The organism is Bradyrhizobium sp. Ken64, from assembly GCF_055807555.1.
In genome coordinates this window covers 450,001-652,887 of the sequence record NZ_JBVVPA010000001.1, presented here as the reverse complement: position 1 = coordinate 652,887, position 202,887 = coordinate 450,001, and the positions used below count along the sequence as shown (strand labels likewise).

Here is a 202,887-nt window from a genome sequence, read left to right as displayed (position 1 = left end):
TTCTGGGCGAACATGTATTCGAGACCACCGCCCACGGTGTAGCCGTCGCGACCACCGCCGTTGTTGGTGAAGGTGCCACCGCCGAAACCGTTCGTAAGGCGGGAGTCAGCCCAGGCATAACCGCCTTTGACGTACAGCAGCGCCGGACCCCAGGTGTAGCCGAGGCGACCGGTGACCGAACCGAGCCCACGATTGACGAAGGGATTGCTATTGGTGTCGAGGAAGCTGTAGTTCGCTTCAATGCCCAGCACCCAGTTCGGCGAGAACTGATGGTCGTAACCGACCTGCGCTCCGCCCATGAACACACCATCGTTGCTGCTGGTGCCGGTGAAGCCGGGCGCCAGAATGTTGTTGCTGCCGCCGAATGCGCCGCCGACGTGACCGCCGATGTAAAAGCCGGTCCAGTTGTAAATCGGCGAAGGCTGCATCGCTGGGGCTTTGGTGTAAGGACGCGCGGCCATATCAGCCGCAGATGCTGTACCCGCTAAGGCAGCGAAAGCGACAGTAGCGAGAAGGAACTTTTTCATTTCGAGTCTCTCAGGTTTAAAGAACGTGTGCCAAACGCTAACCCAACTCACCGAATTTGCTGTAGCGCGCCAGACACACGTGGCCGATCTGCCTGAGGAACGCTCTGGTCATTTGTTAGTTGAGGAACCGTGTTGACCCGTGACCGGGCATCTGAGCTACGAGTTCCGTGGTTCCGCCATCGCGAAGGACTCATCATTGTGCATTCCAAGGCCCCGGCATGATCCAGAACTTGTTGTGCCGTTCATACTGGAAGCTCATCGACCCGGGATGTCGCATCTTCTCCGCTAGCTGACCTGCCGCACGCAGCCGGTGGAGGACCGCCGGTGACCATTGCGGACTTCCGAATGTCGGCCGATGATGTCGCATGACAAGCCGTGCACCTGCGCTGATAGTCTTTGGCGGCCTTCCCGGCACGGGCAAGACAACGCTTTCTCGGGAACTGACCAGACGTCTCGCGGCCACGTACCTTCGTATCGATGCCGTTGAGCAGACGCTACGGACCGCAGGTCATACGGTCGGCGCGATGGGCTATGTGGTAGCCACCGCACTCGCGGCTGAAAATCTCGAGCTTGGTCGTATCGTTGTCGTAGACTGCGTTAATCCAGTCCTGGCAAGCCGCGTCGGATGGCGACAGATCGCCGCTCAGAAGTCGGCATGCCTCGTTGAGATCGAAGTGGTTTGCAGCGACCTGATCTTGCATCGACAACGAGTGGAAACGCGCACCTCAGACATCAGCGGCCTCAAGCTGCCAACGTGGGCTGAGGTAGTGAACCGAGACTATGAACCGTGGGATCGAGAACACCTGGTGCTCGATACGGCCGTTAGCTCGCTCGATCACCTGCTCGAACAGGCAGAGACGTATGTTCGCGCCCAGACTGGTTAGTCTCCTCTTGGCCCAGCTGACCTGCCTCGAGCAGCCGGCGGAGAACCGATTGTGACCCCTTGCAGACATTGTTGCGTCAGAGGAGTCCGACGCGTCCGCAAAAAAAGCTTCCTATACGGGATAGCGCCATTTCAACGTGCGGCGCAGGAAAAGCAAGGCCACGATTATCGCAATGGCCGCAATCCATAGGAAAGCCGGAACGGGCGATTGATTGTGAATGTGGGCAATGTACAGAACCAGGGCCAACAAGACGGCAACTAGCGCGTTCGACACCCAATACAACGGAGAGCGCCCAATTCCAGCTGCTGCGAGTTCTGCCGCCCGTTCACTCGCCAGCCTAGTAAGCCACCAATAAAAGCCGAAAGAAGCGAGCGCAATGATCCAGGACATTCCCAGTTTTTCTCATGAAGCTTTGTAGAAGGCTCTATTGAGAATACTCGAATTGAGTGGATCAGTTTAACGCACCCGACCGCAGCCCAGCACTTCGCCTATTGGCCCGTAGCTGACTCACAAAGCCGGACTGGCCATGTCCGGTTTCGCGGACAAAGCGGACACCGCCTACCCCGCGATGGGGATTACGACTACGCTCCCCAGCGCATCAGGCGCGCACCGTTGCCTGCTGTGTTGATAGATTGCAAGTCGGGGGACGGTTGCTTCGAGGCGCCGCGGGACGCGGTGTGGCGCTCGAGGATATCGATACGGAGTAGCGGTCGGGGCTCGCCCTGCCACGCGTGCCGCGACAATGGCATCCTGCGCCTGTTTTGCCCGACGAGTCAATATTTCGCCAAAAGCTAATTTTCGTTTTTCCGTTGTCTCGCCCGCCGGATTCAGCGGATTCGCAAAGCGCCTAAGTCATTGATCTCGCTGATGCCGGCTACTGTGCATGGGGTTGTTTTCGAGGTTTTTGTTTTGAGGGCACGACAGTGCGAGGTTGAACCGGACCTGGTCCGGCTCGTCCGCTACTTCATCACCCGCAGGCCCTTGGTCGTGAACCGCTGCGTCTTGCCGTCTGGACGAACCGGCCGCCGCGTGCCGGCGGCCTTGCCGGTGCCGGGTGGCTGGTGCGCGGGAACCAGCTGGTCGGGGCGCGAGCCGATCAGATCGGCGCGGCCCATCTCTTTCAGGGCTTCACGCAGCACCGGCCAATTGTCGGGGTCGTGGTAGCGCAGGAACGCCTTGTGCAGGCGGCGCTGGCGCAGGCCCTTGATGGCCTCGACCTTGTCGCTGCCGCCTCGGCGCACGCCGCGCAGCGGGTTGACGCCGGTGTGGTACATCGCGGTCGCGGTCGCCATCGGCGAGGGCAGGAAGGTCTGCACCTGGTCTGCGCGATAGCGGTTCTTCTTCAGCCACAGCGCGAGGTTCATCATGTCCTCGTCGGTCGTGCCCGGATGCGCCGCGATGAAATACGGGATCAGGTAATATTTCTTGCCGGCCTGTTCGGCCGCGGCATCGAACATTCGCTTGAACTGGTTGTAGGCGCCGATGCCCGGCTTCATCATCTTGTCGAGCGGCCCGCGCTCGGTATGTTCGGGCGCGATCTTCAGATAGCCGCCGACGTGATGGGTGACGAGCTCCTTGATGTATTCGGGGCTCTCGACCGCGAGGTCGTAGCGCACGCCGGAGGCGACCATCACCTTCTTGATGCCCTTGGTCTCGCGCACCTTGCGATAGAGCCGGATCAGATCGTCATGCGAGGTGTTGAGGTTCGGGCAGATCTCGGGGAACACGCAGGACGGCCGGCGGCACGCGGCCTCGACCTTCGGGTCCTTGCACGCCATCCGGTACATGTTGGCGGTGGGACCGCCGATGTCCGAGATCACGCCGGTGAAGCCGGGCGTCTTGTCGCGGATCTTCTCGATCTCGCGCAGGATCGAGCCCTCGGAGCGGTTCTGGATGATACGGCCCTCGTGCTCGGTGATCGAGCAGAAGGTGCAGCCGCCGAAACAGCCGCGCATGATCGTCACCGAGAATTTGATCATGTCCCACGCCGGGATCTTCGCGTCACCGTAGGACGGATGCGGGGCGCGCGCGTAGGGAAGATCGTAGACCGCGTCCATCTCCTCGCTGGTCAGCGGGATCGGCGGCGGGTTGAGCCAGAGATCGCGATCGCCGTGGCGCTGCACCAGCGGCCGCGCATTGCCGGGATTGCTCTCACGGTGCAGCACGCGTGAGGCGCGCGCATAGGCTTCCTTGTCCTGCTCGACCTGCTCCAAAGCGGGCAGCCGGATCACGGTCAAGCCTTTCGTCCGCGATGCGCCCTCGTCGGCGGAGTCGAGATCGTCGGCGTGCAGCTCGACGTAGTCCTCAGGCACGCGGCGGAACAGCGCGACGCCCCTGATGTCGTCGAGCTCGCGCGGCGCCTCGCCGGCGGCCAGACGGTTCGCCACTTCGACGACGGCGCGCTCGGCATTGCCGTAGAGCAGCAGGTCCGCCTTGGCGTCGGCCAGCACCGAGCGGCGCACCTTGTCGGACCAGTAATCGTAATGCGCGATCCGGCGCAGCGATGCCTCGATCCCGCCGAGCACAACCGGGACGCCCTTGAACGCCTCGCGGCAACGCTGCGCGTAGACCACGGTGCAGCGGTCCGGCCGCTTGCCGCCTTCGCCGCCCGCGGTATAGGCGTCGTCATGGCGCAGGCGGCGGTCCGCGGTGTAGCGGTTCACCATCGAATCCATGTTGCCGCCGGTGACGCCGAAGAAGACCTTTGGCTTGCCCAGCGCCTTGAACGGCTCGGCCGAATGCCAGTCCGGCTGCGAGATGATGCCGACGCGAAAACCCTGCGCCTCCAGCAGGCGGCCGATGATGGCCATGCCGAAACTGGGATGGTCGACATAGGCATCGCCCGTCACCAGCACGATGTCGCAGGCGTCCCAGCCGAGCGCATCCATCTCGGCGCGGCTCATCGGGAGGAATGGCGCCGGCTTGTGCGGTCGTGCCTGCGCCATCAGGGGTTTTTCGGCGGCGATGATCTGGATGTCCATGGCGCCTACGCATAGGACCCCGGGACCGCGAATACAACCGACGGGCACGTGAAAGATCCGGTTCCGTGGCCGGCAGCCAGGGCGTGCGACCGCTTTAACCGTTCGCGAGTGCCGCGATCAGGTGTGTACACCTTCCCGGATCACGCGCAGGAACCAACTGCCCTCGCGAACATTCTGATGCAGGGTTTGCGCCGGCCCGGCTGGCGCGCGCTCGCGCCCGGGGTCTAGTATCGCCTCGATGTTCGCCTCGGGCGGATGGGGGGAGCCGTGAGTACAGTCATAGAGAACTTGCTGCTCCGAAAGCAGAAGCTCGTTGAGCAGCTCGAGAAGGCGCCCACGGTCGAGGACCGCGACAAAATCGAATACCAGCTCGAACAGATCAACACCGCGCTGGATTTTCTGGACAGGCCCGGCACGAAAGGCGCGCGGTAGCAGCGCTCAATCGACCTGCAGCGCTCTGGCGTAGACCACGCCCGAATTGGTGACATGCGTGGTCATCAGCGTCGCGAAGGCGGCGAACTCGCCGCGGGCGAACAGATCGAGCAGCTTGCGATGCTCGTCGAAGGACGTGCGCGTGCGCACGTCGATCGGCGAAGTCAAATTGGTGCGGAGTGCAGCGACGCGGCTGGATGCGAGTTGATAGGATTCGGCGAGATAGCGGTTGCCGCAATGGGCGAACAGCGCCTCGTGAAAGGCGGCATCGGCGCGCCCGTAGGCGATATTGTCCCTGGCTGCGATCGCCGGCTCCATCGCCGCGATCGCCTCGCTCATCGTCGTGGTCGCACCGGCGCGATCATGGTGAAAGGCGAGCTCGGCGGCCTTGGGCTCCAGCGCGATCCTGAACATGCAGAGCGCGGTGATGTCTTCGGCGCTTGGCGTAAAGACAAAACTGCCGACCTGCGGCCGGATCACGACGAGGCCCTGCGCCTGCAGCTGGCCCATCGCCTCGCGCACCGGGGTGCGGCTGACGCCGAAGGAGTTTGCCACCATCTCCTCGGAGATGGCGGCGCCGAGCGCGAACTCGCCGTCGATGATGGCCTGGCGCAGCCGCTGCATCACCCGCTGCGACAGAGATTTCGGTGCATCGAGCTTGAGCGATCGCATCGGCTCTCTCAGATCACCTTGCCAGGATTGAGCAGATGATCGGGATCGAGCGCGGCCTTCAGCGTCCGCATCAGCGCGATCTCGGCCTCGCTGCGGGCATGACCCAGCCACTTCTTCTTCAGCGTGCCGATGCCGTGCTCGGCGGAGACGCTGCCGCCCATCCCGCGCACGAGGCCGTAGATGATCGCGTCCATCTCCTCCTTCGGCTGCTGCTCGACGGCAAGGCCGGTCACCCAGGAGACGAGATGCAGATTGCCGTCGCCGATATGGCCGTAATAGACGCTCTCGCAGCCCTCGATGCCATCCGCCAGCGCCGCCTTGCAGCGTGTGACGAACTCGTCCATCCGCGCCACGGCGAGGCCGATGTCGTAGGAGATGTGCGGCCCGAGCACCTGGCCGAACTCGGCGCAGATGTCGCGCACGCGCCAGAAGCTTTGCGTCTGCGCCAGCGATTGCGCCACCGCGGCGTCGGCGAGCAGCCCGCGCTCCATCAGCTCTTCGAGCCAGCTTTGGAAGCGCGGCGCGTCGAGGCTCTCGTCGGTGCCCTGCGCTTCGACCAGCACGTAGAGGCCGTGGCCTGCGGCGACCGGCGGTTTGACGCCGGCGCGAGTCGTGATCACGTCCCAGTAATCCGGCCACATCACCTCGAATGCCGACAGCAATGGGCCGAGCCCGCTTCGCGCGGCGCCGAGCAGCGCGATCACCGCGGCATAGTCCTGGAGCGCGCAGAGCGCGGCCATGGTCGAGCGCGGCTTTGGAAACAGCCGCAGCACCACGCGGGTGATGATGCCGAGCGTGCCTTCCGAGCCGATGAACAGATGCTTCAGATCATAGCCGGCATTGTTCTTCATCAGCTTGTTGAGGCTGGTGATGATGGTGCCGTCGGGCAGCACGACTTCGAGCCCGAGCACCAGCTCGCGCGTCATGCCGTAGCGGATCACGCGGTTGCCGCCGGCATTGGTCGAGAGATTGCCGCCGATCGCGCAGGAGCCGCGCGAGCCGAGATCGAGCGGAAAGAAGAAGCCGGCTTCGTCGGCGGCCTGCTGGATCGTCTGAAGCGGCGTGCCTGCTTTCACCGTCATCGTCATCGAGGCGTGATCGATCTCCTCGATGCCGCTCATGCGCTCGAGCGAGATCGCGACCCAGCCTGCTTCAGGCGATGCGCCGCGGCACAGCCCGGTCAATCCGCCCTGCGGCACGAACGGCAGATGTGCCTGCCGGCAAGTCGCGATCGCATCCGCAACGCCTTGCGCGTCGACCGGGCGGATCACCGCGAGCGGCGTCTGCGGCAGGCTCGCGCTCCAGTCGTTGCAATTGCGTGCGGGCACCTCGGCGCCGACAAGCACGGCAGCCGCGCCGAGCCTGTCGCGCAAAGCGCCAAGCAACTGGGTGGGCCGCTCGACGGGGGTCACCATGTCCATGCGAGACCTCCTCGGAATCTGGCTGCGTGTCATGCGCGCTATGACGATGGAAAGGGTTTGCGCCTTTGTTGTATGTAAGGTACAAGGCAGAAAGTAAAGCAAAAACAAGGCTTGCCAAGCTCTGGTTCGATCGTCCGAGATCAGAGGCCTGGTCCGAAGCCACAGCAACGGATGGTGTGATGACGGAGGCAATTCGCGGGTTCTGGGTGGCGTCGGCGACGCCGCTGGCGACGGACGGCAGCGTGGACTCCGCCAAGCTCGCCGCCCACGCCAAGCAACTCTTCGGCAAGGGCGTCGACGGTATCGTGCTGTTCGGCACAACCGGCGAGGGCACCTCGTTCAATGTCACCGAACGCGTCGCGACCATCGAGGCCGTGCTCAAGGCCGGCGTCGCGCCGGACCGAATCGGAATCGGCGGCGGCTTTCCCGCCATCAGCGACAGCGTCGCACTGACGCGTGCCGTGCTCGGCCTCGGCCTCCGTCACGTGCTGTATCTGCCACCTTACTTCGACCGCAGCGTCACCGCTGAAGGCATCGAGGATGCCTTTGCGGCGATCCTCGACTGCGTCGTCGACGATCGCCTGCGTGCCTACCTCTATCATATCCCGCAGATCTCGGGTGTTGCGATCCCGACCGGCGTCGCCGCGAATTTGCGCAAGCGCTACGGCAAGGTCGTTGCAGGCCTGAAAGACTCCAGCGGCGACTTCAAGCAGTTCCAGGCGTTCCGCGCCGCCGCTCCCGAGCTCGCCATCACCGTCGGCAACGAGGTTGACATCACCCGCGCGATCGCCGCCGGCGGTGCCGGCACCATCTGCGGCATGGCCAACATCGCGCCGGAGCTGGTCAAGGCAATGATCGACGGCAAGGATGTCGAAGCACGCATGCAGGCTGCCGTGGACATCGTGGTGAAATCACCATCCTTCCTCACGACGCTGAAAGCCATCCTTGCGGCACAGACGGGCGATGCGAGCTGGCTGCGCGTGCGGCCGCCGCTCCGAGCCTTGTCCGACGGCACCGCGCTCAAGCGCAAGCTCGACGAGCTGACGGCTCCGGCCATCGCGTGAGATCGCGCAAACCGCGACGCGTAGCCGCGAATTCGCGCGCTGCGTGTCGCACTCGCTGCGCAATCAATCGAGGATTGCCGAATAGCGCGATCGGAATCTAGAACCATTCAACACTAGAGCGATTCAAGTCCGCTTCCGGTTCTCTTCACGTACAGCGGCTGTTAGACGCGCCAGCTTCTGCGTCTGACTTGGAAGTGAATCGAAAGTGCGTGTCTATCTGGACGGCCAGCGCGTCAGCGGTCGTCGAACGCCTGCCGGCGACAGCCGCCCGGGTCTTCTCATCGGAGCGGCCGTGCTGCTCGCCGAATGTCTCTCCAGCTCGGCGACAGCGCAAGCCCAATCCGCACTGCCGCCGGTGACGGTGGAGGCGCCGGCACCGCGGCCGAAAGCGGCGCGCGCATCGGAAACGTCTCAACGTCGGACGCAAGCGGCCGCGCGTCCGCGCAGCCGCAATGCTACCGCGCCCGCAGCTCCGACCTTGTCGGAACGCGCCGCGGCCGACGCCGCTGCGCAACAAGCCGCAAAGCTCGGCTACCGCGCGATGCCGAGCGCGACGACGCTGCGCAGCGGCGCCTCGCCGCTCGACACCTCGCAGTCTGTCAACGTGGTGCCCGAGCAGGTGTTGAAGGACCAGCTTCCGCGCAATATCGACGATGCACTGGTCAACATCAGCGGCATCACCCAGACCAACACACTCGCCGGCACTCAGGACGCCGTCATCCGCCGCGGCTTCGGCGACAACCGCGACGGCTCGATCATGCGCAACGGCATGCCGCTGGTGCAGGGCCGCAGCCTGAACGCCGCGGTCGAAAGCGTCGAGGTGCTGAAGGGGCCTGCTTCGCTGCTCTACGGCATCATGGATCCCGGTGGCATCGTCAACACCATCAGCAAGCGCCCGGAGCTCTACCAGCACGGCTCGATCACGCTGCTCGGCTCGACATTCGCGAACAATCGCAACGGCGCCGACGGCACGCTCGACATCACCGGGCCGATCGGCGACCAGGGCCTTGCCTATCGCTTCGTGGGTTACGGCGTCAGCGAGGACTATTGGCGAAATTTCGGCCGCCACAGGGAAATGCTCGTGAACCCGTCGCTGGCCTGGTACGGCGACAGCACGACGATCCAGCTCACCTATGAGCACCGCGAGTTCATCACTCCGTTCGACCGCGGCACTGCCTTCGTCAAGGGTGCTCCGCTGGCGATCCCGAAGACGCGCCGGCTCGACGAGCCCTTCAACAACATGTGGGGCACCTCGGACCTGGTGCAGGCCTCGGTCGAGCAGAAGCTCGACGACAATTGGAAGGTCACGGCGGCCTACAGCTACAACACCGAGACCTATAGTGCCAACCAGCTCCGCATCACCAGCGTCGACGCTAAAACCGGCGTCGAGAAACGCAGTAACGATGGCACCCAGAACTCGCTAAGCAACGCCAGTTACGGCACCTCCTATCTCCAGGGTGATGTCTGGGTGGGCGGCTTCCGCAACGAGATCCTGTTCGGCGGCGAAGCGCTGTATCGCACCATCGATCGCCGCGACCTGATCCGCCAGGCGACCGCCAACTTCAATTTCTACAACCCGGTCTACGGACTGATCTCGCCGGGCACGGCTGTTTCGGCAACGGACAGCGAACAGACCGACAAGCTCGGCACCCGCGGCTTCTTCGCTCAGGACACCTTCCATCTGACCAACTGGCTGTCGGTGGTCGGGGGTGTACGTTGGATGGAATACGAACAGCTCGCGGGAAAAGGCCGGCCGAACTTCATCACGAACACCAATTTGGCGGGTGACAAGGTGCTGCCACTCGGCGGCGTCATCTTCAAGCTGAACGATCAGCTCTCCTACTACGTGAGCTATACCCAGTCGTTGAAGCCGACATCGGTCGTCGCAGCGTTCACCACCGGCTTTGTCGTCGACTCCACCATCGCGCCCGAAGAAGGAACGCAATGGGAGACCGGTCTGAAGTTCGATGTCAACAAGCGGCTGTCGGGCACCCTGGCCGTGTACGACATCCAGAAGAAGAATGTCCTGGTGCTGGATGACACCGGCGGTGGCAAGTCGGCGGCGCGCGCCTCCGGCGCGGCCAAGTCACGCGGCGTCGAATTGGACGTGACCGGCAAACTGACTGATCAATGGAGCCTGATTGGAAGTTACGGCTATACCGACGCACGCCTGATCAACGATCCCGTTGTCGGCAACGCCAAGCTGCTGAACGCCGCCATGAACACGGCTTCACTCTATCTCGTGTACGATTTCGGCGATGCACTGCCCGGACGTCTGCGGCTCGGCGGCGGCGCGCACTATGTCGGCGACCGGCCGGGCGACTCCCTCAACACGTTCTTCCTGCCGGCCTATACCGTCGCGGACATCTTTGCGACCTACGACACCAAGATCGACAATCTGCCGGTGATCTATCAATTCAACGTCAAGAACCTGTTTGACAAGGTCTACTATACGTCCACCACCGGAAACGCTTTAAACGTCGCGATCGGCGACGCGCGCAGGGTATCCCTGTCGGCGACGGTGAAGTTCTAGCGATGACGGTGTGGCGCGAGGAATCTGATCTGCAGGTCGTGCGGACCAGAAGGGCCCGTGCCAATGCGTGACCCCTGGCGCGCGATCAAGGCCGCTCTGCTTCAGGTCCATTCCATCGCCGGCCTCGTGCTCGCGCTGCTGCTCGCCGTGATCGCACTGACCGGTGCGATCACGAGTTTTGAGGATGAGATCGTCGATCATCTCAACGCCGGCATCATGCAGGTCGCGCCGCGCCAGGCACCGGCGCTGATGCCGGACGAACTGGTTGCGCGCCTGACGGCGGCGCAGGATGTCGGCAGGGTCTCCGCCGTGACGCTAGCAAGTGATCCGTCCGCCGCGGTGCATGTGCGCTTCGCCCGCGACGAACGAGGCGCGCGGCCGTCCTCGCTCTATGTCGATCCCTATGACGCGCGCGTGCTGGGCACGCCGCACGGCGAAGAGTTTTTCGCGACCGTGCGCAAGCTGCACCGCTGGCTGCTCATCCCCGGCGATGCCAAGGGCTGGGGGCGTCAGATCACGGGCGCGGCCGCGCTCGGCCTCATCGTCATGCTGATTTCGGGCCTCGTGCTGCGCTGGCCGCGGCGTGCAGGCAGCGTGAAGATGTGGCTGAAACCAAATTTCGGGCTGAGTGGGCGCGGGCTGCATCGCTCGCTGCACGCGGTCATCGGCACCTGGGTCCTGCCGGTCTATCTGGTGATGACGTTCACCGGGCTCTGGTACTCGTTCGACTGGTACAAGGATGGCGTCGTCTGGTTGCTGTCGCGCCCGCAGATCGCCGCGGCGAAGATGCAGCCGAAGATGCCTGCAAAGGCGTCGCGTGCCGCGAGCGAGACGGCACAGCCGATCGGCTTTGATCGTGCGTGGGCGGCCTTTCTGCATGAAGAGGGCAGCCCCTTCTCCAAGGCGTTGCTGACGTTGCCCGCCGGTCCGAGCACGGTGATCCGGATCCGCTCATGGGGGAAAGACTCCACCCGGGACACTACCCGCGACGAATTCCGCATCGACGCCGTGACCGGTCAGTTGGTCTCTGCGGAACGCTACGCCGACAAGACGTTCGGCGAGAAGATCATCGCGAATGTGCTCGACATCCACCGCGGTGCGATTCTGGGTTGGCCCGGCAAGCTCGCGTTCCTGGTCGCGGCTGCGCTGATGCCGCTGTTCGCGGTCACCGGCGTCCTGCTCTATTTGTCGCGCCGCAAGCTGCGGCGCCTTGCGCAGCCGCGGCTTGAGCAGCTTGTTCCCGGCGAGTGATCGCGTCGACTGCCGTTCGGCGATCGCCGAATAGCAGTGGCAACTGATCGCATTGCCGCCGCGGGCAAGAAGCACTTGTCGGAGCTTTCGCAAAATGGTTCGATTGGCGAGGTGCATCCTGGAGTGGTGGTTTTCTGATGGCGGTATCTGAACGCGACGAGATCGAAGAGACGGCGCTGCCTGCCATACTGGTGAAACGCAGTGACCTGCCCGTGCCGCTCACGCACAGGGCGCGAAGTTTCTTCGGCGGACTTCCCAGGTTGCCCCCAGAATTGGAGTGGCCGACGGCGGAAGTCAGGGCAAACGAAACCTTGGAGACCGTCGCGCTCACCTTCGTCGCTCAGATCGACCTGGTCGAAGTTCCGGGCTCCGGTTGGTCGCCGCTGCCGAACCGAGGCACGCTGTATTTCTTCTGCAGCTCCGTGTTCGTGGGCGAAGGACGTCCGCCTTGCCGCGTTCTCTACGGTACTGCCGCGGGTGACGCTTATCCCGACCGCGCGCCACCGTCCGATCTAATGCCGCTGGCGGGGACCGATGGTGACGCCCAGGTCAAATGGCTCGATCCGGCGCTCGATTTTCATTCCAAGATCGAATTCAAATATCCACTTTCTTTCCAGGTATTCCGGGACTTCTATTTCCACGAGGACGCCGTCGGAGGCGAACTCATGATCGCAGAATTATGCAAGGCATTGGGTCCCGGTGAGCCGCGAGGACCTGATTTTCTGCAATTCAGAATGGCCTCGGAATACGAGAAGGACGATCATTGGCCTTTCAACTGGCTCCTGATCAATCATGTGGTTCGGTCCGTGCTGTCGCACGTCGTTCGCGACCTGACACCCAGATACTCTTACAAGCCGCTCAACGACGAGGGAGTCGCGGAATTGAAGCGCCTTCGCGCTGGCGCAATCGGATGGCTTGAGCGTTGTCGGGCGCTGACTCCAATGGATGACGTGGATGCGGACACAAGAGCGATCTTTCGGGCCTGGTGGACCGACGTCGTGCACACCTACGAGAATGTCAAACAATACGTCTATACGTATTCGTCCACAATCGCGTCGGACCTCGGCAATGCCATCAATCATACGATCCGATGCATGGCAGAGCAGAACGTCGAAGCTCTCGACGAAGTGCCTCTCAGCTATCTTACGAATTTCGCGCGTCGAAATTATTGGAAGACCCCGACCATAGGAGACGGCCAATACCGCCATTTCAACACCGCCCTGCATCAGATGCTGGGATATGGCAGTGGCCCGCAAGATGCGACGGAGCAGCACTTCGAAGATATACTATTGCTCCAGATGCAAGGTGATCGCGCGTTTCTTGACTGGCACGCCAATATCGGATGCACGCTTCATTTCTGGATCGACCGCGATGCTCTCGATCGGCTCGACTTTGCGAAAGTGGTCGCTACATACGAATGTGATTGAGGTGACGCCGAAGCGCGCAGGATCTTCCTCCTCGACCTATGATGTGTCCGACAAGGGCTATCGAATTTGATTGTTCGCGGCATGGCTAGCCAATGCCGCAACAATGGTTCAAAAGCTCATGGTCACTTCCCAGAGTCCGTGCCATGAAGCTCACCACCGTCACTCCGGCCGACATCCGCCGCGCATTGCTGCTCCGCGAGGAGATCGCGCTGCTCGATCTCAGGCACGAGGCTGGTTTCGCGACGGGACATCCGCTGTTTGCCGCCAACATGGCTGCGGGCCGGATCGGGATCGAAGCCGAGGTGCGGCTGCCGCGCAAGGACGTGACGATCGTGCTCTATGATGACGGCGAGGGCCTCGTCGCTGCCGGCGCCGAGCGGCTCGCCGCGCTCGGCTATACCAACGTCCGCGCGCTCGATGGCGGGCTGAAGGCCTGGCGCGATGCCGGCTATCAAATCTTCGAGGACGTCAACTCCTACTCAAAAGCCTTTGGCGAGCTGGTCGAATCGCGCAGGCATACGCCGTCGTTCAGTGCCGACGAGGTGGCAAAACTCATCGCGGACAAGGCCAACATCGCCATCCTCGACGTCCGCCGCTTCGACGAATATGCGACCATGAACATCCCGGGCTCGGTCAGCGTGCCCGGCGCGGAGCTGGTGCTGCGGGCAGGGCAGGCGGCACCCGATGCCGACACCACCATCATCGTCAATTGCGCCGGCCGCACTCGCTCGATCATCGGCACCCAATCGCTGATCAATGCCGGCGTGCCGAACAAGGTCCGGGCGCTGCGCAACGGCACCATCGGCTGGACGCTGGCGCGGCATACGCTCGACCATGGTGCTAACAGGCGTGGCGCGATCGGGCCGTTCGAGGGCGGTCTGGCGAATGCGCGCGACGTCGCCTATCGCGCCGGTGTCCGGCACATCGGCGCGAGCGAGATGGCTGCGCTTCTCGCGCGGACCGATCGCACGCTCTATCGCTTCGACGTGCGTGATGCCGAAGAATATGGAGCCGGCCATCTCCCCGGCTTCCGCCACTATCCCGGCGGCCAGCTCGTCCAGGAAACCGACATGGCCGCACCGGTGCGCGGCGCGCGCATCGTGCTGACCGACGACAAGGGCGTCCGCGCTGACATGACGGCGTCCTGGCTCGCGCAAATGGGTTGGGAGGTCTATGTACAGGAAGGCGGCTATGACGGCGCGCTCGAAATTGGTCCGCCGCACGTCTTCCCAAAGCCTGACCCCGCCCACCGCTACCGCCGCCCCTATGAAGGCACCGGCGTCGACGAGCGCGCGATGCAGGCCTATCTCGACTGGGAATATGGCCTTGTCGAACAATTGCGGCTTGACGGAACGCATGGGTTTTACGTCATCTGATCCCAATACCGTCACCCTGAGGTGGCCGCCTCTTCAGCGGCCCTCGAAGGGCGACGGCCCGGCTGCATCTGGGCCGTTCATCCTTCGAGGCTCCCCGCACGGCGCGTTGCGCCGCGCGGCTCGCGCCTCAGGATGACGGGTCTGCCAGGCAGAGCGCCATCTTCTCCCCGTATCCGAACCCTATTGTGCTGCGCGTCCCCCGCGGTCTATGAGCTGCGGCGAAGCTGTGACCCACGGAGATTTCATGTCAGCCCCAGGCCAAAGCCCTGAGCGGAACGCGAAGGCGCTGCTGCTCGAAGGCGTCAACGACAGCGCCGTGGACCTGTTCAGAACGGCGGGTTTCACCAATGTCGAGCGCCTGACCAAGGCGCTGGACGGCGAGGATTTGCGGCGGGCGCTCAAGGGCGTGTCGTTGCTCGGCATCCGCTCGCGCACCCAGATCACCGATGAGGTGCTGGAGGCGGCCGACCAGCTTCTCGCCGTCGGCTGCTTCAGCGTCGGCACCAACCAGGTCGATCTGCTGGCGGCGCGCAAGCGCGGCATTCCGGTGTTCAACGCGCCGTTCTCCAACACGCGCAGCGTCGCCGAGTTGGTGATCGGCGAGATCGTGATGCTGCTGCGGCGCATCTTCCCGCGCTCGGTGTCGGCCCATGAGGGCGGCTGGGACAAGTCGGCGACCGGCAGCCGCGAGGTGCGCGGCCGCACCCTCGGCATCATCGGCTACGGCAATATCGGCTCGCAGCTCTCGACGCTGGCCGAGGCGATCGGCATGCGCGTGATCTATTTCGACCGCACCGACAAGCTCCGCCACGGCAACACGGAGCCGGTCGAGAAGCTGGAGGAGCTGCTGGCGCAGAGCGACGTCGTCAGCCTGCACGTGCCGGAGACGCCGGAGACCGCCGGGATGATCGGCGAGAAGGAGCTGCGGGCGATGAAGCCCGGCTCGCTGCTGATCAACAACAGCCGCGGCACCGTCGTCGATCTCGATGCGCTGGCGGGAGCTCTGCGCGACGGCCATCTCGCGGGTGCCGCCATCGACGTGTTTCCAGTCGAGCCGTCCTCGAATTCGGACCGCTTCAAGAGCCCGGTGCAGGGCCTCGGCAACGTCATCCTCACGCCGCATATCGGCGGCTCGACCGAGGAGGCGCAGGAACGCATCGGCGGCGAGGTGGCGCGCAAGCTGGTCGATTTTTTCATCACCGGCTCGACCACGGGGGCGGTGAATTTTCCGGAGGTGCAGTTGCATCTGCGTCCCTCCGGCGCGCGCTTCAGCCACGTCCATCGCAACGTGCCCGGCATGCTGCGCCGGCTGAACGAGGTGTTCCTCCAGCGCGACATCAACATCGCCGCGCAATATCTGGAGACCTCCGGTGACCTCGGTTACGTCGTGCTCGATGCCGATCTCGGCGACCAGGATTCAGGCGCGCTGCTGCAGCAGATCCGCAGCCTTGAGGGCACCGTCGGCGCGCGGCTGGTGTTTGAGCACTAGCGTCATTGACGGCCGGCCGGAGGTCGCCTTGAATACGGCCTCCTGGCGGAACGAACGAGAACAGAAAGTGCAGGGGGAAACGATGGCGCAAGTGCGTGCGAAGCTGTGTGTATTGCTGGTGGGCGCAGTGGCTGCGCTGGGCGCGAGCTCCGCCTCGGCGGCGACGCTGGCCGAGGATGCGGACACCGTCTGCAAGGGCCTCGTTGGCGGCATTGACGCCGTAAAGATCGATTCGGCGACGTTGCTGGCGCCCTCGCAACTGGCCGTCGCCGAACGCGGCCCGACACCTTCGGGGCGCGTCACGCCCGCCAATCCCGGCTTCTGCAAGCTGCTCGGCCATATCGATCCCACCGATGCCAAGGCGCCGCCGATCAAGTTTCAGGTCAATTTGCCCGTCGAATGGAACGGCCGCTCGCTGCAATATGGCGGCGGCGGATTCAACGGCGTGCTGATCACGGGCCTGACACTGCCGCCGGCCTATCCCTTCGACAAGCCGTCGCCGCTCGCGCGCGGCTTCGTCACCTACGGCACCGATTCCGGTCATGAGTCCAAGCCGGGCGAGCCGCCGCAACTGTTCGCGCTCAACGACGAAGCCTTCGAGAATTTCGCCCATCGCGCCTACAAGAAAGTGCGCGATGCCGCCGTCGCGCTGATGCAGCGCGCCTACGGCAAGAGACCTGAGAAGATGTACTTCATGGGATCGTCCGAAGGCGGCCGCGAAGGCCTCACCATGGCGCAGCGCTACCCCGATGATTTCGACGGCATCTTTGCCCGCGTGCCCGTCATCAACTGGGTCGGCTTGCAGCATGCCGGCACGCGTTCCGGGCTCGTGACCATGGGTGACGGCTGGATCAATCCGGCGCAGGTGAAGCTCGTGGGCGATGCCGTGCGGGCCGCTTGCGATAAGGCCGACGGCTCCGATGACGCGCTGGTGCAAGATCCCGTGTCCTGCAAGGCGGCGTTCAAGCCGGAGACGCTGCGTTGCGCGAGCGGCAAGACGGGCGATCAGTGCCTCACCGACGCGCAGATCAAGGCGATCGACACCCTGCATGCGACCTACAAATTCCCGTTCCCGCTCGCCAACGGCCTCGACGATTATCCGGGCTGGGGCGTGTCGGGCGAGGACACGCCGGCGGTCGGCCCGACCGGCGGCTGGGTCGCGTGGTGGCTCGGCACGGCGCCTCCCGCGCAGCCGCCCGCGCCCAATAACGGCATCGCCTGGATCTACGGCGCCGGCGGCATCCAATACGTGTTCGCGCGCGATCCCAAGCTCGACGTGACGACGTATAAGCCCGAACAGCACAAGGCGCGGCTGCTCGAGGTCTCCAGCTTGATGGATTCCACCAACCCCGACCTCAGCCGCTTCCGCGCCCGCGGCGGCCGGCTGATCATGCTCGAACACATGGCCGACTATGCGCAGAGCCCCTATGCCGGCATCCGCTATTTCGAGAGCGTCGAACGCAAGCTCGGCAAGGCCGAGACGGCCGAGTTCGCGCGGCTCTACACCGCGCCCGGGGTCGACCATGTCGGCTCCGGCGCGCCGGCCAATGTCGACATGCTGAGCGCGCTGGTCGACTGGGTCGAAAAGGGCAAGGCGCCCGGCGACCTGGAAGTTACCGAGCAGAAGGTCGAGGCGCCGTCGTTTGCGACCCTTCGCGCGCTGCCACTGTGCCGCTGGCCGGCCTGGCCGCACTACAAGAGCGGTCCGGTGACGGAAGCGTCGAGCTTTACCTGTTCGCCGTAACAAGACCAACAGGTTTGACAGGAGCCTTGCGTCCCACTATCTATTTCGCATGCGAAATAAAGCGGCGGGCGCGGGGCATCATCGGCTGATCTACCTGCTGAGCGTTGCGCAGCGGCGTGTGCAGCGCTGGATGGCGGCACAGCCTTCGAGCGAGGTCACGCCGGCGCAGGCAGGACTCCTGTTTATCCTCGGCAAGCAGGACGGCGTGCTGATGGGCGAGGCAGGTGCCGCACTCGATCTCGGGCCTGCCGGCATTTCCGGCCTCGTCGATCGCTCGGCAGCTGTAAAGCTGATCGAGCGGCGGGCCGATCGGGAGGATGGGCGCGCCTGGCGCGTCTGGCTGACGCCGAAGGGCCGTGCAGCGCTCGGACAGGCGAAGGCCAACGCGGCACAGGTCAACGCGGCGTTGACGGACGGGTTCACCAGTGCGGAGATCGATATCGTCGCGCGCTGGCTGATGAGCATTCAAGACAAGTTTCCAAGAGAACCTTCAAGAGAGCTTTCAACAGAGCTTTCGAAAGATCCAGAGGAATAGAGGAGAGACTGATGACCGAGCACGTCCGGATCCAGAACGACAGTGGAATTCTCACGCTCACGCTGGCGCGCCCCGACAAGAAGAATGCACTGACGGATGCGATGTACGGCAAGCTCGCCGACGCCATCGAAGCCGCCGAGCACGATCCGTCGGCACGCGTGATCCTGATCCGCGGCGAAGGCGACATGTTCACTGCCGGCAACGATGTCGGCGAATTCGCCGCAGTCGCGGCGGGCAAGTCGGAAGGCAGCCGCAACGTCGTGCGCTTCATCCAGTCGCTGGCGCGCTGCACCCGGCCCTTGGTCGCCGCGGTGCAGGGCCGCGCCGTCGGCGTCGGCACCACGATGCTGCTGCATTGCGACCTCGTCGTGCTTGCCGACAACGCGCAATTGTCGACGCCCTTCGTCAGCCTCGCGCTGGTGCCGGAAGCCGCCTCCAGCCTGCTGATGCCGGCGCGCATCGGCTACGCGCGGGCCTACGAGATGTTCGCGCTGGGCGAGACCGTGCCGGCCAAATCCGCGCTGGAATGGGGGCTCGCCAACCGCGTGGTGCCGCTCGACAGGCTCGATGCCGAGGCGCTCACGCTGGCGCAGCGTCTTGCCCGTCAGCCGGCCGGCGCGCTCACCGCCACCAAGAAGCTGATGCGCAATGGCGAGGCGCTGGTCGCACAGATGAATGCCGAGGGCGAGCAGTTCGGACTGCGCCTGCGCACCGCCGAGGCCCGCGAGGCCTTCACGGCGTTCGCAGAACGCCGCCCGCCGGATTTCACCAAGGTTGCGTGATATGGGGGCACCGAGCCTCGTCCGGGGGGTGCTCACAGCAATTCGATTAAACTTAACGGAACATTGGCATGTCGCGGGGCAAGGTGGCGCTCGAAGAATAGGCCCCCGACCTAGGCCCCCGACACCATGGCAATGTTTAAGAAATCGGTAAGTTCGCTTCTCCTGACGTTGATGGCCCTGCTGGCCGCGGGTGCGCTGGCCTCCACGGCGATCCAGATGGTCGGGGCGTTCGGCCGCCACAGCGACAGCCTCGAGACCGCGCGGCTTGCCGCCGCCGACAAGGCGATCTTCCATGGCGTGCTGGCGCTGCGCAACAATCGCGGCGATGCGCAGAGCGCGATCCTCGGTGAGGACGACCCTCGGGCAAAACTCGAGGCGGCGGAGAAGGCCGAGCAGGGCGGCTATGACGCCATCGGCGCCGCGCTTGCCACCGTTGACTTCGCCCGCCGCGACGAACTCGCTGGCACATTGAAGCAAGGCTGGAGCGCCGCCGCGCCGCAATTCCAGCTGTTCTACGACGAAGCCAAGCGTCCGCGCGCGGAGCGCAAGATCGAGCGCACCAATTCCTGGTACGATGGCGTCACCAAGGTGATCGAAACGGCCAATCTGGCCTCCACCGCGGTTTCGAACCGTGCCTGGATGAACGACCCCTTCATCGCCCGCATGATCCAGGTCCGGCGCTTCGCCTGGCAGGTGCGCGACCGTTATGGCATCCATTGTTCGTCGCTTCGCTCCAACGTCAACGCCAGCAAGCCGCTCGACGACGCTCAGAAGCGGTCAGTGGCGCAATGGGATGGCACGATCGCCTCCGGCTGGGCGGGCATGGCCGAGCTGCTGGCTGCGCCGGACGTGGCGGCGGAGCTCGTGACGGCAGCGACGGACGCGAAGGCCAAGACCGACGGGGCCCTCAAGCAGATCGGGGACCTCACCAAGAATTTCGACGGCAGCGGCAAGCCCGCGATGCCCGCCTCGGAATGGAATACGTTGTGTCAGGCACCCTTCGCGTCCATTGTCGCGGTTGCGAACAAGGCGCTCGACCAGTCGATCGCGCGGGCGGAGACCGTGCAGGCCAAGGCGCTCACCAATCTCGTCGTGCAGTCGCTCGCGTTCCTGCTTGCGCTGGCCGTGACCCTGGCTGGCGTGTACGTGGTCCGCAACCGCCTCATGCGCCCCGTGCGTGCCATTCTGGACGCCATCGCCAAGATCAGCGCCCGCGACTACGCGACGCCCGTTCCGCAATCCAGGTATCCCGACGAGTTCGGCACCATGGCGGCCGCGCTCGAAAGCCTGCGCGAGAGCGCTGCGACCGCGGAACGCCTGGGCCAAGAGCGCGAATCGCAGCAGGCGCTCCAGCTCGCCCGCTCCGGCACCGTCGATGCAGCCTGCCGCAGTTTCGACGACACCGTGCAGGCCGTCATTCACAGCGTTGCGGCGTCGACCAAGGAGCTCGATGCCACCGCGACCGACGTGCGCTCGCTGGTTTCGGAATCGAGCAGCCAGACCGCGGCGGTCTCGTCCTCCGCCGAACAGGCCACCAACAATCTCGAGACTATCGCGGCCGCGACCGAAGAACTCTCGGCGTCCGTCGGCGAGATCTCCGCGCAGGTGCAGGCCAGCGCCCGCGAGGCTCGCGAAGCCGTGTCGCAGGCAGCGCAGACCAATGCGACGGTCGAGATCCTCGATCAGACCGCTGGCCGCATCGGCGAGGTCGTGAAGATGATCAGCGCCATCGCGGGGCAGACCAATCTCCTGGCGTTGAATGCCACCATCGAGGCCGCGCGCGCGGGCGAGGCCGGCCGCGGCTTCGCCGTGGTCGCCGGCGAGGTCAAGAGCCTCGCCTCGCAGACGGCGACGGCGACGGAAGAGATCTCCCGCCAGGTCGCGGAGATCCAGGGCGCCACCGGCCAGGCGGTCACCGCCATCCGCGCGATCGGCGGTGCGATCGGCGGCATCGACGAGAAGATGACGGCGATCGCCGCCGCGGTCGAACAGCAGCGCGCGGCCACCACCGAGATCTCCCGCAACTTCCAGCAGGCCGCGCAGGGAACCCGCGAGGTCACCGACACCATCGGCAGCGTCGCCAGGCTGAACCAGGAAACGGGCAATGCCGGTTCGGTGCTGTCGGTGTCCGTGACGAAAATGTCCGCCGACGCCGATCGTCTCCGCGTGGCGGTCGAGGGCTTTTTGGGCGCGGTGAGGACCGCATAGCACCGACAATCTTCCATCCCTGCGTCGCGCGATCGGCATTGCCGCCGATGCGCGCGGCGGGTACATCTGTGACGCTGCGCGAGCGTCGCGGCGGATGTACGAGATATCAGGGATGGAGAGTTCGATGCCGGTCACGCCTCAACACAAGGCCCAGCGCCCCTATCGCGGCGTGTTCCCGGTCGCACCCACCATCTTCGACGAGCGCGGCGAGCTCGACCTCGACGGCCAGCGCCGCTGTATCGATTTCATGATCGATGCCGGCTCGAACGGTCTGTGCATTCTCGCCAATTTCTCCGAGCAGTTCGTGCTCACCGATGCCGAGCGCGAGACCGTGATGCATGCGGTGCTGGAGCATGTCGCGGGCCGGGTTCCCGTGATCGTCACGACCACGCATTTCAGCTCGGCCGTCTGCGCCGCGCGGAGCCAGCAGGCAGAGGCGGCCGGTGCCGCCATGGTCATGGTCATGCCGCCCTATCACGGCGCTACCTTCCGCGTGCCCGAGAAAGGCGTCGTCGAATTCTTCAAGGTGCTGTCGGGCGCGATCAATATTCCGATCATGATCCAGGATGCGCCTGTCGCCGGCACGCCGCTATCGGTCGAGCTGCTCGCGCGGCTGGCGCGCGACTTCTCCAACATCCGCTATTTCAAGATCGAGGTGCCGGGCGCGGCTGCAAAGCTGCGCAGCCTGATCGAGGCCGGCGGCAGCGATATCGAGGGTCCCTGGGACGGCGAAGAGGCGATCACACTGCTCGCCGATCTCGATGCCGGCGCCACCGGCGCGATGACCGGCGGCGGCTATCCCGACGGCATCCGCCAGATCGTCGATCCCTATTTCGCCGGCAAGCGGGAAGAGGCCAAAGCCGCCTACGAACGCTGGCTGCCGCTGATCAACTACGAAAACCGCCAATGCGGCCTGATCGCCTGCAAGGCGATGATGCAGGCCGGCGGCGTGATCAAGTCGGACATGGTGCGGCATCCGCTGCAGCCGCTGCACCCGGCGACTCGGGCAGGGCTGCTAGAGCTGGCCAAGGAGCGCGATGCGCTGGCGTTGCGGTGGGGGAAGTAAGGAGCTGTCTGCCCGGCGGTCGCGATATAACTCCGCCGTCGTCCTGGACAAGCGCAGCGAAGCGGAGCGCAGATCCAGGACCCATTACCCCAGGATGTCGTTTGGCGGATACTCGGGGCTTCGGGCTCGTACCACGACGGCTCCCTGGGGTAATGGGTCCTGGCTTTCGCCAGGACGACGCCGGGAATGTGCAGCGGTGTCGGCTATCTCGCCAGCACCCACTCGTCCATAATACGAAACCTTGCCCCCGCATCATCCTGCTTGAACAACGCAATGCGATCGACCACCAGCGTCTCCAGCCTGAGCGCTGCGAACCGCGCGCGCAGCATCTGCAGAATTGGCCCGCGGCGCTCCGCGTCCAGCCGCCCTGTCAGCGTCATGTGGAAACGGAATTCCTCCATCACGTAGGGGTAGCCCCAGCGATCGAGATAGTCGCGCTGCCGCTCGCTGAGCTTCTCGGGCCTGCGACGCGCGCGATCATCCGCCGTCAGGGCGGTGCGAAAGCCGTCGAACGCGCGGACGCAATCGGCGGCGAGCTCTTGAAGCGCACCGACCGGCTCAGCCGGAATGATCGCGATGAAGCCGCTGATGGCATCGACGATAGGGCGGATCACCGGGATCTTCCGCGCCTCGCCGGCGAAGGTCGCGCAGGCCGCCAAAAGCTCCGCTTCGGTCTTGCCCGGCGCGAGCGCCATTGGCGCCTTCAGCGTGCCGTGAAAACCGTATTTGCGAGGATCTGCGGTGATGTCGCGCCAGTCCGGCGCGAGATGCGATGCCTCGGCGGGAAAGGGCAGCTCGTTGCCGGTATAGGCATCGTATCCGAGCAACTCCGCGCCGAAGCGGGAGAGGGCGCTGTCGCTGCCTGCGGCAAAATAGATCGCGTAGCGGGGGAAATTTGTCATCGTTCGAGCATAGCGGGTTTATGCCGCGACGACAGCTTCGCGCGGGGTAGCTGCCATGCCAAGCAACCGTGTCGCGTCGGTGAGATGTACGAGCTTGCCGCCTGATATCACGGCGATCAACCGCGGCCGCAGCGGCACGCTGTCGTCGACCAGCAGAATGTCCGCGCGTCGGCCTTCCGCGAGCACGCCGCGATCTGCAAGACCGGTCGCGCGCGCGGGCGCGGCGGAGACCAGGCTCCAGGCCTCGGTCAGCGGCAGCACGCCATCGGCGGCGAGGCGGAACGCAGCGAGCAGCTGCGCGGGATAGTAGTAGTCCGAGGCCAGCACCGAGCAGAGCCCTTTGGCGATCATGTCGGATGCCTTTGTCCAGCCGGTGTGGCTGCCGCCGCGCACGACATTCGGCGCACCGTAGACGATGGCGTCTCCGTGGCTTGCTGCCGCCCGCGCCGTCTCCTCGTTGATCGGAAACTCAGCGATCGCCACGCCCATCGCGCGAAAGCCCTCGCGCACCGCCGGCGTCGCATCGTCATGCGAGAGCATCCGAACCTCGGCGGCGCGGGCCGCCGCAGCCAGCCGTGACACGGAAGCCGGGACCTCGCTGGCGCGCGAAAGCACGTGTCCGACCAGCCGATCGAATTCTTCGCCCGACAGGCCGGTACGCTCCACCATGCGGTTGCGCTTGCGGGGCTTGGCCATGTCCCCCACCGTTCCGTCCATGTGGTCGTTGAAGGCGAACAGGTCGACGCGGCCCTCGCTGAGCCACTGGCTGATCTCGGCTTCGGCGCCGAGATTGTAGGTCTCGTGGCGCAGGTGAAAGCGGGTGTCGGCGGCGAATTGCGGACGCTGCCGTTCGATCGCCTCCATCAGGCCGCGCGCATTGTCAGCGCTGCGCAGGCCCGGCTCCCACGAACAGGTCGTGGCGTGAAACACCGTGGTGATGCCGTTGCTGATGGCCTGGCGGTCGCTGTCGGCCAGCGCCACGTCGATCGGGAAGTCGACCCCGGCGCGCGGCATCATCTGCCGCTCGAAGGCATCGCCATGCAGATCGACGATGCCCGGCAGCACCAGCAGCTCGCGCGCGTCGATCGCCAGCGGTGCCCGGCTGCGCGATGCATCGATCTCGGTGATGTCCTGGCCGGACAGGGCAAGAGAGGTTTCGACCAGCTCGGAGCCGATCAGGGTCCGGCCGCCCTCAAGGAAAATGTCTGTCACGCGACCGCGCTTGATTTGCTGCCAAGAGAATTGTTGAGAGAATTGTTGAGAGAACGTCCTCGTGATTCATATGTCGCGAGGAAATCTTCAATCCCGAGCTTGCGGAAATCGGGCAGTGCTGCACGCAACTTGTCGTGATCCCAATCCCACCAGGCGAGGCTGGCGAGTCGCCCGGCGATGTCTTCCGAAAAGCGGCGGCGCACGATGCGCGCCGGATTGCCGGCAACGATGGTGTAGGCCGGCACGTCCTTGGTGACGATGGCGCCGGCCGCGACCACCGCGCCGGTGCCGATGTTGCGGCCCGGCAGCACGACCGCGCCATGGCCGATCCAGACGTCATGGCCGATATGGACGTGATGCTGGCGCCGCCAGTCGAAGAATTCCGTGTCGTCGCTTTCGCCTTCGAAATAGGCGCTCGAACGATAGGTGAAGTGCGCCTGCGTGGCGCGGTGCATCGGGTGATTGCCCGGATTGACTCGCGTCATCGCCGCGATCGAGCAGAATCTTCCGATGGTGGTGTAGGTGATCTGGGCGTCGTTCACGACATAGGAGTAATCGCCCATCGTCACCTCGTGCAGGATCGTGCGCGCGCCGACCTCGGTGTAGACCCCAAGCCTGGTGTCGTGCAGCCTGGCCGAGGGATCGATGGTCGGCTGGACCGAAAGAACTTTGGCGGCCATGTTGCATCCAAACGAGAGGGCGGGCGTTTTTCTTCGAGCGGCTTGATGACAATGTCATGACGACGCGATGACAGGGCAAGAACAGTGGATGAGGTGTGTAGGATCGCCGCACCGCAACGTCAGTGTCACACAAGTGTCAAGCGCCGGCGTTAGCGGTGGGCCCCAGCTACTCTGGAGCCCTGCATGCTGGTGGTTGAAGGTCTGACGTGTCGCTTCGGCGTGAAGGCCGCGGTGGACGACGCCTCGTTTCAAGTCTCTCCCGGCGGCTTTGTCGGCGTGATCGGACGGTCCGGCGCCGGCAAGTCGACCCTGCTGCGGACCATCAACCGTCTTGCGGCCCCTTCGCAGGGCCGCATCCTGTTCGACGGCCTCGACGTCACCGCGCTGCGCGGCAAGGAGCTGCGGCAGTGGCGGGCGCGCTCGGCGATGATCTTTCAGCAGTTCAATCTGGTCGGTCGGCTCGATGTCCTCACCAACGTCCTGATGGGACGGCTTGCGACGATGCCGGCCTGGCGCTCGCTGACGCAAACCTGGCCCGAGCAGGACAAGGCGCTGGCGATGTCCGCGCTCGAGCAGTTCGACATCGCCCCGCTCGCAGCCCAGCGCGCCGACCAGCTCTCCGGCGGCCAGCAGCAGCGCGTGGCGATCGCCCGCGCGCTGGTGCAGCAGCCCGACATCATCCTCGCCGACGAGCCGATCGCCTCGCTCGATCCGCGCAACACCAAGATCGTGATGGATGCGCTGCTGCGCATCAACAAGCACTTCGGCATCACCGTGCTCTGCAATCTGCATTCGCTCGACCTGGCGCGCGGCTATTGCGACCGCCTGATCGGCATGGCGCAGGGGCGTGTGGTGTTCGACGGCGCGCCGGCCGAGTTGACCGAGCACGTTGCGCGCGAGCTTTACGACCTCGAAGCCACCGATGTCATGGGTGGTGCACCTGTGCCGGCGCCCGAGGGCATCCCGGCGCTTGGAACGGCCGCGGCCGCCTGAGCGGCGCCGCATCGATAGTCACCAGTTTTGCGTCAACCGACCCCAACCGATGAAGAGGGTATCATGATCACTCGCAGATTGATTCTTGCCGGCGCCGCCGCGCTCGCGTTCACGACGTCAGCCTCCGCCGAGGACTGGAAGGCCAAATATCCCGAACTGACCTTCGCGGTCGTCCCGGCCGAAAACGCCTCCGGGGTCACCGAGCGCTGGGCGCCCTTCGTGAGCTATCTCTCCAAGGAGCTCGGCGTGAAGGTCACTCTGCGGATCGCCAACGACTACGCCGCGGTGATCGAAGGCCAGCGCGCCGGCAACATCCACATCGCCAGCTACGGCTCGGCGTCGTTCGCTCGCGCCCGCCTGACCGGCGTCAAGACCGACGCCTTCGCCAACGATATCAACGCGGACGGCTCGACCGGCTACTACTCGGTGTTCTTCGTCAAGGCGAACAGTCCCTACAAGAGCGTCGATCAGCTCAAGGGCAAGAACCTCGGCCTGGTCGACCCGAATTCGACCTCCGGCAACAACGTGCCGCGCTTCGAGCTCGACAAGATGGGCATCGCGGACGCCGACAGCTATTTCGGCAAGGTCGTTTTCACCGGCAGCCACGAGAACGCGATCCTGGCGCTGGCACAGGGCACTGTCGACGTCGCCGCCAACCAGTGGACCAGCGACGACGATTCCACGCTGGCCCAGATGCTGACCAAGCACATGCTGAAGAACGCCGACGGCTCGGCGATGAAGAAGGACGATTTCCGCATCATCCACAAGTCGGCGCCGATCATCAACGGCCCCTATGCCTACAATTCCGATCTGCCGGAAGACGCCAAAGCTGCGATCGCAAAGGCGTTCTTCGATGCGCCGGCCAAGGACAAGGCCGCCTTCGACCGTCTCTCCGACGGCCAGAAGAAGGGCTTTCACCCCGCCACCACCAAGGATTGGGATGGCACGATCGAACTGATCAAGTTCGTCGATGCGCTGCGTAAGAAGAAGGCGTCCTGATCTCGGGGCGATTTCACTGGAGCCGGGTCGATGGACCCGGCTCTTTCTCTTTTGATCGACCACTTCCCTGATAAGATGACAGTCGCGGTTTCCATCCTCCCCGAGCAGCAGCTGGCCGTGCTCAATACCGCCTATGGCCGGGCGGTCGCGCGAAAGCGGTTGCGCCTTCTGCTCGGTGCCGCGCTGTTTGCTGCAGCGCTGGTTCTCGCCGCGATCGGCGCGGAAGTGAACCTGCGTACGCTCTTCACGTATTTCGGCAACTTCCTCAGCTATTTCGACCGCATCCTCACACTCGACAGCGGACAGCGGGTCTGGACCGATGTCGGCGAATGGCTCTGGGGCTGGCGCAAATGGCTGAAGATGCTGGGCGAGACCCTGCTGATCTCCTATGTCGGCACGCTGATCGGCGCGACTTTTGCATTCTGCCTGAATTTCCTCGCGGCTGAAAACACCTCGCCCGCGCCCTGGCTGCGCTTCGTGGTGCGGCGCCTGCTCGAATTCGCCCGCACGGTGCCCGGCATCGTGTTTGCGCTGATCTTCGTGATCGCCTTCGGACTCGGACCGATGGCGGGCGTGCTGGCCATTGCGATTCACTCCACCGGCGCGCTCGGAAAGCAGTTCTCCGAGATCGTCGAGAACGCGGACATGAAGCCGGTCGAAGGCATCCGCTCGACCGGCGCGAGCTGGCTCGCTTGCATGCGCTTCGCTATCCTGCCGCAGGTCACCGCGGGTTATGCCAGCTACGCGCTGCTGCGCTTCGAGATCAATGTCCGCGAGGCCTCCGTGATGGGCTTCGTCGGCGCCGGCGGCATCGGCCAGGAGCTCGTCGTCGCCATCCGCAAGTTCTATTACTCGGACGTCAGCGCCATCCTGCTCACCATCATCGTCACGGTCTTCATCATCGACATCAGCACTGGCTGGCTGCGCGGCCGGCTGTTCGGCAAGGAGGCGCGGTCGTGACGGCACCGCAGCAGATCGATACCGTGGCGCTTCGCGCGCGCTATCCGGACGTGTTCCACCGCCCCGCCTCGGCGCGGGTTGCCGTCCCCGCGATGATCGTCGCGGCGTTCGCCATCTTCATCTACGGCCTCGTCGATCTCGATTTTTCGCCGTCGCGCTTCATCAACGGGCTCAATCAGCTCGGCTGGATCAGTCTGCTGATGATCCCGCCGGATCCCGGCTCGTCGCTGCCGATCTATCTGAAGGCGCTCGGCGAGACGCTCTCGATCGCGCTGCTCGGCACGACGCTGGCTGCGGTGTTCGCGCTGCCGGTCAGTCTTCTTGCCGCGCGTAACGTGGTGCCGTCGAAAATCTTGCGCTTTCCGGTGCGACGTTTCCTGGATTCGATCCGCGGCGTCGACACGCTGATCTGGGCGCTGGTGTGGATCAACGTGGTCGGGCTCGGCCCGTTTGCCGGCGTGCTCGCCATTGCCGTGTCGGATTTCGGCGCCTTCGGAAAGCTGTTCTCGGAGGCAATCGAGGGCGCCGACCAGAAGCAGGTCGAGGGCATCCGCGCCTCCGGCGGCAGCGCGCTGCACGAGATTCGGTTCGGTCTGCTGCCGCAGGTCTTGCCCGTGATCGCGGGGCAGGTGCTCTATTTCATCGAGTCGAACACGCGCTCGGCCACCATCATCGGCATCGTCGGCGCCGGCGGCATCGGCCTGCAACTCGCCGAGCAGATCCGCGTGCTGGAATGGCAGAAGGTGTCGTTCCTGATCCTGATGATCCTGGTCGCGGTCGCCGCGATCGATTTCGTCTCGGGAAAACTGCGCTTCGCCATCATCGGCCGAAGGGCGGTCGCGTAGGTCTTCTTCCCTTCTCCCCTTGTGGGAGAAGGTGGCGCGAAGCGCCGGATGAGGGGTCTGCATCCTCACATTCAGATCGGTGGGTGCGGAGACATACCCCTCACCCGTCTCGCCGCTAATGCGGCGAGCCACCCTCTCCCACAAGGGGAGAGGGCCGCAGCTCACCCGTTCTCCACCAGAAACTCCACCCGCTCCGCGGCAAAGCGCGAATGCTTGGTGACCAGCGGCTTGCCGTCGAGATCGTGGTCGGTGGCGTCGACCACCAGGATCGGCCGTCCCAGCGCCAGATCGAGCCGTGCGGCGTCGGTGGCGTCCACGATGCCGGCGGTGATCCGGGTCGCGCCCCGGCGATAGTCGCGGACGCCGTAATGCTCGAGCAATTTCGTCATCGAGCGGGTCGCGGCAAAGACGTCGCCCGCACCCGGGAACAGCTGCGCCGACAGCCACGTCGTGGAGACGCAAATCGGCGTGCGGTCGGCGAGGCGCATCGCCTCGATCCGCACCAGTGGTGCGCCGGCCTTCAATCCAAGTTCCCGCGCGAGTTCGCGGGTCGCGACATCATCGGACGCCTCGATCAAGCGGCCATGCGGTTCGCGGCCGTCCGCGCCGACGATCTCGGAGAAACGGGTCCGCGAGCGCAGTGGATAAGCGAGCTTCTGCGCCTCGACATAGGTTCCGCTGCCGCGTTCGGCCCGCACGAGGCCGCGCTCGGCAAGCGCGGCCAGCGCGCGGCGCACCGTGTGGCGGTTGACGCGATAGGTTTCGGCGATCTCCACCTCGCCCGGCAGCTTGTCGCCGGCCGCAAAGCGGCCATCGGCGATGCCGCGCTCAATGCCGTCGGCAACGAGGCGCCACAACGCGACGCCGGAGGAGGCTGTGTCCTGCATGCTCATGTGGCCGGGAAGCTACTCCAGAAATCACGCCTTTGTCACGAAACAGTCATGGCGCTCCGCTATCAAGTTGTCTAGTATCATAGACAACTTGGATTCGGCAAGTTGTTGAGAAAAGTTCGGTGGATCTGGTGACCCAGCACAACAATCAGCAAGCCCAGCGCAAGGCCGCAATGGCCGTGCTGGCGAACGCGGAGGTGGGCGAGATCGCCGCTCGCCTCCGCGCTCTCGCTTTGCCGGCGCATCAGGATCTGCGCGCGCCGGAAAACGGCCTCGTCATGCTGCGCGGCCGGGTCGGCGGCGACGGCGCGCCGTTCAACCTCGGCGAAGCCACGGTGTCGCGGGCCGCGGTGCGGCTTGCCAGCGGCGAGGTCGGCTTCGGCTACACGCTCGGTCGCGACGGTGAGAAGGCGCGGCTGATCGCGCTGTGCGACGCGCTGGTGCAGTCCAGCGATTTCGGCGACGCGGTGGAGCGGGACATCATCGCGCCGTTGCGTGAGCAGCTTATGGTCAGGCGCAAGCAGGCGGCGGCCGAGACCGCCGCGACGAAGGTTGATTTCTACACCATGGTGCGCGGTGAGGGGTGAGGTCATGACCACGATTGCGGAACTGCCGCCGGGGTTCGCCGACAAGGTGCTGTCGGCGCAATCGACCTTTCGTTCGGTCATGGACGCGATGGCGCGGCCGGGGTCGGTCCGGCGCATCGTGCCGACATCAGGAGCGCCTCACACGATGATGCGCGGCACGGCCGCGATCGCGCTGACGCTGTTCGATCACGACACGCCGCTCTGGCTCGATGCGCGCATGCATGAGAGTTCCGACGTCGTGAAATGGCTGAAATTCCATACCGGCGCGCCGGTGGTACAGGATTCCTCGATCGCGAGCTTCGCGCTGATCAGCGACGGCGGGGCGCTGCCTTCGCTCGACCGCTTCGCGCTGGGCACCAGCGAATATCCGGATCGGTCGACGACGTTGATCCTGCAGGTCGAGAGCCTGGACTCGGGGCGCAGCTTCGAACTGCGCGGTCCCGGCATCGACGGTGTCGCGACGCTCCAGGCGTCGATCAAGCCGTTCGACCTGTTCGAGCGCCTGCGCGTCAACGACGCGCTGTTTCCGCGCGGCATCGATGTGGTGCTGGTCGCCGATGACGCCGTGGTTGCGATCCCGCGCACCACGCGCGTCGTGAGCAAGGGAAGCTAACCATGTATGTCGCAGTCAAAGGCGGCGAACGCGCCATCGAGAACGCCCATCGCCTGCTCGCGAGTGCACGGCGCGGCGACCAAAGCGTTCCGGAAATTTCCCTGGACCAGATTTCGGAGCAGCTCGGCCTCGCCGTGGACCGCGTCATGAGCGAAGGCTCGCTCTATGACCGCGAACTCGCGTCGCTCGCCATCAAGCAGGCGCGCGGCGATCTGATCGAGGCGATCTTCCTGGTCCGCGCCTTCCGCGCCACGCTGCCGCGCTTCGGCGCCACCGAGCCGGTCGAGACCGGCGCGATGCGGGTGCGGCGTCGGGTGTCCTCGACCTTCAAGGACATTCCCGGCGGCCAGATCCTCGGCCCGACCTTTGACTATACGCACCGCCTGCTCGATCCCTCGCTCGCCGAAGGCTTTGTGCCGGAAGCGCCGGCGACGGCTGAAGCCTCGACGGTGCCCACGCCACGCGTGACGGATATTCTCGGCCGCGACGGGCTGATCGAATCATCGCCGCAGGCCGAGGAAGGCGCCAGCGTCGGCGATCTCACCCGCGAGCCGCTGAATTTCCCGGCGGACCGCGATCTGCGTTTGCAGAACCTCGCGCGTGGCGACGAAGGGTTTTTGCTGGCGATGGGCTATTCCACCCAGCGCGGCTACGGCCGCAACCACCCCTTCGCCGGCGAGATACGCTTCGGTGAGGTCGAGGTTGAATTTTCGGCGGAAGACGTCGGCTTCGCCGTTCCGCTCGGCTCGATCGAGCTCACCGAGTGTCAGATGGTCAACCAGTTCAAGGGCTCCGCGACCGAAGCGCCGTGCTTCACCCGCGGCTATGGCCTTGCCTTCGGCCAGAGCGAACGCAAGACCATGTCGATGGCGCTGGTCGACCGCGCGTTGCGCGCGCGCGAGCTCGGCGAAGAGGCGCTGGCGCCTGCGCAAGATGAGGAATTCGTGATGTCGCATTCGGACAACGTCCAGGCGACCGGCTTCGTCGAACATCTGAAGCTGCCGCATTATGTCGACTTCCAGTCCGAGCTCGGCCTGCTGCGCAAGCTGCGCCAAGAGTTTTCTGAAGCGTTCACGGAGGCCAATGCGCCTGACACCCTGAAGGAGGCCGCGGAATGAACGCGCCCGCCTATAATTTCGCCTATCTTGACGAACAGACCAAGCGGATGATCCGTCGCGCGATCCTCAAGGCGATCGCGATCCCGGGCTATCAAGTGCCGTTCGCCAGCCGCGAGATGCCGATGCCCTATGGCTGGGGCACCGGCGGCGTCCAGGTCACCGCGGCGATCCTCGGGCCGCAGGATGTGCTGAAGGTGATCGACCAGGGCTCCGACGACACCACCAACGCGATCTCGATCCGAAAATTCTTCGCCAAGACCGCCGGCGTCGCCACGACGACCGCGACTGAAGATGCGACCGTGATCCAGACCCGTCACCGCATTCCCGAGACGTCGCTGCACGCAAATCAGGTGCTGGTCTATCAGGTGCCGATCCCGGAGCCTTTACGTTTCCTCGAACCGCGCGAGACCGAGACGCGACGCATGCACGCGCTCGCCGAATACGGCCTGATGCATGTCAAGCTCTACGAGGACATCGCCCGCTTCGGACACATCGCGACGGCCTACGCCTATCCGGTGAAGGTCAACGCGCGCTACGTGATGGACCCGTCGCCGACGCCGAAATTCGACAATCCCAAGATGGACAATTGCCCGGCGCTGCAATTGTTCGGCGCCGGCCGCGAGAAGCGCATCTATGCGATCCCGCCCTATACGCAAGTCGTGTCGCTCGACTTCGAGGACCACCCCTTCGAGCCGTATCGCTTCAACGCGCCCTGCGCGCTGTGCGCCGCTGAAAATTCTTATCTCGACGAGATCGTCACCGACGACAAGGGTGGGCGCATGTTCGTCTGCTCCGACACCGATTATTGCGAGGGCCGCCAGGCCGCCGGCCATCACGGCAGCCTGAGCGCCGCGCCGTACAAGGAGAAGGCGCAGGAGGCATCCAATGGCTGATCAAGACATGCTCGAAAACGACGAGCCGCTGCTGGTCGCAAAATCCCTCAGCAAATCCTATGGCCGGATCGCGGCGTGCCGCGACGTGTCCTTTGCGCTCTATCCCGGCGAGGTGCTGGCAATCGTCGGCGAATCCGGCTCGGGCAAGTCGACGCTGCTCCAGCTCCTGTCGGGTCAGCTCGCGGCCAGCGGCGGCCAGGTGTCCTACCGGATGCGCGACGGCGTCGCCCGCGATCTCGCCACGCTGGGCGAGGCCGAGCGGCGCTTCCTGTTCCGCACCGATTGGGGTTTCGTCCACCAGGATCCCGCGCAGGGTCTGCGCATGGCGGTCTCGGCCGGCGCCAATGTCGGCGAGCGGCTGATGGCGGTGGGGTGGAATCACTACGGTCGCATCCGCGATACCGCGTCGGACTGGCTGACCCGCGTCGAGATCGACATCGCACGCATCGACGATGCGCCGCGGACCTATTCCGGCGGCATGCGCCAGCGGCTCCAGATCGCCCGCAACCTCGTCACCGAGCCGCGGCTGGTGTTCATGGACGAGCCGACCGGCGGCCTCGACGTTTCCGTGCAGGCGCGCCTGCTCGACCTCGTGCGCAGCCTCGTCGCGGAGCTACACCTCGCGGTCATCATCGTCACCCATGATCTCGCGGTCGCGCGCCTGCTGTCGCACCGCGTGATGGTGATGAAGGGCGGCCGCGTCATCGAGACCGGGCTCACCGATCAGGTGCTCGACGATCCCCGCGAGCCCTACACCCAGCTCCTCGTCTCCTCGATTCTGCCGCCATGAGCCTTCAACGCCATGAGCCTTGCAAGAAGAGTTTTCCAATGGCCGCCATGATCGACATCGCCGACGCCAACAAGACTTTTACGATGCACCTGCAGGGCGGCATCGAATTGCCCGTCGTCAGCGGTGTGACCTTCCAGGTCAACCCGGGCGAATGCGTCGTGCTGTCGGGGCCATCAGGCGCCGGAAAATCGTCGATCCTGAAGATGATCTTCGGCAATTACCGCTGCGACTCCGGCCGCATCGGCATCCGCCATCGCGGGGCGTTGGTGGATCTTGCCACGGCCGAGCCGCGGCAGGTCCTCAACATCCGCCGCGCGACCATCGGCTATGTCAGTCAGTTCCTGCGCGCGGTGCCGCGCGTCGCGACCGTCGACGTGGTCGCCGAGCCCCTGATCGTCAACGGAATGGCCCGAGCTGAGGCGCAGCAGCGCGCGGGCGAGTTGTTGCATCGGCTCAATATCCCCGAGCGACTCTGGCAGCTTCCGCCCGCGACCTTCTCCGGCGGCGAGCAGCAGCGCGTCAACATCGCGCGCGGCTTCATCTCGGATCTGCCGATCCTGCTGCTCGACGAGCCCACCGCCTCGCTCGACGCCGCCAATCGCGCCGTCGTGGTCGAGCTGGTCGCCGAAAAGAAGCGCCACGGCGTCGCCATGGTCGCCATTGTCCATGACGACGAAATCCGTCATCAGATTGCCGACCGCATCGTCGACGTCACCAGCTTCGCCGCCGCGGCCTGAAGGAAATGGACATGAACGCCAAGAAGGACATCGTGATCGCCAACGCCAGGATCGTGCTGGCGGAACGGGTGATCGAGCAGGGCTGGCTTGCGCTCGCCGATGGGCGCATTGCCGAGATCGGCGAGGACAGGGCGCCTGCGGGGGCAGAGGATGCCGGCGGCGATTTGATCATGCCCGGCCTGATCGAGCTCCACACCGACCATCTCGAAGCGCATTACGTGCCGCGGCCAAAAGTATTCTGGAATCCGGTCGCCGCCGTCGTCTCCTATGACGGCCAGCTCGCGACCTCGGGCATCACCACGGTGTTCGACTCGCTCCGGGTCTGGCGCGAGGATGGTGCCGAGGAAGTAGATGGACGCGCCGGCGTGCTTGCCGCGGCGATCGCGACCGCGCGCGCCGCCGATTTGCTGCGTGCCGATCACTTCCTGCATCTGCGCTGCGAAATTCCGATGCCGAGCGTGGTCGAGGAGGCCAGGGAGCTGATCGACCGTCCCGACGTGCGATTGATGTCGCTGATGGACCACACCCCCGGCCAGCGCCAGTTCCGCGACGAAGGCAAGCTGCGCGACTATTACCGCGGCAAGGGCGGCGGCAAGACCGATGCCGAGCTCGACCAGCTGTTCGCGAAGCGCTTCGAATATCAGAAGGCCTATGCGGCGACCAACATGCGTGAGATCGTGGCGCTGGCACACAAGTACAAGATCCCGCTGGCGAGCCATGACGATACCACCGAGGAGAACGTCGTGGACGCCGTGCGCGATGGCGTTTCGGTGGCGGAATTCCCGACCACGCTGGAGGCCGCGCGCGGCCTGCACGAGGCTGGCATCGATATCCTGATGGGGGCGCCGAACGTCGTGCGTGGCGGCTCGCATTCCGGCAATATCGCCGCGGTCGATCTCGCCCGCGAGGGCCTGCTCGACATCCTGTCGTCGGACTACATCCCCTCGAGCCTTCTGATGGCTGCGCTGCATTTGCCCGAGCATGTGCCCGCCATCAGTCTTGCAGCGGCGATCCGCACCGTGACGAAGGCTCCCGCGGAGGCGGTCGGCCTGTCCGACCGGGGTGAAATTGCCCTGGGCAAGCGTGCCGATCTGATCCGCGTCCATGTTGCGGGCCACGTTCCCGCGGTCCGCAGCGTCTGGCGCGAAGGGAGCCGCGTCGCATGAGCGAAGCCGTCCCCGCGGCGGAAAAGACGACGGGTGCGATCGGGCCCGGGCGGCTCGTGCTCGTGGTCGGTCCCAGCGGTGCCGGCAAGGACACGCTGCTGCGGCAGGCGCGGGCAGCGTGCATCGAGGATCAGGACATCGTCTTCCCGCGCCGGGTCGTGACGCGCGAATCCTCGGCCGACGAAGACAATATCGCGGTGAGCTCTGACGAATTCCGGCGCGCGCGCGATCACGGGGATTTCGCCGTGCATTGGGAGGCGCATGGACATTCCTACGCGCTGCCGCTCGACCTCAACGACGATATTCGTGCCGGACGCGCCGTCGTGGCTAATGTTTCGCGCACGGTGATCTGCGCGCTACGTCAGACCTATGCAAACGTCGTGGTGGTCGCGATCACTGCGCCGCCGGATGTGCTGGCGCAGCGGCTCGCCGCCCGCGCCCGGGACAGTGACGGCAACATCGCGGAACGACTGACGCGCAGCGTCAACGATGCATCGGCGCAGGCCGATGTCACCATCCTCAACGCCGGCAGCGCGGAGTATCACGGCCGCCAGCTTCTACGCGTGATCAGGAATCAAGGCTGGCACGAATAGCCGGCACGACAAGGAGACTGGAATGTCGGTGATCGAAACCGTCGAGCAGCTGGAGGCCATCTACGGCGTCACCAACGACGCCTCGACCGTGAAAGTCGCCGACCACGTCACCCCGCTCTATCGCGTCTTCATCGAAAAGGCGCCGTTCGCCGCGCTCGCCACCATCGGGCCCGAGGGGATCGACTGCTCGCCGCGCGGCGATCTCTCCGGCTTCGTCCGCATTCACGATCCGAAGACGCTGATGCTGCCGGATCGCCGCGGCAACAACCGGGTCGATTCCTTGCGCAACATCGTGCGCGATCCCAGGGTGTCGCTGATGTTCCTGATCCCCGGCTCCGGCAATGCCGTCCGCGCGAATGGCCGGGCGCATCTGTCCATCGATCCCGAACTGCTTGCCTCGTTCAAGGTCGACGGCAAGGCGCCGCGCAGCGTCATGGTGATGAATGTCGACGAAATCTACTTCCAGTGCGCCCGCGCCATCGTCCGCTCCGATCTCTGGAATCCCGACAAGCGCATCGACCCCAAGACGCTGCCGACACCCGGACAGATCCTCGCCGAGATGAGCGAGAACAAGGTCGGCGGCGTGGAGTACGACCGCGCCTGGCCCGAGCGGGCGGCCGCGACGATGTGGTGACTGGTTGTCCCCCCTTCCCCGTCCCACCACAGGAATCGCGTATCATATGAAGAAGAACGTGGTGGGCAGATTGCCCGTGGCCATCCTTCGAGACGCCCGCCTTCGGCGGGCCCTCAGGATGAGGGCGGAGGGGGTGGCTGCAGTTTCAAAGTTCGCGCAACCGAGCTGAGCCTCATCCTGAGGAGACCGCTGACAGCGGGCGTCTCGAAGGACGAGGCGCTGGCTCAGACGTCGCCAAAACGCATGATCGACGCCGGGTTCCTGAGCAGATTCAGCCCGTCAGCGCTGCCAACAATTCATCCGGGCGTTCAGCCATGATCATGTGGCCGGCGCCCGGCACCACAACTATCTTCGCATGCGGGATCGCGGCGGCAAGTGCCTTGCCGGCCTTCACCGGCGTCATCATGTCCCGTTCGCCGAGGATGAGTGTCGTGGGCACCTTCACGCTCGCGGCTGCTTGAAGCGCGTTCGCGTAAGCATTGCACGCGGACAAATCCCGGAACAGCACGCCCGGCTCGCAGTGTTTCAACACGGCCTGCGCGCCGCCATGCATCCACAGGCCCGGCGCGAGGCTGCCGCCGAGCTCGGCGCTGAAGCCGAGTCCCCAGATCGAGACCATGTCGTTGGCATCCTGCGAATTGGCTTCGGCCGCTTTCAGCAGATCCGGGCCGACCGTCATGGTCGCGGCCGTGCCGATCAGGCTGAGCGCGGACACCTTGTCGGGGTGACGTGCGGCCGTCTCCAGCGAGATCAGCGATCCCATGGAATGGCCGATCAGATGCGCCTTCGTCGCTCCGGCCGCATCGAGCAGGGCCGCCGTCCAGTCGGCCATCTCGGCGATGCTGCCGAGCGAAGGTCCGGGCGAACGGCCGTGACCGGGCAGATCAGGCGCCAGCACGCCAAAGCCGTGATGGGCGAACCAGCGCGTGTGCAGCGCCCAGGTCGAATGATCGAAGCCGGCACCATGGAGGAAGACGACGGCGGGCAGGGATCTGTCGAAGTCGCGGCCGCCGGTTGCGACCAGCACCTCGGCGCCGTTGACGGAGAGCTTCATGGTGTCAGACCTTTTGCGAGATGCGCAGCGCCTGCGCGAGATCGTCGATGATATCGCTTGCGGTCTCGATGCCGACCGAGAGCCGCACCAGCTCCTCGCCGATGCCGGAGGCCTTGAGCTGCTCGGCGTCCATCTGCTGGTGCGTGGTCGAGGCCGGGTGGATCACCAGCGTCTTGGCGTCGCCGACATTGGCAAGATGGCTGATCATGCGCAGCGATTCGATGAACTTGCGGCCAGCAGGCCGGCCGCCCTTGATGCCGAAGGAGACAATCGAGCCGGCGCCGCGCGGCAGCAATTGTTTTGCGAGCTGGTAGTCCGCGTGGTCCTCCAGCGAGGGATGCAGCACCCAGTCCACGGCCTTGTTGGCTTTCAGCGCTTCCAGCACGAGGTTCGTGTTCTGCATGTGGCGGTCCATGCGCACGCCAAGCGTCTCCACGCCCTGTAACAGCTGGAACGCGTTGGTCGGCGATAGACAGGCACCGAAATCGCGCAGGCCTTCGGTGCGCGCGCGCATGATGAAGGCGGCGGTGCCGAATTGCTCGTCGAAGACGATGCCGTGATAGCCGCCATAGGGCTCGGTCAGCACGCCGAATTTTCCGGATGAGCGCCAGTCAAACCGGCCGCCGTCGACGATGGCGCCGCCGATCGCGATGCCGTGGCCGCCGATCCATTTGGTCGCCGAATGCATGACGATGTCGGCGCCGAGCTCGATCGGACGGCTGAGATAGGGCGTGGCAAACGTGTTGTCGATCAGCAGCGGAATCTTCGCGTCATGTGCGATCGCCGCGACCTTCGGAATATCAAGCACCTCGAGCCCGGGATTGCCGATGGTCTCGCCGATCACCAGCTTCGTGCTCGGCTTGATCGCCGCGCGGAACGCATCGAGATCGCGCGGCTTCACGAACGTTGTAGTGATGCCGAAGCGCGGCAGCGTGTGCGCCAGCAAATTGATGGTGCCGCCATAGAGCGAGCTCGACGCGACGATATGGTCGCCGGCGTTCAGAAGCGTCGCGATGGCGAGATGCAGCGCGGCCATGCCGCTCGCGGTACAGATCGCGCCGACGCCGCCCTCCAGCGCCGCAAGCCGCTCCTCGAGCACGCCGGTGGTGGGATTGGAGATGCGCGTATAGATGTGGCCGGCGCGCTCGAGGTTGAACAGCGCTGCGGCGTGATCGGAATCCTGGAACACGTAGGACGTGGTCTGATAGATCGGCACGGCGCGGGCGCCGGTCGCGGGATCCGGATGCTGGCCCGCATGCAGGCTCAGGGTCTCGAAGGCGGGCGGTTTTGGCGCGGGCATGCGGGGCCTCGTTGCTCGGTCGGCGGAGGCGGCTCTTGTGCCACAAAACGGCGCGCGAAGTCAGCCCATTGACATCGCCGCATCGTCGGTGCGCTCCCTCGCCCCGTTCTTACGGGGAGAGGGTTGGGGTGAGGGGCCTCTCTCCGCACGCGAGATGGTCGAGAGACCTGTACCCCCTCACCCGGATCGCAAGAGCGATCCGACCTCTCCCCGCAAGCGGGGAGAGGTGAAGCGGCACGGTCAGCGCTATCCAGTATTCCCCCGGATCGCCTGCTCGATAATCCGCGCCTCCCGCAGCAAAATCTCCGCGACCTCCTGCTCGCGGCGCGGGCCGAGCCTGGTCCGAACGGCGGAGACGGTCATCGCGGCAGCGGGGCGGCCGTCCGGGGTCTTGATCCAGGTCGAGATCGACTTCGTGCCCTGCACGAGACCAATTTCTCTCATGCCATATCCAAGCCGCCTTGCGGCGGTGACCTGGCCCAGCACCGTTGCAGCGTCGGTCCGGTAGGCCTCCAGTCTCTTCTCATTGGCCGCGACGATTTTTCGCGCGTCCTGGGCCGGCATCGCGGCGAGGATGGCGACGCCTGCGCTGGAGACGCCGAGCGGTCGACGCGCGCCGACCTCGATCGACAGCACCTGGATCGGATAGATGCCGATCCTGCGATCGACGCACAGCGTGTCGTTTCCGGTCCGCACCGTCAGGAACAGCGTGTCGCCGATCTCGGTCGAGGCGCGTTGCAGCGACGGATTTGCCGCGATCAGCAGCCGCGAGGGCCGGGCCCGTGCCAGCGCGAGCTCCGGCACCTGGTTGCCGATCGCGTAGCGGCCGGTTTTGTCATGCCGTTCGACGATGCCTTCCTCGATCAGCACGTGGACGATGCGGTGCACGGTCGGGCGGGTGAGGCCGGTCGCCCGCACCACCTCGGCCAGCGGCACGCCGTCTTCGCGGCCTGCGGCGAGGATCCGCAGCACCGCGAGCGCGCGGCGGATCGCCTGCGCGCCCTGTCGCGGTTCGGTCATGCGGCGGGCGGATTTCGCGGAAGTCCTCTTGTCCATAATATGGACAAGAACGCCACAATTCACTCGACAGGTAAAGCGCGCATCTGGAGATTGCGCTCCGAATCGAGATGCCGTGTACGACGTCAGGCAAATCGACGTAAAATTGGAAGCGCCGCCGGGAGGTTAACATGAGATTAATCTGGATTGCCATCGCTGCCGCAGCGGCGATGTTGACGGGACCGGCGTCGGGCCAGCAATGGCCGGCGCGCAACGTCAAGCTGATCGTGCCCTATCCGGCCAGCGGCAATGTCGACAGCGCCGCGCGCATTATCGCCGACAAGCTCCAGGAAAAGCTCGGCCAGCCCTTCATCATCGAGAACAAGGCGGGTGCCGGCGGCATGATCGCGGGCGAGGCCTTCGCGAAATCCGCGCCCGACGGCTACACGCTGTTCGTCGGCGCCAACGGCCCGGTGCTGTTCGCGACCGAAATCAACAAGCGCGACGTCTACAATTGGAAGAAGGACTTCCTGCCGATCACGACGATCTCGATGACGCCGCTGGTGCTCGAGGTGCATCCGTCGGTGCAGGCGACGACCTTCAAGGAATTCATCGACCTCGCCAAGCGCGAGCCGGGCAAGCTGACGATGGCCTCGCCCGGCCCCGGCACCACCAACCATTTGCTCAGCGAGCTGATGCAGTCCAGCCTCGATCTGCAATGGGTCACCGCGCACTATCGCGGCAATGCGCCTGCGGTCAACGATCTCTTGGGCGGGCAGGTGCAGTTCGCGTTCGACCAGCTCACGGTCAGCCTGCAGCACATCAAGGCCGGCCTGTTCCGGGCGCTGGCCGTCACCAGCCCGCATCGCCTGAAGTCGCTGCCCGACGTGCCGACCTTCACTGAGCTCGGCTACAAGGACTTTGATGGCCAGACCTTCACCGGCCTGTTCGCACCGGCAGGCACGCCGGCGCCCGTGATCGACAAGCTGCACGAGGCGCTGACCGCGATCCTGAAGGACCCCGCCGTGGTCGACAAGTTCGAGAAGCTCGGCGGTGAAGCCGTCGCGATGACGCCCGACGAATTCAAGGCCTATCTCGCGCGCGAGGACGCCAAATGGATTCCGATCGTCCGCAAGGCCAACATCAAGGCGGATTGATCGATGCGGATCGACCCCACCGAGCTCGGCGCCGAGCGCATCTACCGGCTGATGACCGGCCTCGTGGTGCCGCGTCCGATCGCCTGGGTGACGAGCCTGTCGCGCTCCGGCGTGCTCAACCTCGCGCCGTTCAGCGCCTTCACCTTCGTCTCGCAGAAGCCGCCGATGCTGGCCATCAGCGTCGGCCGCAAGGGCGCGGATTACAAGGACACTGCGCACAACATTCTCGACACCGAGGAATACGTCATCCACATCGCCGATACCCCGCTGATTCAGGCCGTGCACGACTCATCGGTCGAGCATCCGCCTGAGATCAGCGAGGTCGCGGAGCTTGGCCTGGAGACGATCGCGAGCGAGCGCATCAAGGTGCCGCGGCTCAGCATTGCACCCGTTGCGATGGAATGCCGCTTTCGCCAGTGCCTCGAATTCGGCGATGCCCGCAGCCGTCTCATCGTGGGCGAGGTCGTGATGTTCCACATCCGCGACGGCCTCGTGAACGACGGCAAGGTCGAAACCGCGGCGCTCGATCCGATCGCGCGCATCGGCGGGCCGCGCTACGCCCGGCTCGGCGAGATCGTGACGCTGCGCGGCGTGTTCCAGACTCCCAAATCGAAAGACTGAGCGCGCTGCCCCGGGCGCGGCTCAAGACCATTGGAGAACGACCATGCGACTCGTGAGTTATCTCGTGGACGGAGAGCCGCGCTATGGTGCCGCCATCGAAGGCGGTGTCGTCGATCTGACCCGGCGGATTGGCCGCGACTTCTCCGACGTGAAGTCGCTGATCGCCGCCAACGCGCTCGCCGACGCGCAGGAAGCCGTCGCCGGACAAAAGCCGGACTACGCACTCGACGATCTCGTGCTGCTTCCGCCGGTGCTGGCGCCCGAAAAGCTCTGGTGCATCGGCGTCAATTACGCCGAGCGCAATGCGGAGTATAAAGACAGCTCCGAGCTGCCCAAATATCCCAGCCTGTTCGTGCGCAGCATGTCCTCGATGACGGGCTCCGGTCAGCCGCTGGAGAAGCCTCATGTGTCCGACCAGCTCGACTACGAAGGCGAGCTCGTCATCGTGATCGGCCAGGGCGGCCGCCACATTCCGCGCGAGAAGGCCTGGGCGCACATCTTCGGCATGACGCTGTGCAACGAGGGCACGATCCGCGACTGGCTGCGTCACGGCAAGTTCAACGTCACGCAGGGCAAGAACTTCGATCGCTCCGGCAGCATCGGTCCCTGGATCGTCACATCGGATGAGCTCGATCCGCGCGGGCCTCACGACATCGTCACGCGCGTCAACGGCGAGGTGCGGCAGCAGGACACCACCGAACGGCTGATGTTCCCGTTCGATTTTCTGATCTCCTATCTCTCGACCTTCGCCACTCTCAAGCCCGGCGACATGATCGTGACGGGCACGCCGACCGGGGCGGGCGCCCGCTTCGACCCGCCGCGCTGGCTGAAAGTCGGCGACGTCGTCGAGGTCGAATCCAGCCGCATCGGCGTGCTGCGCAACACCGTCGCGGCGGAGGGCTGAGCCATGCTGGATGCCGCCACGATCGAACGCCTTGCCGCGCGGCTCGACGAAGCCGAGCGCACCAAGACGCTGATCACGATGTTCACCAAAGACTATCCCGATTTCAGCATCGAGGATGCCTACGCCGTTCAGCGCGCCTGGACCAGACTCCAGCTCGGACGCGGCCGGGTCATCAAGGGCCACAAGATCGGCCTGACCTCGAAGGCGATGCAGAACGCGGTCGGCATTTCCGAGCCGGATTACGGCGTGCTGTTCGCCGACATGTTCTATGCCGACGCCACGCCCATTCCGTTCGACCGCTTCCATGCGCCGCGAATCGAGGTCGAGCTTGCCTTCGTGCTGAAGGCGCCGCTGCGCGGGCCCGGTTGCACCATCTTCGACGTGCTCAACGCCACCGACTACGTGACCCCGGCGCTGGAGATTCTGGAGACGCGCATGCACCGCGTCGACCCCCAGACGGGCAAGGCGCGCAAGGTCATGGACACGATCTCGGACAACGCGGCCAACGCCGCGCTGGTGCTGGGTGGCCGGCCGTTCCGTCCGATGGACGCGGACATGCGCTGGATCGGCGCGCTGTTGTTCCGCAACGGCGAGGTCGAAGAAACCGGGCTGGCCGCCGGCGTGCTCAACCACCCCGCCAATGGCATCGCCTGGCTCGCCAACCGCCTCGCGCCGCATGACGAGCATCTCGCCGCCGGCGAGGTGGTGCTGGCGGGATCGTTCACGCGTCCGGTCGACATCCGCCGTGGCGACACGTTTCATGCCGACTACGGCGCGTTCGGTTCGGTGTCGTGCCAGTTCGTCTGAACCAATAAGCAAGAGGGAGCGCATCATGACCGGTCACACGCGGCGCAAGAGCATCCATATCGGCAGCTTCAAGCACGCCAATCCGATTCCGAACGCCTGCCGCATCGGCAATCTCGTGATGTCGGGCGTCATCCTCGGCCGCGATGCGGCTGGCGCGATGCCCGAGAGCCTGGAGGCGCAATGCGCCAACATGTTCGCGCATATGAAGGCGACGGTAGAGGCCGCCGGCGGCACAACGGACGACATCATCAAGATGACGGTGTGGCTGAAGGACCGTACGCAGCGCGGACCCGTGAATGTCGAGTGGCTCAAGATGTTTCCGGACGAGCATGCCCGCCCGGCACGCCACGCGCTGCCGATGGACAACATGGACGGCGGCGCGCTGGTGCAGTGCGACTTCACTGCCATGATCGACTAAAGGAGTTTGCGCATGCCGACCTATCTGCCGTTCGACCCGAACCCGCGCCCTCCGGTCAAGGCGCCGCCGCCCAAAACCGTCGACAGCCAGTTCCACGTGCTCGGCCCCATCGACAAATATCCGGAGCGTCCCGGCGCGGCCTATCGGATGCCGACGGCGACCTGGGAAGCGGCGCTGCGCGTGCACAAGACGCTCGGCATCGAGCGCGGCATCATCGTGCAGACCACAACTTACGGCGCTGACCATGCCGTCGTGCTCGACGGCCTCGCCGCGATGGGCGCGAACTATCGCGGCTGTGCCAACGCGCTGGTGTTCGCGGAGGCAAGCGATTCTTATCTCGCCAAGCTGCATGACGCCGGCGTGCGCGGCGCGCGCTTCAGCTTCCGCCAGGAACTCGGCGCGGTGCTGTCGGATGCCGATTTCGCCCGCGCCATTGCCCGCATCCGCGAGCTCGGCTGGTACGTCAAGATCCAGCCCGAGAAGGACGGCATCGTCTCCAGCGTCGCCAAATACGAGAATCTCGACGTGCCGGTGCTGATCGACCACATGGCGCGTCCCGATCCGGAAGCCGGCAGGAACGATCCCAACCTGCGCAAGATGCTCGAGCTGCTTGCCAAGGGCAATTTCTGGGTGATGCTGTCGCTCGGGGAGAAGACCTCGAAGCTTGGGCCGCCCTACGACGACGTGATCCCGATAGCGCGCGCCTATATCGAGACAGCCGTCGACCGCTGCGTCTGGGCCAGCGACTGGCCGCATCCGGTCTCGGTCAAGCAGCCTCCGAACGACGCCGATCTGCTGGAGCTGATGTACCGCTACGCGCCTGATCAGGCGACGCTGGAGAAGATTTTGGTGCACAATCCGGCCAAGCTGTTCGGCTTTCCGAATTAGGGCTCACGGCCTGCCGCGAGCGCGGTGCGCTCCCTCTCCCGCTTGCGGGAGAGGGTCGGGGTGAGGGTTCTCTCCTCTAGGGGATTGTCCCATTGCGGAAACACCCTCTCCCCAGCCCTCCCCCGCAAGCGGGGGAGGGAGCGCACCTGTCTCGCCGCAACAATTCGCGCCCACTCACCCCGCCAGCCGATCCCTGACCCCAGCTGCGATCTCGAACGAGCGCAGCCGTGCGGCGTGATCGTAGATCTGCCCCGTGGTCATCAGTTCGTCCGCGCCGGTGTCGGCGATCAGCGCCTTCAGCTTCGCTTCGACCATGTCAGGCGTGCCGACCGCCGAGCACGACAGCGACTGGCCGACCATGGCCTTTTCCGCCGGCGACCACAGCGCGTCCATGTCGTCGACCGGCGGCGGCAGCGGGCCGGGCGTGCCGCGGCGCAGATTGATGAACTGCTGCTGCAGCGAGGAAAACATGCGCAGCGCGTCCGCATCGCTGTCGGCGGCAAACACGTTGACGCCGACCATCGCATGGGGCTTGTCGAGCTGCGCCGACGGCTCGAACCGCGCGCGATACTCCCGCAGCGCCGGCATCATCATTTGCGGCGCGAAATGCGAGGCGAACGCGAACGGCAGGCCGAGCATGCCTGCGAGCTGCGCGCCGAAGGTGCTGGAGCCCAGGATCCACAGCGGCACCTTCGTCCCCATGCCCGGTACGGCGCGGATCGCCTGGTTCGGCTGCACATCGCCGAGCAGCGCCTGCAACTCGAGCACGTCCTGCGGAAAATTCTCGGAGCTGGTGGCGAGGTCGCGCCGCAGCGCCCGTGCGGTGAACTGGTCGGTGCCGGGCGCGCGGCCGAGCCCAAGATCGATCCGCCCCGGATAAAGCGAGGCCAGCGTGCCGAACTGCTCGGCGATAACAAGCGGCGAATGGTTCGGCAGCATGATCCCGCCGGATCCGACCCGGATCGTCTTTGTCCCGCCCGCGACATGGCCGATCACCACCGACGTCGCCGCGCTCGCAATGCCCGTCATGTTGTGATGCTCGGCCAACCAGAAGCGTTTGTAGCCCCACGCTTCCGCGTGCTGCGCGAGATCGAGCGAGTTGCGAAACGCCTGCGCCGCGTCGCCGCCTTGGCGGATGGGAGCGAGGTCGAGCACGGAGAAGGGGATCATGGGCGGGTCCGGATGGCGCGTGCGATGGGAACGTAGACTCGACATGTAGGAGCCGGCCCCGGGAATACCAGCCGAAACGATCATGGTGCTGCGCCGCCGGCGCCATTACGCGGAGGCGAAGCCATTGCCCCGCCGACGCATGCGGCATATCCGCCTGCACTGAAACCTGGGGCCCCATTGCGGCGTTGCCGGCCGGTTTGATCAATGGCGACGACTTTCATTTCGGGGGCTTTCTTTGGACAGATTCAACATCGGCGTTCATGTCGTTGCGCTGGCTGCGGCCTTCGCGCTCGCCGCTCCCATTGGCTGGGACCGCGAGAGGCGGGCGCGAAGCGCGGGCTTGCGCACCTTTCCGCTGGTCGCAATGGCAAGCTGCGGCTTCGTGCAGGCCAGCGAAAGCCTGCTGGTGCATTCGCCTGACGGGATGGCAAAGGTGATCGAGGGCCTCATCACCGGCATCGGCTTCATCGGCGGAGGCGCGATTCTCAAGCAGGGGACTTCGGTGCAGGGCACCGCGACGGCCGCGAGCCTGTGGGCCACCGGCGCCATCGGCGTCTCCGTCGGGCTCTGCGCTTACGATGTCGCGGTGACGGTCGCCGTGTTCACGTTCCTGACGCTTCGCTTGTTGACGCTGGTCAAGGAAGACGACGATCACTGATGCATGCGGGAGCGGCCTGCACCCCGTTCACAACACCGTCATTGCGACCCGTTGCGTCCCTCGGCCCAACTGGGCGTCTGGCCCCTGTTGTTGTACACTCGCTGAGCCATTGGACGCTCGCCAGGAGGAACCGACATGACCACGGTCGTACTCAATCGCCGGAGCCTCCTCGCCGCGGGCGGCTCGATCCTCGCAACCGGGCTCTTGGCAACCGGTGTTCCCGGCCTGCTGTTGCCTGCCCGCGCGGACGGCCTCGCGCCGACCGAGACGATGTCGGGCGGGGCGAACAACTACCGCAAGGGCGCGGCGATCGTGGAGCGGATCGGCAAGGGCGGTTTCTGGATGAGCGGCACCGTACGCCGCGCCGGCGACGGGGCTCCGCTCGCAGGCCAGCGCATCCAGATCTGGGCACACACCACCGAAGGCCAGGAGCACGAGCCGCAGAGTCATGGCGCCACGCTCACCGACAAGGACGGCAAGTTCCGGCTCGAGATGCCGCAGATCATTCCCATCTTCGGCCAGCCGCACGGCCATCTCGCCTATGACAGCGGCGACTTCAAAACCGTGTTCCTCCGGCCGGTGATGCGGAGCGCCAAGGAAACCAGCCTCGAAGCGCACTTCGTCCTGCAGCCGGCCTGACCCCATTGGAGATGAAAGGGCGGCGATCGGCCCGGGCGCCGCTGATCTGGGTCGGCCTTGCCCTGGCCATTGGCGTGCCGATCGCGCTCGCTGCCGGAAGCGAGCAGCTCGCATGGCGCGGCCCGGTCTACATCCTCGCCGGCTTCGCCGGGATCATCGCGCTCGGTCTCGTGCTGGTTCAGCCCCTGCTGATCGGCGGATATCTGCCGGGTCTTTCGGCCTATCGCGGCCGGCGCGCCCATCACTGGATCGGCGGCGCGCTTGCCCTGGGGGTGGTGATCCACGTCGCCGGCCTCTGGATCACCAGCCCGCCCGACATGATCGACGCCCTGACCTATACATCGCCGACGCCGTTCTCCCCCTTCGGCGTGACCGCCATGTGGGCCATCTTCACCGTCGCGCTTCTGGCGCTGCTCCGCCGACGATTGGGACTCGGCTGCGCACCTGGCGCATCGTCCATATCCCCCTCGCGATCGTCATCGTTGCCGGCAGCGTCGCCCATTGCCTGCTGATCGAGGGGACGATGGAGACAATCTCGAAGGCGACGCTTTGCGCAGCCGTGCTTGCGGCGACCGTCAAGGTGATGGTTGACCTCTGGAGAACGAGAACGTTGCGCGGCGAGCGTGTTGCTGGGCAATGACATGGCCACGTCCGGGTTCGTAGCCCGGATGGAGCGCAGCGCAATCCGGGACGACCGCATCCACGGCCGCCGGCCCCGGATTACGCTGCGCTCCATCCGGGCTACGCCGCCTTTCACACGCGTTGAGCATCGTCAACGCCAAGGTGTGCTCTGCTTGCTGCTGATGGCGCCGAGGCTTATCCTCGCGCGATGGCTGTCAGCGCCCCCGACCTGAAAGCATTCCTGCTCGCCACACCGTTCTTCGGCGGTATCCCGGATCAAAGTCTCGACCTCCTGATGTCGATGCTGGTCGAGTGCCGATTTGATACCGGAGCAACCGTCGTGACGGAGGGCGAACCCGGACGCTCGCTGTTCATCGTCAAGTCCGGCCGGCTGGCGGTGAGCAAGCGGGCGAACGCGGGGCGCGTCATCCCGATCTCCGTTCTGGAGCCCGGCGATTTCTTCGGCGAAATGACGCTGATCGAAATGCAGAATCGATCCGCCACGGTGATCGCGGAAAGTCCGACGGTGCTCTACGAGCTGACCGCCCAAAAGCTCTACGCCTGCTACAAGGCCGATATCCACGCCTATGTAATCGTCCTGCAGAATATCAATCGTGAGCTATGCCGGCGGCTGCGTCGCAGCGACGATCGCTTTGCGGGGCATCGGGTGGGTGGCGACAAGTGATCAAGTGATAATGCGGAGGATGGGTAGAGCACTTGCGAAACCCATCATCTTTCGTCACCGCACGAGGCCTCGATGGGCATCGCTTCGCTCTACCCATCCTACGAGCTGCAATGACTGTGGCCGAGCGTGACGGCCATTGGCGGTGGCCATCCGCATGTCGACGACACGAGCGACCCAGCTGCTCGTCAAGATCGAATCGGCTGCCCGATTCCCAGCAAGTTACCTTCGCTGTCGCGGAACCACGCGCCCCGCTCACCGACACCCTTGCTGGGGCAATTCCCGGTAATCGCGGCAATCCCATCAACGGTCTTCAAGCCGGGTAGGTCATATTCCTCGAACTCGACTCCCCGCACGCGAAGCTCGCGCACCGTTGCCTCGATATCCTCGACTTCCCAGCCCATCTGTGTGTGCGCGCCGAATGGCAGTCCGGCCGAGATGAATATCGCAAACTCGCCATTCGCACAGACGTAACGGAGTCCACCCTCGCGCTGTTCGACCGGCTCGAGCCCGAGTTTTTCCGAATAGAACGCTCGCGCCCGATCCAGGTCTTTGGCTGGAAGCCGGGTTGCCACCTTCGCGTTCCCAAGCATGCCTCTCCCCTTTTCTTAGTCTTAAGCTTGCGTAGGATGGGTAAAGCATTTGCGAAACCCATCACCATTCGTCATCGAGCAAGTCTTCCATGGTTTTTGCTTCGCTTTACTCATCCTACGAACTTCCCGGCACCGTAGGCTTCGAATAGGAAAATAACATGGCTCAAGCCGGAGAAAATGGAAGACTCGCGGCGTTCAAGCACCACGCCAAGGTGCACTCCTTCAGAGTTAGCACTGCTTTGCTGACTTGGATTTTGCTCGGCGCTACGCTCTTTTACAAGCCTGAGTGGGTCCGATGGGCCCTGCGAACCGGCACGCACGCTATTGAAGCTGTCGGCGATGCGCTTCCTGGTTATTGGGGCGCTCAGGCCGAGATTGTTTTACGTGAACTCGGTGGTTTCCTTTGGATCCAGATCACGGCCGCGATCCTGTTTGTCAGGTTCGTGTTTTGGCTGATCGGGGCCTCATGGCGCCGTGGTCGGCGGTAGATCCAGTCAGCGCGCGTAGGAGAGCACTGCGAAACCCATCATGTCTCGTTCTCAACCAGGGCCTCGATGGGTTTCGCTTCGCTTTACCTATCCTACGACCTCATCGCGTCGGGAATTAGTAGCGCACACGCCTCGCAAGCTTGAACCGGGGCAGTATTGCTACGAACTCTCAGAGTAGGCAGGTATTGAACGGAACGACACGGAGTACGCGCATGGAAACACCTATGACGAGGTGCACTTGGTGCGGATGGGTGCTGTTCGGAAACAGTAGCCGCTCGGTGTCTATGTCCACCGCTGCGACCAAAGAGTCATCCTCCAACAGGCAATGCATTTCGTCTTCTTCCGGGTACGCGCGATCTTGCTCGTCAATCGATGGCATCCGCAGCCCGTCAAGAAGGGCTTTCATTCGTCCGTCCAGGTCACCGCCTTGTCTAATCAACTGACCAGGGTCGTCTTGGCGCAAAAATAGAATCTCAAGCTTACAATTGAGATGAAGCGAACTGCGGACTAGCGGCCTGTACTTCTTCTGACCGACCTCAATAGAGGAGCACAGGTCGATCATCGAACCCGGGGTGCTCCTTCCTCTCATTCCCGGCGTAGGTATTCCTCCCGGAATGAGAGGCGATGAAAATCCAGTTCGCGAAGCTGGGTTTGGCAGCCACGCTTGTTCGGACAATTCCTTCAATGCGTGGCTGGTCTCCCACAGGTACTTCAATTGCGGGCTCAGTTGCCGCCTAATTGCCAAGACATCGTTGGGCTTTGCCTTGTTACCGGAAGACGGCAAAGGTCCACTATAGACAAGATAAAACTTCATGAGATCCCGGATCGGGGCCGACTCATTCCGCAGGGAAATCTGCCCAGCCGACCATTCTGCAATCATAGTTCCGCTCCGTCGAGAACGTCAAATATGCCGTAGGGGATGCGGGAGCGAACGAGAACCGCGAGGGTCCTTAACTCAAGACTATGTGCGTCTTAGCTTTCTTTCCCTCGTGGCCGTCGGGCAAAACACCCGCCTCGCCCGAAAACGCGTCAATCCCCCTCCATAAAAATATTCCACTTTACCGAAATTCGGAATCGCAGTATCACTCCGCCATCCCGGTCCAGGGAGAGGGGCGATCGTCCGTCGTAACGAACGTGGATCGGGGTGCGGTGGACGCGGCAGTGCCGGGCACGCGAAGGCGGGACCAGGGCGAGATGAACCTCGTGAGGTCTTGTCTAGCGTGCGGACGAACGGCGCCAACGCCCTGCGAAGCCCTTTTGGGCGAAGCAGGACGTGTCCGGAGAAGCCTCTTGGCGAAGCCGGATCGCTGCGTACGGCAAAATCGTGTGGTCCTGGCCGTCGTTGCTACGGTCAAGCCTTGCGGAGATGGATCGGGGCTCTACCGGGTCTTCGGCCATCGTCAATTCGCAAGGCGACGGTGACAAAAAGGAACTCGTCGCCGGGGAGAGCGCGGCATAAGCCGTCAACCCACTGCGCAGGGAAGGCCGAGTGTTCGGCGTCACCTGTATGCTGCTGTGCGGTCTCTTTGCGCTACACTTTCGCGCAGCGGACCGCGGGTGCCAGCCGGCACCCGGTCTTCCCTGCGCCCTCTTCACGGAAGAGGGTCAAGGTAGAAGCAAAACTCGGGCATCTCATGCCGCGAGAAGGCTGCTTCATGTGTCATTTGAGCGAGGGAATGGTGCTGCCAGACAGGATTGAACTGTCGACCTCTCCATTACCAATGGAGTGCTCTACCACTGAGCTACGGCAGCATGTGCTGGGGTAAGAATCGGCCGCCACGAGGGGCCTACCAAGCGGGCCGATATCTGCCACAAGCCCCCCTCCTGTGCAAGCTTGCTAGCTCCGCCAAAGCGATAAAATCGGGTCGATATCGGGGCCAAAATGCCTGTTTTGGCTCGAAACGGCCGACTTTCCGCGGATTCGGGTCCGATATCCCCACCCAACTGGCCAGTTGCCCGACGCGCCGGATTCGATCCATTTCGATTTTCGCACGATCGGATCGCGCGGGCCTCTTGAGCTGCCTTATTCCTCGGGCATGTTATCGCCGATCGCTGTAATGGACCGGTGATGGCAGACGAGAACGACAAGAGCGAGCGGCAGGATTCGCGACAGGACTCGCGGCAGGCGAGGGCGTCCCGCGACGACCGGCTCAAATCGGCGCTGCGCGAAAATTTGAAGCGGCGAAAGATGCAGGCGCGCGAACGGGCCGCAAGTGGCGGCCCCTCGCAGAACGAAGATGATTCCCTAAATGAGGGGCCCGCCGGCAAGATAGCCGGCAAGACCGGCGACTAAAATTTTGGAGTGCATGGACGTGGCAATGGGGCAGGACGAATCGCAACGACCCGAGAGTGACGCGCAGATGTCGCGGTTCACTCGCCCTGAACAGACCTTTCCGACGCTGACATCAGCCGAGATCGAGCGTGTCAGACATTTCGGCGAGGTCCGCAACTATGCCGATGGGGAATTCCTGTTCGAAACCGGGAAGCCCGGGCCGGGCATGTTCGTCGTGCTGAAGGGCCACGTCGCCATAACCCAGCGCGACGGCCTTGGCCATGTCACCCCGTTGATCGACCAGGGGCCGGGGCAATTTTTGGCCGAGCTGAGCCAGCTCTCCGGACGGCCGGCGCTGGTGGACGGCCGCGCCGAAGGCGATGTCGAGACGCTGCTGTTGCCGCCGGAGCGGCTGCGCGCGCTGCTGGTTGCCGAGGCCGAGCTCGGCGAGCGCATCATGCGCGCGCTGATCCTGCGTCGGGTCAATCTGCTGCAGGGCGGCGTCGGCGGCGTCGTGCTGATCGGTCCGTCGCATTCGGCAGGCGTGGTGCGGCTGCAGGGCTTCCTCACACGCAACGGCCAGCCGCATCATCTGCTCGATCCCGACCGCGATCGCGACGCCGCCGACGTCATCGCGCGTTATTCGCCCAAACCGGAAGACTGGCCGCTGGTCGTCACCCCCGATGGTGCGGTGCTGCGCAATCCCGGCGAAACCGAGCTTGCGCGCGCGATCGGCATGATCGGCGGCCCCCGCAACGATCGCATCTACGACGTCGCGATCGTCGGCTCCGGGCCGGCCGGGCTCGCCACCGCCGTGTATGCCGCGTCCGAAGGCCTCTCGGTGGCCGTGCTCGACACCCGCGCCTTCGGCGGCCAGGCCGGCGCCAGCGCGCGCATCGAAAATTATCTCGGCTTTCCGACCGGAATTTCCGGCCAGGCCCTGACCGCGCGCGCCTTCAACCAGGCGCAAAAGTTCGGCGCGGAGATCATGATCCCGGTGACGGTGAAGTCGCTCGACTGCACGCGCAAGGACGGCGCGTTTTCGGTGGCGCTCGACGGCTGCGACCCGCTGCATTCGCGCGCGGTCGTGGTCGCCAGCGGCGCGCGCTATCGCCGCCCGGAGATCGAGAACCTCGACAAGTTCGAGGGCCGCGGGGTCTGGTATTGGGCCTCGCCGGTCGAGGCGAAGCTGTGCGCCGGCGAGGAGGTCGCGCTGGTCGGGGCCGGCAACTCGGCGGGGCAGGCCGCCGTGTTCCTCTCGGGACACGCCAAAAAAGTGCTGATGATCATCCGCGGCGGCGGCCTCGGCGCCAGCATGTCGCGTTATCTCATCGAGCGCATCGAAGCCACGCCGAACATCGAACTGATGTTCAACACCGAGATCACGGCGCTCGAAGGCGACGAGGCCTCGCTGCTGCGGCGCATCCGCTGGAAGAGCCGGCTCTCGAGCGACGAGGATTTCGCCGACATCCGCAATCTCTTCCTGTTCGTCGGCGCCGATCCCGCCACCAATTGGCTCGACGGCTGCGGCGTGACGCTCGATCGCGGCGGCTTCGTCGTGACGGGCGCGCAGTCCGAGCAGAACCAGGGCCGGCTGGTGGCGCCGCTGGAGACGTCGGTGCCCGGCGTCTACGCCGTCGGCGACGTCCGCTCCGGCTCGGTCAAGCGCGTCGGCGGCGCCATCGGCGAAGGCGCGCAGGTCGTGGCCTCCCTGCACGGCTATCTCGGCGACGCCGCAAAACCGGCGCTTTAGTCAAGGACAAGACAAGCAGACGGCAAGTCGAAAGTGGCTTGCCATCTTGCTAGGTGATGCGTGACTATCTCCCCTCATCCTGAGGAGCGGCCGAAGGCCGCGTCTCGAAGGATGAAGGCCCAGCTGCAAAAGCCGGGCCTTCATGGTTCGAGACGGCGCTCGCGCGCCTCCTCACCATGAGGATCGACAAAGAAAACGCTTAACGGGAGGACTAAATGGCTGAAATCGTCGTGCTGTATAAAACGCCCACGGATGCTGCGGCCTTCGACAAATATTATGCCGAGACCCACATTCCGCTCGCGAAGAAACTTCCAGGCCTGAAGAAGTACGCCATCAGCAAGGGGCCGGTCGGCTCCCCCGCTGGACCTTCCGGAATCCATCTCGTTGCCATTCTCACCTTCGACAGCACGGCCGACATCCAGGCGGCATTCGCTAGCCCGGAAGGTAAGGCGACCGGCGCTGACGTGCCGAAATTCGCCAGTGGTGGCGCTGACCTGTTGATCTTCGACACCAAGGAAGTGTGAGCCGCGATTCGACGTATGTCGTGTAGCCCGGATGGAGCGCAGCGTAATCCGGGGCCACTGCATTTGCATGCGTAAATCCCGGATTACGCTATCGCTCCATCCGGGCTACGCACCACAAACTGCCGTCGTTTGTGACAGCGGTGCAAATAATTCAGCCATGCGTTTTTCGATTCGCACGACGACGCATGGCTGCGCACGCATGTGTGACGCCAGCGCATGTGGCAATCCGATGAGGACCGTAATATCAATCCCGACCTCAATGCGGAGAGTAGGAGAGATGTCATGGTTCTTGGGTTGAGCTTGCCCGCCTTCACGCTGGTTCATGTCATCATCAGCCTGATCGGCATCGCCGCCGGCCTCGTCGTGATGTTCGGCCTGCTCGGCTCGAAGGCGATGCCGGGCCTCACCGCGATTTTCTTAGCGTTCACGATCCTCACCAGCGCCACCGGCTTCCTGTTTCCGTTCAAGGAGCTGCTGCCCTCGCATATCATCGGCATCATCTCGCTGGTCCTGCTCGCGATCGCCTGCCTCGCGCTCTACGGCATGAAGCTCGCTGGTGTCTGGCGCCCGGTCTACATCGTGACCGCGATGATCTCGCTGTATTTCAATGTCTTCGTGCTGGTGATCCAGTCATTCCTGAAGGTGCCGGCGCTCGCCGCGCTCGCGCCCGCCGTGGCACCGAATCCGCCCGGAGGCCCCGTGTTCGCGGTGGTGCAGGGCCTCGTGCTGGTGTTCTTCGTGGTGCTCACCGTCGGCGCCTGGCGCCGCTTCAAGCCGATGGCGTTCGCCTGATCATTCAAGGAGCCTGACAATGCCTATCATCACCACCAAGGACGGCGTCGAGATCTTCTACAAGGATTGGGGAAGTGGCCAGCCGATCGTGTTCAGCCACGGCTGGCCGCTGTCGGCCGACGACTGGGACGCGCAGATGATGTTCTTCGTCACGCGCGGCTATCGCGTCATCGCGCACGACCGTCGCGGCCATGGCCGTTCGTCGCAGGTCGCCGACGGCCACGACATGGATCATTACGCCGATGATCTTGCGGCCGTGACGGCCCATCTCGACCTCAAGAACGCGATCCACGTCGGCCACTCCACCGGCGGCGGCGAAGTGGTGCATTACATCGCGCGCCACGGCGAGAGCCGGGTTGCGAAGGCCGCAATCCTCTCCGCGGTGCCGCCGCTGATGCTGAAGACGGAGGCCAATCCCGGCGGCCTGCCGAAGAGCGTGTTCGACGATTTCCAGGTGCAACTCGCTGCCGGCCGTTCCAGCTTCTACCGCGACATCGCGGCCGGCCCCTTCTATGGCTACAACCGTCCCGGCGCAAAGCCGTCGGAAGCGGTGATCCAGAACTGGTGGCGCCAGGGCATGATGGGCGGCGCGAAAGCCCATTACGACGGCATCGTCGCGTTCTCGCAAACCGACTTCACCGAGGATCTGAAGAAGATCAATGTGCCGGTGCTGGTGATGCATGGCGACGACGACCAGATCGTGCCTTACGCCGACTCCGCGCCGCTGTCGGCCAAGCTGCTCAAGAACGGCACGCTGAAGACCTACAAGGGTTTCCCGCACGGCATGCCGACGACGCACGCCGAAACCATCAACGCGGACCTGCTGGCGTTTTTCAAAGGGTGAGCGGCCTCACGCCAATATCGCCCTGATCGCATCGAAGGTGCGCTTGACGAAAGCTTCCGGCTTCTCCCGCGCCCCTCCGCCGATCCAGCTCTCGCCGCCGACGCGCATCGCGCCGGTGGCGATCATGGCGACGAGCCGCGCCTTCAGCCGGTCCGATTTGGTTCTGGCGCGCTGGGCGAGCCCTTCGGCCAACGCTCGCTCGAGCTTCTCGTATTTGAGCTGGTCGCGCGACTGAAGCGCGGGATTATCGCGCTTGAGCCGCGACATGGCCGCGGCCTCGGCCGGATCGATCCGCTTGAGCGTCGCCGCGATCGCGTTCTCCGCCGCGCTCAGCATGGTTTCGCCCGCCGGCCGCGCCACGACCTCCGCGACCAGCGCGGCCGCGGCGCCTTCCTGCCAGGCCGCGACCACGTCCTCCTTCGAGGCGAAATAATGGAAGAAGCTGCGTCGCGACACCTCCGCAGCGGCAGCGATATCGTCGATGGTCGTGGCCTCGAAGCCGCGCTCCAGGAAGAGTGCCATCGCCCCGCGGGTCAACCGCTCGCGGGTCGCTTGCAATTTACGCTGGCGCAGGCCGGTGCCATCGGCGGATTTTGCTCCTGCCGGCAACGGCTTGGTGCGCCTGTCGACTGATTTCCCGGCGACCTTCGAAAGCTTCAAATCATTTCACCACTTGCAAAGTTGCACCCAGTGCACATTTAGACCCGTCGCGGGGCCCTTTCCCAGCCCCGACGGAGCTATGGCATGACCGACTGGACCACGGCAGACATCCCCTCCCTCAGCGGCAAGACTGCCGTCGTGACCGGAGCGACGGGCGGCCTCGGCTACGAAACCGCGATGGCGCTGGCGGGCGCCGGTGCCATTGTCATACTCACGGGGCGCAACGACGCAAAGGGCATGCGCGCGATCGAGGGCATTTGCGAGCGCTTTCCCAATGCGCTGATCGCCTATGAGCATCTCGACCTCGCCAGCCTCGCCTCCGTCGCCGATTTTACCAGGCGCTTTGCCGCCGGCAACGAGCAGCTCGACCTGCTCGTCAACAATGCCGGCGTGATGGCGCTGCCGAAGCGGCAGCAGACGGCGGATGGTTTCGAGATGCAGCTCGGCACCAATTATCTCGGTCATTACGCGCTGACGGCGCAGCTGTTGCCGCAGCTTCGCCGGGCGAAGGCGGCCCGGGTCGTCAACCTCTCGAGCCTTGCGCACCGCTCAGGTTCGATCAATTTCGACGATCTGCAGGCTAGGCATTCCTATCGTCCGTGGCGGGCTTATTGCCAGTCCAAGCTGGCGATGCTGATGTTTTCGCTGGAGTTGCAGCGCCGCAGCCTCGCCGCAGGCTGGGGTCTGACGAGCCTTGCCGCCCATCCCGGCTACGCGCGGACCGATCTGATTGCGAACGGGCCGGGTGCGAACACGTTCCAATCGCGGGTGAGCCGGTGGCTGCAGCCCTTCATTAGCCAGTCTGCCGCGGAAGGCGCGCTGCCGACTTTGTTGGCGGCGACCTGGCCGGCAGCGGAGCCCGGCGGCTACTACGGCCCGAACGGGTTTTACGAATTGAAGGGGCCACCGCGGCCGGCGAAGATCATGCCGCAGGCAAAGGATTTCGCCTCGGCAGCCATGCTGTGGGATGTCTCGGCGACGTTGACCGGTATATCCTTCGACGAGATCGCGGCCGCCGCATGAGCCGCGAGCCTGTCGGGGAGGTCCCGATGCAGATCATCATCTTCGGCGCGACTGGCATGGTCGGGCAGGGCGTCTTGCGCGAATGCTTGATCGATGCCGGCATCGATCGCGTGCTCGTGGTCGGCCGCAGCCCGACCGGCGTGCGCCACGCCAAGCTCACGGAGATCACGCACGGCGATTTCACGGACTACTCGGCGATCGAAGCGCAGCTCACCGGCTTCGACGTCTGCTTCTTCTGCCTCGGCGTCTCCTCGATCGGCATGAGCGAGGAGCGCTACCGTCGTCTGACCTATGACATCACGCTCGCAGCGGCGACCGCGCTGGCACGGCTCAATCCGCAGATGACATTCGTCTATGTCACGGGCGCCGGCACTGATTCTACCGAGCAGGGTTCGCGGATATGGGCGCGGATCAAGGGCAAGACCGAGAACGATCTGCTCAAGCTGCCGTTCAAGGGGGCCTACATGTTCCGGCCGGGTGCGATCCAACCGCTCCACGGTGCCCGCTCCAAGACCGCGTGGGTGCAGGCCGTGTATGCAGCAAGTTGGCCATTGTGGTCGGTGCTGCGCCGGCTCTCGCCGCGGCTCGTCACCTCGACCGAGCAGATCGGCCGCGCCATGATCCGGGTTGCGCGGGAGGGGTATCCGCGAAAGGTGCTGGAGATGGAGGATATCAATAGCCTCTAGTCCAGTGGGGCGTTAGTTCTAGGGAAATTTCGCCGCCCGCGCGCGTTGAGCCCGTCCGCCCGAAGCAGAAAGCGCCGTCGATGTCTCCCCAGCTCAAACTGATCGCACTCGACGCCGACGACCTCTCCGTGATCTCGGCGCACGTCCAGGACGCCCGCGTGCAGCCCTCGGACATCATCTGGCGGCAAAGCGAAAAGCGGCTGGTCGTCGGCATGAGCCGGTTGGACTGGGAGCAGACGCTGGACGGCGAGGCCGAGCAGCGCAGGCTGGTGGCCGCCCTCCGTTTCGACCGCGTGCTCGCCTGCAAGTCGCGCAACATCGACCTCGACGCGCCGGACACTGTCCTGGACCTCGTCGGCATCGAATTCCACGGCCAGGACGCCCCCGGCGGGAGCGCGCTGCTGCTGTTTGCCCAAGGCGGCGCCATCCGCCTCGACGTCGAATGCCTGGAATGCGAGCTGACTGATCTGGGAGCGGATCAGCTGGGGACGGGGTTGGAGGCTGAAGGCGAGGGGTGAGTGGCATCCCAAGGCCACGCATCCCGCGCTCGTCAGGCGACGCCGGAGGGGAACGGCCCGGCCCAAGGGTTGACGCAGCTTCCCCGCCGCGCCATTGAGCAGGGGCCTGGTGAGCCAAACCGCGCCCCCAAAAACCAGTTAGAAGCCAAGATGCCCGTTCGTCTCGACCGCAGCAGCGCCGATTTTGACCAGCGATTCGGGGCCTTCCTCGCCGCCAAGCGCGAGGCCTCGGCAGACGTCGAGGCGGCCGCGCGTGCCATCGTCGACGACGTGGCGAAGCGGGGCGACGCCGCCCTGCTCGAGGCCACGGCAAAGTTCGACCGGTTGACGCTCGATGCATCCGGCCTGCGCGTCACCGCCGCCGAGATCGAGGCCGCGGTGAAAGCCTGCGATGCAGCGACGCTGGATGCGCTCAAGCTCGCGCGCGATCGCATCGAGACCTATCACAGCCGCCAAATGCCGAAGGACGAGCGCTTCACCGATCAGCTCGGCGTCGAGCTCGGCTGGCGCTACACCGCGATCGAATCCGCCGGCCTCTACGTGCCGGGCGGGACCGCGGCCTATCCGTCCTCGGTGCTGATGAATGCAGTGCCGGCAAAGGTCGCCGGCGTGGCGCGCCTCGTCATGGTGGTGCCCTCGCCCGACGGCAAGCTCAATCCGCTCGTGCTGGCGGCAGCAAAGCTTGGCGGCGTCACCGAGATCTATCGCGTCGGCGGCGCGCAGGCGATTGCCGCGCTCGCGCATGGCACCGCGACGATCGCGCCCGTCGCCAAGATCGTCGGACCCGGCAACGCATATGTCGCCGCGGCAAAGCGGCTGGTGTTCGGCAAGGTCGGCATCGACATGATCGCCGGTCCCTCGGAGGTGCTTGTCATCGCCGACGACACTGGCAATGCGGACTGGATTGCCGCCGACCTGCTGGCCCAGGCCGAGCACGATTCCAGCGCGCAGTCGATCCTGATCACCGATTCCGCGCGCCTTGCCGCCGATGTCGAAAAGGCCGTCGAGGCGCAGTTGAAGACGCTGCCGCGCGCCGCGATCGCCAGCGCCTCGTGGGCCGATTTCGGCGCCATCATCATGGTGAAGAACCTCGACGACGCCATTCCGCTCGCGGATGCGATTGCCGCCGAGCATCTCGAGATCATGACGCAAGATCCCGATGCGCTCGCCGCAAGGATCCGCAACGCGGGCGCCGTGTTCCTCGGGCCGCATACGCCGGAGGCGATCGGCGATTATGTCGGCGGCTCCAACCATGTGCTGCCGACGGCGCGCTCGGCACGATTCTCGTCGGGGCTTTCGGTGCACGATTTCCTCAAGCGTACCTCGATCCTGAAATGCGGCCCGGATCAGCTGCGTGCGCTCGGTCCGGCCGCGATGATTCTCGGCAAGGCGGAGGGGCTAGATGCCCATTCGCGCTCGATTGGATTGCGCCTCAATTTGTCATGACCCAGCCGCCCGAACAGGACGACTCGACCAATCGCATCGTGGGCGTCACGCTCGACGAGGACTCGATCGGCCGTTCCGGGCCCGACATCGAGCATGAGCGCGCGATCGCGATCTACGATTTGATCGAGCAGAATCTGTTCGCGCCGGAGGGCGCCAACGGGAAGGGGCCGTTCACGCTGCATATCGGCATCACGGGCAGCCGGCTGATGTTCGACATCCGCCGCGAGGACGGCACGCCGGTGGTCGCGCATCTGTTGTCGCTGACGCCGTTCCGGCGGATCGTGAAGGACTATTTCATGATCTGCGACAGCTACTACCAGGCGATCCGCACGGCGACGCCGGACAAGATCGAGGCCATCGACATGGGCCGCCGCGGCATCCATGACGAGGGTTCGCGCACGCTGCAGGAGCGGCTGAAGGGCAAGGTGCGGGTCGATTTCGAGACCTCGCGCCGGCTGTTCACGCTCATTACCGTCCTGCACTGGAAGGGTTAAGCGCGATGGCGGGTCCGCCACGCGCACGCGATCCGCAATCGGTGCTGTTCGCCTGCGCAATGAACAGCGTGCGCTCGCCGATGGCGGAGAGCCTGCTGCGGCACATGTTTCCGCAAGGCCTCTATGTGAAGTCGGCCGGTGCCAGGCGCGGCGAGCTCGATCCGTTCGCGGTGTCTGTGATGGCCGAGCTCGGCCAGGACATCTCCACCCACAAGCCGCAGACCTTCGAGGAGCTGGAGGACTGGGAGGGGCTGAATTTCGACCTGATCATCACGCTGTCGCCGGAGGCGCATCACAAGGCGCTGGAGCTGACCCGCACGCTCGCCGCCGACGTCGAGTATTGGCCGACGCAGGATCCCACCACCATGGAAGGCAGCCGCGACCAGAAGTTGGCTGCCTATCGCGACGTCTGCGACCAGCTCCTGCTGCGCATCCGCCGGCGATTTTCGAAGGTGGGCGCGGCGAACGGGTAGCATTCGGTGCCCGTAACACCCGCGTCACAGACTGCAGGCACACGCATCCTGTACCCGTCGAATCAGTAAAGTCCGGGTTCCCGGGTTGTGAAATCAGCCCCCGTCCGATAGGTTCCGCGCGCAATTCACCCCCTGCTTCATTCCCCAAATCACCTGATGCTCGGCCGCCCCAAATTCGTTCTCGCCTCCGGTTCGCCGCGGCGCCTGTCGCTGCTCAACCAGGCCGGCATCGAGCCGGACGCGCTCCGGCCCGCCGACGTCGACGAGACGCCGAAGCGGGGCGAGCTGCCGCGCGCCTGCGCCAATCGTCTCGCGCGGGCCAAGGCGGATGCGGCACTCAAATCGGTGCAGCTCGACGACGAGCTGCGTGGCGCCTTCATCCTCTCCGCCGACACGGTGGTGGCGGTCGGCCGCCGCATCCTGCCCAAGGCCAACCTCGTTGACGAGGCCGCGCAGTGCCTGCGGCTGCTGTCGGGCCGCAACCACCGCGTCTACACCGCGATCACCCTGGTGACGCCGCGCGAGGCCTTCCGCCAGCGCCTGGTCGAGACCCGCGTCCGCTTCAAGCGCCTCTCGGAGGATGACATCCAGGCCTATATCGGCTCCGGCGAGTGGCGCGGCAAAGCCGGCGGCTACGCCGTGCAGGGCATCGCCGGCTCGTTCGTAGTCAAGATGGTGGGGTCCTACACCAACGTCGTCGGCCTGCCGCTCTACGAGACCACCACGCTGCTCGGCGGCGAAGGTTTCCCGATCCGCTTCGGCTGGCTCAACGCCACCGCCGTGTGAGCCGAAAAGCCGCTCCTGCAAAAATCGCGAAAACAACCCCATGCACAGTAGAATTGCCCCGCAGGAATCTGGCCGGAACGCCTGCACTTCCGCCGGAGGAACCCCTTTGGCGACAGGCTCTTGAACTCTCTCACCTCGCGTAAGCTGAGCACCCTATGGACGACCAGGTGAAAAAGCCCGCAAGCCCCCTCAAAACCTGCCCGATCTGCGGCAAGCCGCAGTCCGAGGCCACCCGCCCGTTCTGCTCGTCTCGCTGCCGCGACGTCGATCTGAACCGCTGGCTGAAAGGCTCCTACGTCATTCCCGGCCGGGATGACGAGGCAGATGGGGAAGAATAAACAAGTAATATCAATATTCTAGGTGGATGCTGAACGCGCCGCACGCCAGCTCCGGCAAGCCCGCCCGACCTTGTGCACAGCCGGGCCGCGCCCCGCGGAGCCATCGGCGAAGCGTGGGTGGACAGGCAGCCTTCAGCCCACTATAAACCGCCCGCTCGATGGGCTTTGGCCCCTCTTTGGAGCACGCCCAGGTAGCTCAGTTGGTAGAGCATGCGACTGAAAATCGCAGTGTCGGTGGTTCGATTCCGCCCCTGGGCACCATTTTCGCTCTCCACGGGCAACATCTTCTCCAGCGCCAGGCCTTGAGCGCCAGGCCTTGAGCGCCAAGCCTTGAGCGCCAAGCCTTGACCAGCTGGCTCGCGCAGCAATCCATTGCGGACCAGATCGCGCCCGCCCATTGCTGGCACTCTGCTTGCTCAGCCAGGACCAAAGTCTGGCCTTGGAAGAGAGGCCGTTTCAGGTTGAGGCAAGTGATGCAAGAAATGTCCCGTTCTGGTGCTGCCGGCGAACTCCGGCTCGATGCGTTGGTCGCCGATTTGTGGTGGCGCGTTCGGCTCATCAACACCGACATTCTCGAGGAAGAGGCGAGAGCAGGGGTGTTTGACGTGCTTCAGCCGACATATCCGCTTCTTGCGCTTAATCTTCGCGCGAGACGCGACAATTTGGTCTCGACGATCGGCGTGCTCGAACAGCGTGCGCGATCAACGTCGGAAGCGGCTTGAGGGTTCGTTCACGCCGGAAACGTCAGCGACGTCAGCTCCGGCGCGCGAAGACCAGCTGTCGGACGTCGATCTTTTCGGCCCTGAAACCCGCCTCGCAGTAGCAGAGGTAATATTCCCACAGCCGCCGGAACGGCTCGTCGAACCCGAGTGAGGTCAGGTCCGTCCAGGCATGGCCGAAACTCGCTCGCCAGACCGCGAGCGTCTTGGCGTAGTCCTGTCCAAAGACCCGCTCGCGGATGAGAGGCATCTGCACGCGTTCGCCGAGCGCGCGCAAGACATTCGGCGAAGGCAGCATCCCGCCCGGAAAAATGTATCTCTGGATGAAGTCCACGCGCCGCCGGTAGCTGTCAAAGAGCTCGTCACGGACGGTGATCGCCTGGATTCCGGCAAGACCGCCCGGCTTGAGCCGCTGGTGCAGTTGATTGAAGTACGTCGGCCAGAACGGCTCGCCGACGGCCTCGATCATCTCGATCGAGGCGATACGGTCGAACTGCCCGTCCTGATCGCGATAATCCTGCAACCGGACCTCGACATTGTCGCCGAGCCCGGCTTCGTGGATTCGCCGGCTGGCGAATGCGTGTTGCTCCTTGCTGATGGTGAGCGCCAAGACCTTGGCGCCGCAAGTCTTGGCGGCATATTCGGCAAAGCCGCCCCAGCCGCAGCCGATCTCCAGCAGGGTATGGCCGGGCCGTAGCTCGATCGCCTGCGCGAGTTGGGCATATTTGTGCCGTTGAGCGGCGAGCAGGTCGGTCGCCTCGGGCGAAAACAATGCCGACGAGTAGGTCATGCTCGGATCGAGCCAGGCCGCAAAGAACGCGTTGCCAAGATCATAATGGGCGTGGATATTCAGCCGCGATCCCAGTCGCGTGTTTCGGCGCAACCGATGCAGCGCGCGCCGGCAAAGCCGGACCAGTGCATTGCCGGCGAAAGCGCTGTCGACCAGATCGTCGTTCAGACAGAACACGTAAAGCAGCTGGGAGAGATCCGGCGTGCTCCAATCGCCTCGAACGTATGCCTCGGCCATGCCGATATCGCCGCCCAGCACCAGGCTTCGCGCGAAGGCGTAACTGTTGAGCTCGATGGTCGCCGACGGCCCCGGATGCGTTCCCCGCAACACCACCGTTCTGCCGTCGGGAAGGCGAACATCCACGGTGCCGAGCTTGAGCCGCGACGCAAGCCGCAGCGCGAGCCGCGCGAGCAAGGGAACGTCATCGAAGCGAGCAGTCTGGTGAGTGGCTGCGAGGTCCATGGCTTCACATTCAGGGTTGGTTCGGACGGGGAACGAAAGGAACATTTTTCAGCCAAAGCCGGATCGCTTCCCAATGAATGGCCGCGACGACCTTGAAGGTGAGAAGTGGCAGGGTGACGAGCGTCGCCAACAGCGAGCGGCTGGTCAGCGGGCGACGTTGTCCAGAGAATGCAGCTGTAAATATAGCACCGTGCTCATCGCTCTGCACGATTCTGACCTTCACTTGATGGTCGGGCGGAGCAATGCTGAAGCGATACTGCGTTTGCATCTCCATGAATGGCGAGACGTAGAACTCCTTCGCCTGGCATTGTCGTATGGCACCGCCGGCAGCAGTGTCCTCGACCGGAAGGATGTAGGAATGGATTTCGCCAAAAGTGTTGCGGACTTCGTAGATCAGCAGCGCAAGATTGCTGCTGCTGCCATAACAGAAGTAGATCGAAAGCGGATTGAACACGTAGCCGAAGAGCCGCGGATAGCACAAAAGGAGGATGCGCCCTCCCGACAGATTAATATCGTGCTGTTCGGCCAGGCCTCGCACATGGCTGCTCAAGGAGGCGCCGTCACGCTTGCCGTGATCGGATTCGTGAAAGCTGAAGACTGACGCGCGATTGACGCCGAACAGGCGAGACTGGCGATCCGCTTCATCAAGCCGGTCGAGGTCGATGAGCAGGCTCATGACCCGGTAAGCGAACCTGTGGTGCACGGGCCGCATGCGTGCGTGCATCACCCGGCCCAGGTAGAGCGCGGCTGCAGATAACGTCGCTGTTCGTTCTGGAGCGCCCGGTTGCAACATGGTCTACTCAGCAGCCTGCGCCAGCAACGCGCCGGACCCTCGCCACGGCACCGCGCTGCCAAGTGCCTCGGCGACGGCGATGCCCGAGCGCAAGCCGTCCTCATGGAATCCGTAGCCGGTCCACGCGCCGCAAAACCAGGTACGGCGGCGTCCCTGGATTTCGGGGAGCTTCCTCTGCGCGGCGAACGCGCTTGCGTCATATTGTGGATGCGCGAAAGTGAACTTGCCGAAAGTGAGATGAGGCGCCGGCTCGCAAGGGGGATTGAGGCTGACGAATAGCGGCTTGCTGTCGTCGATGCCCTGCAGCCGGTTCATCCAGTAAGTCACCGCGACGTCGTTCTGGGCAGGCGCTTCGCGTCGCCAGCGCAAGAAGTTCCAGGATGCCCATGCGTTGCGGCGTTTCGGCATGAGGCTGATGTCGCGGTGCAGATAGGCCGTGTTTGGAGCGTAACGGATTGCGCCGAGAATGGATCTCTCGCGCGGGTCGGCATCCGACAGCATCGCCAGAGCCTGATCGCTGTGACAGGCCATCACGACAGCGTCGTAGGAGTCCTGATGGCCGTGACTGTCGCGGATCGTCACACCGTGCTCGTTGCGATGGATCGACGTCACCGCGCAGCCGAGCCGGATGCTGGCCTTGAACCTGGCCGTGAGCTTCTCGACATAGCGCCGGCTGCCGCCCCGGACGGTCCGCCAGAGCGGCCGATCCAGATGCAACAGCCGGTGATTGTCGAAAAAGGCGATGAAGTTTTCGGCGGGAAAGGCGAGGATCTCGGCCGAGGGCGACGACCAGATGGCGGCCCCCATCGGTCCCAGATAATCGCTGAACAGGCGCGGGCTGAACGCTGACTTGCGCAGATATTCGCCGAGTGTGAGGTTCTGGAGTTGGCCAGTCCGCAAGTCGGAGACGCTTTCCTTGTTGAAGCGGCGGACCTCGGCCAGCATGCGAAAATACGACGGGGAGAAGAGGTTACGCGGCTGGGCAAACAGGCCGGAGGCGACCTGCAGGAAGGTCTCGCCGCCGCCCCGCCACTCAAATCGACCATGGTCGGCCGACATCGCGAAGCTCATGCATGTCTCCTCGGTCTTCACACCCAGGTGCGCGAACAGAGACGTCAAATCCGGGTAGTTCGGCTCGTTGAACACGATGAAGCCGATGTCGACGTCGATCTCTTCGCCATCGTAGTCAACCCGCACTGTATGACTGTGTCCACCCGGTCGCAATTCGCGCTCGTAGACGGTCACGGCATGACGTTCGGACAGGAGCCATGCGGCGGCATTGCCGGCAATTCCCGTCCCGATCACCGCCAAACGCATGCTTTGTCGCCCCCTAATACCACCAGCGACGGCCGGAACATCCGGATTCGGGCCAATGTCGTCCGTCGCCCGGCTCAGGACAGCTCTCATAGCTGACCCGACCACATGCGCTTGAGGAAACGTTCCAGCGGACAGCGTGGATCACCCGCGAAACCGGGGCACGGGGCGGACGTAAGGATCCGAGTTTGCGTATGGTGAGGCATGGATTTCAGCCAAATACTGATCGTCGCCGGCATCGCGCTTGCCCTTTCGCTATTGATGGGGCTGGCCTGGATCGTTCAGCAGCGAACCGGCAATTCCGGGTGGGTCGATACGATCTGGACCTACTCCATCGGTATCGTCGGGGCAGTGGCGGCCCTTTTGCCGTTCGCCGAGGCGCTGCCAGTGCGCCAGATGCTCGTGGGCGGGCTCGTGCTGCTTTGGTCGGCGAGGCTCGGGACGCATATCGCCCGCCGCGCCGCGGCGGGTATCGACGATCCGCGATATGCAAGCTATGCGCGGGAATGGGGCTCACAGGCGCCGCGTCGCATGTTCGCGTTCCTGCAGTCGCAGGCCTTCGTCTCGGTGCCGCTGCCATTTGCGGTCTTCCTCGCTGCACACGCTCCACGGGCAGCCCTGGGAGTTCAGGACTATGTCGGCGCCGCCATCATGCTTGCGGCCGTTGCGGGCGAGGCGATCGCCGACGAGCAATTGCGAGGCTTCAAGCGGGACAAGGCAAACGCGGGCCTGGTTTGCGATGTCGGGCTTTGGCGCTGGTCGCGTCATCCGAATTATTTCTTCGAATGGCTCGGGTGGCTCGCCTACCCGGTCATCGCGCTGTCGCCGGGCTACGCATGGGGCTGGGCGAGCCTGATCGCGCCGGCGATCATGTACTGGATACTCGTGCACGTGACCGGAATACCCCCGCTCGAAGCTCAGATGCTTCGATCCCGTGGCCGCCGGTATCGGGACTATCAGTCACGCACCAGCGCTTTCTTTCCACGGCCGCCCAAGAAGGCGCCGCAATGATCGGAGTTCCGGCGCCGCACGATCAGGTTCAAGGGCCTGACAGGGTTGCGCGGCAAGGCGGAACGGGGGCGCAGCGTGATCCAGCGAAGGGCTCACGTCGTTTACAGGCGCTGCCTTTGTCAAACCGGTTTCGACAGCACCGGAGGGGAGACCGGACATGAGCCTGCTTTTCACATATCTGTCGGTGGCTGCGACCTTCGTTGCGCTCGACATGGTCTGGCTCAAGACCATGGTTGAGAGACTTTACCGCCCGGTGCTGGGCGACATGTTGCGCTCGGAGCCGGACCTCGCCGCCGCCGCAGTGTTTTATCTGGCGTATCCCGTCGGCCTGATCTGGTTCGCGGTGCTGCCGGCTCAGCAAGATGGCGGCGCTCTGCGGGCCTTCACGTCCGGCGTGATGTTGGGCTGCTTCACTTATGCCACCTACGATCTGACCAACCAGGCCACGCTGAGGAATTGGTCGACGGGGCTCACTCTTGCCGACGTGTGCTGGGGATCCTTCCTCGCCGGTGTCAGCGCCTGGACGGGATTTCTCGTCGCTCAAAGGATGGCGCATTGATCATGGATGGGACACACGACGGAGCGCTGCAGCAAGATGGCGACCGTAAGCGCGGCAGATGGTACCGATGCGCCGCTTTCCTGTTTCTGGTTCCTGCTGCGGGGATTTTGATCGGGGTCCTGAACCGTCCGGGAGCGTGGTACGCGGCGCTCAACAAGCCATCCTTCAATCCGCCGGATGCGGCCTTCGCACCGGTCTGGACGGCTCTGTTCCTCATGATCGCCGTTGCGGGATTCCGCACCTTCGAGGCGGAGCCGCGCGGAACGGCGATGCGATTATGGAGCCTGCAGATGATCCTGAACTTTGCATGGTCTCCCATCTTTTTTTCGCTTCATCGCATGGACGTGGCGCTCGGCGTCATTGTTGCGCTGTTCGCCGTGATCCTTGCCTTTGTCTGGCGTCAATGGGCGAACGATCGGCTGGCAGCGACGCTTTTCATTCCCTATGCCGGCTGGGTGGGTTTTGCGACCTTGCTGAACATCTCGTTGCTCCGTTTCAATTAGGATCGGCCGCAGAGCTGACCTCATGGCGTCGAACGGGGGAGCGTGGCGCCGAATTCAGAGATCCGTCGCTCCGTCGTCAAAGGCGTCTCTGGTCGCCGCGATCTTGTCGGAGAGCGACGTGAACGCGATCTGGACATTCCGCTTGGCATCGTCGTCAAGCACGAGGTGCGCAAGATCGACCAGTCGATCACCGAAGCGCTCCATGACGACGAGCAGTTGACCGAGCCCGTCCGCGGGCTGCTCGGCTACCAGACGGTCGACCTCTTTTACCATCTGCTCGAGCCTCGCAACGGAGGTTACGAGCGGGTCCTGGTATCCACGGTTGGGGAATTCGATGATCTCTGCGGCCACGCGCGGGGTCCTCGCCTGCTTCAGGCTGCAGCCGATGCGGCAAGACAGTCCTTGCGTACCGCCAGAAGAGTTCGGTGCAGCCAGGTCTTGATGGTGCCGACGGGCACACCGAAGCGCCGCGACAAGCTCGCGCGGCTCTCGCCCTCGAGATAGGCCAGCGCCACCAGCCTTCGGCGGTCTTCCGGCAAGCGAGCCAGCACGCTGCGTGCGATTGGTTCGGCGCGGGCGTAGTCGAAATCGTCGATCGACGGCTGATCAGCTATTGTCGGAACCAGAAGCGCCTCGTCCAGCTCGTGAGTCGGCAGTCTTCTGACCCGCAGATGGTCGATGGCGGTATTCCGCGCGATGGCGGACATCCAGGTCATCGCCGAAGCGCGGTCGCCGTCGAACCGACCCGCGTTGCGCCAGATCTTCAGATAGGTTTCCTGAAGAATGTCCTCGATGTCGTGGGGCGGAGTTCCGACGGCGAGCGCAGTCCTGCGCAGCCTGCTCCGCGTCAGCATATGCAGCGCTGCGAAGGCCCGGGTGTCGCCCGCCGAAACGCATGCCAGCAGTTCGGGCAATGTTTCGCTCTGCGCCTGTCGTGTCAGGCTTAAGCCGGCCATGACCTGTCTCCCTTGCGTTTCCTTCGAAACGCTCCGGGCTCGCGTTCGGATCACCCGGCGGAAGAAGGAGGCGAGCGGATCAAAGCCGCACGAATGGCCCGATCAACCTGCCGAGCAGGCCGTTCATGCGCAGGTCGCCCGTCATTGCGACGAGGCAAACACATGGACCCTCGTTGCCCACCACAGGCCGATGGTCGATCTCGTCGTCGCCATAGTCGAAATCACCCGGACCAAACCGGCCGCCCTCGTGGCTGAAGCTGCCCTCGAGCACGAGGGTCAGTTCGGTGCCCGTGTGCGTGTGCTCGAGCATGCGGCTCCCCGGCGCGGAGCGAAGCAGAAATGCCCGCGCCGTCCCCGAACCGGACAGCTCGATCGGTCGCATGCTCAGACCTGGAGCGATGCGCCTGCGCTTGCCGATGCGGTAGTTTCGCAGTGCCGCCGGAACATCCTGCTCGCTGCCGCGAGCGACGTGGGCAGTCCGCACCGCTCGCTCTTCAGGAGCGTCGTGAATGCGCGACATCACCTGCTCGAACGCATCCGATGCGACCGGCACCGGCTCGACATCTTCAAGCGCCAAGCCGCCAAGTTGCTCGATGGCCTGCACGAACCGGCCGCACCGTGCGCAACCAGCAACATGCACACCCACCACCAATTGATGGGCTTCTTCCAACCTGCCGGCCGCAAAGTCGGCCAGAAGATCTTCCGGCGGATGATGGCTGATGGTCATGCTTCTTCGTCCAATATGTCTCTCAAGCGGTTCATCGCCAGCCTGATTCGCGATTTGACCGTTCCGAGCGGAATGCCGAGCAGGCTCGCGATTTCCGGGTGCGGCTTCTCCTCGATGAACGACAACCTCACCACCATGGATTGCTCCATCGAGAGCTGCTTGACGGCCGAATTGATCCGCGCTGCGTCCTGCACGCGGGACATGACGGCATCCGCGGGTTCGGCGGGGTCCGGTGTCTCGGGAAGCTCAGAGGTGCCCCGCAGGCGGTCTGCCCGCGCCCTGCTGCGGAACAAATCGATGCGCAGATTGCGCGCGATGGTGAATATCCATGCCGCGGCCCCGGCCGTCGCAGGATCGAACTGACCTGCCTTCCGCCAGACGGCGATCAGGGTGTTTTGAGCAATCTCCTCCGCCTCGTCTGAACTGCACCCGGCCTTCAGCATCAGTCCCTTGATGCGTGGCGCGAAATGCTCGAACAGGCGCTTGAAGGCCTCCCGGTCTCCGGCCGAGGCGACGCGTCCGATCAGATCAGCCCAGTCCACTTTTGTGTTCGGCCCTTTGCTCGTGCCAGTCGACAGCCGCGCTTCAATCCTCCGGGGAAAACCAGCCTTCACCCGGATTGGCGCATCTAAAGCTCGGATAGCAGCGATCATAGCGCCTCGACAAGCGATCTGTGGGTCTGGGAACGAACGAGGATAGGTTCTGGATCACCGCGGAATGATCATTTCGACAGGTTCCGGCGCCGTCCGCGCAGAGGTCCGGCCGACCGCGCCTCGAAGGATGGCCGCATTCGAGCTTCCAGCCATATCTTTCCTCACATGCAACCGTCCTGCTCACATCTGGAAAGACATGGTCATGACGTTGTCGTTACGCTTCGTTGCGTGTCGTTATCCTCTCGACTGCGTTGCTGCTGTGCGACTTCAGCCGCACGGCGATGTCGCAACCGGGTGTAGCCGAAGCATGATCGCCGCCCCACATCTCCTCCGATCGGACGATGGCTCGACCGTTAGCGCATCGATCATCACCGGGCGCAGTGGTCCACCAGACAAAGGAAACACTGATGCGCAACTCCATCCTCGTGGCTCTCGCAGCGATTGCATTGGCGAACGTGGTGACACCCTCGAACGCAATGGCCATCGTCCGGGACGACCGCAATCAACCTGAGGTCCGCGACCACCGCCACTAAGCGCCCTGGCGGCGGAGCCGAACTGAGGAGGTTCGGCTCCGCTTCGCGTCATGGATCGTCTGCGCGTGGCGCGGATGTCCATTCGCGATTGTGAGCCTTGAGAGCGAGCCACGCCCGCGCTCTCATGCTATTGCTGCCTTGCAATGACGCAAGGACACCCATGCTCCCCCTTCCCGCCGATATCTTCACCGAGCCCGAGGACGTCTCCCCCGACGGCCTTGCCAATCTCGGCCCGCTCCGCCGTCTCGCCGGCAGCTGGCAGGCCGACAAAGGTATCGACATCAATCCGAAGGCGGAGGGGCCGGAGCGGCGGACCTTCATCGAGCGCATCCGGATGGACCCGATCGATCCGCAAGCCAACGGGCCGCAGCTGCTCTATGGGCTGCGCTATCACATCCACATCAACACGCCCGAGGAAGACATCACCTTCCACGATCAGGTCGGCTACTGGTTGTGGGAGCCCGCGACTGGGTTGATCATGCAGACGCTGGCGATCCCGCGCGGGCAGGTGCTGCTGGCATCGGGCAAGGCCGGGCCGGACGACAAGGAGATCTCCGTGACCGCCAAGCGCGGCGACACCGCTTACGGGATCTGCTCGACTGATTTTCTGGAACAAGCGTTCCGCACCGATGCTTACCGCTGCGACATCACCTTCAACGACGACGGCAGTTGGACCTATCTGATCCAGACCGAGTTGTTCGTGCGCGGCGCGCCGTTCAACCATCGCGACACCAACACGCTGAAACTCGTCGCGCCGCCAAAGCTCAATCCCCTCGCGTTGATCCTGAACGATCGCGCCACGGGGAGCGAGAAGGACAATGAGCCGGCGGCCTGAGCGCGGCCCGGAGATGCGCATGAAGCCTTACGTCATTTGCCTGATGCATTCGAGTCTGGACGGCCGCACCCATCCGAGCCGCTGGCGCCCGAAGGGGGCAGGGACGGACTGGTTCGAGAAGATCCACGACGAGCTCGGCGGCGATGCCTGGGTGATCGGCCGCGTCACCGGCTCGGAGTTCGCCAAGGGCGAGCCCTATCCCACGACGGCGGACGCGAACTTTCCGCGTGAAAACTGGTTCGCGCGACGCGACGCGAAAACCTATGGCGTCGTGCTCGATGCGAAGGGCAAGATCGGCTGGGGCCGCTCCGATATCGGCGGCGATCCGATCGTCGTCGTGCTGACCGAGAGTGTCCCCGATTCGCATCTCGCGGGGCTCCGCGGCGAGGGCGTGTCCTATATCTTTGCCGGCAACTCCGAGATCGATCTCGCGCTGACGCTGGACATTCTCAATCGCGAACTCGGCGTGAAGCGCCTGCTGGTGGAGGGCGGGGGCGTCGCCAACGGCGCGTTCCTGCGTGCCGGCCTGATCGACGAGTTCAACCTGATCCTCAGTCCCGCGATCGACGGCGCCAAGGGCGCGCCCTTCGTGTTCGATTCCACGGACTCCGACGGCGACCGGCGTGCACCGCTGAGCGCGATGAGGCTGGAGAGCACGCGGGATCTCGGCGGCGGCGTCCTGCTGCTGCGCTATCTGATCCAGAACGATCCGCAGGCCGTGGGCAAGTAGCAGCACCGAGATGTCGGCAACATCAGAGCATATCGTCATCGTCGGTGCCGGCGCGGCCGGCCTGATGGCGGCGCGCGAGCTGGCGCGCGCGGGCAGGACCGTGACGATCCTGGAGGCGCGCGAGCGCTGCGGCGGCCGCATCCATCCGCTGCCTGCTTCGGAGTTCGGCTACCGCGCCGACGGCGGCGCCGAATTCGTGCACGGCGAGGCGCCGGTCACGCGCGCGTTGCTGCGTGAGGCCGGGCTGTCCCTTCAGGAGATCGAGGGCGAGCGATGGGGCTTCGACGGCGCTGACATCGTGCGCGAGGATCGCCACGATCCGCATGAGGCTGAGCTGCACGCCGTGGTTCGGGAATTGAACGACGACCTCACGGTCGCCGATTTCCTGCGCCGGCATTTTGCCGGGGATGAGCACGCGCGGCTGCGCCATGTGATCGAGCGAATGGTCGAGGGCTACGATGCGGCCGATCCCGAGCGCGCCTCCACGCTGGCGCTGCGCGAGGAATGGATGGCTGGCGGGCACTCACCGCAGGCGCGGGTCAAGGGCGGCTATGGTGGGATGATCGACTTCCTGGCAGCCGAGTGCCGCAAGCTTGGCGTGATGTTTCGCTTCGGCTGCGTGGTATCGGCGATCGAGGAGGAGGGCGGCGCGATCGCCGTTCGCTGTGTCGGCGGCGGCCTGCAGGGCTGCGATCGCGTGATCCTCACTGTTCCGTTGCCGTTGCTGCGCGAGATCAGGCTGCCGAGCCGCGCGCGCGCAAAGGCGGCGGCGGCCGACGACATCGGCTTCGGCAACGTGATAAAAATCCTGCTGCGCTTCAGGCGGCCATGGTGGCGCGAGCGCAAGGAAGAGCTCGCGGACATGAGCTTCCTTTTGTCCGACCAGGCCATCCCGGTATGGTGGACGCAATATCCGAACCGGCATCCCGCGCTGACCGGATGGTTCGGCGGCCCGCGCACGGCAGCGCTGTCGCGCCTCGACCCGCAAGCGTTGATCGATGCCGGGCTCGATTCGCTTGCGACCGTCTTCGGTCTCTCGCGTGAGGACCTCGCGCGCGAGCTCGTCGCGGCCGTTGCGACAAACTGGGCGCACGATCCCTACGCCCGCGGCGCCTATTCCTGGGCAACGCCGCGAACGCGCGAGGCGCAGACGATCCTCGCACGCGCCGACGGTCCGGTGCTGTTCTCCGGCGAGGCGCTCTATCGCGGAGCCGACATGGGCACGGTCGAAGCGGCGCTGGCGAGCGGTCGGCAGACGGCGGGGATGATCTTGCGGGGATAGGCTGGCGCGCAAAGAAAGGCCCGCATTTCGCGAGCCTTTCGTGTTGCGGCCTTTCGTCTTACCAGCGACTGCCGCCGAAGCCGAACGTCACGCTCGGACCGCCGCCGCCGTAATATCCGTACGGTCCGCCGCCGTAATAGCCGTGGTGCCGCGGATAATAGCCGTAGCTCCGGTAGTGCGGACGATGATAGCCGTAATGGTGGTGAGGACGCCAGTGATGGCGATGGCCGTGATGGTGGTGCCTGTGCTGCGCGCTGATATCGGTTAACTGGGCGGCTGGCGCGGTGTGTTTCGCGCTTGAATGATTGGCCGCGTTCGCCGCCGATCCGCCGGCAAGCGCCGCAACGCCGACGGCCATCGCGACAATGAGATACTTCATGTCATCACTCCAGTTGAATGTCGTGTGACAACACCTGGCCATCCGGCGCGTTCCGCCCAGTGCGGGCGTCGAAACGACGCAGTTTCATTGGCGTCCGATTCGCGCGGCGGCGTGCGTCTCGTGAGATTTATTGTCGCATCTCGGGCGTGGCCGTAACTCCGCCCTCACTCTGCCGCGAATGATGCAATCACGTCATCGGTGGTGACGATGCGCGCGAATTCGCCGTTGAGGTTCGACAGCGTCATCGCATGGATCTCCTCGGCAGAATGTCTGTCACCATCCGGCCCGACCCGCTCGAACGTCCAGGTTGCGTCGCGCACCAGCCGCGCGTCGAAGCCGAGATTGCCGGCCATCCGCGTCGTCGTCTCGACGCAATGATTGGTGGTGGCGCCGCAAATGACGAGAGTGCCGATGTTGCCCGCGCGCAGGCGGCTTTCCAGATCGGTGCCGATGAAGGCGCTGTTGACGCGCTTGACGATCACGATCTCGCCCGGCCGCTCGCGTGCCTCGTCCCTGACGGCATATCCGGAGCTCGTTGGCAGAAATGAGGAGGACGGCTTGGTGCCCTCATGACGAATGTGAAAGATCGGCGCGCCGCTGGTTCTGAACGCCGTCAGGAGATCGGCAATACGTGCCACTGCATCCGGGTTATTGCGCCGCTTGCCCGCCGCCTCCCATTCGTCGAACGCACGCTGGACGTCGACGACGATGAGGGCGGGAAGCGCGAGTGACATGAGGGGCGGCTTTCAGACTTACTTGCAGACTTACCTGCAGCGCCGACTATGCGAGGCGACAGTGACGACACGCAATGTCAATTTTCCCTCGTTTCGCGACGTGATTGCAGGCTACGCGCTCTCCCCCTCACGGATGCGGATCGGGAAAGCCGTGGCGTTCGGAGAGCGCGGCTAGGATGGCGTCCTTGTCAGCAATGAACGCGCGGCCCTGATAGCTGCCGGTCTGGTGCGGCGAGGTCGCTCCAACCGCCAGCACGAGCAGCGGCAACGACTGGTTCTCCTCGCCGGCCAGCGCGATCACGGCTTGCCGCGGGCGTGGCCACGGGATGCGCTCGACGTCGAGCTTGCCGGCGAGTTGCGGAAACGAGACCAGCACGCCCTCGATCAGCGCGCAATGCCAGCAATAGAAGCGGCGTCCAGGAAAAGTCGGGTCCTCGAACCCAGGACCCAGCAGAAACAGGCGGTCGCGCGTCATGGGTCGCTCCGAGGTATGGTGACCATCATATCCGATGGCTGACGTCTGGCGGCAGAAGGCCTCGACTCACGATCGCGCCGCGGCCAGCGGCAGGCTGATATGAAAGACGGCGCCTCCGGTCGGCGCGTTGTCGGCCCAGACGCGCCCGCCATGTGCCTCGATGATCGTGCGCGTGATCGAGAGGCCGATGCCCATCCCCTGCGCCTTGGTTGTGAAAAACGGCTTGAAGATTTCGGTTATCTTTTCTGTGCAGATGCCGTCGCCGGCATCTGCGATCGAGATCATGGCCTGATTGCCCGCAAGGCTGGTTCGACCGACGATGCGTCGCCGATCCTCCGGCAGATCGGCCACCGCTTCGATGGCATTCATGACCAGGTTCAGAATAGCCTGCTGGAGCTGCACTTTGTCGGCAGTTACGCGAATATCCGAGGACGATCGGTCCGTCGCGAGCGCAACGTCGTAGGTCAAGGCCTGCACGGAAAGGAACCGAAACACCTCGCCGACCGCCGCGTTGAGGTCGAGCTCGCTCCGCTCTGTGCTGGCCCTCTTCAGAAATGAGCGCACCTGAACGACGATCTCGTTGGCGCGCTTATCGTCTCGGCGAATGTCACCCAGTATATCCCTGATCACGCCAAGGTCAGGTGCCGGTATCTGCAACAGCTGCTCGGCGGTCTCAGCATTGATCAGAATGGCGGCGAGCGGCTGGCTCAGCTCATGCGCGATTGTGACAGACATCTCGCCCGCGGTGGCAAGGCGATTCATGTGGGCAAGCTCCGACATGCGTTGGCGCGCTTCGACCTCCGCCAGGAATCGCAGCCTGCGCTCGCGCAGGAGGATGACGATCATCGTCGCCTGCACCAGCACCAAGCCGACACTGATCATGACGCGCCAGTAATACTGCTCCCAGAAACTCGGTTCTCGGAAACGCACCTCGCTGCCCGGAGGCAGATTTGCTTCGTCCACATTCCAGAGCTTGAGCTGTCGCCAGTCGAAGATCGGCTTCACGTTGTCCCCGGCAACGGGTGGGATGCTCGACGGCGATTCGCCGCCGAGAATCCGCATTGCCAATTGGCCGGCCTCCCGTCCGATTGTTTCGGGCAGCAGCAGGAAGCCGCCAACCCCGGTTCGCCCGAGAAATGTGTCGGAGGTGATGATGATCGGTCGGTTCGCGCGCTCGGCGACACGCGCAAGCGCCGCGGCCGGCAAATAGTGGGTGCCTTCGCCGTCGGAATACATCGCCGAGGTCAGAATTGCTGAACGAGGGGGCAAGGAGCCGACCCGTTCGCGCACCTCCCGCAGCACCATACCGGACAGATCGATGATTTCGAGATCCGGCATCGTGGTCGCGAATTCCTGTTTCCAGTGGCCATATATCAGCGGATTTTTCCATGCATCGCCAACGAGGACGACGCCCGTCAAGTCGGGAACGACCGCGCGTGCCGCAGTCAGTATCTGCGCCGGAGACACCTTGGCAAAGATTGCGGTCGTGCCGGGCAGGAACAGCGCGCGCGTCTCGGGCAGATCGGGCACGAAGCCGTAAACCACGGGTGCGGCGGGCCAGATGTCGTGCTTGCGCACCTGAAGGAATTTCGCCGACGCGACGCCGATCGAGACGATGACGCCGATCGACCGATGTGCGTATTTGGTCTTGAGATGACCGACCAGGCTCTCCTCGTAGTCCGGTCCCGGGAAACGGGCGAGATCGAGGCTTTCGCCGTAGATCACGGTGTGGATCTGTCCATTTTCCTTCGCAGCCGTGCGGATACCTGCAAAGATCTCCGAATAGAATGGCGAACGAAAGTCGGCGTCTTCCAGCACCAGGATAGAGCGCTGCCCCGGACTGTCGGCTGCAGGGCACTCATGTGCCAGGGTTGCGAACAGGCAGGCGATCAGGAGCCGTTTGATCGCGATGACCATCCTCATTGCTGACTCTGCGCCTGGCCTGTGTTTGCAACGGGCGCCTCCTCGATGAGGACGCATCCGAGCATACCTGCCGGTTCCGAAGTTTCAATGAAGGATTTGATCCGGCTGTGCCGTGCAGGTGGCGGTTCACCTCGCCCGCATGCAGAGCGAAGAAGGTCCGCTATTTGAACGGATCCTGGATCGACGGCGCCGACTGCCTGATACGACGCACGCTCACGGGCGTGCCGTCGGAAACGAACAGCAGTTCGTAGCGGCGGCCCTCGCTGTCGGTGGCGGAGCAGGTGACGTCAGTCACCTTCTTGGCGGCGAAATTGCCGGTCTGGCGGCAGAGGCCGGTGGAGGTCTGCTCGGCCGGGACCGGGAGCCCGTCGACCTTGGGGCGGTCCTTGGAATTGAGCAGCATGCGGTCGATCGGCAGCTCATAGGAATTGTCGTCGGCGCGCTTGCCGTTCTCGCCGGAGAACGACACGACGTGATTCTCGTCGGCGGGATCGTCGACCGCGACCGCGAAATTGACCCGGCCCTTGTCACCATGGGCGTAGGCCACCGTCTTGCAGGCAAAGGTGCGGCCCGCGACCTTCAGCGTCTTGCAGTGGCCGGACATCAGCGCCAGCAGGTCGACGAAAGAGTTGGCGGCCGTAGGGTTGTTCACGGGAATCGACAAGGAAGACTCGGCAAAACAAGGGCTTGCCAAGGTCATGAGGGCGGCGGTGAGGACTGGTCCGCAGAGGCGCATCGGAAGGCTCACATGCCAGGGAACCACGGAAAAGTTCCGTCCGATAACCAGCGAACCGCAAATTGGTTGCGATCCCGTTTGTTCAGCCCAATCCGTCTGAAATACCACCGCGCCACCCCAACGGCGATTCGCCCCTATCGCCCAATCCATTCCCGGCCGGCACTTGCCGTCAGGCCGGTGTTTTTTTCGTGGCAGGGCTACCCCATTGCCGCCTGCCAGCGCGCATCGCGCAAGGATGGGCGGCGGTGCAGGCGGGCATTGAGCAGCGCGCGGGCGCGGGGCAGCTCGCCGCTGCGCATCAGGGCAACGACAAAAGTGTCCTCGATCAACTCGCGCTGGGCGTGGCTGCCGCCGACGCGCACGACCTCACCGAGAACCGGCGCGAGCATTTGCACGCACGCCACGTATTGCTCGTCCGCGAAGGCGGCCAGCGCGCGGCAGACCGCCGGTACCACGGGACCGGCCGGCAGCTTGCCATCGGCGAGCCGCTGCTCGATCGCGGCAAGACGTGTGGCGAGCGCCTCGCGATTTTGCGTCGCAGCCGCGAACAGCGCCATGTGGACGTCGGCGAAGGGCAGGCTCGATTTCGGAAACAGCTTTTGCGCGGTGGCATCGGCTTCGACCCAAAGCGCCCTCGGCACGGCGTGGCCGTAAGCCGACAGGCGCCAGAGCAGTGACGCACCGTCGGTGACGACATTGAGCGGCGGCGCCTGTGTGGCCTTTGGCTGCAGCACATCGGCATAGATCGCGAGCGCCCGCGCGGCATCGCCATGCTCCAGCGCGCCCAGCGCCTGATGCCAGCGGATGTGGCCGTGCAAGATCCCGGCGCGGTCGTAACAGGGGATCCAGTCGTCGACGAGCCGGTCGGCCGCTTCGATCGAACCGTCCTCGAACATCGCATGCAGCACGGCGTGCGCGGCATGGGCATTCTGCCGGCGCAGCTCGAAGCCGCGCTCGGTGACGCCGCGGCCGCGACTGAAATTGCCGTTCTCGGTCATCGCCCAGCCGTACATGGTGAGGAACCACCAATCCTCGCCATAGTGATGCGCGACGCGCTCGCACAGCTCCTGCCGCGCGCGGTCGTGATCGGCCATGCCGGAGAACGCGAACAGGCCGAAGGCGCCGAGCGGCAGCGACAGCACCAATGCATCGCGCGGCCACGCCTCGACGTGCTTCATCGTCGCCGCGATCGCCTCCGGCAGCCGGCCCTCGATTGCGAGCGCCAGCGTCTCGACATGCGAACGCTCGCGTTCCGTGCCGCGTTTCGCCACGAGCTCGCGCGCGAGGGCCGCCTTCTGCCGCGCCAGATCGCCTTGCTGATAGAAGCCATGCAGGCGGGCGCGGGCGATATGGGGCAGCGCAAAATCCGGATCGGCCGCAATCGCGCGCTCCAGCGTCTCCGCCGTGCCGGTCCAGCCCGCGAGCATGAGGTCGACGCCTTCGCGATAAGCGGATGCCGCCTCGGGCGAAGCGGTGGAGAGCGGCAGGCCGTAGCGATCTTCGAGAGCCATTCCTGTCTCCGGCTTAGGCCGTCCGCGCGCGGCGTCCTTCGATCGGATAGGCCGGGTCGTTGTAGCCCGGCGTCGAGGGATGACCCGGCACGACCAGTCTGTCGATCAGCGCCTCGTCCTCCGCGGTGAAGCGATAGTCGAGCGCGCCGGTGTAGCCGTCCCATTGCTCCTCGGTGCGCGGACCGGCAACGATCGAGGAGACAAAGGCGGAGTTCAGCACCCAGGCGACCGCGAACTGGCCGGCGGTGATGCCCTTTTTCTCGGCGTGGGCCTTGATCTCCTGCGCCAGCTGGAGCGATTCCGGCCGCCATTCGGTCTGCATCATGCGCGTGTCGTTGCGGCCCGCGCGCGTCTCCTTGTCGGGAGCAGCGTCGGGCTTGTATTTGCCGGTCAGCACGCCGCGCGCCAGCGGGCTGTAAGGCACGATGCCGAGGCCGTAATGGGAGCAGGCCGGAAAGTGCTCGACTTCGGGCATGCGGTTCATGGCGTTGTAATAGGGCTGACTCACCGCGGGCCGGTCGATGCCGAGCCGGTCGCAGATGTTGCAGATTTCGGCGACGCGCCAGGCGCGGTAGTTCGAGACGCCGAAATAGCGCACCTTGCCGGCGCGGATCAGGTCGCCCATCGCGCGCACCGTCTCCTCCAGCGGCGTCGAATGGTCTTCCTTGTGCAGATAATAGATGTCGATGTGGTCGGTGCCGAGCCGCTTCAGACTCTCATCCGCCGCCTGCAACACCCAGCGCCGCGACAGGCCGACACGGTTAGGATCGTCCCCCATAGGGTTCGCAAGTTTCGTCGCGAGCACCCAGGCGTGACGGTTGTTGCCGATGGCGCGTCCCACGACCTCTTCGGATGCACCCTTCGAATAGGCGTCGGCGGTGTCGATGAAATTGATGCCGGCCTCGTGTGCCTTCGCGATGATCCGCCTTGAGGTGGCTTCATCGGTCGGCCCGCCGAACATCATGGTGCCCAAGCAGATCGGCGACACTTTCAGGCCGCTGCGGCCGAGTTGGCGATATTGCATAGGCTGTCCTCTGCTTTGCTGGAGCGACCAGCATATCCAGCTAACTCCGTCATTGCGAGCGCAGCTAGGCAATCCCTCAGCGTCGTCCCGGCGAAGGCCGGGACCCATAACCACAGGATGTGGTTTGGCGAAGATTCGGAGTTACCAGCTTCGCGCTGCAATTTTTGCCTCGGAGTATGGGTCCCGGCCTTCGCCGGGACGACGGCGGAATGTGTGGAGCGCAGTGAACGTAGCACCGCTACCCCGGCCCCTTCAAAATCTTGAACACACCATTGGCCATCACCACGCAGCGGCCGTCCACGCTGACCTCGGTGCTCATGAAGATCAGGCTGCGCGTCGAGCGCACCACGCGCGGGCGGGAGATCAGGACATCGCCGATCTGGCCGGCTTCGACGAAATGAGTGTCGAGCTGCACCGTCGCCATGAACTCCTTGCCGGAGACGTAGCGGGCGGTCATGCCGCAGGTACGGTCCGCGAACGTCATCATCACGCCGCCTTGGACCATGCCGCGCCGATTGTGGTGCTTGTCCTCGGTCGCAAGTGCGAATTCGTATTGGCCGTCGACCTTGCGCTCCCACAGGGGGCCGATCAGATGCATGAAGCCCGTGGTCTCCAGGATGGTCCAGCCGTCTGCTTTCAGCCGTGCGGCTGTCTTGTTGGTCATGTCGTCCAATTCCTGCGCGGATCGTGCGATCTCATTTCATCGGGGCCGGACGTGGTGTAGTCAAGCATGATGAGACCGTTCGACGATGCCACACGGCGGAATATCGCGGCCGCCTGCGCGGCCTTCACGCGGCTGCCGGAGGACGAGGCGCCGGCGGCGTTGAAGCGCGCCGCGGTGGCAGTTGCGCTGACTGCGGCCAGCGAGAACGACGACACGGCGTTGCTGCTCACGCTGCGCGCATCGCATCTGCGCGCCCATCGCGGTCAATGGGCCTTGCCCGGCGGACGCTGCGATGCCGGTGAGACGCCGGTCGAGGCGGCGCTACGCGAGCTCGACGAGGAGCTTGGCCTGCGTCTCACCGGCGCGGAGGTGCTCGGCACGCTCGACGATTATCCGACCCGCTCCGGCTATCTGATCACGCCGGTCGTGGTGTGGGTCGCCGATAGTGCCGCGATCAAACCAAACCCGGACGAGGTCGCCTCCGTCCATCGCATCGCGCTCGCGACGGTCGAGCGCGAAGATGCGTTCGATTTCGTCGGGATCCCCGAGAGCACGCGCCGTGTGATCCGCTTCCATCATCAGTCGAGCTTGATCCACGCACCGACGGCGGCGCTGATCTACCAGTTCCGCGAAGTGCTGGCAGGACGGCACACCCGCGTCACCGAGCTGGAACAGCCGGTATTCGCCTGGAAGTGACGCGATGGGCGAAAAAGAGGTAAACGGCGCGTTAACGTGACAGTTACCGGATGCCTGCTAAGAGGGCAGCATGCATCGATCGATTCGAAATGCCGTGAGACTGGTTCCACTCGCGCTCGTCCTGCTCGCGCCTGCCGCGCGCGGTGGCGAATCCGACGCGCTTCCCCCGGCCGTCCGCAATGCCAAAGCCCAGCTGTTATCGCAGTTTTTCGCGCAAGGCGGTGTGTCGCCCGCCGTGCTCGAATATCGTCGCAAGCTTGCGGAATATCAGGCGGCACGTGCCGCCTTCGACCAGGAAGCCGGCGCCTACTGGAGCCAGATCTCCGAGAAGCGGAAAGGTCGCAACGCCAAGCGGCGCAGCGGTCAGCAGATCACGCTCGACGATTACGTGCTGGAGCATCCGCCGCTCTATAGCGGCCCGAAACGGCCGGTGAATCCGGAGCCGGAGGAAAGCCCGGACCGTCCGACGAGAAAGCCGATCCCCGTGGTCGCCGATCTGCTGCGCGCGGCGCAGGAACTCTATCAGTTCACGCCGCAGCGGCCGTCCGGCGAAGTCGAATTCAAGCGCGTCTATGCGCGCTACGCGCTGGCCTCGGGGCTGACGCGCGAGCAGGCGGTGCGGGTCTACGCGTTCGAGACCGGCGGCACCGGCAGTTACGACGTGCAGGCGGGAATCGAGCATGGCGGCAAGCGCGCCATTTCGACCGCGATGGGCTACAACCAGCTGCTGACGACCAACAGCGTCGAGCTGCTGGCCGAGCAAGGCCATGAATTCATCCGCGCGCTCTCTGACAAGGTCGCGCGGACCTCAGGTCCGGCGCGTCAGTCGCTCGAGCACAAGCTCACCGTTCTGAAGAAAATGGTGGCGCATGCCAAGTCGGTGCCCGACTCCTGGTCGGAGCACGAGAAGATCGGCAACACCGCGCAGGGCTGGGCCATGCATGCCATGGTGCTCGACATCGATATCGGTCCGATGCTGCAGACCCACAAGCTGCTCACCTCGGTGCTGTTCGCGCGGGCCAAGGGCTACACCCGCCCGCTCAGCGCGGCCGAGCTCGAGATGATGAACCTTACTGGCGACGGCACCGGCCTCGACATGGTGACGATGCCGCAGGCAATGCGCGAGCAGGTGCCGACCTCGAACTTCTTCCAGCGCGGCGGCTACGAGCGCAACCCGGTCGCGATCCGCCACAACACGGTGGCGAAGCTGCTGGCGGTGACGGACACGAGGATGGACAGCAACAGCAACAATGCCGGCGCGCGGGAACTGGCCGGGGCGTTTTAGTTCACGGTAGCTGTCATGCCACGCGCAAGCGGGGCATCCAGTACGCCGCGGCGTCTCGGTTCAAGCACAACTGCCTCTGGAATACTGGATCGTCCGCCCCAGTGCGCAATTGCGCACAAGGCGGACGATGACACCGAGTGCGTGGTGGCGCTGTCGCCCGCCGTCCCGTCCCTACTGATCCGACCCGAACCTGAACTTGCCGTCGCCTTCCAGGTACGGGCCGCTGCGCATGTAGAGCTGACCGTTGTGGCCGAGGAAGAACAGCGTGCCCTTCGGCACCTTTTTGGCACCCTTCAGAAGTTCGCCGGCATTGCTCGTGCCCATCTTGTAGGAAAAGGTCTTGCCCTCCTTGTCATAGGCGTAGCCGGTGTCGGGCTTGAGCTCCCAAGGTGTTGCAGCGGTCTGCGCCAATGCGGGCGCCGCGAACGCGCCGAGCACGGCCGTCACCAAAAGAGTCTTTGTCGAAAATGCCATCACCCTATCCTCCCCATCGAGGCTCCCGGCTTGAACAAATCACGAACGGTGCTTCCAGGTCAATTTGCGAAAGCGCCGCAGCGCATCACGTCTTGCCGAGCAGTTTGTGATTTTCCCTTCGTCCCCGCGCGACTATGTTCCGCTTTCCGTCTAGAACGCAATTCGACAAAAACATTGGGTAGGGGATGATTCGAATGAACCTCGTCATTAAAGCTTGCTGGGCCGCCGGCCTGATGCTGACGGCGCTCGCGCCGGCCGCCCGGGCCGATGATTACCAGCTCAGCCACAACCAACGGATTTCGTGCAGCCGCGGCCTGGCCCCAGGCAAGCTGAACACCGCGACCTGCAAGTCCTACACCTACCTCTTCAACACCAAGACCTCGGAATATTTCCGCTGCCAGGTCTCGCTGGCGCTGACCCGCGACAACAAGGAAGTCATCAACGTCCAGACCGACGGTGCCTGCACCAAGAAGCCGCGCATCTTCGAGAGCGACGGCCATTACGATTTCGACGCCACCGAGACCGAGCCTCCGAACACCAATTCGTTCTTCGGCCCCGGTGGCTACTCGGTCTGGGCCGCCGACGTCGGCGCGCAGAAAGTTCGCGGCTGCATCATCATCTCCTCCGGCCTCGGCTCCGACATCTCCAAATGCCTGGACATGACGTTCCAGTGAGGGGCGGCCCCGATCTGGCTGCGCCACCTCGCCGCACCCGCCGGGTTCCGCAAAAATCGAGCCAGGACAGCCATTTACCGCACTCCTGTTTTGACTTTTGGATGGGTTGACCCGCTCCCCTCATCCGGCCAACTTCCCGGCCGGTTTGGGGAGTAGAAAGATCATGAAACGGACGATTTTCGGCGCGGCTGCGGCTCTTGCTCTGGCGGCGTCGGCACCTTGCGCGCAGGCGCAATCCTTCATCAACGTGCTGACCGGCGGCACCTCCGGCGTCTACTATCCGCTCGGGGTCGCGATCGGGAAGATCTACGGCGACAAGATTCCGAACGTGAAGACGCAGGTGCAGGCCACCAAGGCGTCAGTCGAGAATCTGATCCTGCTCCAGCAGGGTCGCGGCGAGCTGGCGTTCACGCTGGGCGACTCGTTGAAAGCGGCCTGGGACGGCGAAGAGGAGGCGGGCTTCAAGACCAAGCTCGACAAGCTCAGGACCATCGGCGCGATCTATCCGAATTACATCCAGATCGTCGCGACCGCCGAGAGTGGCATCAAGACGCTGGCGGACCTCAAGGGCAAGAGCCTCTCGGTCGGCGCGCCGAAATCGGGTACGGAGCTCAATTCGCGCGCGATCCTGGCGGCAGCCGGCATGAGCTACAAGGATCTCGGCAAGGTCGAGTATCTGCCGTTTGCCGAATCCGTCGATCTCATGAAGAACCGCCAGCTCGGCGCGACGCTGCAATCGGCCGGCCTCGGCGTGGCCTCGCTGAAGGATCTGTCGACCTCGAGCCCGATCACGGTGGTGTCGGTGCCGAAGGAGACCGTCGACAAGATCGGCCTGCCCTTCGTCGCTGCGACCATTCCCGCCAACACCTATACCGGGCAGGACAAGGACGTACCGACCGCGGCCGTGATCAACTATCTCGTCACCAGCTCGGCGGTGTCGGACGATCTCGCCTATCAGATGACAAAGCTGGTCTACGAGTCGCTGCCCGAGCTCGCCAACGCGCATGCGGCCGGCAAGGAGATCAAGCTCGAGACGGCGGCCACCGGCAGCCCGGTTCCGCTGCACCCCGGCGCGATCCGCTATTACAAGGAAAAGGGGCTGATCAAGTAAGGTCGACCCTCGTTATCGGACGTCATGGCCGGGCTTGTCCCGGCCATCCACGTTCTAAGGCCAGGCGAGGAAGATCGTGGATGCCCGGGACAAGCCCGGGCATGACGGCGCGGATGGACCGTGCCAATGCTATAAGCGCTCGACGATTGGGGATGGGTTGAAATGCTCGAGAAGGCAGAGGGCAGCGAAGCGCCCATCAAGGTCGAGTTCGACAATTTCGAGCACGGTTTTCCGGAAGGTTTTGGCCCGGGCTGGTGGGGCGCTCTCGCGTACTGGATCGGCATCGCCTTCGCGACCTTCCAGCTTTATGTCGCGGCCTTCAACTATCTGCCGAGCCAGGTGGTGCGCGGCGTCCATGTCGGCTTCCTCATTCTCCTCACCTTCGGTCTGATCGGCAACTTCACCGCCAAAAGCGATGTCGGCCGCGCGATCGGCTGGCTGATCGGCGGCGCGGGCTTTCTGTGCGGGCTCTATCAATGGATCTTCTATGCGGATTTGATCGCACGTGACGGCGATCCGACGCGCCTCGATCTCGTGGTCGGCACGCTGCTCGCCGTCCTGATCTTCGAGGGCACGCGGCGGCTAATGGGCGCGGCGCTCCCGCTGATGTGCGGCGCCTGTCTCGTCTATTGGTTCTTCGGCCAGTATCTGCCGTCGCCGCTCAACCATCGCGGCTATGATTTCGACCAGATCGTCACGCATCTGTCGTTCGGTACCGAAGGTTTTTATGGTGTACCGATCTACGTCTCGGCGACCTACATCTTCCTGTTCATCCTGTTCGGCTCGTTCCTGGAGCGCGCCGGCATGATCCAGCTCTTCACCGACGTTTCTCTTGGGTTATTCGGCAGGACCCGCGGCGGCCCGGCCAAGGTCGCGGTGTTCGCCTCCGGCATGATGGGCACGATCTCCGGCTCCGGCGTCGCCAACGTCGTCACCGTCGGTCAGTTCACGATTCCGCTGATGATCAGGTTCGGCTATCGCCGCGCGTTCGCGGCCGGCGTCGAGGCGACGGCCTCCATGGGCGGGCAGATCATGCCGCCGGTGATGGGCGCGGTTGCCTTCATCATGGCGGAGACGCTCGGCGTCCAGTACTCGGAGGTCGTGAAAGCGGCCGCGATTCCCGCGATGCTCTATTTCGCCTCCGCCTTCTGGATGGTGCATCTGGAAGCCGGCAAGCACGGCCTCACGGGCATGAAGAAGTCGGAGACCCCGAGCGCCTGGAAGGCGCTGGTGAAGGGTTGGTACCTGGTGCTGCCGCTCGCAGCCCTCGTCTACATGCTGTTCGAAGGCTTCACGCCGCTCTATGCCGGCAGCATGGGGCTCGCGCTCACGGTGGGGCTGATCCTCGGCACCGCCATCACGACGGGCGCGCCTTCGACGGCCATCCGCTACATCTTCTGGATCGGGCTCGCGCTCGTCGTCGCCGCGCTCTCGCGCGACGGTCTTCAGATCGTGCCGGTCGCAGGCGTCGTCGTCGCGCTGATCGTGATCACTGCGTTCGTGCGCGGCGGGTTTTCCGCCCTGCGCGCCTGCCGCGATGCGCTGGCCGAAAGCGCGAAATCCGCCATCACGGTCGGCATGGCCTGCGCCATCGTCGGCGTCATCATCGGCATGATGTCGCAGACCGGCGTCGGCACCATCTTCGGCGGCTGGGTGATCGGCCTCGGGGAGAAGAGCCTGTTCCTGGCGCTGATCATGACCATGCTGCTGTCGATCCTGCTCGGCACCGGCATCCCGACCATCCCGACCTACATCATCACGGCAGCGCTCGCAGCGCCCGCGCTGGCGAAACTCGGCGTTCCCCTGATCGCGAGCCACATGTTCGCGTTCTATTACGGCATCATGGCCGACCTCTCGCCGCCGGTAGCGCTGGCAGCGTTGGCCGCAGCACCGATCGCGAAGGAGAATCCGGACAAGATCGGCTGGGAGGCGATGCGCATCGCGCTCGCCGGCTACGTCATCCCCTTCATCTTCGTCTATTCACCGGCGCTGATGCTGCAGGCCGGCGATCCCATGGCCGCCAAGCTCGGCTTCTACGGCGCGGTGGCGCTGGCGACCTTGAAGGCCCTGGTGGCCATCGCGCTGTTCGGCATGGTCGCGATCGGATTCCTGTTCACGCGCCTGACGTTCCTCGAACGTGTGGTTGCGCTTGGCGCCGCGCTGTGCCTGCTCGGCGACTTCCCGTTCAGCGACACCGCGGGCTTCCTGCTCGCCGCGGCGATCGTGCTGTGGCAGTGGCGGCGGCGTCCGCCGGCGCCGGTCGAGGCGGTGTGAGCCTCTGCTTCGTCACAGCCTCAGGCGTGAAGGCGCTGGCGCTGTCCGCATTCACGCTGGTGTGGACGCATTCGATCGCGAAGGTCGACTGGCAGGAAGACTGGCGCGTCACCCCCGCCGGGCTCGAACTGGTGCAGGCACGCGTCAAGGGCACCGGCCCCGGCATGGAGCCGCCGCCTGAGGCGCGGCTCGTCGACGGCTGGTTTCAATGGAGGCTCGCGCGCGCGCCGATGCCGGAGGTGGTACTGGGCAATTCAGGCGCGGCTGGCGAATGGCGGCTATGCCATGACGGCAAGTGTCGGACGTTGTCCGAGATTGTCGGTCATCCCATTGGTGCTAACGTCACCACGATGAAGGTCTGCAACGATCCGTAGCCCGGATGGAGCGCAGCGCAATCCGGGAACAGTGGCCCCGGATTACGCTGCGCTACATCCGGGCTACAAAGAACAACAACAAGGGAGACACGCGATGGATCGGCTCGAGGGCAAGGTTGCAATGGTGGTGGGCGCCGGCTCGATCGGGCCGGGTTGGGGCAACGGCAAGGCCACCGCGGTGACGTTTGCGCGCGAGGGTGCACAGGTGTTTTGCGTCGATCGCAACGGCGCGGCCGCCGAGGAGACCGCGAAGATCATCACCGGCGAAGGCGGCAAGGCGACTGCCTTCACTGCTGACGTATCTCGCGCGAGCGAGGTCGAGGCGATGGTCGCGGCGTGCCTGAAGGCCTATGGCCGCATCGATGTGCTCGACAACAATGTCGGCATCGCCGAGATGGGCAGCGTGGTCGAAGTGACCGAAGAGAGCTGGGACCGCGTCTTCAGCGTCAACCTCAAGAGCGCCTATTTCGCCATGAAACACGTCATCCCGGTGATGGTGAAACAGGGCGGCGGCTCCATCATCAACATCTCGTCGATCGCCTCGATCCGCCACATGGGCATCTCCTACGTCACCTACGGCACCTCCAAGGCGGCGATGAACCAGATGACGCGCACCACTGCGATCGAATTCGCGCGCCACCATGTCCGCGTCAACGCGATCCTGCCCGGTCTGATGAAGACGCCGATGGTGGAGCATTCCGCCGGTCTCGCCGCCAGTTACGCCAAGGGCGACGTCGAAGCGATGTGGCGCGCGCGCGATGCGCAAGTGCCGATGGGCCACATGGGCGACGCCTTCGACGTCGCCAACGCCGCGCTGTTCCTGGCCTCGGACGAAGCGAAATATGTGACGGGGATCGAGCTCGTGGTGGACGGCGGGATCACGTGCAAGGCAGGGGCGTAGCTCCTTGCTCGTCGCCCTGGCGAAAGCCAGGGCCCATTACCACAAGGCTCGGTTTGGCGAAGGCTGCCGGCTCCAGCCTCTGTCAACAATTCGCATTCGGGGTGATGGGTCCTGGCTTTCGCCAGGACGACATTACTGCGCCAGCGCCAGAATCCCGCCGGCAAACGAATGCCACGCCGCGGTCTCGCTGACCGGCCAGTTCAGCACCTTCACCGCCAGCATCGCGAGTATGCCGGCGATGTAGACCGGGTGCACCCGGCCTTCGGTGCGCCAGTCGCGTACCATGGCAACGACGAGCAGCAGCGAGGCGACCACCGCAGGCGCTATGGTAACGGGCACCGGCGGCGGCCCGGGCGGTCCCGGAGGCGCGAGGAAAGTGAGAAACCAGCGCGCGATCGCGGCATCGAGGATGGAGACCGCCGCGAGCAGCATCAGGCGTTTGTGAATCTCGGGCTTTCGCGTGTTCATGATCGCGAGCACGAACACCATTGCGAAGAACGCGATCCCGCTCATCGGCACGATCGAGAAGGCGATGCCGGCCTCTTTCTGTCCGAGCGCCGCGGAATGCTGCATCACATGGACGGAGGCGAGGAAGCCGAAGATCGTCATCGCGGTCGCGAGCGAAACGCCGGCGATGCCGAGCGCACGGTGATTGACCACGCGGCCTGAGGCGGCGAGCCAGGTCTGGATCACGAAATAGAGTGACCACGTGAAGAACAACAGGCCGTGGAAATGAATGACGGGGCTTGCGGACAATGTCCGGTTGGCGAGCGGCACAAAATAGGTCGGTGCGAAGCCGAGAAAGGCGGTGGCCGCGCAGGCCAGTGCCATGTGGAGATAGAAATATCGTGCGGGCGACGCATCTCGCGCGCGCACACGACGGTCGTCGATCAGGGTCGTCATGAGGGATGAGTCTGGAGAGGCGGCGTTTGGTTCAAAAGCCCTAGCCACCTGTGCAGGGCTCTTGTCGGGGACGGGGATTTAACCCCCCGCGCTCAATTCCGCGCGATCGAGCTCCTCCTCAACCCTGTGGAACGCATCGTCGCCGATCACCTCGGTTGCCCGGAGGTCGAAGATCGACTTGCGCGCGGCCTCAATGGCGCGGCGGCGCAGCGGATCGGCCGGCAATTCGCCGTTGGTGATGCCGCCATGGGGATCGTCGTCGGCCTGCATCAGGATGGCGCGATATTCGAGCCGCAGGATTTCCGCTTCCTCCGACGGATCGTCCTCGATCGCGTCGAGCGCCGCGCGATAGGCGACGGCGCGCGCGCGCGCGACCTCGATGCCGACGGGATCGTCGTCCTTGAGGCTGAACGCCAGGATCAGCGGCCGCAGCGTCAGCCCCTGCACGACCAGCGTGCCGAGCACGACCGCGAACGCCGAGAAGACGATGAAGTCACGATGCGGAAAGTTTTCCGGCAAGGCAAAGGCGGTGGCGAGCGTGACGAGGCCGCGCATGCCACACCAGGAGATGATGAGGCCGCCCTTGGCCGAGGCGACCTGCTTCGGGTCCTTGGGGTGATAGATCCCGTGCGCCACCAGCGTGCGCAGCGTCGTCCGGTAGAACGTGATCCAGGCCAGCCGGACCAGGACCACGGTGAGCAGGATCCAGGCCGCGGCCACGCAATACTCCCAGCGCACGTCCGCGTTCAGCCGCGTCCAGATCGGCCGCATCTGCATGCCGATCAGCATGAAGGCGAGCACGTTGAGCACGAACACCATGGTCTCCCACACCGCATAGGACGGCACCCGCAACCGCGCCGGCATGCGTGCCCCCGCCGTGCGCGCGATGGTGATGGCGTAGACCACAATGGTGAGGATGCCGGAGAGGCCGAGATGTTCGGCGGCAATCCAGACCATGAAGGTGGTGGCGAACTGTACGATGATCGCGCTCGGCGCTTCCTTCACGCGTTCCATGAACAGCGGGATGATGCGGCCAGCGACCAGCCCCGCGACGACGCTGCCGACCAGCGCCAGCGCCATGGTCGGCGCGACCTGATTCCATGTCAGATGTTCCGTGGCGACCGCGCCAACGGCGATGCGATAGATCAAAAGCGCGGTCGCATCGTTGAGCAGGCTCTCGCCTTCCAGGACCTTGACCATGCGGTAGGGCAGTTTCACCTGGCTCAGGATCGCGACCGCAGCGGCCGCGTCGGGCGGGGCCACGATGGCGCCGAGCGCAACCGCGGCGGCCCAGGGCATGTCAGGCATCAGCCGGTGCGCTGCGTAGGCCACAGCGGCCGTGGTCAGGCCGACGGCGGCGACCACCAGAGTGGAGACCGGAACCCAATTGTTGCGGAGATCGCGCAGCGAGGTGTCGAATGCGGCATCGAGCAGGACCGGTGCGACAAAAAGAGCCAGTGCCAGGTCGGGCTCCAGCGTCCAGGACGGGCTCGAGGGCACAAACGCGATCAGCGCGCCCCCGATCGCGAGAAAGGTCGGATAGGGGACCTTGATCCGCCGCGCCAGCGCCGATAATGCAACGGCGCCGAGCAGAAGCACGATGATCCATTCGAATGTCGACACCTTGATCCCCGAAACCGATTTGAGCGGCGCCACAAGCTAGCACCAATCCGGCCGTATGATGGATAGTGTGGCCCCAAGGCAAGACCTCAACCCGGACCTTAACTCAAGACTTTCCGACTGTGACGAGCATGCGTTTTCTCATTCAATGGTCCGGCGCCGCGGTGCTCTTCGCGCTCTCGTTCGTCGTGGCTCATGCCGCGACCGGCGGCGAACCGGCCGCGGTCCCGCAGGTCGACATCGCGCCGTGCCTCGCGGCTGCCGCAGCCGACGACATCGACAAGGCCGCCACGGCCTGCGCCGCCGTGATCGACAACGAGAAGACGGCGAAAGGCGACCTGATCAAGGCGCTGATCGCGCGCGGCGCGCTGTTTGCTCGGCATGATCAGGTCGACCGCGCGATCGCCGACGACAGCCGCGCCCTGGAGCTCGATTCCGGTCTCGCCGATATTTTTAACGTACGGGGCGAGCTCTGGCTGAGGAAGGGCGACAAGCCCAAGGCGGTGCAGGATTTCGGCGCGGCATTGAAGATCGATCCGAACCACGAGAAGGCCAAAGTCAATCACAAGGCGATGGCGCGCGAGATCGAGCGGATCGGCGCGCAGATGGCGGTCGCGGGCAAGCCCAGCTTCAATTGCAGAGGGGCCCGCCGCCCCATCGAGAAGGCAATCTGCGCCAACCGCGAGCTCGCTGATCTCGACCGTGAGGTCTTTGCCGCCAACGCGCGCGTGTTGCGCGAAGCGCGCAATGCGGGCGAAGCGAAGGCGTTTCAGCGCGAGCAGGACGATTTCATCGCCCGCCGCAATGCCGGATATGGCCGGCCCGGCTACGATCTGAAGAAGGCGATGCAGGAGCGGCTGCAGCGGCTGAACGGAGTGGACGGGTATTGAGGCCTTAAGGCCTCCACAACCTCAAGCCTGGGCATGACGACTTCTCGTGAGAAGGGCGCTGGTGCGCCCCTGGCTGGCTCAATTTTGAACCCATCGCTTCCCCGCCGCGACAATGGTGAAAGCCTGATGTCCCGGAGCCTATGCCATGTGCGGCACGCATCCTTCCGCGCAAATGTTTTCGTTAGCAAAAATCTCGTTTCGCTCGCTCCTGCTCAGCGCGGCAATGAGCGTCGTCCTCGTCGCCCCTGCCTTGGCCGGCGTCGATTGCGTGATGGGGAGCAAGGCCGCCCCGGCTGAGCTGATCCCGGCCTGCAGCGCCATTGTGGACCAAGCCTCAAATCCATCCTCCGATCGCGCCGCGGCATTGCTGGTGCGCGCCGACGCCAATGCGCGGACCTCGGGCGGCCTCACGCAGGCGCTGCGGGACATCGACCGCGCGATTGCGCTCGATGGCAAAAACGCAAAAGCCTGGCGCCTGCGCGGCGATCTCCTCCGGGAGGCCGGCGGCGATCTCAACCGCGCCGCGGCGGACCTCAGCAAGGCCATCGAGCTCGATCCGCAGGATTCGGAGTCCTACGAGTTGCGCGGCGTCGTCTACACCAACCAGCGCCGGCTCGACCGTGCGCTCGCCGATTACGACCAGGCGATCAAGCTGAATCCAGACAATGCACAGGCCTGGTCCGACCGCGGCGTGACCTATTATCTCGGAGGCGACAACGAGAAGGCGATCCGCGATCTCAGCGAGGCGTTGCGGCTCGATCCGAACCGGCCGCGCAGCTACACCAATCGTGGCGCCGCCTACAAGAAGCTCGGCCAGCTCGACAAGGCGGTTTCCGACGACGGCGAGGCGATCAGGCTCGATCCGAAGGTACCCGAATATTACGACAATCGCGGGCTGTCGCTAGCCGCGATGGGCGAGTACGACAAGGCGATTGCCGATTACGATCAGGCGCTGCGGCTGGCGCCGCGGCCGAATTTCTTCACCAACCGCGGCGACTCCTACCACCTGAAGGGCGAGCTTGGCGCGGCTCTGAGCGATTACGAGGCCGCGCTGAAACTCGATCCGAATTTCGCGCAGACCTACAACAATCGCGCCGTACTCTACAAGAAGATGGGCGAGCGCAAGAAGGCCTTGGCCGACTACGAGACCGCGCTGCGGCTCGATCCCGGCAACGACAACGCCGCCGCCGGCCGCCGCGCCATGATCGCGGAGATCGCGAAATTTGGCGGCGAGCCGCTGCGGCCGCTCGCGGCGAATTCCGGCAATGGCCCGTCGTTCGATTGTGCCACTGCGAAGCGCGAGGTCGAGAAGGTGATTTGTGCCGATCCGCAGCTGGGTGTGCTCGATCGCCAGATCGCCGAGACCTACGAGCGCGTCCTGAAGTCGGCCGGGTCCCGCTCGGCCGGCGACCTCCGTCGCACCCAGCGCGACTTCCTCGCCACCCGCAATACGAGCTTCGGCCGCCCGGGCTATGATCTGAAGAGGGTCATGCAGGAGCGGCTGCAGCGGCTGAATGCGATGGATAGCTGAGCATTGTTCTTTTCAGCTTGAACCGCGGCCCGTTCCCGGGAAAATACCCCTCAAACATGGCCGGTACTTGATCCCTGTCATGGCGGGACGTTTGTCCTGCCACAAGGTCTAGGCTAGGCGAATAAAGGGAACGGGAGCGCCGGAATGAACGTCCAAGGAAACGTCCAAGGAAACGTCGACGGAAAGAGCCTCTATCACGAAGTTTATGCGCGCTCGCTGTCCGACCCTGAGGGCTTTTGGGCCGAGGCGGCCAAGGAGATCGACTGGATCGAGCCACCGAAAAAGATCTTCGACCCCTCGCAGGGCGTCTACGGCCGCTGGTTCAGCGGTGGCGTGGTCAACACCTGCTACAACGCGCTCGACCGCCACGTCGAACGCGGCCGCGCCGACCAGATCGCGCTGATCCATGATTCGCCGCTGGCAAATAGCGTCACCAAATTCACCTACGCCGAACTGCTGGCCGAAGTGCAGGCGCTCGCCGCCATCATGCAGGATTTTGGTGTCGCCAAGGGCGATCGAGTCATCCTCTATATGCCGATGGTCCCGGAGGCCGTCGTCGCGATGCTCGCCTGCGCGCGCATCGGCGCGGTGCACTCCGTGGTGTTCGGCGGCTTTGCCGCGAAAGAGCTCGCCACCCGCATCGACGATGCGCAGCCAAAGCTGATCCTGTCGGCGAGCTGCGGCATCGAGCCCGGCCGGATCGTGCAGTACAAGCCGCTGCTCGACGAGGCGATCAGGCTTGCGGGCGCAAAGCCGAAGGCCTGCATCGTGCTGCAACGTCCGCAGCTCGTCTGCGCCCTCGCGCCCGGCCGCGACTATGATTGGGCGGGCCTGCGCCGCAAGGCGATGAACGACGGCAAGCAGGCGCCTTGCGTGCCCGTCGCCGCTACCGATCCGCTCTACATCCTCTATACGTCAGGCACGACCGGCATTCCCAAAGGCGTCGTGCGCGACAATGGCGGCCATCTCGTCGCGGTGAAATGGTCCATGTTCAACCTTTATGGCGTCAAGCCGGGCGAGGTCTGGTGGTGCGGCTCCGACATCGGCTGGGTGGTCGGCCACAGCTACATCGTCTACGGCCCGCTGCTGCACGGCGCGACCTCGATCATGTATGAGGGCAAGCCGGTCGGCACGCCCGATGCCGGCGCGTTCTGGCGCGTGATCAGCGAGCACCAGGCTGTCGCCTTCTTCACTGCGCCGACCGCGTTCCGTGCGATCCGGAAAGAAGATCCGGAAGGAAAATTCATCCGGCAATACGACCTCTCGACCTTCCGTACGCTGTTCCTGGCCGGCGAGCGCGCCGATCCGCCGACGGTGGAATGGGCGGAGCAGCAGTTGAAAGTGCCGGTCATCGACCATTGGTGGCAGACCGAGACCGGCTGGTGCATCGCCGGCAATCCGGTCGGCTTAGGCCAGCTGCCGGTGAAGCATGGCTCGCCGACGGTGCCGATGCCGGGCTATCAGGTCGACGTGGTCGACGAAGCGGCAAAGCCGGTCGGCCCGAACACCATGGGCTCGATTGTCATCAAGCTTCCGATGCCGCCGGGCTGCCTGCCGACATTGTGGAATCAGGACGAACGTTTCAAGGAAGCCTATCTCACCGAATTCCCCGGCTACTACAAAACGTCGGACGCCGGCTACAAGGACGAAGACGGCTATGTCTTCGTCATGGGCCGCACCGACGACATCATCAACGTCGCCGGCCATCGGCTCTCCACCGGCGGCATGGAGGAGATCCTGGCTTCGCATGCCGATGTCGCCGAATGCGCCGTGCTCGGCGTCAAGGACGCAATCAAGGGCGAGGTCCCCTGCGGCTTCCTGGTGCTCAAGGCGGGTGTGAAGCGGGCGCCCGCCGAGATCGAGAAGGAGATCATCGCGCTGGTGCGCGACAAGCTCGGGCCCGTTGCCGCGTTCAAGCTCGCCATCACCGTCGGCCGCCTGCCCAAGACGCGATCCGGAAAGATCTTGCGCGGCACCATCAAGAAGATCGCGGATGGTGAAGCCTGGACCATGCCGGCGACGATCGAGGACCCCAAGGTGCTCGATGAGATCGGCGACGCGTTGAAGGGGCGGGTGTGAGGGTTGCAATGGGGGCTTGAATAGGCCGCATTTTTCCGCTCAATCCTCATCCTGAGGAGCGCGCCTGGCGCGCGTCTCGAAGGATGAAAGGCCCCGCTGCTGCAGCTTGGCCTGCATGGTTCGAGACGCCCGCTGCGCGGGCTCCTCACCATGAGGGATGAAGGGCCTGCCATGAATTCGAAGCCGTTTCTAGCGATTGCATTTGCGGGCCTCATTCTCTCCGCCTGCTCCGCGCGCTACCAGACGCCGGTGGCGATGGGCGGCGATGATGACGACGCGGTCTGCCAGAGCCGCGGCTATGCTGCCGGTTCGCCCGAATACGTGGCCTGCCGCAAGGACCGCGACGTCCAGCGCAGCGCTGCGACCACCCGCGCCGACCGCCGCCAGCGCGACCTCGGCGAATACATGCTGAACCATCCGGACCGGCCATGATGTAAGCTGCAGCAGTATCCTGCCGCGACACATCTGCAACGCCGCAGCCAAATCGCAATCGCATTTGTCCTGATTTGATCGGCATCAAATCCTTCACCATTGGCTTTCTGCTCTGACGCTGATGTCGCGCAACGAAGCGCGCACATGGCTGAAGGGGAATGCAATGGACGGAATGATAAGAAACATGGCGCGGCTCGCGGCGCTGGGTGCGGCGCTGGCGGGGGCTTTTGCCTCGGCACAGGCCGCCGATTTGCCGCTCTACAAAAAGGCGCCGCCGCCGGTAGAAGCATTCAATCCCTGGATGGTGCGTTTGCGGGTGCTAGGCGTGTTGCCGGATGCGGGCGGCTCAACCGTCAATGTCGCCGGCGTTCCGTCGCTGTCATCGCCGAATTCGGGCCTCTCGATCAGCGACCAGGTCGTGCCTGAGCTCGACATCAGCTATTTCTTCACCAGGAACATCGCGGCCGAGTTGATCCTCGGTGTAACCCGGCATTCGATCAGCGGCACCGGCTCGCTCGCAAATCTGCCGATCGGCAAGACCACGCTGCTGCCGCCGACGCTGACCTTGCAATATCACTTCGACAATTTCGGCGCGTTCAAGCCGTATATCGGTGCCGGCGTGAACTACACGGTGTTCTTCAACAACTCGGCCGCCAATACGCCGGCCGCGATCGTCGGTCCGCCCGCGATCGTCGCCACCACCACGAGCCTGCATGTCAGCAACGCCTTCGGTGGCGCGGTGCAGTTCGGCTTCGACTACATGCTCGATCGGCACTGGGGCCTCAACGTCGACGTCAAGAAGCTCTGGTTGCGGCCGGACTATTCGGCGACGGTCAGTGGTCTGCCGGTGACCGGCACCGCGCATATCGACCCGTGGCTGGTCGGCGGTGGTGTGACGTATAAGTTCTGAAGTTTGGCGGAAGCCACAGACAAAAACGCGGCGGGTTGGCCCCGCCGCGTTCGCATTCCCATCAATGACCAGCAGGGAGCGAAGGATCACTCCTCCTCCTGGTCCTGCTTCTTGCCGCCGAGCGTCTTCAGCTTGGCGAACACGGCATCGACATTGAGATCGTCGCTGGATCTCTCCGCGGGTTCGTACTCGTCCTTCTTGGTGGTTTCGGAGGCCGGCAGCAGGGTGGCGCCGCCATAGGCTGCGTCGATCGGCTTTTCCTTGGCCGCGCGCGCGACCTCGAAATCGAGCTCGATCTGCGAGCAGAGGCCGAGGGTGACGGGATCGATCGGCGTCAGCTGGGAGGTGTTCCAGTGGGTGCGATCGCGGACACTGGCGATCGTGCTCTTGGTCGTGCCGACCAGGCGCATGATCTGGGCGTCCTTGAGCTCGGGATGGTTGCGGAGCAGCCAGAGGATGGCGCTCGGGCGCTCGTGGCGGCGCGAGACCGGGGTGTAACGCGGGCCCTTGCGCTTGGGCTGCGGCGGCAGCACCACCTTGCTCTCCTGGAGGCGGAGCCGGTAGTCCGGGTTGTTCTCGCCCTTCTCGATCTCCTCGCGGGTCAGCTGGCCATTGGAAAGGGGATCCATGCCCTTGATGCCCTGGGCGGCGTCGCCATCGGCGATCGCGCGCACCTCGAGGGGGTGCATTTTGGTGAAATCGGCGACCTGATCGAAGGTCAGCGCGGTGTTGTCGAGCAGCCAGACGGCGGTCGCCTTGGGCATCAGAGGTGCGTTGCTCATGGCAAATCTCCTTTGTGCTTCGCCCACCCCTTTGGAGGCGAAACCGGTGGTCATCAGCGATGACTGGGAATTCGGGCTATATAAGCCCGGAGGGGGTAGCCACGCAATGGTTCTGCTATAGATAGTGCCTTGACAGCGCCCGAAAGGGGGCCCAATTCCCTCTGAAGTCCCTGTAAGACCGTACCCAAGCCCTATTCATCCATCGACCGCTGCCCGCCCATTTGGCGAGGTGATTCGGTCCCGAGATCGCTCAATGTCAGCCAAACCAGACCTCAAGATCGTGCTTTGTTCTCCCCGTGGCTTCTGCGCCGGGGTGGTCCGGGCGATCGACACCGTGGAACGGGCGCTCGATAAATACGGTGCCCCCGTCTATGTTCGCCATGAGATTGTGCACAATAAGTACGTCGTCGATGGGTTGAAGAAGAAGGGCGCGATCTTCGTCGAGGAACTCGCCGAGATCCCGGAAAACACCACCGCGCCGGTGGTGTTCTCAGCCCATGGGGTGCCGAAATCGGTTCCGGCCGACGCCACGTCCCGCAATTTGTTCTCGCTGGATGCGACCTGCCCGCTGGTCACCAAGGTCCACCGCGAAGCCGCGATCCATTTCAAGCGCGGCCGCGAGATCTTCCTGATCGGCCATTCCCATCATCCGGAGGTGGTGGGCACGCTCGGCCAGCTCCCGACGGGCGCCGTGACCCTGATCGAGACTGCCGAGGACGCCAAGACCATCGCCCCGAAGGATCCGAACAACCTCGCCTTCGTGACCCAGACCACGTTGTCGATCGACGACACCGCGGAGATCGTGGCGCTGCTGAAGGAGCGCTTCCCGAACATCAACGGGCCGCACAAGGAAGACATCTGCTACGCCACCACCAACCGCCAGCTCGCGGTGAAGAAGGTGGCGCCGGTGGTCGACGCCTTGATCGTGGTCGGTGCGCCGAACTCGTCGAACTCGCAGCGCCTGCGCGAAGTCGCCGAGCGTGAGGGCTGCCCGATCGCCGTGCTGGCGCAGCGCGCCACCGAAATCGACTGGAAGCGGTTCGAGAACATCACCAGCCTCGGCATCACCGCGGGCGCCTCGGCACCGGAAGTGATCGTCGAGGAGATTATGGACGCGTTCGCCGAGCGCTTCACACTGCATGTGGAGACGGTCTCGGCTGCGGAAGAGAACGAGTTCTTCCCGCTGCCGCGCCAGGTGCGCCCCGAAGCCGCCGCCGAGTAGACCTTCATGGCGGTCTACACCGACGTTGCCGCCGACGAGCTTGCGGACTTCCTCAACCAATACGATCTCGGCGAGTTGCTCTCCTACAAGGGCATCGCCGAGGGCGTTGAAAATTCCAACTTCCTGCTGCATACGACCAAGGGATCGTTCATCCTCACGCTCTATGAGAAGCGCGTGGCGAAGAACGATCTGCCGTTCTTCCTCGCGCTGATGACGCATCTGGCCGAGCACGGCGTCAACTGCCCGCTGCCGGTGAAGGGAACGGACGGCGAGGCGCTGCGCGAGCTGTCGGGCCGGCCGGCCGCGATCATCACCTTTCTCGAAGGCGTCTGGCCGCGCAAGCCGAACGCGGCCCATTGCGCCGGCGTCGGCGAGGGGCTCGCCAGGATGCATCTGGCCGGCGCGAATTTCGCGATCAGGCGTGCGAACGCGCTGTCGGTCCCGGGCTGGCGGCCGCTGTTCGATGCCGCGTCACAGCGGGCCGACGAGGTGCAGCCCGGCCTGCGCGCGTTCCTGAGCCACGAGCTCGACTACCTCGAGAGCGGGGTCTGGCCGACGCAGCTGCCCGAAGGCGTGATCCACGCCGACCTGTTCAACGACAACGTCTTCTTCCTGGGCGACAAGCTCTCCGGGATCATCGACTTCACCTTCGCCTGCAATGATATGCTGGCTTATGATGTCGCGATCTGCCTCAACGCCTGGTGCTTCGAGCCGGATCATTCCTTCAACGTCACCAAGGCGCGGGCCTTCCTCAATGCCTATGGCCGCGTGCGAAAGCTGTCCGAGGCGGAAGAGGCCGCGCTGCCGCTGCTCGCGCGCGGCGCTGCGATGCGCTTCCTGCTGACGCGGCTGGTCGACTGGCTCAACGTTCCGCCCGGCGCGCTGGTCAAGCCGAAGGATCCGTTGGAATATGTCCGCAAGCTGCGCTTCCATCAGAGCGTTTCCAGCGTGCGCGACTACGGGCTGTCGCCGTCGGGGCTGGTGGCGTGAGCGAGCTCCCGATTGTCACGATCTACACCGACGGCGCCTGCTCGGGAAATCCGGGGCCCGGCGGCTGGGGCGCGATTCTGAAGTTCGGCGACAAGGAAAAAGAACTGAACGGTGGCGAGCGCCACACCACCAACAACCAGATGGAATTGATGGCGGCGATCTCAGCGTTGGAAGCGCTGAAGAAGCCGTGCACCGTCGATCTCTACACCGACAGCCAATATGTCCGTCAGGGCATCACCGGCTGGATCCACGGCTGGAAGCGCAACGGCTGGCGTACCGCCGACAAGAAGCCGGTGAAGAATGTCGAGCTATGGCAGCGCCTCGACGCCGCGCTGAAGGCCCATGACGTGCGGTGGCACTGGGTCAAAGGTCACGCAGGCCATCCCGAGAACGAACGCGCCGATCAGCTCGCGCGCGAGGGGATCGTGAAGGCGCGGTTGCAGCAGCGGGTGGCGGAGTAGCGCGGATCCGCGCTGCTTCCTCATGCTCCGCCGTCATCGCCCGGCTTGACCGGGCGATCCAGTACGCGGCGGCCTCTCGATTCAACAAACTGTCTCTGGAATACTGGATGCCCCGCTTTCGCGGGACATGACAGTGTCGTTTGTGGCTGAAAGCGGTCGCCGCTTACAGCTGCCCGAGCAGCGTATCGCCGCCGGACACTTCGACCTTACCCGGCATCGCCTCGAGGTTCAGCTTCTTGACCACGCCGTCCTCGACCAGCATCGAATAGCGCTTGGAGCGGATGCCGAGACCATTGCCGGAGGCGTCGAGTTCCATGCCGATCGCCTTGGCGAAGTCGGCATTGCCGTCGGCCAGGAAAATGGCTTCGTCGCGCTGGTCGGTGTCGCGCTTCCACGCGTTCATGACGAAGGCGTCGTTGACGGAGACGATGGCGATGGTGTCGACGCCCTTGTCCTTCAGGGCGTAGGCGTTGAGGAAGATGCTCGGCAGATGCATCTTGTGGCAGGTCCCGGTATAGGCGCCCGGCACCGCGAACAGCGCTACTTTCTTGCCCTTGAAGATATCGTCGGTGGTCTTCACCTGCGGACCTTCGGCCGTCATCACGCGGAATTTCGCTTCGGGCAGCTTGTCGCCAGTCTGGATCGCCATCGTCAGTCTCCCTGAAAATCGGTCCCGCTTTTTAGACCGTGCGGCGGGCCTGCACAATATTGCCGGCAAGGATAGTGACCCGGGAAGCGGTGATGGCGGGATGCTTCACCGTGATGTCATCAGCCGGCGAACCCGCCGCCATCGAGGAAGGCCTGCTCGTCCGCCGTGGTCTCGCGGCCGAGCAGGCGGTTGCGGTGGGGGAAGCGGCCAAACCGCCGGATGATATCGGCGTGCTCCCGCGCGTATTTCAGGTTTTCGGCATTCTCGGTGTTCTGAAACAGCGCGACGCAGTGCAATTGGTCGGGCAGGTGCTCGGAATGCATGAAGGGCAAATAGAGGAATTCGACCAGGATGGGATCAATCCTGCGATCCGTGCCCCTCTCGATTGCGCGGCGGGCGACGTCGCGCGCCAACGCGTCGCTGGCAAAGGCCTGCGCCGTGCCCCGAAACATGTTGCGCGGAAACTGGTCGAGCACGATGACGAGCGCGAGTGCGCCCTCGTCGGTCTCCTCCCATGACGAGAGCTCGCCGGCGACCGCCTTCTGCCACAGCGCGAGAAAGCGGCGCCTGACCTCAACGTCGAATGCGTCATTGCGCTCGTACCAGGCATCGCGGCCGGCCTCGCGCCAGAAGGCGAGGATGCCGGCCGGGCTGATGTTGCCGAAATCAGTCATGAACCGAAGAGGCGCTTACGCCGCCTCCGCCTTCTTCTCGTCGCGCAGCTGCCGGCGCAGAATCTTGCCGACATTGGTCTTGGGCAGGTCGGTGCGGAATTCGATGTGCTTGGGCACCTTGTAGCCCGTCAGCTGCTCCTGGCAGAACTTGACCAGGGCCTCCGCCGTGAGGTTCGGGTCCTTCTTGACCACGAACGCCTTCACGGCCTCTCCCGACTTGGAATCGGGAATGCCGATGACGGCGCATTCGAGCACCCCCGGGTTGCTCGCGATCACTTCCTCGACCTCGTTCGGATAGACGTTGAAGCCGGAGACCAGGATCATGTCCTTCTTGCGGTCGACGATCTTGGTGTATCCCTTCTCGTCCATGATGCCGATGTCGCCGGTGCGGAAATAGCCGTCCGCGGTCATCACCTTGGCGGTCTCCTCCGGCCTGTTCCAGTAGCCCGACATCACCTGCGGGCCCTTGGCGCAGATCTCGCCGGGCTGGCCGAGCGGCACCTCGTTGCCGTCGTCGTCGCGGATGGAGATCCAGGTCGAGGGCACGGGGATGCCGATGGTGCCGTTGAACTCCGGATTGGTCGTGGTGTTGCAGGTCAGCGTCGGAGATGTCTCCGACAGGCCGTAGCCTTCGGCGATGGAGCAGCCCGTGATGGCCTTCCACTGCTCGGCGACGGGGCGCTGCACCGCCATGCCACCACCGTTCGAGATCTTCAGCTTGGAGAAGTCGAGCTTCTTGAAGTCGGGATGATGCATCAAGCCGTTGTAGAGCGTGTTCACGGCCGGGAAGTTGTTGACTTGGTACTTCGCCAATTCCTTGATGAAGCCCGGGATGTCGCGTGGATTGGGGATCAGGAGATTGCAGCCGCCGGCGCGCACCGCGAGCAGGTAGCAGGCCGTCAGCGCGAAGATATGATAGAGCGGCAGCGCGCAGACGACCATGAGTTGATCGACATGCGGCGGCGCGGCCATCGCCGGCTGCAGCCAGGCGTCGTTCTGCAAGACGTTGGCGACGATGTTGCGATGAAGCAGGGTGGCCCCCTTGGACACGCCGGTGGTGCCGCCGGTATATTGCAGGAAGGCGACGTCGCCGGGCGACAGCTTGGGCTTGTTGAACATCATGCCGCGGCCGGCGGAGATCGCGTCGTTGAAGGACACCGCGCCCGGCAGCGACCAGGCCGGCACCATTTTCTTGACGCGGCGGACGACCAGATTGACGATCACGCCCTTGAAGCCGAGCAGGTCGCCCATGCTGCCGACGATGACGTGCTTGACTTGCGTCTTCGCGATCACCTGCTCGACGGTGTGGGCGAAATTCTCCAGCACGATGATGGCTTCGGCGCCGGAATCCTTGAGCTGGTGCTCGAGCTCGCGCGGCGTGTAGAGCGGATTGACATTGACCACCGCGAAACCGGCGCGCAGCACGGCCGCGGTCGCGACCGGATATTGCAGCACGTTCGGCATCATGATCGCGACGCGGGCGCCGCGTTGCAGGCCCCGCCCTTGCAGGTAGGACGCCATCGCCAGCGACATCTGATCGAGGTCGCGATAGCTGATCGACTTGTCCATGCAGATGAACGCCTTGCGGTCGGCGAACTTGGCGAAGCTCTCCTCCAGGAGGTCGACCAGCGATGAATATTGCGTCGGCTCGATATCGGCGGGGACGCCGGGCGGATATTGCTTAAGCCAGATGCGCTCCATGGAAACTCCCCTCATTGACCAGAGCCCGTTGTGTCTCGGGCTTGCCTCATTGCCGTCAGTATCGAGCCTGCGGGAACGGGTGGCAAGCGGTCGAGGCTTAAGACAAACGTCAGGGAGTGGCTACCGGAATCCTCGCAAATGGCGCTGCCGCAACTGCGAAGCGCGGCGCGGGTCTCGCCTCGCGTCGGCCCTTAACTGTTGTTGGCCGGCTTGGCGGGCTTGGTCGCGGCTTTGGGCTTGGCGGGCTTGGCCGCTGGCTCGCCGCTCACCGCGGGCTTTGCCACTGCATCGGGCTTGGCTGCGGCATGCTTGTTGCCGGCCGGCTTGGCTGCGGACTTGCCGTCGGCCGGCTTTGCGGCAGCCGCCGGCTTGGCATCGGACTTCGCCGCCGCCGTCTTGGAATCCTTCGGCTTGTCTGCTGGCTTGTCTGCCGCGTCGGGCTTTTTGGCGACGCGCGACTTCTTGCCACGCGGCTTTGGCGTGGCCTGCTGGTCGGCATCGGCCGCGACCGCCGCGATCAGGGCGGTCCCGGTGCGGGTCGGACCGGTATAGACCAGCACGGGCTCGGCCGCCGCCGGGGCCGAGGCCATCAGCTCGGAGGCCTTCACCAGGGGCGGCTGCAGCCCGGCCGTGAAGAAGGTGACCTGGGCTTCGCCGCCGGTGGCCGAGGCCGATCCGGACGTGCCGCCATTGGTCGCGATCAGTGCGTCGTCATCGTCGCTGGCCGGCCGCTTGCGATGGCCGCCGCACATGTCGTCTCGCAGGTTCGGCGGCGAGGCGTCGACCGGCACCAGCCTGTCGACGGTGCCGAGCGAGGGGCGGAGCCAGGTGAGATTGTCTTGCGAGAAGCCGCGCTCCAGCAGCTGCGCCGCCTTCACCGCGCGCGCCGTCCCGGAGCTGGCGCCCAGCACGACGGCGATCAGCCGGCGGCCGTTGCGGGTGGCCGATGCGACCAGGTTGTAGCCGGAGGCGCAGATGAAGCCGGTCTTGAAACCGTCGGCGCCGGGATAGCGGCCGATCAGCTTGTTGAAATTGCCGGTGACGCGCTTGCCGAAGCGGATTGCCGGAATGTGCACGAAGTACTCGTACTCGGGCAGATCGCGCAGGAACGAGCGCGCCAGAATGCCGAGATCCCGCGCGGAGGTGATCTGTCCGTCGGCGGGCAGGCCGTTCGGATTGACGTAGCTCGTCTGCGTCATGCCGAGCTTCTGCGCGGTGTCGTTCATCAGCGCCGAGAAACCGTCGATCGAACCGCCGACGCCTTCGGCGAGCACGACGGCAATATCGTTCGCCGACTTCACCATCATCATCTTGAGCGCGTTGTCGACGGTAAGCTGCGTTCCCGGGCGAAACCCCATCTTCGAAGGCGACTGCGAGGCTGCCGTCGGCGACACCGTGAGCAGTGTGTCGAGTGTGAGCTTGCCGTCCTTGACCGCCTTCAGCGTCACATAGGCGGTCATGATCTTGGTGACGGAAGCCGGATACCAGGGAATGGTCGCGTTTTCCGCCTGCAACACCTTGCCGCTATCGGCCTCGATCAGGAGCAGCGCTTCCGCGCTCGCCGCGCGCGGCGCGAGCAATGCGCCGCATGCGAGTGCCGCGGCGAGCAGGTTGAACAGGGATTGACGAAGCAGCGGGCGAAGAGCGTGCACTATCCGATTCCGGTCCTTGGAGACCCGCCGGTTCCGGTCGGCTCTCGTGATCTGATGTTCGGTTCTGAATCCAGCGCCGCCGCTTGCGGCGCCGCAAACCTATACCGGCTCGTGCGTCGGGAATAGGGGCATCAGCGGGGTATTCCGCAATGAAATGGGCCGAATTTCGACGGTACTATGGGGACTTGCCAAGGCGACTTGCCAACGCGACTGCTAAGGCGACTTGGCGGCCGTCGCGGCAGCCTCGGCCGCTGTCACGCTGGCCCGTGCGTTCTCCTGAACCATGAACTGGGCCCTGGCGAGGTCGGCGAAATGGCCGCCTTTGGCCACGAGTTCGTCGAAAGTTCCGCTTTCGATCACACGCCCGTTCTCGAACACCAGGATCCGCGTGGCATTGCGGATGGTGGAGAGACGGTGGGCGATCACGAAGGTGGTGCGGCCTTTCATCACTTCGTCGAGAGCGGTATTCACCTTGGCCTCGGTGACGGCGTCGAGTGCGCTGGTCGCCTCGTCCAGGATCAGGATCGGCGGATCCTTCAGCAGTGCACGCGCGATCGACAGCCGCTGGCGCTCCCCGCCGGACAGCATGCGGCCGCGCTCGCCAGCATTGGTCTCGAAGCCGCCGCTGCGCTCGATGAATTCGAGCGCTTGCGCACGCTCCGCCGCCTTGCGCATCTCGGCCTCGGTGGCGTCCGGCTTGCCGACGCGCAAATTCTCCGCGATCGAGCGGTTGAACAGCAGCGCCTCCTGAAAGACCACGCCGATGTTCCGCCGCAACGATGTCAGCGTGATCCCGCGTACGTCCATGCCGTCGATCCTGATGAAGCCGGACTGCGGATCGAACGCGCGGTGCAGCAGCGCAATCGCGGTCGACTTGCCGGCACCGGTTGCGCCGACCAGCGCGATGGTCTGGCCGGGAAGCGCGGTGAAGGAGAGGTCCTCGACCGCCGGCCGCTTGCCGTCATAGGAGAAGGTGACGTCGTTGAATTCGACGAGGCCGGAGAGCCGACCCGCATCGATCGCGTCGTGCCGGTCGTGCACCGCAGGCACCGCATCGAGCACGTTGAAGAACTCGCGCAGGCGCGGGGCTTCCATGAACACGTTGTTGATGAAGCTCACGACCTGCTCCAACTTCTGGATCAGAAGCGTCGCGAAGCTCACGAACATCACGATGTCGCCGACCGAGGTCAGCCCCTGGTCGTGCAGCGCGATGCCGAAAGTGAAGATCGCGAGCACGGTGATCGTGGTGGAGGCGCGCGTGATGACGGTGACGAGTGCCCACCACGACAGCACCGGCATTTGCGCCGCTAGCAACTGGTCGGCGACGGAGCGCAGGCCCTTCACCTCGGATTCGACGCGGACGAAACTCTGCACCAGCGCGACGTTGCCAAGGGCGTCGGACGCGCGCGCGGAGAGCTCGCTGTAGTGCTCCTCCACTTCCATCTGCATGCCGAAGGTTCTGCGCACCACGAAGGTGGTCAGCGCGGTGAAGACGATGCAGAGCACGAACAGCAGGATTGCAAGCCGCCAGTTCAGGTAGAGCGACAGCGGCAGCAGCACCACGACCGAGAGGATGGCGGCAAAATGCTCGCGGAAGAAGCCCAGCCACAGCCGCCACAATGCATCGGTGCCGTTGAGCATGACCTTCATCAGCCGGCCCGAATGGGTGCCGGAATGGAAGGTCAGCGGCAGTTGCAGGATGTGCTCGAAATAGTCCGTCAGGACCGCCTGCCGCTGGCGGTGGGAGAGACGGTCGGCCTGCAACGCCACGAGCGCGCTGCAGGCGATGGTGAACAGCCCGAACGCGACCCATGCAACCAGGAACGGCCAGGCCGAGTTGGAGCCTGCGACCGTTTTGCCGGAGAGCACGTCGACGATCCGGCCGAACAGCACCGGCTCGGCGAATTGCGAGCCCGCAAGCAGGAGATTGACGACCGCGAGCAGCCAGCCCAGCCGTGCCTCTTTGCCGAGCAGCTCGAGAACGCGGGTGTAGAGGCGGAGAATGGGCATCGGCGAGGAGCTCGGGCGGCTGGAACGGAGTGAGCGCATACTCTAATCAGGGATCGCCTGTGAGATATAGCGGAAGCTGTCGGTTTTGCTCAGTTGATCAGCCGCCCTGCGACTGGCGGCAAGAACCCGCCGTCGAAGATGTCGCCCGCCACCGGCCGTTTGCGGAATTTGAAATCCTGCCCGATCTGGTCGATCGAGCGGTCCATGCGCGCCGGGTCGATGTCGCCGAGGCCGTTGCGACGGACCTCGTCGGTCAGGATGTTGTCGACGAGGACGGTGCGCAGGCGCTCCAGCTCAAGATCGCGGTCGCCGCCGTCGATGCGGCTCGCGGCCTCGTCCGCCGCACGCGCGGGGTCCTTGACGGTCGCGTTGATGCCGGCGATCAATGCGCGGATGAATCCTTTCACGGTGTCCGGCTTGGACGCGGCGAAGGCCGGGTTGACCACGACGGCAAAGCCATAGGCCTCGCAACCATAATCGGCATAGCGAAGCGCGACGAGATCACCGCCTGGTACGCCGCGGTCGCGCAGGTTCACTGCCGAGAGATAGCTGAAGCCGGCGACGGCATCGACCTGTCCCGCGGAGAGGATCGGCTCGCGCACCGCGGCGCTGATCTTGTGGAATTTCACGTGAGCCGTGTCGATGCCGTTCTGCTGCGCCAGTGCCGGCCACAGCCGCATCGACAGATCGCTATCGGCAACGCCGACGGTCTTGCCGTCCAGGTCGGGCAGGAGGTGGATGCCGCGGCTCCTGCGGGCGACGATCGCGTAGGGCGCGCGGTTGAACAGCACGAATACCGCCCTGACCGGTGTCGCATCCTTGTCGCGGAAGCGGATCAGCTCGTTGATGTCTACGAGCCCGAGCTCGCTATCGCCCTTGGCGACGCGCGCAAGCGCCTCCGGCGATCCGGCCGCGCTGCTGAAGGAGACGTTGAGACGTTCGGCGCCGAAGCTGCCGTCCTTTGCGGCAAGAAAGAACGGCGCCATGCTCGCATCGATCGGGCGGTCGAAGGTGAAGTGGATCGCAATGGAAGGCGCGGGGGTTTCGGCCGCCGAGACATCGCGCGCCGTCAGCGAGGCAAGCGAGATTGCAGCGGCGAGCAGGCCGCGAAGAGCGGTTGTCGTGAATTCGAACATCAGTCGCGCCGGTCCGGTGTTGTGATGGCTTGGTGACGCTCGGAGCGCCGGCTGGCGACAAGCTTGTCCGCGCCAACATGAACGGCGGATGAGCGGCGGTTGCGTCACGATCACGCAACCCCGTTCAGCTTGTGTTTAGCTTGGGGAACCCAACATGGGATGTGGGTGTTTGAAAGGCATGAGCCTGTCGTCAGGCACCATTCGGGTCCCAAGGAGGGTCCAGACAATGTTCGACAGATTTTCGAGATTTGCCGGCCGCAAGGCCGTTCTCGCTTCCGCCGCGGTGCTGGCGCTGACCGCAATGACCCCGACCGCTTCACAAGCAGGCGGCCGTCACTGGCATGGCGGTGGCGGCGGAGCCGCGGCCGCCGCAGCCTTTGCCGGCATCGTCGGTACCGGTCTTGCGATCGCCGCAAGCCGTAACGCCTACGCCTATGACAGCGGTCCGGGCTATTATTACGGCGGCGGCCCGGTCTACTACAGCAACCCCGGCTACTACTACGGCCCGGGCTATCCGCAAGAGCGCTATGGTGGGTACAACAACGTTTGCGCCCACGGCTATTCCGGCTACAGTTGCTATTGACCGATCCGCCCTGGGCCACCGACCAACAGGCTGTCGCGCTTGCCGCGGCGGCCTGTTTTCTGCTTTTATTGCCGTGTGTTAACACGCTTACAATGTGTTTCGAGTAGTTTGCGTACCATGAGTGATTCGCTTGAGCGGCTATATCTGGCTGTGCTCGCGGCCAGGGATCTTGATCCGGCAACATCGCGCACCGCGCGGCTGTTTCAGCGCGGTCCATCCAAAATGGCGAAGAAGCTGGCCGAAGAGGCGATCGAGGTCGTTATCGACGCGGTCAACGGCGATAGCGAAGCCGTGATCCGGGAAAGCGCCGATCTACTCTACAATCTGACCGTGCTCTGGGCCTCGGCCGGCGTACGCCCCGAGGACGTCTGGCGCGAGATGGCGCGGCGTGAAGACATGCTCGGCATCGCCGAGAAGCTGCCGAAGTCGGCGATGAAGCTGCCCAAAGTTGCGTCACCGCGGGTCGCCGCCAGGCGGCCTATCGTCGCGCTCGAAGGCCGCACCGCGCGCAAGCGCCACTAGTATTGGTACAAATCGGTCCCATCTCGGCATGGACAAATCCGTCCCATGGTGCTTCATCGCGGCGCCATGCTGAAACGTATCTACGACTGGTGCATCGACGCCGCTCACAAGCCTTACGCGCTCTGGATCATGGGCGCCGTGGCTTTCGCTGAAAGCTCCTTCTTTCCCGTCCCCCCGGACGTGATGCTGATCCCGATGTCACTGGCGCGTCCGCAGCGCGCCTGGGTCTATGCGGCGATCTGCACTGCGACATCGGTGCTGGGTGGCCTGTTGGGCTACGCCATTGGTGCGCTGCTCTTCGACTCGGTCGGCCATTGGCTGATCGAGGTCTATGGTCTCGGCGGCAAGGTCGACGCCTTCCGCGCCTCCTATGCCGAATGGGGCGCCGTGATCATCCTGCTCAAGGGCCTGACACCGATCCCCTACAAGCTCGTGACCATCACGTCCGGCTTTGCCGGCTACAATATCGGGCTCTTCATCCTGTGCTCGATCGTGGCGCGTGGCGGGCGCTTCTTTATCGTGGCGATCCTGCTCAACCGCTACGGCGACTGGATCCGGATCAAGATCGAGAAGCATCTCGGACTGGTGGTGGCAATCGGCGCCGCGGTGCTCGTGCTCGGCTTTGTCGTCGCAATCAAATTGATCTAACCCGAAGGCGCTTTGCCGCCGCGCCTCGTTCGGCTACGGTTGCCGTCATGATGCTTCGATCCGGCAATCCGGTCCTGCGGCTGGGCACGCTGATATTTTCGGTGCTGTCGGTCCTGCTCGCTGCCGGCGGTAGCGGATGGCCGCAATCTGCGCCGCCGGCGCTCGGCTTGCAGGAGCAAGGACCGCAGGCCGCACCGGCGCCCTCGACAGCTCCTTCGTCGCCGCCGGCGCATGAGGAAAATCCCGGGCTGATCAACGAAATGGGCAAGCTGTTCGACAAGCTGCCCTCGATCCTGCCGTCGATCAAAAGCCCGAGCGAGACCATGAACGATTTGTCGCGCCTGGCGAAGCCATCGACCATGGTGTCGGGACGCGTGGCCTGTCCGGCCTCGTCGAACGGCGCGCCCGACTGCAAGCTCGCCGCCGACAAACTCTGCCAGAGCAAGGGCTACACGGAAGGCAAGAGCCTGAATGCCGACTCCGCGGAAAAGTGCTCGGCCAAGGTTCTGATTCCGGGCAGGCAACGCAAACCGGATGACTGCCGCACCGATACCTTCGTCACCAGCGCGCTGTGCCGGAACTGAGGACGCCGCGCGAGCTAAGCAAGGAGCGCCCATGAGCCGCACGGAGCAGGACTTCCTCGGACAGCGTGAGATCGCCGACGACATCTATTACGGCGTCCAGACCATCCGCGGGAAGGAGAACTTCCACATCACCGGCATTCCGATGAACCAGGAGCCTTACTTCGTGAAGGCGCTTGGTTACGTCAAGAAGGCCGCCGCCATGGCCAACCGCGATCTCGGCGCGGTAGACACCAAAGTCGCGGAAGCCATCATCGTGGGCTGCGATCGCGTCATCGCCGGCGATATGATGGACCAGTTCGTCACCGACTTCATCCAGGGCGGGGCCGGCACCTCCACCAACATGAACGCCAACGAGGTGATCGCCAATCTCGCGCTGGAATCGCTCGGCTTTGCCAAGGGCGATTACCAGCACGTCAGCCCCAACGATCACGTCAATTACGGCCAGTCGACCAACGACACCTATCCGACCGCCTTTCGGCTGGCGCTGATCCTGCGGCTGGAGAGCTACATGACGGCGCTGCGCCAACTCCAGGAGGCGTTCTTCGCCAAGGGCAGGGAGTTCGAGCGCGTGCTGAAGATGGGCCGCACACATCTCCAGGACGCCGTGCCGATGTCGCTCGGCGCAGAATTCCGCGGCTGGGGCACCACCATGGGCGAGGAGGTCGATCGCATCTCCGAAGCACGGGCGCTGCTGCGCGAGATCAATCTCGGGGCGACCGCGATCGGCACCTCCGTCACCGCGGCGCACGGCTATCCCAAGCTCGCGGTCCGGCATTTGAGCGCGCTCACCGGCGTCGACTTCATCCTTGCGGGCGACCTCGTCGAGGCGACCTCCGACACCGGCGCCTACGTGCAATTGTCCGGCGTGCTCAAGCGTACCGCGAGCAAGCTGACGAAAATCTGCAACGACATCCGCCTGCTGGCTTCAGGCCCGCGCGCCGGCTTCAACGAGATCAACCTGCCGCAGCTCCAGCCGGGCTCGTCGATCATGCCGGGCAAGGTCAATCCCGTCATTCCCGAGGTCGTCAACCAGACCAGCTTCCTCGTGATCGGGCTCGATACCACGGTGACGCTCGCGGCGTCCGCGGGTCAGCTCCAGCTCAACGTGATGGAGCCGGTGATCTCGTTCGCGCTGTTCTTCTCGATTCGCACCATGGAGCGCGCGGTCAACAGCCTGCGCGAGAATTGCGTCGTGGGCATCACTGCCAACGAGGAGCATACCCGCAACATGGTGCTGAATTCGTTGGGTATCGTAACGGTGCTGAAGCCGCTGCTCGGCTACAAGCAATGCGCCGAGATCGCGCGCGAGGGCTACAAGAGCGGCAAGTCGCTGCACCAGATCGTCGTGGTCGAACGCAAGCTGTTGACACAGGAAAAATGGGACGAGATGTTCTCGTTCGAGCGGTTGATCAATCCGGATTTGCTTGCGTGATGTCGTCGGTCCGCGCTGAATTCCGTCCGTTGGAATTGCGGTAACGCCGTCCTCCACGGCGCCAAAACGCAATACTTGACAGTGGAAAGATTGCCTTGTTGGTATGGCTCCCAACGTCGATGTGACCGCCAACAGAGGATCGTCTCGCAATGTCCATGCCTGCCTTGTTTAGGGGACGCCTGTCGATCCCGGTGATCGGTTCGCCGCTCTTCATCATCTCGGTGCCCGATCTCGTGATCGCACAGTGCAAGGCGGGCGTGGTCGGCTCGTTTCCGTCGCTGAACGCGCGGCCGCCGGAGCTGCTCGACGAGTGGCTGGCGCGGATCACCGAAGAGCTCGCGGCCTATGACCGCGCGCATCCGGACAAGCCGTCGGCGCCATTCGCGGTCAACCAGATCGTGCACAAGTCGAACAACCGGCTCGATCACGACATGCAGCTTTGCGCCAAGTACAAGGTGCCGATGATCATCTCCTCGCTCGGCGCACGCGAGGAGCTGAACCAGGCCGTGCACGGCTGGGGCGGCATCGTCTTCCACGATGTGATCAACCAGAAATTCGCGCACAAGGCGATCGAGAAGGGCGCCGACGGCCTGATCCTGGTCGCGGCCGGCGCCGGCGGCCATGCCGGCACGATCTCGCCGTTGGCGTTCGTCGCCGAAACACGAAAATGGTTCGACGGTCCGATCGCACTGTCGGGCGCGATCGGCAACGGCAAGGCGATCCGCGCCGCGCGCATTCTCGGCGCCGACTTTGCCTATATCGGCTCGGCCTTCATCGCCACCAAGGAAGCCAATGCGGTCGAGAAGTACAAGGAGATGATCGCGGGCGCGACGGCCGACGACATCGTCTATTCCAACCTGTTCACCGGCGTGCACGGCAACTATCTGAAGCCGTCGATTCTCGCCGCCGGTATGGATCCGGAGAACCTGCCGACCTCCGATCCCTCGAAGATGAACTTCGGCACCGACGCCTCCGGCGAGCGCGCCAAGCCAAAGGCCTGGAAGGAAATCTGGGGTTCGGGCCAGGGCGTCGGCAGCATCGACGGCATCGTGCCCGCCGCCGAAATGATCGCGCGCTTCAAGAAGGAATACGACGAGGCGGTCGATCCGCCGCTGTGAGCTTAGTCGTGCTGAACTCCGCACATGCACCACGGAGAAACGATGACCCCCATCTACCGCGTCGACGGCGACAGCGTCGTCACCAGCCCGGAGGCCGCGGGGCCGTGGGACCGGCGTATGCAGCACGGTTCGGCGCCGGCCTCGCTGGTGACGTGGGCGGCTGAGCGCATTCCGACGCCAGTTGCAATGGACATCGCGCGCGTCACCATCGACCTGATGCGCCCGGTGCCGGTGGCACCACTCACGATCGCGACCGAGATCTTGCGCGAGGGCCGCAAGATCCAGCTCTGCGGGGTCAAGCTGCTCGCCGACGGCGTACAGGTGGTCGGCGCCACCGTGCTCAAGATCAAGCGCCAGGCGCTGACGCTGCCCGAGGACATCAAGCCATTGCCGGTTACGCTGCCTTCGCCGGAGGACTCGCTGCTCGAGGACGGTCATGCCGCCACTAGCCCGTTCGTGCGATCGGTGTCGATGCGCGCCGCGCGCGGCCGCTTCGGGCAAGCCGGCGCCGGCGCGATCTGGTTTCGCGTCGACCATCCCCTGATCGCAGGCGAACCGCTCTCGCAGGCGATGCGCGCCGTGGTCGCGGCCGATTTTTCCAACGGCACCGCCTCGTCGCTCGATTTCCGCGCCTGGACCTACATCAACGCTGACCTCACAGTGAGCTTTGCGCGCCAGCCGGTCGGCGAATGGATCCTGCTCGACGGTGATTCCTGGATCGGTCCCGATGGCGCTGGGCTTGCGATGTCGCGGCTCGCCGACCGGCAGGGCTATTTCGGCCGCGCCGTGCAGAGCCTGGTGATCGAGAAGCGGTGAGGGGCGGCGTGAGACTGCGTGCCGTCCCGGGCAGGAACTACCCCACCATACGGTCCCGCCCGCTCCAGAATTCCGCGCGCAGCACTTTCTTGTCGACCTTGCCGACGCCGGTCATCGGCAAGTGCCTGACGAACTTGATCTGCTTGGGCGCGTGAGCCGAGCCCTTTCGCGTCCTCACCATGTTGATCAGCTCATCGGCATCGGGCTTAGCGCCCTCACGCGGCACGACGACGGCGGTGACGGCTTCGCCCCATTTCTCGTCGGGGATGCCGACGACCGCGACCATGGCTACGTCCGCATGCTGCGACAGCACGTCCTCGACCTCGCGCGGAAAGATGTTGAAGCCGCCGGAGACGATCATGTCCTTCTTGCGGTCAAGAATGAACATGTAGCCGCGATCGTCCTTGCGAGCGATGTCGCCAGTGTGCACCCAGCCGTTCTTCAGCGTCTCGGCGGTGATGTCCGGCCGCTTCCAGTACTCCGCCATTGCGTGCGGTGCGCGCACGCAGATCTCACCGGCTTCGCCCGTGTTCACCTCCTGATCGTTGTCGTCGAGGATCTTGACCTCGCACGCCGCGATCGGGAAACCGCATGACAGGAACAGCTCCGGCCTGTTGGGATCGTGATCCGCCTTGCGCAGCACCGAGATTGGATAGCATTCGGTCTGGCCGTAGAGCTGCGAGAACACCGGCCCGATGCGCTCGATGCCCTCGATCAGGCGGCTCGGCGACATCGCGGAGGCGCCGTAGAGCACCAGCTCGAGCGAGGAGAGATCGGTCCTGCTCAATGCGGGATGATCGAGCAGAACATAGATCATGGTCGGCACGAACAGCGTGAAGTTGATGCGCTCGCGCGCGATCGTCGCCAGCACCGCCTCGGGATCAAAACCCTTCAGCATGTGTACGGTGCCACCGCGCATCAAGGTTGGCAGCACCTTCGTGCCGGCGACATGGCTGATCGGTGCTACCGCGAGGTAGCGCGCGCCATCGGGGATCTCGAAGTCGGCAAGGATCGCGGCCGCGGCCCCGGCATTTTCGCGGTGGTAGCGCAACGCGCCCTTCGATTTTCCGGTCGTGCCACCTGTGTAATTCAGCGTGGAGAGATCGTCGGGGCCGGCGAGGCAATGCGCGCTGGCATGGCCTTCGATTTCGATCGCCTGCAAGAGGTCGACGCCATACTCGGCCGGTCCCATGGTGAAGACCGCCTTGAGCCAGCCCGCCTGTGCGGCGAGTTCGCCGCCGCGATCGCGGAAAGCGGCCGCATCGACCACCAGCACCTCGGCCTCGGCATCCTCGAGCTGGAACATCTGGTCTCCCCGCGATCCCAAAGGATGCAGCCAGGTGACGCAGAGCCGCGACAATTGCGCGGCGACGCCGGCGCACCAGGTGTCGGCGCGGTTCGCCGTGAGGAAAGCGACCCGCGCGCCGGGCTGCAATCCAAGCCGCATGAACACGCCCTGGATGCGCCCGATCAGGTCGGTGGTGCCCTGATAGCTCAGCGATCCGCCCGGCCACGCGAACGCGGTTCGGCCCGGATAGCGCGACAGCGCCCGCAGCGCCTGCGCGCAAGTCGGGGACGATGCATGGAGCGGATCGGACATATGTTTCCTCGCTGCTTTGTCATCGGCTTCTGGCGTGCCAATGTTTACCGCGACGCTAGCACAGGGCATGCGGGATGGAACGACTAAGCCCGCGCGAGGGAGGCATGCGTGACGTCAGACCGGCTGCAACATTTCCACGGTCGTCTCGCCCTGCCGCTGATTGCCGCGCCGATGTTTCTGGTGTCGGGCGTCGAGCTCATGGTCGCGGCCTGCCGCAACGGCGTGATCGGCAGCTTCCCCACCGTGAATTGCCGCAGCACCGAACAACTCGATGAATGGCTCACCGACATCGAAGCGCGGCTGCTGCTGAATGAAGATCAAACCGGCCGCAAGGCCGCGCCGCTGTGCCCAAATCTGATCGTGCACCGCTCCAATGCACGGCTGGAGCAGGATCTCGCCGTGTTGCTGCACCACAGGCCGGAGATCGTCATCACCTCGGTCGGCTCGCCCGCGCCGGTGCTCAAGCCGCTGCACGACGCCGGCACATTGGTGCTTGCGGATGTTGCCTCGATCCGCCACGCCGAACGCGCGGCGGAAGCAGGTGCCGACGGGCTCGTGCTGCTTACTGCGGGCGCGGGCGGGCAGACCGGCTGGCTCAACCCGTTCGCCTTCGTCCGCGCGGTGCGCGCGTTCTACGACGGCATCATCGTGCTCGCGGGGGGCATCAGCGACGGCCACGCATTGCGCGCGGCCGAAGTGCTCGGCTGCGATCTCGGCTACATGGGCACGAAGTTCATCGCGACGCGCGAGAGCATGGCGGATGAACGTCACAAGCAAATGCTGGTCGACGGCAGCGCGGACGACATCTTGCTGACCACCGCGTTCACGGGCCTGCAGACCAGCATGCTCAAACCGTCGATCGCCGCGGCCGGTCTTGACCCCGACGATCTGCCGGCGCGCGGTGCCATCGACATCGGCAAGGACATCGACGTCAACGCGCGCGAGAGCCGCCCCAAGCGCTGGCGCGATATCTGGAGCGGCGGGCATTCGATATCGGGTGTGACCGAAGTGATGGAGGTCAACGATCTCGTCGCGCGGACGGTCGCCGAGTATCGAGAGGCGGGTGGCCGCCTCTCCCCGTAAAAACGCGGAGACTGACAGCGCCCGTCGCCTCCATCACAGTTAATCGAGCGCTCCTTAGAAGCCGTCACTTAACGGCAGATTAACCATCGATCACCCAGAATCCCCCTCAGGCGCCAATCAGGACCGAGAGGGACAGGCGATGGACTTCGACTTTCTCAACGCCAAGACGGCGGCTTCGCTGGACGAAATTCGCATTCGCGTGGCCCATGCGCTGGCCCGCCATCCGCTGTGCCGCAACGTGCGCTTCGACATCGTCAGCGTCCCCCGCACCCGCCGGGGCGGCAATTGGACAGTGGCGCTGCAATCGGTCGAGCCGCGTGGAGTCTGGGAAGCCTCGGAGATCGTGGCCGACATCCAGGACGCTTACGATCTGGCGCTAGCGGCCTGATTTTGTTGAGCTTTCCAGGTAATGTCGCCGCAGTCCGCGCGATTGCCGCCGCGATGGCACGGTTAAGCCTTAATTTTCGCCCAGTTTCCGGGCAGTGATCACGTGGACTTGAAGCCGGTTGCGGAGAGACGTTTGTCGAAAGCCATCACCATCGTCGTGCTGACCTGCTTCCTCGTCCTCGGCGCCGCCACCACCGCCATTCTCGGCCGCGACAGCGTGCCCAGCGTCAGCGCCGAGATGATCTCGCAGACCCCGCCTAAGCCGCTTGCAACCAACCGGGCGGCCAAGGCCGACCGTCTGGTTCCGACGCTGGCGCTAGCCTCGGCCGCCATCGACCCGGTCCAGGTTCCGGCCGACAAGCTCTCGCAAATGCCCGTGCTGACCGAGCCGCTGCGCCAGGCGTTTGCCGCCGCCACGCCATCCGATTTCCCGATGCCCAAGGCGAGCGTGAACGAGGCTCCGGCCGCTGCAGAGATTCCCGCGGTCGAAGTCCCCGCCAAGCCGAAGGTCGTCGCCAAGCCGCAGCCGCAGAAATCCTATTCGCTGCTGTCCGACGTGCAGATCGCGGGCATCAGGGACCGTCTGAAGTTGTCGTCGTCGCAGGAATATTACTGGCCCTCGGTCGAAACCGCGCTGCGCAACGTTGTCCGCAAGATATCGGCCAACAAGCTGTCCAATCCGCACGTGCAGGGCGTGCCGATCGATCCCAATTGCGACGAGGTCCAGCAGCTGAAGTCGGCCGCGATGCCGCTGCTGTTCCAGCTGCGGGACGACCAGAAAGAGGAAGTGCGCAAGCTCGCCCGCATCATCGGGCTCGAGAAGGTCGCGCAGCAGATCTGACGCGCAAGTTCCTTCCGAACCAAGTTCCTCCCGGAACTGCGCCTGTATCGGGAACATCAGGCAATCGACAAGCGTTGCCCGCTCCAAAGAGGGAGTGGACCAATGCGCGCCTCGACAGCCTATTTCGTCGGTGCAGGAACCATCGTCGCAGCCATCGCCATTGGTCTCGGCGGCGGCATTGTCGCCGGCAATATCATGAATCCGGTATCGCCCAAGCAGGGGCCTGATACCAGCAAGATCGCGCAGCGCGCTGACGCCAAGCCCGCCACGACGGACGCGCCATCCGAGCGCCTGCAATATCTCACCGGCTCGCAAGCCTTCGGCGCCATGCTCGCCGCGCCAGCGCAGGCCGAAGCCAAATCCGATGCCAAGGCCGAGTCCACGCCTGAGGCAAAGTCCGAAGCGGTGAAGGCCGACACGCAGACCACTCAGGCCAGCGCACCGCCAGCGCAACAGCCTTCGCGAGCGGCCGCGGTGGAGCCCCCGAAACCGCCACCGGCGTCGCCTCCGCAAGTCGCAAAGCCTGCCGAGCGACAAGCATCGACAGAGCCGTCATCCTCGTCGGACAACGCCTATGCCAAGGCCAGGGATTCTGACGTCAAGCGCGCCACGTCTGAACGGCGCCGGACGGAGCGCCGTGAGCGCTGGGCCGAGCGCCGTCATTACGATTCCCGCGAGCCGCGTGTGATGCGCGACCGCACCGATTGGGACGACGTCGCGCGCAACATCCGTGAGGATGCCGATGCGCGCGAGGTCCCGAGCGGGCCGCGCGGCGGCTTTCCGCAGATCAGGCTATTCGGCGATGACGATTAGCGTCCATCCTCGCCGTCGTGCGCTCGCCCGACTTATAACCGGCGCATCGACGTCTATGGCCTGACGGCATTGGCGCCGGTGCTGTGGACGGCGACCACTCACCCGCCGTGCGACTCCACGACCTTGCGGCAGCCGTCCGAAAGCTTCGACTTGTTCTCGCGCAGGCAGGCATTCATCTGCGGTGGCTTGCCGATGTGTTCGGCGCAGAATTTGCTCGCGTCGCTTCGGCAGGTCATCTGCTCCTGCGGCGTCGGACCGGATTGCGCAGCGGCGGTCTGGGCGGTAGCGGCGAGCAGCAGCACGGCAAGAATCGAAATCTTCATAAACACCTCCTTGGGGATGTCGTTGGTCCGCCTGGGATCAAGCGGGCCGGACCATCTCGCGAGCGCCGGGCGCAGGTCCATGCCATGTTCATGGCATCGGCGAGTCCACCCCGCCGCCGTACCCCCATTTTCATGGCATGTATCAGCGCGCCGTCTTTTGTCATTCAGGCTGCACGTTGGCTGCGAGACCCGGTGATTGCATCGGGACGCCGAACGGGAAGCAGGAGAGCAAGATGTCGAAAAGAGCGGGAGCGCTGAGTGCCGGGCTGGCGATTTTGGCGCTGGCAGGCGTGGTGATGGTTTCGCTGGGCACGAGCCCGGCGCAGGCGGTGGTCTATTGCAAGACGGTCGGCATACCCAAGGGCTGCGTGGTGCGGCCGACAGCGGCAGTGGTGGTTGCGCCGGCCGCCGCGGTCGCGGTCGCGACACCCGGGGTCGGTGCGCCCGGTGTCGGCGTGCGCGCGGGCACGCCGATGAATCGCGGTGGTCCGGTCAATCGCGTCGGCGTGCGCTGAGAAAGACGAAAGAGTTCGGGCGAAGGAGCATTGCGGACGAACCCCCCGTCTTCCGCAGGCAAATCATCCGGCCCGTCCCTCTCTCCGCGCGCCCCATACGTTCGGAGAGGGGGCTTTTCAGCCAACGGCGGCACCGCTGTCGGGGAAAATCTGCGGCAATTGCAGCCGCACGCGCGTGCCTGAGGAATTGGAGCTCAGATCGAGCATCGCCCCGCAGCGCGCGGCACGGCTCCTCATGTTGCGAAGGCCCCGCGCGGTCTGGCTCGCGTTGGTGGCCCCGCCACTGCCGACCGGCGCAGAACCGTTCGCAAAGCCCTTGCCGTCATCCGCGACCTGGATCACACCGTAAGGTCCCTGACCTTCGTCGACCGTCTCGATGGTGACCGCGATGCGGCGGGCCTCTGCGTGCTTGACCGCATTGGTCACGGCCTCGTCGAGGATGCGCACGATCTGGATGACATGCCATGGCCTGAGCTCGGGATGCAGCGGCAGCCCCTGCGGCGTGGCCACGTTCCAGTCGAGCGCGATGTCGTGCGGTCGCAATTGCGCGGTCGTGCGCTCGCGCCAGGAGCCGAGTGCAAGCATCAGGTCGCCGCCGATGTCGTCCATGGAGTCGATGACGAGGCGGAGGTCTTTCAGCGCCGCACGGGCGGCGTCGGTGATGGTCGCGCCCTCGTGCCCGCGCTCGGACAGTGCCACGATGCTGATGAGCTGGCCGCCGAGGCCGTCATGCAGGTCGCGCATCAGCCGCGTGCGCTCATTGGCGAGCGCGGCTGCCCGTGCACGCTCCTCCTCGCGGGCAAAGCTCGCCTTCAGCCGCTCCTCTGCCTCGCGTACGCGTGTCACGAGCTGGTCGGCAAAGCTGTCGACCTGGTTCAGCGCGCGCGCGAACCGCCAGGTCAAGCCGGCGCCGATCGCGACCAGCATCGCCGAATAGGACAGGCGCGAGAGGAAGATGCGCTCGTCGGTCACGATCTCGAACACCGACAGAATATCGTGGACCCAGCAGATCAGCACGATGGTCACCGCGCAGCCGAGCGTGAAGCTTGCCGCGTCCTGCCGCCGCACCACCGCGGCGGCGGTGACGCAGGCCATCAGCAACAGGCAGAGCCCAACGGTGGGAATCCCCAACAGGAGAAACAGAATGCGCGGCAGCGGCGGGCCGGCGATCAGTCCGACAATGAACACGACAAGCCCCGGCGCGAACAGCAGCATGCCGTAACGCGGCCAGCGCCAGCCGAAGAACAGCACGCCAAAGACGACGACCAGGGCGCTCTCGATCGGTGCGGACGCGAGCAACACCGCGGCGAGCCGGGACGTGTTGACGGGGGGCACCGGTGGCGGCGCGAAGGCCTGCACCACGCCGAGGACCATCGCCACGGCCAGCACGCCGTAAACCGGCTCGCGGCGGCGCATCAGCCACATGATCGCCAGGATGACGGCGAGGATCGATTGCCAGGCGGAGAACACCACGGGCAACGTGACGAACATCAGCGTGCGTGTCTCGAAGGCCGGCCGCAAGGCCGCATCCGGCCCGACGTAGACGGTGTCCAGAAAGCCCTTGAGCGGTCCCCAAACCAACAGCCGCACCGTGATCTCGTTCGCGCCCTCGCGCAGCAGCGAGGACGGGATCGACGCGATCTGCGGGGTGTTGCGGTCGGGCCGGTTGGCGTTGGCATCGCGTCGGGAATCCAGGATGACGACGCCGTTGACTGCGACCTCCACCGCGTTGCTGAAGCGCGGCAGGAATACCGACCATCCGGTCGTCCCATCGCCGCGGCGGAACGTGAAGGCGCCGGTGTAGAGCGGCGGGTCGGCCATCGAGTAGCGTGACGACGTGAAATGCGGGAGCGTCACGGGACGCGCGACGCCGTCCTCGCGCAGCGAGAATTCGCTCAGGGCAAAGTCGTCGGGGTCGCTGGGCTGGAGCAGCCGCAGCCCGAGGATGGTCGCGACCACTATCAGTGCCTGGAGCAGCAGATAGGGCACGAGGCGCGAGACCAGCAGCCGGCGCCGCGCGGGTTTGACCGGTGCCTTCGCCGCGATCTCGCTCACAGCTTGATCAGGCCCTGCTGCACCGCTTCGAACACCGCTTCGCTGCGGGTGTGCACCTCGAGCTTGCGATAGATGTTCTTGATGTGGCCGAGCCGGTCTGCCGGGACAGGCCGAGATGGCTCGCGATCTCGGCGTAGCTGAAGCCTTTGGCGATGCCCCAGAGGATGTCGATCTCGCGTGGGGTGAGCCTTGCGGTGTTGAGCGCGGGACCCGGCGGAGGCTCGGCCGCATTCTGCGCGGTACCTTGTGTTCTGCGCACGATGAAGCGGGCGATCGAGGCCGAGATCGGCGAATGACCGGCGACCAGATCGCGCACGGTGGTGGCGATATCGGTGGGGAACGCATCCTTCAGGAGATAGCCGGTGGCGCCGACCGTGATCGCGGAGATCACACTCTCTTCGTCCCCGAGCGCCGAGATCACCATGATCTCGGTGTCGGGAAAGCGTTGCCTCGTCTCGCGGATCAGCTCGACGCCGTGGCCGTCGGGCAACCGCAGATCGGTGAGCAGCACGCGCGGCGCCTGCTCGCCGAGTCCGGCGCGGGCCTCTGCGAGCGTGCCGGCGCTGCGGACCTCGTAGCCGGCCTTGACCAGCGCGTCGTGGAGCCGCCAGCAGGTCGGCGCGTCGTCCTCGACGAGGAGGATGGTGATGGCTTCACCCGTCTCGCCCTGTTCGGTCATGATCATCGTCCTGCACCCCGTGTCCCCCGCGGCGCAAAGCCAAGCTTAGCCGCGGTGCGGACGCCGCGACACCCATAATCATGGGGCAGAACGCTTGTCCCCCAAGGAGGTAAGAGCTGCGTCAGCCATTCTCCATTAACCAGCCATGGCAGAAGCTCGCTAACCAGTCTGATACATGCGCAAGCAGCCCGCCAAATCTCCCGCAGTTTGCCATTAGGCAAGCTTCGCTTTGATTCTGCTGGTCGAATGTTCGCTTGATGCCTGCGAGCCGCGCATTGCGACGACACACCCGCGCCGTAAGGCTTAACCGAATGGCGACATTTGGAGCCAAGGTTCCATGCGCTGGCAGGGCGTGAAGTCTCGCGATCCCGCACCGCCAGCATTTTTCATTGAAGGCGTTTGGCACCATGGCATTTAAATTGGCTGAGAAGTCTCTGAGCGTCTCGATCAAGAACTCACTGCTGACCTCCGTCTTTCTCCTCCTGCTGATTCTCGGCGGCGTTTCGGCGATGACCAAGATGCGGCTCACCGCGCTCCAGGATACGATCGAGGCGGTCGGCCGCGATCGGCTGCCAAAGCTGCGTGCGTTGGGCGAGATCAACCTCCTGGTCGCCCGCGTCCGCTCGGCCTCCTACCGCATTGCTCTGACCGCGACCCCCGAGCAGCGCGCGGATGTCGAGAGGGCCTTCAATGCCCGCATCGCGACACTCGACCAGCGGATCGCGGCGCTCAAGGCGACACTGAAGGATGGCAGCGCGCTCAAGCTGATCTTTGAGCAGTTCGCCAACAAGTGGACGCAGTATGGCAAGTACCAAGCGCTGATCCTCGATCCCGAACTCGCAAAGGACCGCCTACGCTACTCCGAAATCGTGAACGTCGAGACCGAGGCGCACTTCCAGGGCGTGGTCGACCTCATCAACGACGGTATCAAGCTTGCCAACCAGGAGGCCGACGCTGCGATCGACGAGGCGATCGCAGAGAGCAAGTTCGATTCACTGATCCTTTGGGCCGTTAACGGCGTGTCCGTCCTGATCGGCCTTGCAACGCTGATATTCGTGATCCGCGACGTCTCCACGCCCATCCACCGCATCACCTCCAGCATGGAGCTGATAGCGAAAGGGCATCTTGATGCCGACATTCCGTATGCCGACCGCAGCAACGAGCTGGGCCTGATGGCCCGCGCGCTGACCGTGTTCAAGAAGAGCTTGGTGGAGAACGATCGCCTCAACGCGGCCACCCGCACCCTCTCGGAGCTCAGCGAATGGCTGCAATCGGCCAAGTCGGAAACCGAGCTCTACGACATGATCTCATCGGTGCTCGGCCGCCTGATGCCGGAATGCAAGGGCAGCCTCTTCATCTATGCCAGTTCGCGGGACGTGCTGGAGGTGGCGACGGAGTGGAACGGCAAATCGCACACGGCGAGCATCCATCCCGAGGATTGCTGGAGCCTGCGTCGTGGTCATGCCTATGTGCACGGCACCAGCGAGATCGAGTTTCACTGCGATCACGTCCATGACGGGGTCAACGACAACTATTGCTGCATTCCGATCGTTGCCCATGGCGATACTGTCGGCCTGCTGCACCTCGAATATACGTTCGACCAGTCGGAGACGGCCGAGGAAGCCAAGGCGCGCTTTGCCGATCGGGCGCGGCTGGGGCATGCCTGCGCCGAACATCTGTCGATTGCCATCGCCAACATGAAACTGCGCGAGGGCTTGCGCGACCAATCGGTGCGCGATGTGCTCACGGGACTGAACAATCGCCGTTACTTGCTGGAGATGGCACGTCGGGAGTTGCTGCGTGCCGAGCGCCACAAGACCCCGTTGAGCGTCCTCACCATCGACGTCGATCACTTCAAAAGCTTCAACGACAATCACGGCCACGATGCCGGCGACGCGGTGCTGCGTCATGTCGGCGAGATATTACGGACTCTCTTTGCCGACGATGCCGTGCCATGTCGCTTCGGCGGCGAGGAGTTCGTCGTCTTGCTGCCGAACACGGACATGGACGAAGCGGTGGCGCGCGCAGAAGCGTTGCGCGGCAAAATCGAGGCTCTCACCATCCGCTATGCCGAGGGGCATCTGCCGCGTGTCACGATCTCGGCCGGCGTCGCCAGCTTCCCGGAGGCAGGCGGCAATTTTACCGAACTGTTGCGTGTCGCCGACGATGCACTCTATCGCGCCAAGCAGAATGGCCGCAACCGCGTGGAAGGGCCTGACAACGCGCTGCCCGATGCCGATCGGATCGGCGACGAAGCCGTCGCTGCACTCGCAACGGTGCGTTCAGCCAAAAGCAAGAGCAAGGCCGCGTAGGCGCTTCGCTCATTCGACCGGTCAAGGCCGCGCCCTGTGGCAAGAGAACAGCGGGCGGCCTCTCACCGGATGGCGGCGCTAGGAGGGCTCTCCCCGCGGCGGCGGATATCGCCGGGCCAGCGCCGACAGCGGCAAGTGTCGCTCGCCCTCCGGCAGTTCCAGATAGGCGAGGACGAGCGGCCGCTTCCAGTCACCGACGCCGAAATCCATCGCCATCCATTTCTGCGGTTCGGGGCCCTCAAGACCGCGCGCCCAGACGAAATAGCGGGGGAGATCGTCGGCTTCCGTTTCCGTCGCGCGTCTCCTGGCCATCGAAGTTGCTCGCTGCATTAACATACGTTGCCGCACGATATAGGGACTGGCTCCGCGAAGTCGAACCCATCGGAAGGGCATACCGGGAAGCACGCGGCCCTCTCCTGGCGAAGTGTCCGGGAATGCGGATGCGAGCCGTACGGCCGCCCGCTCTCGTCACTGCCAGAGTTCGCAGGTCGCAACCCGGTTGATGTCCGCAAGCCGCCGGCTGGTGTCGCCGTCGAGGTCGAGGCTTGCGACCAGCGTCAGCAGGCGATGATAGGCACTGTCAGCGACTTCGACGGGCAGCGGGGCCTCATCGAACGTCTCGACATAGCTGCCGACGAGACCGCTCAACAGACGGCACAGGCCGCGCTGTTCGGGGTCGTCGCGACCGAGCGTCTCGAGCTTTTGCTGAAAGATCCGGAAAGTCCGCAGGCCGTGGTGCTGTTGCGAAAGCCACGTGTGCAGGTCGTTCATATGAGCTCCTTCGAATTGCGGAAGAAGCTACCGGTTTATACAGGTGGGATGTGACGATTGCTAGGGAGGGGGGGTAGTCCGTCTTCGCCAAGAGGCTTCGCCGGACACGCTTCACCCTTTCGGGCTTGGCGCGGGCTGCGCCACGCCGAAGCCCGAAAGGGCGAAGCGTGGTGCCCCTGGCCGGAATCGAACCAGCACTCCTTGCGGAACTCGATTTTGAGTCGAGCGCGTCTACCAGTTCCGCCACAGGGGCCCTCGGTCGGCCCTAAGCGGGCGTCGCGAAGCCGGCGGACTATAGCCATGGACAAAGCGGGGTCAACCCGCGCCAAAGTGATCCCGGCCGTTCTCGACAGCCGCATGAGCCGGGGTTACAGCCTTGGAAAGCGACCCATCGAAAAGAGGCTGCCGTGACGACCCAGAGTGCCGCAATACCTGCGTTCAAACCGGCGGCCACGAGCCCCGCGCTGGCCGCTTCGCTCGCGGTCGCACTGACGGCAGCCGCGACCATCGCGGGCGCCTGGTTCTTCCAGCTGGTGCTCGGGATCGTGCCCTGTCCGCTCTGTCTGGAGCAGCGCTACGCGTATTACCTCGCGATCCCGCTCGGCTTGCTCATCGCACTTGCGGCGCGGGGCGGTGCGCCGAGACCGCTGCTGCTCGCGGGCCTTGCGATCCTTGTGCTGGCGAGCCTCGGCAATGCCGGGCTCGGCTCCTATCACGCCGGCGTCGAATGGGGCTTTTGGAAGGGACCGACAGACTGCTCCGGTCCCGTCGTCAATCTCGGCAGCGCCACCGACCTGCTGTCGCGGCTCGACACCGTGAAGGTGGTCCGCTGCGACGAGGTGCAGTGGCGCTTCCTCGGCCTCTCGCTTGCCGGCTACAATTTGCTGATCTCGCTCCTGATGGCTGCGATCGCCGCGTGGGGATTCGTTGCGACGGCGAAGCGCTGAGGCTCAATCATCCACATCGTCCTGCGTCCGGCCGAACAGGTGCACGATGCCCGGCGTCGCGATCGTCACGAAGACGAAACGAGAGAGGTGATGTGCGCCGACGAAGATCGGGTCGATGTGCAGCGTCAGGGCCAGCGCCAGCATGGCGTCCATCGCGCCTGGTGCGTAGGCGACCACGACGTCAGAGAATTTCACCTGCGTGGTGAGCGCCACGATGCCGACGAAGATCGCGGAGACGGCGATGGCGACGGCAAACGAGCCCAGCGCCGCGTTGATGTGGCCGGCGAGCGTCTTGATCCGCATCCGCGCGAAGCGGCTGCCGATCAGGGCGCCGATGCCGATCAGCGCCACGCCGCGTACCCAGACCGGCAGGCCGCCCTCGACCCAGCCTGCGCCATGCAGCACGCTTGAGCCGATCATCGCGCCGAACATCCAGCTCGCCGGAAACTTTATCAGCCGCAGGACGAGTGCCGCGGCCAGCGATGCCGCGACCAGCTCGACGAGGTCGAGCGGCGAGGCGATCGTCGTCGTCAGCGATGGCGCGACGGAGGGCGCGACGCCGGCGAACGCCAGCACCATCGGTAGTGCCGCGGTGAGGATGATGACGCGCATGGTCTGCACCACCGCGATGCCCGGCAGGTCGGCGCCGCGCTCGACCGCCAAAATCGTGATCTGCGACAGCGCGCCGGGGCTGCCGGCGAGGAAGGCCGAGGTGCGGTCCCAGCCGTGGATGCGCTGGAGATAATAGCTGGAGCCGAAGGTCGAGCAGAAAGTCGCGAGCGCGAGCAGCCCGATGGTGAGCGGATAGGCACTGACCTGTTGAAGCAGGTGGCGCGAGACGACTGATCCTAACGAAATGCCAAGCAGCACCAGCACGGTCTGGGTCAGGATCGGCGGCAGCGTCAGCTGCCGACCAGCGATCGCGGCGATCCCGACCGCGATCATGGAGCCCGAGATCAATCCCCCCGGAAGGCCCGCGAGCAGAAACACGAGGCCCCCGGCGGTGCCGATGACGAGCGTTTCCGCCGTGCTCAAGATCTTGGCACGGCTCGGCCATCCGAACGGCAGGGAGGCGGTGATTTGCTTCACACCGCCTTATCGCAAATCGGCGAGAGGCGCACAATTGCGGCCACGTCATGCCGCAATGCGCGCGCCTCTCGCCGAAGCCGCGAGCAGGGGGAAGGACTTACTTCTTGTCCGCAGCCGGCGCGGCCATGCCGGCCTTGGCGGTCTTGATGCATTCGGAGCGGAATTTCTTGCGCTCCTTGCCGTGCAGGCCCTTGGCGTCGGCCTGCTTGGAGCATTCGAGCGACTCGGCCGAGTGCTCCTTCGGTGCCTTCTTGTCCATGGGGGCGGCGGTTGTGGTCTTGGTGTCGGTCTTGGCTGCCGGCGCGGCGGTCTGCGCGAAGGCAGTGCCGGTGGCGAGCAGGGAGGCGAGCGCGACGACGGCGAGGCGAGATGTGAAGGTCATGATGCTGCACTCTTCTTGCGGGAATTGCGAAGGGCGCGAAAGTCGGCTGGCCTTGCTGAACGCGACATGAATAATTCGAACGTGGAGGCTCACTATATTTTGGCGGCAGCAGCCATCGCTTCCTTGTCGCGAGCGGGCGGCACGCTAGGATAGCAATCCTCGGTTCACTTCCCTCGGGGGAAGATCAAGGAGGAGACCAAGGATGACCATTCAATCAAAGTTGCTGTGTGCAGTTGCGCTGTCGGGCTTTGCCGCGCTGGTGGCAAGTGCGCCGGCGCAGGCACTGACCTCGCAGGAGTGCAGCGCGAAATACCAGGCCGCCAAGAAGGATGGGTCGCTCGGCACCACGAAGTGGAATGACTTCCGCAAGGCCCAGTGCGGCGCGGACGCGACGCCAGCGGCTGCACCGACCGCGGCCGCTCCTGCTGCGCCCGCCGCTCCCGCCGAGCCGAAGCAGGCGAAGAAGGAGGCCGCCCCGGCTGCTGCGCCGACCCTGCCGGCCGGCCCCGCGATCTATCCGAACGCGGTCGATCCGAAATACGCCAAGGAGACCCCTGGCAAGGGGCGCCTGCACACCTGCGTCGACCAGTACAACGCCAACAAGACCACCAACGGCAATGGCGGCATGAAGTGGATCGAGAAGGGCGGCGGCTATTACAGCGAATGCAACAAGAAGCTGAAGGGCGCCGCCTGACGCTTCAAGACGACGCAGAGGCCGGAGCCAAGCTCCGGCCTCTTGCTTTAATCCAGTAGCTTCTCGGCCGATTTCGCCACGAGCTGCGATCGCTTGCGCGGGCCGCGCTCGACGAACAGCAGGCTCTGGCCGAAGATGAAGCAGTAGAACAGGAAGGCCTGCGCTTCGGCTGCCTCGGTATCGAGGCCGGTCGCGCGATAGAGTTCGGCGACGTGCTTCAGCCGCGCCGCGTCCACGTTCGCCACCGCTGCCGCGGCGCCCTCGTCCGAGCGGGCCCATTGCCGGATCGCAAGCTCGATTGCCATCCCGTCCGGATTGAGCCGCTCGGAATAGAGCTGGATCACCGCCCGCAGCCGTTCACGGGGCTCCTGGCCATCAAGGCTCGTCTGCTGCGCGATCGCCGTTGAGCGCCCCTCGCGCCAGCGTTCCAGCATGGCACCGAGCAGCGCGGCACGGTCGGCAAAGCGGCGGTAGAAGCCGCCCTTGGTGACGCCCAGATTCTTGGCGAGCACCTCGACCCGCACCCCCTCGACCCCGGATCGGGCGAGCTCGATGAGCCCTGCCTCGACCCAGACATCGCCTTTGCCGTCACTCATGCAGGCAGCCTCGCCGATTCTTGATACGGTGCCGTATTGCTAGCGCGGGAGGAGGCTGATACGCTACCGTATCAACAATCAAAGGCAGAAAAGGCCACGGAGAATTGCGATGGAGCAGGAGGCGACCTATCGCGGCACGGTCTATCCGTGGCAGTGCGATCACGTCGGCCATATGAACATCATGTGGTATGTCGGCAAATTCGACGAGGCCAACTGGAATCTGTTTGCCCGCCTCGGGCTGACGCCGAGCTATCTGCGCGGCTCCGGCCGCGGCATGGCCGCCGTGCAGCAGAACATCACCTACAAGCGCGAGCTGCTCGCCGGCGACATCGTCGAGATCCGCAGTCGCCTGCTCGAGATCCGCGACAAATCGATCCGCTTCCGGCACGACATGACCAATGCCGAGACCGGCGAGATCGCCGCGTTCTGCGAGATCACGGGCGTGCACATGGACCGTAGCCAGCGCAAATCGGTGCCGTTCACGGATGCCATCCGCGAGATCGCTTTGAGGCATCTCACCGAGCCGGCGGAGGCCTGAGCCATGGCCGCATACGAGCCGCTTCGCACGAGCCGCGCATGACCGTTGCATAGCAGTAATTGACAAGTCTGCCGGCGCATCCCTTGATACTCCGATCATGCTTGCAAGTCTTGGTCTCATCCTGCTCTGCCAGTTGATCGGCGAAGCCGTCGTGCGCGGCCTCGGCCTCCCGATGCCGGGCCCGGTGCTTGGCCTCTTGCTGCTCCTCATCCTGCTGCTCGCGCGCGACCGCTTTGCGCATCTCGCGCGCGGGCCGCTGGGCGATGATGGCGTCGAGACGGCCGGCAAGGGTCTGCTGGCGCATCTGTCGCTGCTGTTCGTGCCGGCCGGGGTCGGGGTCGTGCAGAAGCTCGACCTGCTCGCGTCCCACGGCATCGCCATCGTTCTGGTGCTCGCGCTGTCGGTGGTCGTCACGCTGCTCGCGACCGTACTCACCTTCCGCCTCGTCAGCCGGCTATTGAGGCAACAGGACGCGCGATGAAGGACAATCCGTTCTCGCTCTGGGTCTATCTCTCGCAGTCGCCGTTGCTTTGGTTGACGGTGACGCTGCTGGTCTATGCCGGTACGGACGCGGTGTCGCTGGCGACGCGGCGTCATCCGCTCGCCAATCCCGTGCTGCATGCGATGTGGATCGTCGGCGCGTTCCTGCTGTTGACCGGCACCTCCTACACGACCTATTTCGCCGGCGCGCAGTTCGTGCACTTCCTTTTGGGGCCCGCGACGGTCGCGCTGGCTGTTCCCCTCTACGAGAACCGCAAGCGCGTCGTCGCCTCGATCGTGCCGATGCTGGTGGCGCTGGTCGCGGGATCGGTCACCGCCGTGGTGTCCGTGGTGTTGCTGGCCGAGTTCGCCGGTCTGCCGCGCGACGTGGTTTTGTCGCTCGCACCGAAATCCGTCACGGCCGGCGTTGCCATGGGCATCGCCGAAACCCTGCACGCCGATCCCTCGCTGGCTGCGGTTGCCGTCATCCTCACGGGCATCATGGGAGCGATCATCGTGACGCCGCTGATGAACCGCACCGGCATTACCGACTTCCGCGCCCGCGGCTTTGCTGCCGGCCTTGCCGCGCACGGAATCGGTACCGCGCGTGCGTTCCAGGTCGACGAGATCGCTGGCGTCTTCTCCGGCATCGCCATGAGCCTGAACGCTTTGGTGACCTCATTCCTGGTACCTTTGGCGATCACGCTGTTGGTGCGATGACATCGGCGCCGCGACACTCTATATGACCTGTAACAATTCCCAGTCTCGAACCGTATCGACGGAGATGGGACCGAAACAGGACGAGATATGGCTGGATTCAGGAACAAAGGCCTTGTGCCGACGCGGCGCGCGGCGCTGACGCTGATCGGGGTGGGTGCCCTTGTCGCGGGTGGGATCACCTCGGCGCGCGCGGCGACCGACGAAGACGAGGTGCTGACCGAAGCCAAGGTGCTGCGCGATCCCGACGTTCCCGTTGCCGGCAATCCCGACGGAAATATCAGCATTATCGAATGGTCCGACTACAACTGCCCCTATTGCCGTAAGCTTGAGCCCGAGTTGCGTCAGGTCATCCAGGACGATGGCAAGGTCAGGCTGGTGATGAAGGACTGGCCGATTCTCGGTCCGGTTTCGGTCACGGCGGCGCGGGCCGCGCTCGCGGCGAAATTCCAGGACAAGTACCACCAGGCCCACGACGCCATGATGGGCGTCAGCTCGCGCCTGACCGAGCCGCGCATCAACGAGTTGCTCGCGGTCGCCGGCGTCGACATGGATCGGTTGAAGCGCGATCTCGCCGATCACGCCAAGGACATCGACTCCGTGCTCAAGCGCAACAACGAGCAGGCCGAAGCCTTCGGTTTCCGCGGCACCCCGTCCTTCATCGTCGGCAAGTATCGCGTGCCGGGCGTGCTCAGCATGAACGAGTTCGAGCAGGTCATTGCCGACGCCCGCAAGGCCAAGATGAACTGAGCCGAGCGATATTCACCGCGCAATACGAAGGCGCCGCCGCGGACCCGCGACGGCGCCTCATTCATCTTGATACCAAGTCGTTACTTCGAGGAGATGCGGACCCAGTCCTTGTGCGCGCGATCACGCAGCGCGTCCCAATCGGCCTTGGCGACATCCCAGTTCACGATGGTGCGATTGGTCGTCGCGACCTCGCCATTGGCGACCGACGACGTCTGCATGGAGTCATAGACGTACACGCCGCAGCCGAGCAGCAACGCGCCCAAAATCATTCCAAGAAACATCCGCATGGCGAAACCTCCGATGACGGGCGATAACGTCGACCCGAAGTGATTGTTCCGCGACAGTGCGGCGCAGGTAAGGACGATCCGTTCACGCTTCATTCAGCCACTGCACCAGCTCCGCGTTGATCTCGCGAGGATAGGTGTGGCTGAGGTCGTCGATCTCGCGATAGGTGACATTCGCGCCGGCAGCGGCGAGGGCCGCCTGGGTCTGCCGCGCGGTCTGCACCGGAAACATCCAGTCGAGCTTGCCGTGCGTGATGAAGATCGGAAGGCGCTGCAGGCGCGTGGCGTCAGCCATCTCTGCCATCAGGGGATGGAAGGTTGCCGACACCGGCGCGAGATGCGTGAAGGGCGAGGCGCCGTCGAGCCCGGTGACGTAGCAGAAGGTGCCGCCGTCGCTCATGCCTGTGAGCAGCATGCGTGAGGCGTCGATGGTCCAGCGGCTGCGGACGGTTTCGAGAATGCGTGTGAGGTTGGGCGTGTCGGAATCGTCACCCATCAGGGCCCAGGTCGGGCCGGTCGCGGTCGGCGCCACCAGGATCGCACCAAGGCTGCGGGCGTCGCGCAGCCAGCTCCACAGAAAACCGCGGCCGTTGCCGCTGCCGCCATGCAGTGCCATCACCAGCGGCATGGCGCGATCGGGCGTGTAATATTCGGGCACGTAGACCGAAAAGCCGCCGCGGCTGCCGGGCTCGTTGTGATCGTGGATGATGCCGGTGTGCGCGTCCGCGCCGGCTTCGAGCCGCGACAACAGGTCGGCGTTCTCGCGCATGGCGGCGTTGAGGAAGAAGCTGCTGACCGGCGGAAACTGCACGGCCAGCGGATAGAGTGCCTCCTGCGCGCGCGGCAGATGGCGCAGCGCGCGGAAGACCGCGACGAGGTCGCCATTGCCACGCTCGACCTCGCGCAGGCCGGAAAAGGCGGCGAGCGTCTCGTCGCAGGCACGGTCGAGCCGCTCGCGCAGTCCGGTGAACTGTTCCGGCCATGCTCCGATTGCCGCGCGCGCCGTTTGCAACGCCTCGTCGGGCGCGCCGATCGCGTTCATCACGGAGCCGAAGGCCGGCGGGTGCAGGTTTCGCTGAAAGAAGCCGAGCGCTTCCAGCGCATTGAGCAGCGGCGGCAGCACGGCCACGATGTCGTCAACGACGGCCTCGCTCATCGTCGTTTCCCTGCTTCAGTTCGGCTTGTCAGTGCAGCTTCGGCGCCTTCAAGAGCTTAAAGCGATCGGTCGAGGTCACCGTGACGTCGAAGGTGACACCTTCATGATGTACCGTCAGCGGCACGTCGACGCCGGCGGCGCCGAGGCCCCACAGCTTGTTGTAGAAGCCGGTCTGGCTCGTGACCTTCTCGCCGTCGACCGCGAGGATGACGTCGCCGGTCTTGAGCTCGGCACGGGCGGCGGGACCGTTGGCGGAGATCCCGATCACCACCACGCGGTTGTCGATCTCGGTCGAAAAGAGTCCGAGCCATGGCCGTGCCGGCTTGTTGACGCGGCCGAATTTGCGCAGATCGTCCAGGATCGGTTTCAACAGGTCAATCGGCACGATCATGTTGACGTGCTCGGCCTTGCCGTCGCGCTCGCGTTCGAGCTGGAGCGAGCCGATGCCGATCAACTCGCCGCGCTCATTGAGGAGCGCCGTGCCGCCCCAGTTCGGGTGCGCGGGATGGGTGAAGATGGCCTCGTCCAGCAGATATTCCCAGTAGCCCGCGAATTCCTGCTTGGCCACGATCTGGCTCGCGACCGAGCGCGTGCGTCCGCCGGCGCCGCCGACCACGACGCGGTCGCCGAGCCGGGTCTCGGCCGAGATGCCGAGCGGCAAGGGATCGACGTCGAGCTGGCCGAGCGCCTGCACCAGGCCAAAGCCGGTGACGGCATCGAAGCCGAGCACATGTCCCTCCACCACGCGCCCCTCTCCGACATGCAGCCACACCGACTCTGCTTCGGTGATGAGATAACCGATGGTGAGCACCAGCCCGTTGTCGATCACGACGCCGTTGCCGGCGCGTTCGGTGCCCAGTGTCTCGGCACTGAAAGCGTCCGGCGGGATGATGGCGTGCAGGCCGACGACGGAGGCGAGCGCGTGGTCGAGATCGAAACCGTAATCGCTCGCACGCGGCTGATTGGCCGGCGGCACTCTCCATTCGGTCAGGGCGGGCATGGAGTTCTCCTGGCTGAGTGCATCGCTCCGCCGTGGGTAGCGGAGCGACGCGCGAAGCACGGATAATTTAGGGCGGAGGAGGCCGTCTTGAAAGCCTCGTTCCTAACTATTCCAGAGAACGCCGTGTGAAATCTTTGAAAGGCAGGGGAACGGTTTATGCACGGTCGGTCGGGCGGCCTCCGGCATTGGCCGCATGGCTGCTGTCCGGCGAGGTGCTAGGCGCCGTACAATGAAGCTGCTAACCATTGCCGCTTCGTTTGACCCAGGGATCACGGACCGAAGCATGGACAACCGCAGCGACATCTGGCGTGGCATCGACACGATCAAGGCACGTTTCATCGACCTCAGCGACAAGGTCTGGGGCATGCCCGAAGTCTGCTACACCGAGGCGCGGTCCGCCGCCGAGCATCTTGCCGAGTTGCGTCATCAGGGTTTTCGCATCACCGAGCAGGTCGCGGGCATTCCGACCGCAGTGATGGGCGAATGGGGCGAGGGCGGACCGGTCATTGCCTTCATGGGGGAATATGACGCGCTGCCGGGCCTGAGCCAGGAGGCGGGCGTCGCGGAGCATCGTCCGGTCGAGACCGGCGGCCACGGCCATGGCTGCGGCCACAATCTGCTCGGTTCCGCAGCTCTCCTCGCCGCGACGGCGGTGAAGGACTGGCTCGCCGAGAACAAGGTGCCGGGCCGCGTGCGCTATTACGGCTGCCCCGCCGAGGAAGGCGGCGCGGCAAAAGCCTTCATGGTGCGCTCCGGCGCATTCGAAGACGCCGACATCGCCATCACCTGGCATCCGCACAGCTTCTGGGAAGTCGCGGTGACGCCGTCACTCGCCAACACCCGCGCCGATTTCATCTTCACCGGCCGCACCTCGCATGCGGCGGCCTCGCCGCATCTCGGCCGCTCCGCGCTCGACGCCGTGGAGCTGATGAATGTCGGCGTGAACTACATGCGCGAGCACATGCCGAGCGACGCGCGCGTGCACTACGCGCTGCTCGACACCGGCGGCATCGCCCCGAACGTGGTGCAGGCGCATGCGCGCGTGCGCTATTCGATCCGCGCCCGTGATCTGCCCGGCATGAACGAGCTGGTCGGACGCGTGAGCAAGATCGCGGACGGCGCGGCGCTGATGACCGAGACCAAGGTCGAGATGAAGATCATCTCCGCGGTCTCCAACATCCTGCCGAACACGCCGCTGGAGCAGGCGCTGCACCGGGTCATGGAAGAGCTCGGACCGCCGCATTTCGACGACGCAGACAAGGGCTTTGCCACGGAGATCCGCGCGACGCTGAGCGACAAGGACATCGAGTCGGTCTATTACGCGATCGGCATGGAGCCGACCGAACGGCCGCTGGCCGACTTCCTGGTGCCACTCGATGCCAAGCGCAATCCGCTGGTCGGCTCGACCGACGTCGGCGACGTAAGCTGGGTGGTGCCGACCGTGCAGGTCCACGCACCCACGGTTGCAATCGGCACGCCCTTCCACACCTGGCAGGTGGTCGCGCAGGGCAAGAGCGCGCATGCGCACAAGGCCATGGTGCAGGCCGCCAAGGCGATGGCCGGCATCGGCATCAAGGCGCTGACGGACCCTGAGCTGATCAAGGCTGCCAAGGCTGACCTCGAGAAGCGGACGGCCAAGACGCCTTACGTCTGTCCGCTGCCGGATCACGTCGCGCCGCCGCTCGACATGTCCGTGGCGTAGAATTTCGCCTCGATACTTCGTCTGATGCGGCGATCAAATTTTCTGCAGTGCAGCGCGGAATTCAGCGTGTTTTGATGCTGGATTGCCGAACGGATGGGCTGCGGAATATGGTTTTGCCCAACAGACAGTCAGAAGACCGTTTGCATACACACGGTCGCAGTTGACGCGCACCCCATTCGGTGTGCCATCTACCGCCAGCCAAGCCCGGTGGTCGTCTCGCGCGACCGCCTGCATCCATACGGGAACCAGACGGGGGACAACCATGCTGGATAAAGAACTGCGTTCGATGATCGGTGACGTGAAGGACGGGCGGATGGATCGCCGCGGCTTCATTCAGCGCCTGGCTGCCGTGGGTCTCACCGCGCCTTTGGCCAACCAGATCCTCGCGCTTGGCGGCGTCGCGATGGCCGAGGGCGTCTCGACTTACAAGCCGACCAAGCGCGGCGGTGGTGGTGCGCTCAAGCTGCTGTGGTGGCAGGGGCCGACCCTGCTCAATCCGCATTTTGCCACCGGCACCAAGGACCAGGACGGCGCGCGTCTGTTCTACGAGCCGCTCGCCTGTTGGGATCCCGACGGCAATATGAAGCTGGTCCTGGCTGCCGAAATTCCCTCGATCCAGAACGGCGGCCTCGCCGCCGACGGCAAGTCGGTCACCTGGAAGCTCAAACCCGGCGTCAAATGGCATGACGGCACGCCGTTCACAGCCGACGACGTCGTCTTCAACTGGGAATATGCCAAGGATCCGGCGACCTCCGCGCTGACCATCGCGACGCTCCGCGACATCACGGTCGAGAAGGTGGACGACCTCACGGTCCGCATTCTTTTCAAGAAGCCGACGCCGTTCTGGGCCGACGCTTTTGTCGGGGCACCTAATACCATCATCCCGAAACATCTGTTCAAGGACTATATGGGGTCCAAATCGCGGGAGGCGCCGACCAACCTCTCGCCGGTCGGCACCGGCCCCTACAAGTTCGTCGAGTTCAAGCCGGGCGATCTTGTTCGCGGCGTGATCAATCCCGATTACCACATGGCCAACCGCCCCTATTTCGATTCGATCGAGATGAAGGGCGGCGGCGATGCCGTCTCTGCCGCGCGCGCGGTGATCCAGACCGGCGAATATGATTTCGGCTGGAACATTCAGGTCGAGGACGACGTGCTGCTGCGCCTGGAGAAGGGCGGCAAGGGAAAGACCGTCTACGCCGTCGGCGGCGACACCGAATTCATCGCGCTGAACTTCACCGATCCCAACATCGAGGTCGATGGCGAGCGCTCCTCGATCAAGACCAAGCACCCGCTGTTTTCCGATCCGGCAGTGCGCAAGGCGCTCTCGCTGCTGATCGATCGCGAGTCGGTCAAGAAGGCGATCTACGGCCGCGCCGGCCGCACCACCGCCAACTTCCTCAACGGACCGGAAAAGTTCGTGTCCAAGAACACCTCGTGGGAGTTCAGCGTCGAGAAGGCTTCGAAGATCCTCGACGATGCCGGCTGGAAGCCGGGCGCCGACGGCATCCGCGAGAAGGACGGCAAGAAGCTGAAGCTCCTCTACCAGACCGCGATCAACGGGCCGCGTCAGAAGACGCAGGCGATCGTCAAGCAGGCCTGCCAGAAGGCGGGCATCGACGTCGAGCTGAAATCGGTCGTCGCCTCCGTGTTCTTCTCCTCCGACGTCGGCAATCCCGACACCTATTCCAAGTTCTACGCCGACATGGAGATGTTCCAGATCCCGCTGAGCCAGCCCGATCCGTCGCAGCACATGCGTCGCTACCTTTCGAACCTCGTCGCGACCAAGGAGAACAAGTGGCAGGGCACCAACTTCCCGCGCTGGGTCAACAAGGAGTACGACGCGACCATCCAGGCCGCCGACGGCGAGATGGATCCGGTCAAGCGCGCGGCGCTCTACATCAAGGCCAATGATCTCATGTACCAGGACATCGTTTTCATCCCGGTGCAGCACCGCCTGAAGGTCGAGGCGGCCGCCAACAATCTGCGCCCGGTCGTTTCCGGCTGGGCCAACGAAACCGACAATTTGTTCGACTGGTACCGCGAAGAATGATGACGCACGCCTAGAGCGGTCCTTCTTCATGAGCCAGTATGTCCTGCGTCGCCTCCTGATCGCGATTCCGAGCCTGCTCGGAATTTCGCTCGTGCTGTTCGTCGTGCTCGCACTCGCCCCGGGCGATCCTTTCTCGGAGCTGGCGACCAATCCGAACGTGCCGCCCGAAGTCGCTCTCGCGCTTCGGGCGAAGTTCGGTCTCGACGATCCGATCTACCTTCGTTACCTGCACTGGCTCAACGCCATGCTGCACGGCGACTGGGGTTTCTCCTTCGTCAGTAGGATGAACGTCGACACGCTCATTCTCCAGCGACTGCCAACGACGCTCTACGTGATCGGCTCGGCGCAGATTCTGGCGCTCCTGATCGCGATCCCGGTCGGGGTCTATGCCGCGACGAAACCTTATTCGCTGTTCGACCAGGTCGCCAACACGCTCGCCTTTGTCGGCTTCTCGCTGCCGACCTTCTTCACCGGCATCCTGTTCATCCTGATCTTCTCAGTCACGCTGGACTGGCTGCCTTTCGTCTACACGACCGACATCAAGGGCACGGGTATTCACTGGGTGCTGGAGATGATCCGGCAGGCGATCATGCCGGTGGCGGTGCTCGGCCTGTTCCAGGCTGCGTCGATGACGCGTTTCGTGCGCTCGGCGATGCTCGACGTGATCCGGCTCGACTACGTCACCACCGCGCGCGCCAAGGGCATCGGCCAGCGGCGGGTGATCATCAAGCACGTGATGCGCAACGCGATGATTCCGGTCGTCACGCTGATTGCGTTGCAAATCCCGGCGGTGTTCGGCGGCGCCATCGTCACCGAGCAGATTTTTCGCATCCCCGGCATCGGCTCGCTGCTGATCTCCTCCATCCTTTCCAACGACACGCCGGTGGTGATGGCCGTCACCTTCGTCTTTGCGTGCCTGGTCGTGCTGTTCAATCTCATCGCGGACGTTCTTTATGGCTGGCTTGACCCTCGCATCTCCCTCCGCTGAGCGGCGCGTCTACTCGCCCTGGCGCGAGACGTGGCGGCGCTATAGCCGGCACAAGCTTGCCGTGGTCAGCGCGTTCCTGCTCCTCGTTCTGATCCTGGCGGTGGTGGCCGGCCCCTTCGTCTGGCGGGTCAAGATCGACGACATCGACATCGTGGCGGGCATGCAGGGGCCGTCGCTGGCCCATCCTTTTGGCACCGACGATCTCGGGCAGGATATCCTCGCCCGCATGATCTATGGCGGGCGCATCTCGCTCGCGGTCGGTCTCGCCGCGATGCTGGTCTCGGTCTTTGTCGGGGTGCTGATCGGCGCGCTCGCCGGCATGTCGCGCGGCGCGCTCGGCCATGGGCTGATGTGGCTCACCGATCTCTTCCTGTCGCTGCCGCAATTGCCCCTGCTGCTGCTGCTGATCTATCTCTTCCGCGACGGGCTGAAGGCCGCTTTCGGCCCCGAGGGCGGCATTTTCATCCTGATCGTGCTCGTGATCGGTGGCTTGCGGTGGATGCCGGTCGCCCGCCTCGTTCGCGCCCAGTTCCTGTCGATCCGGGAGAAGGAATTCGTCGAAGCCGCGCGCGCCCTCGGGGCAAGCCCGGTGCGGCAGGTGGTGCGCCATATCCTGCCCAATGCGCTCGGTCCGGTGATCATCGCCGGCACCATCGACGTGGCCGCCGCCATCATCGCGGAATCCACGCTGTCCTTCCTCGGCCTCGGCTTCCCTCCGGATACGCCGACCTGGGGCCGGCTGCTCTATGATGCCAAGGACTTTCTCGACATAGGCCCGCATTGGGCGCTGTTCCCGGGCGGCGCAATCTTCATCGCTGTGGTCGCCATCAACTTCATCGGCGATGGCCTGCGCGACGCGCTCGATGCGCGGCGGGTGATCTGATGGCGCCGTTGCTCGAGATCAAGGGACTGAAAACCCACTTCTCCACCGACGACGGCATCCTCCAGGCTGTCGACGGTGTCGATATCTCTATCAACCGCGGCGAGACGCTCTGCGTCGTTGGCGAATCCGGCTGCGGCAAGACCGTCACCGCGATGTCGATCCTGAAGCTGATCGCGATGCCGCCGGGCCGCATCGCGGCGGGCGAGATCATCTTCGAGGGCCGCGATCTCGTGCCGCTGACGAGCAGTCAGCTCGACGAGATCCGCGCCAAGGAGATCGGCTTCATTTTCCAGGAGCCGATGACCTCGCTCAATCCGGTGCTGACGATCGGCGAGCAGATCGCCGAAAGCCTGCGCCGCCATGAGAACGTCACCAGAAAACAGGCGCTCGAGCGCACCATCGAGATGCTCAAGCTGGTGCAGATTCCCAACGCCGAAGGCCGCGTGCACAACTATCCCCATCAGTTCTCGGGCGGCATGCGCCAGCGCGTGATGATCGCGATGGCGCTCGCCTGCAAGCCGAAGCTGATCATCGCCGACGAGCCCACCACGGCCCTCGACGTCACCATTCAGGCGCAGATCCTCGACCTGCTCCAGGATATGAAGGAACGCTTCGGCATGGCGGTGATGTTGATCACCCATGCCATGGGCGTCGTCGCGGAGACCGCGCAACGTGTCGTCGTGATGTATGCCGGCAAGGTGGTGGAGGAGGCGTCTGTCGACGAGCTTTTCGGCAATCCCGGCCATCCCTATACCCAGGGACTGATCCGCTCGATCCCGCGCATCGATCTTGCCAGCGAGCACAAGGTACGTCTGGAGGCGATCGGCGGCTCGGTGCCGATCCTGATCAATCCGCCGGTCGGCTGCCGCTTCGCTCCGCGCTGCCGCCACGCCATGAGCGTTTGCACCGAGAGGGAGCCGTTGCTGCGCGAGATCGCGCCCGGCCACCGCATGGCCTGTCATCTGGGAGATACGCAGTTGGGAGGCGCAGCATGACCGAGCCTTTGCTCCGCGTCAGCGGCCTGAAGAAATATTTTCCCGTGCACGGCGGGTTGTTGTCGCGCCAGGTCGGCAGCGTTTATGCCGTCGATGGGGTCTCGTTCTCGGTCAACCGCGGCGAAACGCTCGGCCTTGTCGGCGAATCCGGCTGCGGTAAGTCGACGACCGGACGCTGCGTGCTGCGCCTGATCGAGCCGACAGACGGCGAGGTCGTGTTCGATGGCCAGGATGTCCGCCAGCTCGGCGGCAACGATTTGCGCGCGATGCGGCGGAACATGCAGCTGGTGTTCCAGGATCCGTTCGCCTCCCTCAATCCGCGCATGACGGTCGGCGCCATCCTCGGCGAAGCCCTCGTCATCCATAAGCTCGGCTCATCCGCCAAGGAGCGTGAGGATCGCGTCGCGAGCTTGCTGGTGAAGGTCGGGCTCAAGGCCGAGCACATGCGCCGCTATCCGCATGAATTCTCCGGCGGTCAGCGCCAGCGCATCGTGATCGCGCGTGCGCTCGCAGTCGAGCCGAAACTGATCGTCTGCGACGAACCGGTGTCTGCGCTCGACGTCTCGATCCAGGCGCAGGTCATCAACTTGCTGGAAGACCTCCAGGCCGAGCTGAACCTCACCTATCTCTTCGTTGCGCACGATTTGTCGGTGGTCGAGCACATCTCCGACCGCGTCGCGGTGATGTATCTCGGCCGCATCGTCGAGCTCGCCAAGGCCAGCGACCTCTACCGCAATCCGCAGCATCCCTACACGAGGGCGCTGTTATCAGCGGTGCCGGTACCCGATCCCAAGCTCAAGCGCGAGCGCATCCGCCTCAAGGGCGACGTTCCGAGCCCGATGAAGCCGCCGTCGGGCTGCCACTTCCACACCCGCTGTCCTATCGCCCAGCCGCGTTGCGCCGAAAGCGCGCCGGAGCTGAAGGAGGGAGCGGGCGGGCACTTCGTGGCGTGTCATCTCGCCTGACGCCGGGAAAAGCGGAGCGCGCATTCATGCGTGAAGCAGGCCGTGCTCCGAAAGGGCCTGCCTGAAAGCCTCAACCGAGGTATGGTGATGCGCGAACAGACCCGCCTCTCGCGCGCCGGCGACATTGGCCGTGAGATCGTCGACGAACAGGACGCTCTCCGGTTTGACGTCGAGCTCCGACAGACAAAGGCGGAAGCAGCGTGGGTCCGGCTTCGCCGTCTTGAACCGGGCCGAGGCGTAGATTCGCGAGCCGAACAGCGGCGGCAATTCCGGCAGCAGCGCAGCGATATGGTCGGCGACCAGCGTGGTGTTGTTGGTCAGGACGGCAATGTCGACGGTTTGACGCAAGCTGCCGGCAATCTCCAGCATCGCACGGTCGGCCTGCATTGAACGGCGTCGCGCCTCGATCCACTCGTCCAGTGACAGCGGATAGCCGATGCGCTCGCCGAAACCCCGCAAATAGTCCGCGGCGTCGAGAGTGCCGGAATCGCCGAGCAGCTCGAAGCCGCTGTCCCAGATCGCCTTGTGGACGGATTCGCTCGTGGTCCCCGCAACCTTCGCCAGCCATGCGACACGTCTTGCCCTGTCGTACTCGCAGAGGACATTGTCCATGTCGAAGAGGACGAGTTTGATTTGACCAGTCACAGCAGCACTCTCGGATTGGCCGGACATCCGGCCGTGATCCAAGCCATACCGCGCTGGAGCGCAGGCGACAAATCCGGGGCAACGCCGGATTACCGGGACTCGCGAGGCCCGTGTTCGTGACTGCCTCGCGAACCTCGTCCGCAGCTGCGCCGGCCAGGGCAGCGTCCGCGACGCCTGATGAGCCGTATCACCCCTCCAGCGTGAAGCCGACGCGCAACGTCACCTGGTAATGGCGAACGGTATTGTTCTCTATGTGGCCGCGCGTTTGCACCACCTCGAACCATTTCATCTCGCGAACGGTCTTGGCGGCCCGGCTGACCGCGTTCTTGATCGCGTCCTCGATGGAGGTCTCGGACGATCCGACCAGTTCCAGGATCTTGTAGACGTGATCGTGCTCGGCTGTGGGCATCGCAAGTCTCCCCTCATGTGCTGTGGCAGTGTGGCGTGTCGCCGACAATCGGCGCCTGTGGAAGCCTCTGCCTCGGCTTTGAACGGGCGCCGGCGCTTCAAGTTCCGTCCTTTGAGATCTGCCAGCTCACCTGGTTCGAGACGCTCCGTCTGCATCGACAGGCATGCTGATCGTTCTCGTGATCAGTGTGGTCTCCGCCGCAATCATCCATGACAAGCCGCTTGGCTCCCGCGAATGAGCGGCGCTGGCACTCACGCTCGGGGGACGCTTGCCTTGCCGCGGGTGTAGAGGCTCAACTCCGCGGACCGCAGCCTGACGCGCGGAGCCGAGATTGGTGCCGCAGTTCGGCGCTCCCCTACGGATCCAGCTCCGTATCCCAGTAGAGATAATCCAGCCAGCTGTCGTGCAGATAGTTTGGCGGGAACAGGCGGCCGTTACGGTGGAGCTGGTGCACGGTCGGCGCGAAGGCGTGCTGGCGCGGAAACATCTTGGCCTGTACCGGCGTCAGATTGCCCTTGCGCAGATTGCAGGGCGAGCACGCCGCGACCACATTCTCCCAGGTGGTCTGGCCGCCTTTGCTGCGCGGGATGATGTGATCGAAGGTGAGGTCTTCGGGCGAGCCGCAATATTGGCAGGCGAAACGATCGCGCAGGAAGACGTTGAACCGGGTGAAAGCGGGATGGGTGGTCGGCTTGACGAAGGATTTGAGCGAGACCACGCTCGGCAGCTGCATTTCCAGCGTCGGGCTGTGAACCGCCTGATCGTAATGCGCGACGATGTTGACGCGATCGAGGAACACCGCCTTGATCGCGTCCTGCCACGACCAGAGAGACAGCGGGTAGTAACTCAGCGGCCGGAAGTCCGCATTCAGCACCAACACCGGCCAATGGCCTTGCGAGACATGTGCGTTCAAGTAACGCTCCTGGCCTCCAATGTACGCTGCGAAGCAGCACGTAACTGACATACTACATGCAGCGTGACGGGATTGTGAAGCCCGTCGAGCGACTTATTCGGGCGCAAGCAATGCGGCCGAGGGGTGGCAAACCGCGCAAAACGCCGTGATTTCCAGGTCCGAGGCGGTGGGGACAGCTTCGTCCTGACAGCGCGACGTGGATGTGCTGAGACAGCTACTCCCGTACCCGCTCCAGCTTCTGCAAACATCGCGTCGCGCGCACCGCGGCCGGCATCTCCTCGTCCGGAAAGCTGGTTTTCCAGTCGGTGACGCCGACCTCGCCGACATAGATGTCGCCCCTGGAATCCAGCGCGATGCCGTGCGGCGCCAGGAATTTTCCGCTCGCAATGCCCGGGCCCGCCTCGCCGCCGAGCCGCGCGATGCGGTTGCCTTTCGCGTCCACGATCGAGAGCCGCGGGCCGAGATTGGGCACCTTGCGGTTGACGGCGAGGCCGGGCCCGAGTTCCCCAATGACGAAGGTCGGGCTCTTGCCGCCACCGCAGCAGCATAGCGCACAGGGGCGGTGCAGATTGTTCCACTGCGTCTCGTACTTGCCGTTGCCGTCGAACACCTGAACGCGATGGTTCTCGCGGTCGGCGACATAGACAAAGCCGTCGCCATCGGTGGCGATGTTGTGCACGATGTTGAACTGGCCGGGATCGGTGCCGGGCTCGCCCCAGCTTGTCATCAGCTTGCCATCGGGCGTGAACTTGTGCACGCGCGCATTGCCATAGCCGTCGGAGACGTAGATTTCGCCCTTTGGCGACAGCGCGGTGTGGGTGCAGCGGTGGAAGGGATCGCCGCTCATGAACGGCGACGGTTTCTCGGGAATGCCGATCGTCAGCAGCACCTTGCCGTCGGTGGTGCACTTGCGCACGGTGTGGTCGCCGTCATCGGTGCAATAGAGATTGTCGTCGGCGTCGATGTGCAGGCCGTGGGCGCGCGAGAACAGGCCTTCGCCCCAACTGCGCAAGAAATTGCCCTCGCGGTCCAGCACGACCATCGGATGGGCCCCGCGGTTGAAGACGTAGACGCGGTCCTTGCTGTCGACCGCGACCGAAGCGACGTCGGTGAGCTGCCATCCGTCCGGCAGCTTTGCGAAGTTTTCAACGACGCGGTAGCGGTGCTCGCCGGTGCCGAGAATGGCTGGCATGGGTGTTCTCCTCATTCGTGTCGGCGGTGCGCGATCGTCTCCACACTGTCATTGCGAGCGCAGCGAAGCAATCCAGGCTGTCTCCCCGGAAAGACGCTGGATTGCTTCGCTGCGCTCGCAATGACGAGGAGGCTCAAATTGCGCCCGCCTCACGCCCCCAAAATCCTTTCCTCGATCGCCTTGATCTGGAGCGCGAGATATTTCGAGTTGATCCGGCATTGCGCGAGGCTGCCGGCGATGAACCAGAGGCCCGGCTGCCCGGTGCGCGCATACATGTTGCGCAGCTCGAGGCCGTCGCCGAAGCCCCAGATCGGGCCGACCCGGTCGGCAACGGAGTTGCCGAACAGTTTCCGCACCAGATATTCCTGCGTCTTGTAGCCGGTCGAGAGCACGATCAATTCGGCCGGAAGGATCGTGCCGTCCTTCATCCGGACGCCCTCGGTGACGAAGCTCTCGATGTCGGAAAACTGCCTGAGCCTGATCGCGCCCTCGACGATGAGGTTGGAGCAGCCGACGTTGAAATAATAGCCGCCGCCACGGGTGAGGTATTTGAACTGCCAGCCGGTCCCGGCCTCGCCGAAATCGAGCTTGAAGCCGACGCGCCGCAATCCCTCGAGCAGCTCCTTGTCGAGTTCTTTCGACTGCTCCGTCAGCATCACATGGGTCTTTTTCGCCAGCGGCGTCGGCATCGAGGTCGCGATCAGATCGTTGTCCTCGAGCGTGCCCTCATTGTAAGTCGCATAAGCGAGCTGGGCCGACGGCTCGATGTTGGTGACCAGCGTGGGTGAACGCTGCACCAGCGTCACTTCGGCGCCACTGGAGTGAAGATCCTGCGCGATATCGTGGCCGCTATTGCCGGTGCCGATGACGATGGCGCGTTTGCCTGTCCAGTTTTCGCCGTCCTCGTAGCGGCTCGAATGCAGCAGCGTGCCCTTGAAGGTGTCGAGGGTCGGAATGACAGGCACATTGGCGATGCCGCTGACGCCGGTTGCCATCACCACATGGCGCGGGTGCATGGTCCGTTTGCCACCGTCCGCGCCGCGCAACGTGACGGCCCAGTGGCCCTTCGCATCGTCGTAGGCGCCGCCCTCGAATTCGGTGCCGGTCCAGAAGTTCAGCTCCATCGCGTCGACGTAAGCTTCGAACCAGTTGGCGAGCTTGTCCTTGGGGATATAGGTCGGCCAGCTCGGTGGAAACGGCATGTAGGGCAAATGATTGACCTGCACCTGGTTGTGCAGGGTCAGCGCGTGGTAGCGCTTGCGCCAATTGTCCCCGATCCGTGCCTCGCGATCGACGATCAGGGTGTCGATCTTCAACTGCTTCAGCCGCGCTGCAATCGCGAGCCCGGCCTGGCCGCCGCCGACCACCAGCACGGTGGGATCGCGATCGGCGTAGTCGCGCGAGGCGTTGCGCAGGTCGAGCCAGTTCGGTCCGCGGAAGTCGCGCGAATAGGCCTGGCCGCGCGGCCGCGAGGTGCCGAGCTGCTCCTCGAAGCCCTTGAGTTCGTCGAGCGCGGTGAGGAGCGTCCACGCTTTCAGGCGGTCGCCGTCGGCGGCGTCGGGCGCAAGCCTGACGATGCCGCTGCCGCGCCCCAGTGCGGTTTCGAAATTGAAGATCGCTTCGATCGTGTTGGTCCCGGCACGCGTGATCCAGCGCGGCGGAGCCCGGTTATGCGCGATCTTGAAATGGCTCGGCGCGGCCTTTGCCGCGAGCGTTATCAGCCCCCGCTTGATCAAGTCGCCGCCGGCAAGCGTTTGCAGAGCCCAGCTCAGCGCCAGCACATCGCGCCAGTAACTGTCGGCAAGGAAAAGACGATCCAGCCCAGCGCCATCAGCTGCGCCAAGCGTGCGCTCGAATTCGCCGAGCCAGGCTTGCGCGGATGCGGCAATATCCTTGGTTCTGTCCAGCATGCGCGACCTCGTGCCGTCTTCGCGGCGTTTCCTCTGAGGTCGAACGCTATACTGGAAAGAGGGTCATCGAAAGCGCTTTACCCGGTCAGTGAAAGCATGTGGCCCTGCTCAGGCGGAATGCGCCCGTGAGCGTTATGTGATGCCCGCGCCACGCTCGCCGAACGGGAGTGTGTGACGAAAAAGGCTCCACCTGAGTGGAGCCTCCTCGTGCTTTGGTTTGGCTTGTGGAGCCTTATCTGCCCCGCATCCCGGCGCCGTACAACTCGCGCTCGCGGCCGACATCGTCAGGAGACAGCGGCGGGCTTGCGGCATCGAAGCCGTTCCAGCCGGACTTTTGCCAGGCGGTGCTGCGTTCCTGCAGGTTCACGGCCTTCTCGTGCAGAAGGGCATCGAGACGCGTGCGGTCCTGGTCGGGTACCCGCGCCGATACCAGCGTTCCGCCGCGCCGGACGCCCTCCGCGTAGCGCGACGCATCGTCCTTGGAGACGCCGGCTTCGGTCAGCGCGCCGACGATGCCGCCTGTCGCGGCGCCGGCCGCGGCACCAACTGCCGTCGAAGCCAGCCATCCGGCAGCAACCACCGGCCCGAGTCCGGGAATAGCCAACAAGCCGAGTCCTGCAAGCAGGCCCGCCGCGCTTCCGATTCCAGCGCCGATGCCAGCACCCGTGCCGGCACCTTCGGCGCGATCGTCGACGCCGTCGCGGTCGCGGTCGCGGTCGACCTTGCCGGTGGAGGAGCCGTACCAATTATCGGAATTGTTCGCGACGATGCTGATGTCGGAGTGCGGCACGCCCGCGGCCTCCAGACGCCTGACCGCACGTTCCGCATCCGAATAGGTGTCATAAAGGCGAGAAATGGTGGTGGTCATGTTTTATCCTCCTTACTTGGCGGGGTTCACGTTGCCCTGAAAATCGACGCTCACGTCCGCCTTGGTCCCAGCCTTGTCGGCCTTACCGCGCCAGACGCCGTTATCGTCCTTTTTCAGTCCGGAAACATTGGAATAGCCCGCGCCCTCGATCTTCGACTTCGCCTGTCCCTCGGTGAAGCTGTTGCGGCCTGCGACGGGTGCGTTTGAGTTGTTGTGATCAGAGCTGTTGACGGCGTTGTTGCCCGGGCCGCTTTGTGCCTTTTGCGACTGTGCGCTTACGGGCATTGATCCGAGCAGCAGGACAGCCGCAGCGAGCGAAATTAGACGTGACATAGTTTATCCTCCGGCAGTGATTGTGCCGGTCGACAACAGACGAGATTCGAATTGGTTGCGGCAGCTCGGAAATCGAAGCGCGTGGATTCAACGTTCTCGAATTCTCAAGAATCCAGGAACGATTTCCGCTCTTTCCCGTTTATGCGGTCTGCACTTTGCGCGAGAAGTTCGTATTCGATAAGCTCGGCTGGCATCGATCATGGGCCGAAAGTGAGCTCCCGGCTCACGTCGCCCAATAGGGCTCCCGCAGCTTGCGCTTGAAGATCTTTCCCGTTGCCTCGCGCGGCAGCGCGTCGCGGAATTCGACGTTCTTCGGCACCTTGAAATTGGCAAGCCGCTCGCGCAGGAACGATCGGACGGCGTCGGCCGAGAGCTCGGCATCCGCCTCAGGCTCGACAAAGGCGCACAGCCGTTCGCCGAATTCCGCGTCGGGGATGCCGAACACGGCACAGTCGCGCACGCCGGGCATTCCGATCAGCGCGTTCTCGATCTCTGCGGGATAGATGTTGACGCCCCCGGAGATCACCATGTCGCGCTTGCGGTCGCACAGGAACAGATAGCCGTCCTCGTCGAGGTAGCCGACGTCGCCGACGCTGACCAGGCCGTCGCGGCCGGCCTCGGCCCTTGCCTGCGACCTGCCGTGATAGTCGAAATCGGGCACCGCCGTCTGGCGCATGTAGATTTCGCCGACTTCATTGGCACTGCACGGGCTGCCGTCATCGCGGAAAATCCTGACGATGCCGCCTTCGATGGCGCGGCCGACCGTGCCAGGCTTCTTCAGTGCTTCCTCGGCCGAGTGCCACACCGGGATCCCGGTCTCCGTGGAGCCGAAATATTCGTGGATGACGGGCCCCCACCAGTCGATCATGGCGCGCTTGACGTCCGGCGGGCAGGGCGCGGCGCCGTGCACGACGAAACGCAAGGACGACAGGTCGTAGCGTTGTCTGACCGCTTCGGGCAACCGCAGCAGCCGGACGAACATGGTCGGTACCATGTGAATGTGCGTGACGCGGTGGCGCTCGATCAGCGCCAGCAGCTCCTCGGCATCGAACCGCGCCTGGAGAATGATGGTGCAACTGCTTCGAAATGCCAACATGCCGTAGGAATGCGGCGCCGAGTGATACATCGGCCCGTTGATCAGCACGATTTGGTTGTCCCGCGGCTTGATGCCATAGGCGATCCCGCCCACGCGTTCCGAGGCGGCCGCCTGTTCGGGCTGCATCGGCATGCGCCGCACGCCCTTCGGCATGCCCGTGGTGCCCGATGTATAGATCATCGCTGCGGCCCGCCGCGGCGGCTCCTGCGCTTGCGGATGGTCGTCGCGCCAGCGGTCCCAATCGGTCAGCCCCACCGGAATCTCGGTCAGCTCTGGAGGAATCGAGAAGGTCGCTGCGAGTTCGGGCGGCGTCGCGACGACCAGGAGAAGGACATCCGCCGGTACGCCGTCGCGGATCTGCGGCAGCAAGTCGGCATGGCAGACCAGGATCTTCGCCCCGCTGTCAGCCAGGATGTAACGGACCTCCTCGGCCTTCAAATGCCAGTTGATCGGCACCACCGGACTTCCCAGCGCGGCCGAAGCCGCAACCACCTCGAACAGGGCGAAATCGTTGCGCAGCATCATCGCGACCGGCGCGGCCTCGGCAAGCCCCAGGGCGCGGAAGCCGCTCATCGCCCGCCTGATCCGGCCCCGGATGTCGTCATAGCTGATCTGGCGTTCGCCGCTGATGATCATGGCGTCTCCTCATCCCGCTCGTCTAGCGATCATCCAGCACGTCGCCGAAGCCGACCCAGCTCTTGCCGTTGAAGCGCCGGAGCTGAAGCTGCTGGAACGGCAGATAGTCGTCGGGGCCGGTCGTAACAGCCATTCCCGGCAGCAGCAGCGGCAGCTTCACATCCTTCAGCGAAGCCGCCTGGCGCATGATGTTGTCGCGGCTAACATCATCCTTGCACGCCTTCAGCACCGTCATCAGTAGCGTGGCATAGTGGTAGCCCGCGGCGTAGTTGGAATTGGAGAGGTCCGCGGTCGGCATGTAGCGCTTCATGAAGGCGAAATATTCCTTCACGCCGGGATCGTCGGCCCATTGCGGGTCCATCGTGTCCTTCTGGTTGCTCGACGAGATCAGGCCGACCGCGTTGTCGAGGCCCGCCGGCTCCAGAAACGAGATCGAGGACGCCGAGGTCGGCACGAAGAACAGCTCCGGCTTCCAGCCGATCTCGGCCACGCCCTTGACCATCTGCGAGGTGAATTTTCCGAGCACGACGCCGAACAGCACGTTGGCGCCTGACGCTTTCAGCGTCGAGAGCTGCGAACTGATCGTCGGCGCGCTGGTCTCATAGCTTGCTTCCACCACGATCATGCTTGCGGCCTTGGTCCCGAGCGCGCGCTTGAACCCCGCGACATAGTCGCGGCCGAAATCGTCGTTCTGCGAGAGGATCGCGATCTTGGCATCCGGCTTGGTCTGCAAAATGTACTTGGCATAGACCACGCCTTCGGATTCGTAGGCCGCCATGCCCGGCATCGTCCACGGGTTCTTCTGTGGTTCGGCCCATTTGGTGGCGCCGGAGAGCACGAATAGCTGCGGCACTTTCTTGGCGTTGAGATAGCGCTGCACGGCGCTGTTGGTGGCGGTGCCGAGCGAGCCGAACATCATCAGCACCTCCTCTTGCTCCACCAGCTTGCGGGTCTGCTCGACGGTCTTCGGCGGCGAATAGGCGTCGTCCAGCGTGATGAACTTGATCTTGCGGCCGTTGATGCCGCCTTCGGCATTGACCTTTTCGAAGAACGCTTCCTGCGTTCGTCCGATTGTGCCGAAGCCAGAGGCCGGACCGCTGTAGGGCAGGGTCTGCCCGATGCGAATCTCGTCGCTGCCTTGGGCATGGGCGCTGCCGCCAGCGAGCGTCAGCAACGACATGCCGATCAGTGCGGCTGCCAGCTTCATGGTGTCCTCCCGCTTTGTTGTCGGTCCGAGCCTTTAGGCGCTGGCGCGCATCAGGAAATCCTGCCGGGCCTGGTCGAATTCCCGCTTCATCCGGTCGACAAGCTCGGCGACCGGCGGGGCGTCGGCGATCTGGCCGATACCCTGGCCCGAGCCCCAGATGTCGCGCCACGCCTTGGACTTCATGTTGCCGCCGGAGCCGAAGTTCATCTTCGTCTTGTCGGCCGCCGGCAGATTGTCCGGATCGAGCCCGGCCGCGGCAATCGAAGGGCCGAGATAGTTGCCGTGCACGCCGGTGAAGAGGTTGGTGTAGACGATGTCGTGCGCGGCGTGCTGTGTCAGGGCTGACTTGTAGGCTTCGTCAGCATTGGCTTCCTTCGTCGCGATGAAGCGCGTACCCATATAGGCGAGATCGGCGCCGAGCGTCAGCGCGGAGGCGATTGCGAAGCCGTCGCTGATTGCGCCCGACAGCAGGATCGCGCCGTCGAACCATTGCTTGACCTCACGTACCAGCGCGAAAGGCGAGAGCGTTCCTGCATGTCCTCCAGCGCCGGCGCAGACCAGGATCAGGCCGTCGACGCCTTGCTCGGCGGCCTTGCGCGCGTGCTTGACGTTGATGACGTCGTGGAACACGAGGCCGCCATAGGAATGCGCGGCCTCGACGATCTCGGCGGGGAGTCGCAGCGAGGTGATGATGATGGGCGCCCTGTGCTTCACACAGGTCTCCATGTCCTTCATCAGCCGGTCGTTGGAGGCGTGGCAGATCTGGTTGACGGCGTAGGGTGCGACCTTCTTGCCGGGATTGCGCGATTTGTATTCGCCGAGTTCGTCCTCGATGCGGCTCAGCCACTCGTCGAGCTTTTCCACCGGACGGGCATTGAGCGCCGGAAACGAGCCGACAACACCGGCCTTGCACTGGGCGATCACCAGCTCGGGGCCGGAGACGAGGAAGAGCGGCGAGCCGACCACGGGCAGCTCGAGCGAATCCTTCAAGAGAGCGGGCAGCGCCATGATGTCCTCCCGAAAACGCAGCCCGCCGGCAGGCGGATGACGAGGCGTTTCCCTGTTGATCGTCGCGGGCGAGTTGCCGCCCATGTTTCATTTGACGCCATTATAGGGTTGGAGTGCGGCCTCCGATCGTTCAATATTGAACGGATGACTATTCAGATTTGAACAGAGGCTGCGCATGGACTGGGACCTTTGCAAGACCTTCGTCGCCGTGGCCGATACCGGCAGCTTCACCGGCGCGGCACGCCGGCTGCACAGCAGCCATCCCACTGTCAGCCGCAAGATCGCGGCGCTGGAAGCCCAGCTCGGTACCAGGCTGGTGGCGCGCGCCGCCGACGGCCTGGCGCTGACCGCGGATGGACGGACACTGCGCGAGCACGCCGAGGCGATGGCGGCGGCCGCGCTGCGGGCGGAGACGGCCGTCTCGGCCGGAGGGCACAAGGCGCGCGGGACCGTCAAGCTGTCGATCGGCGCGACGCTGGCCTCGCATTGGCTGATGCCGCGCCTGCCTGCTTTCCTGCGCGCGCATGATCACGTCCAGCTCGAGATCATCACCCATCCGTTTCCGGCGAGCGTGCGCCGGCGCGAGGCGGATGTGGTGCTGCGGCCCTTCGACAGCGGCGAGGAAAATCTGGTCGGCCGCAAGATCGGCCGTCTCGGCACGGGATTCTACGCCTCGCGGGAGTACGTGGGCGGGCGGTCCTTGCCGGAACGGCGCGGCGAGTGGAAGGGGCACAGCGTCATCGGTTTCGCCGACCAGACCTCCAACGCCCAGCTTGCGCGCTGGAGCGACGTCGTCACGCGTCAGGCCAGGGTGGTGATGCGTTGCTCGTCCCAGGGCGACATGCTGGCGGCGGTCCGCGCCGGACTCGGAATCACCGCCCTGTCGTGTTTTGTCGCGGAAAGCTATCCCGATCTCGTGCGTGTCGCGCCGCAGAAGCTTGCCAGCGTGGCGGACCTGTGGCTGCTCGCCCATCCCGACCTCGTCGAACTGCCGGCGGTGCGGGCCGTGGTCGACTTCGTCGCCGCTTGCGCCCGGACCGATCGCGTCAGGCTGCGGGGCTAAGCTGATCCGGCGAGCACGCCCTCGCGTTTTTTCACCGCGCGATAATAGCTCCACCACAGATGTGCCGCCGCGCCGCGCAGGGGGCGCCAGGGTTCGGCGAGCGGCGCCATCTGCTTCTCCGTCGGCCGCGCCTGCAAGCCGAGGCCAATCTTGATCCCCTCCTGCACAGCAAGGTCGCCCGCCGGCCAGGCGTCGCCATGGCCGAGGCAGAACAGCAGATAGACGTCCGCCGTCCACGGTCCGATGCCGGGCAGTGCGATCAGCGTGTGATGCGCGGCATCGGCGTCTTCTTCGCCGAGCACGTCGAGGTTCAGCCGCTCTGCGGTGATCTCGCGCGCGAGATGTTTCAGCGTCTTGATCTTGGCGGCGGACAGGCCGAGCCGCCCCAGCCGGTCGGTGCGCGCGCGTCGCACCGCGTCATGGTCGAACGGATCGAACGCGGCGGACAGCCGTCCCCAGATCGCCGCGGCGCTCGCAGTCGAGAGCTGTTGCCCGCAAACGATGTGGGCAAGCCCCGTAAAACCCGGCTCGCGCCGGCGCAATGCCGGCATGCCGGCAGTCGCCAGCACGGGCTTCAGGCGCAGATCGCGCTTGACCAGCGCGTGGACGGCTTCTTCGAGGTCGGACTGGGTCTCGAGGTGAATGGTCATGGCTTGCTCAACTTGTCATGCGCGGGCTTGACCGCGTACCGAATATCTTACTCGGTCATTCCGGGGCGAGCCCGGAATCTCGAGATTCCGGGTTCGGTCCTGCGAACCGCCCCGGAATGACAACCGTGACGGTGAAGCCTGGCCATGATGAGTTCCGAAGCATGTCGCCACCCGTTTTCCGATTTGCCCCGAGTCCGAACGGCTACCTGCACCTTGGCCACGCCTATTCAGCGCTGTTGAATTCCGACCGCGCGCGAGAGACCGCCGGGCGGTTGCTGCTCCGCATTGAGGATATCGACGCGACGCGTTGCCGGCCGGAGTATGAGACGGCGATAGACGAAGACCTCGCCTGGCTCGGCATTGCCTGGGAGACGCCGGTGCGGCGGCAGTCGGAGCATCTCGACGCGTATCGCGCGGCGCTGGACAGGCTCTCGGCGCTTGGCCTGGTCTATCCAGCCTTCGAAAGCCGCGCCGATATCGCAAGGCTGGTTGTGGCGCGTGAAGCGGATGGGCCGTGGCCGCGCGATCCCGACGGCGCGCCGCTCTATCCCGGCGACGCCAGATCGCTGTCCGCCGACGAGCGCGATCGCCTCATCGACACCGGCGCGCCTTATGCGCTTCGGCTCGACATGGCGGCGGCCTGCCGCCGCGCCGCCGGCCTGAGCTGGACCGAACTGGGCGAGGGGCCCGATGGTGAGCGTGGCGTTGTCCCGGCGCGGCCAGAAGCCTGGGGCGACGTCATTCTGGCTCGCAAGGAGACGCCGACGAGTTACCATTTGTCCGTCGTTGTCGACGATGCGCTCCAGGACATCAGCGAGATCGTGCGGGGCCAGGACCTGTTCCACGCCACTTCGGTCCACCGTCTGCTTCAGGTTCTGCTCCGCCTGCCCGAACCCGTCTACCGCCACCATGGGCTACTTCGCGACGAGGGCGGCCGGAAGCTGTCGAAATCAACCAGCTCGACCGGCCTGCGTGAATTGCGCGCTGCCGGCGCCACGCCGGCCGGTATCCGCCAGCTGGTGGGATTAGGTTAAGTTTCTCTGGGGGTTAGCCAAACGCTACCGTGACTCCGGGTGTTCCGCCGTGCCATGCTCGCCTCACGGCCCGGGTTCGAAGGGGATACTTCGAAGGGGAGTTATGGCGGCGAAAACGCGCGCAGCGCGCACTACGGGGACGTCCAAGCGAGTGGCTCGGAAGCGCTCCGGGCCGACCGCCCGGTTGGGCAAGCGCAGCACCAAGCGGGTCGAGCCGGACGTCGTCCAGGCCGCGCTTGCCGCCTTTGCCCATGAGGTCCGCACCCCCCTGACCGGCATTCTCGCGATCAGCGACCTGCTCGCGACGTCGGATCTCGGCGAACGGGAAAGACGCTGGGCCGACACGATCAAGGCCGGGGCCGAGCATCTGGCGAACCTCGCCACCCTGTTCGTCGATGCCGCCAGAACCGGCAAGGGCGTCGGGAAGGGGGGCGGGGGTGGAAGCACGCTGCGGCAGGATTTGTTCGACCTGCGGACTCTTGCCCGCAACGCCGGCGATTCGCTGGCCGGTCGCGCCGCGGCCAAGGGTCTCCAGGCCAAGGTCGATATCTCGGAGAAGCTGCCGGGGCTGGTGGTCGGTGATCCCGTCCGCCTGCGCGCCGCGCTCGAGAACCTGATCGACAATGCCGTGAAATTCACCGAGCACGGTGGCGTGGCGCTCACGGTCGCGCCTTGGCGTTCCGTCAAGAGCAAGGACAAGACCAAGAGCAAAGGCAAAGCCAAGGGTAAAGGCAGCATCGGCGTCGCCTTCGCCGTGTCCGACAGCGGCATCGGCCTCACCATGGCCGAGATCAAGCGGCTGTTCCGGCCGTTTACCCAGGCCAATGTCACCATCGCCTCGCGCTTCGGCGGCGCCGGACTGGGCCTGTCGTCGGTGAAGCAGCTGGCGCGCGCGATGGGCGGCGACATCACGGTCGCCCCCCGGCCCGGCGGCGGCGCCACCTTCACGTTGACGGTCTCGGTGGATGCCACGGGATCGGGCAAGTCCAGCAGGGCGAAGCGCGAAGCCGGGATGGATGCAGTCCCGGCGCTGCGCTTGCTCAGCGTCGAGGACAATCCGTTCGGCCGCGTCGTGCTCAACACCATCCTGACCGAGCTCGGCCATCATGCCGAGTTCATCGGGCGCGGCGAGGACGCGGTGAACCGGCTCGCGCAGGGCGCCTTCGACGCGGTGCTGATGGATATGGTGCTGCCGGGCATCAATGGCGTCGAGGCGATCAGGCGGATCCGCACCATGGCGACGCCGTTGGCTCAGATCCCCATCATCGGGGTGTCAGGTCGCGGCGAAGACGAAGTCGCCTCACGCGAGGCCGGCGCCGACGCCTTTCTGGTCAAGCCTGTGTCTCCGCGGGCGCTAGCGACTGCGCTGCTTGCAGCGACACGCCGTGAGGAAGCCGCGACTTGATGATCGCGGCGTTGAGCTCGCCGCCGAAAACGAAGATCGCGGCGATGAAGTAGAGGAACACCAGCGCGATGATCACCGAGGCGAGCCCGGCATACATTGTCACGTAATTGTTGGCGAAGCGCGCGAGGTACTGGCCGAAGACGATGCCCGAGATCAGCGACGCCACGATGGTGAAGACGATGCCGGGCAGGATCTGGAGGAACCGACGCCGTCCCGCCGGCAGCCAGGTATGCAGGATGATCAGCGCCACCACCAACGCGGCGACGGTGATGCCGTAGCGCAGCCAGGTGAGGATCCTCTCGTTGGATTCAACGAACAGCGGAATGTGCGCACGCGCGGCCTCGATGAGCAGCGGCCCGAGCACGATCAGGAATGCCATGGCGAGCGCGGTGAAGGCCGCAATCAGCGTGTATGCGATCGATTCCAGCCGAAGCCAGTACCAGGGCCGCATCTCCACGACCGCATAGGCGCGGTTGAGCGCGACCCGCAGCGCCTCGACGCCGTTGGAGGCGAAGTAGACCGACAGCACCGCACCGATGGTGAATAGGCCGGTGCGGGTCGTGGTCAGCACGTCGTGGACTTCCCCCGAGATCGAATCCGCGACCTGCTTGGGCCAGACCTGGAGCATCAGGCTGGCCGCCTGGTCCGCGAGTTCCTTAGAGCCGAAGAAGCCGGCGAGCGAGGTCAGCACGATCAGGAACGGGAACAGCGCCATCAGAGTCGACAGCGCGATATGGCTCGCGATCGCCCAGCCATCGTCGGCCAGGAACGTGTAGAACGCGTCCATCACGACGACGTAGATGGTGCGGATTGCCTTCACGCGCCACCTGCACTGCTGTTGCCATGTCCTCTTCCCGCGCGCGGGAAGCGCATTCCGGCCTCTTCCCGCAAGCGGGGAGAGGCGAAGAGGATGGGCAGTTCGCGCAAATCCAGATTCATCCAGCTAGCTTCTGATATTATTGGCTTAAAAGCCAGATCGGGAACGCCATGGCGGACCGGCGCGCAGGGTGTTATCTACCCTCGGATGGCATCCCTCCTGAGTACTTTCATCCTGCCGATCGCGGCCGGCGCCGTGGCGTTGGTGCTGCTGCTCGGTCTCATCAACATGATGCGCGGCGGCTCGCCCAACACCTCGCAGAAGCTGATGCGCTGGCGCGTGCTGCTTCAGTTCGTGGCGATCGTCATCGCGATGGTCGCCGTGTGGGCGATGGGGCGTTAACATGGTCGTGCTCAACCGCATCTATACGAAAACCGGTGACGACGGCACGACAGCGCTCGGCTCGGGCGAGCGCCGGCCGAAATATGATCTGCGCATCGAGGCCTATGGCACGGTCGACGAGACCAATGCTGCGATCGGCGTGGTCCGGCTTCACACCAGGGATGCGCCCGAGCTCGACGCGATGCTTGGCCGCATTCAGAACGATCTGTTCGACCTCGGCGCGGACCTCGCGGTGCCCGAACGTGAGGGCAAGGCGGAGCGGCTGCGGGTGGTGGCGAGCCAGGTCGAGCGGCTCGAGCGCGACATCGACGCGCTCAACGACAAGCTGGCACCCCTGACCTCGTTCGTGCTGCCGGGCGGCACGCCAGCCGCCGCCTACCTCCATGTCGCCCGTACGATTTGCCGCAGGGCGGAACGCGTGATGGTGGAACTGGCGGCGCGGCCGGAAGAGCCTGTGGGTGCCATTGGCATCCAGTATATGAACCGCCTGTCGGACTTCCTGTTCGTGGCCAGCCGCGCCAGTAACGATGACGGCGCCGGCGACGTGCTCTGGGTTCCGGGCCAGAATCGCTGACCCATCAGGCGGCGCATTTCTGAGCGCCAAAATTACACCCCATCGCGCGTTGACCGGGCCGGATCAGGCCTTTAGGTTCCGCGCCAGTTGATAAACCCCCTCCCAGATTGAGTGAAAGAGGATCGATGAAGGTCTTGGTGCCGGTAAAGCGGGTGGTCGATTACAACGTCAAGGTCCGCGTCAAGAGCGATGGATCGGGCGTTGAACTCGCCAATGTCAAAATGTCGATGAACCCATTCGACGAAATTGCGGTCGAAGAAGCGCTGCGCCTGAAGGAAGCCGGCAAGGCGACCGAAGTCGTGGTGGTCTCCATCGGACCGGCGCAGGCCTCGGAAACGATCCGCACCGGTCTCGCCATGGGCGCCGATCGCGGCATCCTGGTGAAGGCCGATGGCGCGGTCGAGCCGCTCGCCGTCGCCAAGATCCTGAAGAAGATTGCGGACGAAGAGCAGCCGGGCCTGATCATTCTCGGCAAGCAGGCGATCGACGACGACAGCAATCAGACCGGCCAGATGCTGGCCGCGCTGCTCGGCTGGTCGCAGGCGACCTTCGCCTCGAAGCTCGAGGTCGAAGGCAGTGACTTCAAGGTCACCCGCGAAGTCGACGGCGGCTTGCAGACCGTGAAGCTGAAGGGACCGGCGATCGTCACCACCGATCTCCGTCTCAACGAGCCGCGCTACGCCTCGCTGCCGAACATCATGAAGGCCAAAAAGAAGCCGATTGCGGACAAGACCGTGGCCGATTACGGCGTCGACCCCACCCCCCGCCTCGAGGTCCTCAACACGACCGAGCCGGCGGGCCGCAAGGCGGGCGTCAAGGTCAAGGACGTCGCCGAACTGGTGTCGAAACTCAAGAACGAAGCCGGGGTGCTCTGATGACGACGCTTCTTATTGCCGAACACGACAATGCGTCGCTCAAGGATGCGACCAACAAGGCCCTGACCGCAGCGGCCGCGCTCGGCGCGGACGTCGAGGTTCTGGTGGCCGGCGAGAACGCCAAGGCCGCGGCGGACGCCGCGGCAAAGCTCGCCGGTGTGAAGAAGGTGCTGCTCGCCGACGGCGCGCTTTACGCGCACGATCTGGCCGAGCCACTGGCCGCGCTGATCGTTTCGCTGGCGCCGTCCTACGACGCCATCGTCGCGCCCGCGACCTCGCGCTTCAAGAACGTGATGCCGCGCGTCGCGGCCCTGCTCGACGTCATGCAGGTCTCGGAGATCACCAAGGTGGTCGCCCCCGACACCTATGAGCGTCCGATCTACGCCGGCAACGCCATCCAGACGGTGAAGTCGAAGGACGCCAAGAAGGTCATTACGGTGCGCACCTCCACCTTCGCCGCAGCAGGTGAAGGCGGCAGCGCGTCGGTCGAGAGCGTCGCGGCGGCGGCCGATCCGGGCCTGTCGTCCTTTGTCGGCGAGGAAGTCGCAAAGAGCGACCGTCCCGAACTGACCTCGGCCAAGATCATCGTCTCCGGTGGCCGCGCCATGCAGAGCCGCGAGAATTTCGCAAAGTACATCGAGCCGCTCGCCGACAAGCTCGGCGCCGGTGTCGGCGCTTCGCGTGCCGCGGTGGATGCGGGCTATGCGCCGAACGACTGGCAGGTCGGCCAGACCGGCAAGGTCGTGGCCCCCGAGCTCTATGTCGCCGTCGGCATTTCCGGCGCGATCCAGCATCTGGCCGGCATGAAGGACTCCAAGGTGATCGTCGCGATCAACAAGGACGAGGACGCGCCGATCTTCCAGGTCGCCGATTACGGCTTGGTCGCCGACCTCTACCAGGCGGTTCCGGAGCTGACGGCCGAACTCGGCAAGCTCGGCAAGTAAACGCGCTAAAACACCGGCCGGAGCCATAAACTCCGGCCGGTGTTGCTTTTTGAGGCGTTTTCTTTGGCGCGGGACACGCCTTCGAAGCGATCCAATCTAGGTTTCGAGGCCGGGTTCTGATTAAATCGGATCTCCCGGCTCGGGGGATAGGCAGGCGCGGTTGATAGCGCGCCGTTCCGGTGGATGACATTATGGCGGCAGTAATCAAGAAGGTCGGCGTGATCGGCGCGGGGCAGATGGGCAATGGCATCGCGCATGTCGCTGCGTTGGCCGGCTTCGACGTGGTGCTCAACGACATTTCGACCGACCGCCTCAAGTCAGGCATGGCCACGATCAACGGCAATTTGACGCGCCAGGTCTCCAAAAAGGCCGTCAGCGAGGACGACAAAACCAAGGCGATGGCGCGTATCGTGGCCGGCGAGAAGCTGGACGATCTCGCGGACTGCGATCTTGTGATCGAGACCGCGGTCGAGAAGGAAGAGGTCAAGCGCAAGATTTTCCACGAGCTCTGCGCCGTGTTGAAGCCGGAGGCGATCGTTGCCTCCGATACTTCCTCGATCTCGATCACGCGGCTCGCCGCCGCCACGGATCGGCCCGAACGCTTCATCGGCATTCACTTCATGAATCCGGTGCCGCTGATGGAGCTGGTGGAGCTGATCCGCGGCATCGCCACCGACGACCAGACCTTCGAGGCGTCAAAGGAATTCGTCGGCAAGCTCGGCAAACAGGTCGCGGTCTCCGAGGATTTCCCGGCCTTCATCGTCAACCGCATCCTGCTGCCGATGATCAACGAGGCGATTTACACGCTGTACGAAGGCGTGGGCAACGTCGAGGCGATCGACGCGGCGATGAAGCTCGGGGCGCACCATCCGATGGGCCCGCTGGAGCTCGCCGATTTCATCGGTCTCGATACCTGCTTGTCGATCATGCAGGTGCTGCATGAAGGTCTCGCCGACTCCAAGTACCGCCCGTGCCCGCTGCTGGTGAAATACGTCGAAGCAGGCTGGCTCGGTCGCAAGACCCAGCGCGGTTTTTATGACTATCGCGGCGCCAAGCCGGTTCCGACGAGATAAAGCTGTCTCGTGCCCCGGACGCTGCGCAGCGCGTTAGCGATGCGCAGCAGAGCCGGGCCCAGAAGCCTCGTGCATGCTGAAGCATGGGTCCCGGCTCTGCGGTGCGTCACTTCGTGCCGCGCCGCGTCGGGGCACGGAGCAAGCCTACCTTTCATGTCCGGTTAACCGCTCGCCTCTAGGTTACGCGCGGTACGAGGGTTTGCGTAATGGACATGATGGCGATGGTCAGCAGCATGCTGGCCTCTCAGCAAGGCGCGCTGCAGTCGAATATCTCGGCGACGCTGATGAAGCAGAACGCGGATGCGGAGAAATCCACCGTCCTGACGCTGCTCGGCGCCGGACAGCCCTCGCTCGCCAATGTCGGCGCCGGCGTCGGCGGCAACATCAACGTCACCGCCTAAAACATCATCGGCTAGAACGACGCGGCGGCTTTACCTGTCGCAGCCCGGATCAGCTTGAGCGCATCCTCGCTCGCCCATTCCGCCGGCCCTGCGATCGTCGCGATCTCGCAGCCTTGCGGATCGACCAGCACCGAGGTGGGCATGCCCAAAGCCCGGCCTATCGCCTTAAGATCCTGAAAAACCTTGGCTTTCTGATCATTGAAATAGCCGAGCCTGATAAGATTGGCCTCTTTCAGGAACGTCTTGGGCTTTTCGGGGTCGCGGGTGTCGATATTGATCGCCACGACCTCGAAATTCGGGCCCGAAAGCTTGCCCTGGAGCTCGTCGAGCGCCGGCATTTCCTTGCGGCAGGGCACGCACCAGGTGGCCCAGAGGTTCACCAGCAGCGTCTTGCCGCGGAAATCCGACAGCTTCTTCGGCTTGCCGTCGGCGTCCTCGAAGGCCAGGTCCGGCAGCTTTAGCGGTGCGGTCGCCATGGTTAGCGCCGCCACCTCGCCATGGGCGAGCGGGGCGATCTTCTGTGCGGTGTTCACCGCGGCCCGGCAGGCGGGATCGCCGGAGGGAGCCCGGCCCAGGCCCAGCCCGTACAGCGCGGCAAAGCCAGCCAAGCCTCCGACCACCACGGTGGCGATCACGACGGGGATCCGGCGCGTGGCCGACCGTGCTGTCCGTTGGTCGAGCCTATCGTTGGGGTCGAGCATATCGTTTGTCATCCGGTCGCAGATATGGCTATCAGAGGCCTCTTAATACGACTGGCAGCCGTCAGCAAACGTGCGGCGACGAGACAGGCAAGGCGTGAGCAGGGGATCATGAGCAACAAGATGTGGGGCGGCCGGTTCTCGGAACGTCCCGACGAGATCATGGAAGAGATCAACGTCTCCATCGACGTCGATCGTCACCTCTTTGCCCAGGACATTGCCGCGTCCAAGGCCCACGCCGCGATGCTGGCCGCACAGGGCATCATCACGGCCTCTGATGCGAAAAATATCGGCAAGGGTCTAGACACGATTTTGTCAGAGATCGGCAAGGGCGGCTTCGAATTCAAGCGCGCGCTCGAGGACATTCACATGAATGTCGAGAGCCGCCTGTCCGAGCTGATCGGCCCCGCCGCCGGCCGCCTGCACACCGCGCGCTCGCGCAACGACCAGGTCGCGACCGATTTCCGTCTCTATGTCCGCGACGTCCTCGATGAGACCGACGCCGCGCTCGCCGCGTTCCAGCAGGCGCTGGTCGAGCGCGCGCTGGAGCATGCCGGAACGGTCATGCCGGGCTTCACGCATCTGCAGACCGCGCAGCCGGTGACCTTCGGCCACCATCTGCTCGCCTATGTCGAGATGGCCGCGCGCGATCGCGGCCGGTTCCAGGACGCGCGCAAGCGGCTGAACGAATCCCCGCTCGGAGCTGCGGCGCTCGCCGGTACCTCGTTCCCGATCGACCGTCACGCCACGGCGAAGGCGCTCGGTTTTGATCGTCCGATGGCGAACTCGCTCGATGCGGTCTCCGATCGCGACTTCGTGCTGGAGACCCTGTCGGCGGCCTCGATCTGCGCCGTGCACATGTCGCGCTTCGCCGAGGAGATCGTGATCTGGACCTCGCCGCTGGTCGGCATGATCCGCCTCAGCGACAAGTTCACCACGGGATCCTCGATCATGCCGCAGAAGCGCAATCCTGACGCCGCCGAGCTGGTGCGCGCCAAGACCGGCCGCGTGATCGGCGCGCTCAATGGGTTGCTGATCGTGATGAAGGGCCTGCCGCTCGCCTATCAAAAGGACATGCAGGAAGACAAGCAGGGCGCGATGGAAGGCTTCGCCGCGCTGTCACTCGCGATCCGCGCCATGACCGGCATGGTCCGGGATCTCGTGCCCGATGAAGCGAAGATGAAAGCGGCCGCGGGCGAGGGCTATGCCACCGCGACCGATCTTGCCGACTGGCTGGTGCGGACGCTGAAGATGCCGTTCCGCGAGGCCCATCACGTCACCGGCCGCATCGTCGCGAAAGCCGCCGAGGGCGGCGTGGCGCTGCACGAGCTGCCGCTGAGGGAGATGCAGGCGATCGAAGCGAAGATCACGAAGGACGTGCTCGGCGTGCTCTCGGTCGAATCGTCGGTGAAGAGCCGGACCAGCTTCGGCGGCACCGCGCCGAAGAACGTGGCGGCGCAGGCCAAGGCCTGGCTGAAGCGATTGGAAAAAGAGCGAAAATTGGGCTGAGGGCAAAATTTCGCTTATGTTTCATGGTCATCCGGGTCTCGCCAGAGCGCGCCAATCTCTGTATGGTGCGCCGCGCGTAGTGGGGATTTCGTCGTGACGTCAAAGTTTCGCCCGGCCGGCTCGGGGTGGGCCATCATTGTCTTGAGCCTGACGGCGCTCGCGCTTGCCGGCTGTGGCCGCAAGGGCCCGCTGGATCTGCCGCCGACCGCCTCCAGCGCGTCCACGGCCAACGTTGCGCCGCCGACCGATACCGAGACCGAAGCCCAGAAGACGCCGAGCGTGTTCAATCCCACCTATGGCGCGGACGCCGCACCGGCGGCGACCAAGGGCAGGAAGAAACCGTTTATCCTCGACCCGCTCCTGGACGAAAGACCCAGCCGATAGGCTGGGGCAACTGAGCCAACGCCATGAACCATTTTGACTATCGCAACGGCGTGCTGCACGCCGAGGCGGTGAACCTGTCCGAGCTGGCTGCAACCGTCGGCACGCCGTTCTATTGCTATTCGACCGCGACGCTCGAGCGGCATTATCGCGTTTTCACCGACGCCTTCGCGGGCGAGAAGGTGCTGGTCTGCTACGCCATGAAGGCGAACTCCAATCAGTCGGTACTGCGCACGCTGGCCAGGCTGGGGGCCGGCGCCGACGTGGTCTCCGGCGGCGAATTGAAGCGCGCGCTGGCCGCCGGCATTCCCGCAAACAAGATCCTGTTCTCCGGCGTCGGCAAGACGGAAGCCGAGTTGCGTGCCGCGCTGGCCGCCGACATCCTCTGTCTCAATGTCGAATCCGAGCCCGAGCTCGAGCTGCTGTCGCGCCTTGCGACCGAGATGGGGAAGACCGCGCGGATCTCGATCCGTGTCAATCCTGACGTCGATGCCGGCACGCATGCAAAGATCTCGACCGGCAAGTCCGAGAACAAGTTCGGCATCCCGATCGCGCATGCCCGCGAGGTCTATGCCCGCGCGGCGAAGCTGCCGGGCATCGAGGTCACAGGCACCGACGTGCATATCGGCAGCCAGATCACCGACCTCTCCAAGATGGAGATCGCGTTCCGCATCCTGTCCGAATTCGTGCAGACGCTGCGCGCCGACGGCCACAACATTTCGCATGTCGATTTCGGCGGCGGCCTCGGCATTCCCTATTACATGGACCGCGAGGCGCCGCCGGCGCCCGACGCTTATGCCGCCATGGTCAAGCGCGTCAGCCACAATCTCGGCTGCACGCTGATGTTCGAGCCGGGCCGCATGATCGTCGGCAATGCCGGCATCCTGGTCGCCAAGGTGATCTACGTGAAGCACGGCGACGGCAAGAATTTCGTCATCATCGACGCCGCCATGAACGATCTGATCCGTCCGACGCTGTACGAGGCCCATCACGACATCCTGCCGGTGACGCAGCCTGCGAAGGGGGCCGCGACCATCATGGCCGACGTCGTCGGCCCGGTCTGCGAGACCGGCGACTACCTCGCACTCGACCGCACGCTGCCGACACCAAGGCCCGGCGACCTCATCGCCATCATGACCGCCGGCGCGTATGGCGCGGTGCAGGCCGGCACCTACAATACGAGACCGCTGGTGCCCGAGGTGCTGGTGAAGGGCGACCAGTACGCCGTCGTGCGTCCGCGCATCGAGGTCGAGCAACTGATCGCGATGGATACGCCGGCGCCCTGGCTGTGAGGCTGTGATCGTCCACGATGAGCGCAGCTACCGCTGCGCCCATCGCTGCATTGACTCCTACTTCTTGAACCGGTCCCTGATCGCGGCGAGGCCGGAATCATAGACGCCGCCGAGGGCATCGACCGCTTCCTTCTCCCGCCCCGGGTCGGGCGTGTAGATGCCGGTCCATGTCACCACCGACGCGCCTTCACCCTTTGCCGTGACCTTGATGGTCGACTTGTACTGGCTCACCGGCAGTGGGCTCGACAGGAACGCGTAGGAATAGCTGTAGTCTTTGTCGTTCCGCGCAGTCTGCGTCTCCACGAACGAAGCCTTGCCGTCCCTGGTGACGAGCGTCCGGGTTGGCGGCGACTTGCCGTCCGCAATGCACTGCCCCACCGGCGGCAGCCAGTCCTTGATCGCGCAGAACGGCCCGATGACGGACCACACCTCGGCCGCAGCACTGCTGACCTCGATGCTCCTCGTCAGATTGGCTGCGGACGCCGGCATGACGCCGACGCCCAGGCTGAGGGCGCAAATCGCGGCGCTGCGAACCGAAACGAGCAATCTGGAAGCCGTCGAATCGTATTTCTTCATGGTAATCTCCTGTGTCCGGCGGGCCGCGATTGCGGCGGCCGGCTTGCCAATGCCGGTCGAATAGACGCTCACCACGGTCCGCGGCCAGTTCAGAGAATGAATCGCTGCTGATACAGAAACTGAACTAGGAAGCCGCGCGCCGCGGCCCTAAGGTTGCGCCTTCGCTTGTCACGGAGGACCGCATGACCATCGGCAGCTACAGGCAGTTCTGTCCGGTCGCGATGGCGGCCGAAATATTATGTACGCGCTGGACCGTCGTGCTCCTCCGCGAGCTCATTGCCGGCTCGACGCGCTTCAACGAGCTGCGCCGCGGCGTTCCGCGGATGTCGCCTGCCTTGCTCTCGCAACGTCTCAAGGAGCTCGAAGCCGCCGGCATCCTTACGCGCCGGGCGTCGGCTTCCGAGCGCGGTATCACAGAATATCTGCTGACCACAGCCGGACGCGAACTCGGCCCCATCGTCGAGGCGTTCGGCATCTGGGGCCAGCGCCGCATCGAGTCGCATCTGTCGCTTCAGCATCTCGATGTCCAGCTGTTGATGTGGGACATGCGGCGGAATTTGAACACGACGCCGATGCCGACCCGCCGCAGCGTGCTGCAGTTCGCGTATCCGGAGTTACCTTCGACGCAGCGATTGTGGTGGCTGATCGTCGATCCCGACGACAGTGTCGACCTCTGCTCGATTGATCCCGGTTTCGACGTTGACCTTTACGTGTCGGTTGATCTGCGCACCATGACGGCGATCTGGATGGGGCTCGATACCGTGCGCGCGGCCGTCGCAAGCCGGCGGATGCTGCTCACCGGCGACCGGCAGCTTGCCGCGGCCATGCAAAGCTGGCTTGGCCTTAGCCCGTTCGCCAAGGAACGCAAGCTGGCGAGCTGATGCAGGGCGGCGCAATTCAGTATTTGTATCGCCCCGCTACAGTTCCCGTACTGGCGAGCCCGCGCCGTGTTCTGGCACCCCAGTGATGCCCGCCTGTATCAACGCGGAGCTGAACTCGAGCCAGGAGACACGACATGACAGTGTATCTGATCGCGGACATCAAAGTAACCGACGGAAAATGGGTGCCGGACTATGCGGCCTCCGTTCACGACCTCGTGCACAAGCACGGCGGCAAGTACCTTTCGCGCAGCGGCAATGTGAAGACGCTGGAAGGTACCCCTCTCGACACCTCACTGATCGCGATCATGTCGTTTCCAACGGCGAAAGCGGCCGAGTCTTTCGTCACTGATCCCGCCTACGGCCGCTTCGCGGCAGCGCGCAGGGGCGGCAGCGAGAGCCGCTTCCAGTTGATCGACGATACGGACTTGGCCGGCACGATTCCCTATCTTGCCAAGGCTTGAACTGCGTCTTCGTCAAACACTCGGCCGCAGGCGGAGACGTGCCCGGCCAACACAGGAGATTGGAATGAACGATTCGCTCGCCGGCGCCGGCCTGCTTCGCATGCTTTTCGTAGCTTGCAGCGTGGCCTTCATGCTCGGACTTTCCGGCGCCGCGTCGGCCCGGGTCACGCGGTGCGACGTTACGTGGGTCAGCTGCAACAACACCGCTGCGAAATGCTCGAGCGAGAGACGGTGCATGCGCAGGTGCGACGAGAAGTACATCAAATGCAGCGGGGGCTCGGCCTCCCTGCAACTGGAGCAGCCGATCGACCTTCTGGAACTTGGCAGACGCCGCTCGTAGCAGATCGATCCAAGGAGGACAGCGCAGCGCCGGTCTTCGGCGCTGCGTTCTCGTGTTGGCGCTAGCTGGGTGGCCTGCCGCCCACCACAACACCCGCCTTCTTCTCGATCGGCTTGATCGCCGCGGTGAAATCGGACTCGGCGCCTTCCGCGCTGATGACCGTCTCCCACAACCGGCCGACCGCATCCGCGACCTCCATCGACAGGCCGAGCTGCTTCATCTCCTCCAGCGCGAGCCGCACGTCCTTCACCATCAGTCCCGTGGCGAAGCCGAAGTCGAAGCTGCGGGGCAGCACCGAGCGCGGAAACTTGTCGCGGCTCGCGGTGTTCATGCCGGAGCCGGCATTGATGACGTCGATCATCACGGCCGGATCGAGCCCCGCCTTGACGCCCATCACCACCGCTTCGGAGGTTGCCACGATCGCGGTGGCCGACAAGAAGTTGTTGGCGAGCTTCATGGTCTGCGCCGCGCCGGGCTTCTCGCCGATGAAGAATACTTTTCCGATGATGTCGAGCGCGGGCTTGAGCAGCTCGAACTCGGTCTTCGGACCCGAGACCATCACCGCCAGCGTGCCCTTCTCCGCGCCGCCGACGCCGCCGGAGACGGGGCAGTCGATCTGCACGATGTCATGCTTGGCGAGCAGGCCGTGAATCTTCACCGCCATCGCCGAGCCGACGGTGGAGAGATCGATGAAGCGTTTGACGCGGCTCCCCTCGATCACGCCGTTCGGCCCCGTCGCAACCGCGAGCGAAGCCTGCAGCGAAGGCAGGCTCGCCATGACCGTATCGACCTGGTCGGCGACCTCCTTCGGCGACGTCGCCGCAGTGGCGCCGCGCGCCACCAGCTTGTCGACGACCTCTTGGCGCGTGTCGAACACGACGAGCCGGTTACCGGCCTCGATCAGCCGCCGCGCCATCGGGAAACCCATGTTTCCGAGGCCGATGAATCCGATGTCCATGGTGTTTCCTTGTGTTGAATATTCGTTGTTGTTGATCGGCGCGCATCCATCCTCGGTGTCGTCCTGGCGAAAGCCAGGAGCCATTACCCCAGGGAGATGTTGTGGTGCGAAGTGGTAACTCCGAGTGCCCGTAACCACACCTGCCGGTGGCTATGGGTCCTGGCTTTCGCCAGGACGACGTGGAGGAGGGACGTCGCGTTACCGTCCCTCACACCGGCGCGGCTCACGCCTTGGCGTCGATCTCCGCGAACACCTCGCGCGCGATCCGAAAACTGTCGACTGCGGCCGGCATGCCGCCATAGATCGCGACCTGCATCAGGATCTCGCGGATCTCGTCGCGGCTGACGCCGTTGGTGAGTGCGCCCTTCAGATGCGCGCGGAATTCGTGCTGACGATTGAGGATCGCGATCATCGCGATGTTGAGCATGCTGCGGGTCTTGCGCGGCAGCTCCTCGCGGCCCCACACCGTGCCCCAGCAATATTCGTTGAGCATCTCCTGGAACGGGCGGTTGAAATCGTCGACGGTCTTCAGGGCGTTGTTGACATAGGCCTCGCCCAGCACCGCTTTGCGGACTTCCAGGCCCTTGTCGTGCATCTTCTTGTCCATGGCGTTTCCTTTGTTTTCCTTGGCTGCCGGCGCGGAAATTACGGGGTTGCGGCGGGCCAGTCACGTCCTCGTGTTATGCGGGAAAAGGGGTGTCTCCCGTACAGGAACGGATGCCTCAGTGCTGCCGTTGTGGTACGCTTCTCTACCGGGCAACCTGGAGAGTTGATTGAACGGCGTCACCCCCGACCCGTCAGACCCGATCCGCGATGGCGACGCTCTGTCGCGGCTGAAGCTGGCGCAAGCCCTGCAGCGGGCCACTTATGCCATCGCGTGGGAGCGTGCCTGGCCAAATTTGGCGCGGCTTCTTACCGTCGCTGGCCTGTTCCTGGTGGTGTCATGGGCCGGCCTCTGGCTGGCGCTGCCGTCCATTGCCCGCGCCATCGGGCTCCTTGTCTTCGCCGGCATCGCGATTGCCGTCCTGTTCCCGTTGAGTCGCTTTCGCTGGCCGAGCCGCGAGGAGGCGCTGGCCCGGCTCGACCGCGGCTCCGGCATCCGTCACCGGCCGGCCACCACGCTGACGGACACGCTGAGCTCGCAGGACCCGGTTGCGCAGGCATTGTGGCGGGCGCAGCGCGAGCGCACGCTGGCTTCGATCAAGCGCATCCGCGCCGGTCTGCCGAAGCCCCGGCTCGCTCTGCATGATCCCTGGGCGCTGCGCGCGCTGGTCATGGTGATGCTGGTTGCGACCTTCTTCGCCGCTGGCGACGAGCGTGCGATGCGGCTCGGGGCCGCCTTCCACTGGAACGGCGTGCTGGCCCCGACGAATGTCCGCGTCGATGCCTGGGTCACGCCGCCGCTCTACACCGGCAAGCCGCCGGTCATCCTGTCGGCCGCGAACAAGGAGGCCGCCGCGCTGCCGGCCAGCGGCCAGCTTGCCGTTCCCGCAGGCTCGACCCTGATCGTGCGCTCCTCCGGCGGCAGCCTGGATGTTGTCGTCTCCGGCGGCCTCAAGGAAGTCGCGCCCACCGAAGCTGCGCCCAAGGGCACCAACGAGAAGCATTTTACCATCAGCGGCGACGGCACCGCGCATGTCCGCGCGCCCTCGGGCCAGCCGCAATGGGCGTTTGCGGCAACGCCGGACCGGGCGCCGACGATTGCGCTGGCCAAGGATCCCGAGCGCCAGGCCCGTGGCGGACTCCAGCTCACCTACAAGGTCGAGGACGATTACGGTGTCACCGGCGCCGACGCGCAAATCGGGCTGCGTCCCGGCGATGCCAAAGATGGTGTCAAGGATGGCAGCAAGGAGGCCGACACCAAGGCCGCCGCGCGGCCGCTATTCCAGCCACCGCAATTTCCGCTCGTGCTGCCGAATGCGCGCACCCGCAACGGCGTCGGCCAGACGGTGAAGGATCTCAGCGAGGATCCCTATGCCGGCGCCGACGTCACGCTGACCCTCACCGCCAAGGACGAGGCCGGCAACCAGGCCAGGAGCGAGCCCTTCAACATGCGCCTGCCCGAGCGGCTGTTCACCAACTCGCTCGCGCGCGCGCTGGTCGAGCAGCGCCGCATCCTCGCGCTCGACGCCAACAAGAATTCGGATGTCTATGCCGCGCTCGACGCGCTGATGATCGCGCCCGAATTGTTCACGCCGGATGCGGGCTGCTATCTCGGCCTGCGCAGCCTGGCGCTGCAGCTGGAAGCCGCCCGCACCGACGACGCGCTGCGCGATGTGGTGGGAAGCATGTGGGCGTTCGCGGTCACCATCGAGGACGACGGTGTCGCCGGCAGCGTCAACGCCGCGCTGCGCTCGGCTCAGGATGCGCTCAAGCGTGCGCTGGAACGCGGCGCCAGCGAGGACGAGATCAAGGCGCTGACGCAAAAGCTTCGCGAGGCGATGGCCGGCAAGGTGCGCGATCTCGCCCGGCGCGCCGAGCAGAATCCGCTTGGACCGCGGCAGCCTTTCCCGGCAGAGGTTCAGCTCATCCTCGACAAGTCCGTCGAGCTGAAACAAAAGACCCAGAACGCCACGCCCGAGCAGCTCGAAGAGCTGGCGAAGCAGCAGGACGCGTTGCGCGAGCAGCTTCAGGCCTATCGCAAGTCGGCGAACAACCGGGCGAAGCCGGGCAACGACGGTGCCAACCAGTCGACGCGAGACCGTAAATGCGGAAGCTAGCACGCGTGCCAGTCTTGAAGGCGATCTCGATCGCCTGCCTCGCCTTCCTGTTGGGAGGCGTCTCGCCCGTGGCTGCCCAGCAGGATCAGGATGTCGATGCCCTGCTCGATGGCGCTGAAAAGGCGATGCAGGATTCCGGCGACAGCCTCAGGCAGAAGGAATCCGGCAAGAGCCTGAACAATCAATCCGATGCGATTCAGAAGCTCGAGGACTACAAGCGCGCGACGGAAAAGAGCCAATCCTCCAATCGCGATCGTTCGGTCATCACGCAGCGCGACCTCGACGAATTGCTGAAGCAAATCGAGAAGGCGGCGCGCGAAGGCAATAAAGAAGCGGCCCAGCGCATGCTCGAGCAGCTCGCGCAGATCATGGAAAACCTCCAGATGGCGCAGCCCGGGCAATCCGGCGACAGCGATATGGAGCAGGCGCTCAACGAGCTCAGCGACATGATCCGCAAGCAGCAGCAATTGCGCGACAAGACTTTCAAGCAGGGCCAGGATTCCCGGCGTGAGCGCTCGCGCGGCAAGCAGCAGGGCGACCAGTCGATGTCGGATCTCCAGCAGGATCAGCAGTCGCTGCGGGATCGCCTGAAGAAGCTGCAGGACGAGCTCGCCAAGCGCGGCCTCACGCAGAAGGGGCAAAAGGGCCAGAAGAGCCAGGGCCAGAAAGGGCAGAAGGGTCAGCAGGGCGAGCAGGGACAGCCGGGCCAGGATGGCGATCAGGACGGTGACCAGGGCGATGACGACGGCAGTCTGGACGCCGCCGACGGGGCCATGGGCGATGCCGGCTCGCAGCTCGGCGAAGGCAATTCGGACGGTGCGGTGGACGCGCAGGGGAAAGCGCTCGAGGCCTTGCGCAAGGGCGCGCAGAAGATGGCCGAGGCGATGCAGCAGGGCGATGGCGACGGGCAGGGCGATGGCCCCGGCAACCGCGCCGGCCGCCAGCAGAGCGGGGGCAATCAGACCGATCCGCTCGGCCGCCCACTTCACGGCCGCGATCTGAGCGACGACTACACGGTCAAGATTCCCGGCGAGATCGACGCCCAGCGCGTCCGCCGTATCCTCGAGGAGCTCCGCCGCCGCTTGGGGGATAGCTCGCGCCCGCAGATCGAGCTCGACTATATCGAGCGGCTGCTGAAGGATTTTTGAGGCTGTCGCAGCTTTCGTAGCCCGGATGAGCGAAGCGATATCCGGGGCCGCCGGTCCCGCATGTCGCTGCGCTCATGCGGGCTACAAGCTACGAACCCGAGGCCGTTACCCCTTCTTCGCCGCCAGCGCGTCCGCCACCGCCGTGCGGATGTCGGCGACCGAGAATGGCTTGGTCACGACGTCGTGCACCAGCGCATTGAGGTTCGAGGCGCGCTCGCGCTGGTCGGCAAAGCCGGTCATCAGCAGAATGGTCAAATCGGGGAAATCGCGTGCGACGGAAAGCGCCAGCGCGATGCCGTCCATCACCGGCATCTGGATGTCGGTGAGCAGCAGGTCGAACCCGCCGTCGGCGCGCGTGAGGATCTCCAGCGCCTCGGCGCCGTCTTGCGCGGTGACGATCTCGTGGCCATCCATGGCGATTGCGCGCGCCACCAGCTGGCGCATCGAATCCTCGTCGTCGGCGATCAGGATCTTGGACATGAGACGAACCTCGGGATCAATCTCGCGACCAACTTTGCCTGCGAGACCTGCGAAATCGATTATACGCTGCCGCCGGCGATGTCGCGCCGGTTGAAGAAGCGAACGTCGATATTGCGGCCCTCCGGCGGCGGCGAGGCCAGGCGCGAGCGGAAGAAGGCGCGCTCGCCGGGCTGTAGCACGGTCTGTTCCAGAACGGCGTTCCAGGCGTAGATTTCCGCGCCCTGCGCGTCGCGCACCGCGAAGCGCAGCCGGGGAATGTCGAGCGGCTTCTTGCCCTGGCCCACGATCACGCCCTCGATCACCAGCACCTGCTTACCGTCCACGGTCTCGCTGGAGAGCTTGACGTCCTTGAAGGCCAGTGCGCGCAGGTTCACTTCGAGGCCGACCATCCTGTAGAAGGCGGCCGTCTGCGGCAGCAGCCGCACCATGTCGCCGCGCCAGATCACCAGCGCCAGCACCAGCGCGCCCATGGCGGCGCAGGCGGTTGGCAGACCGAAATGGGATTTTCGCGGGGCCGCGGTGGCCACCGGACGGTGCACTCGGGCGCCGCGGCGGCGGCCGAACAGGCCACGGAACCAGGACTGGTGCTGTTCGCCGACGACTTCCTCCTCGACGGACCGGGCGGCCGCGGACCATTCGTCCTCGGTGTCGGTGGCTTCCTGGTCCGGCCAGTCGCTGGCGATCGAGGGGCTGTCAACGACAGGCGCGTCAGCGGCGCCGTCGTCCTGGGCATAGGAGTTCCACTGCTCGGCGAGATCGGACTGGTCGTCGCTCCGGCCGGCCGCGGCCATGGCCGGGACAGATGCCTCCTCGATGGCATCCTCGGCATGGGCGACCCAGGTTTCCTTGCAGCGGGAACAGCGCACGGTCCGGCCGTTTGCCCCAAGGCTCGCGGGCTTGATGGCGTAGGATGTCGTACAATGAGGGCAGACGATATGCATGGACGAGCCTTGATGCATGGACAAGTCTTGACGGTGACACGGTCGCGGAGAACCGAGCGGGAAAGATGCTGCCAATTATGCTACAGGACGACCGTTAACGAACCGGAAACCATAACGGCCGCAAAACCCGCTGATCCCGTATGGCGGAGCACAGCCGTGCGGCCCGCGGCCTCTCTCGAACGGAGCTGAGCTTGGTTCGGTTCGAAAATGTCGGATTGCGTTACGGCCTGGGGCCCGAGGTCCTGCGCGACCTCAATTTCCAGATCCCGGCGCATTCTTTCCAGTTTCTCACCGGCCCGTCCGGCGCCGGCAAGACCTCGTTGCTGCGCCTGTTGTTCCTCTCGCATCGCCCGACGCGGGGCCTCGTCAATTTGTTCGGTCACGACATCTCGCAACTCGGCAAGGACGAGATCGCAGACTTGCGCAAGCGCATCGGCATCGTGCTCCAGGATTTCCGCCTGCTCGACCACATGACGACCTATGAGAACGTCGCGCTGCCGTTCCGCGTCATGGGCCGCAGCGAATCGAGCTACCGCAAGGAGGTCATCGATCTCCTGAAATGGGTTGGGCTCGGCGAGCGCATGGATGCGCTGCCGCCGATCCTGTCCGGCGGCGAAAAGCAGCGCGCGGCGATCGCGCGCGCCGTGATCTCCCGGCCGCAACTGCTGCTGGCCGACGAGCCGACCGGCAGCGTCGATCCGACGCTCGGCCGCCGCCTGCTGCGGCTGTTCATCGAACTCAACAAGTCAGGCACCGCCGTCATCATCGCCACCCACGATATCGCCCTGATGGACCAGTACGAGGCGCGACGCTTCGTGCTGCACCAGGGACGGCTGCACGTCTATGAATAGGCCCGACGAGCGCGGCGTGCTGGTCGATCTCGGACAGGAGGGTCCGCCGCTCCCGGCCAGGGCGCGCAACATGTCGCCGATCGTGCCGCGCGCCTCGATCCACGGCCGCGCGCTGGTCGCCGTCGTCGCTATCATGACCTTCCTGGCCTCGATGACGACCGGCACGGTGCTGCTGGTGAGCGCCTCCGCCGCCGAATGGCAGTCGGATGTCGCCAGCGAGATCACCATCCAGGTCCGCCCGCAGACCGGCCGCGATCTCGAACGCGACACCGCGGCGGTGACCGAGGCCATGCGCGCGCAAGCCGGCATCGTCGAGGTCAAGCCGTTCACGAAGGACGAGAGCGGCAAGCTGCTCGAGCCCTGGCTCGGCACCGGGCTGTCGATGGACGATCTGCCGGTGCCGCGCATGATCATCGCGCGCGTGCAGCCCGGCACGGCGCTCGATCTCGGCGCCTTGCGCGCCCGCGTGACCCAGGTGGCGCCAAGCGCCAGCGTCGACGACCACCGCGCCTGGATCGAGCGCATGCGCTCGATGACCAACGCCACCGTGCTCGCCGGCCTCGGCATCCTCGCGCTCGTCATCGTCGCCACCATCATCTCGGTGTCGTTCGCGACCCGAGGCGCCATGGCGGCGAACCGTCCGATCGTCGAGGTGCTGCATTTCGTCGGCGCCGGCGACCGCTACATCGCCAACCGCTTCCTGCGTCATTTCCTCAGGTTGGGGCTGGAGGGCGGCGTGATCGGCGGTGGCGCCGCCATGCTGGTGTTCGGCTTCTCCGAGTCGATTGCAGGCTGGTTTTCCGGCACCCCCGTCGGCGACCAGTTCGCCGCGCTGCTCGGCACCTTCTCGCTGCGGCCGTCCGGCTACATCGTGCTTGCGGTGCAGGCCGTGCTGATCGGCGCCATCACCGCGGTCGCCTCGCGCCAGACGCTGTTCGCGACGCTGAATGATGTCGATTGAAATGGTTTCTTCCTTCTCCCCTTGTGGGAGAAGGTGGCGCGAAGCGCCGGATGAGGGGTTCTATCCACGTGCACGAACGTCGATGCCAGTTCGCGGAGACATACCCCTCACCCGTCTCGCCGCTATCGCGGCGAGCCACCCTCTCCCACAAGGGGAGAGGGGAAATCTAGTTCGCGGCCCCAGTGCTTCGCCACATCGATTGAGGCCGACAAACCGGACTCCACTTCGCCTCAAAACGTCCTAAAATCACCTCTGGGAAGGGATCACCGACATCGCATGACCGCGCCGACCGACGATCGATCGCCGAAACTGCCGCGCGGCTGGCTGCGCGCGGCCGTGATATCGACGATTGCGCTCGCCTTTGTCGGCGCGGCGGCGGGCTTCATCGCGTTTCTGTCGCAATTGCGGGGCGCCGAGATCGCGCCGGACCGCAAGGCGGACGGCATCGTGGTGCTGACCGGTGGCTCCTCGCGGGTGTCGGATGCGATGGAGCTGCTCGCTGCCGGTTACGGCAGGAGGCTCCTGATCTCCGGTGTGCACCCGACCTCGACGGCGAGCGACATCTCCCGGACGCTGCCGGAGAACCAGTCCTTCATGCGTTGCTGCGTCGATCTCGACCGCACCGCGGTCTCGACCCGCGGCAATGCCGCGGAAGCGCGGCGCTGGGCCGCGGGACGCGGCTTCAAATCGCTGATCGTGGTGACCTCGAACTATCACATGCCGCGCGCGCTGGTGGAATTCTCGCATGCGATGCCGGAGACGACACTGATCCCGTTCGTGGTGGTCGGCGACAAATGGCGCGAGGAGCCGTGGTGGACCTCGGCGTCCACCTTGCGGCTGCTGTTGTCGGAATATGTCAAGTACATCGCGGCCGAGCTCAGGGTGCGGCTGGAGGATTTCGGGATTGACCTTTCGCCCGAGATGTCGGAGCAGCCTTCCGGGCTGCAGCCGAAGCGGCCCGCCACCGCACAGGCCAATTGATCGGCAACTGATCGGCAATTGATCGGATCCTCGATGTTCTTGATTTTCCTGCGATCGCTCGTGTTCAACGTGCTGTTCTACGCCGTGCTGGTGTGCCTCGCGATCGTGGCGCTGCCGACCTTCGCATTGCCGCCGCGCGCCATGCTCACGGTTGCGCAATGGTGGGCGAAGGCGACGCTGTTTCTGATGCGGGCCGTCTGCAACATCAAGGTGGAATTCCGCGGCCTCGAAAGGATACCGACGGGACCATTGGTCGTCGTGGCGAAGCACCAGTCGTTCTGGGAGACGTTCGTCTTGCCGGGCTTTTTCGACCGTCCGATTTTCATCCTCAAGCGTCAGCTCATGCAGATCCCGGTGTTCGGCCAGTTCCTGGTCAAGACGGGGATGATCGCGATCGACCGCAATGCCGGCGTCAAGGCGCTGCTGGACATGACGCGGCGTGCGCGGGAAGCGGTGCGCAGCGGCGCGCAGCTCGTGATCTTTCCCGAAGGCACGCGCCGCGCTCCGGGCGCGCCACCGGACTACAAAAGCGGCTTCGCGCAGATCTATTCGTCCTGCGGCGCGCCGTGCCTGCCGATCGCGCTCAATTCCGGCCTGTTCTGGCCGCGCCGCACCTTCATGCGCTATCCCGGCACGCTGGTGGTGGAGTTCCTCGATCCGCTGCCGCCGGGCTTGCCCAAGGACGAGTTTCTCTCCCGTGTGCAAACGGTGATCGAAGACGCGACTGGCCGCCTCGTCGAAGCGGGCCGCAAGGAGCAGGAGCAGCTGATCGGCTCGGCGCCGAGCTATGCGCCGTCGGAGAGCTAGCGGTTTTCCCGATCGTCCAACGGAGCCGGCGCGTGCTGAGAATGCGCATCACCATGCAGCATCATGGCAAGCTGATGCAGCGGCGCATCGCGAAAACCTTCGGCCTCGATCGCCTTCACCGTCGCGGTCACGTAGTCGCGGTTGGCGCCGGACTGGCCGTGGCCCTGGAGCACGTGGCGATGCTGGTCGGTGAGCGACAGCCGGCCGGCATATTGCACATGGCCGCGATCGACGACATAGGCGAGCGCGGAGACGCGCTGCCGCGCGTCGTTCTCCAGCCACACCGAGCGCATGACTTCGCGATAGACCGACGTCACCTGCTCGCGCGCGCGCAAATAGGCGACGACGTCGGCGCGGTTCTTTTCGGCGACGCGGAAGGCGATGCCGCGACAGGCGCCGCCGCGGTCGAGTCCGAGCACCAGACCCGGCTTCTCCGGCGTGCCACGGTGGACGAAGGAATAGACACAGAGCGCACGATGCTCGCCGACCAGCCGCGCCGGGACGCGCTCCTCGAATTCGAAGCCCGGCCGCCACATCAGCGAGCCGTAGCCGAACACCCAGAGGTCGCCTTTGGCTGTGGTGACGGAGGGGAGGGTGATTTCCGACATTTCGGGCACGGCTACCAGAACCGCGCCCCCAAGCGAAGCGAATTCTCAGCCTTTCGTCGCAGCCGCACCTCGCTTACATTTGACAAAATCAGGGGTCAAAGGATCGCCGCATGTCCGATATGACCGTTGCCGCGCGCCGGCGCTCCCGCTGGGGCCTTTTCATCGCCCCTGTCATCCTCCTGATCCTCGCGGTGGCGTGGAGCTGCTTCTGGTTCTATGCGGCGTCGCAGGCCGAAATCGCCGCCGACGCCTGGCGCGCGCAGGAGGCCAAATCCGGCCGCGTCTATGATTGCGCCAAGCGCTCGATCGCGGGCTTCCCCTTCCGCTTCGAGGTCCAATGCTCCGGCGCCAGCGTCGCCCTGGTGTCGCAGAACGCCAGCAAGACGCCGTTCACGGCGAAGCTCGACAACATCCTGGTTGTCGCCCAGGTCTACGATCCCAAGCGCGTCATCGCCGAATTCACCGCACCCGCGACGCTCACTGACGGCGTCACGCAAAGCACCTTCGTCGTGAACTGGAGCAAGGGCCGCAGCAGCGTGTTCGGCCTGCCCGCCGTGCCGGAGCGCGCCTCCATCGTGTTCGAGGACCCGACCGTCAATCGGGTCGACGGCAGCGTGCAGGTACCGCTCGCGCGCGCGAAACAGGTCGAACTGCATGGACGTCTTGCGGATGGATCGACGTCCGATCATCCCGTGATCGAGACCGTGCTCCAGATCGCGCAGGGCAGCATCCAGGGCGTTCATCCGCTGCTCGCCGAGCCGTTCGAAGCCGACACGCGGGCGAAGATCACCGGACTCTCCGACCTCACGCCAAAGCCGTGGCCGCAGCGCTTCCGCGAGATCCAGGCCGCCGGCGGCCATATCGAGATCGTGCAGTCCCGGATCCAGCAGGGCGAGATGATCGCGGTTGCGGCCGGCACGCTCGGGCTCTCGGCCAACGGCCGCCTCGACGGCGAATTGCAGATGACGGTGACGGGTCTCGATCGCGTGATCCCCGCGCTCGGCATCGAGAAGATGCTGGAGGAGGGGGTGCCGCAGGCGACCCTCGATCGCGTTGCGCCCGGCGTGAAGTCACAGGACCTCAACAATCTGTTCGGTGCGCTCGACCGTGCCGTTCCCGGCCTCGGCAAAGTCATCAAGCAGAACGCCAATGCCGGCGTTGCCGCCGGCATCAATTCGATCGGCACCGAGAGCACGCTGGAAGGCAAGAAGGCTCGCAGCTTCCCGCTGAAGTTCGTCGACGGCGCTGTGCTGCTCGGCCCGGTCAAGGTCGGCCAGATCCCGCCGCTGTATTGATTGCTGTAGCCTGGATGGAGCGAAGCGCAATCCGGGGTTCTTCAATACAGCCGCAAGTCCCGGATTACGCTTGCGCTCCATCCGGGCTGCTTCAGTGCTACGGCTTGTTGCCGAGCTGCGCATGCGGCCGGCCGAAGTCGGGCGCGGCCGAGTCCTGGCCGATTTCGACGATGCCGCGGCGGATGGCGCGGGTGCGGGTGAAGTGGTCGAACAGCGCCTCGCCGTCGCCGCGGCGGATCGCGCGGGTGAGCTTGGCCAGATCCTCGGTGAAGGTGCCGAGCATCTCCAGCACGGCTTCCTTGTTGGCGAGGAAGACGTCGCGCCACATCGTCGGATCGGAGGCGGCGATGCGGGTGAAATCGCGAAAGCCGCCGGCGGAGAACTTGATGACCTCGGACTCCGTCACCTGCGCCAGCTCGTCGGCGGTGCCGACGATGGTGTAGGCGATCAGATGCGGCAGATGGCTGGTGATCGCGAGCACGAGATCATGATGATCCGGCGTCATGATTTCCACCTTGGCGCCCATCGCCGCCCAGAACGCGCGCAGGCGATCGGTGGCAGCCGCATCAACGCCCTCCGGCGGGGTGAGGATGCACCAGCGGTTGATGAAAAGCTCGGCGAAGCCTGAATCGGGGCCCGAATGCTCGGTGCCTGCGACAGGGTGCGCCGGCACGAAATGGATGCCGTTCGGCAGATGCGGCGCCATATCCCTGACGATGGCGCCCTTGACCGAGCCGACGTCGGAGATGATCGCGCCTCGCTTGAGATGCGCGGCGATCTCCTGCGCCACCGGCCCGCAAGCGCCGACGGGAATGCAGAGGATGACGAGATCGGCCTCCTTCACGGCTTCCGCATTGGTCGCCACGACCTGATCGACGATGCCGAGCTCCATCACGCGTGCGCGCGTCTTCTCCGAGCGCGCGGTGGTGACGATCTCGCCAGCCAGGCCCTGGAGCTTCGCAGCGCGCGCGATCGAGCCGCCGATCAGGCCGAAGCCGATCAGCGCGACGCGCTGGAAGTGCGGGGTCGCGCTCATCGTCCGGCCATGAAGTCGCGCAGGCCCTCGACGACGAGGCGGTTGGCCTCCTCGGTGCCGATGGTCATGCGCAGCGAATGCGGCAGGCCATAGTTCTTCAAGCCGCGCAGCACCAGCCCGCGCTTGGTGAGGAAGGCGTCGGCTGCGTCCGAAGTCTTGCCCTCGGTCGGGAAGTGGATCAGCACGAAATTGGCGACGCTCGGCGTCACCTTCAGCCCGAGCTTGCCGATCTCCTCAGCGAGCCAGTTGCGCCAGGTCTCGGTGAACTGCTTCGACATGGCCTGGTGCGCGGTGTCCTCGATCGCGGCAACGGCAGCGTACATCGCCGGCGTCGACACGTTGAAGGGACCGCGGATGCGGTTGACCGCGTCGATGATATGCTCGGGGCCGAACATCCAGCCGATGCGCAGCGCGGCGAGACCGTGGATCTTGGAGAACGTGTGCGTTACCACCGTGTTCTCGGTGGTCGCGACCAGCTCGATCCCCATTTCATAGTCGTTGCGCGAAACGTAGTCGCAATAGGCCGCGTCCAACACCAGCAGCACGTGCGACGGCAGGCCGGCGCGCAGGCGCTTGACCTCGTCGAACGGCAGATAGGTGCCGGTCGGGTTGTTGGGGTTGGCGAGCCAGACCAGTTTCGTCCGCGGCGTCACGGCTTTCAGGATGGCGTCAACATCCGCGGTGAGGTTCTTCTCCGCCGCGACGACGTTCCTGGCGCCGACCGCCATGGTCGCGATCGGGTAGACGAGGAAGCCGTGCGTGGTCGAGATCGCCTCGTCGCCATGGCTCAGATAAGTGTGAGCGAGCAGGTTGAGGATCTCGTCCGAGCCGGCGCCGCAGATGATGCGGTTGGGATCGAGCCCGAAGGTGCGCCCGATCGCTTCGCGCAGCACGCGCGAGGTTCCTTCCGGATAGTCTTCCAGATGATCAGCCACGTGCTTGAACGCCTCGATCGCCCTCTGCGAGGGCCCGAACGGCGTTTCGTTGGCCGAGAGCTTGAACACCTTGCGGCCCGGCTCCGGCACCGGGGTCTTGCCGGGCGTGTAGGGCGCAATATCGAGAATGCCGGGGTTCGGCACGGGGCGGGACATCTTTAACTCCGGAATGGCTTAAGCGGTTCGCGACTTACGATTTCGACCCGGTCGGGGGCACCGTATAGCGCGTTGCGTGGCTGCCGACGAGGGCCGTGGAGCGCACCGAGGCACCCGCTTCGATCAGGGCAGTCTTGATTTTGTCGAGGCTGCTCGTCGCGGTGACCGAGACCAGCAGCGCGGCGCCGTCGAAGGCGGTATCGGGCACCGCCACGATCTCGGCGAGCGGCGACAGGGCGCGCGCGACCTCGGCGTTCCACCCCGACACGCGCACGCTGAAGGTCTCGACCTCCGTCACCAGGGCGCTGTCGGCGACGCGCGAGACCGCGAACACGGGCAACGCCGCCGGATGGTCGGCGCGCTCGACGAAAGGCAGCCGCGCGATGATCTTCGGTGCGCCTTCTGCCTCCAGCTCCAGCCACCATGGTGTGCGGCTGGAGGTCGCCGAGACCAGCGCAAGGTCGCCCTTGGATTTCGCCACCGCCTCGACCGCTGCTTGCGCGCTGAAATGCGCGACGTAAGGCACGGTGAATCCGAAATGGAAGCGTACGGAATCGCGCATCGCGGGCTCGCTTGCCGAAATGTCGGCATGCACGGAGAACGGCGCCTGAACGTAAGTGAACGTCGCGATGATGACGCGCCAGATGCTCTCGACGGTGTCGAGCGGCAGGATGCCGCGATGGCGCTGGACGAGGTCACGCATCATGGCGGCCTCGCGCGCCGGACGGAACGCCGAGCCGACCTCCTGGGTCTGCTTCACCTGGATCAGGCGGTCGATGATGTCGCCGCGCTGCATCAGCAGGCGATGCATGCCCTCGTCGATCGCGTCGATCTCCTTGCGCAATTCCTGGAGCGATGGTGGCGCGGGCGGACGTTGGGACATGTCTGTGAGGTGCTGTTGAGAGGCGTTCCAATGCGGATCAGTCGAGCCGTCACCGCTGCGATGGATGTCCTGATTAGGCAGTCGGGGCTGCGAAAGCAAAGAGAATTGCAATGGGAAATCGGGCCTTTTCCGCCCGCGGCGCGACGGGCGAATTTGGGCGATCCGGGCCGCGACTTGACGAAAACCGCCTGAGACGGTAGTTTTTACCCGTTCCGTGGTCATTTGAGCCGGCCGGCTTGCAGCCACGTTAAAAAACTCGCTAAACAGGCCGGGGACGCTTTCGATCCCGGCCGAACCTATCGTTCAGGCCGGGTTTTTCATGGCCTGATGTCAATGCGGTCACTTCTACGATCGCAAACGAGGTCGATGGTCAGATGGTTGGCGTCCAGTCAATTCCGAGTCCCGCGATCACCGCCGACGAGCGGTCGCACGAGGTGGATCATCCGAGCTCGCAGCTCGCGCAGTTCGGCTCGGAGCAGCCGCTGCGGCTCGATTGCGGGGTCGATCTCAGCCCGTTCCAGATCGCCTACCAGACTTACGGCGAGCTGAATGCCGATCGCTCCAATGCGATCCTGATCTGCCATGCGCTGACCGGCGACCAGCACGTCGCCAATGTGCACCCTGTCACCGGCAAGCCCGGCTGGTGGGAGACCTTGGTCGGCCCCGGCCGACCGCTCGATCCCAGCGAGTATTTTATCATCTGCTCCAACGTGATCGGCGGCTGCATGGGCTCGACCGGTCCGGCTTCGATCAATCCCGCGACCGGCAAGGTTTGGGGTCTCGATTTCCCCGTCATCACCATCCCCGACATGGTGCGCGCGCAGGCGATGCTGATCGACCGGCTCGGCATCGACACGCTGTTCGCGGTCGTCGGCGGCTCGATGGGCGGCATGCAAGTGTTGCAATGGACTGCGGCCTATCCGAGCCGCGTGTTCTCCGCGCTGGCGATTGCCTGCTCGACACGACACTCGGCGCAGAACATCGCGTTTCACGAGCTTGGCCGCCAAGCGGTGATGGCCGATCCCGATTGGCACCATGGCGGCTATGCCGACCACGGCCTCCATCCGCATCGCGGGCTCGCTGTCGCCCGGATGGCGGCGCACATCACCTATCTCTCGGACGCCGCCCTGCATCGAAAATTCGGACGGCGCATGCAGGACCGCGAACTGCCGACTTTCTCGTTCGACGCCGACTTCCAGGTCGAGTCTTATCTGCGCTACCAGGGCTCGTCCTTTGTCGAGCGCTTCGACGCCAACTCCTATCTCTATCTGACCCGCGCGATGGACTATTTCGACATCGCCGGCGACCATGGCGGCGTGCTGGCGAAGGCGTTCGCGGGGATCCAGACCCGCTTCTGCGTGGTCTCCTTCACCAGCGACTGGTTGTTCCCGACCTCGGAATCGCGCGCGCTGGTGCACGCCCTGAATGCGTCGAGTGCGCGGGTGTCGTTCGCCGAGATCGAAACCGATCGCGGCCACGACGCGTTCCTGCTCGACGTGCCCGAGTTCTTCGACATCGGCCGTGCCTTCCTGCAATCGGCAGGCAAGGCGCGCGGGCTCACTGCCAAGAAAGCTTAAAGGACGGCTAGCCATGTCTGTACAGGAAGCGTTGCCGCTGGGCGGCGTTGCGACCGGGCAGCCCGGTGATTTTCGCGCCGACCATGTGCTGGTGGCCGAGATGGTCAAGCCGGGCTCGAAGGTGCTCGACGTCGGCTGTGGCGAGGGCGACCTGCTCCAGCTGCTGGAAACCCGCGGCGTCGACGGCCGCGGCATCGAGCTGTCGCGCGAGGGCGTCAACCGCTGTGTCGCCAAGGGCCTTGCAGTGGTGCAGGGCGATGCCGACACTGACCTCGTGAACTATCCGGATGACGCCTTCGACTACGTGATCCTGTCGCAGACGTTGCAGGCGACGCGGCAGCCGAAAGTGGTGCTGGAGAATTTGCTGCGCATCGGCCGCCGCGCCATCGTGTCGTTCCCGAATTTCGGCTTCTGGAAGATGCGGCTCCAGCTCCTGATCGGCGGCCACATGCCGCGGACGGAGAATCTGCCGGCAAGCTGGTATGACACCGCCAACATCCATTTCTGCACCATCAAGGATTTCGTCGAGCTTTGCGACGCGATCGACGTCAAGATGGAACGTGCCGAGGCGCTCGACCTCTACGGCCGTCCGCTGCGGCTGCGGATGCCCTGGTGGGTGTGGAATCTGTTCGGCGAGCAGGGCGTGTTCTTGCTGACGCGAGGCGGCAGGAAGTAGGATTCCCGTAGCCCGGATGAAGCGTAGCGCAATCCGGGATTCTATCCGCGGAGGCGAAGGCCCCGGATTACGCTTGCGCTCCATCCGGGCTACGCGACGGAGCGTATGATGACGTCTTCGCGCTAATGTGCCGCCAGCGACCTCGGATCGCGCACCGGCCATCTTCCCGCTTCCACCAGCGTGACGAATCGTTCCACCGTTTCGTTGAACAGCGCGGGCTCTTCGAGATTGAGCACGTGGCCGGACTTCGGAAACATGGCGAGCCCCGCCGCAGGCAGATGCTTCTTGAGGAAGAGGCTCGGAGCGATGCACGGATCGTCCTCGTCGCCGCAGATGATGAGTGCCGGCGTCGTGGCGGCCCTGATCGCGTCCGTCATCGTAAAGATCGAGGGACGGCCGGCCTGGAAGCCGCGCATCGTCCGCGCCGATCCCTTGGCGTCGTGTCGCGCCAGGGCGGCGTAGAAATCGGCGTGGCCGCGCGGGTCCTTCACCAGGAAGGGAATCCGGCTCGGCGCCTCGCGCGTGACTTTTGCGACTTCCGCGGAGCCAAGCATCTCGAATTGCTCCGCGTTGGCGCGGCACTGCTGGCGCCAGGCGTCGAGGTTCTCGATCTCCGAGCCTGAGCCGACGCCGGCGAGCGTCATCGACAGCGCACGTTGGGGCGCGTTGAGCCCGATCTGGAGCGACGAATAGGCCCCCATCGAGAGGCCGACGAAGTGCGCGCGTTCGATCTTGAGATGATCGAGCACCGCGAGCGCATCGGTGTAGAAATGCGTGTAGCCGTAGACCTCGCCATCAGGGACGTCCGATGGCGTGTAGCCGCGCGCGGAATAGGTGATGCAGCGATGGCCGCGCGAGAAGTAGCGCATCTGCGGCTCCCAATTGGTGTAGTCGGCCGCGAATTCGTGCAGAAAAAGTATCGGCGTGCCCGTGCCTGCTTCTTCGAAATAGAGGCGGCAATTGTCTTTCGTGAGGGCGTGAGGCATCCGGTTTTCTCCCTGAGGTGGCTGCGGCATTGGAATGCCGTCCTGCGGTCAGCGCATACGATCCTAACACTTGTTAATCGTCGTCCAAATTCTTCGGGACCGCGTCTTGTTCTTGCCACATCGGGATACTGATACAGCCCGCGGATGTCGGCCACCGCACGGGCCGATTGGGAAGTGGGGGTGTCAACGAAGGATGAAGAATGTTCGAGTTGTTTGCGTCTCGCCTGTCGCGCTGTGTCGTCGCGCTGGCTGTTTTCTTTGCGGCGGTCGCCGCGCTCACCTCTCCGGCGTCAGCACGATCTCATCGTCATAGCGCAGAGCGGCACGCTTACGCGCATCACGCCAGCAGACATCATCATTTCCGGTATCATGCACGCAGCTCGCGCTTCGAGCGCGGTGCGGCGCAATTGCAGGCGAGCGGCTTCGGCAACACCTTCGCCAGCTATGACCCGAACGCCAATAGCGGCGGCATCGCCATGAGCGGAAGCGGTGGAATGGCCATGAGCGGCAGCGGTGGAATGGCCATGATGGGCAGCGGTGGAATGGTTACCAGCGGTGGGATGACCACGCGCGCCAGCCGTCGAATCGCCATGCGGCGTGGAGGTGCGATCGCCATGAACGCGAACGTCGGCGGCATGGCCAATAGCGCGATGAGCAGCGGCGGCTTCGGCGGCGGGTCGGGCCTCGTGTCCGAGGCACGCCGCTATGTCGGCGGCAATCCGACCGGCCGAGGCAGCCTGTGGTGCGCGCGGTTCATGAACATGGTGCTTGAAAAGACCGGTCACCGTGGCACCGGCTCCGACATGGCGAATTCGTTCGCGCATTACGGCACGCGCGTCTCCGGTCCGCAGGTCGGCGCCATCGCGGTCATGTCGCGCGGCGGCCGGGGCGGTCATGTCGGCATCGTCACCGGCGTCGACGCGCAGGGCAATCCGATCATGATCTCCGGCAACAACGGCAACCGCGTCCGCGAAGCACCGGTCTCGCGCGGCCGGATCTATGCGTATGTGATGCCGAACTGACGGCCGTCATTGCGAGCGAAGCGAAGCAATCCAGAAGCCCTCCGCGGGTGCCCCCTGGATTGCTTCGTCGCTTCGCTCCTCGCAATGACGGAGTACGGGCCGCGTCACACCAGCTTCGGCTCTTCCAACGCAACCGTATCGCCCACGCCGATGTCGCCGTCGGCGATCACCTCGGCATAGATGCCGCAGTCCATGTGGCCGAGATTGCTCGAAAGCGTTGCCGGGATTTCGAGATCGCGCCTGGCGGTATCTGGATCGACATTGGTGGCCGGGCAGCGCTTGATGCGCTTGACCACTTGCAGTCGGGCCTGTCCGATCGCGAGCGTCTGGCCGACGAGGTCGAGCTCGGACCAGGCCGGCCAGCCCTTCACGTAGAGATTGGCGCGGAAGCGCAGCGGGTGGACGGCTGCGCCGCCGAGCATGGTCTCGAGCGCGTGGACGCTGTCGAGATTGATGATGGACACGACCTTGCGGGCGACATCGGAAAAGCTGTGGTCGCGGCCGGACAGGATCTTGGGCGGGCCCTTCAGCTCCGGCTGGAAGTTCTCGCTGAAATAGCCCTCGATGGCGGCGCGCCCGGCGGCGGTCTCGAGATCGCCGCTGGCGACGATCTGGCCGTCCTTGCGGATGGTCAGGCGGTTGGTCGCGTCCTCGAACCGGCTGTCGAGCGACGCCAGCCGCTCATTGCGCGCCAGCATCAGGAACTGGATCTTCGGCTTCCACTGCGGCTCTTCCGGATCGAAGCCGCTGGGGCCGTTCTCGATGGCGTAGCGGCGGTCGGCGGGCAGGGTCTGGCCGGCTCGCAGGAAGACGCGGGGCAGGGGCTCCGGCGTCAGGCCCTTGATCGGGTAGCGGTAGAGGCCGGTGATCTCGGCGGTCTGGCTGGCTGTTATTGCGCTCGGTGTCATTCCGCTACTTAGGGGATTCGGCCCACGGGCGCCAAGCGGGCGGATCTGCGCACGAAATTGTGAACTTGCCTCTTCCGGTCCGAGGCCTCGCTTCCCACATCTGGGTCAGGCCGGCGCCAGCGCCGGCTGATAACGACCGTTGCCGGTTGAGAAACGTCAATGCGGTCATCGGAAACCCAATGAAGATGCCGTTTGGAGTGCCTTTGAGGGCTCCAGGGGCAGGCCGAGGGAAAGATCACGATATGAACATCGAAAAATACACCGAACGCTCCAGGGGCTTCGTCCAGTCCGCGCAGTCGCTTGCGGTGCGCGAAGGGCACCAGCAGTTTTCGACCCTGCACGTCCTGAAAGTATTGCTGGACGACAATGAAGGCCTCGCCGCCGGTCTGATCGACCGCGCCGGCGGCAATTCCCGCGCAATCCTGAAGGCGACCGAGGACGCCCTGAACAAGGTGCCGAAGGTCTCTGGCGGCGGTGCCGGCCAGATCTACCTGGCGCCCGAGCTCGCCCGCACCTTCGACGCCGCCGAAAAGGCCGGCGAGAAGGCCGGCGACAGCTTTGTCACGGTCGAGCGGCTGCTGCTCGGCCTCGCGCTGGAGAAGACCAGCGAGGCGGGCACGATCCTGGCCAAGGGCGGCGTCACCCCGCAAAACCTCAACGCGGCGATCGAAGCGCTGCGCAAGGGCCGGACCGCGGACTCCGCGACGGCCGAGAACGCGTATGACGCGCTGAAGAAATATGCCCGCGACCTGACCCAGGCGGCGCGCGACGGCAAGCTCGATCCGGTCATCGGCCGTGACGAGGAGATCCGCCGCACGATCCAGGTGCTGTCGCGCCGGACCAAGAACAATCCCGTCCTGATCGGCGAGCCCGGCGTCGGCAAGACCGCCATCGCCGAGGGCCTGGCGCTGCGCATCGTCAACGGCGACGTGCCGGAGAGCCTGAAGGACAAGAAGCTGCTGTCGCTCGACCTCGGCTCGCTGATTGCAGGTGCAAAATATCGCGGCGAGTTCGAGGAGCGGCTGAAGGCCGTGCTCCAGGAGGTGACCGGGAGCGAGGGCAATTTCGTCCTGTTCATCGACGAGATGCACACGCTGATCGGCGCCGGCAAGGGCGATGGCGCGATGGACGCGTCCAATTTGCTCAAGCCTGCACTCGCCCGCGGCGAGCTGCACTGCATCGGCGCCACCACGCTCGACGAGTACCAGAAGCACGTCGAAAAGGACGCGGCGCTGGCGCGGCGTTTCCAGCCGATCTTCGTCAGCGAGCCCTCGGTCGAGGATACGATCTCCATCCTGCGCGGGCTGAAGGACAAGTACGAGCAGCACCATGGCGTGCGGATCACCGATTCCGCGCTGGTCGCCGCCACGACGCTGTCCAACCGCTACATCACCGACCGCTTCCTGCCGGACAAGGCCATCGACCTCATGGACGAGGCGGCCGCGCGGCTCAAGATGCAGGTCGATTCCAAGCCGGAAGAGCTGGACTCGATGGATCGGGAAATCATCCGGCTGAAGATCGAGCAGGAAGCATTGAAGAAAGAGAGCGATGCCGGTTCGAAGAGCCGCCTGCAGACGCTGGAGAAGGAGCTCGCTGACCTCGAGGAGAAGTCCGCGGCGCTCACGGCACGCTGGAGCGCGGAGAAGAACAAGCTCTCCGACGCCCAGAAGCTGAAGGCCGAGCTCGACGGCTTGCGGGTCGAACTTGCCAACGCACAACGGCGCGGTGAATTCCAGAAGGCCGGTGAGCTGGCCTATGGCCGGATCCCCGAGCTCGAAAAGCAGCTTGCGGAGATCGAGGCCAAGGAGAATTCCGGCGAGATGATGGAGGAGGCGGTCACCGCCAATCACATCGCGCAAGTGGTCTCGCGCTGGACCGGCGTGCCCGTCGACAAGATGCTCGAAGGCGAAAAGGACAAGCTCCTGAGGATGGAGGACTCGCTCGGCAATCGCGTCGTCGGCCAGGCCGAAGCCGTGCATGCAGTCGCGACCGCCGTGCGCCGTTCGCGCGCAGGGCTGCAGGACCCGAACCGGCCGACCGGCTCGTTCATGTTCCTGGGACCCACCGGCGTCGGCAAGACCGAGCTGACGAAGGCGCTCGCCGAATATCTGTTCAACGACGAGACCGCGATGGTCCGCCTCGACATGTCCGAGTACATGGAGAAGCACTCGGTCTCGCGGCTGATCGGCGCGCCTCCGGGCTATGTCGGCTATGACGAGGGCGGTGCGCTGACCGAAGCGGTGCGGCGCCGGCCCTACCAGGTCGTGCTGTTCGACGAGATCGAGAAGGCGCATCCCGACGTGTTCAACGTGCTGTTGCAGGTGCTCGACGACGGCCGCCTCACCGACGGCCAGGGCCGCACCGTCGACTTCCGCAACACGCTGATCATCATGACCTCGAACCTCGGTTCGGAGTTTCTGGTGAACCAGCCGGAGGGCGAGGATACCTCGGCCGTGCGCGAGCAGGTGATGGGCATGGTGCGGGCGCACTTCAGGCCAGAGTTCTTGAACCGCGTCGATGAGATCATCCTGTTCCACCGCTTGCAGAGGAGCGAGATGGGCCGGATCGTCGAAATCCAGTTCGCGCGGCTGCAGAAGCTTCTGACCGATCGCAAGATCGTGCTGACGCTCGACGCTGCGGGACGCGACTGGCTCGCCGCCAAGGGCTGGGATCCCGCCTACGGCGCACGACCGCTCAAGCGCGTGATCCAGCGTCACGTCCAGGATCCGCTCGCCGAGATGATCCTGGCCGGCGACGTCAAGGACGGCGATACCGTTGCGATCTCGTCCGAAGGCAACGTGCTGACCTTCAACGGCAAGGCGCCGCAGACCGCGGAGATCGCCCAGTTCGAGGCGCCGGTGTCGAAGCGGAAGTTGAACTGAGCTGGACTGGGCATTCTAATACTACAAGCCCTCTCCGCCTCCGCGGAGAGGGCTTTCGCTTTGCGAAGGAGGCGGGGTATCACCGTAGTGTTGTGTCGTTCGAAAGCCACACGTGGTGCGGTTGTTCGCTTGGGATGTAAATTGGTGTTGAACAACCAAGAGCTTCGTTGTCATAATTTGCATCTCGGTAGGCGCGGCACTTTGGCGGCCACCAGCTCAATTATTCACGCGTCTATGAGCAACCTGCATTTTTAGACTGAGCTCGCAATTTCGAGCTGCGATGACTGAACGCCACAGGCTGTTTTTGTTGTGTTTTGCGTGGAGGGGGCGGCGGTGTTGACCGTTAGTTTGCTGGGGGCAAGCCGGGTTACGCGCGGTAACGAGCAGATTTGGTTGGATCTTGGTCCTGCAGGACGGAGATTGGCCAGCTTCCTTTTCACGTTTCCGGACCGCCCGCACCGTCGTGAGCGACTTATCGATCTGTTTTGGCCGGAGCTGGACATCGACCGAGGACGCCGAGCCGTGAACTCTGCGATCTGGCGGTTGCGAAAACTACTCGCATCCGCTCCGGACTACAGGGACGGCTACGGCCTCCGGACAGTTGGCTCGGAGACTGTTCTCGAGAGGACATCTTGGCTGGACGTCGACATCTGGGCACTACTTGAAGTGGCACAGTCGGCTATCGCCGGCGCTGAGGCGCACGCGGATAGGACGAAGCAAATTCTCGCCGTCCTGTACCGTTACGAGGGGCCATTCCTGGACGGCGAAGATGCCGACTGGATTTTGGAGGAACGCGAGCGGTTGCATTCCCTTTTTGTGCAGTCGGCAATGATCGTCGTTCGTCGCCTGGGGCTCTGCGGTCATTATCATGATGCGATCCTGCTCGCTCGCCACGTGTTGCGCTTCGATCCTTATCGCGAGGAGTTGGTTCGGCATCTCCTGATTTTGCTCGCACTCGATGAGAGGCGGATCGACGCCATCAGGTACTATGATCAATGGATCGGCATGATCCAGCAGGAGCTGGGAATTTCTCCGCTCCCAGCGACGCGCGTGGTCATTGACGAGATAAGAAATCTGCATAACGCCGATGATGCCCAGCATCTGCGCGTGCGGTTGATGGGCCGCGATGAGAGGCGGCGAGCTACAAACTAGCCGCCGCAGTCCCCGAATCCGTCTGATATCGCGAACCTGGCCACGGCGCGGCCGGGCAAGGCATTGCCTTGCCCGGCCGCACCGTGATTCTGCCGTGATCGCTGCGGAATTGCTACCGCAAGCCGCCGTGACCGGAGGGCCAGCATCCCGGAACGATCGCGCGATCTCCACGAGTTCGCGGCATGCCACGCTTGGCCCATGAGCTCACAACAGCCGCTCTCGGATCAGGTTTTCATTCTGCGATTCTGGCGGGAAACCGCCGGTGCCAGCGGAGACGGCCGTTGGCGGGTTCTCGTCCGCAACATCAATACGCGACGGCGCGACGTGGTGGATGACGTGCAACGCGCGTTCGCGATCGTCTCCGCCAATCTGAACGTCGTGGCGGAGGCACCTGAAGAGCGGGCGCCAGTGGACGTCGATCTGTCAACGCCCGAACAGTGAGAGGCAAGCCGTGCGCAAGATCGATGACATAGTGAGCCGCCGGCCGCCGTCCACACGGTGCTTCGATGGTTGGGGGCACGTGAATCCTCTTGAGCAGCTTGATCGAGGCTCGCCACCGTGCCCATTTATTTTGCGGGATTGCGTCGATGCGTAACGTTTGGGGAATCGTTGCGTTCGTATGTCTGGGACTGCTGCTGGGCGCCTGCGATACGACCGAGACTCGTTACTTCCGACACGGGATCGGAACGGATCTTTATTCCGATGATATCGTTGCGACGACGCAATATCAGGATATCTACCTGACGGAGCTGTGCCGGCAAACGCTGTCAGTTACATCCACCACAGAAGGGCAGTGTGTGAGTGTGCAACTGAGCCCGAACGACTGGAGTTTGCTGGTTCAGGCAGGGCTTAATGACGTCGATCGGCGCTGCGATTCCTATCTAGCCTGGCTCGACGACAGACGGCGGACCAACACGGCGGTTCTCAAGGAGCTCGGTGATCTCACTGTTGCCAGTCAGGCCATCATGCGCGTGGCTGGCGTGAGTGCCAACCCGATCACGCTCGCTGGCCTCGCATTCGGACTTGCCGCCGATACGTTCATTAACGTCAATTCGCGCCTGCTGCTCGAGGTCGACAAGACGACGGTGCAGACATTGGTCCTGCGGCGGCGAAACGAATACAGAGTCACGCTGCAGACTGTCAGCATCGCCAACAGACCCGCTGCCATTTACGCACTGCGCTCGTATCTCAGCATCTGCACGCCGTTCACGATCGAGACGGATATCAACGCGACCATCACGGTCTTCCAGTCGGTCGGTCCCGGCGGACTGGACAACAAGGGGCCGCTGATTACGCCGAAGACCATTCCGGCGCAACGCGCCGACAAGCCGATTATCGTGACTCCAGGTCCGGCGCGCCCGCTGCGTACAGCCCTTACTCCATTCGAAGAGAAAATGGGGCTAGATCAAGCCAGATCCATTCAGCGAATCCTTTGTGTCGAGGACACCGGTGACTTTGGCGTGCTGGGCTCTCCGACGCGCAGGTCTTTGATCGACTTCATGGCGGCGCAGGGGGTGACGAGCGCAGGGAAGATCGAGACCCCGTCTGATGTCACTGTGCTGACGAGCGCGGTAACGTCCGTGAAATCCTGCGCGATCGAAAAGCTGGCGAATGCGTATGAATCAGGGATTTTCAGCAGGTTCGGCAAGAAGAGCGTACGCGAAAGAATTGGGCGGGCCATCGACAGCGTCAACAAGCGCGCCACTACGAAGGTTACGGTGCCGGCGGAATTGCTTAATGCCGACGCGACCATGGGGGACAGCATTCGCAGTTCGGTAACGGCGCTACGTTCTGCCTACGCCGGCGAAGGCCTTCAGATCGGGCAGGGAAGCTCGATTGATGCTCCGCTGTGGAAGCAGATTACGAAGGATGGCTTGGTTCAATAGCGCGGCGGAGAATTTCCATGTCCAAGCTCGAATTTGCTGACCTCAAGGACGAATATACTCGTCTCATAAAGACCATGATCGTCGATACGACTTCCCGCAAGGTCGCGACGATCAATAAACTCGTGGCCAAGATCATGGCCAACCAGGACAAGTACAAGCAGGTGATGCAGCATGTCGGCGGCATGCCGATGGCGGCGATCGCGGCTATTCATGCCATGGAAAGCAGCTGCGACTTCACCTGCCATTTGCACAATGGCAATCCCCTGTCGGCACGCACCACGGACGTGCCGTCGGGACGGCCGCCGACCGGATCGCCGCCCTTCGACTGGGTCGCGAGCGCCGTCGATGCATTGACCATGCCGCACCATTTTCTCGACGCGGTCAAGGATTGGCCGATCGAGCGCGTTGCCTACGAACTCGAGAAATACAACGGGTTTGGCTACCGCCTCCAAAATACCGGCGTGAACACGGCGTATCTCTGGGCTTGGTCGAACCATCATACCAAAGGCAAGTTCATCGGCGATCACCAGTTCGATCCGGGCGCGCCGAGCGGCCAGCCAGGCGCCATGGTGCTGATCAAAGCGCTGGCGGACGCTGGCCTCAAGATTGATCAGGCTGGTGGAAGCTTCGCTGGTGGAGGTGGCAGCGGTGCCGCTGGTACTGTTGACGGTACCTCGACCGCGAAGACGAAAGTGCTGGAGACGGGCTTGTTCCTGCCGTCAGGGCCATTCGAACTGCACGCTACGGCGACGTCACCACCGGCGGACGATCCGGACGTGGTCGAGGAAGACCAGCCCTGTCTGAAGCTCAATGAAATTGGGCTGATGTGGGAAATCGAAGTACAGTCCGACCCCAAGCGGCGCGGGTTTGCCAGGGGCGGCATATTCAAGCCTCTCGTGCCCGGCGCGACCATCGACATCGATGCATTCGCGCAGATGTGTCTCAATGCGGCGCGGTTCTTCGGCACCAGTGCGCAGCATCTGGTTGCTGTCGCCGACGCAGAGACCGGCATCCGGAATGTTGCGGCCGAGCAGGGGGATGGCGTCGGTCCGTTCTTGATTGCGGCCGTAGACTGGAACGCGATGATTGCGGACGGCACCACCGGCTTCAACGCGCGCGGCCGGTTCAATCCTCTGGCGCAGCCCTTTGTCGCGGCGAAAGCCGCCGTTGCCGATGCCAAGGTGCTTCAGCCATCCTTGCCCAACCGACTACCGACGTCGGCAGAGCTTTTTCTGACTCACCTCATCGGAGCTGATCACGCCATCAAGGTTCTGAGCGATCAGGCGGCATCGTTTCAGACCACGGTCAGCACCGCAATCGGCGCCACGGATTTTGCGATCCTGAGCGGTAATCGGCCTTGGCTTTTCGGAGGGCCGATCGACGTCAGAGCGGCGATGGAGAAGATCGCTCGCAGGCTGGATTTCGGCTACGACCGTGCTGATAGTCTGTTCGCGCGTATAGAGCCCGATTTCGGATCAGTTGCCGCCGCAGGTTTCGCCGGACGGCTTTGCACGGCGGCAGCGGTGGAATGGGATTTCTTCGGTGACAACACATTCAATCTTGCCGGACAGACAATCAAGGCCGGCCACCGCGAGGCCGAACCGGGATTCTTCGAGCGGATCGGCGAATACTGGCGCCCTCTCGGCGACATGAGTTCCGATGGCCGAACTAATAAGCCTTGGTCGGCTGCGTTCATTTCGTTCTGCGTAAGAGGAGCCGGGGTCGGAAACAAGTTCCGCGGGGGCGCTCAACACTCCGTCTACATCAGCCAGGCGATACGCGACTTCGACGACAAAGCGGACGTCGCTTATTGGTGCCAGCGACTGACGGACCATGCGCCGAAGGCCGGCGATATCATCTGCTGGGCCCGCGAGGCCGGCGTAGACTACGACCATCAGAAGGGCGGCGACTACGACGGCCATTGCGACATCGTGGTCGCTGTCCGTCCTACTGAAATCGATGTGATTGGCGGAAACGTCGGAAACTCGGTGACTAAGCGAACCTTCGCGCTCGACGGGGGCTTCGTGAAGGGCGGGACATTCCAGGGCGAGCTGCTGTTCGCGATTATGGAGAACCGTCTTCCATAGCCTCGTTCAAGTGGCTTGGTGTTCGCGGATCCGCTCAGATGAGGTGCGGAAAACGACGCGATCCGGTTGGAGCAGCCGGATTTTCGATGATTCTACCGGTTCGTCACCTGCAAAGGTCCGCCGGTGGCGTCCGACATCCGGGCGATGGCGCCGGCGCGGCCGCTCATCATGCCGTCGAGCCGGTCGCGCTCCTTCTCGAAGCCGGCCAGCATCGGCCCTTCCAGCGAGCGGCCGCGCGGCAGTTTCACGCGCAGCGGATCGACGAAGCGGCCGTTGACCAGGATTTCGTAGTGGACGTGCGGGCCGGTCGACGCGCCGGTCGAACCGACGAAGCCGATCACCTGGCCCTGCCGCACCTTCTTGCCGGGCTCCATACCCTTGGCAAAGGCCGACATATGGCCATAGGCGGTCTCGTAGCCGTTGTTGTGCTTGATGCGGATGTATTTGCCGTAGCCGCCCTCGGGGCCGGCCTTCTCGATCACGCCGTTGCCGGAGGCGAAGATCGGCGTGCCGTAGGAAGTGGCCCAGTCGACCCCGGTATGCATTTTCACAAAGCCGAGGATGGGGTGACGGCGGCCGCCGAAGCCAGAGCGCATGATGGCATTGTTGACGGGCTTGCGCACCAGGAACTTCTTCGCGCTCTTGCCGGTCTCGTCATAGTAGTCGACGACGCCGTCGTCGGGGCTCTGGTAGCGGTAGTATTTCTTGGTCTCACCGCCGAGCGTGAGCGAAGCGAACAGCACGTCGTTCTTTTCGATCGCGGTCACGCCTTCGTCTTCGCCGGCGTAGAACACGTCGAATGAATCGCCCGGCGCCACCTTGCGCTGGAAATCGACGTCGTAGGAATAGATCTTGATCATGTCGTCGATGACGGGCATCGGCACTTTGTTGCGCATCGCGGTCTCGTAGATGCTCTGGTAGAGTCGCACGCCCGTGCCGTCATCGTCGTCATCGTCGTCGCTGTTGGCGTTCGCCGCCGCGTCGGCGACGGTGTTCATGCTGGAGACGTCGACCGCGACGTATTTGCCGAGATCGGACAGCGCCGCGATCGCCTCGACCATGGTCTCGTTGGCGATCACGACGCGGTAGGGTTGCAGACGGGCGCCGGGGCTGGCGGGCGCCATCAGGATGCGCAGCTTCTCGCCTTCCTTCAGGCCGCCGTCGCGGCCGCGCGGACCGAGCGTCGCGGTGATCGCCTTGATCTCCTCGGCCGTGGCGCCGAGATCGCGCAGCACGCCGGCGACGCTGTCGCCCTTCTTGACCACGTGGACGCGTTCGCCGTTGGGATTGCCGCCGGTGATCTGTTCCTTGGTCTTCGGCAGCAGCGTGACGTTTTCCGGCACCACGCGCGTCTCGAAGCCGGCATAGGGATCGGACGGCGACACTTCGGTGGCGTAGGCGCTTCTGATCTCGGACGGGCCGGTCGCGCCGGAGACGTCGGCCGCAGCATTGGAGAGCGCGGCGTAGCGCACCCCGCCATTGCCGCGCCAGTTGGCGGCATCGCGGACCCGCATCAGGATGTCGTCGAGCGCCACCACTGCGGAAATCTTGGCTTTCGGCAGCACCTGGGAGAGGTCCTTGGTGACGAACGAGACCTCGGCGTCGGGTTCGACGGCTTCTGGATTGTTGGGATCCTCAGATGCCGTCTTCGGATCGGAGCCGACATCGGTGAGAAGGCGCTGGGCGTTGAAAGGCGGGATCTTTGCCGACAGGTCGCTCGTCGTCATCGACAGATTGCCGGCAATCCGGATGAAGGGACGCACCCGCATCACGTCGCGGTTGCCGACGCGAGCGACGGTCGAGACGCGCACAATGTTGCGCGAGGCCGTGGATTCGCTCGGCGGCGGCAGGCGGTCGCTCTTGTGCAGCGTGGCGGCGCGGTCGGCTGCGCCGAATGCGCCGCGCAGCGCGCCTTCGACGCGCTCCGGCACCTTGGCGAAGGTCATCTCGCCGTCGAGCGAAGCGAAAACGGCGCCGCCGATCAGGGCTGCGCCGCAAAGTCCGGTTAGAATCGTCCCGCTGAACCATTGCACCGAGACGCGGCGGCGATCGATGACCGCGGCTTCGGAACCATCGACGGACAGCGGCGGCTCGTGGCCGAGATCGATGATCCCGGTCTCACGCCCGTAAGCGCCGCGTGACGTCCTGTGGTTCAACCCAAGTCCCCCAATCAACGACCCGAGAGCCCGATTTCGAGCCCCTCCTTACGCCGCCCTCTTCAGGGCGTCTCTGGAAAAGGCAAGCCGCATAGGCGTCCGCGGTCAGAAGGCCCAGATGACGGACCGGCCGAAATTACGAACAGCTAAGCGGAAAAAGATCTCTCGATGTGTCTCGAATGTCTGAAGAAGGCTGCTTCATCGGATGATCGCCTTCCTCTGACCCCACACAAACCGCCGGCAGCCCCCACTGGCATCCCTGCGATTCAAGCTTTGTCTGTACCAGAACGCCGGGGGATTGTGGCTCAAGTACGGCGCCTAATATGGAAAAGTTTCCGGAACGGCCGGGCGCCAGCGGTCTTCCAGGGACGAGCGATCCAAGTCGCGTCCAAGCCGCGTTCGAGGCGCCTCCATGCCGCCTCCGCAGCCCCCTCGAGCCCAAACTTTTTTTGAGTTTTTTCTCCGCGCCGACCCGATCCGGCCGCTCGGCGCCCTTCTAACCCGCTGTAATCGCGTAGATTTTTTCAACAATCCACCGTGCGACGATTTTCTGACAATGGTCGTTGACAACCCCGATGGGTGGGGCCTATAACCCGACCACTGAGCGCGGCGCCGCCGGGTCACTGACCAAGGCGAGCGAACGCGCCACTGATGCTCCTCACCTTGTTGAGTGACACAACAGTCGACGTAAGTCGATTGGAGTTCATCCATCGTCGGTAAGGGTGTCGGAACCCTTCCTCTCTGGAAGGTTGGGGCCTCCTGGTCCCGGGCTGTTTGACAAGTGAAGATGAAGAAAGAGAAACGTGGACGGCGGAGTCCTTGCGGGTCTCGCATTTAAAGAGCTTCGGCTTTTTGGATCGGGACCGGACGAAAGACTTCGGCGGTACACGTTTTAAGGTTACACCATCGTTGCCAGCGATGTGAATCGCGGGCAGCTCATCGACTTCGGTCGATGAAAAATGGTGGGACCTCGTCAAAACGTTGTGATCAGCCGGTTCAAAGTTCAAGTCCAACTTGAGAGTTTGATCCTGGCTCAGAGCGAACGCTGGCGGCAGGCTTAACACATGCAAGTCGAGCGGGCGTAGCAATACGTCAGCGGCAGACGGGTGAGTAACGCGTGGGAACATACCTTTTGGTTCGGAACAACACAGGGAAACTTGTGCTAATACCGGATAAGCCCTTACGGGGAAAGATTTATCGCCGAAAGATTGGCCCGCGTCTGATTAGCTAGTTGGTGAGGTAATGGCTCACCAAGGCGACGATCAGTAGCTGGTCTGAGAGGATGATCAGCCACATTGGGACTGAGACACGGCCCAAACTCCTACGGGAGGCAGCAGTGGGGAATATTGGACAATGGGCGCAAGCCTGATCCAGCCATGCCGCGTGAGTGATGAAGGCCCTAGGGTTGTAAAGCTCTTTTGTGCGGGAAGATAATGACGGTACCGCAAGAATAAGCCCCGGCTAACTTCGTGCCAGCAGCCGCGGTAATACGAAGGGGGCTAGCGTTGCTCGGAATCACTGGGCGTAAAGGGTGCGTAGGCGGGTCTTTAAGTCAGGGGTGAAATCCTGGAGCTCAACTCCAGAACTGCCTTTGATACTGAGGATCTTGAGTTCGGGAGAGGTGAGTGGAACTGCGAGTGTAGAGGTGAAATTCGTAGATATTCGCAAGAACACCAGTGGCGAAGGCGGCTCACTGGCCCGATACTGACGCTGAGGCACGAAAGCGTGGGGAGCAAACAGGATTAGATACCCTGGTAGTCCACGCCGTAAACGATGAATGCCAGCCGTTAGTGGGTTTACTCACTAGTGGCGCAGCTAACGCTTTAAGCATTCCGCCTGGGGAGTACGGTCGCAAGATTAAAACTCAAAGGAATTGACGGGGGCCCGCACAAGCGGTGGAGCATGTGGTTTAATTCGACGCAACGCGCAGAACCTTACCAGCCCTTGACATGTCCAGGACCGGTCGCAGAGATGTGACCTTCTCTTCGGAGCCTGGAACACAGGTGCTGCATGGCTGTCGTCAGCTCGTGTCGTGAGATGTTGGGTTAAGTCCCGCAACGAGCGCAACCCCCGTCCTTAGTTGCTACCATTTAGTTGAGCACTCTAAGGAGACTGCCGGTGATAAGCCGCGAGGAAGGTGGGGATGACGTCAAGTCCTCATGGCCCTTACGGGCTGGGCTACACACGTGCTACAATGGCGGTGACAATGGGACGCTAAGGGGCAACCCTTCGCAAATCTCAAAAAGCCGTCTCAGTTCGGATTGGGCTCTGCAACTCGAGCCCATGAAGTTGGAATCGCTAGTAATCGTGGATCAGCACGCCACGGTGAATACGTTCCCGGGCCTTGTACACACCGCCCGTCACACCATGGGAGTTGGTTTTACCTGAAGACGGTGCGCTAACCCGCAAGGGAGGCAGCCGGCCACGGTAGGGTCAGCGACTGGGGTGAAGTCGTAACAAGGTAGCCGTAGGGGAACCTGCGGCTGGATCACCTCCTTTCTAAGGATGGTTCTTCAGAAGCTTGCTTCTATCGAACCGTTTTAGAAACATCAGTGGCCAACGGTCGTCAGGATCGTTGAGCTGCATTGGCGGGATTTCGCCGTCTTCGTTTCTCTTTCTTCGCGGACGAACACGCGCTGGGGCTGCAACCTTGCAGAATCCCTGGTCCTTGACTGGATATGCGTTAGGGGCTTGTAGCTCAGTTGGTTAGAGCGCGCGCTTGATAAGCGTGAGGTCGGAAGTTCAAGTCTTCCCAGGCCCACCACACTCATCGAGTGAGCATTCGTCTTCTGGTTACGGGGCCATAGCTCAGCTGGGAGAGCGCGTGCTTTGCAAGCATGAGGTCGTCGGTTCGATCCCGTCTGGCTCCACCAGATGGTTTGATCACCGATTACTCATACCGTCGTCCGCGAAACATCACTTCGCACTTACTAGTCCGGATGGACAGTAAGCTGCGTGATTTCTGACATCGTAAAGAGGAGATCGATCCGAGTTGGATCGGGCAACAAGCAATTGTTGCGCGATACTTCATTATCTCCGGATCATTTCGGCGCTCGTGCGTCTTCCAGGGTAGCTCACAAGGCTGCATTGAAAGACAAGCGAGTTGTAAATGATCCTTTTAGCGAAGCTTGACCGCCTCGCTATCGGAACGATCTTACGAAGCAAGCTGGTCTTTCTAATCATTGTCCGGCTGCAGATAGCGTTCATCGAGGGCGCGTACCGCAAGGTAGTTCTGCAGACAACATTCTGCCGAGTGTGTGGACATTGATAATGAGAGCAATCAAGTGCCTTAAGGGTGTTCGGTGGATGCCTTGGCGCTGAGAGGCGATGAAGGACGTGCTACGCTGCGATAAGCCGTGGGGAGCTGCGAAGAAGCTTTGATCCATGGATTTCCGAATGGGGAAACCCACCTTCGATAGCCGGAACTCCAAGACCTCAGTCGAAAGACTGTGGTGTGGGGTTCGAACAGAAATGTGAGATGCCTAGGCCTTTAGATTTCGATCGAAGAGGTTTTGGATTTCCGGTTATCAAAAGAAGGTATGAGACTTCTGAATAAATAGGAGGTTTCAAGCAAACCCAGGGAACTGAAACATCTAAGTACCTGGAGGAAAGGACATCAACAGAGACTCCGTTAGTAGTGGCGAGCGAACGCGGACCAGGCCAGTGATACATCAAAGACAATCGGAACCAGTCAGGAAAGCTGGGCCTTAGAGGGTGATAGCCCCGTACGAGTAATGCGATGATGTATCCACGAGTAAGGCGGGACACGTGAAATCCTGTCTGAACGCGGGGGGGACCACCCTCCAAGCCTAAGTACTCCTCAGCGACCGATAGTGAACCAGTACCGTGAGGGAAAGGTGAAAAGCACCCCGACGAGGGGAGTGAAATAGACCTGAAACCGGACACCTACAAACAGATGGAGCCCAAGATACGTTCTGGGTGACATCGTACCTTTTGTATTATGGGCCAGCGACTTAATTTAACGAGCAAGCTTAAGCCGATAGGCGAAGGCGTAGCGAAAGCGAGTCTGAATAGGGCGTCAAGTTCGTTGTATTAGACCCGAAACCTAGTGATCTAGCCATGAGCAGGTTGAAGGTGAGGTAACACTCACTGGAGGACCGAACGGGTGTCTGTTGAAAAAGACTCCGATGACTTGTGGTTAGGGGTGAAAGGCCAATCAAACTGGGAAATAGCTGGTTCTCCGCGAAAGATATTTAGGTATCGCCTCGGATGAATACCTCAGGGGGTAGAGCACTGGATGGGCTAGGGGGACTTACCGTCTTACCAAACCCAACCAAACTCCGAATACCTGAGAGTACTATCCGGGAGTCACACGGCGGGTGCTAACGTCCGTCGTGGAGAGGGAAACAACCCGGACCTACAGCTAAGGCCCCTAATTCGTGGCTAAGTGGGAAAGGATGTGGAAATCCCAAAACAACCAGGAGGTTGGCTTAGAAGCAGCCATCCTTTAAAGAAAGCGTAACAGCTCACTGGTCTAAATAAGGGTTTCTGCGCCGAAGATGTAACGGGGCTCAAGCCACGAGCCGA

204 protein-coding genes, 5 tRNA genes, 2 rRNA genes, 2 pseudogenes and 1 riboswitch (1 of these 214 only partly in view) are annotated in these 202,887 nt (G+C 64.3%); of the genes and pseudogenes, 133 read left to right on the top strand and 80 right to left on the bottom strand.

Features of this window, described 5'->3' with window-relative positions:
* A partial coding sequence (locus AC0L2F_RS03250) for an outer membrane protein (protein ID WP_473247448.1) occupies nt 1-527 on the bottom strand: 527 nt, incomplete at its 3' end.
* A 365-nt stretch (nt 528-892) separates the two neighbouring features.
* Here AC0L2F_RS03250 and AC0L2F_RS03245 point away from each other — a divergent pair.
* Nucleotides 893-1,411 (top strand): P-loop nucleotide/nucleoside kinase family protein, encoded by a 519-nt coding sequence (locus AC0L2F_RS03245; protein ID WP_007615603.1) that lies wholly within the window; start codon nt 893-895, stop codon nt 1,409-1,411.
* 111 nt (nt 1,412-1,522) lie between these two features.
* Here AC0L2F_RS03245 and AC0L2F_RS03240 read toward each other — a convergent pair whose 3' ends face one another.
* Together AC0L2F_RS03240 and AC0L2F_RS03235 are read right to left on the bottom strand one after the other, a co-directional pair.
* Nucleotides 1,523-1,801, bottom strand: coding sequence for a hypothetical protein (locus tag AC0L2F_RS03240; protein WP_007615602.1), 279 nt, complete (start codon nt 1,799-1,801; stop codon nt 1,523-1,525).
* 569 nt (nt 1,802-2,370) lie between these two features.
* Nucleotides 2,371-4,392 (bottom strand): YgiQ family radical SAM protein, encoded by a 2,022-nt coding sequence (locus AC0L2F_RS03235; RefSeq protein WP_473247447.1) that lies wholly within the window; start codon nt 4,390-4,392, stop codon nt 2,371-2,373.
* 267 nt (nt 4,393-4,659) lie between these two features.
* Between AC0L2F_RS03235 and AC0L2F_RS03230 the strand changes: the two genes are divergently transcribed.
* Nucleotides 4,660-4,824 (top strand): hypothetical protein, encoded by a 165-nt coding sequence (locus AC0L2F_RS03230; RefSeq protein WP_007615599.1) that lies wholly within the window; start codon nt 4,660-4,662, stop codon nt 4,822-4,824.
* Nucleotides 4,825-4,830: 6 nt separating this feature from the next.
* Here the strand turns inward: AC0L2F_RS03230 and AC0L2F_RS03225 are convergent, their stop codons facing one another.
* Both AC0L2F_RS03225 and AC0L2F_RS03220 read right to left on the bottom strand, forming a co-directional pair.
* The gene (locus AC0L2F_RS03225; RefSeq protein WP_063994204.1) at nt 4,831-5,496 is read right to left on the bottom strand and encodes a GntR family transcriptional regulator; all 666 of its coding nucleotides are present in this window, start codon (nt 5,494-5,496) and stop codon (nt 4,831-4,833) included.
* A gap of 8 nt (nt 5,497-5,504) precedes the next feature.
* Nucleotides 5,505-6,917 carry an FAD-binding oxidoreductase gene (locus AC0L2F_RS03220; protein WP_063994203.1) on the bottom strand — a complete coding sequence of 471 codons (1,413 nt, stop codon included), beginning with the start codon at nt 6,915-6,917 and terminating at the stop codon, nt 5,505-5,507.
* A gap of 179 nt (nt 6,918-7,096) precedes the next feature.
* Here AC0L2F_RS03220 and AC0L2F_RS03215 point away from each other — a divergent pair, with 179 nt between their 5' ends.
* The 11 genes from AC0L2F_RS03215 (at nt 7,097) to AC0L2F_RS03165 (ending at nt 22,392) form a co-directional block, all read left to right on the top strand.
* Nucleotides 7,097-7,981: a dihydrodipicolinate synthase family protein gene (locus AC0L2F_RS03215; protein ID WP_473247446.1), complete on the top strand. Its 885-nt coding sequence runs from the start codon at nt 7,097-7,099 to the stop codon at nt 7,979-7,981.
* A 205-nt stretch (nt 7,982-8,186) separates the two neighbouring features.
* Nucleotides 8,187-10,514 (top strand): TonB-dependent siderophore receptor, encoded by a 2,328-nt coding sequence (locus AC0L2F_RS03210; RefSeq protein ID WP_473247445.1) that lies wholly within the window; start codon nt 8,187-8,189, stop codon nt 10,512-10,514.
* Between the two features lie 63 nt (nt 10,515-10,577).
* On the top strand, nt 10,578-11,765 hold the full coding sequence (locus tag AC0L2F_RS03205) for a PepSY-associated TM helix domain-containing protein (RefSeq protein ID WP_473247443.1): 1,188 nt from the start codon (nt 10,578-10,580) through the stop codon (nt 11,763-11,765).
* Nucleotides 11,766-11,902: 137 nt separating this feature from the next.
* The gene (locus tag AC0L2F_RS03200) at nt 11,903-13,192 is read left to right on the top strand and encodes a DUF1963 domain-containing protein (RefSeq protein ID WP_473247442.1); all 1,290 of its coding nucleotides are present in this window, start codon (nt 11,903-11,905) and stop codon (nt 13,190-13,192) included.
* Nucleotides 13,193-13,335: 143 nt separating this feature from the next.
* Nucleotides 13,336-14,568, top strand: coding sequence for a rhodanese-like domain-containing protein (locus AC0L2F_RS03195; RefSeq protein ID WP_473247441.1), 1,233 nt, complete (start codon nt 13,336-13,338; stop codon nt 14,566-14,568).
* A gap of 244 nt (nt 14,569-14,812) precedes the next feature.
* The gene (gene serA / locus AC0L2F_RS03190) at nt 14,813-16,057 is read left to right on the top strand and encodes a phosphoglycerate dehydrogenase (protein ID WP_473247440.1); all 1,245 of its coding nucleotides are present in this window, start codon (nt 14,813-14,815) and stop codon (nt 16,055-16,057) included.
* 82 nt (nt 16,058-16,139) lie between these two features.
* Nucleotides 16,140-17,801: a tannase/feruloyl esterase family alpha/beta hydrolase gene (locus AC0L2F_RS03185; RefSeq protein ID WP_473247439.1), complete on the top strand. Its 1,662-nt coding sequence runs from the start codon at nt 16,140-16,142 to the stop codon at nt 17,799-17,801.
* A gap of 49 nt (nt 17,802-17,850) precedes the next feature.
* Entirely contained in the window at nt 17,851-18,336 is a 486-nt protein-coding gene (locus AC0L2F_RS03180; RefSeq protein WP_007615571.1) for a MarR family winged helix-turn-helix transcriptional regulator, read from the top strand.
* A gap of 11 nt (nt 18,337-18,347) precedes the next feature.
* Nucleotides 18,348-19,118, top strand: a complete 771-nt coding sequence (locus AC0L2F_RS03175) for an enoyl-CoA hydratase (RefSeq protein ID WP_473247438.1) — start codon at nt 18,348-18,350, stop codon at nt 19,116-19,118.
* A gap of 126 nt (nt 19,119-19,244) precedes the next feature.
* A complete protein-coding gene (locus AC0L2F_RS03170; RefSeq protein ID WP_473247437.1) occupies nt 19,245-21,326 on the top strand; it encodes a methyl-accepting chemotaxis protein in 2,082 nt (693 codons plus the stop codon).
* A gap of 124 nt (nt 21,327-21,450) precedes the next feature.
* Nucleotides 21,451-22,392, top strand: coding sequence for a dihydrodipicolinate synthase family protein (locus AC0L2F_RS03165; protein WP_473247436.1), 942 nt, complete (start codon nt 21,451-21,453; stop codon nt 22,390-22,392).
* Between the two features lie 203 nt (nt 22,393-22,595).
* On the opposite strand, the gene AC0L2F_RS03160 is transcribed toward AC0L2F_RS03165, so the two are convergent.
* The 3 genes from AC0L2F_RS03160 to AC0L2F_RS03150 are packed head-to-tail and all read right to left on the bottom strand — an operon-like array spanning nt 22,596 to nt 25,186.
* Nucleotides 22,596-23,294: a DUF1045 domain-containing protein gene (locus AC0L2F_RS03160; RefSeq protein ID WP_473247435.1), complete on the bottom strand. Its 699-nt coding sequence runs from the start codon at nt 23,292-23,294 to the stop codon at nt 22,596-22,598.
* 18 nt (nt 23,295-23,312) lie between these two features.
* Nucleotides 23,313-24,506 (bottom strand): alpha-D-ribose 1-methylphosphonate 5-triphosphate diphosphatase, encoded by a 1,194-nt coding sequence (locus AC0L2F_RS03155; RefSeq protein WP_473247434.1) that lies wholly within the window; start codon nt 24,504-24,506, stop codon nt 23,313-23,315.
* Nucleotides 24,503-25,186, bottom strand: coding sequence for an LbetaH domain-containing protein (locus AC0L2F_RS03150; protein ID WP_473247433.1), 684 nt, complete (start codon nt 25,184-25,186; stop codon nt 24,503-24,505). The genes AC0L2F_RS03155 and AC0L2F_RS03150 overlap by 4 nt, the downstream gene beginning before the upstream one ends.
* Nucleotides 25,187-25,369: 183 nt before the next feature.
* Between AC0L2F_RS03150 and phnC the strand changes: the two genes are divergently transcribed.
* From phnC to phnE (AC0L2F_RS03130), 4 genes are all read left to right on the top strand, one after another.
* Nucleotides 25,370-26,179, top strand: coding sequence for a phosphonate ABC transporter ATP-binding protein (gene phnC / locus AC0L2F_RS03145; protein ID WP_473247432.1), 810 nt, complete (start codon nt 25,370-25,372; stop codon nt 26,177-26,179).
* A gap of 63 nt (nt 26,180-26,242) precedes the next feature.
* Nucleotides 26,243-27,178, top strand: coding sequence for a phosphonate ABC transporter substrate-binding protein (phnD, locus tag AC0L2F_RS03140; protein ID WP_063994193.1), 936 nt, complete (start codon nt 26,243-26,245; stop codon nt 27,176-27,178).
* Between the two features lie 75 nt (nt 27,179-27,253).
* Entirely contained in the window at nt 27,254-28,138 is an 885-nt protein-coding gene (gene phnE / locus AC0L2F_RS03135) for a phosphonate ABC transporter, permease protein PhnE (RefSeq protein ID WP_473247461.1), read from the top strand.
* Nucleotides 28,135-28,983, top strand: coding sequence for a phosphonate ABC transporter, permease protein PhnE (gene phnE / locus AC0L2F_RS03130; protein ID WP_007615544.1), 849 nt, complete (start codon nt 28,135-28,137; stop codon nt 28,981-28,983). The genes phnE (AC0L2F_RS03135) and phnE (AC0L2F_RS03130) overlap by 4 nt, the downstream gene beginning before the upstream one ends.
* A 161-nt stretch (nt 28,984-29,144) precedes the next feature.
* Here the strand turns inward: phnE (AC0L2F_RS03130) and phnF are convergent, their stop codons facing one another.
* Nucleotides 29,145-29,876, bottom strand: a complete 732-nt coding sequence (gene phnF / locus AC0L2F_RS03125; RefSeq protein WP_007615543.1) for a phosphonate metabolism transcriptional regulator PhnF — start codon at nt 29,874-29,876, stop codon at nt 29,145-29,147.
* A 119-nt stretch (nt 29,877-29,995) separates the two neighbouring features.
* Here phnF and phnG point away from each other — a divergent pair, with 119 nt between their 5' ends.
* The 9 genes from phnG to AC0L2F_RS03080 are packed head-to-tail and all read left to right on the top strand — an operon-like array spanning nt 29,996 to nt 37,004.
* Nucleotides 29,996-30,460 (top strand): phosphonate C-P lyase system protein PhnG, encoded by a 465-nt coding sequence (phnG, locus tag AC0L2F_RS03120; protein ID WP_007615541.1) that lies wholly within the window; start codon nt 29,996-29,998, stop codon nt 30,458-30,460.
* A 4-nt stretch (nt 30,461-30,464) separates the two neighbouring features.
* Complete coding sequence (phnH, locus tag AC0L2F_RS03115) at nt 30,465-31,073, top strand: phosphonate C-P lyase system protein PhnH (protein WP_473247431.1); 609 nt, start codon at nt 30,465-30,467, stop codon at nt 31,071-31,073.
* 2 nt (nt 31,074-31,075) lie between these two features.
* Nucleotides 31,076-32,191, top strand: a complete 1,116-nt coding sequence (locus tag AC0L2F_RS03110) for a carbon-phosphorus lyase complex subunit (protein ID WP_063994190.1) — start codon at nt 31,076-31,078, stop codon at nt 32,189-32,191.
* Nucleotides 32,188-33,084, top strand: coding sequence for an alpha-D-ribose 1-methylphosphonate 5-phosphate C-P-lyase PhnJ (locus AC0L2F_RS03105; protein WP_063994189.1), 897 nt, complete (start codon nt 32,188-32,190; stop codon nt 33,082-33,084). Before AC0L2F_RS03110 ends, AC0L2F_RS03105 begins: the two co-directional genes overlap by 4 nt.
* On the top strand, nt 33,077-33,874 hold the full coding sequence (phnK, locus tag AC0L2F_RS03100; RefSeq protein WP_007615531.1) for a phosphonate C-P lyase system protein PhnK: 798 nt from the start codon (nt 33,077-33,079) through the stop codon (nt 33,872-33,874). The genes AC0L2F_RS03105 and phnK overlap by 8 nt, the downstream gene beginning before the upstream one ends.
* Before the next feature lie 38 nt (nt 33,875-33,912).
* The gene (phnL, locus tag AC0L2F_RS03095; RefSeq protein WP_063994187.1) at nt 33,913-34,611 is read left to right on the top strand and encodes a phosphonate C-P lyase system protein PhnL; all 699 of its coding nucleotides are present in this window, start codon (nt 33,913-33,915) and stop codon (nt 34,609-34,611) included.
* An 11-nt stretch (nt 34,612-34,622) separates the two neighbouring features.
* The gene (locus AC0L2F_RS03090; RefSeq protein ID WP_473247430.1) at nt 34,623-35,777 is read left to right on the top strand and encodes an alpha-D-ribose 1-methylphosphonate 5-triphosphate diphosphatase; all 1,155 of its coding nucleotides are present in this window, start codon (nt 34,623-34,625) and stop codon (nt 35,775-35,777) included.
* Nucleotides 35,774-36,370, top strand: coding sequence for a phosphonate metabolism protein/1,5-bisphosphokinase (PRPP-forming) PhnN (gene phnN / locus AC0L2F_RS03085; RefSeq protein WP_473247429.1), 597 nt, complete (start codon nt 35,774-35,776; stop codon nt 36,368-36,370). The genes AC0L2F_RS03090 and phnN overlap by 4 nt, the downstream gene beginning before the upstream one ends.
* A gap of 22 nt (nt 36,371-36,392) precedes the next feature.
* A complete protein-coding gene (locus AC0L2F_RS03080; protein WP_063994184.1) occupies nt 36,393-37,004 on the top strand; it encodes a pyridoxamine 5'-phosphate oxidase family protein in 612 nt (203 codons plus the stop codon).
* A 271-nt stretch (nt 37,005-37,275) separates the two neighbouring features.
* On the opposite strand, the gene AC0L2F_RS03075 is transcribed toward AC0L2F_RS03080, so the two are convergent.
* From AC0L2F_RS03075 to AC0L2F_RS03065, 3 genes are all read right to left on the bottom strand, one after another.
* Nucleotides 37,276-38,058, bottom strand: coding sequence for an alpha/beta fold hydrolase (locus tag AC0L2F_RS03075; protein WP_473247428.1), 783 nt, complete (start codon nt 38,056-38,058; stop codon nt 37,276-37,278).
* Between the two features lie 4 nt (nt 38,059-38,062).
* A complete protein-coding gene (locus AC0L2F_RS03070; protein WP_473247427.1) occupies nt 38,063-39,358 on the bottom strand; it encodes an O-acetylhomoserine aminocarboxypropyltransferase in 1,296 nt (431 codons plus the stop codon).
* Nucleotides 39,359-39,604: 246 nt separating this feature from the next.
* The gene (locus AC0L2F_RS03065) at nt 39,605-40,414 is read right to left on the bottom strand and encodes an IclR family transcriptional regulator (RefSeq protein ID WP_007615519.1); all 810 of its coding nucleotides are present in this window, start codon (nt 40,412-40,414) and stop codon (nt 39,605-39,607) included.
* A gap of 131 nt (nt 40,415-40,545) precedes the next feature.
* Between AC0L2F_RS03065 and AC0L2F_RS03060 the strand changes: the two genes are divergently transcribed.
* Genes AC0L2F_RS03060 through AC0L2F_RS03035 form a run of 6 tightly spaced genes read left to right on the top strand, consistent with a single transcriptional unit; the run spans nt 40,546 to nt 45,149 of the window.
* Entirely contained in the window at nt 40,546-41,511 is a 966-nt protein-coding gene (locus tag AC0L2F_RS03060; RefSeq protein WP_473247426.1) for a Bug family tripartite tricarboxylate transporter substrate binding protein, read from the top strand.
* Nucleotides 41,512-41,514: 3 nt separating this feature from the next.
* A complete protein-coding gene (locus AC0L2F_RS03055) occupies nt 41,515-42,132 on the top strand; it encodes a flavin reductase family protein (RefSeq protein ID WP_473247425.1) in 618 nt (205 codons plus the stop codon).
* A 43-nt stretch (nt 42,133-42,175) separates the two neighbouring features.
* Nucleotides 42,176-43,036 carry a fumarylacetoacetate hydrolase family protein gene (locus tag AC0L2F_RS03050; RefSeq protein ID WP_473247424.1) on the top strand — a complete coding sequence of 287 codons (861 nt, stop codon included), beginning with the start codon at nt 42,176-42,178 and terminating at the stop codon, nt 43,034-43,036.
* Between the two features lie 3 nt (nt 43,037-43,039).
* Nucleotides 43,040-43,843, top strand: coding sequence for a 2-oxo-hept-4-ene-1,7-dioate hydratase (gene hpaH / locus AC0L2F_RS03045; protein ID WP_473247423.1), 804 nt, complete (start codon nt 43,040-43,042; stop codon nt 43,841-43,843).
* A 25-nt stretch (nt 43,844-43,868) separates the two neighbouring features.
* Nucleotides 43,869-44,261 carry a RidA family protein gene (locus tag AC0L2F_RS03040; RefSeq protein ID WP_473247422.1) on the top strand — a complete coding sequence of 131 codons (393 nt, stop codon included), beginning with the start codon at nt 43,869-43,871 and terminating at the stop codon, nt 44,259-44,261.
* 12 nt (nt 44,262-44,273) lie between these two features.
* Nucleotides 44,274-45,149, top strand: a complete 876-nt coding sequence (locus AC0L2F_RS03035; protein ID WP_473247421.1) for an amidohydrolase family protein — start codon at nt 44,274-44,276, stop codon at nt 45,147-45,149.
* A gap of 174 nt (nt 45,150-45,323) precedes the next feature.
* Here AC0L2F_RS03035 and AC0L2F_RS03030 read toward each other — a convergent pair whose 3' ends face one another.
* Nucleotides 45,324-46,319 (bottom strand): LLM class flavin-dependent oxidoreductase, encoded by a 996-nt coding sequence (locus tag AC0L2F_RS03030; RefSeq protein ID WP_473247420.1) that lies wholly within the window; start codon nt 46,317-46,319, stop codon nt 45,324-45,326.
* Nucleotides 46,320-46,554: 235 nt separating this feature from the next.
* Here AC0L2F_RS03030 and AC0L2F_RS03025 point away from each other — a divergent pair, with 235 nt between their 5' ends.
* From AC0L2F_RS03025 to AC0L2F_RS03010, 4 genes and pseudogenes are all read left to right on the top strand, one after another.
* Nucleotides 46,555-46,977 (top strand): MgtC/SapB family protein, encoded by a 423-nt coding sequence (locus AC0L2F_RS03025; protein WP_473247419.1) that lies wholly within the window; start codon nt 46,555-46,557, stop codon nt 46,975-46,977.
* 135 nt (nt 46,978-47,112) lie between these two features.
* The gene (locus AC0L2F_RS03020; RefSeq protein WP_473247418.1) at nt 47,113-47,616 is read left to right on the top strand and encodes a peptidase associated/transthyretin-like domain-containing protein; all 504 of its coding nucleotides are present in this window, start codon (nt 47,113-47,115) and stop codon (nt 47,614-47,616) included.
* Between the two features lie 11 nt (nt 47,617-47,627).
* A pseudogene (locus tag AC0L2F_RS03015) lies at nt 47,628-48,256 on the top strand (ferric reductase-like transmembrane domain-containing protein).
* A 189-nt stretch (nt 48,257-48,445) separates the two neighbouring features.
* Nucleotides 48,446-48,922 (top strand): Crp/Fnr family transcriptional regulator, encoded by a 477-nt coding sequence (locus tag AC0L2F_RS03010; RefSeq protein ID WP_473247417.1) that lies wholly within the window; start codon nt 48,446-48,448, stop codon nt 48,920-48,922.
* 185 nt (nt 48,923-49,107) lie between these two features.
* Here AC0L2F_RS03010 and AC0L2F_RS03005 read toward each other — a convergent pair whose 3' ends face one another.
* Nucleotides 49,108-49,512, bottom strand: coding sequence for a VOC family protein (locus tag AC0L2F_RS03005; RefSeq protein WP_473247416.1), 405 nt, complete (start codon nt 49,510-49,512; stop codon nt 49,108-49,110).
* A 158-nt stretch (nt 49,513-49,670) separates the two neighbouring features.
* On the opposite strand from AC0L2F_RS03005, the gene AC0L2F_RS03000 reads away from it, so the two are divergent.
* Entirely contained in the window at nt 49,671-50,000 is a 330-nt protein-coding gene (locus AC0L2F_RS03000; RefSeq protein WP_063994167.1) for a hypothetical protein, read from the top strand.
* 169 nt (nt 50,001-50,169) lie between these two features.
* Here AC0L2F_RS03000 and AC0L2F_RS02995 read toward each other — a convergent pair whose 3' ends face one another.
* A complete protein-coding gene (locus AC0L2F_RS02995; protein ID WP_473247415.1) occupies nt 50,170-50,814 on the bottom strand; it encodes a hypothetical protein in 645 nt (214 codons plus the stop codon).
* Nucleotides 50,815-51,677: 863 nt separating this feature from the next.
* Nucleotides 51,678-51,752: transfer RNA gene (locus AC0L2F_RS02990), tRNA-Thr, on the bottom strand.
* A 316-nt stretch (nt 51,753-52,068) separates the two neighbouring features.
* Between AC0L2F_RS02990 and AC0L2F_RS02985 the strand changes: the two genes are divergently transcribed.
* From AC0L2F_RS02985 to AC0L2F_RS02965, 5 genes are all read left to right on the top strand, one after another.
* Nucleotides 52,069-52,293, top strand: a complete 225-nt coding sequence (locus AC0L2F_RS02985; protein ID WP_473247414.1) for a hypothetical protein — start codon at nt 52,069-52,071, stop codon at nt 52,291-52,293.
* 25 nt (nt 52,294-52,318) lie between these two features.
* Complete coding sequence (locus AC0L2F_RS02980; RefSeq protein ID WP_473247413.1) at nt 52,319-54,025, top strand: FAD-dependent oxidoreductase; 1,707 nt, start codon at nt 52,319-52,321, stop codon at nt 54,023-54,025.
* Nucleotides 54,026-54,240: 215 nt separating this feature from the next.
* A complete protein-coding gene (locus tag AC0L2F_RS02975; RefSeq protein ID WP_007615494.1) occupies nt 54,241-54,549 on the top strand; it encodes an EthD family reductase in 309 nt (102 codons plus the stop codon).
* 282 nt (nt 54,550-54,831) lie between these two features.
* The gene (locus AC0L2F_RS02970) at nt 54,832-55,341 is read left to right on the top strand and encodes a hypothetical protein (RefSeq protein WP_007615486.1); all 510 of its coding nucleotides are present in this window, start codon (nt 54,832-54,834) and stop codon (nt 55,339-55,341) included.
* Between the two features lie 19 nt (nt 55,342-55,360).
* Complete coding sequence (locus tag AC0L2F_RS02965; protein WP_473247412.1) at nt 55,361-56,185, top strand: alpha/beta fold hydrolase; 825 nt, start codon at nt 55,361-55,363, stop codon at nt 56,183-56,185.
* Between the two features lie 6 nt (nt 56,186-56,191).
* Here the strand turns inward: AC0L2F_RS02965 and AC0L2F_RS02960 are convergent, their stop codons facing one another.
* Nucleotides 56,192-56,845: a TetR/AcrR family transcriptional regulator gene (locus AC0L2F_RS02960; protein ID WP_473247411.1), complete on the bottom strand. Its 654-nt coding sequence runs from the start codon at nt 56,843-56,845 to the stop codon at nt 56,192-56,194.
* Between the two features lie 84 nt (nt 56,846-56,929).
* On the opposite strand from AC0L2F_RS02960, the gene AC0L2F_RS02955 reads away from it, so the two are divergent.
* The 10 genes from AC0L2F_RS02955 to AC0L2F_RS02910 all read left to right on the top strand — a co-directional run bounded on the left by AC0L2F_RS02955 (nt 56,930) and on the right by AC0L2F_RS02910 (nt 63,331).
* Complete coding sequence (locus AC0L2F_RS02955) at nt 56,930-57,868, top strand: SDR family oxidoreductase (protein WP_007615480.1); 939 nt, start codon at nt 56,930-56,932, stop codon at nt 57,866-57,868.
* A gap of 26 nt (nt 57,869-57,894) precedes the next feature.
* Nucleotides 57,895-58,554, top strand: a complete 660-nt coding sequence (locus AC0L2F_RS02950) for an NAD(P)H-binding protein (RefSeq protein WP_473247410.1) — start codon at nt 57,895-57,897, stop codon at nt 58,552-58,554.
* Between the two features lie 80 nt (nt 58,555-58,634).
* Nucleotides 58,635-59,072, top strand: a complete 438-nt coding sequence (locus AC0L2F_RS02945; protein ID WP_473247409.1) for a DUF2948 family protein — start codon at nt 58,635-58,637, stop codon at nt 59,070-59,072.
* Nucleotides 59,073-59,222: 150 nt separating this feature from the next.
* Nucleotides 59,223-60,518 carry a histidinol dehydrogenase gene (gene hisD / locus AC0L2F_RS02940; RefSeq protein ID WP_007615474.1) on the top strand — a complete coding sequence of 432 codons (1,296 nt, stop codon included), beginning with the start codon at nt 59,223-59,225 and terminating at the stop codon, nt 60,516-60,518.
* The gene (locus AC0L2F_RS02935; RefSeq protein ID WP_063994163.1) at nt 60,515-61,012 is read left to right on the top strand and encodes a UPF0262 family protein; all 498 of its coding nucleotides are present in this window, start codon (nt 60,515-60,517) and stop codon (nt 61,010-61,012) included. Before hisD ends, AC0L2F_RS02935 begins: the two co-directional genes overlap by 4 nt.
* Before the next feature lie 5 nt (nt 61,013-61,017).
* Nucleotides 61,018-61,485 (top strand): arsenate-mycothiol transferase ArsC, encoded by a 468-nt coding sequence (locus AC0L2F_RS02930; RefSeq protein ID WP_007615472.1) that lies wholly within the window; start codon nt 61,018-61,020, stop codon nt 61,483-61,485.
* A 156-nt stretch (nt 61,486-61,641) separates the two neighbouring features.
* Nucleotides 61,642-62,271, top strand: coding sequence for a Maf-like protein (locus AC0L2F_RS02925; protein ID WP_007597557.1), 630 nt, complete (start codon nt 61,642-61,644; stop codon nt 62,269-62,271).
* Nucleotides 62,272-62,426: 155 nt separating this feature from the next.
* On the top strand, nt 62,427-62,609 hold the full coding sequence (yacG, locus tag AC0L2F_RS02920; RefSeq protein WP_007597555.1) for a DNA gyrase inhibitor YacG: 183 nt from the start codon (nt 62,427-62,429) through the stop codon (nt 62,607-62,609).
* Between the two features lie 185 nt (nt 62,610-62,794).
* Nucleotides 62,795-62,870, top strand: a tRNA-Phe gene (locus tag AC0L2F_RS02915).
* 83 nt (nt 62,871-62,953) lie between these two features.
* Nucleotides 62,954-63,331: a hypothetical protein gene (locus tag AC0L2F_RS02910; RefSeq protein WP_473247408.1), complete on the top strand. Its 378-nt coding sequence runs from the start codon at nt 62,954-62,956 to the stop codon at nt 63,329-63,331.
* Between the two features lie 31 nt (nt 63,332-63,362).
* Here the strand turns inward: AC0L2F_RS02910 and AC0L2F_RS02905 are convergent, their stop codons facing one another.
* From AC0L2F_RS02905 to AC0L2F_RS02895, 3 genes are read right to left on the bottom strand one after another with little or no spacing between them, the layout of a single operon-like run.
* A complete protein-coding gene (locus AC0L2F_RS02905) occupies nt 63,363-64,580 on the bottom strand; it encodes an SAM-dependent methyltransferase (RefSeq protein ID WP_007615459.1) in 1,218 nt (405 codons plus the stop codon).
* A 10-nt stretch (nt 64,581-64,590) separates the two neighbouring features.
* Nucleotides 64,591-65,373, bottom strand: coding sequence for a DUF1365 domain-containing protein (locus tag AC0L2F_RS02900; protein WP_473247407.1), 783 nt, complete (start codon nt 65,371-65,373; stop codon nt 64,591-64,593).
* A 3-nt stretch (nt 65,374-65,376) separates the two neighbouring features.
* Nucleotides 65,377-66,690, bottom strand: coding sequence for an NAD(P)/FAD-dependent oxidoreductase (locus AC0L2F_RS02895; protein ID WP_473247406.1), 1,314 nt, complete (start codon nt 66,688-66,690; stop codon nt 65,377-65,379).
* A gap of 201 nt (nt 66,691-66,891) precedes the next feature.
* On the opposite strand from AC0L2F_RS02895, the gene AC0L2F_RS02890 reads away from it, so the two are divergent.
* From AC0L2F_RS02890 to AC0L2F_RS02880, 3 genes are all read left to right on the top strand, one after another.
* Complete coding sequence (locus AC0L2F_RS02890; protein ID WP_007615456.1) at nt 66,892-67,698, top strand: DUF1295 domain-containing protein; 807 nt, start codon at nt 66,892-66,894, stop codon at nt 67,696-67,698.
* Nucleotides 67,699-67,855: 157 nt separating this feature from the next.
* Nucleotides 67,856-68,257, top strand: coding sequence for a DUF2177 family protein (locus AC0L2F_RS02885; protein WP_473247405.1), 402 nt, complete (start codon nt 67,856-67,858; stop codon nt 68,255-68,257).
* Between the two features lie 2 nt (nt 68,258-68,259).
* Nucleotides 68,260-68,760: a TspO/MBR family protein gene (locus tag AC0L2F_RS02880; RefSeq protein WP_007615453.1), complete on the top strand. Its 501-nt coding sequence runs from the start codon at nt 68,260-68,262 to the stop codon at nt 68,758-68,760.
* 54 nt (nt 68,761-68,814) lie between these two features.
* On the opposite strand, the gene AC0L2F_RS02875 is transcribed toward AC0L2F_RS02880, so the two are convergent.
* The 4 genes from AC0L2F_RS02875 to AC0L2F_RS02860 form a co-directional block, all read right to left on the bottom strand.
* A complete protein-coding gene (locus tag AC0L2F_RS02875; RefSeq protein ID WP_063994156.1) occupies nt 68,815-69,111 on the bottom strand; it encodes a hypothetical protein in 297 nt (98 codons plus the stop codon).
* Between the two features lie 20 nt (nt 69,112-69,131).
* Nucleotides 69,132-69,716 (bottom strand): RNA polymerase sigma factor, encoded by a 585-nt coding sequence (locus AC0L2F_RS02870; protein WP_007615451.1) that lies wholly within the window; start codon nt 69,714-69,716, stop codon nt 69,132-69,134.
* A gap of 79 nt (nt 69,717-69,795) precedes the next feature.
* Complete coding sequence (locus tag AC0L2F_RS02865; protein WP_473247404.1) at nt 69,796-70,443, bottom strand: ChrR family anti-sigma-E factor; 648 nt, start codon at nt 70,441-70,443, stop codon at nt 69,796-69,798.
* Nucleotides 70,440-70,985 carry a sigma-70 family RNA polymerase sigma factor gene (locus AC0L2F_RS02860; protein WP_035975266.1) on the bottom strand — a complete coding sequence of 182 codons (546 nt, stop codon included), beginning with the start codon at nt 70,983-70,985 and terminating at the stop codon, nt 70,440-70,442. Before AC0L2F_RS02860 ends, AC0L2F_RS02865 begins: the two co-directional genes overlap by 4 nt.
* Before the next feature lie 518 nt (nt 70,986-71,503).
* Here AC0L2F_RS02860 and AC0L2F_RS02855 point away from each other — a divergent pair.
* The 4 genes from AC0L2F_RS02855 to AC0L2F_RS02840 all read left to right on the top strand — a co-directional run bounded on the left by AC0L2F_RS02855 (nt 71,504) and on the right by AC0L2F_RS02840 (nt 74,476).
* Nucleotides 71,504-71,629, top strand: a complete 126-nt coding sequence (locus tag AC0L2F_RS02855) for a hypothetical protein (RefSeq protein WP_473247403.1) — start codon at nt 71,504-71,506, stop codon at nt 71,627-71,629.
* Between the two features lie 160 nt (nt 71,630-71,789).
* Nucleotides 71,790-72,464, top strand: a complete 675-nt coding sequence (locus AC0L2F_RS02850) for an FABP family protein (protein ID WP_473247402.1) — start codon at nt 71,790-71,792, stop codon at nt 72,462-72,464.
* Between the two features lie 19 nt (nt 72,465-72,483).
* Entirely contained in the window at nt 72,484-73,194 is a 711-nt protein-coding gene (locus tag AC0L2F_RS02845; protein ID WP_007615439.1) for a RibD family protein, read from the top strand.
* A gap of 10 nt (nt 73,195-73,204) precedes the next feature.
* On the top strand, nt 73,205-74,476 hold the full coding sequence (locus tag AC0L2F_RS02840) for a flavin monoamine oxidase family protein (protein WP_473247401.1): 1,272 nt from the start codon (nt 73,205-73,207) through the stop codon (nt 74,474-74,476).
* 58 nt (nt 74,477-74,534) lie between these two features.
* Here the strand turns inward: AC0L2F_RS02840 and AC0L2F_RS02835 are convergent, their stop codons facing one another.
* The 8 genes from AC0L2F_RS02835 to AC0L2F_RS02800 form a co-directional block, all read right to left on the bottom strand.
* Entirely contained in the window at nt 74,535-74,855 is a 321-nt protein-coding gene (locus tag AC0L2F_RS02835) for a hypothetical protein (RefSeq protein WP_473247399.1), read from the bottom strand.
* 164 nt (nt 74,856-75,019) lie between these two features.
* Nucleotides 75,020-75,589, bottom strand: a complete 570-nt coding sequence (locus AC0L2F_RS02830; protein ID WP_007615434.1) for a cysteine hydrolase family protein — start codon at nt 75,587-75,589, stop codon at nt 75,020-75,022.
* A 127-nt stretch (nt 75,590-75,716) separates the two neighbouring features.
* The gene (locus AC0L2F_RS02825; protein WP_473247398.1) at nt 75,717-76,064 is read right to left on the bottom strand and encodes a DUF3088 domain-containing protein; all 348 of its coding nucleotides are present in this window, start codon (nt 76,062-76,064) and stop codon (nt 75,717-75,719) included.
* 66 nt (nt 76,065-76,130) lie between these two features.
* Nucleotides 76,131-77,642 (bottom strand): sensor histidine kinase, encoded by a 1,512-nt coding sequence (locus tag AC0L2F_RS02820; protein ID WP_473247397.1) that lies wholly within the window; start codon nt 77,640-77,642, stop codon nt 76,131-76,133.
* A gap of 505 nt (nt 77,643-78,147) precedes the next feature.
* Nucleotides 78,148-78,723, bottom strand: a complete 576-nt coding sequence (locus tag AC0L2F_RS02815; protein WP_007615428.1) for a hypothetical protein — start codon at nt 78,721-78,723, stop codon at nt 78,148-78,150.
* Nucleotides 78,724-78,920: 197 nt separating this feature from the next.
* Complete coding sequence (locus AC0L2F_RS02810; protein ID WP_473247396.1) at nt 78,921-80,234, bottom strand: tetratricopeptide repeat protein; 1,314 nt, start codon at nt 80,232-80,234, stop codon at nt 78,921-78,923.
* 13 nt (nt 80,235-80,247) lie between these two features.
* On the bottom strand, nt 80,248-81,258 hold the full coding sequence (locus AC0L2F_RS02805) for an aldo/keto reductase (protein ID WP_473247395.1): 1,011 nt from the start codon (nt 81,256-81,258) through the stop codon (nt 80,248-80,250).
* Between the two features lie 238 nt (nt 81,259-81,496).
* Complete coding sequence (locus tag AC0L2F_RS02800; RefSeq protein ID WP_473247394.1) at nt 81,497-81,922, bottom strand: PaaI family thioesterase; 426 nt, start codon at nt 81,920-81,922, stop codon at nt 81,497-81,499.
* A 66-nt stretch (nt 81,923-81,988) separates the two neighbouring features.
* Here AC0L2F_RS02800 and AC0L2F_RS02795 point away from each other — a divergent pair, with 66 nt between their 5' ends.
* The gene (locus AC0L2F_RS02795; RefSeq protein ID WP_473247393.1) at nt 81,989-82,618 is read left to right on the top strand and encodes an NUDIX hydrolase; all 630 of its coding nucleotides are present in this window, start codon (nt 81,989-81,991) and stop codon (nt 82,616-82,618) included.
* 70 nt (nt 82,619-82,688) lie between these two features.
* Nucleotides 82,689-83,903, top strand: a complete 1,215-nt coding sequence (locus AC0L2F_RS02790; protein ID WP_473247392.1) for a hypothetical protein — start codon at nt 82,689-82,691, stop codon at nt 83,901-83,903.
* Between the two features lie 171 nt (nt 83,904-84,074).
* On the opposite strand, the gene AC0L2F_RS02785 is transcribed toward AC0L2F_RS02790, so the two are convergent.
* The gene (locus AC0L2F_RS02785) at nt 84,075-84,377 is read right to left on the bottom strand and encodes a hypothetical protein (protein WP_473247390.1); all 303 of its coding nucleotides are present in this window, start codon (nt 84,375-84,377) and stop codon (nt 84,075-84,077) included.
* 194 nt (nt 84,378-84,571) lie between these two features.
* Here AC0L2F_RS02785 and AC0L2F_RS02780 point away from each other — a divergent pair, with 194 nt between their 5' ends.
* From AC0L2F_RS02780 to AC0L2F_RS02760, 5 genes are all read left to right on the top strand, one after another.
* Nucleotides 84,572-85,051 carry a hypothetical protein gene (locus AC0L2F_RS02780; protein WP_007615413.1) on the top strand — a complete coding sequence of 160 codons (480 nt, stop codon included), beginning with the start codon at nt 84,572-84,574 and terminating at the stop codon, nt 85,049-85,051.
* A 163-nt stretch (nt 85,052-85,214) separates the two neighbouring features.
* Nucleotides 85,215-86,162, top strand: coding sequence for a TAXI family TRAP transporter solute-binding subunit (locus tag AC0L2F_RS02775; protein WP_063994144.1), 948 nt, complete (start codon nt 85,215-85,217; stop codon nt 86,160-86,162).
* Nucleotides 86,163-86,324: 162 nt separating this feature from the next.
* Nucleotides 86,325-88,436 carry a TRAP transporter permease gene (locus tag AC0L2F_RS02770; protein ID WP_473247389.1) on the top strand — a complete coding sequence of 704 codons (2,112 nt, stop codon included), beginning with the start codon at nt 86,325-86,327 and terminating at the stop codon, nt 88,434-88,436.
* Nucleotides 88,433-88,810 carry a DUF1850 domain-containing protein gene (locus AC0L2F_RS02765; protein WP_473247388.1) on the top strand — a complete coding sequence of 126 codons (378 nt, stop codon included), beginning with the start codon at nt 88,433-88,435 and terminating at the stop codon, nt 88,808-88,810. The genes AC0L2F_RS02770 and AC0L2F_RS02765 overlap by 4 nt, the downstream gene beginning before the upstream one ends.
* 94 nt (nt 88,811-88,904) lie before the next feature.
* Nucleotides 88,905-89,711 (top strand): SDR family NAD(P)-dependent oxidoreductase, encoded by an 807-nt coding sequence (locus AC0L2F_RS02760; RefSeq protein ID WP_007615404.1) that lies wholly within the window; start codon nt 88,905-88,907, stop codon nt 89,709-89,711.
* A 132-nt stretch (nt 89,712-89,843) separates the two neighbouring features.
* Here the strand turns inward: AC0L2F_RS02760 and AC0L2F_RS02755 are convergent, their stop codons facing one another.
* Nucleotides 89,844-90,614, bottom strand: coding sequence for a hypothetical protein (locus AC0L2F_RS02755; RefSeq protein WP_473247387.1), 771 nt, complete (start codon nt 90,612-90,614; stop codon nt 89,844-89,846).
* 78 nt (nt 90,615-90,692) lie between these two features.
* Nucleotides 90,693-92,270 (bottom strand): cation:proton antiporter, encoded by a 1,578-nt coding sequence (locus AC0L2F_RS02750; RefSeq protein ID WP_473247386.1) that lies wholly within the window; start codon nt 92,268-92,270, stop codon nt 90,693-90,695.
* 95 nt (nt 92,271-92,365) lie between these two features.
* On the opposite strand from AC0L2F_RS02750, the gene AC0L2F_RS02745 reads away from it, so the two are divergent.
* The 5 genes from AC0L2F_RS02745 (at nt 92,366) to AC0L2F_RS02725 (ending at nt 98,076) form a co-directional block, all read left to right on the top strand.
* Nucleotides 92,366-93,124 carry a hypothetical protein gene (locus AC0L2F_RS02745; protein WP_473247385.1) on the top strand — a complete coding sequence of 253 codons (759 nt, stop codon included), beginning with the start codon at nt 92,366-92,368 and terminating at the stop codon, nt 93,122-93,124.
* 145 nt (nt 93,125-93,269) lie between these two features.
* Nucleotides 93,270-94,655 (top strand): tetratricopeptide repeat protein, encoded by a 1,386-nt coding sequence (locus AC0L2F_RS02740; RefSeq protein ID WP_473247384.1) that lies wholly within the window; start codon nt 93,270-93,272, stop codon nt 94,653-94,655.
* 144 nt (nt 94,656-94,799) lie between these two features.
* Nucleotides 94,800-96,734 carry a propionyl-CoA synthetase gene (locus AC0L2F_RS02735; RefSeq protein WP_473247383.1) on the top strand — a complete coding sequence of 645 codons (1,935 nt, stop codon included), beginning with the start codon at nt 94,800-94,802 and terminating at the stop codon, nt 96,732-96,734.
* 171 nt (nt 96,735-96,905) lie between these two features.
* Entirely contained in the window at nt 96,906-97,166 is a 261-nt protein-coding gene (locus AC0L2F_RS02730; RefSeq protein WP_007597509.1) for a hypothetical protein, read from the top strand.
* Nucleotides 97,167-97,329: 163 nt separating this feature from the next.
* The gene (locus tag AC0L2F_RS02725) at nt 97,330-98,076 is read left to right on the top strand and encodes an OmpW/AlkL family protein (protein WP_007615395.1); all 747 of its coding nucleotides are present in this window, start codon (nt 97,330-97,332) and stop codon (nt 98,074-98,076) included.
* Between the two features lie 86 nt (nt 98,077-98,162).
* Here the strand turns inward: AC0L2F_RS02725 and AC0L2F_RS02720 are convergent, their stop codons facing one another.
* Nucleotides 98,163-98,858 carry a DUF1013 domain-containing protein gene (locus AC0L2F_RS02720; protein WP_007597507.1) on the bottom strand — a complete coding sequence of 232 codons (696 nt, stop codon included), beginning with the start codon at nt 98,856-98,858 and terminating at the stop codon, nt 98,163-98,165.
* 253 nt (nt 98,859-99,111) lie between these two features.
* Between AC0L2F_RS02720 and ispH the strand changes: the two genes are divergently transcribed.
* Genes ispH through rnhA form a run of 3 tightly spaced genes read left to right on the top strand, consistent with a single transcriptional unit; the run spans nt 99,112 to nt 101,531 of the window.
* On the top strand, nt 99,112-100,080 hold the full coding sequence (gene ispH / locus AC0L2F_RS02715) for a 4-hydroxy-3-methylbut-2-enyl diphosphate reductase (RefSeq protein ID WP_007597506.1): 969 nt from the start codon (nt 99,112-99,114) through the stop codon (nt 100,078-100,080).
* Between the two features lie 6 nt (nt 100,081-100,086).
* On the top strand, nt 100,087-101,070 hold the full coding sequence (locus tag AC0L2F_RS02710; RefSeq protein ID WP_473247382.1) for a homoserine kinase: 984 nt from the start codon (nt 100,087-100,089) through the stop codon (nt 101,068-101,070).
* Entirely contained in the window at nt 101,067-101,531 is a 465-nt protein-coding gene (gene rnhA, locus AC0L2F_RS02705; RefSeq protein ID WP_473247380.1) for a ribonuclease HI, read from the top strand. Before AC0L2F_RS02710 ends, rnhA begins: the two co-directional genes overlap by 4 nt.
* Before the next feature lie 163 nt (nt 101,532-101,694).
* Here the strand turns inward: rnhA and AC0L2F_RS02700 are convergent, their stop codons facing one another.
* From AC0L2F_RS02700 to AC0L2F_RS02675, 6 genes are all read right to left on the bottom strand, one after another.
* Nucleotides 101,695-102,180: a peroxiredoxin gene (locus AC0L2F_RS02700; RefSeq protein ID WP_027565673.1), complete on the bottom strand. Its 486-nt coding sequence runs from the start codon at nt 102,178-102,180 to the stop codon at nt 101,695-101,697.
* Between the two features lie 119 nt (nt 102,181-102,299).
* Nucleotides 102,300-102,854 carry a DUF924 family protein gene (locus AC0L2F_RS02695; RefSeq protein ID WP_473247379.1) on the bottom strand — a complete coding sequence of 185 codons (555 nt, stop codon included), beginning with the start codon at nt 102,852-102,854 and terminating at the stop codon, nt 102,300-102,302.
* Nucleotides 102,855-102,869: 15 nt separating this feature from the next.
* Nucleotides 102,870-104,555 carry a long-chain-fatty-acid--CoA ligase gene (locus AC0L2F_RS02690; protein ID WP_473247378.1) on the bottom strand — a complete coding sequence of 562 codons (1,686 nt, stop codon included), beginning with the start codon at nt 104,553-104,555 and terminating at the stop codon, nt 102,870-102,872.
* A 191-nt stretch (nt 104,556-104,746) separates the two neighbouring features.
* On the bottom strand, nt 104,747-106,207 hold the full coding sequence (locus tag AC0L2F_RS02685) for a D-alanyl-D-alanine carboxypeptidase family protein (protein ID WP_473247377.1): 1,461 nt from the start codon (nt 106,205-106,207) through the stop codon (nt 104,747-104,749).
* A 213-nt stretch (nt 106,208-106,420) separates the two neighbouring features.
* On the bottom strand, nt 106,421-108,217 hold the full coding sequence (locus AC0L2F_RS02680) for a glucan ABC transporter ATP-binding protein/ permease (RefSeq protein ID WP_007615389.1): 1,797 nt from the start codon (nt 108,215-108,217) through the stop codon (nt 106,421-106,423).
* A gap of 89 nt (nt 108,218-108,306) precedes the next feature.
* Nucleotides 108,307-109,353 (bottom strand): ABC transporter substrate-binding protein, encoded by a 1,047-nt coding sequence (locus AC0L2F_RS02675; protein WP_007615388.1) that lies wholly within the window; start codon nt 109,351-109,353, stop codon nt 108,307-108,309.
* 226 nt (nt 109,354-109,579) lie between these two features.
* Here AC0L2F_RS02675 and AC0L2F_RS02670 point away from each other — a divergent pair, with 226 nt between their 5' ends.
* From AC0L2F_RS02670 to AC0L2F_RS02640, 7 genes are all read left to right on the top strand, one after another.
* Entirely contained in the window at nt 109,580-109,936 is a 357-nt protein-coding gene (locus tag AC0L2F_RS02670; RefSeq protein ID WP_007615387.1) for a hypothetical protein, read from the top strand.
* 117 nt (nt 109,937-110,053) lie between these two features.
* Nucleotides 110,054-110,458 (top strand): phosphoribosyl-ATP diphosphatase, encoded by a 405-nt coding sequence (gene hisE, locus AC0L2F_RS02665; protein ID WP_007615386.1) that lies wholly within the window; start codon nt 110,054-110,056, stop codon nt 110,456-110,458.
* A gap of 45 nt (nt 110,459-110,503) precedes the next feature.
* Nucleotides 110,504-111,106 (top strand): YqaA family protein, encoded by a 603-nt coding sequence (locus tag AC0L2F_RS02660; protein ID WP_007615385.1) that lies wholly within the window; start codon nt 110,504-110,506, stop codon nt 111,104-111,106.
* Between the two features lie 47 nt (nt 111,107-111,153).
* Nucleotides 111,154-111,690: a hypothetical protein gene (locus tag AC0L2F_RS02655; RefSeq protein ID WP_473247376.1), complete on the top strand. Its 537-nt coding sequence runs from the start codon at nt 111,154-111,156 to the stop codon at nt 111,688-111,690.
* A 31-nt stretch (nt 111,691-111,721) separates the two neighbouring features.
* The gene (locus AC0L2F_RS02650; RefSeq protein WP_007597482.1) at nt 111,722-113,122 is read left to right on the top strand and encodes an aspartate ammonia-lyase; all 1,401 of its coding nucleotides are present in this window, start codon (nt 111,722-111,724) and stop codon (nt 113,120-113,122) included.
* A 149-nt stretch (nt 113,123-113,271) separates the two neighbouring features.
* Complete coding sequence (locus AC0L2F_RS02645) at nt 113,272-114,240, top strand: NAD(P)H-dependent flavin oxidoreductase (RefSeq protein WP_007615379.1); 969 nt, start codon at nt 113,272-113,274, stop codon at nt 114,238-114,240.
* 42 nt (nt 114,241-114,282) lie between these two features.
* Nucleotides 114,283-115,056: a thioesterase family protein gene (locus AC0L2F_RS02640; protein ID WP_473247375.1), complete on the top strand. Its 774-nt coding sequence runs from the start codon at nt 114,283-114,285 to the stop codon at nt 115,054-115,056.
* Nucleotides 115,057-115,093: 37 nt separating this feature from the next.
* Here the strand turns inward: AC0L2F_RS02640 and AC0L2F_RS02635 are convergent, their stop codons facing one another.
* Entirely contained in the window at nt 115,094-116,656 is a 1,563-nt protein-coding gene (locus tag AC0L2F_RS02635; protein ID WP_007615375.1) for an AMP-binding protein, read from the bottom strand.
* Nucleotides 116,657-116,764: 108 nt separating this feature from the next.
* Here AC0L2F_RS02635 and AC0L2F_RS02630 point away from each other — a divergent pair, with 108 nt between their 5' ends.
* The 4 genes from AC0L2F_RS02630 to AC0L2F_RS02615 all read left to right on the top strand — a co-directional run bounded on the left by AC0L2F_RS02630 (nt 116,765) and on the right by AC0L2F_RS02615 (nt 119,780).
* Nucleotides 116,765-117,739: an NAD(P)H-dependent flavin oxidoreductase gene (locus tag AC0L2F_RS02630; RefSeq protein ID WP_473247374.1), complete on the top strand. Its 975-nt coding sequence runs from the start codon at nt 116,765-116,767 to the stop codon at nt 117,737-117,739.
* 139 nt (nt 117,740-117,878) lie between these two features.
* Nucleotides 117,879-118,127: a hypothetical protein gene (locus tag AC0L2F_RS02625; protein ID WP_007615367.1), complete on the top strand. Its 249-nt coding sequence runs from the start codon at nt 117,879-117,881 to the stop codon at nt 118,125-118,127.
* Between the two features lie 132 nt (nt 118,128-118,259).
* Nucleotides 118,260-118,967, top strand: a complete 708-nt coding sequence (locus tag AC0L2F_RS02620) for a hypothetical protein (protein ID WP_007615364.1) — start codon at nt 118,260-118,262, stop codon at nt 118,965-118,967.
* A gap of 102 nt (nt 118,968-119,069) precedes the next feature.
* Entirely contained in the window at nt 119,070-119,780 is a 711-nt protein-coding gene (locus AC0L2F_RS02615) for a hypothetical protein (protein ID WP_473247373.1), read from the top strand.
* A 98-nt stretch (nt 119,781-119,878) separates the two neighbouring features.
* Here AC0L2F_RS02615 and AC0L2F_RS02610 read toward each other — a convergent pair whose 3' ends face one another.
* Nucleotides 119,879-120,184 (bottom strand): cysteine rich repeat-containing protein, encoded by a 306-nt coding sequence (locus AC0L2F_RS02610; RefSeq protein ID WP_231170997.1) that lies wholly within the window; start codon nt 120,182-120,184, stop codon nt 119,879-119,881.
* Between the two features lie 152 nt (nt 120,185-120,336).
* Here AC0L2F_RS02610 and AC0L2F_RS02605 point away from each other — a divergent pair, with 152 nt between their 5' ends.
* Nucleotides 120,337-120,618, top strand: coding sequence for a hypothetical protein (locus AC0L2F_RS02605; RefSeq protein WP_007615357.1), 282 nt, complete (start codon nt 120,337-120,339; stop codon nt 120,616-120,618).
* A 117-nt stretch (nt 120,619-120,735) separates the two neighbouring features.
* Here AC0L2F_RS02605 and AC0L2F_RS02600 read toward each other — a convergent pair whose 3' ends face one another.
* Nucleotides 120,736-122,673, bottom strand: a complete 1,938-nt coding sequence (locus AC0L2F_RS02600) for a sensor histidine kinase (protein ID WP_063994125.1) — start codon at nt 122,671-122,673, stop codon at nt 120,736-120,738.
* Nucleotides 122,670-123,352, bottom strand: a pseudogene (locus tag AC0L2F_RS02595) (response regulator). The gene AC0L2F_RS02600 and the pseudogene AC0L2F_RS02595 overlap by 4 nt, the downstream one beginning before the upstream one ends.
* A gap of 407 nt (nt 123,353-123,759) precedes the next feature.
* On the opposite strand from AC0L2F_RS02595, the gene AC0L2F_RS02590 reads away from it, so the two are divergent.
* Complete coding sequence (locus AC0L2F_RS02590; RefSeq protein WP_473247372.1) at nt 123,760-125,664, top strand: diguanylate cyclase; 1,905 nt, start codon at nt 123,760-123,762, stop codon at nt 125,662-125,664.
* A gap of 78 nt (nt 125,665-125,742) precedes the next feature.
* Here the strand turns inward: AC0L2F_RS02590 and AC0L2F_RS02585 are convergent, their stop codons facing one another.
* From AC0L2F_RS02585 to AC0L2F_RS02575, 3 genes are all read right to left on the bottom strand, one after another.
* Nucleotides 125,743-125,976, bottom strand: coding sequence for a hypothetical protein (locus AC0L2F_RS02585; RefSeq protein WP_473247371.1), 234 nt, complete (start codon nt 125,974-125,976; stop codon nt 125,743-125,745).
* A gap of 156 nt (nt 125,977-126,132) precedes the next feature.
* Nucleotides 126,133-126,435, bottom strand: coding sequence for a hypothetical protein (locus AC0L2F_RS02580; RefSeq protein WP_473247370.1), 303 nt, complete (start codon nt 126,433-126,435; stop codon nt 126,133-126,135).
* A gap of 168 nt (nt 126,436-126,603) precedes the next feature.
* Nucleotides 126,604-126,688 (bottom strand) — tRNA-Leu (locus AC0L2F_RS02575).
* Nucleotides 126,689-126,842: 154 nt separating this feature from the next.
* On the opposite strand from AC0L2F_RS02575, the gene AC0L2F_RS02570 reads away from it, so the two are divergent.
* A complete protein-coding gene (locus AC0L2F_RS02570; protein WP_473247369.1) occupies nt 126,843-127,382 on the top strand; it encodes a disulfide bond formation protein B in 540 nt (179 codons plus the stop codon).
* Between the two features lie 3 nt (nt 127,383-127,385).
* On the opposite strand, the gene AC0L2F_RS02565 is transcribed toward AC0L2F_RS02570, so the two are convergent.
* Nucleotides 127,386-128,471 (bottom strand): AbrB family transcriptional regulator, encoded by a 1,086-nt coding sequence (locus AC0L2F_RS02565; protein ID WP_473247368.1) that lies wholly within the window; start codon nt 128,469-128,471, stop codon nt 127,386-127,388.
* Nucleotides 128,472-128,568: 97 nt separating this feature from the next.
* Entirely contained in the window at nt 128,569-128,853 is a 285-nt protein-coding gene (locus AC0L2F_RS02560; protein ID WP_007597424.1) for a PsiF family protein, read from the bottom strand.
* A gap of 202 nt (nt 128,854-129,055) precedes the next feature.
* Between AC0L2F_RS02560 and AC0L2F_RS02555 the strand changes: the two genes are divergently transcribed.
* Nucleotides 129,056-129,547 carry a hypothetical protein gene (locus AC0L2F_RS02555; RefSeq protein WP_007615347.1) on the top strand — a complete coding sequence of 164 codons (492 nt, stop codon included), beginning with the start codon at nt 129,056-129,058 and terminating at the stop codon, nt 129,545-129,547.
* A gap of 47 nt (nt 129,548-129,594) precedes the next feature.
* Here AC0L2F_RS02555 and AC0L2F_RS02550 read toward each other — a convergent pair whose 3' ends face one another.
* Nucleotides 129,595-130,143, bottom strand: coding sequence for a TetR/AcrR family transcriptional regulator (locus AC0L2F_RS02550; protein WP_007615345.1), 549 nt, complete (start codon nt 130,141-130,143; stop codon nt 129,595-129,597).
* Nucleotides 130,144-130,252: 109 nt separating this feature from the next.
* On the opposite strand from AC0L2F_RS02550, the gene AC0L2F_RS02545 reads away from it, so the two are divergent.
* The 4 genes from AC0L2F_RS02545 to AC0L2F_RS02530 all read left to right on the top strand — a co-directional run bounded on the left by AC0L2F_RS02545 (nt 130,253) and on the right by AC0L2F_RS02530 (nt 132,628).
* Nucleotides 130,253-130,681 (top strand): acyl-CoA thioesterase, encoded by a 429-nt coding sequence (locus AC0L2F_RS02545; protein ID WP_007615343.1) that lies wholly within the window; start codon nt 130,253-130,255, stop codon nt 130,679-130,681.
* A gap of 97 nt (nt 130,682-130,778) precedes the next feature.
* The gene (locus AC0L2F_RS02540) at nt 130,779-131,162 is read left to right on the top strand and encodes a CidA/LrgA family protein (protein WP_473247367.1); all 384 of its coding nucleotides are present in this window, start codon (nt 130,779-130,781) and stop codon (nt 131,160-131,162) included.
* The gene (locus AC0L2F_RS02535; protein ID WP_007615340.1) at nt 131,159-131,881 is read left to right on the top strand and encodes an LrgB family protein; all 723 of its coding nucleotides are present in this window, start codon (nt 131,159-131,161) and stop codon (nt 131,879-131,881) included. Before AC0L2F_RS02540 ends, AC0L2F_RS02535 begins: the two co-directional genes overlap by 4 nt.
* Nucleotides 131,882-131,968: 87 nt before the next feature.
* The gene (locus tag AC0L2F_RS02530; protein WP_473247366.1) at nt 131,969-132,628 is read left to right on the top strand and encodes a DsbA family protein; all 660 of its coding nucleotides are present in this window, start codon (nt 131,969-131,971) and stop codon (nt 132,626-132,628) included.
* 80 nt (nt 132,629-132,708) lie between these two features.
* Here the strand turns inward: AC0L2F_RS02530 and AC0L2F_RS02525 are convergent, their stop codons facing one another.
* From AC0L2F_RS02525 to AC0L2F_RS02515, 3 genes are all read right to left on the bottom strand, one after another.
* Nucleotides 132,709-132,915: a hypothetical protein gene (locus tag AC0L2F_RS02525; RefSeq protein WP_027514183.1), complete on the bottom strand. Its 207-nt coding sequence runs from the start codon at nt 132,913-132,915 to the stop codon at nt 132,709-132,711.
* 82 nt (nt 132,916-132,997) lie between these two features.
* Entirely contained in the window at nt 132,998-134,068 is a 1,071-nt protein-coding gene (locus AC0L2F_RS02520; protein ID WP_473247365.1) for a phospholipase, read from the bottom strand.
* A gap of 28 nt (nt 134,069-134,096) precedes the next feature.
* Nucleotides 134,097-135,068: a S1C family serine protease gene (locus tag AC0L2F_RS02515; protein WP_007615336.1), complete on the bottom strand. Its 972-nt coding sequence runs from the start codon at nt 135,066-135,068 to the stop codon at nt 134,097-134,099.
* A gap of 283 nt (nt 135,069-135,351) precedes the next feature.
* Here AC0L2F_RS02515 and AC0L2F_RS02510 point away from each other — a divergent pair, with 283 nt between their 5' ends.
* The 6 genes from AC0L2F_RS02510 to AC0L2F_RS02485 all read left to right on the top strand — a co-directional run bounded on the left by AC0L2F_RS02510 (nt 135,352) and on the right by AC0L2F_RS02485 (nt 142,654).
* Nucleotides 135,352-136,770, top strand: a complete 1,419-nt coding sequence (locus AC0L2F_RS02510) for a M20 family metallopeptidase (RefSeq protein ID WP_007615335.1) — start codon at nt 135,352-135,354, stop codon at nt 136,768-136,770.
* Nucleotides 136,771-137,032: 262 nt separating this feature from the next.
* Nucleotides 137,033-138,823, top strand: a complete 1,791-nt coding sequence (locus AC0L2F_RS02505) for a peptide ABC transporter substrate-binding protein (RefSeq protein ID WP_473247364.1) — start codon at nt 137,033-137,035, stop codon at nt 138,821-138,823.
* Between the two features lie 28 nt (nt 138,824-138,851).
* On the top strand, nt 138,852-139,811 hold the full coding sequence (locus tag AC0L2F_RS02500) for an ABC transporter permease (RefSeq protein WP_007597394.1): 960 nt from the start codon (nt 138,852-138,854) through the stop codon (nt 139,809-139,811).
* Nucleotides 139,777-140,694 carry an ABC transporter permease gene (locus tag AC0L2F_RS02495; RefSeq protein ID WP_473247363.1) on the top strand — a complete coding sequence of 306 codons (918 nt, stop codon included), beginning with the start codon at nt 139,777-139,779 and terminating at the stop codon, nt 140,692-140,694. Before AC0L2F_RS02500 ends, AC0L2F_RS02495 begins: the two co-directional genes overlap by 35 nt.
* Nucleotides 140,694-141,689 (top strand): ABC transporter ATP-binding protein, encoded by a 996-nt coding sequence (locus AC0L2F_RS02490; RefSeq protein WP_007615332.1) that lies wholly within the window; start codon nt 140,694-140,696, stop codon nt 141,687-141,689. The genes AC0L2F_RS02495 and AC0L2F_RS02490 overlap by 1 nt, the downstream gene beginning before the upstream one ends.
* Nucleotides 141,686-142,654, top strand: a complete 969-nt coding sequence (locus tag AC0L2F_RS02485) for an ABC transporter ATP-binding protein (RefSeq protein ID WP_007597389.1) — start codon at nt 141,686-141,688, stop codon at nt 142,652-142,654. Before AC0L2F_RS02490 ends, AC0L2F_RS02485 begins: the two co-directional genes overlap by 4 nt.
* A gap of 24 nt (nt 142,655-142,678) precedes the next feature.
* Here AC0L2F_RS02485 and AC0L2F_RS02480 read toward each other — a convergent pair whose 3' ends face one another.
* From AC0L2F_RS02480 to AC0L2F_RS02435, 10 genes are all read right to left on the bottom strand, one after another.
* Entirely contained in the window at nt 142,679-143,326 is a 648-nt protein-coding gene (locus tag AC0L2F_RS02480; protein WP_473247362.1) for an HAD family hydrolase, read from the bottom strand.
* Between the two features lie 160 nt (nt 143,327-143,486).
* Nucleotides 143,487-143,708, bottom strand: coding sequence for a dodecin (locus AC0L2F_RS02475; protein WP_007615330.1), 222 nt, complete (start codon nt 143,706-143,708; stop codon nt 143,487-143,489).
* A gap of 355 nt (nt 143,709-144,063) precedes the next feature.
* A complete protein-coding gene (locus AC0L2F_RS02470; RefSeq protein ID WP_473247361.1) occupies nt 144,064-144,621 on the bottom strand; it encodes an HNH endonuclease in 558 nt (185 codons plus the stop codon).
* A 214-nt stretch (nt 144,622-144,835) separates the two neighbouring features.
* The gene (locus tag AC0L2F_RS02465) at nt 144,836-145,813 is read right to left on the bottom strand and encodes a peptidyl-alpha-hydroxyglycine alpha-amidating lyase family protein (protein ID WP_473247360.1); all 978 of its coding nucleotides are present in this window, start codon (nt 145,811-145,813) and stop codon (nt 144,836-144,838) included.
* 149 nt (nt 145,814-145,962) lie between these two features.
* Complete coding sequence (locus tag AC0L2F_RS02460) at nt 145,963-147,723, bottom strand: flavin-containing monooxygenase (RefSeq protein WP_473247359.1); 1,761 nt, start codon at nt 147,721-147,723, stop codon at nt 145,963-145,965.
* Between the two features lie 232 nt (nt 147,724-147,955).
* Complete coding sequence (locus AC0L2F_RS02455; protein ID WP_473247358.1) at nt 147,956-148,591, bottom strand: hypothetical protein; 636 nt, start codon at nt 148,589-148,591, stop codon at nt 147,956-147,958.
* Nucleotides 148,592-148,603: 12 nt separating this feature from the next.
* Nucleotides 148,604-148,924, bottom strand: a complete 321-nt coding sequence (locus AC0L2F_RS02450; protein ID WP_007615326.1) for a PepSY domain-containing protein — start codon at nt 148,922-148,924, stop codon at nt 148,604-148,606.
* 223 nt (nt 148,925-149,147) lie between these two features.
* Nucleotides 149,148-150,656 (bottom strand): acyl-CoA synthetase, encoded by a 1,509-nt coding sequence (locus AC0L2F_RS02445; protein WP_473247357.1) that lies wholly within the window; start codon nt 150,654-150,656, stop codon nt 149,148-149,150.
* 22 nt (nt 150,657-150,678) lie between these two features.
* Nucleotides 150,679-151,863 (bottom strand): ABC transporter substrate-binding protein, encoded by a 1,185-nt coding sequence (locus tag AC0L2F_RS02440; protein ID WP_473247356.1) that lies wholly within the window; start codon nt 151,861-151,863, stop codon nt 150,679-150,681.
* A 33-nt stretch (nt 151,864-151,896) separates the two neighbouring features.
* Nucleotides 151,897-152,871 carry an NAD(P)H-dependent flavin oxidoreductase gene (locus AC0L2F_RS02435; RefSeq protein ID WP_473247355.1) on the bottom strand — a complete coding sequence of 325 codons (975 nt, stop codon included), beginning with the start codon at nt 152,869-152,871 and terminating at the stop codon, nt 151,897-151,899.
* 175 nt (nt 152,872-153,046) lie between these two features.
* Between AC0L2F_RS02435 and AC0L2F_RS02430 the strand changes: the two genes are divergently transcribed.
* On the top strand, nt 153,047-153,934 hold the full coding sequence (locus tag AC0L2F_RS02430; RefSeq protein WP_473247354.1) for a LysR family transcriptional regulator: 888 nt from the start codon (nt 153,047-153,049) through the stop codon (nt 153,932-153,934).
* Here the strand turns inward: AC0L2F_RS02430 and AC0L2F_RS02425 are convergent.
* Nucleotides 153,931-154,584: a DNA-3-methyladenine glycosylase family protein gene (locus tag AC0L2F_RS02425; protein ID WP_473247353.1), complete on the bottom strand. Its 654-nt coding sequence runs from the start codon at nt 154,582-154,584 to the stop codon at nt 153,931-153,933. The genes AC0L2F_RS02430 and AC0L2F_RS02425 overlap by 4 nt on opposite strands.
* 161 nt (nt 154,585-154,745) lie before the next feature.
* Here AC0L2F_RS02425 and gluQRS point away from each other — a divergent pair, with 161 nt between their 5' ends.
* Nucleotides 154,746-155,618: a tRNA glutamyl-Q(34) synthetase GluQRS gene (gene gluQRS, locus AC0L2F_RS02420; protein ID WP_473247352.1), complete on the top strand. Its 873-nt coding sequence runs from the start codon at nt 154,746-154,748 to the stop codon at nt 155,616-155,618.
* A 103-nt stretch (nt 155,619-155,721) separates the two neighbouring features.
* Nucleotides 155,722-157,023 (top strand): ATP-binding protein, encoded by a 1,302-nt coding sequence (locus tag AC0L2F_RS02415; protein WP_007615319.1) that lies wholly within the window; start codon nt 155,722-155,724, stop codon nt 157,021-157,023.
* On the opposite strand, the gene AC0L2F_RS02410 is transcribed toward AC0L2F_RS02415, so the two are convergent.
* Nucleotides 156,950-157,843: a YihY/virulence factor BrkB family protein gene (locus tag AC0L2F_RS02410; protein WP_007615318.1), complete on the bottom strand. Its 894-nt coding sequence runs from the start codon at nt 157,841-157,843 to the stop codon at nt 156,950-156,952. The genes AC0L2F_RS02415 and AC0L2F_RS02410 overlap by 74 nt on opposite strands.
* Nucleotides 157,844-158,047: 204 nt before the next feature.
* Here AC0L2F_RS02410 and AC0L2F_RS02405 point away from each other — a divergent pair, with 204 nt between their 5' ends.
* The 6 genes from AC0L2F_RS02405 to AC0L2F_RS02380 all read left to right on the top strand — a co-directional run bounded on the left by AC0L2F_RS02405 (nt 158,048) and on the right by AC0L2F_RS02380 (nt 162,109).
* Nucleotides 158,048-158,242 (top strand): twin transmembrane helix small protein, encoded by a 195-nt coding sequence (locus AC0L2F_RS02405; RefSeq protein ID WP_035974492.1) that lies wholly within the window; start codon nt 158,048-158,050, stop codon nt 158,240-158,242.
* Between the two features lies 1 nt (nt 158,243).
* Nucleotides 158,244-158,816 carry a cob(I)yrinic acid a,c-diamide adenosyltransferase gene (locus AC0L2F_RS02400; RefSeq protein WP_063994107.1) on the top strand — a complete coding sequence of 191 codons (573 nt, stop codon included), beginning with the start codon at nt 158,244-158,246 and terminating at the stop codon, nt 158,814-158,816.
* A 125-nt stretch (nt 158,817-158,941) separates the two neighbouring features.
* Nucleotides 158,942-159,691 (top strand): electron transfer flavoprotein subunit beta/FixA family protein, encoded by a 750-nt coding sequence (locus AC0L2F_RS02395; protein WP_063994106.1) that lies wholly within the window; start codon nt 158,942-158,944, stop codon nt 159,689-159,691.
* On the top strand, nt 159,691-160,635 hold the full coding sequence (locus AC0L2F_RS02390) for an electron transfer flavoprotein subunit alpha/FixB family protein (protein ID WP_027514159.1): 945 nt from the start codon (nt 159,691-159,693) through the stop codon (nt 160,633-160,635). Before AC0L2F_RS02395 ends, AC0L2F_RS02390 begins: the two co-directional genes overlap by 1 nt.
* A 191-nt stretch (nt 160,636-160,826) precedes the next feature.
* Complete coding sequence (locus tag AC0L2F_RS02385) at nt 160,827-161,708, top strand: 3-hydroxybutyryl-CoA dehydrogenase (protein ID WP_063994104.1); 882 nt, start codon at nt 160,827-160,829, stop codon at nt 161,706-161,708.
* Nucleotides 161,709-161,914: 206 nt separating this feature from the next.
* Nucleotides 161,915-162,109, top strand: a complete 195-nt coding sequence (locus AC0L2F_RS02380; RefSeq protein ID WP_007597338.1) for a putative motility protein — start codon at nt 161,915-161,917, stop codon at nt 162,107-162,109.
* Nucleotides 162,110-162,120: 11 nt separating this feature from the next.
* Here the strand turns inward: AC0L2F_RS02380 and tlpA are convergent, their stop codons facing one another.
* A complete protein-coding gene (tlpA, locus tag AC0L2F_RS02375; protein WP_063994103.1) occupies nt 162,121-162,810 on the bottom strand; it encodes a thiol:disulfide interchange protein TlpA in 690 nt (229 codons plus the stop codon).
* A gap of 108 nt (nt 162,811-162,918) precedes the next feature.
* On the opposite strand from tlpA, the gene argH reads away from it, so the two are divergent.
* From argH to lysA, 3 genes are all read left to right on the top strand, one after another.
* Entirely contained in the window at nt 162,919-164,316 is a 1,398-nt protein-coding gene (gene argH, locus AC0L2F_RS02370) for an argininosuccinate lyase (protein WP_473247351.1), read from the top strand.
* A gap of 93 nt (nt 164,317-164,409) precedes the next feature.
* Nucleotides 164,410-164,700 carry an LPS translocon maturation chaperone LptM gene (gene lptM / locus AC0L2F_RS02365; RefSeq protein WP_007615309.1) on the top strand — a complete coding sequence of 97 codons (291 nt, stop codon included), beginning with the start codon at nt 164,410-164,412 and terminating at the stop codon, nt 164,698-164,700.
* Between the two features lie 23 nt (nt 164,701-164,723).
* The gene (gene lysA / locus AC0L2F_RS02360; protein WP_473247350.1) at nt 164,724-165,989 is read left to right on the top strand and encodes a diaminopimelate decarboxylase; all 1,266 of its coding nucleotides are present in this window, start codon (nt 164,724-164,726) and stop codon (nt 165,987-165,989) included.
* 57 nt (nt 165,990-166,046) lie between these two features.
* On the opposite strand, the gene AC0L2F_RS02355 is transcribed toward lysA, so the two are convergent.
* Nucleotides 166,047-166,565 carry an SRPBCC family protein gene (locus AC0L2F_RS02355; protein ID WP_007615307.1) on the bottom strand — a complete coding sequence of 173 codons (519 nt, stop codon included), beginning with the start codon at nt 166,563-166,565 and terminating at the stop codon, nt 166,047-166,049.
* Between the two features lie 182 nt (nt 166,566-166,747).
* On the opposite strand from AC0L2F_RS02355, the gene AC0L2F_RS02350 reads away from it, so the two are divergent.
* The 3 genes from AC0L2F_RS02350 (at nt 166,748) to AC0L2F_RS02340 (ending at nt 168,247) form a co-directional block, all read left to right on the top strand.
* Nucleotides 166,748-167,446 carry a winged helix-turn-helix transcriptional regulator gene (locus AC0L2F_RS02350; RefSeq protein WP_063994099.1) on the top strand — a complete coding sequence of 233 codons (699 nt, stop codon included), beginning with the start codon at nt 166,748-166,750 and terminating at the stop codon, nt 167,444-167,446.
* 134 nt (nt 167,447-167,580) lie between these two features.
* Complete coding sequence (locus AC0L2F_RS02345) at nt 167,581-167,907, top strand: DUF1330 domain-containing protein (RefSeq protein ID WP_473247349.1); 327 nt, start codon at nt 167,581-167,583, stop codon at nt 167,905-167,907.
* A gap of 64 nt (nt 167,908-167,971) precedes the next feature.
* Nucleotides 167,972-168,247, top strand: coding sequence for a hypothetical protein (locus AC0L2F_RS02340; protein ID WP_063994098.1), 276 nt, complete (start codon nt 167,972-167,974; stop codon nt 168,245-168,247).
* 61 nt (nt 168,248-168,308) lie between these two features.
* Here AC0L2F_RS02340 and AC0L2F_RS02335 read toward each other — a convergent pair whose 3' ends face one another.
* Together AC0L2F_RS02335 and AC0L2F_RS02330 are read right to left on the bottom strand one after the other, a co-directional pair.
* Complete coding sequence (locus AC0L2F_RS02335; RefSeq protein WP_473247348.1) at nt 168,309-169,205, bottom strand: NAD(P)-dependent oxidoreductase; 897 nt, start codon at nt 169,203-169,205, stop codon at nt 168,309-168,311.
* Nucleotides 169,206-169,428: 223 nt separating this feature from the next.
* Nucleotides 169,429-169,812 carry a carboxymuconolactone decarboxylase family protein gene (locus AC0L2F_RS02330; RefSeq protein ID WP_007615302.1) on the bottom strand — a complete coding sequence of 128 codons (384 nt, stop codon included), beginning with the start codon at nt 169,810-169,812 and terminating at the stop codon, nt 169,429-169,431.
* A 166-nt stretch (nt 169,813-169,978) separates the two neighbouring features.
* On the opposite strand from AC0L2F_RS02330, the gene AC0L2F_RS02325 reads away from it, so the two are divergent.
* A complete protein-coding gene (locus AC0L2F_RS02325) occupies nt 169,979-171,925 on the top strand; it encodes a TIGR02302 family protein (RefSeq protein ID WP_473247347.1) in 1,947 nt (648 codons plus the stop codon).
* Nucleotides 171,913-173,073: a DUF4175 family protein gene (locus AC0L2F_RS02320; protein WP_456653287.1), complete on the top strand. Its 1,161-nt coding sequence runs from the start codon at nt 171,913-171,915 to the stop codon at nt 173,071-173,073. Before AC0L2F_RS02325 ends, AC0L2F_RS02320 begins: the two co-directional genes overlap by 13 nt.
* Before the next feature lie 105 nt (nt 173,074-173,178).
* Here AC0L2F_RS02320 and AC0L2F_RS02315 read toward each other — a convergent pair whose 3' ends face one another.
* Together AC0L2F_RS02315 and AC0L2F_RS02310 are read right to left on the bottom strand one after the other, a co-directional pair.
* The gene (locus tag AC0L2F_RS02315; protein ID WP_063994095.1) at nt 173,179-173,553 is read right to left on the bottom strand and encodes a response regulator; all 375 of its coding nucleotides are present in this window, start codon (nt 173,551-173,553) and stop codon (nt 173,179-173,181) included.
* 59 nt (nt 173,554-173,612) lie between these two features.
* Nucleotides 173,613-174,494 (bottom strand): MJ0042-type zinc finger domain-containing protein, encoded by an 882-nt coding sequence (locus AC0L2F_RS02310; protein WP_473247460.1) that lies wholly within the window; start codon nt 174,492-174,494, stop codon nt 173,613-173,615.
* 191 nt (nt 174,495-174,685) lie between these two features.
* On the opposite strand from AC0L2F_RS02310, the gene ftsE reads away from it, so the two are divergent.
* The 4 genes from ftsE (at nt 174,686) to AC0L2F_RS02290 (ending at nt 178,094) form a co-directional block, all read left to right on the top strand.
* Nucleotides 174,686-175,345: a cell division ATP-binding protein FtsE gene (gene ftsE / locus AC0L2F_RS02305; protein WP_008135325.1), complete on the top strand. Its 660-nt coding sequence runs from the start codon at nt 174,686-174,688 to the stop codon at nt 175,343-175,345.
* Entirely contained in the window at nt 175,338-176,306 is a 969-nt protein-coding gene (locus AC0L2F_RS02300) for a cell division protein FtsX (RefSeq protein WP_007597308.1), read from the top strand. Before ftsE ends, AC0L2F_RS02300 begins: the two co-directional genes overlap by 8 nt.
* Before the next feature lie 276 nt (nt 176,307-176,582).
* Nucleotides 176,583-177,287: a YdcF family protein gene (locus AC0L2F_RS02295; protein ID WP_007615296.1), complete on the top strand. Its 705-nt coding sequence runs from the start codon at nt 176,583-176,585 to the stop codon at nt 177,285-177,287.
* A gap of 33 nt (nt 177,288-177,320) precedes the next feature.
* Nucleotides 177,321-178,094: a lysophospholipid acyltransferase family protein gene (locus tag AC0L2F_RS02290; protein WP_473247346.1), complete on the top strand. Its 774-nt coding sequence runs from the start codon at nt 177,321-177,323 to the stop codon at nt 178,092-178,094.
* On the opposite strand, the gene AC0L2F_RS02285 is transcribed toward AC0L2F_RS02290, so the two are convergent.
* Entirely contained in the window at nt 178,091-178,702 is a 612-nt protein-coding gene (locus AC0L2F_RS02285; protein WP_473247345.1) for a gamma-glutamylcyclotransferase, read from the bottom strand. The genes AC0L2F_RS02290 and AC0L2F_RS02285 overlap by 4 nt on opposite strands.
* Nucleotides 178,703-178,812: 110 nt before the next feature.
* On the opposite strand from AC0L2F_RS02285, the gene AC0L2F_RS02280 reads away from it, so the two are divergent.
* Entirely contained in the window at nt 178,813-179,997 is a 1,185-nt protein-coding gene (locus tag AC0L2F_RS02280; protein WP_063994093.1) for a DUF2125 domain-containing protein, read from the top strand.
* 97 nt (nt 179,998-180,094) lie between these two features.
* On the opposite strand, the gene AC0L2F_RS02275 is transcribed toward AC0L2F_RS02280, so the two are convergent.
* From AC0L2F_RS02275 to AC0L2F_RS02265, 3 genes are read right to left on the bottom strand one after another with little or no spacing between them, the layout of a single operon-like run.
* A complete protein-coding gene (locus AC0L2F_RS02275; RefSeq protein ID WP_473247344.1) occupies nt 180,095-181,033 on the bottom strand; it encodes a prephenate/arogenate dehydrogenase family protein in 939 nt (312 codons plus the stop codon).
* Nucleotides 181,030-182,124: a pyridoxal phosphate-dependent aminotransferase gene (locus AC0L2F_RS02270; protein ID WP_007615291.1), complete on the bottom strand. Its 1,095-nt coding sequence runs from the start codon at nt 182,122-182,124 to the stop codon at nt 181,030-181,032. Before AC0L2F_RS02270 ends, AC0L2F_RS02275 begins: the two co-directional genes overlap by 4 nt.
* A 34-nt stretch (nt 182,125-182,158) precedes the next feature.
* Nucleotides 182,159-183,007 carry a chorismate mutase gene (locus AC0L2F_RS02265; RefSeq protein WP_007615290.1) on the bottom strand — a complete coding sequence of 283 codons (849 nt, stop codon included), beginning with the start codon at nt 183,005-183,007 and terminating at the stop codon, nt 182,159-182,161.
* A 204-nt stretch (nt 183,008-183,211) separates the two neighbouring features.
* Nucleotides 183,212-183,291, top strand: a riboswitch (SAM riboswitch).
* Nucleotides 183,292-183,381: 90 nt separating this feature from the next.
* Here AC0L2F_RS02265 and metX point away from each other — a divergent pair.
* Nucleotides 183,382-184,584, top strand: a complete 1,203-nt coding sequence (gene metX / locus AC0L2F_RS02260; protein WP_007615289.1) for a homoserine O-acetyltransferase MetX — start codon at nt 183,382-183,384, stop codon at nt 184,582-184,584.
* Nucleotides 184,585-184,597: 13 nt separating this feature from the next.
* Nucleotides 184,598-185,260, top strand: a complete 663-nt coding sequence (gene metW / locus AC0L2F_RS02255; RefSeq protein WP_007615288.1) for a methionine biosynthesis protein MetW — start codon at nt 184,598-184,600, stop codon at nt 185,258-185,260.
* A 122-nt stretch (nt 185,261-185,382) separates the two neighbouring features.
* Here metW and AC0L2F_RS02250 read toward each other — a convergent pair whose 3' ends face one another.
* Complete coding sequence (locus AC0L2F_RS02250; RefSeq protein ID WP_473247343.1) at nt 185,383-186,246, bottom strand: alpha/beta fold hydrolase; 864 nt, start codon at nt 186,244-186,246, stop codon at nt 185,383-185,385.
* Between the two features lie 200 nt (nt 186,247-186,446).
* Here AC0L2F_RS02250 and AC0L2F_RS02245 point away from each other — a divergent pair, with 200 nt between their 5' ends.
* Nucleotides 186,447-187,268 carry a TIGR02594 family protein gene (locus AC0L2F_RS02245; RefSeq protein ID WP_473247342.1) on the top strand — a complete coding sequence of 274 codons (822 nt, stop codon included), beginning with the start codon at nt 186,447-186,449 and terminating at the stop codon, nt 187,266-187,268.
* Nucleotides 187,269-187,372: 104 nt separating this feature from the next.
* On the opposite strand, the gene AC0L2F_RS02240 is transcribed toward AC0L2F_RS02245, so the two are convergent.
* Nucleotides 187,373-188,176, bottom strand: a complete 804-nt coding sequence (locus tag AC0L2F_RS02240) for an MOSC domain-containing protein (protein ID WP_473247341.1) — start codon at nt 188,174-188,176, stop codon at nt 187,373-187,375.
* A gap of 242 nt (nt 188,177-188,418) precedes the next feature.
* On the opposite strand from AC0L2F_RS02240, the gene clpB reads away from it, so the two are divergent.
* The 5 genes from clpB to AC0L2F_RS02215 all read left to right on the top strand — a co-directional run bounded on the left by clpB (nt 188,419) and on the right by AC0L2F_RS02215 (nt 196,183).
* A complete protein-coding gene (gene clpB / locus AC0L2F_RS02235) occupies nt 188,419-191,058 on the top strand; it encodes an ATP-dependent chaperone ClpB (protein ID WP_063994086.1) in 2,640 nt (879 codons plus the stop codon).
* Between the two features lie 420 nt (nt 191,059-191,478).
* Complete coding sequence (locus tag AC0L2F_RS02230; RefSeq protein WP_473247340.1) at nt 191,479-192,210, top strand: AfsR/SARP family transcriptional regulator; 732 nt, start codon at nt 191,479-191,481, stop codon at nt 192,208-192,210.
* A 198-nt stretch (nt 192,211-192,408) separates the two neighbouring features.
* Nucleotides 192,409-192,651 carry a hypothetical protein gene (locus tag AC0L2F_RS02225; protein WP_473247339.1) on the top strand — a complete coding sequence of 81 codons (243 nt, stop codon included), beginning with the start codon at nt 192,409-192,411 and terminating at the stop codon, nt 192,649-192,651.
* A gap of 146 nt (nt 192,652-192,797) precedes the next feature.
* The gene (locus AC0L2F_RS02220; protein WP_473247338.1) at nt 192,798-194,096 is read left to right on the top strand and encodes a hypothetical protein; all 1,299 of its coding nucleotides are present in this window, start codon (nt 192,798-192,800) and stop codon (nt 194,094-194,096) included.
* Between the two features lie 17 nt (nt 194,097-194,113).
* On the top strand, nt 194,114-196,183 hold the full coding sequence (locus AC0L2F_RS02215) for a DUF2272 domain-containing protein (RefSeq protein WP_473247337.1): 2,070 nt from the start codon (nt 194,114-194,116) through the stop codon (nt 196,181-196,183).
* Between the two features lie 92 nt (nt 196,184-196,275).
* Here AC0L2F_RS02215 and AC0L2F_RS02210 read toward each other — a convergent pair whose 3' ends face one another.
* Nucleotides 196,276-198,339: a M23 family metallopeptidase gene (locus AC0L2F_RS02210; protein ID WP_007615283.1), complete on the bottom strand. Its 2,064-nt coding sequence runs from the start codon at nt 198,337-198,339 to the stop codon at nt 196,276-196,278.
* Nucleotides 198,340-199,349: 1,010 nt separating this feature from the next.
* On the opposite strand from AC0L2F_RS02210, the gene AC0L2F_RS02205 reads away from it, so the two are divergent.
* The 4 genes from AC0L2F_RS02205 to AC0L2F_RS02190 all read left to right on the top strand — a co-directional run.
* Nucleotides 199,350-200,838 (top strand): 16S ribosomal RNA (locus AC0L2F_RS02205).
* Nucleotides 200,839-201,026: 188 nt separating this feature from the next.
* A tRNA-Ile gene (locus AC0L2F_RS02200) sits at nt 201,027-201,103 on the top strand.
* 33 nt (nt 201,104-201,136) lie between these two features.
* Nucleotides 201,137-201,212: transfer RNA gene (locus AC0L2F_RS02195), tRNA-Ala, on the top strand.
* A 405-nt stretch (nt 201,213-201,617) separates the two neighbouring features.
* Nucleotides 201,618-202,887: ribosomal RNA gene (locus AC0L2F_RS02190) — 23S ribosomal RNA — on the top strand (it continues 1,604 nt past the right edge of the window).
* The 16S and 23S rRNA genes sit together here with 2 tRNA genes alongside, the layout of an rRNA operon.

Excerpts from the sequence above, each read along its gene's own strand:
- AC0L2F_RS02355 (WP_007615307.1), bottom strand. The coding sequence starts at position 166,565 with ATGAAGAAATACGATTCGACGGCTTCCAGATTGCTCGTTTCGGTTCGC.
- AC0L2F_RS02220 (WP_473247338.1), top strand. The coding sequence starts at position 192,798 with ATGCGTAACGTTTGGGGAATCGTTGCGTTCGTATGTCTGGGACTGCTG.
- AC0L2F_RS02395 (WP_063994106.1), top strand. The coding sequence starts at position 158,942 with ATGAAGGTCTTGGTGCCGGTAAAGCGGGTGGTCGATTACAACGTCAAG.
- AC0L2F_RS02430 (WP_473247354.1), top strand. The coding sequence starts at position 153,047 with ATGGACTGGGACCTTTGCAAGACCTTCGTCGCCGTGGCCGATACCGGC.
- gluQRS (WP_473247352.1), top strand. The coding sequence starts at position 154,746 with ATGTCGCCACCCGTTTTCCGATTTGCCCCGAGTCCGAACGGCTACCTG.
- AC0L2F_RS02865 (WP_473247404.1), bottom strand. The coding sequence starts at position 70,443 with ATGACCATCAGCCATCATCCGCCGGAAGATCTTCTGGCCGACTTTGCG.
- AC0L2F_RS02745 (WP_473247385.1), top strand. The coding sequence starts at position 92,366 with ATGCGTTTTCTCATTCAATGGTCCGGCGCCGCGGTGCTCTTCGCGCTC.
- AC0L2F_RS02250 (WP_473247343.1), bottom strand. The coding sequence starts at position 186,246 with ATGCCTCACGCCCTCACGAAAGACAATTGCCGCCTCTATTTCGAAGAA.
- AC0L2F_RS02965 (WP_473247412.1), top strand. The coding sequence starts at position 55,361 with ATGCCTATCATCACCACCAAGGACGGCGTCGAGATCTTCTACAAGGAT.
- AC0L2F_RS02950 (WP_473247410.1), top strand. The coding sequence starts at position 57,895 with ATGCAGATCATCATCTTCGGCGCGACTGGCATGGTCGGGCAGGGCGTC.
- AC0L2F_RS02315 (WP_063994095.1), bottom strand. The coding sequence starts at position 173,553 with ATGTCCAAGATCCTGATCGCCGACGACGAGGATTCGATGCGCCAGCTG.
- clpB (WP_063994086.1), top strand. The coding sequence starts at position 188,419 with ATGAACATCGAAAAATACACCGAACGCTCCAGGGGCTTCGTCCAGTCC.
- AC0L2F_RS02710 (WP_473247382.1), top strand. The coding sequence starts at position 100,087 with ATGGCGGTCTACACCGACGTTGCCGCCGACGAGCTTGCGGACTTCCTC.
- AC0L2F_RS03235 (WP_473247447.1), bottom strand. The coding sequence starts at position 4,392 with ATGGACATCCAGATCATCGCCGCCGAAAAACCCCTGATGGCGCAGGCA.
- AC0L2F_RS02435 (WP_473247355.1), bottom strand. The coding sequence starts at position 152,871 with ATGGCGCTGCCCGCTCTCTTGAAGGATTCGCTCGAGCTGCCCGTGGTC.
- AC0L2F_RS02580 (WP_473247370.1), bottom strand. The coding sequence starts at position 126,435 with ATGAACGACCTGCACACGTGGCTTTCGCAACAGCACCACGGCCTGCGG.
- AC0L2F_RS03010 (WP_473247417.1), top strand. The coding sequence starts at position 48,446 with ATGGCTGTCAGCGCCCCCGACCTGAAAGCATTCCTGCTCGCCACACCG.
- metX (WP_007615289.1), top strand. The coding sequence starts at position 183,382 with ATGGTTGGCGTCCAGTCAATTCCGAGTCCCGCGATCACCGCCGACGAG.
- AC0L2F_RS02270 (WP_007615291.1), bottom strand. The coding sequence starts at position 182,124 with ATGTCCCGCCCCGTGCCGAACCCCGGCATTCTCGATATTGCGCCCTAC.
- AC0L2F_RS02735 (WP_473247383.1), top strand. The coding sequence starts at position 94,800 with ATGAACGTCCAAGGAAACGTCCAAGGAAACGTCGACGGAAAGAGCCTC.
- AC0L2F_RS03020 (WP_473247418.1), top strand. The coding sequence starts at position 47,113 with ATGACCACGGTCGTACTCAATCGCCGGAGCCTCCTCGCCGCGGGCGGC.
- AC0L2F_RS03075 (WP_473247428.1), bottom strand. The coding sequence starts at position 38,058 with ATGAAGCTCTCCGTCAACGGCGCCGAGGTGCTGGTCGCAACCGGCGGC.
- AC0L2F_RS03215 (WP_473247446.1), top strand. The coding sequence starts at position 7,097 with ATGACGGAGGCAATTCGCGGGTTCTGGGTGGCGTCGGCGACGCCGCTG.
- phnK (WP_007615531.1), top strand. The coding sequence starts at position 33,077 with ATGGCTGATCAAGACATGCTCGAAAACGACGAGCCGCTGCTGGTCGCA.
- AC0L2F_RS02490 (WP_007615332.1), top strand. The coding sequence starts at position 140,694 with ATGGCGCCGTTGCTCGAGATCAAGGGACTGAAAACCCACTTCTCCACC.
- AC0L2F_RS02215 (WP_473247337.1), top strand. The coding sequence starts at position 194,114 with ATGTCCAAGCTCGAATTTGCTGACCTCAAGGACGAATATACTCGTCTC.
- AC0L2F_RS02900 (WP_473247407.1), bottom strand. The coding sequence starts at position 65,373 with ATGTTGCAACCGGGCGCTCCAGAACGAACAGCGACGTTATCTGCAGCC.
- AC0L2F_RS02740 (WP_473247384.1), top strand. The coding sequence starts at position 93,270 with ATGTGCGGCACGCATCCTTCCGCGCAAATGTTTTCGTTAGCAAAAATC.
- AC0L2F_RS02445 (WP_473247357.1), bottom strand. The coding sequence starts at position 150,656 with ATGATCATCAGCGGCGAACGCCAGATCAGCTATGACGACATCCGGGGC.
- AC0L2F_RS02350 (WP_063994099.1), top strand. The coding sequence starts at position 166,748 with ATGACCATCGGCAGCTACAGGCAGTTCTGTCCGGTCGCGATGGCGGCC.
- AC0L2F_RS03200 (WP_473247442.1), top strand. The coding sequence starts at position 11,903 with ATGGCGGTATCTGAACGCGACGAGATCGAAGAGACGGCGCTGCCTGCC.
- AC0L2F_RS02330 (WP_007615302.1), bottom strand. The coding sequence starts at position 169,812 with ATGGACAAGAAGATGCACGACAAGGGCCTGGAAGTCCGCAAAGCGGTG.
- AC0L2F_RS02760 (WP_007615404.1), top strand. The coding sequence starts at position 88,905 with ATGGATCGGCTCGAGGGCAAGGTTGCAATGGTGGTGGGCGCCGGCTCG.
- AC0L2F_RS02850 (WP_473247402.1), top strand. The coding sequence starts at position 71,790 with ATGCTCCCCCTTCCCGCCGATATCTTCACCGAGCCCGAGGACGTCTCC.
- AC0L2F_RS02880 (WP_007615453.1), top strand. The coding sequence starts at position 68,260 with ATGGATGGGACACACGACGGAGCGCTGCAGCAAGATGGCGACCGTAAG.
- AC0L2F_RS02675 (WP_007615388.1), bottom strand. The coding sequence starts at position 109,353 with ATGTTCGAATTCACGACAACCGCTCTTCGCGGCCTGCTCGCCGCTGCA.
- yacG (WP_007597555.1), top strand. The coding sequence starts at position 62,427 with ATGGACGACCAGGTGAAAAAGCCCGCAAGCCCCCTCAAAACCTGCCCG.
- AC0L2F_RS02695 (WP_473247379.1), bottom strand. The coding sequence starts at position 102,854 with ATGACTGATTTCGGCAACATCAGCCCGGCCGGCATCCTCGCCTTCTGG.
- AC0L2F_RS02385 (WP_063994104.1), top strand. The coding sequence starts at position 160,827 with ATGGCGGCAGTAATCAAGAAGGTCGGCGTGATCGGCGCGGGGCAGATG.
- lysA (WP_473247350.1), top strand. The coding sequence starts at position 164,724 with ATGAACCATTTTGACTATCGCAACGGCGTGCTGCACGCCGAGGCGGTG.
- AC0L2F_RS02830 (WP_007615434.1), bottom strand. The coding sequence starts at position 75,589 with ATGTCACTCGCGCTTCCCGCCCTCATCGTCGTCGACGTCCAGCGTGCG.
- AC0L2F_RS02785 (WP_473247390.1), bottom strand. The coding sequence starts at position 84,377 with ATGGCATTTTCGACAAAGACTCTTTTGGTGACGGCCGTGCTCGGCGCG.
- AC0L2F_RS02590 (WP_473247372.1), top strand. The coding sequence starts at position 123,760 with ATGGCATTTAAATTGGCTGAGAAGTCTCTGAGCGTCTCGATCAAGAAC.
- AC0L2F_RS02225 (WP_473247339.1), top strand. The coding sequence starts at position 192,409 with ATGAGCTCACAACAGCCGCTCTCGGATCAGGTTTTCATTCTGCGATTC.
- AC0L2F_RS03050 (WP_473247424.1), top strand. The coding sequence starts at position 42,176 with ATGCGACTCGTGAGTTATCTCGTGGACGGAGAGCCGCGCTATGGTGCC.
- AC0L2F_RS02655 (WP_473247376.1), top strand. The coding sequence starts at position 111,154 with ATGATGCTTCGATCCGGCAATCCGGTCCTGCGGCTGGGCACGCTGATA.
- hisD (WP_007615474.1), top strand. The coding sequence starts at position 59,223 with ATGCCCGTTCGTCTCGACCGCAGCAGCGCCGATTTTGACCAGCGATTC.
- AC0L2F_RS02955 (WP_007615480.1), top strand. The coding sequence starts at position 56,930 with ATGACCGACTGGACCACGGCAGACATCCCCTCCCTCAGCGGCAAGACT.
- AC0L2F_RS02660 (WP_007615385.1), top strand. The coding sequence starts at position 110,504 with ATGGTGCTTCATCGCGGCGCCATGCTGAAACGTATCTACGACTGGTGC.
- phnD (WP_063994193.1), top strand. The coding sequence starts at position 26,243 with ATGATCACTCGCAGATTGATTCTTGCCGGCGCCGCCGCGCTCGCGTTC.
- AC0L2F_RS02400 (WP_063994107.1), top strand. The coding sequence starts at position 158,244 with ATGGTCGTGCTCAACCGCATCTATACGAAAACCGGTGACGACGGCACG.
- AC0L2F_RS02700 (WP_027565673.1), bottom strand. The coding sequence starts at position 102,180 with ATGGCGATCCAGACTGGCGACAAGCTGCCCGAAGCGAAATTCCGCGTG.
- AC0L2F_RS03090 (WP_473247430.1), top strand. The coding sequence starts at position 34,623 with ATGAACGCCAAGAAGGACATCGTGATCGCCAACGCCAGGATCGTGCTG.
- AC0L2F_RS02790 (WP_473247392.1), top strand. The coding sequence starts at position 82,689 with ATGCATCGATCGATTCGAAATGCCGTGAGACTGGTTCCACTCGCGCTC.
- AC0L2F_RS02895 (WP_473247406.1), bottom strand. The coding sequence starts at position 66,690 with ATGCGTTTGGCGGTGATCGGGACGGGAATTGCCGGCAATGCCGCCGCA.
- serA (WP_473247440.1), top strand. The coding sequence starts at position 14,813 with ATGTCAGCCCCAGGCCAAAGCCCTGAGCGGAACGCGAAGGCGCTGCTG.
- AC0L2F_RS02535 (WP_007615340.1), top strand. The coding sequence starts at position 131,159 with ATGAAGGACAATCCGTTCTCGCTCTGGGTCTATCTCTCGCAGTCGCCG.
- AC0L2F_RS02925 (WP_007597557.1), top strand. The coding sequence starts at position 61,642 with ATGCTCGGCCGCCCCAAATTCGTTCTCGCCTCCGGTTCGCCGCGGCGC.
- AC0L2F_RS02770 (WP_473247389.1), top strand. The coding sequence starts at position 86,325 with ATGCTCGAGAAGGCAGAGGGCAGCGAAGCGCCCATCAAGGTCGAGTTC.
- AC0L2F_RS02615 (WP_473247373.1), top strand. The coding sequence starts at position 119,070 with ATGCGCGCCTCGACAGCCTATTTCGTCGGTGCAGGAACCATCGTCGCA.
- AC0L2F_RS03160 (WP_473247435.1), bottom strand. The coding sequence starts at position 23,294 with ATGACAAATTTCCCCCGCTACGCGATCTATTTTGCCGCAGGCAGCGAC.
- AC0L2F_RS02935 (WP_063994163.1), top strand. The coding sequence starts at position 60,515 with ATGACCCAGCCGCCCGAACAGGACGACTCGACCAATCGCATCGTGGGC.
- AC0L2F_RS02285 (WP_473247345.1), bottom strand. The coding sequence starts at position 178,702 with ATGTCGGAAATCACCCTCCCCTCCGTCACCACAGCCAAAGGCGACCTC.
- AC0L2F_RS03240 (WP_007615602.1), bottom strand. The coding sequence starts at position 1,801 with ATGTCCTGGATCATTGCGCTCGCTTCTTTCGGCTTTTATTGGTGGCTT.
- AC0L2F_RS03030 (WP_473247420.1), bottom strand. The coding sequence starts at position 46,319 with ATGATCCCCTTCTCCGTGCTCGACCTCGCTCCCATCCGCCAAGGCGGC.
- AC0L2F_RS02530 (WP_473247366.1), top strand. The coding sequence starts at position 131,969 with ATGGCTGGATTCAGGAACAAAGGCCTTGTGCCGACGCGGCGCGCGGCG.
- AC0L2F_RS02465 (WP_473247360.1), bottom strand. The coding sequence starts at position 145,813 with ATGCCAGCCATTCTCGGCACCGGCGAGCACCGCTACCGCGTCGTTGAA.
- AC0L2F_RS02340 (WP_063994098.1), top strand. The coding sequence starts at position 167,972 with ATGAACGATTCGCTCGCCGGCGCCGGCCTGCTTCGCATGCTTTTCGTA.
- AC0L2F_RS03170 (WP_473247437.1), top strand. The coding sequence starts at position 19,245 with ATGGCAATGTTTAAGAAATCGGTAAGTTCGCTTCTCCTGACGTTGATG.
- AC0L2F_RS02555 (WP_007615347.1), top strand. The coding sequence starts at position 129,056 with ATGACCATTCAATCAAAGTTGCTGTGTGCAGTTGCGCTGTCGGGCTTT.
- AC0L2F_RS02645 (WP_007615379.1), top strand. The coding sequence starts at position 113,272 with ATGTCCATGCCTGCCTTGTTTAGGGGACGCCTGTCGATCCCGGTGATC.
- AC0L2F_RS02380 (WP_007597338.1), top strand. The coding sequence starts at position 161,915 with ATGGACATGATGGCGATGGTCAGCAGCATGCTGGCCTCTCAGCAAGGC.
- AC0L2F_RS02835 (WP_473247399.1), bottom strand. The coding sequence starts at position 74,855 with ATGAAGTATCTCATTGTCGCGATGGCCGTCGGCGTTGCGGCGCTTGCC.
- AC0L2F_RS02805 (WP_473247395.1), bottom strand. The coding sequence starts at position 81,258 with ATGCAATATCGCCAACTCGGCCGCAGCGGCCTGAAAGTGTCGCCGATC.
- metW (WP_007615288.1), top strand. The coding sequence starts at position 184,598 with ATGTCTGTACAGGAAGCGTTGCCGCTGGGCGGCGTTGCGACCGGGCAG.
- AC0L2F_RS02985 (WP_473247414.1), top strand. The coding sequence starts at position 52,069 with ATGGCAGACGAGAACGACAAGAGCGAGCGGCAGGATTCGCGACAGGAC.
- AC0L2F_RS03080 (WP_063994184.1), top strand. The coding sequence starts at position 36,393 with ATGTCGGTGATCGAAACCGTCGAGCAGCTGGAGGCCATCTACGGCGTC.
- hisE (WP_007615386.1), top strand. The coding sequence starts at position 110,054 with ATGAGTGATTCGCTTGAGCGGCTATATCTGGCTGTGCTCGCGGCCAGG.
- AC0L2F_RS02825 (WP_473247398.1), bottom strand. The coding sequence starts at position 76,064 with ATGACGCGCGACCGCCTGTTTCTGCTGGGTCCTGGGTTCGAGGACCCG.
- AC0L2F_RS02335 (WP_473247348.1), bottom strand. The coding sequence starts at position 169,205 with ATGGACATCGGATTCATCGGCCTCGGAAACATGGGTTTCCCGATGGCG.
- AC0L2F_RS03110 (WP_063994190.1), top strand. The coding sequence starts at position 31,076 with ATGTATGTCGCAGTCAAAGGCGGCGAACGCGCCATCGAGAACGCCCAT.
- AC0L2F_RS02945 (WP_473247409.1), top strand. The coding sequence starts at position 58,635 with ATGTCTCCCCAGCTCAAACTGATCGCACTCGACGCCGACGACCTCTCC.
- AC0L2F_RS02780 (WP_007615413.1), top strand. The coding sequence starts at position 84,572 with ATGAACCTCGTCATTAAAGCTTGCTGGGCCGCCGGCCTGATGCTGACG.
- phnE (WP_473247461.1), top strand. The coding sequence starts at position 27,254 with ATGACAGTCGCGGTTTCCATCCTCCCCGAGCAGCAGCTGGCCGTGCTC.
- AC0L2F_RS02650 (WP_007597482.1), top strand. The coding sequence starts at position 111,722 with ATGAGCCGCACGGAGCAGGACTTCCTCGGACAGCGTGAGATCGCCGAC.
- AC0L2F_RS02870 (WP_007615451.1), bottom strand. The coding sequence starts at position 69,716 with ATGGCCGGCTTAAGCCTGACACGACAGGCGCAGAGCGAAACATTGCCC.
- AC0L2F_RS02995 (WP_473247415.1), bottom strand. The coding sequence starts at position 50,814 with ATGAAGTTTTATCTTGTCTATAGTGGACCTTTGCCGTCTTCCGGTAAC.
- AC0L2F_RS02295 (WP_007615296.1), top strand. The coding sequence starts at position 176,583 with ATGACCGCGCCGACCGACGATCGATCGCCGAAACTGCCGCGCGGCTGG.
- AC0L2F_RS02905 (WP_007615459.1), bottom strand. The coding sequence starts at position 64,580 with ATGGACCTCGCAGCCACTCACCAGACTGCTCGCTTCGATGACGTTCCC.
- AC0L2F_RS02345 (WP_473247349.1), top strand. The coding sequence starts at position 167,581 with ATGACAGTGTATCTGATCGCGGACATCAAAGTAACCGACGGAAAATGG.
- AC0L2F_RS02560 (WP_007597424.1), bottom strand. The coding sequence starts at position 128,853 with ATGACCTTCACATCTCGCCTCGCCGTCGTCGCGCTCGCCTCCCTGCTC.
- AC0L2F_RS03165 (WP_473247436.1), top strand. The coding sequence starts at position 21,451 with ATGCCGGTCACGCCTCAACACAAGGCCCAGCGCCCCTATCGCGGCGTG.
- AC0L2F_RS02625 (WP_007615367.1), top strand. The coding sequence starts at position 117,879 with ATGGACTTCGACTTTCTCAACGCCAAGACGGCGGCTTCGCTGGACGAA.
- AC0L2F_RS02775 (WP_063994144.1), top strand. The coding sequence starts at position 85,215 with ATGAAACGGACGATTTTCGGCGCGGCTGCGGCTCTTGCTCTGGCGGCG.
- phnC (WP_473247432.1), top strand. The coding sequence starts at position 25,370 with ATGCTGGTGGTTGAAGGTCTGACGTGTCGCTTCGGCGTGAAGGCCGCG.
- AC0L2F_RS02425 (WP_473247353.1), bottom strand. The coding sequence starts at position 154,584 with ATGACCATTCACCTCGAGACCCAGTCCGACCTCGAAGAAGCCGTCCAC.
- AC0L2F_RS03105 (WP_063994189.1), top strand. The coding sequence starts at position 32,188 with ATGAACGCGCCCGCCTATAATTTCGCCTATCTTGACGAACAGACCAAG.
- AC0L2F_RS02635 (WP_007615375.1), bottom strand. The coding sequence starts at position 116,656 with ATGTCCGATCCGCTCCATGCATCGTCCCCGACTTGCGCGCAGGCGCTG.
- AC0L2F_RS02605 (WP_007615357.1), top strand. The coding sequence starts at position 120,337 with ATGTCGAAAAGAGCGGGAGCGCTGAGTGCCGGGCTGGCGATTTTGGCG.
- AC0L2F_RS03245 (WP_007615603.1), top strand. The coding sequence starts at position 893 with ATGACAAGCCGTGCACCTGCGCTGATAGTCTTTGGCGGCCTTCCCGGC.
- AC0L2F_RS02885 (WP_473247405.1), top strand. The coding sequence starts at position 67,856 with ATGAGCCTGCTTTTCACATATCTGTCGGTGGCTGCGACCTTCGTTGCG.
- AC0L2F_RS02680 (WP_007615389.1), bottom strand. The coding sequence starts at position 108,217 with ATGCCCATTCTCCGCCTCTACACCCGCGTTCTCGAGCTGCTCGGCAAA.
- AC0L2F_RS02795 (WP_473247393.1), top strand. The coding sequence starts at position 81,989 with ATGATGAGACCGTTCGACGATGCCACACGGCGGAATATCGCGGCCGCC.
- AC0L2F_RS02755 (WP_473247387.1), bottom strand. The coding sequence starts at position 90,614 with ATGACGACCCTGATCGACGACCGTCGTGTGCGCGCGCGAGATGCGTCG.
- AC0L2F_RS02845 (WP_007615439.1), top strand. The coding sequence starts at position 72,484 with ATGAAGCCTTACGTCATTTGCCTGATGCATTCGAGTCTGGACGGCCGC.
- AC0L2F_RS03205 (WP_473247443.1), top strand. The coding sequence starts at position 10,578 with ATGCGTGACCCCTGGCGCGCGATCAAGGCCGCTCTGCTTCAGGTCCAT.
- phnF (WP_007615543.1), bottom strand. The coding sequence starts at position 29,876 with ATGAGCATGCAGGACACAGCCTCCTCCGGCGTCGCGTTGTGGCGCCTC.
- AC0L2F_RS02550 (WP_007615345.1), bottom strand. The coding sequence starts at position 130,143 with ATGAGTGACGGCAAAGGCGATGTCTGGGTCGAGGCAGGGCTCATCGAG.
- AC0L2F_RS02245 (WP_473247342.1), top strand. The coding sequence starts at position 186,447 with ATGTTCGAGTTGTTTGCGTCTCGCCTGTCGCGCTGTGTCGTCGCGCTG.
- AC0L2F_RS02810 (WP_473247396.1), bottom strand. The coding sequence starts at position 80,234 with ATGGCTCTCGAAGATCGCTACGGCCTGCCGCTCTCCACCGCTTCGCCC.
- AC0L2F_RS03070 (WP_473247427.1), bottom strand. The coding sequence starts at position 39,358 with ATGCCCGCGCCAAAACCGCCCGCCTTCGAGACCCTGAGCCTGCATGCG.
- AC0L2F_RS02240 (WP_473247341.1), bottom strand. The coding sequence starts at position 188,176 with ATGACACCGAGCGCAATAACAGCCAGCCAGACCGCCGAGATCACCGGC.
- AC0L2F_RS02720 (WP_007597507.1), bottom strand. The coding sequence starts at position 98,858 with ATGAGCAACGCACCTCTGATGCCCAAGGCGACCGCCGTCTGGCTGCTC.
- AC0L2F_RS02320 (WP_456653287.1), top strand. The coding sequence starts at position 171,913 with ATGCGGAAGCTAGCACGCGTGCCAGTCTTGAAGGCGATCTCGATCGCC.
- AC0L2F_RS02975 (WP_007615494.1), top strand. The coding sequence starts at position 54,241 with ATGGCTGAAATCGTCGTGCTGTATAAAACGCCCACGGATGCTGCGGCC.
- phnL (WP_063994187.1), top strand. The coding sequence starts at position 33,913 with ATGGCCGCCATGATCGACATCGCCGACGCCAACAAGACTTTTACGATG.
- AC0L2F_RS02815 (WP_007615428.1), bottom strand. The coding sequence starts at position 78,723 with ATGCGCCTCTGCGGACCAGTCCTCACCGCCGCCCTCATGACCTTGGCA.
- AC0L2F_RS02525 (WP_027514183.1), bottom strand. The coding sequence starts at position 132,915 with ATGCGGATGTTTCTTGGAATGATTTTGGGCGCGTTGCTGCTCGGCTGC.
- AC0L2F_RS03150 (WP_473247433.1), bottom strand. The coding sequence starts at position 25,186 with ATGGCCGCCAAAGTTCTTTCGGTCCAGCCGACCATCGATCCCTCGGCC.
- AC0L2F_RS02510 (WP_007615335.1), top strand. The coding sequence starts at position 135,352 with ATGGACAACCGCAGCGACATCTGGCGTGGCATCGACACGATCAAGGCA.
- argH (WP_473247351.1), top strand. The coding sequence starts at position 162,919 with ATGAGCAACAAGATGTGGGGCGGCCGGTTCTCGGAACGTCCCGACGAG.
- AC0L2F_RS02515 (WP_007615336.1), bottom strand. The coding sequence starts at position 135,068 with ATGCCCGCCCTGACCGAATGGAGAGTGCCGCCGGCCAATCAGCCGCGT.
- AC0L2F_RS02475 (WP_007615330.1), bottom strand. The coding sequence starts at position 143,708 with ATGCCCACAGCCGAGCACGATCACGTCTACAAGATCCTGGAACTGGTC.
- AC0L2F_RS02415 (WP_007615319.1), top strand. The coding sequence starts at position 155,722 with ATGGCGGCGAAAACGCGCGCAGCGCGCACTACGGGGACGTCCAAGCGA.
- AC0L2F_RS03220 (WP_063994203.1), bottom strand. The coding sequence starts at position 6,917 with ATGGACATGGTGACCCCCGTCGAGCGGCCCACCCAGTTGCTTGGCGCT.
- AC0L2F_RS03175 (WP_473247438.1), top strand. The coding sequence starts at position 18,348 with ATGACCGAGCACGTCCGGATCCAGAACGACAGTGGAATTCTCACGCTC.
- AC0L2F_RS02980 (WP_473247413.1), top strand. The coding sequence starts at position 52,319 with ATGGGGCAGGACGAATCGCAACGACCCGAGAGTGACGCGCAGATGTCG.
- AC0L2F_RS03065 (WP_007615519.1), bottom strand. The coding sequence starts at position 40,414 with ATGGACAAGAGGACTTCCGCGAAATCCGCCCGCCGCATGACCGAACCG.
- AC0L2F_RS02670 (WP_007615387.1), top strand. The coding sequence starts at position 109,580 with ATGTTCGACAGATTTTCGAGATTTGCCGGCCGCAAGGCCGTTCTCGCT.
- AC0L2F_RS02970 (WP_007615486.1), top strand. The coding sequence starts at position 54,832 with ATGGTTCTTGGGTTGAGCTTGCCCGCCTTCACGCTGGTTCATGTCATC.
- AC0L2F_RS02545 (WP_007615343.1), top strand. The coding sequence starts at position 130,253 with ATGGAGCAGGAGGCGACCTATCGCGGCACGGTCTATCCGTGGCAGTGC.
- AC0L2F_RS02640 (WP_473247375.1), top strand. The coding sequence starts at position 114,283 with ATGACCCCCATCTACCGCGTCGACGGCGACAGCGTCGTCACCAGCCCG.
- AC0L2F_RS03195 (WP_473247441.1), top strand. The coding sequence starts at position 13,336 with ATGAAGCTCACCACCGTCACTCCGGCCGACATCCGCCGCGCATTGCTG.
- ispH (WP_007597506.1), top strand. The coding sequence starts at position 99,112 with ATGTCAGCCAAACCAGACCTCAAGATCGTGCTTTGTTCTCCCCGTGGC.
- AC0L2F_RS03185 (WP_473247439.1), top strand. The coding sequence starts at position 16,140 with ATGGCGCAAGTGCGTGCGAAGCTGTGTGTATTGCTGGTGGGCGCAGTG.
- AC0L2F_RS02265 (WP_007615290.1), bottom strand. The coding sequence starts at position 183,007 with ATGTCCCAACGTCCGCCCGCGCCACCATCGCTCCAGGAATTGCGCAAG.
- AC0L2F_RS02930 (WP_007615472.1), top strand. The coding sequence starts at position 61,018 with ATGGCGGGTCCGCCACGCGCACGCGATCCGCAATCGGTGCTGTTCGCC.
- AC0L2F_RS02540 (WP_473247367.1), top strand. The coding sequence starts at position 130,779 with ATGCTTGCAAGTCTTGGTCTCATCCTGCTCTGCCAGTTGATCGGCGAA.
- AC0L2F_RS02585 (WP_473247371.1), bottom strand. The coding sequence starts at position 125,976 with ATGGCCAGGAGACGCGCGACGGAAACGGAAGCCGACGATCTCCCCCGC.
- AC0L2F_RS03055 (WP_473247425.1), top strand. The coding sequence starts at position 41,515 with ATGCGGATCGACCCCACCGAGCTCGGCGCCGAGCGCATCTACCGGCTG.
- AC0L2F_RS02310 (WP_473247460.1), bottom strand. The coding sequence starts at position 174,494 with ATGCATATCGTCTGCCCTCATTGTACGACATCCTACGCCATCAAGCCC.
- AC0L2F_RS02440 (WP_473247356.1), bottom strand. The coding sequence starts at position 151,863 with ATGAAGCTGGCAGCCGCACTGATCGGCATGTCGTTGCTGACGCTCGCT.
- AC0L2F_RS02855 (WP_473247403.1), top strand. The coding sequence starts at position 71,504 with ATGCGCAACTCCATCCTCGTGGCTCTCGCAGCGATTGCATTGGCGAAC.
- AC0L2F_RS02455 (WP_473247358.1), bottom strand. The coding sequence starts at position 148,591 with ATGACCACCACCATTTCTCGCCTTTATGACACCTATTCGGATGCGGAA.
- AC0L2F_RS03005 (WP_473247416.1), bottom strand. The coding sequence starts at position 49,512 with ATGCTTGGGAACGCGAAGGTGGCAACCCGGCTTCCAGCCAAAGACCTG.
- AC0L2F_RS02405 (WP_035974492.1), top strand. The coding sequence starts at position 158,048 with ATGGCATCCCTCCTGAGTACTTTCATCCTGCCGATCGCGGCCGGCGCC.
- AC0L2F_RS03225 (WP_063994204.1), bottom strand. The coding sequence starts at position 5,496 with ATGCGATCGCTCAAGCTCGATGCACCGAAATCTCTGTCGCAGCGGGTG.
- AC0L2F_RS02290 (WP_473247346.1), top strand. The coding sequence starts at position 177,321 with ATGTTCTTGATTTTCCTGCGATCGCTCGTGTTCAACGTGCTGTTCTAC.
- AC0L2F_RS03035 (WP_473247421.1), top strand. The coding sequence starts at position 44,274 with ATGCCGACCTATCTGCCGTTCGACCCGAACCCGCGCCCTCCGGTCAAG.
- AC0L2F_RS02505 (WP_473247364.1), top strand. The coding sequence starts at position 137,033 with ATGCTGGATAAAGAACTGCGTTCGATGATCGGTGACGTGAAGGACGGG.
- AC0L2F_RS02275 (WP_473247344.1), bottom strand. The coding sequence starts at position 181,033 with ATGAGCGCGACCCCGCACTTCCAGCGCGTCGCGCTGATCGGCTTCGGC.
- AC0L2F_RS02390 (WP_027514159.1), top strand. The coding sequence starts at position 159,691 with ATGACGACGCTTCTTATTGCCGAACACGACAATGCGTCGCTCAAGGAT.
- AC0L2F_RS02300 (WP_007597308.1), top strand. The coding sequence starts at position 175,338 with ATGAATAGGCCCGACGAGCGCGGCGTGCTGGTCGATCTCGGACAGGAG.
- AC0L2F_RS02495 (WP_473247363.1), top strand. The coding sequence starts at position 139,777 with ATGGCTGGCTTGACCCTCGCATCTCCCTCCGCTGAGCGGCGCGTCTAC.
- AC0L2F_RS02730 (WP_007597509.1), top strand. The coding sequence starts at position 96,906 with ATGAATTCGAAGCCGTTTCTAGCGATTGCATTTGCGGGCCTCATTCTC.
- AC0L2F_RS02280 (WP_063994093.1), top strand. The coding sequence starts at position 178,813 with ATGTCCGATATGACCGTTGCCGCGCGCCGGCGCTCCCGCTGGGGCCTT.
- phnN (WP_473247429.1), top strand. The coding sequence starts at position 35,774 with ATGAGCGAAGCCGTCCCCGCGGCGGAAAAGACGACGGGTGCGATCGGG.
- AC0L2F_RS03000 (WP_063994167.1), top strand. The coding sequence starts at position 49,671 with ATGGCTCAAGCCGGAGAAAATGGAAGACTCGCGGCGTTCAAGCACCAC.
- hpaH (WP_473247423.1), top strand. The coding sequence starts at position 43,040 with ATGCTGGATGCCGCCACGATCGAACGCCTTGCCGCGCGGCTCGACGAA.
- AC0L2F_RS02840 (WP_473247401.1), top strand. The coding sequence starts at position 73,205 with ATGTCGGCAACATCAGAGCATATCGTCATCGTCGGTGCCGGCGCGGCC.
- tlpA (WP_063994103.1), bottom strand. The coding sequence starts at position 162,810 with ATGCTCGACCCCAACGATAGGCTCGACCAACGGACAGCACGGTCGGCC.
- AC0L2F_RS02725 (WP_007615395.1), top strand. The coding sequence starts at position 97,330 with ATGGACGGAATGATAAGAAACATGGCGCGGCTCGCGGCGCTGGGTGCG.
- AC0L2F_RS02520 (WP_473247365.1), bottom strand. The coding sequence starts at position 134,068 with ATGAGCGAGGCCGTCGTTGACGACATCGTGGCCGTGCTGCCGCCGCTG.
- AC0L2F_RS03060 (WP_473247426.1), top strand. The coding sequence starts at position 40,546 with ATGAGATTAATCTGGATTGCCATCGCTGCCGCAGCGGCGATGTTGACG.
- AC0L2F_RS02480 (WP_473247362.1), bottom strand. The coding sequence starts at position 143,326 with ATGTCCGGCCAATCCGAGAGTGCTGCTGTGACTGGTCAAATCAAACTC.
- phnH (WP_473247431.1), top strand. The coding sequence starts at position 30,465 with ATGACCACGATTGCGGAACTGCCGCCGGGGTTCGCCGACAAGGTGCTG.
- AC0L2F_RS03040 (WP_473247422.1), top strand. The coding sequence starts at position 43,869 with ATGACCGGTCACACGCGGCGCAAGAGCATCCATATCGGCAGCTTCAAG.
- AC0L2F_RS02800 (WP_473247394.1), bottom strand. The coding sequence starts at position 81,922 with ATGACCAACAAGACAGCCGCACGGCTGAAAGCAGACGGCTGGACCATC.
- AC0L2F_RS02450 (WP_007615326.1), bottom strand. The coding sequence starts at position 148,924 with ATGTCACGTCTAATTTCGCTCGCTGCGGCTGTCCTGCTGCTCGGATCA.
- AC0L2F_RS02485 (WP_007597389.1), top strand. The coding sequence starts at position 141,686 with ATGACCGAGCCTTTGCTCCGCGTCAGCGGCCTGAAGAAATATTTTCCC.
- AC0L2F_RS02890 (WP_007615456.1), top strand. The coding sequence starts at position 66,892 with ATGGATTTCAGCCAAATACTGATCGTCGCCGGCATCGCGCTTGCCCTT.
- AC0L2F_RS02460 (WP_473247359.1), bottom strand. The coding sequence starts at position 147,723 with ATGCTGGACAGAACCAAGGATATTGCCGCATCCGCGCAAGCCTGGCTC.
- AC0L2F_RS03180 (WP_007615571.1), top strand. The coding sequence starts at position 17,851 with ATGCGAAATAAAGCGGCGGGCGCGGGGCATCATCGGCTGATCTACCTG.
- AC0L2F_RS02500 (WP_007597394.1), top strand. The coding sequence starts at position 138,852 with ATGAGCCAGTATGTCCTGCGTCGCCTCCTGATCGCGATTCCGAGCCTG.
- AC0L2F_RS02610 (WP_231170997.1), bottom strand. The coding sequence starts at position 120,184 with ATGGACCTGCGCCCGGCGCTCGCGAGATGGTCCGGCCCGCTTGATCCC.
- AC0L2F_RS02690 (WP_473247378.1), bottom strand. The coding sequence starts at position 104,555 with ATGGAGCGCATCTGGCTTAAGCAATATCCGCCCGGCGTCCCCGCCGAT.